Consider the following 226433-nt stretch of genomic DNA (forward strand, 5'->3'; position numbering starts at 1 on the left):
TCTCATTGTGTCCGAAGCGGCGGTACCCGATCAGGTCGATGACGAAATCCTTTCCGAACGTCTTACGGTATTCATACGCAAGGACCGCTGCCGTCAGGCATGCTTCAGGGTCATCTGCATTCACATGGACGATCGGCACCTCGAACCCTTTTGCCGTATCGGATGCGTATTTCGTCGATCTTGAATCCCTGCTTTCCGTCGTAAATCCAATCATATTATTGGCGATCAAATGAATCGATCCGCCTGTACCATAGCCGCGCAGCCTGCTCATGTTCAGCGTTTCGGCCACGACTCCCTGACCAGGGAATGCGGCATCACCGTGGATCATGATGGCATACGATGTTTCCGGGGATTGTTCCGGATAACCCTTATCTTCCCTTGTCTCCTGTGCTGCCCTTGTGTATCCTGCAACGATCGGACTCACTACTTCAAGGTGACTCGGATTATTGGCAAGCGTCACCCTCGCGCGGGCCGTCGGCAGCTGGCGGGGTGATATCTCACGGTCTGCACCGAGATGATATTTGACATCCCCCGTCCATCCGAACGTAATTCCAATAGAACCTTCTGATGGAATGAGGTCTTTACTCGGTGCGTGCTGGAACTCCGCGAAGATCATTTCATACGGTTTGCCGACCACATGGGCAAGGACATTCAGGCGACCACGGTGGGCCATGCCGATATTAACCGTCTTGGCACCGGCCTCAACGGAGTGGCGTACCATCTCGTCGAGAAGGGGAACCATCGTATCAAGACCTTCGATCGAGAAGCGCTTCTGTCCTACGAATGTGCGATGAATGAACTTTTCAAAGCCATCCACTTCGGCAAGTCTCCTTAAAAGGAGCAGCTTCTGATCTTTCGTCAATTTCGGGAAGAACTGACCTGACTCGATTTTCTCACGCAGCCAATTCTTTTCTTCTAGCTCGTGCACATGCGCATATTCATAGGCAAGTTTTTTCGTATATACCTTTTTCAGATGTTTGATGGCTAGAAGTCCGTCCGTGACATGTTCCGGTGCGTCAGGACATAGGAAATCAACCGGTATCTTCTTGAGATCCTCTTCAGTCAAGTCGAATGCGGAAAGATCAATTCTTCTCGTATCCTTCTCCCGGTCATTAAGAGGATTGATATCGGCTGCCAAATGGCCATATGTACGGATGTTGTCGGCCAGTTTGACGGCCGCCACCATCTTGCTCAATTCTGTCGGCTGTGCCGGCAGGGAAAACGAAGTATCGGCTGATTGGGCATCTGCCAAGACTTGTGCGTCTTCAGCTTTCGGTGGGCCCCATTGATCAAATAGTTCTTTCAGCTCGGGATCTACTGCATCGGGATCCTGCAGATATTCTTCATACACTTCGATCACATAGCCAAGATTGGGTCCATAAAACGATTCCCATGGTCCACCCTGATTGGTCGATTGCTTTTTCATCGTGAAAAACCTCCAACTGATTTGCCACTTAGTATTATTTGGATATCATGTATTCATCCCAATTCATATTATGGAAGAATAGTAAAATTTGTTCGTATAAAACGCTTACAAGGATATTTTATCACTGTAAAGGACTATTATAAAGCCCTTAAATCAAATTTCTCAAAATTTTTACTCTACAGTTCTTAAGGTGTGGAATTTCTTTGAGAAGGCCATCTCCCCTTTATTCCCATAATGTCATTTAGTTGATGCGTCAATTAACCCATTATTCTGAAATAATTTTATGTGAAGCGCTTACTATTCTTGCTCATCATGTATGAGGTGATAGACTTTTTTCATAAACCATCTTACTACTCTTCCTAAAAAAAACCAAACAATTTTTACTGAATTTCAGCAATTTTTGAGTTTGTCAGTCTGCGAACCTTCCGCCCATCGATGAATAGAATGTCTTAAGTGAATGATCCAAGAAATGAGGTGCGACGATGTTTCCATGGAACGTATTCCCCTTTATGAAAGGGATGAAACAGAATATGAATCCTCAGGAAGTGGATTCATACGTACAGGACATGATGAAAAAAATGTTTCCCGGCGGGTTCGAGAGCATGATGAATGCCAACAGCACCATGGGCGGGGCCTCACCCCAGCATACGCCCCATCAAAGCAGCGAGCAGAGTGTAAGCATCCCTGCACATGTGTTTGAATCCTTCGAGGATGTGTATGTCCGTTTTGAATTAAAAGATGAGGGGCTGATGAAAAAGGTAAAAATTTTTCACACCTCCAATCAGGCCATCATAGAAAACATCCCCTCCGACGGGGACCGCCAAGTCATGACACTTCCTTGTCTCGTGAAGAAAAAAGGGGCCTCTGCACACTTTCGTGACGGCATCCTGGAGGTGAAAATCCCTAAAAGCACAGATATGCAGTTTACAGAAATAGACGTCTCAGATCGATACTGAGACGTCTAGGATCAGGCTTTATTCAACTTAATGCGGATGATGGTACCCGTCGGCTTATTGAGATCGGCTTCAATGATCCCTCCGTAGTTTTGAATAAGCTTGGAAGCAATGGCAAGTCCCAAGCCATATCCACCCTTCTCACGGCTCCTGGCTTTGTCTACCCTGTAGAAACGGTCAAAGATCTTCGGCAGATCGGTTTCGGGAATGCCTATTCCTTCATCCTTTACCTCGATGACGACACGGTCCCCTTCATCATCCAGGACCATTTCAATCACTGAGCCCCTATCTGAATACTTAACGGCATTATCGAATATGATCGTCAGTACCTGTTCAAGATGCCGAGGCTGCATGACAGCCTCCGTGGGGCCGGACAGGCCATCATTCAGTCTGAATGTGTAATCTGTATGAAGGAACTCGAAGTCTCCGAGCACCTTGCCGGCCACCTTACGGACATCCGCACGCACGTTGTTCAGATCCTGCTTTTCACGATCTGCCCTTGATAATTCAAGAAGTTCCCCCACCAGGCGCTTGATCCTCTCCAGCTCTTCCAGTGAGACTTCCAGGGATTCCTCCAGGATGGTCGGGTCTTTTTTCCCCCAGCGATTAAGGAGGGAAAGGTGGCCTTCGAGCACCTGGATCGGTGTCCTCAGTTCATGGGAGGCATCCTCTACAAACTGTTGCTGTTGCTGGAACGATTTTTCAATCTGGCTCATCATGGCGTTGAAAATATAAGATAATTCCGAGATTTCGTCAGCAGAATCTCCGATATCCACCCTCTCATGAAAGCCCTTCCTTTCGATGGATCTCATCGTTTCAGAGAGGTTATTCAACGGCTTGACGAATTTTCCGGCCATGATATACCCGATAAGCGCGCTGATCAGGAGTGCGCCGATCCCGATGATGGACATCATCCAGAATAGATTTCTCATGACGGTTTCATACCGGTTAAGCGGCTGGATGATTTCCACATATCCATTGAATTCACTGGAACGGATCGGAGACCTTCCGATCAGCATCTTCTTGTTTTCAGACTCGATGAGATGAACGGACTTGCCTCTGACCGGCTCGAATGGGACATAGAATGATGTATCACTTTCCCCGCGGATCTCGAGGACCTGGTTCCCTTCTGTATCAAGGATCCTGATCGTTTGATCCTTTTCGGCAATCTGCTTCATGAGATCCTGGCTGTCAAAGATGTCCTGTTTCTGGATATTCGGCCCACGCTGTTTGAAGAAGACGGTGATTTCGTCCAGCACGCGTCCGAAACTGCTCTCTTCTTCATTGATGAGCCATTTATCTATGGCATGATATTGAAAGAAACTGAATAAAAAAAAGGCTAAAAAGATAGCAGAACCAGCCGCCAATGCCCATTTAACCTTTAAAGACGTATGTTTGAACCGATAAACCAGTTTATTCATGATCTCATCACGTAACCGGTGCCCCGTACCGTCTGGATGTAACTGTCATCCCCGGGACCATCAATCTTATTCCGTAAGTACCGGACATAGACGTCTACGACATTTGTTTCGACTTCCGTATCATATCCCCATACCTTGTTCAGGAGCACTTCCCTCGTCAAGACGATATTCTGATTCTCCATGAACGCAAGGAGAAGATCGTACTCCCTCTTTGTCACTTCAATTTCCCTATCACCTTTCAGCACCTGCCTGGATTCCTTTTTGACAACAAGATCACGATAGGAGAAGCTCGTTTGATGAGAGAGCTGAGCTTCATTTTCGGACCGACGGAACACCGCCCTCAACCTGGCCAGGAGTTCTTCGATGGCGAAAGGTTTAATGATATAATCATCCGCACCGCTGTCAAGTCCCGAAACCCGGTCCATCACACTGTCACGCGCTGTGATCATGAGGATCGGGGTCGCCTTTACCTGACGGATCCTGCGGCATACTTCCAAACCGCTCAGACTCGGGAGCATGAGATCAAGGAGGATGATATCCCATTCCTGATTCAATGCCAGGTCCAACCCTTCGCGGCCATCATAGGCCTGCCCGATCTCATAGCCTTCATATGTCAATTCAAGCTCGATGAATCGGGACAGATTTTTTTCATCTTCTATTACTAATATTCGTTTCACACCATCACCTGCTCTGCTGCCTTATATTCCTTATTTTAGTCTATTTTTATCAAAAATAAAATCTTGAATGGCATGAATGATTTCTACACCTTGATACGCAAAGAGTGAAATGGCAGTAAGACTGAAGAATAATACAGGTATAAATCGTATCCACATGATTTTTACCTCCTTTGATTTACCAACATTATCTCCCCTCAAGATTAAATTTCCATGAGAATGAGATGAATTTTCTTTAACATAGCAAGAAAGATTTTCGAGATCAGGTTTGGTTTACATAATATTATTATAGATTATCTATGTTAGTTGTCCGTTCTACAGTGGTACAGTACATATATGGTTCATATATACAATACTTAAGGGGGGCTGATCATGATCTGGTTGATTGCATGCGTGCTTTTTTCCATAGTGGTATTCGAAGAGGGAGTGAATTTCTTATTACGGCGGAAAGTGTTTGGAAGGACCCGTGTTGACTCAGGTAGGCACAAACAGGTACTGGAGAGTTTCAGTGCAGTGTTCCGGCTGAAAAGACAAAAAAAGAAGACAAAAGCTTCAGCATGACTTTTGTCTTCAAAGGAAAGAAATTAGAATGGGTCTTATAACATAAAGATTTTACCATACGAACCTGATTCATATGTTTGGGAGTGAAATCCTTATTCATAAGCAAGATTCATTGTAATCCTCAAAAAAGTGAATACAATTAAAGAAAGATTAAAATTCAATGAGAATTTCTTTTTTTATGGTTGAAATGCTAAAAAAGAAATGGCTGATCGGGAGAGGATGATTTGATGATTGATATGAACTGCGATTTGGGAGAGGGCTTTGGTCGGTTCTCGGTTGGTGACGATAAGGCCATCATGGCATTTGTGACATCGGTCAATATCGCCTGCGGTTTTCACGCAGGGGATCCGGTGGTGATGAGGAAAACCGTGGATCTTGCGGCTGAGGCCGGTGTTTCTGTTGGGGCACACCCCGGGTACCCCGATCTACAGGGGTTTGGAAGGCGGGCCATGAACATGGATCCTGAAGAAGTATATGCCATGGTTCAATATCAGATCGGATCGCTCACTGCCTTCACGACTGCCAAGGGCATCCGGCTGAACCACGTGAAGCCTCACGGTGCACTGTACAACACCGCCGCACAAAACCCCCTTATTGCCTCGGCGATCGCTGACGCGGTCCATTCTTTGGACCCTGACCTGATTCTTTACGGACTGTCCGGTAGTGAGCTGACAAAAGCAGGGGAAAACGCCGGCTTGAAGGTGTATCATGAAGTATTTGCCGATCGCTCATATGAAGAAGATGGGACTCTGTCACCGCGGCATCTTTCCGGAGCCCTCCTCACCGGAGACGAGGCGCTGGATCAGGTGAGGCAGATCATACAGAGTGGGCATGTACATACGAGACTGGGAGCATGCATCCCCCTCAAAGCCGATACCATCTGTGTACATGGAGATCACCCGTCCGCCATCCGTCTAGCGGAAAAGGTCCGAGAGATTCTCCATACTCTATCACCCTATTCGAATAAAGACAGGAGAGATTCTTATGAAAATCATTCAGATTCAGACCACTAAAAGAGACGAAATGATCGATATTACACGAGAGGTCCAGAACCATGTGGATCAGACAGATGTGAGTACGGGTGCCGTCGTCGTACAATCCCTCCATACGACTGCCGGCATCACCGTGAATGAAAATGCCGATCCCGACGTGAAGACCGATTTCCTCAGGAGACTCGATGAAGTGTTCCCTTGGGATCTTCAGTCCGACCTGCACGCTGAAGGAAATACGGCCGCACATCTGAAAACATCCACGACAGGACATGCCCAGACCATTCTTATACACGAAGGCGAACTCCTCCTCGGTACCTGGCAAGGTATTTATTTTTGTGAGTTTGACGGCCCCAGGATGCGATCATTTGCCGTTTCCATTTTGTAAAGAGCCACCCTTCATATGAAAAAGAAAATCCGGACATCCGTCCTTGATGCCGATCGGCGCAGGGCGGATGTCCGGATTCTTTAATGGTGGTTCATACCGATCCTTGGTGTCATGACAAAAACCGTTCCCTGAGTTCCTTAGAAGGGATGCTGCATTGATCTATTTGTCCAAACCATTTGTATCTTCTCTTGGCAAATTGCTTATAAGCAACGTCCCGAATACGACGGGGAATGATCCTTGCAAACTTACCCAATGAATAAGGGAAGCGCAGCCTACTTGAGATTCTTATGACAGCATCGGATTCAGTGAATGCGCGTTTGTCTTCGATGAGGACGATGCTATCCACTTCCTCATGAACACCATGTCGAATCAACAGTTCTTTCCCCTTTTCACTTTGAAGGGAAGCGAACTGAAAAACCTTCTTTTTGTCGTGGCGGATGATGAACTGGACCGATCGGTCACAAAAGTTGCAGACTCCGTCGAATAATATAATGGCCATTTTCATCCCCCCTTTGATCTGCTCATGCACCGGGATTGGATAGATGATTGATCACGTTATACCCCTTCACCTGCCATGAGTCTCCGAAATAGTGAAGATTATTGATGCACCCGTTGAAAAGCTTCACCTCTTGCTGCTCGTCCAGATGGAATAGCTTCAGGATGGCTGCAATGACGCCTCCATGGGAAACCAATAGGATTCGTTTATCGGGATAGCGATGCAGGATTGCAGATAGGCCTGCCATGATCCGGTTGGAAAGGTCATTCTCTGTTTCCATACCGGGAAAGTCAAACCCTTTATAGGAAGCTCTCCTTTCTTCCCTCGTCAGTCCTTCCCCTTTACCGAATCCACGTTCCATGAACTCGTCCATCACCTCCATGGGTAGGCCCATCTTTTCGTTAATGATCTCTCCCGTTTCCCTGGCGCGATCCAAGGATGTCGTGATCATTACATCCCAATCCCCACCGGAAAGATGATCCCTGCACTCACGGGCCTGTTTTCTCCCTGCTTCATTAAGGGGGATGTTGGTCTGTCCCTGAAGCCTCCCCGCCTTATTCCAATCGGTTTGACCGTGTCTGATCAAGCAAATCTGTGTCATGTGAATGTACCCCCTGTCAGGTGTTTTCATACAGTGTACTACAAAGCGGCGGTCAATGGGGACCAATAGGTTTCGAAACCGCATACAAGGGAAAAGGATGGCAAGGGAGGGGATTTTATGAAACCTGAAACCATCATTCCGAAAGATGCCGGTGATGAAATCATGGAAGTCCTAGTCGACGGCCTGCAGCGTGATCTAACAGAAGACGAACGTGAGCTGGTTGATCGATGGACCTCGAGCTTTGATAAACCGGAGAGGGCTACCATCATCAATATGCTGAAGGAGCTTCTCAATAAGCATAAACGCCATGATTGATCGATAAAAAATGCCGGCCCTCATCTGTGATAGGGCCGGCATTTTTTATCGGTCATGTGTGAGGTCAAGCAGACGATCGATGTCAATCCGGTAGATCGGTCGAGTCAGTTCTTCTTCTCCAAGGTCCACGGTATTTTCAAGCAGTTCATCTATATTCATCATGCAACCTCCTACGCTGTTGCTATTCCCGTTTTGTTCGTCACATAATCATTCGAATGGCGCACCTTTTTTATGTGGGTCTTTTTGAAAGAACGATTGAATGAATGGAATAAGTGTGTTACGTTTAACGTGAATCATCAGTTGTTCGATGATTCGAGGAGGCCAACGATGAAACGATTCTCCATGCTTCACGTCCCTGAAGATAGGAATACTGGCCGTCCATCCATCATGATCCATATCCTTCCGACCACCGGTAATTATATAGCGGTCGGGCAATCATCCGGTTATTTCGGGAAGGCTTTTGGTCAATATGAAAAGCTTACCGCATACCATGCTTACCTGGATATCATCTCTAGATAATGAGATAGACGTATAAAAGACGGCGCTTTCAAGCGTCGTCTTTTTGATTTTTCTTTTTTTTCATAAAGTCTTCCACCATCTTCCTTTGACTTGCCACCATATCATCAGGCAAATCTTTCGGGGAGATGAACTCCAGCTTCGTTCCTTCAGAACGCTGCAGTTTCAAATGACCTTCAAACTCCTCGGAGTGAAAGCAGACTGTAACGGAATAGAACTGGTCGCCATTTTCCGCTTCTATGTACTGATCTTGACCGGAATAGACGTTCACGAGCTTAAGGCGTCCCACTTCCAGATTCGTTTCTTCCTTTACCTCCCTCCTCCCCGTCTCCTCAGCGGATTCCCCGAGTTCCATCAGACCTCCGGGGAGACCCCATTTCCCAACGGGAAAGGTGCGCCTTTGCAGGAGGATCCTCCCCTGCCTGTCGGTTAAAATGACCGTGGAACCGACGAGATTGACCGGTCTTGTACCGATCAGTGATCTCAGTTCTTCAATATAGCCCATGTAGACCCCCACCTTTAAGGTGATTGTACCGGATCCCCCTTCACCTGTCATTATTTCCTTCTAATTTTTATGAGCTCGCCTTCTTCCACGGTGATTTTCACCTTTTCACCCACACGGTAATCCAAGTATCGGTCACAGTCGACTTCATAGGTTGTTTCATTACTTAGGGTGATAGAGCAACGACGACCGGCAACGTCGATTTCACGTCCCGTCTTCACGCCCTGAGCCGTATTTTCAGCTATGGGATAAAACTTTTCTTCAATGGTGAGCCATCCATTATGAGTACCATTCATCCATTTCATGACTCCAAGTCCAATCAAAATAACGATCAGTATGCCTAAGACGATGAGTTTCAAACCGATTTTACCCACGTTCCCCCTCCTAGATATAACTCTAAAAGGTATATGCAGGGAAAAGGACATTCATGAAAAAGGATTCCTCTTTACAAGGTGGAAAAAATAAGATATTGTTTAACTACCGACCGTTAGTTAGTTGATGCAAGGAGGTATTTCGTTGAAGTTCGATAATAAGAAAATAATAAAACAAACTGCCTTGGATTTATTCGGCCAAAAAGGTTATGAAGAAACCTCTCTGAGTGATATTGCAGCTGTGGTTGGAATAAAAAAACCTTCCATTTACAATCATTTTTCAAGCAAAGAGGAGATTTTCACTGATGTCATAGAAGATCTCATCAAATCTGAAATCAGTTCCTATCATAAGCTGCATGAGATTGAACATCCAGGATCGGCCATCGAACAAGTGCGCAGGGTCTTTGACTCTTTCTGCCACCGCCTGTTGACGACAAAGGAGGCGCGGTTGTGGAAACGGGTAAGCTTCTACCCCCCTGACCCATTCAAGGAATTCATCAGCAAAAAGTTCTATGAACTTGAAGTCGAATATAGCCGCCTTCTCCGATCCATTCACGCTAGCGGAAAAAGGAACGGATACTTCATTCACATCGATGCGGACCAGTTTACTGCGTCATTCTTGTGTCTAATCGACGGGGTATTCCTCGACCATCATTATTATACGGAAGAAATCTTTAAAGAACGGATCGAGTCGATCTGGAAGGTCTATGAACTAGGATTGACCAACAACAAAGGAGTGTAGAACATCATGGGTTGGATTTATGTCATCATCGGAGGGATCCTGGAAATCGGCTGGGCGACCGGGCTCTCATTATCAGAAGGATTTACAAGGCCGGTGCCGAGTATCATCACGGCCATCCTGATCCTGATCAGCTTTTATTTCTTTTCAAATTCAATGAAGCTTCTCCCCATCGGAACTGCTTATGCGGTTTTCACAGGGATAGGTGCTGCAGGTACGGCCATTGTCGGCATGTTCATTCTCGGTGATGGGGTCAGCACGCTGAAGATTCTCTTCGTTGCCCTTCTCATATTCGGGATCATCGGGCTGAAGATGAGTGACAAAGAAGAACCGGAAGAAAGGGGGGCTCAGTAATGGCATGGCTTGCACTGATTGCCGCAGGGTGCTGCGAAGTGGTCATGGTTTCGTTCATGAAACTCTCCGAAGGATTCAAAAGGATCGTCCCCACAGCCGTGTGTTTCGTTGCAGGCGCACTTAGCTTCTATCTTTTGTCTGTTGCCTTGTTGGAGATACCCGTCAGTACAGGGTACGGTATCTGGACCGGTATCGGGTCTGCCGGCGCCGTCATCATGGGAATGATTTTCTTCAAGGAAGCAAAGGACGTTAAGCGGATCGCGTTCATTCTCTGTATTGTTGGAAGCATAATTGGATTAAAGATCGTATCCTGAACAGGAACTTCATCAGTTTGTACAATATCAGGATAAGGCTAAGTATATACCCATTTTCATCTTTTATGAATAAGTACCGAACATACTTTCCTGGGCCTATCTCCGGAAAGTATGTTCGGTATTATTAGTTTATAATGCCATTACCGGTAATTTCAGCTTGTACATTCGTTTCAAAATGAATTGTTGGGTATTCTTCTCTCCAATTCATTCTATTCCATTCCTTTGGATGAAAGGCGATTAATTCCCTTCCCACTCCGAATAAATCCGAATTAGCTTCCTGAATTTTTTTAATTGAGTCTTCAATTCTACTTGTTAGATCCCCTACAATTTCTTTGTTCAGACGTTTTATTTCTTTTTTGGTGAAAAGTTGGTTTGGAGGGTATTCCGCAACGTCAATATCGGCTTTCAAATGTAAACCTACCCTGATGTTTCCAGGGGTATTTGAAAGAATTCTCATCTTCACTTTGGTATTCATAAGGTTGTACGAAATATAATTCTGAATATTAGGTTCCTTATCTGCATTTACTTTTGAGACAAACCTAGCCACCTTTCCCTCTTGTTTCGTCATGATGAGGAGAATGGTGGATTCTTCATCCGTTAACTCTCCTGTCATCCTACGTCCACTAAACAATGCAGTTCCATCTTGAATAATCTCTTGCTCCTTCATCTTGAATAATGGAAGCATGAAATCTTTTCCTTCATCAAACATAACGGTGCAGATTGTTTGCATATTGACTTTCGGGACTTTTGACTGTGATTCAGATGAAGCAATGGATTCTATGATGAACTCAGATATGAGCACGTTGTTCATGGATAATTTTCGAAGGTAATCCCCTGCAGTTCCTTTTGTTACAGCAATTTTAGAGGAAATTGAATTTTTGGGGTCACGAAAAAAAATGTCCATAAAGTCATAAATGTCTTCCTTCGCCAAATCTTCCCCCAATAAGTAGACTTGATTTTTCGATTGCTCTAAGTTCCCGGATATTCTATTCTCTAAATTTATTCGAAGATCACGGATGCTGTATCCTTCAGCATTCACTTCTAAGTTCGTGGGGACTCCCCCCTTAAAATCGCGAATGATGACTGTTCCTTCCACCATAGAATCATTACCACCAAGATCAAATGCTGTTGAATATACCAGACGGCTACTTTTCAGTAACCTCTGATCCCAGCAACCGGATAGGAATAATTGAGAGATGATGAATATCAGAACCACTACCTTTCTCAACCGGAATTCACCCCTTTCCTCTTCAGTATCAGTGATAGTATCAGGATGATGATTGGAAGGATGACAACCATCATATAAGACAAATTCATGACATAATAGTGATAAACCTCGATCTTTGTAATGTCGACCATGAGTGCAATGCTAAAACTTACCGACCCAAACCCCACCAGGCACCATGTTCCTTTCTTCTTGTTCATTCCTTTAAGTAAGTTTCTGCTTCCTTCAAGCGAAAAGAATAAATAGCTCGTTAAGGAAGTTATGACATTGACAATCCATAGAGACAAAAATATCAAGTCAATTCTCTCTATAATTTGAAGGTTTATGGATTTGACAAAATACAAAACAGGCTGCGGAATGATCAATAGTTCTGACGGGCTAAATACCACCGCACATATTAGAAACATAGTTAAATACAAGAGCGTAACTAGCCAACTGGCTAAGCTGACAGTTTTTAATATAGATTTCCCACCAAGTGTATTGAAATATGGAAAGAGGAGTAACAACATCTCAAATCCGAACATGGAAAATCCAGCTTCCTCCGCTCCACTTATCATGTTCATGCCGAATTCTTTTCCTATTGGAAATAAGTAGCGTATTTCTACAGGATAGGTTCCAAGGACCACTAAAGACATGAAAAGCAAAAATAGTACAAGACCAGAAACTAAAATGTAAATGTTACTGATGGTTAACACATGTTCTCTAGCCAACATTATGGCGGTTAGCACCAGTAAACTCATAACAATCCATTTTGGGGTATAAATCAATAACCAGGTTTTTATCACTTTCGTCGAAAACATGAGGATTAGAGCTGACACTAAAACCCCATAAATCGTATAGGCGATAGTGACCACGTTTCCCATGTACGTACCTAGAATCAATTTTAAATATCGGAAGTACGAAAGTTCCGGGAATCTTTTTGCAAGCATCCAAAATAAAAGTATGAGGAGTTGTACAACCAGACCTGCTAATAAGATCGACATCCACCCATCTTGCTTCGCCCGTTGAAAGACACTGTAAGGTAAACTTAATATGCCGACTCCTATCTGGGTTTGGATGATGAAAAATAAAAGTTGTGTTTTGGTTTGTTTAATTTGAATCATTTGTCTGCCTTCTTTGAGAAGCTTTTTTAATATTTTCTGGCCGCTTATTTATCATCCAAATCGGTAACCGTATCACCGCATCACGTAATGCTTTAACATCTAAAGGGACTAGGGGATAAAGATAGGGATGGCTCAAAGAAGTCAGGGTTGCTAAATGTATGAGAATCATCATCAAACCAATGATGATGCCAAAAAAACCAAACAACGATGCCATGACCATTAAAGGGAATCCTAAAATCCTTATTGATGTGCTCAATTCATTGGATGGTATAACAAAGGAGGATATGGCTGTAATGGCCACGACAATAACCATCGTATTTGAAACAAAATGAGCTTGTACGACCGCATTTCCAATTACCAAACCTCCTACTACTCCAATCGTCTGTGCTATTGGGTTTGGAAGCCTGATGGCAGCTTCTCGAATTAACTCAAGTGTTAACTGCATGATAGCCGCTTCAATCAGAGGCGGAAACGGGAGATATTCCAGTGAATTCTTAATAGAGAATATGATTTCAACTGGAATCACCTCATAATTATAAGAAATGACCGCTATATAAATAGCCGGTAGGCAGAGAGTCGTCATATAACTTAAAAGTCGAATCAACCTAAAAAACGATGCCGTAGTCGATCTGATGTTGTAATCTTCAGACGTCTGAAAGAAGCTAAAAAATGAAATTGGAAAAATCAATGAGGTTGGGTCTTCCTCCATCAACAACGCCACCCTTCCTTCAAGGATATTTCCTACAACCCTATCTGGCCGTTCAGTATTAAGCAATTGCGGAAAAGGAGAAAAAGCATTATCCTCTACATATTCTTCCAGTTGGCCCATCAATTGAATTTCTTCACTTTCTATAGAATCAATCCTATTTTCAACTTCCTTAACTATATCCCTATTAGCCAAATCAGAAATAAAGATAAGAGCCATTTTTGTACGTGTATTTTTCCCAACTGAAAAATACTTAACGGTCAATTTCTCAGACGAAATCCATTGACGGATGTAGGATATATTTTCAGTTAAGTCTCCTCCAAATCCTTGATGGGAACCACGAATTACCTTTTCATTCTCCGGTTCAACAGTTTGTGACGAACCTTTCTCTGGGACAGTAACGAGTGTCATTACTTCTGAATCATCTTCTAGCAATAGGCAACGTCCTTCAGCAAGCCCGGAAATCGCTACATCATGATCAGTGGTCTCGTCAATGTTACTACCACCAATAATGTTAATTACCTTACCTTGAGGATTCTCTAACAGTGGCATAACGACAAATTCGTATAAATCATTCTCTTGAACAATCGAATTGATATGTACGATTTTTAACACCTTCCTGTTAAAATAAAGATCTCTGAAGGAAAGGTCCTGAGTATTACCTAGCCCATTTTTTATAGCCGTCATTTTTTCAGTAAAAAAATCCATATGGTTATGATTTCTAATAAGAGGTTTGGGTTTCTTCATTTTTCTATTGGTCATGGAACACATCTTCACCCTCGATCATTTTGGTAAGTAGTTGTAGGTTCTCCTGAACTTACGGCTTTATTCTAATGAAGGAAGCTCTATTTTCTTAACACGTTAAAATTATGTATGAGACCTTGCAATTTGTTATACTAATTCCATTACATATATACTTTCAGGAGTGAATCAGTTGACCAAGAAGAAATTTTATACGTGGACCCTGCAAATCTTAATCATCCTCACCATCATTTTCGTTTCAACGAAGATCTCGTTCCTGTTCCAACCGATTGCTGTGTTCGTCTCGACCCTGTTCTTCCCCATCGTGATATCAGGATTCCTTTACTTCCTGCTGAATCCCGTCGTGAATCTATTGGAGAAGGCACGGCTGCCGCGGACCATCGCCATTATCGTACTCTATGCAGCCATTGTCGGGATACTTGTCCTCATCATAGGCAATGTGGCTCCGATCATCTACAAACAGATCACGGCTCTGTTCAACGAGCTTCCAAATTACGCTGATCAAACCAAACAGTTCGTCGAGTACCTGTCTGAAACAAAGCAATTCAAATGGGTCATGACGCAGGATTATGTATCTATGAAAGATATCGAAGACCAACTCATGGGGATTGCAAACTCCCTGCCGAATAACATTACATCAGGAATCAAAAGCATCGTGAGCATCGTAACGAATATTACGGTATTGATCGTGACGGTACCGTTCCTCCTGTTCTTCATGTTCAAGGACGGATATAAGCTGCCGGATGCCATTGCAAAATTTATGCCGGCAAGCTACCGTGAAGAAGGAGTCAAGACGCTCAAGGAAACAGGTGGTACATTGGCTGCCTATATCCAAGGTCAATTAACGGTTGCTTCATTCGTGGGCACTCTGACGTTCATCGGGTATCTCATCATCGGTCTTCCTTACGCTCTGGTAATGGCATTGATCGGGGCGGCAACCAACATCATTCCGTTCCTCGGTCCCTTCCTTGGGGCGGCACCAGCTGTGATCATTGGCCTCTTTGATTCTCCGACGAAGGCAGTACTCGTCATCGTCGTGGTTGTCATTGCTCAACAGATTGAAGGAAACTTCCTGTCTCCCCTCATTCTGGGCAAACGCCTGGATACCCATCCGGCAACAATCATCATCCTGTTGCTGGTAGCCGGGAACCTTGCAGGAATCGTAGGCATGATCCTTGCAGTACCATTCTACGCCGTCATGAAAACAATCGTTTTGAACCTGCTGAAGATCATCAGACTTCGTAGCTCTACGATCAAAGAATGAAAAAAAGGCCCTGCAGACGATGCAGGGCCTTTTTGATCATAAAATTTTATACATCACATAATGAGGACCGATTTCTGGGATATGAAATTCATTCCCGACTTTTTGTAGGCCAAGCTTCTCATAATAGGGTACAGCCGTCGTCCTTGCATTGCACCACCATGCCTCCGCATCCTTATCCTTCATGACCGATTCTGCAAAAGCTATGAGCTTGCTGCCGATCCCCTTTCCTCTTTCGGACTCCAGTGTAGCCATCCCGCGGAGTCTATATTGATTATGTTGTGACAGTGACTTTTCATGTTCTTGATAAAATGATCCTATACACACCAGTCGATCTTGAAGGTAGACGCCGATATGGAATGTTCGTTCATCTTCGTCGCCATCATATATGCATGCTTCAAGAGGCTGTCCCGGCCTCAGTACTTCATGCCTCAATTCATATGTTTCCTTTGCAGGGATTTCCTTTATGATCATGGATGGGCCCCCTTTAAAGTTTTGTTCATTTAAAAAGGTACAGTCAAGCTTTGTCTCCGATAGTAGCCCATCCCTTCCCTCTACCTTAAAGGCAGAAGAATGGAGACGGGATGTGAGAACTCCCTTCAGTGCCCCATCCACAAAGTGGAGCGCGGCTCCATCATCAGCCCCATACCCGTCAGGAATCAATCCCCGTTCTATGAACGAATGGAACGCCGGCCTTCTCTCTGCTTCTCCGTCATAGTGAGGGGAATTACTTCCCTGGATAAACCCGAGACCCTTAACGATATCGAGCTCGTCTCCAAAGGAATCCGTTACCCCGCTCTCAAACCAACAGATCGAGCCTGCGCTCAGTCCCGACAGAATGATCCCCTCTTCATATCCTTTTCTCAAGATTCTGTCCACACCCCATTCTCTCCAGAGGGCGAGCATGCTTTTGGTATTGCCTCCCCCAACGTAGACAATATCGTGGTCAAGGATGAAACGTTCCAAGTCCCTTGCAGGGAGCTTGAAAAGGGATAAGTGAGAAGGAATGCACCGAAGAGAATTGAATGAATCGTAAAAGCGCTTGATGTATCCTTCCGCATCCCCGCTAGCTGTTGGGAGAAACAGGATTTTTGGTAATGTTTTCTGTGATTGGTCCAGTATGTATTGATCCAGCGCCAGGTTATCAGGTTCCATTGAGAACCCCCCGCCGCCCATGGCGATGATTTGCTTCATGATGACACGCCTCCTTTGCTTACTAATATTCGACACCCTACTCCGAATTCCCTTTGAATGAACGGCCAACTGACCTCCATCAAAAAAAAGAACCTGCCGTCATGGCAGGTTCCACTGTAAGGGTTGATCAGCCTTTTTTGGGCTTGGTTTTAGAGATTTCCAATCTTGATTTCCCCATCAGGTAAACGAACACAACGGCAATTCCAAGTGGAATGAGTGCATATGCGAACGTATGGGTGATGGAATCAGACATGGCCTGAGTGATTTTGCTGAGAACCTCATCAGGTATCTTATCCCGCATTTCAGCTGAGAATAGGCTGCTTGAATCACCAGAAGCCATCCCCCCTGATTTTCCGAACGCATCCTCCAGATTCGATGCAAAGAACTTTGATTGCATCGCACCAAACAGTGTGATCCCAATGGTCATCCCTAGGGAGCGGAAGAATGAATTCGTTGAATTGGCAGAACCCCGGTAGCGTGGTTCGAGCTTATGGATCGTTGCGTTTGGCAGAAGGGAGAACGAAAACCCTACGCCGAATCCACTGATGACCATATAGATCGTCAGGAGCCATCTACTCGTATCAGGACCAACCGTTGATAGAAGGGCCATCCCGATGATAAAGGAAAGGATGGAGATCCACATGATATTTCGGTAGCTTGTCTTGGACATGGCAATTCCGGCCACGGCACTTCCGAAGACGGAACCAAGCATAAGGGGCGTGAGGACAAGACCGGCATTCGTTGCCGATCCCCCGTAAACCGCCTGAACGAAGATCGGAATCAGGATGGTCAGGATGATGAAAGTCGCTCCATACAGGAATGCCAAAGCCTGAGCAGAGGCAAAAAGCGGTTTCTTGAACATCCAGAATGAAATGATCGGTTCTGCAGCCTTTCTTTCAATCATCAGGAAGGCGATAAAGAAAATCAAAAAGCCTGCGAACAGAGAAAGGATCTGCCACGAAGTCCAGGCATATTCCTTCCCTCCGAATTCAAGTCCAAACATCAGGCTGACGACTGCCACCACGAGGGTGATCGCTCCTCCCCAATCAATGCGCTGATCGGACCGTTCCGGTGATTCCTTGTATGAACCCAGAATAAAGATCAACGAAAGAAGACCGATAGGAAGGTTCACATAGAAAATCCAGTGCCATGAGAAATTGTCAGTCAGAAATGCCCCGATCAACGGACCGAAGACGGAGGACGAACCGAATACTGCTCCAAGGAGCCCGGTCATTTTCCCACGTGCTTCAGGAGGGAAGATGTCAAAAACGATGGTAAAGGCAATCGGCATCAAAGCTCCCCCACCGATTCCCTGGATGGCCCGGAAAATACTGAGCTGGACGATGCTTTGAGAAAGGCCACACAGAACCGAACCAAGCAGAAACACAAATAATCCGAACACGAAGAATTTTTTCCTGCCGTACATATCCGATAGTTTCCCGAAAATCGGCATTCCCGCCATGACCGCGACCATATAAGCGGAGGTTACCCATACGAACTTATCTGCACCGTTCAAATCGGCGACGATAGCGCCCAAAGCGGTCGCAACGATGGTATTGTCCATCGCAGACATAAGGATGGCCAAAAGAAGTCCCGCAAGGACGAGTTTCGACCCTTTTTGTTCTAGTACCACTGTCATACACCCTTTCTATATGTCTAAAGTGTCATATTATAATGTCATACTTAATTATAACCCTTTTTCTCATGATGTCCAATTCAAACTCTGCGCAAAAAAAACAGGGAGCGTGAACACGCTCCCTGTCCGGAAATCGACAATGATTACTTTTGAACGTTGGCTGCTTGAGGTCCACGGGCCCCTTCAACGATTTCAAATGTCACGTCTTGTCCCTCTTCCAATGACTTGTATCCATCGCCTTGAATCGCAGAGAAATGAACGAATACATCGTCCTGTCCTTCAACTTCGATGAAGCCGAATCCTTTTTCGGCATTGAACCATTTAACTTTACCCTGTAACATAGATCATAGACCTCCTCGTGCAGCATGCACATTGAAATGATACTATTCCTGCTCTGATTAAGATTCAAGACGAAAGATTTTCTATCAAGATAATTAACCGAACAAAAATAACTACCTATACTATATCAGTAATTTTCAGAAAACTCAATATACTTTAATCATTTTCTTCATGCAGTTTACGGTGTATGAATTAAGGTTAGAAGAGTAGCATCATGTGATATGAAATGGAGGAAAATGAATGCTCTTGCTTTGGATCCTTCTCATCCTTTATGCGATCTTCCTCGCTCCAGGGTCAGGAAGAGATGAAATCTTTCATGAACTGATTCGCGGTGATTTCGCCCATGTCGAACCTCTGGTAGTGACCATCTTCTCTTTCTTGGGGGTATTCCCCTTGCTCTTCGCCGCCATCCTCCTGCCGGATCGAAGAAGTGGTTCCTGGCCATTCGTCCTTTTATCCATGGGAAGTGGAGCCTTCAGTCTCCTCCCGTATTTCCACTTAAGGGGACGATTCAAGGGCCTTGAGAAGATTGTCACTCCTGTCTGGCTCATGCGGGTAGCCTCCTCCAGATCATTCATCGGCATCATTGTGGCTTTGTTCGTTTTGTCGCTATTACCTCTTACAGGAGGGATTTCGTTGAATGCCTACCGTGATGCATTCATGCACTCTTCCCTGGTCAGCGTCATGACCGTCGACTTCTTGGTCCTCGTTCCCCTATCCTGGTATGCCATGAAAAGATTTCGCGGCATACCTTCCCCGGTTTCGTTCATCCCGATCATCGGTCCGGCCCTCCTCTTATGGAAGCAGAGGGGAGAGAAGGATGATGAAGGGACGGAATGAAGAGGTTGGGACAAAACTAAAAAGGGATTATTTCACGACGAACAATATCAGTGTAGGTTCTTTATACCGCTCATGATTTCCGTGCAAGACTACGCTTTCCGCGGGTAGCCCGTGAGCCTCCTCGGCAAGCCTGCGGGGTCTCACATCAGCCACTCTTCCCGCTGGAGTCTCCGTCTTGTACTCCAATCAACCGCTGTAAACAAGTACATATAAATGGTCAAAGAACAATTTAATAACCCGAATGAACTTGCCTGAAAGTAGGGAAATTCGTTCGGGTTTTACTGTGGGTAAGACACTATTGTCCCAGCCCCTTTTTTAATCAATGGACTTTCACTTCATGTATCGTACGGTCGTCGATCCGTCCTTTTTCATTCACGATTTCGATCGTCACGGACTCCTTATCTTTATCCCGGATGTCTTTGATAATTTGCTTAAGAGTTTCTTTGTTCTTGAGCGGGACCGTCACTTCCTGGGTCACATCGCCCTCTTTTTTCTTCCTGCTCTTCAACTCTTTGTCTGTATAAACCAGGTCGGTTCCCAGAGCCTCTTTCAACGTATTGCCTTCAAAGAAGAAACGCGTCTGGAAGGGTGTTCCCTGCTCAAGTTCCTTGTCTGTCACAATGGCCGTGAAGGTGAGTTCACCGGTCTCTTCATTCACTTGGACACTCCCTCCCTTGATCATCTCGGCTGCGTTACGATTGCAGCCGGCGATCAATAGCAAAAGCATCATTCCCACGGCCAATACAACTATTTTCTTTTTCACTGTCAGATCCCCCTCTAAAGTTGTGCTTTTTCATTTTACATGAATGTCAATTGGAATCCTACCTTTACATCGGTATCACGTGCTTCAAGTCTACTTAAAAAAAGACAGCTTGGAAAGGAATTCCCTTTCTTTTGTCGAATATACTTTCTCATCCATATTGAAAGGAAGGATTTCAATGAAGAAAATTATTGGTTGTGTGCTCATTCTCTCTCTCTCGCTTGCTTCACTGGGGGTACCCACCACAGAGGCCGCCGCCAAAAAGTACAAAAATTGTACCGAATTGAACAAAGACTATAAAGGCGGTGTCGCCAAGGCAAAAGGTGTGAAGAATAAAGGCGGTAAGACAAAATACACCCCACATGTTTCAAAAGCACTCTATGAAGCCAACAAGAGTAAGGATCGTGACAAAGACCTCATCGCATGCGAAAGGTAATGAGCAGACCAAATAGGGACATCCGGCACTTCAGTGTGCGGATGTCCCTATTTTGTTCCATTCATCATATGAATTCCCCTGACTGAGTATAGAATGACAGATTCTATTAAACCACGTGTCTGTTGCAAAGCGCTTTTAAAATGAACAGCTTCTCCCTAGAACTCAACATTTTCCAGCTTTTCGCACGAATCATCACGATTGGTTCCCCCTCCTACATTCAATATACTCATCTATACCTTCTTTTCAGCCATGACAAACACGTCAAATTGTTCATTATTCACCTTTAATGTGCCAAAGCATGACAGATTCATGCAGGAAAAAGGGATCAAAGACAGAAAGAATGTCGGTACATAGGGGACCCTCCCGAAATGTTATTGGTTTTTCTTCAGCTCACTTAAAAAATGGTGAAGTATCCGTGCCGTCAATCCCCAGATGACTTTGTCTTCATGGTAATAAAAGACCTCCTGCATCTTTCTCGCCTGCCATTCATACTGTTTGCCGCCCGGAATGCGGTCATAGGGAAACGACTCTTCCGGATGCATCTTCACATCGATCGTATAAATATCAGGTTCATCATTCAACAAATCATCCAATGGCACCGTAAAGACCTCCCCCACCTCTGCCGGATTAGGTTGAAGCTCTTCTGGGGTGGTTTCGATCCGACCGACAAACGGATAGATCATCGTTCCAAAGGGTGTGATGATATAGTCAAGGGGATAGACATCCCTCACCTCGTCCACTGAGATCCCGAGTTCTTCAGAAGTCTCTCTGATGGCAGCTTCCTTTTCACCTTGATCGGATGGATCCACTTTCCCTCCAGGAAAACAGATTTCGCCCGGCTGTCGGCGCATGTCCTGCGAACGGACTTCAAACAGGATATGAGGCTTTCCATCGACCCGGATCAGTGGCAGCAAAATCCCGAAGGAAGCATAGGATCCCGCTCCAAGCAGCCTTGGTTTCCGGTGCCTGAATGGCTCAAGCCACTTTTGCTCATCCATGTACTCACTCCCTTTTTCTTACCATTATAAACCGTTCCGGCGATCCGTCACAACAATGATGCCCCACCAACTGCCAAAGCTCCAAGGAACTCCAATATGATATAATGAAAGAGTATATACAAGAAAGGAATTGATGCGATATGTTCGGTAAGATGGCTTCAGATGTACTGGGACTGAGCGATATTGGTTCGGTCATCCATCCACAGGATTATGATAAGGCGGATGCAGATGACTACATCATGCATGAAGACGGGGAGAAGATCTATTTCCTGATCAAATCGAAGTCCGACGAATATTGTTTCACCAATAAAGCCCTCATCCACCTTGACGGGACGAGCGCCACAAGCAAAAAGCGCATGTTGAAACGCTTTGATTATTATAAGCATACCATCAGCGGCGTCATGCTTGAAACGGCTGGTACCGTCGACTTGGATGTGGAGATCAAATTCAAGATCGGTTCAGAATCTTATTCCATCGATGTTCATAAAAAATTCCTCACTGAAGTGAAGGACCTTTATAAATCTCTCATCAAGATCGGTGAAATTGCCGCTGATAACAGCGTGTATTCAACTTACGCTTCAGAGAGCCTTTCCGTTGCATCCCATACCCTGGGGCAGGTAAAGGCAGACCACGCAGATGTGTCCGCTCAATTCAGGGAAATCAATGAATATGCTTTCGACTGGCTGCTTGAAAAGAAAAAGACCTTCGTTCAGAAGGATTATGGAAGCGTCTTTGAAACGTTCATCCAAAATTGACATCCATCGACCCGGCCCCGGCCGGGTCTCCTTTTGTATGAGGAATCATTGACGGGAAGAGACGGATTTTCTTATACTGGATAAGCACTTAATGATGACAGGAGAGGACATATGGACTTTACGATACAATATCTATCATTCTATCTGATTTCTGTCGATGGAAAGGGTGAAGAAGCAGACAAGCGCCAAAAACACTTCCAGACCCTTACGACTGCTACCTATGAAGAAAGCCCCCTTAAAACATTTTTAGACGGGGAACTCACAAAGATCACAAAACGGAAGGTGGACCGTCATGCAAAATCCGAAAATGCACCAACCAAAATCGGACGGTTCATCGTTGAACCCGGTCATGAGCTGACATCGAATCCCAACTACAACCTCTTTCATAAGACCCGGTTCGCAGAAGATAGCGACACCTTCCGCGAGGCAACGGATCAAATCGTGCAGATGTACCTCGAAACGAGCGCAATCCGTGGAGGGGCCGTGATCGTTGCCACTGCAAAGCTGACGAAATTCTTCGATGATCCTTTTGTCTTCATCATGAAATGTGATTTTGAACCGAAGGTCGCGACCATCACGGACGAAGCGACGCTCATCCACAATGTTGAAATGGCCATCACGACAAAGGGAATGAAGTCCGTGCAGTATCCGTATATGCCGGAAGACGGGATGATGGACCCGGCTGAACTGAAGATTCACCAGGCATCCCATGCCCACTACTTCGAAAACTTCCTCAAATGGGTGGAGTTCGAGAAATCCATGCCTGAAATCGTAAAATCCCAGGTGTATGGCATGGTGAAGGAACATATCTCCGAAACCTATGCAGAATCAAGCGACGAGCGCGTGGAATTTGAAGAAGCAGTGGAGGAATGGGCCATCAGTCCGAAACGGGAGATGCAGGAGAGATTCACCCCGGAACAAGTCGTCGAAGCAGCAGCGCAGATTGTCGAGCAGTCACCTGAAGTGGAGCTGAAGATGCGCCTTGACCATATGGCTGTGAAGGCGATGCTGTCGGATTTCGGTGATCGTCTCCATTTTGCAAAAGTGAACGACCGCTACGTCCTGATGATCGAGAGTGATACGGTGACGTTCGAACAGGGGTTTTCCCCGCTGGAGTTCCTGAAACCGGATGACCTTCATGAGGTGATCGAGCGTATACAGAATAAGCCACAGTAAAAAGCAGTAGGGTTCCACAGGAATAGGAATCCCTACTGCTATTCTTGATTCAATCCCCCTTCAGGGAGATCGTGACTGATTCCGAGCCAAGCAGGTCGAACACACCCTAGGTCTATGAACAACAGCTAAAGAGCCTGAATCATCTCCACACGATTGCCGAAGGGATCCCTACATTCAAAGCGGTCATAGCCCGGTATGGCAATCGACGGAATGATGTTGGTACCAAGCTTCTCCAAATGTTCCTTCCAATACCTCACATCGCTGACTTCATAGGCAATGTGAGCCTTTGTTTGGTATCGATCGACCCCTTCTTCCGTTCCGATATGAAGGTCTGCATTACCTGTGCGCAGCCAGAAGCCGCCCCTCCCTTTCAAACTCTCCGGCTTATCCATTTCCTCCAGTCCAAGTACCCCACAGTAAAAGGCCCTCGCTTCTTCTTCCTTCCCTGAAGGAATCGTAATTTGTGCATGATGAATCCCTGTGATCATCGCCATCACTCTCCTTTTCTCATTTTCATTATACTTGATAGGGTTGGCCAGAACCGATCAAATCCATGATGACTGCTCATAAGGATTTCTTATCAGATGGGTATTGCCGGACAGACGTCACTCTGCTAATCTAATACAATATAGACATATTACGGAAGAATGGAGATCCACTGCATGCTAACACATGATCAACTCGATGACATATTCACCCTTCAATCCCTTTGCGAAACGCATGATGGCATCACCATCAAATTGAATGGGGACATGCTCCGGAGAGAATCCTATAAGTCTTATGATCTCCTGAGTTACGATAACGGACGCCTCACCGGCTTCCTTGGAGTCTACCCTTTTGGGAGCACCATTGAACTATGCGGTATGGTACATCCCGATTACAGGAGGAGGGGGATCTTCCAATCCCTCTTCAATCGGGCATTAAAAGAAATCAGTAAGAATCCGGTGGATAAGGTGCTTGCCAATTCACACGGACGCTCTTCTGCCGGGAAAGCGTTCATTGAAGCGAATGGCGGCCTTTTCGATAACACCGAATTTGAGATGGAGTGGGTCCCGTGTGAGCTGCCCGAGCCGGACGCCTCAATCGTTCTCCGCGGTGCAACCCAGGAGGATATACCGGAGATGAAACGTCTCGGGTTGGAATGTTTCGGCATTCAGGACGCATCATTCGATGAGGCTCATATCAACGATACCCTCATGATCCTGTTTGATGGAGAAGTCGCAGGGCAAATGAAGATATCCCGTGACGGGGGGCAGTGCTACATCTACTGGTTTTCAGTGTTTCCTGCGCTCCAGGGACGCGGAATCGGTCGACGTGCATTGAGCCGGGTGGTGAGGGAAGCTGACGGTAAATACTCCCTTATCGGTCTCGATGTGGCGGCAAAGAATGAACATGCACTAAAACTCTACACGTCCTTAGGTTTTGTTGTTCAGAGTCATCAGGACTATTATTCTCTTTCCCTTTAATCAAACAGCCGGGACCTTTAAGAGGCCCCGGCTGTTTCTTTATTTATAGAAGAAATGCTTTATACTCCACACGTCATCAATCTCAAGCACCCCGTGAGAATGATACGAAAGCTTGCGTTTATCGGTGGGCGATCCCGGATTGAACAGAAGCACCCCCGCATCCACCCTCACGTAGGGAATATGGGAATGACCAAAGATGATGAGGTCGACTTCTTCCTGTTCAAAGGCAAGGCGAGCTCGTTTTTCCGTCGTCTTTCCGGTGCCGTCTCCATGAACCACACCAATGCGGAGGTCCTTCAATGTAATGATCGTCTTCTCAGGAAGGATTTCCTTGAGGCCCTCATCATCGACATTCCCCGCCACAGCGGTTAGCTGTCCGTATTCTTTGAACGCCTCATAGTGCTCGATTGTCTGAAAATCGCCTGCGTGGATGATATGATCGGCCGTTTTGAGATCATCCAACAAAGGGGAGGGCAGATCCCTCCCTTTTTTTCGGAAAGTGGGTATCGGCCACGATCACCACTTTCATCATGGGTTGCTGCTCTCCGTGATCAGTTTCTCCACTTCTTCTTCGATGACAGATGGATCGATTCTTTCAAACAGGGGTCCACCTTCTTGAAGGTGAAGGACCTCAGATCCTACAGGACCCCAGATGGCGCTGCCCGACCCGAGCTGCCAGCCTAGCTCCTCCCCTGTCTTTGGAAGAAAGGGCGTCAGGAGGGCACGTAGGTTGGTGATGATATAAATGAATTCCGTGAGAAGTTCTTTCCCGCGATCCTCGTCTTCTTTGACGACCACCCAGGGTTTCGATTCATCGAAGCGTTTGTTGATCCCCCTGATGTATGCGAAGATGCCATCAAGCGCTTCCCTGGTCGTACCCTCTTCGATGCGCCCTCCGGCCAAATCGAATTGATTTTGTGCTTCTTCACGCAACCCTTTTCCGACAGTAATAAAGTCCACCTTTTCTCCGTACGCTTTACGATAAAACTTCAGCGTTCGCTGCACCAGGTTACCGAATGCTCCGAGAAGCTCTCCGTTGTGGCTATGGATGAACTCCCGCCAGGAGAAATCCGCATCCCTCTTTTCCGGGGCATTGATCGTGAGGAAATATCGCAAGGAATCAGGTTCATATCGATCCAACAGATCGCGTGCCCACACGGCCCAATTGCCGCTGGTGGAGAACTTCTTTTTTTCGAGGGTCAGATACTCATTGGACACCACGTGATGAGGAAGCGCTTCTACACCGATCCCTTTCATGACAGCCGGCCAGATGATCGTGTGGAATGGAATATTGTCCTTTCCATGGACGTAATATGTACGGGTGTCCTCTTCCCAGAAACGTTTCCAGTCCTTCCCCGTTCCAGCTCCCCATTCCTTGGAGGCACTGTAGTATCCGCTCACCGCCTCGATCCACACGTACACCTTCTTATCTTCAAATCCCTGAATCGGAACTGCCACCCCATTTTCAAGGTCCCGTGTCACGGCCCGGTCATGAAGACCTTCAATCAAATATCTCTGCGTCAGATTCAGGGCATTTTCACGCCAGTCCTTCCCGTGGTCCTTTACCCATTCCTCAAGTGCACCCTGAAATTCCGAGAGGGCAAAATAGAGATGGGTGGTCGATTTAATCACCGGTTCGGTCTGACATAGTTTGCATGTTCGATCCTTGAGATCCAAGGGATCCAGGACCGTGGAACAATGATCACACTGATCTCCCCTTGCCTTTGCCCCGCATACCGGACAGATTCCCTCTACGAATCTGTCTGGCAGGAAACGTTGATCCACTTCGCAATAGGCCTGTTCGACTTCTTTTTCATACAGCCAGCCATTTCGGTGAAGCGTCCGAAAGATTTCCTGTACCGCTTCATGATGGGCCTGCTTGTCTGTTCGCGTATAAAGATCATAGCTGAATCCGAGGGAATCGAACGTTTCTTTGAATTCCCGGTGGAACCGATCGGCGATTTCCTCCACTGGGACACCTTCCTGGCTCGCCCTGATCCCGATCGGCGTTCCGTTACAATCACTCCCGGATACGTAAAGGACGTCTTCCCCCTTCATCCTATAGTAGCGTGCGAGGATATCTCCCGGCAGCAGGGCTGCAATATGACCCAGGTGCAGGGACCCATTCGCATACGGCCATGCTCCTCCAATGAATACTGTCATGCTGATCATCTCCTTTTGTTGTAAACAAAAAACCCCCGTCCTGACGCCATAAAGACGTCTAAGGACGAGGGGGATGCTCGTGGTACCACCTTAGTTCGCAGGATGCTCGCGCAAATCCTGCCTTCTTGAGTACGAAGCCGATCTGGCCCTTATACTCCGGCGTGTGATAACGGGTGCCTGCCCCGTGCCACCCTACTCCAAAGGTTTCGAATGGAACGCTCCGAGACCATCTTCGGGACCAGTCTGTGCCTGCCCCTTTTCAGCTGCCGGGGCTCTCTTTCAAGACCGAATTGATCCGTACTCTTCTCATCGTCGCGATTAAGTATAGTATGCCACTTTTTTCAAAAAAGGCAAGAGGTTTATTTCTGCACCGTTGTGGAAAGAGAAAGGAAAACAGAGAAGGAGCGTTCTGCCTTGAGCGTATTACAGAAACAATTCAAAGAACCATCCGGACCGTTGGGTTGGTTGGCAGGAAAAATCATGGAGTTCGATAATCGCAGGATCCATCATTGGAGCTTGAAGCGGCTCGGCATTCAAAACAGGGACAGAGTGCTTGAAATCGGATACGGGACGGGTTCCTGCATCGAAAGGATCACTGCTTCATACCCACATGCGTTCGTCGACGGAATCGACATTTCAGAAACGATGGAGGAAACGGCAAAGAAGAAGAATGAGAAAGCGATCCACGAAGGCCGGGTACGCCTCTGGAATGGGGATATTGGCGATTTTTCCAGTGAGACTTCCTATGATAAAATCTTTGCCATCAACAACTATCCCCTTTGGAATGATCAAGAGAAATCCCTTATAAGGATCCACTCTCTATTGCATGAAGGTGGCACCCTCTTGATCACAGTTCAGCCGAGAGGCGATGAAGCGAGCGATGAACGAGCGAAAGAGTACGGTGAAGAAATTGCTGCTGCCGTCCGTTCAACCGGTTTCAAAGATGTTTCAGTCTCTTATAAAAAAGGATCCCCTGCCATGACTGTCTGTGTCACCTGCACAAAAACAGGGTGATCCATTTATCGATCGGAGTGTAATTTCCTCTCCTACTTATCACTCCACAAAAAAATCCAAGCAGCTCCATCGTTAGGGATAAGAAGGAGCTTGCTTGGATTTTCACATAACTGGGACTACCCTCAGGGTTACTTTTTCTTACACACGTACTCCTTTGGATGCACCGATCAAGGACTTGATGGTTTCCTCATCATCTGTTTGAAGGAGATCGATGATCCTGCTTCCTACCACCACTCCGTCACAGCTCTGCGACATGGTTTTCACATGCTCAGGGCTCGAGATACCGAAGCCTGCGAGGACCGGGACAGGGCTGTGTTCCTTCAGGAGATTGAGGTGTCTGCTGATGACGTCGTCAAATTCCTTCCGTGCCCCGGTGATTCCTTTGACCGTTACGGCATAAAGGAAGCCCTCCGATCTTCTTGCAAGCTCCTTGACGCGTTCTTCACTGCTTGTCAGGGTTGCGAGCTGGATGATGGCGATTCCATGCTCCACAGCATCCGCTTCTATCAGGTCAAGATGCTCGAGGGGCAGATCGGGTATGATGAGTCCGTCCACTCCCGCTTCCCGGCAATCACGGAAGAAGCGGGACACACCATAGCGAAAAATCGGATTGATATACGTCATGAATACCAATGGGATCGTGACTTCATGACGATTTCCCTTCAAGACATCCAGTACACCGGCGAGTGTCGTCCCGTGCTTCAAGGCCCGCTTACCAGCTTCCTGGATCGTTGGTCCATCGGCAACGGGATCTGAAAACGGGATCCCAAGCTCAATGGCTGTCGCCCCATGCGCCTCCAACCGTCGTAGCGTGGGGATGAGTTCATCAAGCCCTCCATCACCGGCCATGATATAGGGGATGAACACCTTATTTCCAAGCTCGAGTTCGGTTTTCAATGCCTTTTCCAAAAACTCCTTACCCATGTTGACTACCTCCCAGCATGTCTTGTACTTGATTCACATCTTTATCTCCACGGCCCGATAGGCAGATGACGATGGATTCTTCCGGCTTCATTTCCTTCGCAAGCTCCACAGCATAAGCAACGGCATGGGAGCTTTCCAGTGCCGGGATGATTCCTTCGGTCTTGCACAGAAGCTGAAATGCATCCAGTGCCTCACCGTCGGTCACCGCCGCATAGGTAACGCGTCCTTGATCTTTCAAAAAGCTATGTTCTGGACCGACCCCCGGGTAATCAAGTCCCGCTGAAACCGAATGGGCTTCTTGGATCTGGCCGCTATCATCCTGTAGCAGATACATCATGCTTCCGTGCAGGATCCCCACAGATCCCTTCGTCAGAGTGGCTGCATGCTTATCCGTTTCAACACCTGCCCCTGCGGCTTCCACCCCGTATAATGCAACATCGTCTCCGACAAACGGGTGGAACATGCCCATGGCATTGCTACCGCCGCCCACGCAAGCGACGATCGCTTCGGGCAGCCTGTTTTCCTTTAAGAAAAACTGTTTCTTCGTTTCATTTCCGATGACGCTCTGGAAGTCCCTGACCATTTTTGGAAACGGGTGCGGGCCGAGGACAGACCCCATGATGTAATGGGTGTCATCTACATGGGAGACCCAGTAGCGAAGGGCTTCATTCACGGCATCCTTAAGGGTCGCGCTCCCCTGTTTGACCCCTACCACTTCTGCTCCGAGTAGTTCCATCCGGAATACATTGAGCTTCTGCCTTCTGATATCCTCTTCCCCCATGAAGATGACGCAATCCAGGTTCAGTAGGGCACATACGGTTGCCGTAGCCACACCATGCTGGCCCGCACCTGTTTCTGCGACGACTTTCTTCTTACCCATCCTGACAGCAAGGAGGGCCTGACCGATCGTATTATTAATTTTGTGGGCACCTGTATGATTCAGATCTTCTCGTTTCAGATAGATTTTCGCCCCACCGACTTTGTCTGATAGATTCCTGGCATGATAGAGGGGATTTTCCCGTCCCACATAGTCTTTCAGGTAGAGCTGAAGTTCTTCTTGGAAGGATGGATCCACCATCGCTTCTTCGTAGGCGGATTCGAGTTCATTCACCGCCTTCATGAGCGTTTCAGGAACGAATTTCCCTCCATATGGTCCAAATAGTCCTCGTTGATCCGGCTGTGCATACATCATTGTATTCCCTCCAATTGTTTGACTGTTTTCATGAGATCGAAGATTTTTTCCCGGTCTTTTCTTCCGTCCATTTCTACCCCGCTCGATAAATCTACCATTTCCGGACGGACTTCCTGGATGGCTTCTCCTATATTGGATACATTCAATCCCCCAGCAAGGATGATCCGATGCCCGGACCTCTCGATCCCCTTCAGGTAATCCCACTGGAATGTGGTCCCGTTACCACCGCGATGAGGTCCCTTTCCACTGTCTACAAGAATCGGCCCTTCAGGATAAAGCCCTACCCGTTTCACATCTGATTCCACTTTGATCGAGACAGCTTTGATATACGGTATGGAAAGTGCGAGGCAAAATTCAGGTGTTTCATCTCCATGGAGCTGAACATAGTCAAGCCCCGCTTCTACAAAGATGGATTCAAGTGTTTGCTTGGATTCATTGACGAAAACTCCGATTTTCATCACGTGGTCCGGCAGTTCAGAGCTGATGACCGCCGCTTCCCGTACCGAAATCTTCCTTTTGCTTTCTGCAAACACGAATCCGACCGCATCTGCTCCGGCTTCCACCGCCCATTGTGCTTCCTCAAGTGTTCTCACTCCGCATATCTTGACCTTTGTCATTCCGTCACCTTCTTTACCTGAAAGGAAGCAACAAGTCCGGCAGGGTCCTGGCTGCGCATGAGGGTCTCTCCGATGAGAATGGCATCGGCTCCGTCTTCTGCCACCGTCTTGCAATCTTGAATCGTCTTGATCCCACTCTCGCTGATCAGCTTCACGTCCTTGCCTTTTACAAGAGAACTCAGCGTTGCCGTCTTATGGATGTCCACTTCGAATGTCTTAAGGTTTCGGTTGTTGATACCGATCACGCTTGCCCCGAGAGCCAGTGCCCTCCGCATTTCGCCTTCATCGTGTACTTCCACCAGTACTTCAAGACCCTTTCCCCTTGCATAATCATATAGATCTTTCATCCGTTGATCATCCAGGGCGGCAGCAATCAGAAGAATGATGGATGCGCCTGCATCTTCCGCTTGATCGATCTGAAGCTCATCGATCATGAAATCCTTGCACAGGACGGGAACCGACACCTTCACGCTCACCTCGGCAAGATCATCATAGCTCCCTTTGAAGAATGATGCGTCGGTCAAGACCGATATGGCCGCAGCTCCTGCCTGTTCATAGCTCTTCGCCTGCTCCACGGGGTCGACATCCATTCTGATATCCCCCTTTGACGGGGACGCCCGTTTGATCTCGGCTATGATATGGAGGTGCTCCTCCTGCAGGGAAGAACGGAATGGTTTCTTTTGGGAACCGAGATGGTGTCTCTTGAATCCTTCCGTCTTCAGCTTTGCGACTTCTTCCTTCTTCTTCTTGATGATTGTTTCCAATATGGTTGTCATGATGGGATGACCTTCTTTCTGCGATTTGCGCTATAGTGGATCATGGCTTGGAGAGCATTCAAGGCGTTTCCGCTCCGGATGCTTTCCCTGGCAAGATGCACGCCCTCAGAGATGGTTCCTGCCTTGCCGCTTGCATAAAGCCCTATGCCTGAATTGAAGAGCACGGTGTCAAGATGTGCTCCTTCCCGCCCTTCCAGTACATTCATGAGAATGCCGGCATTTTCACCCGCACTTCCACCGGTGATTTCCTCATTTCCATACGAGTTCAGACCCACATCCTCCGCTTTCAGGATCACGGATGAAATGCGATCATCTTCAAGAATGGTCAAATGGTTCTCTCCTGCGAGTGATGCTTCATCCATTTGACCTGCTCCGTTCAGGACAACGGCTCTTTTGCGACCGAGCTCCCTCAGCACTTCTGCCATCGTCTCAAGCTTATCTCTCCGAAAGACCCCGACCAGCTGTGTATCCAGTTGCACGGGATTGGTCAGGGGGCCGATGAGGTTGAAGATGGTGGGAATCTTCATCTCCCTCCTTACCTTCATGACTTTCTTCAGGCTTTTATGAACAAACGGTGCATATAAAAATGCGATATTGTTACGGTTCAGTAGCTCTTCAATCTCTTCCCCGTCGAAATCAAGGGCCACACCCAGTCCCTCCAGTACATCTGCACTTCCCGTTCGGCTTGTGATGCTCCGATTACCGTGCTTTGCGACCTTCACACCAGCTCCTGCCAATACGAATGCGCTGGTGGTACTGATGTTGAAACTTTGTGACTGGTCACCACCCGTACCGCAGTTATCCATGACTCCCTGCTCGAGTTTTCGGACGGGCATTGCCTGTTCCCTCAGGACTTCAACAAGGGCCGTGATTTCATCCACGGTTTCTCCTTTGATTCTCAACAGGGTCAAAAAACAGGCAATCTCGCTATCCGTTGTTCCTTCTTGAAGCATTTCCCTTACTGCTTCCCTCATCTCTTCTCTTCCTAGTGAATGACCGTCAGATAATTTGTTCAGTACGTGTTTCACGGTGATTCCCCTTTCTCATCTCGTCTATGAAGTGCTTCAATATGTCCTTTCCTGAAAGCGTCCCGATCGATTCGGGATGGAATTGCAGACCGTAAAGCGGATAACCGCTATGCTTGATTGCCATGATTTCCCCATCATCCATGGCAACGGCCAACGTCTCAAACTGAGGGGGAAGGGTTTCCCTTTTCACCACAAGTGAGTGGTACCTCATCACCTCCAGGGGCTGAGGTAGATAATGGAACAGGCCTCCCCCCGTATGGCGGATCATCGACGTCTTTCCGTGCTTGATGACTCTGGCCCTTTCGATTTCTGCACCAAAGGCAGCTGCGATGGCCTGATGACCGAGGCAGACGCCCAGTATCGGCAGACTAGCGTGAAGATTCTGGATAATACTGATGCACAGACCCGCATCTTCCGGCCTTCCGGGTCCAGGGGAGAGAATGATGGCATCCGGCTCAAGCTCCCGGATCTCGTCGAGGCTAGTGCGGTCATTCCGTTTCACCATGACCTCTTCCCCAAGCTCAGTCAAGTATTGATACAGATTATAGGTAAATGAATCGTAATTATCGATCAACAGGATCATTCCGATACCTCCAACAGGGATTTGGCTTTATTCATCGTCTCCTCGAATTCACTGGCGGGATCTGAATCGAATACAATCCCCGCCCCTGCCTGAACAAAAGCCATCTGATCCTTGACGACCATCGTCCTGATCGCCAGGGCAAAGTCAAGATCGCCTGTGAAACTCAAGTACCCGACCGCTCCGGAATAGACGCCCCTTTTGACCGGTTCCAAGTCGTTGATGATCTGCATGGCCCGGATCTTCGGTGCACCGCTCACCGTCCCCGCCGGCAAGCAGGCAGCCAGTGACTGAAGGGGGGAGATTCCTTCCTTCAACCTACCTTTCACTTCTGAAACGATATGCATCACATATTTGTATCGTTCGACCAGCATATATTTACTCAACCGGATTGTACCAGGGTCACAGATCCTCCCCAGGTCGTTCCGCCCAAGATCGACGAGCATGCGATGTTCTGCAATCTCTTTCTCATCGCCCAGGAGCTCGGTTTCGAGCCTGCGGTCTTCCTCCACCGTATTCCCACGCTTTCTCGTCCCCGCGATAGGATTGGTGGTCACCTCGGATCCCTTCACCCTGATCAGACTCTCTGGCGAAGCACCCAACACCACATATTCTTCAAAATCGATGAAAAACATATAGGGCGAAGGGTTGGATTTCCGGAGGCTCCTGTAAAAGGAAAATGCATCTCCTTTGAACTGCGCCTGGAGCCGCTGTGAAAGGACCACCTGGAAAACATCACCTTTCAAGATCGATTCTTTCGCCTTCTCCACTTTCATCATGAATTCTTCTTTGCTTAGTTGCGCATGAAAAGAAAGCTTCTCGATTCTTTCTTTGCGGGGATCAAGATGGATCATCCGCATCTCCGATTCCACAGCCATTATCCGGTGATCAAGGTCTTCAGTGCCCTCTGAGCTGACGACGATGAATACCTTCTGCTCGACATGATCGAAGACGATGACCTTTTCATAAAACATCAGATGAATATCCGGCATGTGCAATTGATCATGGGGTGTGATGCCGATCTGCTCCATCTGTCTGATCACATCGTAACCAAGATAACCGATCCCACCCCCCATGAATGGGAAGCGGCTTTCCCCTGATTCGACCCGAGTAACAAGAGCGTCGATGATGGAAATCGGATCGCCGGTCAGATGCCTTTTGCCTTCACTATCTTCTACGGCCACTTCTTGGCCATTCGCCGTGCATTCCATGAAAGGATCGCTTCCGACGAATGAATAGCGCCCTGTTTCTTCGTTTTTTAGTGAGCTTTCAAGCAGGAATTTCTTCTTCCCGCTAATCGTTTGGAATAAAGAGATCGGGGTGAACATATCCCCGTTCAGTTCCTTTACTTTCATCTTTCTCATTCTGCTTCCTCCATTCTTTTCCACAAAAAAATCCTCCATGAACAGTTGTTCATAGAGGACGATGCTGACCGCGTTGCCACCTCTAGTTGGGGACAAGTGTCCCCCTCTTATTCAGGTACGGGCTTGACCAGCCTATACCCTATCCCTGTAACGTGGGAAATCCGTATGATCCTACTGCACTGTTCAGATCATCTCTCATAAGTCCATTCCAGACAAGCTGACTTATCAGGGTCTCACCATCCCTGATTCTCTGTAAAGCCTCACTTGAATGTACTCCTCTTATTCAACGATGTAATGGTTTTTAATTTTTTTGTACAAAAAAAGGGCATCTCGCTTTCCTATTCATTAGAAAAGGACGAGATACCCGTGGTGCCACCTTTGTTGACTGCAATTACAGCCCGCTTGACCGCATCGAAGCTCATGCTTGAATGCGTGTACCGGATAACGATCGGACATTCGCCAGAGCCTACCTCGGTCACCCGTTTCGGTCTGGGGGCTCGGAAGTCCATTCCCATCGTTCACCACGCTAGTTCACACCAACCACTAGCTCTCTTGAGTGGATCATCGAAGGTACTCCTCTTCGTCACAGCCATTCGCTCATTTGATTGATTATCATGTTATGCTCTTTGGTTTTAAAAGTCAACCATTTTTTTCGAATTTTTTGTCAAAAACTTTCACGGAAGCTTCAGACCTGTAATGGAACGGCATACATGATACGCACTCACTGACACACCGATTGTACCCGCTCCCGGGAAAACCGAATCCCCACACACCCATAATCCGTCTAGGGGGGTACGGTGGGAAATGCTGTGGAAGAGGGCGTTTTCCGTCGTCTGCGGATATCCCCCGACCATCCCGTCGGGTCGACCCGTGAATCGTTCCCATGCACGCGGGGCGCCGGGATATTGATCCACGATGGATTCGCTGAAACCTGAAAACGTCCCTTCGATGACCGAAAGCATCTTTTCATGCAGCTCCTGCTTATACGCATCGTACTTTTCTTTCGTCTCCCATCTAGACAGATCCGTGTGGGTCGAGACGGTCAAGGTTCTGAACCCGGATGGGGAGCGGAGGTGATCTCCCCGTTTTGAAAGGGATAAAAAGAGATGCTCCCCTTCGCTCATACTATTTCCTGTACAAATCTGCTGAAACAGGGTCATGCCGTCAGGAATCTTAGCTTCATCCAGGACAAAGTAGACCGTCATCGTGCCCCATGAGGTTAAATTCCTTTTGGGGTTCAAGATTCGCTTAATCGTGTTCCCGCTTTCTTCATCCAGCAATGGCGGAAGCGCTTCGATTGGCGCTGAAAAGATGATGTGGCTACCTTCATATCGGTTTCCTCGATGGTCTTCTACCTGCCAGCGATCTTGTTCTTTACTGATTTTCTCCACTTTTCTCCCGCGTTTCAGGAGAGCTCCCGACATTTCAGCTGATTTAGCCAGTTCTTCTGCCATCCGGTACAGGCCCCCATCGACGTAGAAAGCACCTTGATGATACATATCAAGGGCGAGGCATCCAAGAAGGAATGAGCATTCTTCAGAAGTTGTCTGCATACTATCGATCAGTTGACCATCAATAAATGTCTGAAAATCCCCATGCCGGTGCAGACCGAATGATGCCAGAACCCCACCCATTGTCCGATTGATGTAGGGAAGGAGAGCCAATGTACCGGGTTGAAGGCTCTTGACCAGGATTGCCCACTCCCAAGGAGTCTTTGGAGGAAGGGCCGGCAGGGGATCCATCAGCTGCCTGATCCGCGATGCGATTTTATACACAAGTGCATAAAATCGTTCCAGATCAGAGGCACACCGGGGAAACTGGTTTTTGAGTCGGGCTACATGTTTATCCCTGTCACGGTGGAAGACGAGTTTCCGGCCATGCAGGTGCACATTCATCACCTCATCAAGAAGATGGGACTCAGGTGGATCCACCTGTAAATAGTTGAAGATCCTCTGATGAATCCCTTCCTCCTCTAAACCCATACCCAGGGTGGCACCGACCGGAAAAAGGTGCTTGCCCCGCTGGAACTTCCCGGCGCACCCTCCCCATTCCCTTGAGCCTTCAAGCAGGGTGACGGCTTCACCTTTCTTGCTCAGGAGGGCAGCGGCCGTAAGTCCGCTGACCCCTCCACCCACGATGATGATCTCCTTCATGCTCCCACCTCTTCTCGCCTGATCGGCTACATTATCTTCACTCTACCCCACTTTCCGCCACCTATACAAAGAAGGATGGGCTAAGCCCATCCTTCTTTGTATTGATCTTTCGTAACCAGGGAAACGATGATGTATACCACCAGCGAAATCAGGATCGGAAATACCACGGTATTCACATCCATGAAGTTCGGAATGAAATGATAAAAAAGAACGTACGAGACCAGTCCCGTAACCATAGATGCAAGGGCCCCTTTTCCGTTCCCCCTTCTCCAATAGAGTCCAAGAACGATAGGCCAGATGAAAACAGCCTCCAATCCACCAAAGGAAAACAGATTCAACCAGATAATCAGGTCAGGTGGACTCAGAGAAAGGAAAAAGACGAGGACCCCCGTCAGGGCCGTCACCCATAAACTGACTCTTTTGATCTGCTTCTCTTGTGCATCCCTGTTGATGAAATTCATGTACACATCCTTCACGAGGGCAGACGAAACCATCAACAACAGGGCATCGACCGTGGACATGATGGCTGCCATCGGTGCCGCAAGGACAATGCCTGATACCCAAGGCGGCAGGACTTCAAGTGTCAGGGTCGGCATCACTTTATCTGCATCTTCAATTCCCGGCAGGACAGATCTCCCCAGCACTCCTGAAAGATGCATCCCTAGCATGACGATTCCCACAACGATCGTCCCGATGATGAGGGCACGATGCATGCTTCTCGAATCCTTGTATCCCATGGCCCTGACAGCGACTTGCGGTAGGCCTACGACTCCGACCCCCACGAGGATCCAGAAGGACGAAATGTAGGCAGAGCTGAACTGACGATCGGGTCCGTAGGGCGTCACGAGACCAGGGTCGATTCGTTTCAAATCGTTCATGATCGATTCCATGCCTCCACCTGCATGAACGACGGCAATCAACAGGATCAAGGTGCCGGCCATCATGACGAGCCCTTGAATCGCATCGGTCACGGCAACGGCCCTGAAGCCTCCGACAATCACATACACAAGCACCGAAACGGCAAAGAAGACAAGTGCGGTACGGTAAGACAGTCCCGTCAGAGATTCAATCAGACGCGCACCTCCAACCCATTGAGCAATCATCGCCGAAAACAGGAACACGATGATGCTGATGGAGGCAAAAATGGTGATCGACTTACTTCCGTAGCGGCCCTGAAGATAATCAATAAGAGTGACGGCATTGTATTTCCTGGACATGATGGCAAATTTCTTCCCGAGCACCAAAAGGACAAAATACCCCGTCACGACCTGGCTCATGGCGAGCAGCACCCACGAGAGACCATATGTATAGGCAGCACCGGGTCCGCCGATGAATGTACTGGCACTCCCGTAAGTGGCCATCATCGACATGGCTAAAATGAAGCCTCCCATTTGGCGGCTTCCGAGAAAATATTCCTGAACAAAAGATTCGGCCTTGTTCACGCTTCTGGCCGTATACATCCCAACTGCAAAAATGATGATGAGGAATAGTATAAAGGGTATAAGAGCGATATTACTCACAATCTTCCTCCTCATCAAACGGTATATCCGTCAGCAAATATTTCACCACGAAGGCCACAAGCACTACCATCAGGATAAAACCGCCGATACAGCTGTATACGAACCAGGCAGGCATCCCGAAGATCCACGTATAATCGGAGACTGGCTGACCGCCAAGTCCGTAAGCGAATCCGTACCACCACAGGAAATTGATCAAGACCAGTGCAACCCCGATAAGGGCTTCCTGATTGGCAATGCGGAATCGTTTATCATCATGATGCTTCATGATCAATCCTCCTTAAACAACATCCTTATACAATTTACGACAGCTAGTCGATAAATGCAATCACATTGCCTTATAGCTAGTCGATAAATGCAATCACATTGCCTTATGCAGGCTCACCCACGAAAAGAAGAACAGGCCTATGCGGGACCTGTTCTTCCGGGGGGTATTCTCGTTTATCAGAGGTGGAACTCTTTAAATGAGAATGATTTTCAATATCATCATTATATGTCACCTTCGATAAGGTTTCAAGCTTTTTTTTCGTCTTTATTCCACCATTTGTAGCGCTTCGCCAAATAGCTGTAGGCCAGGATGCTCACGATGAGCCATGCCCCTCCGGCGGAATATCCTCCGACGATATCGCTTGGATAGTGGACGCCAAGATAGACCCTGCTCGTCCCGATCACCAGGATGAGACCGACTGCGATAACAATGGAGATCCATTTATAGAGATGACGGTCGAATGCCCGGTAGAGCATAAATGCAATTGCTCCGTAAAAGATGAATGAGCCCATTGAATGACCGCTCGGGAAGCTGTACCCCCCCTGCTCGACCAACACGTGGAAATCGGGACGATCCCGCTTGAACAGGGATTTCAGGAGCGAGTTGAAGGCCCCTCCGATTCCCACCGTGATCGCCATGAAGACAGCCAGCGGAACCTTCTTCAAGAAAAGAAGGATCACGATGCTTATGATGGTACCCATCGCAATCCCCATCACCCCGCCCAAAAAGGTGATGGACGTCATGATGGTCGTCAACTTGGGTGAAATGAATCCTTGTACAAAATCGATCACTGCCTTATCAAATGATTCGACTTCATTTTCCCTCAATTCATCAACGATGGAGATGAATCCCCATGTGAATAAGACGAGGAAGGCGACCCCAAGGATCAAGGCAGCCCACGTCTTTTTATCTCTTCCTTCCATGTTTCTCCCTCACTTCATGCTTTCGCTTTCTTTTTTGTCGTCTTTTTCTTTGGTTGTGATGTTGGCTGAGGCTTTGACGTATCGATGGATGCCTGAAGGGCAGCCATGAGATCCGTTACATTGTCCCGAGGAGCTCTTTCAGCCGGAGTGACGACTTCCTCACCTGTCTGCTTGCCTTCGATCAATGCCATTAACCGCTCCCGGTATTCATCTTTATAGTTCTCCGGGTTGAATTCCGCCGTCAACTGATCGATGAGCAGTGTCGCCGTTTCCAATTCTTTCGACGTAATATCATCCTCAGCTGGTACATTCGGGACATCGGATGAAGGTCGGACCTCATCCGGATAATGAATCGTTTCCATGACAAGGGTCTTATCATACACCCTGATGACACAGAGATGTTCCTTGGACCGCATGATGAATTTGGCAATGCCCACCTTTCCTGACTCGGATAAGGCCTTTCGAAGGAGTGAATAGGCTTTTTTCCCTCCATCTTCCGGAGATACATAATACGTACGGTCGTAAAAGATCGGATCGATCTCGTCCATCCGGATGAAATCCTGGATCGACACGGCACGCTCTTCGTTCCCTTCTTTCAGACCTCCCAGCTCCTCCTCCTCGAGTACAACAAATTTGCCTTTCGTCAGCTCGTAGCCTTTGACAATATCCCCTTGACCAACCGACTTGTCACATACCGGGCACACCTTCTCATATTTGATCGGTGTATGGCACTCTTTATGAAGAGAGCGGAGCTTGATGTCACGGTCTTCTGTTGCAGAATGAAGCTTGATGGGGATGTTCACGAGGCCGAAGCTGATCGATCCCTTCCAGATTGTATGCATTTCAATACCCTCCTAAAGTCAAACTAATCCTATTTTCATTAGCTTTCTCCCCTTCCATTCGTTCATCCCCCTGAACTATTGGAAATGAGTAAACAGGGCATACTACCGGGGACGTTTTAAACGAAAAGCCGAACAAGGAAGGATGATAGCTGATGAAGCCCATGCTGCCAACACTGACGACGGATCCACCCGAAGGGGATATATGGCTCTCCGAAGTGAAGTATGACGGGTTCCGGGGAATCCTCCAGATTGAAACACGAGATAGGATGAAGCTCATAAGCCGGAATGGGACCAACCTGTTGCCACAATTCCCTGAAATCGAAAAGTACATCAATGAACTGATCGAGGAAGGTAAGCTCCCGGTTCCCCTCATGCTCGACGGGGAAATCGTCCTTCTCCGAACGTCCCTGTCGTCTGAATTCAGAGCCCTCCAGGTGCGGGGACGAATGAAGAATCAAAGGAACATACACCGGGCACGTTCGATCAGACCTGCCGTTTTCCTGTGCTTCGACCTGCTTCGCTCCGGATCAAAAGAAACAAAGCATCTTCCCTACGAAAAGCGTAAGGAGATCCTTCTTGCGTTATTCTGTCGGGCAGGTCTTCCCACATCCCCTTCCCCCCACCATCGGGAACTCCTGCAAATGATTCCATGTACGCGCGATCACCACTTGCTTTTAAAAGAAGTGTACGATCAGGAGGGTGAGGGCCTTGTATTCAAAAAGAAGTACGGAACCTGGGAAGAAGGAGTCCGAAGCACCAATTGGCTCAAGGTGAAAAACTGGAAAACCTGTTCTTGCTTCATCACAGGTTGGGAATCCCGCAACGATTATTTTTATGTAGGCGTTTATAGAGGGGACGAGATCATCTCCCTTGGAGCCTTCCACTTCGGTTTGAGCCCTGGGGAAAAGAGGTCCCTCAAACAGATTATCCAGGAGAATCATACCGGTAAAGACGGCACATTCTTTTCCATCTCGCCTTCCATCACCGTAGAACTTCATTATCTTGAACGATACGATGATGGGCTACGCGAGCCGCATTTCAGTCGGTTCCTCTTTTCTGAAGCACCGGAAACCTGTTCCGAGGAGCGCTTCAGGGTCGATGAACTGAGTCTTCCGGGGAGCGTATCCGTCACCCATCCTGAAAAACCGATTTTCGAAGGCATATCAAAGCTTGAATACCTGCATTATTTGCGAAAGGTATCAGGCGCCATCCTTCCATTTATACATGGACGAGCCATCACCTGCATCCGTTATCCCCACGGCATCTTCGGGGAATCTTTTTACCAAAAGAACACGCCAGAACATGCCCCTGATTTTGTGGAAACGGTCAGGGAGGATTCCATTGATTATACTCTATGCCATACGATTGATACGTTGATGTGGCTTGGGAATCAACTGGCCCTTGAGCTCCACGTTCCCTTTCAGCTCCAGGGAAGGGAGGATGTGTTCGAAGTCGCTTTCGATCTTGACCCGCCTGATTGCTCGGCATTCCCCCTTGCCGTCAAGGCTGCCCTGATCCTGAAAGATATTCTTGATCGCCTCCACCTGCGGAGCTTCGTCAAAACTTCAGGGAACAAAGGACTCCAGCTCCATATCCCCATCCCAAGGGGATATACATGGGATGATACCCGGCTCTTCACCGAATTCATCGCCCGCTACCTCGTTTCAACCCACCCTGAAGAGTTCACGGTGGAACGATTGAAAAAAGAACGAAAAGGACGACTTTATATCGACTATGTCCAACATGGACCAGGCAAGACACTTGTAGCCCCCTACTCGGTAAGGGGTAATAATGAAGGTCTCGTTTCAACCCCGCTCCTTTGGGAGGAAGTGGATCTTGACCTTGACCCTTCCCGTTTCACGATGGAAGCCGTCGTGAATCGCTTCAGGGAGATCGGCTGTCCGTTTTTCGACTATTACAAGGCAGGAGAACAACAACCTTTCAAAGAAGTGGTGACCTTTTTACAATCAAATGGATGATCCAAAAAAACCGGCAGCCGCTCATGTTTCGAACGGATGCCGGCTTTTATCTGTTTACAGGAAAACCTTTTCTTTCACAAGTGACGCCGCATGCTCCTCCAACTGACGATACGCAACATGCTCATCAAGCTCCTTCTTCGCTTCCCAAACATAGCGGTCCGGGAACGCAGGATCCCACTGTATGGTCGCTTCGTACATATATGTAGCATTTCCGATCAGCTCCATGAAATACGAGCCATCGGTGCGTTCATTGACGACGACCTTTACTTTTCCACCGGGATTATATACGTCCACCGCAACTCCTTTCTCGTTATATCCGAGAAGGCATGTAACGAAGGTGGAAGCCGACATCGCCGTGCCGCATGCATTGGTGAATCCAACTCCTCGCTCATAGGTTCTGACAAAGATTGCCCCCTTATCCATGATGGTCACATAGCTCACATTCACTCCATCCGGACAGATCGGATTCGATCCGTTTAGATATTCCGATATGTCCTTTTGTTCATCTCTTGAGAGCACATCCCGGTCGACCACGGCAATCAAATGGGGGTTTGGGACGGCCAGTGCAGTAAAAGCTCTTTCAGTCGGTAGACCTTCCACTTTTTCGTCAATCAGCTTCTCCCCGTGCCCATTCATCGGAAGGGACGATAAATCAAAAAGGACCGGGGAAATCTCGACATTGTACGTAGGGATCCCATCATAAAGGTCTTCCTCTTTCGATATGTGGAGATCTGCTTTTAACGTTTCCACCATGATGTCGTCCTTCTCGATCTTTTCACACACATAACGTCCGACACAGCGCAGGCCATTGCCACACATCGATGCTTCAGATCCATCGGAATTGAAGACTCTCATCATGGCATCACATCTGTCGCTTTCAAGGACAAATAAGATCCCATCCGCTCCCGGGCCTGTTTCCCGGTTGCAGAGGGTGAGGGTCAACGCCCTTCGATCCTCATCGGTAAAATCGTAAGCCTTTCCGACTTCATCCAACAATAGAAAATCATTTCCGGATCCATGGCACTTCGTTACGTCAATTTTCACTCTTTTCCGCCTCCAGTTGTGCAATCCATAAAATCATAATAGTACTAGATTGCCATAAACGTGCCCGATGTGCAATCATAGATAAAAGCCGATCTGATAGGAGGAATGGGCATGAAGGAGGAGTACAGCTTCCGCTTTCAGGTGCAAAAAGTGGACGAGGCGCTTGATGGGAACGAATCCAGGCACGTCCATGTGTTGGCAAAGGTATTCAATCAAGAAAAAGAGCTGGTCCATGAAGGCCGGTACCGTGTGAAGTTCAACGACATCGGAGTTTTCCCTTTCCCTGCCGATATCGCCGGCCAGGTTCAGACAAAATCCCTCCAAAGACTCCTCATGGTAGAGCTGAAACGGTATATCAAACCTCAAAGAAGATTCCTGACTCCTGGAGAGTATAAACCGGTTTGGTAACTGGTTAGCCTGTTCAAAAAAAAACAAGCACGTGCGATAGACGCACGTGCTTGTTTTTTCCTAATGAATTGCATGGACGATGAAATTCAGGAGGAACAATACCGCAATGATATATAGCGTCAAAGACACTTCCTTTGCCTTACCCGTTGCCACCTTCAGGATCGGATAAAGAACGAATCCGAATGCAATCCCGTCAGCAATGCTGTAGGTGAATGGGATCATGACGATGATGAAGATCGCAGGAAGGGCTTCCGTCAGATCGCCCAGGTCCATATGTCGGATATTCTGGATCATCACGCCTCCGATCACGATGAGGATCGGCGCTATCGCATGATCGGGAATCCACTTCAGGTAAGGAATGAACAAAACCGAAGCAAGGAACAGGACGCCAGTGGTGAATGAGGTCATCCCCGTGCGCCCTCCGGCGGTCATGGCAGCAGCGCTTTCCACCGTAGAAACGGTGGGGCTTGTGCCGAAGATACCGGACGTCAACGCTGAGAATGCATTGGCCTGAAACGCTCTAGGATACTTATGCTCCTGCCCGATCATGGCCGTATGTCCGCTAACAAGCCCAATATTCTCGAATACGAGGACCATCGTCATGGAAAACACGGCAATCCAAAACGGGATATCCACGATCGCTTTGAACGAAATCTGTCCGAAGACATCACCATACTCACTCCAATGGAATGTAGAGGATGCCGTAGACGGCTCGATTCCCAGCACCAGTCCAAGAATGGTTCCGAAAGCGATGCTCCAAAGGAATTGACCCTTCACATTCCGGATGAAAAGGAACAGCGTGAGAAGTAATGTGAGGATGGTTGCAATAACCTTCCAATCACTGAAGTCCCCGATCGTGATGATCGAGCTCTCACCCCTCTGGATGATCCCGCCCTTTTCAAGGCCGATGAACATAAGGAACATTCCGAGGCCGACCGTAATGGCCTCTTTCAGCACCTGGGGTATGGCCCGCGACAGTACGCCCGAAAGACGCGTAAACGCAATGACCATGAAAAGGATCCCTGATATCAGGACCACACCGAGTGCTTCCTGCCAGCTGAGGCCAGAGGATTTCACAAGCGTGAACGTAAACATCGCATTGATTCCCATGCCTGGTACAAGAAGGATAGGAGCATTCGCCCAGAACGCCATGACGAGACAACCGACGAATGACGCCAGGATCGTCGCCAATACGGCTCCTTCAAATGGTATACCAGCTTCAGAAAGAATCAGGGCGTTAACGGCGATGATGTACACGATGGTGAAATAGCCAACCGACCCTGCAAGCATTTCCTGTTTCAGCGAAGTGCCATGCGCTTTAAACTTAAACACATGTTCAAATGCTTTCATACAATCTTCCTATAAAACTGCCCTCTCCCTACCCGCGTCACCCGGAATACTCCGGGGAGCCACAAGACTTAATTTTAGCAGATAAAGAGTGCCTTGCCAATAGTCATCCTTGTTCGATGGAACGGATCAGGTTCGCCATTTCGATTGCTGAAACAGCCGCTTCCCAGCCTTTATTCCCTGCTTTCGTTCCAGCACGCTCGATGGCCTGCTCGATCGTATCGGTTGTCAATACTCCGAAGATAACAGGGATTTCCTCCTGCATCCCGAGATTTGCAACGCCTTTTGCCACTTCCCCGCTCACATATTCGAAGTGCGGTGTCGCACCACGGATAACCGTACCAAGGGTGATGACGGCATCATAGTTTCCTGTACGGGCAAGTTTCTTTGCGATCATTGGAATTTCAAATGCTCCCGGCACCCATGTGACTGAAACGTCCGCCTCTTCGACACCATGGCGTTTGAGCGCATCCTCTGCACCCCCCAGGAGTTTGGATGTGATGAATTCGTTGAAACGCGAAACGACGATGGCTACTTTCAGGCCTGTACCTACAAGATTTCCTTCAAAAGTTTTTGTCATGATGTTTACCTCCATTGGTATGATTAGAATTTTAATAAGTGCCCTAGCTTAGCTTGTTTTGTTTTTAGATATTTTTCATTCGCTTCCTTGAAGGGGAGCTGAATCGCAACCCGCTCGGAAATGGTGAGACCATAGCCTTTGATCCCCGCGATTTTCCTGGGATTATTGGTCAGCAATTTCATTTTCTTCACCCCGAGATCCCTCAGGATCTGGGCACCGATTCCATATTCCCTCAGATCGGCATCGAAGCCGAGCTTATGATTCGCTTCCACGGTGTCATAGCCTTCTTCCTGCAGCTTATAGGCTTTCAGCTTATTGATCAGTCCGATTCCGCGTCCTTCCTGTCTCATGTACAACAGGATCCCTTTCCCTTCATGTTCGATTTGGGTCAGTGCCGTTGCCAGCTGGGGACCACAGTCACAGCGGTTGGACCCGAATACATCTCCTGTGAGGCATTCCGAGTGAACCCTGACAAGGATTTCCTCTTCTTCGGTCCATTCCCCTTTTATGAGGGCGACATGCTCTTTACCCGTGAGGACTTCTGTATACCCGATCGCCTTGAAATCACCGAAATCAGTCGGCAGATTGATTTCCACCTCACGATTGATCAGCTTGTCCTCTTTCCTTCGGAACCGGATGAGCTCTTCGATCGTGATGAAGGAAAGTCCCCACTTTTCAGCCAGGATCTTCAGGTCGGGAACCCTTGCCATACTGCCGTCCTCGTTCATGATTTCACAGATCACCCCTGCGGGTGTCGAGCCTGCCAAGCGGGCGAGATCGACGGCTGCTTCCGTATGTCCCGCCCTCTTCAACACACCGCCTGGTTTTGATACAAGTGGGAACACATGCCCCGGGCGCTTAAAATCCTCCGGTTTCGAGAGAGGATTCACTAATTCCTTGATGGTGTGGGCGCGTTCGAATGCGCTGATCCCAGTCTTGGCGGAAGCATGATCCACGCTGATCGTGAACGCTGTCCCGTGGTGATCCGTATTGGTTGACGTCATCTGATTCAAATGAAGTCGACCGGCAATCTCCTCATCTACCGGCGTGCATATCAACCCCCGCCCTTCCCTGGCCATGAAATTGATGACCTCCGGCGTGACACCTTCAGCAAGGGCGATGAAATCCCCTTCATTTTCCCGATTCTCATCATCGATGACGATGACGGGTTTACCTTCGCGGAGATCGCGGATGGCTTCTTCGATTGTGTTGAACATCCTATTCCCTCCCTGGTTAGTCAGCGAAGCCATGATCCGATAGGAAGTCATAGCTCAAGCTTTTCTTAGCTGTTGTTTCAGTTTTCTTTGTGAAGAACCGGTGAATATACTTGGCCATCATGTCACATTCGATGTTGACCTCGTCACCGATCTTCTTGGATCCGAGGACCGTATCTTCCTTCGTTTGCGGAATAAGCGAGACCGTGATGGAATCGTCTGTGATGCCGAATACGGTCAGAGACGTACCGTCGATGGCGACTGATCCCTTCTGGACAAAAAACACAGAAAGTTCAGAAGGAATGTTGATGGTGACGTAGAGTGCATTCTCCAATTCCTGGAGACTTTTGATCGTACCCACTGCGTCCACGTGTCCGTTGACGAAATGGCCGCCGAACCTGCCTCCTGCCGCCATAGCGCGCTCAAGATTGACCTTTGTTCCCGTTTTGAGATTTCTGAGGGACGTCCCTTTGAAGGTCTCCGGCATCACATCTGCAGTAAACTCATCCTTTGAAAATGTAGTGACCGTCAGGCATACTCCGTTCACCGATATACTATCTCCGATTGCCACATCACCCAGGACCTTTCCTGCAGCAAGCTTCAGCTCCATGGAAGAGGCGGATGAGCGGACTCCTTTGACACTGCCTATTTCTTCAATGATTCCTGTGAACATGCTCAATCTTCCTTCCTTTCCTGGGGTACCGCGGTAATCTTCATATCTTTCCCGATTGTTTCAACGCTTTTGATTTCCACGGGGAGACCTTCGGCTATGGATGGGAACCCATCTCCGCCGAAGCTTGGGAACGAGTCCCGTCCTCCGAGTAGTTTCGGGGCCATATAAAGGATGAGCTCCTGGAAGGCCTCCTCCTGAAGGAAGCTTCCGTGAATGCTGCTGCCACCCTCTACATAAACCGATACAAACGATTTTTTACCAAGTTCAGCAACAAGTTCTTTCATGGTAATGGTTGGGCCTGATAGGGAGAGTATTTCACATCCCTCCTGAATGTATGCCTGTTTACGGGCCTGAGGCACCTCGCATCCTGTGATGAGGATGGTCGGGCTTTGACGATCTTGAATGATATGGGAATGAATCGGGGTACGCAGGTGCGTATCCACGATAAGTCGAATGGGGTTTTTTCCACCTTGGGGCAAACGGGTGGTCAGGTGCGGATTATCTTGAATGATGGTGTTGACTCCAACTAATATCGCGTCATGCCGGTGACGATCATAGTGGACGTCCAGTCTTGATTGTTCTGTTGTGATCCATTTACTGTCTCCGGACGAAGAAGCAGTCCTGCCGTCCAATGTCACGGCAGACTTCAGTGTCACATATGGTGTGCCTGTCCGGATGAAGTGGAAAAAATGCTTATTGAGCTCAAGGGCTTCAGATTCTCCCATGCCGAGGAAGACATCGATACCCGCTTGCTTCAGCAGCTCGATTCCCTTCCCTCCTACAAGGGGATTGGGATCCTGACAAGCAATGAAGACGCGCTTGATCCCGCTCTCGATGATCAGGTTTGCACACGGAGGCGTACGTCCGTGATGGGAACAAGGCTCCAGGGTCACGTAAATATCTGCCCCTTCGGCTTTATCACCCGCCTCCCGGATTGCATGGACCTCTGCATGGGGTCCGCCCGCCTTGAGATGAGCTCCGGTTCCAACCATGCGGCCATCTTTGACAACCACTGCTCCCACGACGGGGTTTGGTGAAGTCTGGCCTTGAGCGGACCTTGCCAGCTGAAGGGCAAGCTTCATGTATTCATTTGGTTCCAATTTGATCTTTCACCTCCTGATTCATTCATAAAAAAACCCCAAGAACGAAGTCTTGGGGGAAGTTTGGCATGACGAAATAAAGCATCTATCCTGATTGTTTAAAAATCAGAGATACATACTTGCCGTTCCTTCTCCCATCCAGACTTTCACTGTCGGCTTTGGAGTTTCACCAAATCCACCGTCTAATAACCATTAGCCGGGTCACGGACTGAGAGCATACGCTCATCACCGCCGGTAGGGAATTCCACCCTGCCCCGAAGGAAACCTATTCGATTATGTACTGATTATCGCCTCAATCCAAATTGATTGTCAAGCTTTGAGTTTTTTGCCTATCCTGCAAAGTATCATTCGAACTAGAAACAGGTACCGCCCCACTCATGCGCCATATTTCCTATCCCGGATCATCTCGGCCGAAAGGATGTTCTCACGCCTGAACATCCTGAGTGCCCGCTTTGTATAACAGTAGGCTCGAACATGTGTGGGGGTTATGGCCTCAATGGTTATGATCCTCTCGCTCAGCCGCGATTGACGATCGATATAGATGATTTTCAATGGTGTCCCTTCTTCGATTGCCTTCCTCATCAAGTAGTCCATAAGCCCACTCCATTCTGCCTAGTATGAACCGATTATATACGAACGTACGTTCTTTTTCAAGTATATGATCCTTTCAAGGAGTAATATAAAACTCCAGATCGAGATGCCAAAGAAAGGAAAATAACCAGTCCAATTCATCTGAGTAGGATTCAAATAGCGTAATCAAGGTGTGGTGGGCATCGAAAATGGAATGGAGGTGCCCCGGGAGAATCCCATTTTGGATGGCAAATATATTTACGCCATTGTAGTTTAATATCCACTTCTCGGCACCCTTATAAATCAGGATTTTATCATTTTCCAGGCTCCTCCACTCAAGGGCGGTCCGGCTGGCATATTTTAAAATGAACCGTTTTTCAACGGGGTGATCCATGTTCAGGACCCGCTTCCCCTTTAAAATAGAAATGGGATCTTTATTCTCCCTGAAAAAGGCATATTCTTTTCTTGAGGTGAGCGGCTGCTGCCGGTGAACGGCATACTTCACCCACCCGTTGGTTTTCACGTAAAAATACCCTTCCTTCGTCGATACTCCGATCAGGGTGCTGCTTGATACCGGCAGCTCGCGGAACCAGATCCGGTACGCTTTCCGAAGCTCCCTGTTCATACTGAGCGAAAGATACAGATTGGAACAGGCCGGTATGAAAATCAAAAGGGGAAAATAGAAAAGGTCATGTATGACAAGGAGCATACCGACACCCACAAGGAAGTACATCGTTCCCCTGAAAAGGAGGGTATACTGCTCGTTCTTGTAGATTTGATAGAGATTCATTTAAGCCCGTCCTTTCAAGCAGGAATCTCTACTATGCTATGAACCATCCCTCATATACAGAACAGGAAAGAACTTGGGACAAAACAAATAGGGACCATTTGAGGACGAACACAATCCGTATAGGTTCTTATTGCCACTCATGATGTTGCTCCCCTTGTAGCCCGTAAGCCTTAGGAGTCTCACATCCGCTACTCTTCCCGCTGGAATCTTCATTGCACTCCAGAACCGCTAAAAGCAGTTGAATTTAAATGGCCAATTAACAAAAAACCGAACTCAATTGCATTTAGGCAAATGAATTCGGATTTTCTATTAATAAGCTTCTTATGTCCATGATAAGATCCGGTTCAGCTGTGATTCTGCGTCTCGATACCCCTGTTGGTAAAGAGCATCCAGTTTAGCAGGATTTTTCTCAATCCTACTTACTTGGAGGGGTTCTTGGGGCTGGATGATGATGACTTCCCCCCTACGCTCTTTTTCCTCGAGTTCAGCCATCGTTTGGTTGTAATGGAGATACCGGTTTTTCAGCGCATTGTACAATTGGGGATACTGCGGATATTTTCGCTTCACGAAATAGGAGAACCGTGACGGCTTTTTCATATATCCGCGGTTCCTCGTCAAAATCACCACATTCTTCTTATATCCATCCCTTTCAGCCTGATGGAAAGGCACTGGATCGCTGATGCCGCCATCAAGCAGTTCGTGACCAAAAAAATTCACAATGGGGGCAACAAACGGGAGGGAACTGGATGCCCTGATCGCTGTGAGGAGCTCCTCCCCATAGTCGCTTCTTCGGAAATACTGGGGTTTACCTGTTTCACAGTTGGTCGTCCCGATAACGAATTCACTCTCATTTGAGGCGAACGCATCGAAATCGAACGGCACGATCCTTCGGGGGATTTCCTCGAAAACATAGTCCATCCCGAAAAGCTCTCCGTTCTTCCAGTAATTTCTCCAGGACAAATAGCGGGGGTCACGGATGAAATCGACATTGACCTTGCGATTTCTGCCTTTTTGTCTCGATAGGTACGATGCCGCGTTGCATGCCCCGGCCGATACCCCGATCACATAAGGAAAGTCCACTCCCTGCTCAAGGAAGTATTCAAGGGCACCTGCGGTATAGATCCCCCGCATGCCCCCACCTTCTAATACAAGTCCTCCGTTGATCTTCATGATGTTTCCTCCTTACCGATTCACTAAAAACGATTTCACTTGTTTGGGGTACAGGGTCGTAGACACCGCTTCGTCAAGCGACATCCAGACGGGCCTATAGCTCCCTCTTAGATCTCCTGTAAACTCGTCCCCTCTCCCTGTTCCGAACGTCCCTTCATATTTTCCCACAAGAAAATAATGATGGACACCTTTTTGCTCGAACATCATACATGGCTGTAAGGATGAAACCGTTATCCCAAGCTCCTCATGTGCTTCCCTACATGCAGCTTCCATCGGGGTTTCATCAGGTTCGATCCCGCCGCCGGGGATAACATAGTAGATTCGGCCATCCTTTATGCGTTCAATCAGGGCGATGCAGCCCTCCTCGATCAAGAGTACCCCTGCCCGGTCCCTCGGCTCACGAGTCATGGTCATATAGACGGTGAAGGTTTTCCACCTCTTCTTTCACGGTGTCCTGAAGGGTGTCCGGTAACAGGACCATCACCTTGGAGCCAAAGCCAAGGATCCAGTTCACCAGGCCGTCACTTATCCTGGCTTTGGTTGTAAGGATGAAATGGTCTTCCCCGTCCCTCGTCGTCGAAATATCCTTGCCGAACTTATCGATGATCACATTGATCAAATTGTTGCGGCAGCGGATCTTGATCCATTCTTCATCCCCTGCAAACATATGGAAGGTCGACTGGGTATAACTTGAAACATCGAACGATTCATACGGAAAGGTTTCATCCGTCTCCATCACGTTCTGAAGCCTGTCGACCCGGTAATGACGGATTTCTCCAGCTTCAAAATAATAAGCAATCAAATAGTAAAAATCATTCGCCCATGCGAGGGCGTAAGGTTTCACGCGGTAGACCCGCCCTTCATGGCTAAGCTGGAATTTCTTATCCACATCGTACCGCCCATACTGGAAGGTGATGACCCTCCTTTGTTCGATGGCTTCATGGATTTTATGTATCGCAAGGCGAATATAGGGATTCTCGCTTTTGATTGACGAATCGATCTGAATTTCATTTTGAAGCTTCTTCCCCTGATGGACGCTTGTCAGTCGGCGGATTTTCCCTGTCAGCTGGCGGGTTTCTTTTTTCGAAATGAATTTCGCCGATACGACCGCATCGATGAGCATGCGAAGCTCGTACAGTTCGAAGAGGCGATACTGATGGCTGTAATACTTCGGCATCCCTTCTTTTTCCTGATTCACGGTGATATCAAACCCGTTCTTGATCAGATGCTCCATGTCATCTTTGAGTGAATGTTTATTCAACTTCACGTCGGGACCATATTGCTGCTTGAAGCGAAGGATAAGGTCATCCAGGGTCTTCTCCTTTTCTTCATCTGTCTCTTCGCTAAGGATCTGCCTCAATTGAAGCAGCCGATCTTTGTTATCCAGTCTTGTCAATGCTTTCCTCCTGTTCCCCGGTTGTGCCGGCTGGAGCATGTTTTCTCCTAGTGGATTCTATAAAGTTATCAATCTCAGGGTAAATTTGTCAATGTATAAAGAAAAAAGCCCCTGCAAAACAGGGACTTTTGACTTATTTGATGAAGCGGATGACAGTCGGGATCCGGTATGTTTCCCCTCCGTATGATTTAACGGCTGCCAAGATGGTTAAGATGAACGCCAAGATTCCTACCACCGGAAGAAGGACAAATCCGATGAGGATGAGCATCAACAGACTTGCTACGATACTGTAAATCGTATAAGAGATAAGGAAGTTGAGGTATTCCTTACCGTGGAAATCCACGAATTCCGAGTCCTCCCTCTTCATCAGCCAGATGAGCAAGGGGCCGATGAAGGTTGTGAAGAAGCTTGTCAAATAGATGAGCATGGCCATCAATTTTTCGTCACTGGTGGGCATAGGTCTTTCCATATGTTACATTCCTCCATAAAAAAATAATAAGTTCCTATATATGTACGCATGAATCAATCAAAAGTTTCACAGATTCGAAAACTTTCATAGATTAGACTCTTTTTGAATATAAGTGAAGTGAATGGGTTTGTCCATACCATTGGAAAAGAAAGGCGGTCTTGTGTTGAGTAAATTAGAAGCATTCATTCTCGGGATCATCCAGGGGTTGACAGAATTCCTGCCCATTTCGAGCACGGGTCATCTTTATCTCGGGAGGCTCGCCTTCGGCCTGGAGGAAGCCGGGCTATTTCTCGATACAATGCTCCATATCGGCACGCTCATCGCCGTCCTTGTGGTGTATCAAAAAGAGCTTCTCCACATGATCAGGCATCCATTTTCAAAATTATCATTGATCCTCGTAATCGGCACTATACCGGCTGTCATCATCGGACTGTTGTTCAAGGATTTTTTTGACAGTATCTCCAAAAATGGTGTCACCATCGGGTGGGAATTCCTTGCGACAGGCTTCATCATGTATTTCGCTGACAATGTAAAAGGCGGGTACAAGAAACTGCAGGACCTCACCTATACCGATGCCCTGGTGATCGGGAGCTTTCAGGCTGCCGCCATCTTTCCGGCCCTGAGCCGTTCGGGGCTAACCATAGCTGCGGGGCTCATCAGGAAGCTGGACCGGGAGACTGCCGCTTATTTTTCTTTCCTCCTCTCTACTCCGGCAATACTCGGGGGCATCGTCCTTCAAGGGAAAGACCTCTTCAGTGGACACGTCGAAGCCATCAGCTTCACAAGTCTCCTCATCGGAACATTGAGTGCCGGGCTCTTCGGGTACTTCGCCATCGTCGGGATGATCAATTTTCTCAAGAAACGGTCATTGAAGGTTTTCTCTTACTATGTTTGGGCTTTGGGTATCGCTATATTAATTCTGCAGTTTACAGGAGTCCTTTAGGAGGTGGATGACCATGGATACGGATTGGATCCTTCAGCTCTTATCCACGCTTGGTGACTGGGGGTATATCGGGGTGGCGGGGGCCCTCATGGTGGAAGTGATCCCAAGCGAGCTTGTGCTCGGCTATGCAGGCTACCTTGTTCATGAAGGACAGATCAGTCTTGTGGGGGCCATGCTGAGCGGGATGATCGGAGGGACCCTAGCTCAGGTATTCTTATACTGGCTCGGCCGCTATGGCGGTCGCCCGTTTTTTGATCGATATGGAAAATTCCTTCTCATGCCACCCAAGCATATCGAGGCCGCGGAGAAATGGTTTGAAAAACACGGTACCTTTGTCGTTTTCACTGCCAGGTTCATACCTGTTGTCCGGCATGCCATCAGTATACCGGCTGGGATGTCGAGGATGTCCCTCTCTTCTTTCTGTTTGTATACCTTTGCCGCCATGTTTCCTTGGACGCTCCTGTTCCTGCTTGTCGGCATGCAGCTCGGTACACACTGGCAGCACATCGAAGTGATTGGCGTACGGTACATCAAACCGTTGGCCGCGATTGCCATCGGCGGCATATCGCTCTATGTATTGTTTACTTTCTTGCGGAGCAGGAAGAGAAGATGACTTCTATTATCAGGCAGGATTGATTACAATAGAATTATTACCTGATAAGGAAGGGACGACCTTATGAATCGATTACTCTTAACCAATGCAACCATTTATCCCATCTCAAGCCCTCCGATTCAAAATGGCTCTGTGCTGATCGAGGACGGAATTATCAGGCAGGTGTATGCACGTGCCTTCGAAGCCACCGATATCCCTTGGATTGACTGCGGAGGGCGTCATCTTCTCCCCGGCCTTATCGATGCCCATACCCATCTGGGATTATACGATGAAGGAACCGGTTGGGCGGGGAATGATGCGAACGAAACCATCGAACCCATGACTCCCCACGTCCGGGCATTCGACGGTGTCTATCCTCTTGACCCCGGGTTTACGGACGCATTGAAATACGGGGTGACAACGGTGAATGTGATGCCTGGGAGCGCCAATGTCATCGGGGGCACCACCTCTGTCATTAAAACGTTCGGTTCGAACATCAGCTCCATGATCGTCAGGAAGACGTCGGGGCTCAAGCTTGCACTGGGAGAGAATCCAAAACGGATCCACAGTAACGGGAACAATGATTCCATCACGCGAATGGGCATCATGGGGATGCTCAGGGAAGCCTTCTTCACGGCTAAATATTGTGATCAGCCTGATGACCTAAGAGTCGCTCCCCTGGTTGCTGCACTGAAACGGGAGATACCGGTCCGCATCCATGCCCACAGGGCAGACGACATCCTATCTGCCATCCGGTTCGCCGACGAGTTCAACCTAGACCTTCGGATCGAACATTGTACGGAAGGGCATCTCATTGCACACGAACTTCAGGGACGCAACCTCAAAGTTTCTGTCGGTCCGACATTTACAAGGCGCTCCAAAGTCGAACTGAAAAATAAAAGCTGGATGACCTATCAAAAATTGACAGAAGCAGGCGTTGAAGTGTCGATCACAACCGACCACCCCTACACCCCGATTCAATACTTGAATATGTGCGCGGCCATTGCCGTGAGGGAAGGTCTTGATGAAGGGAAGGCACTTGAGGGGATCACCCTCACCCCAGCCCGGAACCTTGGCGTATCGGATCGTGTGGGCAGCATCGAGGCCGGGAAAGATGCTGACCTCGTACTCTGGACCCACCATCCATTCCATTTCATGGCGAAACCCGTGCTCACACTGGTGAACGGACGGACGGCTTTCAGCAACCTTTAGAAAAGGGACCGGAGACGTCTTGATACAAGCGCCTCCAGCCCTTGCGAGGCATGAGATGGACCGGTTTTCGCACTTGGCATTTCAACGTTTACAATCTTTAAAAAATAAATACAAAAAAACAGCATTTACCCTATTCCCTTTTTGTCGATTATCTTATATGATACAGAAAGGATATAGAATATTTCCTATTACATTGTTCTGAACACGCGATCTATTTATAGATAGGGCGATTGTAATGGAGGGAAGGCAAAAGGTGCGCCACCAGTTTCTTGACTGGTCTTAGTGGGTTCGATTCCCACCCCGAAATTTTTTAGTTACCATTTAAAAATTTCGAGGGTGGATCGTTCACAACGGGACTGCCCTCAAGGAGGGTCTACTATGATCAAGAGACGGGACCTTAATGAGTGTCATGAACTATTCGACCTCATGGTGCATCCGGATGTCTTCCCTTTTGTGCGTCAAAAAGCACATTCATACGAAGAACTATTATTCTTGACGAAACAAACCATTGAAGCAGAAGAACGCGGCGAACTCATCTCCCGCACCATCACCGATGAATGGGGTAGTCCAATCGGGACCATCAATCTTTACGACATCCAGGAAGGGGCCGGTTTCCTCGGGACATGGCTCGGAAAGCCCTACCACGGGAAAGGCTATAATCAGCCCGCTAAGGATGCCTTCTTCCACGAACTTTTCTATGAGCTCGGGATGGAAACGATCTTCATGAGAATCCGTAAAGTGAATGCACGTTCAAGAAAAGCGGCGGAAAAACTGCCGTATGTCATCAATGCAAACGAAACCAGGGCATCCCTATACGCTCAGCTCAATGCGGCTGAAGATGTTTATGACTTATACGAAATCCCAAAAGATCTCTATACGCTTTACCTTTACCAGCAGGAGCAGGCTGAAGAAGAGGCGTTGGAGGCTTAACCAAAGACACCGGCATGCCGGTGTCTATTTTTGTATCATTATTCTGTACATAATTCCCCCCTAATCAGGCAAACTGTCAGTAAAATCTTAAGGAGGAGCATTCCCATGATTCTTCGCCTACTACTAGTGATCCTGTCGTGGATCAGCCTGATCTTTATACGGCGGTCGGATATTCTTCGTTTTTCACCCGCAGCCATCTTGGTGTCATTCATATTGACTGTTGTTTCCTTCATCAACCCTGTACTTAAACTGTGGAAGGTAAAAGGAAATAAAAAGGCGCAGGTGTTGGCCGATCTTTCTTTCATTATCGGTCCATTTTTCGCAGCGACCATTTGGGTGTTCAAGCTGTCATTTCATTCCTTTCCCCTATTCTTATGCCTGAACGGAGCGGTGAATTACTTTTTTGCCTACCCAATGACAGCATTCTTTCAGAAACAAGGACTATACAAACTTCTGCATCTGAATAAGCATGCCTTATATGGCGTGAGCATTCTGTACGCCATCATCATCTATCTGTATCAGCACGGTGTCGAAAACTTATTCCAAAGGTTGCAAGACATCCGACCAAAAAAATTTTCAAGCGTTTCAAACGATGTCCTCTCCGAAAAGATCACCAAGGGATAAAGCCAATCTCATGAAGACCAAGATCCTTATAAGTCATTAAATCGCTCATGATTTACTTTTCTGTGGGTAGTCCGTCAGCCCCTCGGAATTCCGGGAGGTCCCACCTAAGCTAATCTACCACACAGGAGTCTCCGTCTTGCACTCCATTCAAACACTATAAACACTGATATAGTCAGGATTGAAAATAAAAAAAACCCGAACCATATGCCTGTACCTAGGCAAATGAATTCGGGTTTTACCAGAACTAAAACACGTGTGTCTCAGCCTTTTTGTTCGTTCTTATTCGTCTTTTCAAAATAAAGATTGCGGATGACGAAGGTTTTATAGCTTTCAAGCTTTCGTTTATCTACCGGATGGTGATAGATCCCCATTTTCTTTAGTTCCTGGAGATACCAGCCTTTCGAATAATGATACGCCATGCCTCTCTTCCTTTCAACCGTTTGTACAGTTTATGTACATCGGCGGGTGAAAAGACGCATCATTTACTCATGGTGGATAATTCTTCATACATGTCCTGGATGGTATATGCCTTATCAGCGTTTTCCATGGCAGAAACGTACTCATCCCGTTTGCTTTCAAGCTCCTTCACATGCTGGAGGAACGTTTCCGCGGTTACTTCTTCTTCTTCAAGCTTCAGGGCGTAGCCATGCTTGACGAAGGAATTGGCATTGAGGATCTGGTCCCCCCTGCTCGCTTCACGGGACAGGGGAATCAGGAGCATCGGTTTTTTAAGGGCCAGAAACTCAAAGATGGAATTGGATCCTGCCCTCGAAATGACAAAGTCCGTCATGGCGAGATAATGAGGCAGATCACCTTTGATGAACTCGTACTGCTTGTATCCCGGTTGTTCCATATGGGGTTCCACATTGCCTTTCCCACATATATGGACAATCTGGAAATGATTCAACAGATCGCCGAGGTTGCTTCTTACGGCTTCATTGATCTTTCTTGCCCCGAGGCTTCCCCCCATGATCATGAGGACGGGCTTTAGATTGTGGTATCCGGTCAGGCGACGACCTTCTTTTTCATCACCGGTGAAAAGTTCTTCGCGGATGATGGCACCTGCACAAATCGATTTCTCGGCAGGCAGGACATTCACAGTTTCCGGGAATGTGGTAAAAATCTTCGTCGCAAATGGGACGGCCAGTTTATTCGCAAGGCCCGGCGTCACATCTGACTCGTGGATTGCAACCGGCACCTTGGCGATTTTGGCTGCCATCACTACCGGCACAGACACGAATCCTCCTTTTGAAAAGATGATATCCGGCTTGGTTTTGCGAATGATGGAAAGAGCCTCGAGGACTCCTTTCATCACTCGGAACGGGTCGGAAAAATTCTTCCACGAAAAGTAGCGTCGCAGCTTCCCGCTTGAGATTTCTTTATAGGGAATATGAGGGAATTGATCTGTGATGATCTCTTTTTCAATTCCGTCCTTGGATCCGATATAAGTGATCGCCCAGCCTTCTTTTTCAAAGTGGGGAATGAGCGCTGTATTGACGGTGACATGACCGGCAGAACCCCCGCCTGTAAATAAAATTCGCTTACTCATAGTGATAGACTCCTAACTGTTACTCGATAATGGTGGATGCTCCATTTGGCATCATCATTATACACTTTACCAAAAATACGGCCGGGATAGAACAAAAATTCATGAAGAATACATCATTTATCTCTTTCCATGACGATTAAGGATGAAATCCGCCACGTTTTTGCCACTGATCGTCACCATGGGTGACCCCCCGCCCGGATGGGTCGTCCCACCGACGTAGTAGAGATTGCGTACATCCCTGCTTACATTGGAGGGCCGCAGGAACGCTTCCGTCATCGTATGGGAGGCGATCCCGTACAGGGCTCCCCGGTAAGCAGAGAATTTACCCTTGATGGCATCCGGGGTCATCACCTTCTCGTACTCCAGCTGACTCCGGATGGGAATCCCCTTTTCTTCCAGTGCATCATAGATCCTGTTTTTGTACCTCATGACTTCTTCTTCCGTCAGGCTTACCGCCGGTGCATTGACCAGGATGAACAAATTGCTACCCTTAGTCACACCGGGATCGGTGGCAGCGGAATGGCTGATATAGATGGTGGGATCCTTCGGCAGTCTCTTTTTATAGAAGATGTCGTCGAACTCCTCTTTGTAATCATCCGTGAAGAAAACCTGGTGGTGGTGGATATCGGGCTGGAACTCTCTTAACCCTGCGAGGATCACGAATGCCGAGATGGAAGGTTCGTATGCATCAAGCTTCCGATCGGGAGTGGACGGTCGCTCACGCTCCTCGAGAAGTTCTTTGGTTGCTGTTATGTAATCTCCGTTCACAATCACATAGTCACCCCTCACTTCTTCATCTGAAGAGGTCAGGATGCCTTTCGCTTCGCTTCCCTCGACCAGGATTTTCTGCACCTTCGTGCCGGAGCGGATCACTCCCCCGCGTTCCTTGAAGAATGCAGAGAATCCTTTGGCGATCTCTGTGTTCCCCCCTTGGGTGTAATAGACACCATCATTCATTTCAAGGTGTCCGATCAAGGAAAAGGTCGCAGGACATTGATAAGGGGATGAACCGATGTAGGTCGCGTACCGGTTGAAGACCTTCAGAACATCAGCGTTGCGGAAGAACCGTCTATGGAAATGATCCATCTTTTCAAGTGGCCTCACCCTTGCGAAGTGGGCGGAGAGGGATGGCGATAGATAATCCCTCCATGAATTGAATACACGATAAAAGAAGCCTTTTTCAGCAAGGTCATACAACCTCCTCACTTCCTTCAAATAGGCTTCATACCTCTCCCCTTCTCCGAAAGCAGAGAGTGATTCTTTCATTTCCACAGGGTCCGTTGACTGGAAAAGGATACTTCCGTCCGGAAACACATTCTTTGTATGCTTTGTCAGTTTGGTGAAGCGGAAATAGCGATCCGCATCACCACCGGCGTCATTGATCACTCTTCGAAAAATGTCCGGCATGGTGATGGTGTTAGGTCCGAAATCAAAATGGAAGCCGTTCTCCTCCACCGGCATCATCTTGCCTCCGGTGTGGACATTTTCGTCGATGATCGTCACATCAAACCCTTTGGATTGAAGGGTGATGCCCGCCGATAGGCCGCCAAGTCCGGACCCGATAACGATGATTTTCCCTCTCAATATGATCTTCCTTTCCACTTGTAGGTTTGTTTTCTGATCCGTTTTACCATGGACGCCCACATAATGGCGATCAGGGCCAGACTGGCCAGTGGCATCAGCCAGAAATGATGGGGGGATTGATTGGATGTGCGGTCGATAATGAACGTCTGTGCCCATACCACGATCAGCGGGAGACAGTAGATCTCCTGCAGGCTGATGATCCCGTAGCCGAACAGCGGCAGCGGGAAGAAGTAGAAGGCGAAATAAAACAAGGATGACACCCCAACCATGAAGGGGTTTTGGCCAAGCCCGATATAGATATTCTTCAAGAACCCTTCCCACACTTCACGATTCGTGTCGTACATGTGGCAGACGGCGTCTTCTGTGTTATTGATCAGGGTCGCTTTCCATCCTTTTTTCTTCACCAGCCTGGTGATATGTACATCCTCAAGGAGGGATGATTGAACGACTTGATGCCCGCCGATGCTTTCATAGGCCTCCCGTTTAAAGAACATGAAGGCACCGTGAGCAGCCGTGAAGGCAGGAAACGTTGTATAATTTGCCATGACCAATGGCAGATGGAAGAAGACCAAGAAGTGCTGAAAGGGAACGAGTAGCTTCCCAAGTAGGGGCTTGACCGGAAAACGTGGGAAACCGGTGATCAATCCTGACCGGCGGCGATCCATCTCGGCAAGCACCTTTTCTATGGTATCAGGCGCGATACGGACGTCGGCATCAAGGAAGAACAAATACTCTCCTTTTGCTTCAACGCTTAGTTGATGGCAGGCATGCACCTTCCCGACCCATCCTTCCGGGAGGGGTTTGCCGGCTATGACCTTGAAAAAGGGATCATCACCAATCGACTTCCTCAAGAGCTCTGATGTTTGATCGGTCGAACCATCGTCCAATATGATGACTTCCAAGGATCGATGAGTAAGACATTTCAAATTTCGGATCAGGGATTCCACATTCCGTTCTTCATTGCGCATCGGAATCAACAGGGAAACGAAAGAGTTGGATGGAGGGCCTGCCTTCAGTCGGGGAAGGAATGTCAAGTTGAGGACGGTCAAGATCAAAAATATGATGAGTATGGCAATGTAGATTACAATCAATTCATTCTATCCTTTCCTTTTTAAGAACTGCAGTTTTTCACTGCTTGATGAAAACCCACCGACCCAAGGGGTAAACGAAGAAAGATCCTCCTCCACCACTTCCGATTTCATCCTATCCAGCTGAGTTTCCATCAACGCCCTCAGATGGTCGGTCCTTTCTTTTCGCCCGCCATGAAGGGGTGGGGCATCGTTCAGTCGAATGAACAGCTCCGGGCGCTGGTGGTGACAGAAGGTATAATAGAATGTGACGAGGACCACAGGCACTTCCGGAATTTTTTCCATAAGGTAGCCAGGTCCATTAAAGAAGGTAAGAGGTCGCTTTTCCCAGTGCTCTTCATCCCCTTGGGGAAAGATCCACACCGTTTTATCCTCCTTGAGGCGTTCTTCAGCGTAGCGTAAAGACGCAACCACTTCCCTGGAAGAATCCCGATCCACTGAAAACGCTCCTATTTTCCGGAAGAATTCGTATTCTTCCATCCCTTTGCGGCTCATCATGGCATAGCTGTCCCCTTTCACCACATGCCGGTTCAAATAAAAAACCAATAGCCCGTCCCACCAACTGGAGTGATTCACGAGCATAAGCCCCTGCCCTTTCCTTTGACGATCATCATCCAGCCAGATCCGGTGAAAATGCTTTTTCAATTGAAAGGTTAAATATCCTGACAGGATCCGTTGGAATACCGGACTTTTTTTAGGCTCTATCATAGGATCTCCTCCATATCTTCCTGATGATCAACATGATGACATATACAGTCAGCGTCACGAAAACCGCAAGCCATAGACCTTCCACCATGGAAGTGACCACGAACATCCCGACGACCATACCGTATAACCATCTCATCCTCGGGCTCCAAACCTTTGGGAATGACGTATCTCTCAAAAGGTAGTAGAGGATGAATTGGATCACGAAGGAAACATAGAACCAGCCAAGGAAGTTTTGCGTTGGAATATCATAATAAATGCCATCCCCCTCCCAGATCCAGTACTGTCTGCCTTTGTAGGCAACTGGATCGATGATGAGATCCATCGTGACCGCAAGGATTGAAGTGGCAATGCTGTACAAAAGAGCATTCTTGAAGGTTTTCTTCCCGTTCAACAGCCATTCGAAGTACGCCATACTCGTGAATATGACCATGACCCAAGCGAAGCCGATTGTAACGGGGACTCCGAAAAGTTGGATACCGAAATCTTTTTCATAATGATATGACCCGAAGATCCATCCATAATGGACTCCGAGTGATTCAGCGGCAATGGTCCCGATGATGATGATGGCAGCAAGCCAATAGCCCATCCCCTTTTTAAATACCATGCCACCATACAAGACGGCCAGAAACCCCGAAAGATACAAAAAAACGGCATTGGCCCATTGAAGTGCAGGCGGAAGCCAGTCGAGGGAAACAAGCACGAGCCCGACTCCATACCAAATCAAAAATACGATCCACACCCAATTCTTCCATCTATGTTCCATGGTTTCCCCTCTTTTCAACACTGGATTTTTTCACAGAGCACCCCTATTCTGTGGTACAGTATGATAGTGCATTTCACGCAGATTAAAGGAGACTACGTCATGAATGAAACTTCATCCATCCCTCAAAAAATCAAACAGCTGATGATCATCCTCATCCCCATCCTGGTCACCCAGTTGGCGCTGTTTTCCATGAACTTTTTCGATACGATCATGTCGGGGAAATACTCCCCTTCGGATTTGGCAGGGGTCGCCATCGGATCATCCCTCTGGGTTCCGATCAGCACCGGGTTGACCGGCATCCTTCTTGCGGTGACACCGATCGTTGCCCAGTTGATCGGAGCCAAGGAGAAACGTGACGTCCCTTCCACCGTTCTTCAAGGCGGTTATGCCGCCATCTTCCTGTCCATCCTGGTGTTCGTCATCGGGACACTCGTGATCAGGCCGATCCTGAATGGAATGAATTTGGAATCGGATGTCCGGGACGTGGCATATGCCTATCTTGTTGCCATTTCCATCGGGATCCTTCCCCTCTTCATCTATACGGTTTTCAGGTCATTCATTGATGCACTGGGCATGACCCGTGTGACCATGGTCATTACATTGATGAGCCTGCCGATCAATGTGATCCTAAACTATTTGTTCATCTTCGGTAAGTGGGGATTCCCAGAGTTGGGAGGTGCAGGGGCCGGATATGCCACTGCCATCACCTATTGGGTTATTGCTTTCATTGCCCTCTGGGTCATCCATACGAAGCAGCCCTTCAATGAGTACAGGATATTCAGGGTGATTCCGCTTCCCGATTGGAACAAGCTGAAGGAGCTCTTAACGATGGGGGTTCCCATCGGCCTATCAATCTTTTTTGAGGTCAGCATCTTTTCGGCCGTAACGCTTTTGATGAGCAACTATAGTACGATGGTCATTGCGGCCCATCAGGCAGCCATCAACTTTGCATCTTTCCTGTACATGATCCCCCTCAGCATCTCCATGGCCCTTACCATTGTCGTGGGGTTCGAGACCGGTGCCAAGCGGGTGAAGGATGCGAAGGTGTACAGCTGGATCGGGGTTACCTTTGCCCTGATCCTTGCCCTTATTTACGGCGCACTGCTCCTTGCCTTCAAGTCTGATGTTGCCTTTTTATATACCGATGATCTCCATGTGCGGGAACTGATCGGCCATTTCCTCCTCTATGCTGTGTTCTTCCAGCTTTCAGATGCGGTTCAGGCCCCCGTCCAAGGGGCATTGAGAGGGTACAAGGACGTCAATATCACCTTTGTGATGGCACTGATATCCTATTGGGTGATCGGCCTCCCCCTTGGTTATGTACTCGCCAATTATACGTCGTGGGGACCGTATGGGTATTGGCTCGGTCTTACATCGGGACTCACCGCCGGAGCCATCACGCTTTCCATCCGCCTGATTGCCATTCAGCGCAGGTCGATGAAAACAGCACGTCCCGTTCAGTGACATGTCTGCAGAATAGATGATGGGAGATGAGCGAATAGGCTCATCTCCCTTTTTTTATAATCCTTCCTGATGAAAGACTTTCCCCAGCACGTCTTTCCCCCCTGTCACAGGGATGACCGAGCCGGTAATGAAGTCGGAGTCCTCCCTACACAGGAAGGCAATGACACGGGATAGGTCTTCACCCGTGCCCGGGCGGCCGACGGGTGTCGATCCATCCGATTCTCCCCGAGCATCACTGATTGGCCGTTCCTTCCATTCGGGCACGATGTCTCCGGGACAAACCATATTCACCGTGATACCGTTGGCAGCTTCCTCCATTGCCAGGGTCCTCGTGAAGGATGCAAGCCCTGCTTTGGCCGCTGCAAAAGCAGATCGGTAGATCCATCCGGGGGCCGTCTCTACGCGGTCGTATCCAAAAGTGACGATCCTTCCCCATTTTTTTCCCCGCATATGCGGGATCAGGAGTCTGGACAGGTAAAACACCGCATTGAGGTTGCCGGCGATGATATAATTCCATTCACCCGGACTGTATTCATCGAATGTCTTTCGATCTTTGACGAAAGGGCCCGCGTTATGGATCAGGATATCGACTCCCTCCACCTCACGTGATAGTTCCTCCACCATCCGAGAACAGTCCGCCTCGTCCGCGATGTCCCCTTTGACAGAAAAGACCCTGTTTCCATATGTATCATGAAGCAGTTTCGTTAGCTCCTGCACTTCTTCCTCATGTTTTCGATAATTGAGTATGACGGTATGTCCTTTTCGGGAAAATTCTTCTGCTGTCTTCTTTCCGATTCCCTTCGAACCACCTGTGATGAACACTACTTTTTCTTTCCTCAAGCTAGATCCACTCCACGTCTTACTTTATACCTTAATAGTATGGACCATAGGAACGAAATGCAAATGTAAGCTCTTTTTTTATCCGCAATAAAAAACGCCCGGGTGCTATACCCGAGCGTTCCTACGTCAATCGATTATTTGCTGATGAATTGTTGTGTCCAGTAGTTACCTTCTTCAACATAGCCCACACCGATGTGTGTATAGTCTGAACTCATGATGTTCTTGCGATGTCCTTCACTATTCATCCATGCTTGAACGACTTCTTCAGGAGTCTGCTGCCCCTGGGCGATGTTTTCACCGGCCGCTTTGTATTGGATTCCGAATTGCTTCATCATGTCGAATGGAGATCCGTAAGTCGGGCTGTTGTGATCGAAGTAGTTGTTCTTTTGCATATCTTTTGACTTTTCCTTCGCAACCTTGCTCAACTCGGCATCCACTTTCAAAGCAGGAAGTCCTTGTTTCGCACGCTCTTGGTTTGTCAATTCCACTACTTTTTGCTCATATTGGCTTAATTGGCCGCTCTCATCAGAGGCTTTTTGCTCAGATTGCTTTGGCTGGTCCTGCTTTGCAGGTGCTTGTTGCTGCTGAGCTTTTGGCGCTTCTGCTTTTGGTGCTTGAGCTTGAGGAGCTTCTGCTTGAGGAGCTTCTGCTTTAGGCGCCTCTGCTTTTGGTGCTTCCTGTTGTTTTTCAGGTGCCGGAATGCTTCCGTTCATGCAATCCTGTACGTTGATGGCTTTTCCATCCATTTGATATTTTGAAAGGATATCTTGCATCCATTTATTTAAATCTTCTTGATTAGCAAACTGTTGCGCATTCACGTTTGTATATACTTTAGCCTGATCCAACCCAGCGGCGTCTGCTTTGCCTCCGGCGAATGGTGCTGCAAGGAATGTAAATGCTGTTGCTGTCGTGATAACCAACTTCTTGTTCATAAGTGTGTGTGCCTCCTTAATGAATGTGTTTTCTTGGTGCAAAAACATCATACCATCAAGTTTTTGTTACATTTACGGGAGATGTTGGCAGCTCTACGATAATTGTTGGATATTGAAAGACAATTCCTCTCTAGTACTTTAGTAATCACTGAAACTAAAGGGCATAAAGACTCACCGAAGGGTTTGCTTTCATTTCCAACACAAGAAATTCATCTCTCCCGCACCTAATAATTACCTGAACAAGAAGATTGACAACTTTATGAACGACTTGAATATGTGACATTTGTTACAGTTTTTTTTCAATGATTTCTATATGAAGCAGCTCAAATCAACTCTGACATGACTTCTACGTGGCAATGGATCAGCATGACTTTCTCTTCCGCTGAAAGAGAGGAATCGCTTATCCGTTTGGTGGCGAGATAGAACTTGTCCAGGGGCCCCTTTCTGACCCGTGGGTGGCTGAACTCATCCTGCAGCTCCCGTTTGATTGCTTCATGGAGGACAACCAGGGGTTCCCTGCCCCCAAGTTCAAGCAGGCGGCCTTTGTAAATGTTTTTATACGCTTCTAGAAGTTCCGGGGATGTCATCATTTGCTCTCCTTTTTACATATTATCTGACTTGTCCAGGCACACTATCCATAAAACCCGAAAGGTGGAATCTCGATGTCGACACCATACCGTTGTCCGAGTTGTAAAACAAATCGTACCCGTTTCAACATTATACAGCAGCTCTCACAGAGTGTTAAACTGGACCCCGCTTCCGGAGAAGTGGTGCAACAATACGAAAGTGGTCAATTGGAACCCTTTCACCTCGCCTATAATGGACCGGATAAAAAGATTCAATGCGCTGCATGCGGTCTTGTGGAAGACGAAATGACCTTCAAAAAGTTCGGGGAGTCCCACTGAGATTGAGCCATGAATAGAAAAGCTGACCCTTTACAGGATCAGCTTTTTTGTTATTCATTAACAGCTTTTTTTGGTTCGTTTTCTTCCTTATTGCTCATCCGCAAAGGAATCTCTTTAATGAAGAAGGTCAACAGGAATCCCACAAAGAGAATGATCGCTCCGATCAGGAAGACGTTGGTCAATGCGTAGCTCAGAGCTTCCCTTATTCCTGTGATGATTGTATCGAACACACCGCTCAGTTCTGCCGGAAGCGTCTTTTCGATTTCTTTGAGCTTGTCGGCATTCATGATCAATTGGGGATCTTGGAGTTTTTCGAGCCCCTTTGCAGCTTCCGTGTTCGATAGAAGTGGCGATTCTTTGACAGCACCCATCTGCTCACTCATCTTATTCGCCATGGACTGGTTCATTACGGTTCCCATGATGGCCACCCCGATTGTTCCGCCAATTTGCCGGAAAAGCTGTGTGGCTGCCGTTGCGACTCCAAGGAACTGGTGGGCCACGGCGTTCTGTACTGTCAGGGTGAAGACCGGGAAGCTAAGACCTAGTCCGGTGCCGACGATAATGATATTGATCAGTGCCCTGGCATTCGTCGTGTCAGTGTCCATGAATGACAGAAGGACCATACCGCTGCTCATCACAAAAAGTCCGATAAGGGCCAGGAACTTGTATCGCCCCGTTTTGGTGATGATCTGACCGCCGATGGCACTTGCGAGCACCATGCTTAGGGTCATGGGCATCATGACGATTCCAGACTTGGTGGCGGATGTACCCATTACCCCCTGTATGAAGAAGGGCATATACATGATGGCGCCAAACATACCGGCACCCAGGATGAAACCGATCATATTCGACAGAGTGAAAATACGGTTTTTAAACAATCCAAGAGGCAATACCGGATTCGACGCATTCTTCTCGGTGACGATGAAAAGGATCAGTGCGATGACGGCACCACCAAGGAGACTGAGGATTTGAACAGACAGCCAGTCGTAGTCATTTCCTCCCCAGGTGAAAGCAAGAAGAAGCGGGATGATGGTGAGGGTCAGCATGATGGAGCCCAGATAATCCACCTTCTGCCCTGTTTTCGCCGTCTGGGATGGAAACATCTTGTAGATCATGCCGAAAGCAATGAAACCTACAGGCAGGAACACCCAGAATACCCAGTGCCAGTTGGCATTATCGACGATCCAGCCTCCAAGGGTAGGCCCGAAGACGCTAGCAAGACCGAAGACCGAACTCATGAGTCCCTGCCATTTGCCGCGCTCTCTCGGAGGGAACAGATCCCCGACAGCAGTGAAGGCCGTTGACATGATCATGCCGGCTCCGAAGCCCTGGATGCCCCGGAATACGATCAGCTGAAAAATGGATCCCGATAAGCCATTAAGGAAGGATCCGACCATGAATACCCCGATTCCAAGAAGGATAAATGGTTTACGTCCGTACATATCCGACAGTTTCCCTACCAAGATCGCCGTGACTGAGCTGGTGAGCATGAAGATGGTGAATACCCAGCTATAATAATCCATTCCACCGATTTCTGAAATGATCCGTGGAAGCGCCGTACCGACGATGGTCTGATTCAATGCGGCAAAAAGCATAGCCGACATGATGGCGATCATGATCATCACTTTCTTTTTATGTTCTAAGTGTTCCAATTCATTCCCCTCCTATACCATTCGGTTGTGAAATAATTCAATAAGTGAAGTAATGGGCGAAAAAGGAGGGGCGACCGGATCCTTCCGGTCATCCCCTTCTTACGAATGACGTTTTGGGTGACTTAACAGCTTTTCAAAGAGGTGCGTGAAGATACGGATTTCCTCCTCATCGAACGAGTGGAACAGATCCTGGAAATACTCTGTCTTCCTCTCTTCACATTTTGCGAGTACTTCCTCTCCGCTTTTGGTGATCTGCAGCTCTACTACCCGTCGATCTTCATTTGATCTCTGTCTTGTAATATGTGATTTTTCCACGAGGGCATCGGTTATGGACGTGATGTGGCTCGCTGAAACTTCCATCCTCTTTGATATTTCCGAGGACTTCAATGCCCCGTTCTCACGGATGAGCTGAAGGACACGGAATTCCCCATTGGATAAATATTGACCGAAGATGTTCCGTACATCTGCCTTCATCATTCGGAATACGGATACGAATAATCGCTCTAACTCAAATAAGTCTTTCCCCAATTCTAATCGACCTTTCCTACGGTTATTGAATAATTCAGTACGTTAATCATTAAATCATAGACCTTTTCCCGCTTCTTGTCAATCATCCTTCCAGACTTTTAAGGGAGGAGATGATCCGTTCTCGATCCATCCCTTCGCCGATGACAACAAAATTGGTCGGATAGTTCATGTCCCCAGGCATGTATAGGGGCATGCCATACGAGTATTGGAAGAGCGTCGGATGCTTCCTTCCCTGTAATGGGATATAACCTTTCATCCGATAGATGGACTCTTGATGAGCATGGACCCATTGTTCAAAGTCTTCACCGCTCACTTCCGCTTCAAACGTATGGACGATCGCCTGCAGCGTCAAGGTATGGCCTTGTCCACCTTCATAACGATCCTTCTTCGTCATCGACGTAATGGCCTCTACAGGTACTTTCGAATGACTGGTTAAATAAATGGACGCACCGGAATTCAGTTGTTGGAGTTCATATGCAAACGTTCCCTGCTCCACTTCAGTCAAAAGGTCCACTTTATTGGCAACAAGGAAACTTGCATGTCGGATCTGTTCCCTCATAAGGTGAAGGACAGAGGGGCTGAAACTCCCTCGCTCTTTCCATTGAAGACCGTCGACAACGGTGAGTATGCCCTTGAAATGGAAACGATCTGCAAACAGTGGGGATAGAATCGAGTCGACCACTTCTACAGGATGAGCGGCTCCCGTCGTTTCAATGACCAATGCCCCGAAGTCTTCTTTAATCAGAAGATCTTGAAGCTGGGATTCGAGTTTATCTGATAGGGTGCAGCAGATGCAGCCGTCAAGCATCTCCCTCAAGGCCGTATCTTCATCCACTTGATCGCTGTCGATCGACACACTTCCAAGCTCATTCATCAGGACCGCGGGTTTAGTCCCGTCTGCTTTCAGCGATTCCAGCAACCCTTTCAGCAAGGTTGTCTTTCCGCTTCCTAGGAAGCCCGATAAGATGTATACATCTTTCTTCATGAACACGTTCCTCTTTTCTTTTTTCACCGGACCAGTAAATGATCAATTGTTGCTTCGGCTATACGGTGATATTCTCTCTGTACCATTTTAGTCAATTCAGGACGTTATGACAATGAAAGCAATCTCCCCTGAATTTACGGATACAGCCATAAAGGTCGACCTGTCGCATAAAATGTAGGAATAGACCAAAGGAAAAGAGGTCGAATCCCATTGTTTCATGACAAGATTGTACCGCAGACATTGAAGGAATTCTTGATCAGCCCCTCCAGAGAGAGCCTGAAAGAATTGCTGTTGAATAATACGGGTGAATCAGATTATGTTGATTTTAAATCGAGCTGGGTCGAATGGACCAAGCTTGCCAAGCATATCCTTGCCATCTCCAATTCAGGAGGAGGTTGTCTGATACTTGGTGTCAGACAGGAAGACGACGGCAGTCTCACATTGAGAGGGCTGACAGATGAAGACTTTTATGATAAAGCCGATGTGGATAATAAACTCCAACATCTTCTGCCGAGCTATCTTACGTATCGGACGGAAGATTATCTTTTTCAAAGCGAAGTCGATCCTCTGTTGCACTCAAAGCGCTTTCAAGCCCTGATCATCGAATATGACCCCAGGTATGTCCCCTTTACTTCGGTCGTCACAAAAGGAGAGCTCAGGGACGGGGCCATCTATGTGAGACAGGGGACCAAAACCATCGAAGCCGGGAATGAGCACCTTGTAGAGATCATTATGAAGAAAGTCCATTTAAACGGTTATGAAAGGAGTATGAAGTCCCTTGAAGAACACCTCTCAGATTTAAGGACGTTGCTCAAGGAGTTCCATACCTCCCCGGATGATCGATATCGACAGTACGTAGAAGAATGGATCATGAGAAAAAAACAAAGGATCGAAAAGGTGCTCGGTCTCGATACGTTTCCATAATAAAAAAGATGCCCCGGTGCGTTACCGGGGCATCTTCATGATCAATTCTTTTTATTGAGCTGTTCCACTGCCTTTTTGAACTGTGGATCGTTTTTCTGCAGTTTTTCCCTCAAGCTATCCATCAACTGGATGATGGTGTCAGAATCCAGCTTTCCGGTAACCTTCAGCTTTTTGCTTTCTTGGAACTTCTCCACTGCCTTCGTTGTGTCTTCGTCGAAATATCCATCAACGTTACCAGGGTTGAAGTCAAGGGCATTCAGCATCTGTTCCGCTGTCTTCACTTGATCGGAAAGGTCGGATTCTTTCAGTTCTTTGTCCGGATTCAAGTATGGCAATTCTGCATAATCCGGCATTTTCACTTCCACGGTCGGCTTGATTCCCTTCTCATGGATCCAGTTGCCTTCCGGTGTCAGCCACTTGGCCGTCGTGAATTTCATGTTGGAACCGTCCTTGAACTCTTCAGCGGTCTGTACGGTTCCTTTCCCGAAGGTCTTCGTTCCAATCAATGGGATGTCATTTGATTCACTCACGGCAGCCGCAAGGATCTCGGCCGCACTGGCACTGCCTCCATCGACGAGGACGGCTGTAGGGATATCGATTTTATCCCCTCCTTCAGCAACATATTTCTCAACCTTGCCGTTACTGTCCTCAACTTGGAACATCACTTCCCCTTCAGGTACGAAGAGATTCGAGATCTTGATGGCCTGATCTAAAAGGCCACCCGGGTTCTGCCTCAAATCAATGACAAGCTTTTTCATACCCTTGTCATTCATTTCGTTCAATGCTTCAGTCAGTTCCTTGTACGTATGCTCGGAGAATGACGTAATCTGGATTTTCGCGACCCCATCTTTTTTCATTTCTGCATACACAGTCTCGATCGGAATCTCATCACGGGTGATGGTCACTTCCATCGATTTGTCCTGACCGGGCCGCTGCACGGTTAGGGTGACTTTGGAGCCTTTTTCCCCTCTGATCAACAGAACGGCTTCCGATACCGACATCCCTTGGATGCTTTTGTCGTCGACCTTCAGGATCTTATCGTTCGGTTTGAGTCCAGCCGATTCGGCGGGTGACCCTTTAATCGGGGAAACGATGGCGATATAGCCGTCTTTCTCCTGGATTTCAGCTCCGATTCCTTCAAAGGAAGATGAAATGCTTTCATCGAATTTCTTCGCTTCATCTTTATCCATGTAATCGGAATACGGATCTCCCACGCTTTCGATCATGCCGTTGATCGCCCCGTCGATAAGCGTATCTTTATCAAGGTCTTTGTAATAATTGTCGTTCAGTTTGTCATAAGCTTCGTATAGCTTCGTGAATTCCGATCGATCGGTCACTCCGACATTCACGGCTTTTTCATCACCGAAGGCCAGGGCAAAGGTGGTGATTCCTGCTGTGGCGAATACGAGGATGAAAATCAGCATGACGAATTTGAATTTCTTCATTTTAATAACATTCGATTCTTGCTGGGGTGATTGATCTGTCTTGTCCTGTTCCAATGCTTCCACCACTTTCATTGCTATGTATCATAGTGTTTTAGACTGATCATGGAGCCCAAAAGGCATCATGAGATTATAACCTCTTCATTCTATCAGCTTTTATACGTTAGCGAAAGGAAAATCCATCATTATGGGTAGGATATGCCAAAAGCGTCGTAAAAAAACCGACTGTACTTATGGCGACCAGCGAATAAAGGAATGCTTCCCCTCCAATGACTGAGAGACCGGCCAAAAGAACAAGGCTGTCAAAAAGGAAAATGACCTTCCCGGGATTGAATCCAAATCCCCTTCCGAGGAGCTGTGCCAGCAAGTCGCTTCCTCCTGTCGCAGCCCCCACCCTCAACATCAATCCGATCCCGATCCCTACTGTTGCACCACCCAGTAAAGCGCATGCTAAGGGTGCCAAGTACACACGGTCGCTCAAAGGGTGAAGCCAGTCGATCATAAGGGAGGAAATCCATAGCCCATGGACACTTCGGTAAAACAAGCTGCGATCCTTATAAAAGGCGATTGCATAGAGGGGAACGCTCAGGACGATGATCGTCAATCCCGGAGGAAGACCAAACCAATAGTATGTCAGGAGCCCGATCCCGATCATACCTCCATCGAGGAAATGATGGGGCACGAAGAACATATTGATACCGGAAGCCACAAGCAGACTGCCGATTGTGATGGAGACACCCGATTTCATACTTGCTCCCCCCTTGTCCTACTTGCTACCCCTAGTCTATGTAGGTGAGCCTGGATTCAGACATAAAGAAAGAAGTTGGGATAAAATCCATGCAATGGCGAATCCGATCCGTATAGGTTCTTAATACCACTCATGATTTCTGTGCAAGACTTCGTTTTCCGCAGGTAGTCCGTGCTCCTTCTCACATCAGCAACTCTTCCCGCAGGAGCTCTACTCCTTGCACTCCGATCAACCACTTGGGACAATCATTGTTCATGGAACAAATGAAAAAGAGTATGGTACAAAACTAAAAAGGCCCCTTTAATGCCGAACACGATCAGTATAGGGTCTTAATACCGCTCATAATCTCCGTGCAAGACTTCGCTTTCCGCGGGTAGTCCGTGAGCCTCCTCGGGACGCCTCCGGGGTCTCACATCAGCTACTCTTCCCGCAGGAGTCTTCGTCTTGCACTCCGATCAACCGCTGGAACCGATGAAATTTGAATGTTCATTAAACGAATTAAAAACCCGAATCATTTGCTTTATCGTAGGCAAATGATTCGGGTTATACTATGACGAAAACATGTTCGTTCGAGCCCTTTAGATCATCATATTTCTTTCACATGATCAAAATATTCTTCAAGCGTCCAATCCTTATCATAGATGACCTTGGCTGCTTCTTTTCCGACGTAGCGGAAGTGCCATGGTTCATATTGATATTTTGTGATTTCTTCTTTGTCTTCAGGATAGCGGAGGATGAATCCATACTCGTGGGCATGCTCGGCAAGCCATTTCCCTTCCTTGGTTTCCCCGAAAGGAATATCGATCTGGAATTGATGGCTCTGACTTGAAATATCCATGGCCAAGCCCGATTGGTGCTCACTGTTTCCAGGAGGCGCGACTGCCATGACGGCTTTTTCATCTCCATATTGTTCCTTCTCTCTTTCGAGAAGCATTTTTTGATAATCATATGACCTGTATCCGGAAATAGCAGTCAGATAGAGATTGTCCTTTTTGGCACCGGCGAACATGTCTTCAAGATGTTCTGCCGCTTCCTTACGCATATGGGCTTTTTCCAAGTCCTCTTCGCCGAAAACGAATGGTACGTCCGGACGTACGAGATCATCCGGTTTGTATTCACCCAGTCCATAGTCCTTATTGACCATGGCGAGGATGTTGGAAGGGTTTTGAATGATGGCATGTCCATCCACTTCCTTGATGTCGTTGAAGAACCTGGCATCCAACTGAAGCTCAGGTGGTGTGGTTTCTTCGGGTGCGGAGGCATTTCCTTTTTCATCCGCAGGTGTTTGTTCAGGTTTTTTTTCGTCTTGTTGTTTTTCTTCTGTCTGATCTTTTTTACCTGTAAGATCATTAGACCAGTCCTTGACTTGCTGACATCCTGAAAGCAGGACGAGGGATGCAGCAGAGACCATGATGATCTTTTTCATACTTTCACCTAGTTTCTATTTTGATTGCATTTAACATATTACCATTAATTTTTGATTCTGTAAGCAGGAGAAACTTCACAAAATAAAGACTGCGCTTCCCCAAGTTTTGGGAAAACGCAGTCTATTCAGCATGAAGTTACGCCTTGATGGCCGCTTCAAGTGCCACTTCGATCATATCGTTGAAGGTAGTCTGTCTCTCTTCTGCAGATGTTTCTTCGCCCGTGATGATGTGATCACTCACAGTCAGGACGCTCAATGCATTCCGGCCGTATTTGGCAGCCAGTGTGTAAAGGGCACTTGTCTCCATTTCAATGGCAAGGATACCGTACTGTGCCCACTTCTCATGTTCTGCATTGTCGTTGTAGAACATGTCAGCGGTGAAGACATTCCCTACCTTCAGGCTCAATCCTTTTTCAGTCCCGCTGTCGTAAGCACGTTTGAGAAGGTCAAAGTTTGCCGTCGGGGCATAGTCGATACCGTTGAATGTCAGCTTGTTCATCTGGGAATCGGTAGAAGATGTCATGGCGAGGATGACATCCCTGACCTTCACATCTTTCTGGATCGCACCGCATGTCCCGACCCGGATGAGGTTCTGCACATTGTAGCTTTGCATCAATTCATTGATATAGATGGAGATCGACGGGACACCCATACCTGTTCCCTGGACCGAAATCCGTTGTCCTTTGTATGTTCCCGTATAACCGAACATATTGCGGACTTCATTGTAGCAGACAGGATTGTCCAGGAACGTCTCCGCTATATATTTCGCCCTTAGGGGATCACCCGGTAAAAGGACCGTTTCTGCAATTTCGTTTTCTTTCGCACCAATATGTACACTCACCATTCATTCCTCCTGATTGTAGGTCTATGAACCTCCATTGTAATCCTTTTCAACAATCGTGACAATGGGGGAGGGAAAAATGGTGAATGGGATATTACTGTAAGATGACCCTGTTCACCTGGGCCCAGCCATCGGATTGGAGACGATAATAGAAATGCCCCTTCCTTCCCTCATCGATGAAGACAATGTCTTTCGAAGTCAGGTATCGGCCGTTGAAATCCTTCGGCATCAGGTCGGCCACATTGAACATGCGGAATGTTCGATAAAGGGCATCTGCATGATCCTCTGCTTCAATGGATAATCGATACACGTTTCGATAACCCTTATCTTCCCCGTAGGATGGCGTTTGGAAGATGGTCATATCATAGGTCGTACGGAATCGCTTCGGACGCTTCATTCTATCAAGAGTCAGCATGGTCATCCCTCCAAAAGATCTTTTCAGATGTATTAGACAAATGCGCTGTCGAATCCTTCATCGACTGGTGGGAACCTTTGTCGAAACTTTACGAGCAGACGCGGTCGATGGCTTTTTGGATGATCCGTTTAAGGTCGGGTGCATCGGAGGCATCCACGTTGAGTGTGACGATCGACTCGTCCATGTCAAGTGCTTCTGCTAAGAACCCACCAAGCCCCCTTGCCCTGCGGTCCACTTCAAGTAGAATTTCCACCCTATCCTTGGACTGCTCATTGAATATGACCTCCAGTTCATCCAGTTTTCCTGCATAAGGCCCCGACATGGGCACGAATTCAAACTCCTGGATGAATGGAAAATGCCTTCGAAGACGCTTTGGTGCCTGTTCACACTCCACTTTCCGCGTTCTGAATCCGAGCTCCTGGATAGCGGAGAGGACCGATTCTTTCAAGGGGTGAGGGGCGATTTCGATATAATCCTTATCTTTTGGATCTATGGAATTCTTGATATCCATACCCGTGGATACCCATACTTTTGTATTCCCATAGGTGACGGGTGTTTCATAGGACAAATCAAACGCGAATGGAATCTCTTTTCTCTCATTCTCTTTGATGATGAACGGTTCTGCCACCTCGATTTTCTGGATGATCGCCTGATCGGTGAATTTCTTATCATCAGATTCACGGATATACGTGGTGTGCAGGGTGAGATAGATGGCATCGACCTCCTGTTGAGTACTGCCTCCCTTGATCCCGATCATGCCTTGTATCCTCTCTCCGGCCACATAATGTGATTTCTCCAGTACTGTATCCACCGTAGCTGCCCCGATACCGATTGTAGCGAGGACTTTATTAAAAAATGACATGTTGTTTCCCCCTCCGTAAATAGTTACTGACTTCCTTTAAGATGTTTCTCTCCTCTCGTCCCGTAATCCTTCTTTTGACGTGCAGATGGACCAGCATTGCCAAGCATCGGGTATAATGCCCTGTAAAGTTAAATAGCTTAAGAGTACGTGGTTCAAGAAAGGAGCGGGAGTCATGTCACGCAAAATGGCCCGCGGAACTGTCATCAACGGGTCCCTTCCCCTGCTGCCAGTCCAGGAAGCGGAAGCCATCCTTCAGCCCTGGGAAGATGATCAACCCATATTATTCTTTTCCGATGAGCGTGAGAGGCTTCAACATATGAAAGGGCAGACAACCAATGGAAACCGGGACAATTTGACGCGTACGTCGAGGTATTTGAACTTCTACAGGAAACACCCGGAAATCCATTGGGCATTCCTTGCCCACATGGTTTCACGGAACGCGGGTTATTATATGACCGATCTTCGGGGAAGCCTTCTATCAAATGTCTTGCCAAAGGGGGTCCAGGAAAATTTCTTTTCATTTCTTGAAACGTGCAATGCGGCGATCTTCGAAGATGCCTATCCTCAGCTGATGCTTTATGAGGAGTGGAAGGAAAAGGGTTCATTTAACTGGGGCCTCCTGTCAAAACTCCAAGTGTCGTCCTTCATGAAGCCATTTTGGAAGGCTTTCTTCAAATCTGGAGATAGCAATCTTCTCACAACGGCACTGATCATCAATGAACAGATGCTCATCGAAAATCGGATTGTTTCACAATGGATGGAACAAAAGGAACTGACCAGGTGGTTATTTACCCTTCAGGATTCCCTTGGATTCACGTCGATCCTTTTTCCTTACGGGGAAGCCCCTTCCCTTTCTCTGGCTGGAGATACGATTTATGGATTTGACGATGTCCATGCGAGGATTGTAGCAGGTAAGAAGCTATACCGGATCTTATTCCACCCCCACATCCATCAATCGTCCCTGCGATTTGCCCTTAAAAGGCGCCATACCGCTTCCCGGCAGGATTATTGGCCCCGTGTGTATTCGAATGATCCTACAAGCATCCGTACGTTGTACAGCCCCCGTCTAGTGGATGTTTGGCCGGATGCCACCCGCTTGCCCTATCCATCTCGCGAATGGTATAAAGGTGATCCGTCCGAGATCAAAGAGCATCTTCTGTCCATTCCCCCTCCAGGTAGCTTCACATTGACAAAACGTTGGAAGAGGGCTGTATCAGGTTTGATAAAATCTGCCTCGAAGAAACGTTGATACTGGAATGGCATGCACAGCAAAAAGAGGGTGCCCTCCAAAGGGCTCCCTCTCCTAATGATTAACCTCTATTCTATTTCTTCTTCCCATTCCTCATCGATGATGGACTTGGCAATCAAATACTCGAAAGTGATATCAGCGAGTTCTTCGATTTCGGCTTCAGAAGGGACAAAGCCTCTTTCGATCAACTCTTTCATAAAGAAATCCGCAATTTCCTCCGTATCGATAAAGACTTCGATTTCTCGCATAAGATCGCCCCCTTTGATTCTCAATTTATGAGCCGTCCTCCCATGTTATGACTGTAAAAAAGATTTCATAACATGGGAGGGACGGGCATACACTCTACTATTCAATCACGAACCGGACTGGTTCATAGAGGAGTGGAGTCAATTGTTGAATAAAGCGCTCAAGGTAATGGAAAGAAATGCAGATGAAGTGGAAACGACGATCCTGAAGGGAATGCAGTGGGTCCTCCGCTTCATCTTGATCTCATTCATGATTCTCAGTGTTCCCATGTTCCTCTATCTCATGTGGATGATTCCTTCTTTATGATTCGTGGCTCGAATGGGACTTTAGCTGTTCAAGGACATGATCCATCTTGCTTTTATACACAGGATCGTTAAATAACTCATAGAGAAGCTTGTAATCATTATAGTGATCCAAGAGTTGATCGATCCAGTTCGGCTTCTGACCCATCGGGGAAGGGAGCTTTTTCATTTTCATCCCCTTTTTGGCCGGGAAGACGAACCCATATTTCTTGATGAAGGCCTCTGCCTGGCCTTCGTCCGCCACGAGGGTGATTTCGTTCTCATCCGCCTCCAGCCATTCGCCATCCGTCACCCTCATGAGCTCATAGATGACGTCTTCCCATGCATCATCTTTATAGCGCCAGATTTCAGTGCGAAACCCTACAATCTTGAAGAGGTCTTCGTCATATCCCTTCACGACCACCAGATCGCCGAAAAGGAATTTGTATTCGATGTCGATTTGCTCCTGCTCGAAAATATATCCATCATACGATTCAAGGAGTTCGAGTGCCGATTCCTTGAACAGTCCTTCACTCTCATTTACTTCGTAGAGGAATTCCCCGTCGATTTTCTTAATATCGGTTATCTTCCCGACAGTCCCATATATGGTCACAACCACCGTTTCACCGACCCTGAACCTGGGATCTTTTCGCTTTTTCATTCTCCCCTCACCCTAATCGACTTTTTTATATGATATGCAGGGACCCTTGTATCGGTAAATAAGATTTACGTTTCAACAACAGATCGTAGAGTTGGAGAAAGGCCGGGAAATGACGTCAGTCCCCGGCCTTTTGGCTATCGGCAGCGCATTTGCGCTTATGAAAATGTGCGGGTGCCTGCCCTCAGTCTTTTTCATCCTGCAGATACAACTCCCACGCACGGTCGAAGATGACCATGCTCTCGAGGTAATGACCGTTAAATTCCAAATAGGAACTGATTTCGTCATATTCTCCGGAGTGTTTCGGAAAAGCATGATCATCGTAGGCAGCATTGGCAAATGCTGTGAGATCATCCTTTGCAGATGGCTGTCTATGTTTCATCAGGTAGTGGTAAAATGATTTTCTCACTGGCCGTCACCTATCCTTCAATTCGTTTCCTAAAAGGATAGCCGATGATATTCCGTTCGTAAAGAGAAAGGCTCCGGACCAGGTGCTAAAACCGGAAGTAATTCTTTTTCAAGAATTTTGGCATCTGCAGCAACTCATTAAAACCTACAGCTTTTGGTATCGCCTTGGTGTCCATGAGCATGAGCTGATCTTCGATGTCCATGATCACCTCTTCATCTTGATATTCCATGCCGCATGACCCGCAGAGGATCCCGGGAACATCATGGATTTCGATTGATCTTGTACCGTCCGGAAGCTCCCAATAGACGGTCGTCACAGAATCTGTCACGCCACTGCCGCACCATTCACACGTCTTTCCTTCTGTGGTCATTTTTCATTCCCCTCCTTAGGGGACGATTGATTTTCCATCTTGGACAGCATCGCTTGGTGCTTCTTCTCCTTCAATTGGTCCCGTTTGTCCCTGAAGTTCTTCAGGGAATGATGATCAGGGTTCTCTTCATACGCCTTTCTCCGTTCAAGCCGCTTCAGACCCGACGGTGTCAAGGACGCATGGGTATCGTGCATGAGTCCAGCAATGCCGATGGTAGGCTCCTTCAGTTCCTCATCATGATAGATCCCCTTAAAGTACTCATCTGCCCTTCCAGCCACGTAGCCTTCCGGTTCTGGATAGGTGGAAATGACCCCTTCAAAGTTCCTCACCACGACTTTCGATGCGCTCTGTGAGATCAGGTAGTTCGGTTGAAGGGAGATCTTCCCTCCTCCACCCGGTGCATCCAGAACGAAGGTAGGCACCGCATATCCCGACGTATGCCCCCTTAGTCCCTCGATGATCTCCAACCCTTTGGAAACAGGCGCCCGGAAATGACCGATTCCCTCGGACAGGTCACACTGATAGATGTAGTATGGGCGCACCCTGATCTTCACCAGATCATGCATGAGCTTCTTCATGATCGGCACGCTGTCATTGATGCCTGCAAGTATGACTGCCTGATTGCCGACAGGCACCCCAGCATCTGCGAGCATCTCGCACGCTTTCTTCGATTCCTCTGTGATCTCAATCGACGTATTGAAGTGGGTATTCAGCCATATTGGATGATACTTTTTCAAGATGGAACATAGATTCTCTGTAATCCGCTGAGGGAATACCACAGGCGCTCGCGTACCGATCCGGATGATCTCGACATGGGGGATCTCCCTGAGATTCTTCAGGATGTATTCAAGGATCTGATCATTGATGAGAAGGCCATCACCTCCGGATAGCAACACATCCCGCACGGCAGGCGTATTCCTGATATAGTCGATTGCCGCATCAAGTTGCTTTTTGGGTACCCCCATTCCGATCTGTCCCGAAAATCTCCTTCTCGTGCAGTAACGACAATACATGGAACATTGATTGGTCACGAGGAATAGTACACGATCCGGATAGCGGTGGGTGAGTCCCGGCACAGGAGAATCTTCATCCTCATGAAGGGGGTCCTCCAGGTCGTATCTTGTTTTATTGATTTCCTGTCCGATCGGTACCGATTGCATGCGGATCGGACAGCGTGGATCATCCTCATTCATGAGCCACGCGTAATAAGGAGTGATATTCAGCGGGATCGTTTTCGTGGAAATCTTGACTCCCTCTTCTTCTTCAGGGGTCAGATTGACCACCTTTTTCAGATCATCAAGGGTCCTGATCGTATTGGTCAGCTGCCAAAGCCAGTTATCCCATTGCTCATCCGTGACATCTTTCCATAAGTCAATTTCCTTCCAATGCCTTTTAGGGGAATACAGATTCATTTTCAAATAAAACACCCGCTTTGCTTAATATTAAACCTGAACGCCATCACGGCTCAGGTCTTTTTCCCAAATGTTCATATCTTCCATTTTATCGAAGATGATGCAGTTATTCGCCAGTCGCCCCATATACCGATAGCCGAGTTGCCAAAATGCCGCATTCATACCCGGTGAAAGAGACCTGGCAATCGTATAGGAGCAGAAAACCTTTCTATCCACGAGCTCTCGTTCAAGGCGGAGCAGAAGATGCTTCATGTGTCCGCCCTTTCTGTGCAAGGGGCTGGTGGCGCAGTCCGTCAACTCTGCATTGCAAAGTGTAAAGTTTACTTCCGCGGACGCCGCACTGATGATCGTCCCGTTTTCTTCGATGCACACAAAGATTGTCCCATTTTCCATCGAGTGCCGGATATAGGAAGGATCATGGAGAGGAACGGGATACACCTCGAATACGGCACGGTATAAGTCAGCAAGCTGTTCTGCGTGGCTCTCCCCGCAAACCTTGATCTCCGGTTCCGGTGATACCGCCCCCCCTTTCTTTTTCATGATCGCCTGGAGAATGTCATCTTCCTTTTTCCAGTACAAACTGTTACGCCTTTCATCCGTGAGGAATTTACTCATCCAGATGGCTTCACTTCCGTTGAAATAAGCAGACAGCCTTCCTTCCCTCACGTACCCCTGTTCCGTCAAGGAATCACACTGAACCTTCTTCGCTTTAACAATGATTTTTTCATACGCACCCGCTCTGCACTCCTCCTCCACATGCCGGACGACCTGATCGACACTGCCGTTGATTTCATCGATCCGCAGGCGGCGATTCGGGAGATCTTTATAAATGGATGCCTTTCCATGTGTCAGGGTGATGGTTTCATATGTTTGCATAGCAGCCTCCCCTTTTTACCAACATATGAATGCTCTAAGAGGGTTATGAAGTCTTCTTATAAGACCTTTACCCAAAATTAGACAGGTCAAGATTATTTTTACTGTATATTTTGAATTTTTTGTCTTTTTATTCCGTCAGTGAGAAATAACGTTTACAATAACTTACCATCATACGGGTTGGTTGCACCATTCAACGATGAATCCCGCCAGGATCTCTGCCGACTTGAATAGATGCTCAAGCTCGATGGACTCATCGGCGTCATGGGCGAGTTCCGTAGTCCCGGGTCCAAATACAGCAACCGGTATCCCGGCCCCTTTGGACAGAATCCCACCGTCGGTCCCCCATGGGGAAGCTTCAATGATCGGTCGGGCCGCGCACACTTTTTGGAACTCCTCTGAGAGCGTTTTGATCAATGAATGACCGGGTTCGATACTTCCCGGCTGCCACCTGCCACCGAACCATTCAATTTCCACGGGGTACTGATCGAACCACCCATCGATCTTCTTCAAATCTCCAAGGGCTTCGATCATTTCTCCCTCAACCGATTCCATATCCTCCCATGGACCGACGCCGATCCTCCCTTCAATGATGGCTACATCGGGAACACTTGACGGCCATTCACCGCTGGAAATCTTACCGATATTAATAGGTAGTGGAATGGGGATGTTTTCATATAGCGGGTCGTCCACACGGTCGTTACGATCCCTTTCCAGTTCATGAAGTCTTTGGATGACGGTGACCGCATTGTCGATTGCGCTCACCCCTTCATACCTCGTGCCGCCATGGGCGGACTTCCCCTTCACCTTCAGTCTGAACCACATAGACCCCTGCTGTTTCGGAAAAATCTTCATATTCGTTGGTTCCGGGATGATGGCCCCATCGGCTACATACCCCCTCTGGAGGGCGGCAAGTGTCCCAGCACCACCGCTTTCTTCTTCGATGACGCTCTGAAAGATCACCGATCCCTTCAATGGAACCCCGAGACTTTGGACCGCTTCAATGGCCAGTAGAAGGGAAGCGGTACCCCCTTTCATGTCGGTGGATCCACGGCCATATAAGCGGCCATTCTTCACCTTTCCGCTATAGGGATCGTCACTCCAATCCTTTCTGTCTCCAGCGGGGACGACGTCGATATGACCATTTAATATCAGGCTTTTGCCTCCCCCAGTCCCCTTCAGGACCCCTACGACATTGGGGTTGCCAGTAAACTGTTCACGGTCGCATCGAAAGAAGGGATGGGATCCCACTTCAGTTCGATCAATCTCCCAAATATCAAGGTCCATTCCGAGCTTCCGGCATTTTTCAATGATCACTGCCTGTGCTCCCGCTTCATTTCCTCTAATGCTGTCCTCCTGGACCAGGCGCTGAAGAAACGCAATGGTTTCTTTCCTTCGTTCCGCTATTGCCTGTGCAATCAGATGTTTCTTCACGGTCTTTCCCCCCTTAACCTTCCACGAACAACACATGCGGATCTACGGAAAACTCTGCTTCTGTCGATGAGCGGATGTCTTCGATAGAAAATGGCTTGAAGATTTCCTTCAGTACCATCTCTCCGTTCTCGAATCGGAATACCGCCTGATCTGTGATGATCATGGATACGCATTCCTTGGCTGTCAACGGAAGCGTACATTCCCTCAGGATCTTGGGACCTCCGAACTTATCCGTGTGGGTCATGACGACAATAACCCTTCGGGCGCATGCCGCGAGCTCCGTCGCTCCGCCCATCCCCGGGACCTTCTTCCCCGGGATGATCCAATTCGCCAGGTCTCCCTTCCCGCTCACCTGCAAGGAGCCGAGGATCGTCAAATCGATGAGTCCCCTCCGGATCATGGCAAATGCCACCGCACTGTCTGTGAATGCCCCGCCCTTCACCAGTGTGACAGGGTAGCCCCCGGCATTGCAGAGGGTAGGATCTTCCCTTCCTTTACCCGGTACTCCCCCGATTCCGATGATCCCGTTCTCCGATTGAAAGAGGACTGGAAATCCCCCCGGAAGAAAATCAGGAACCAGACTCGGGATCCCGATTCCAAGATTGACAACCGTATTCTCTTCCACTTCCTGAGCAGCCCTCCTTGCCAGGCGCTCTTTTAGACCGTTTCCCACACCCATCTCCAATCAACTCCTTCCGATGGTACAATGTAGTCCACAAATACTCCTGACGTCACGATTTCTTCAGGATCCAATTCCCCAAAGGGAACTATCTCCTCCGCCTCCACAATAGTGATATCAGAAGCCATGGCCACAACGGGGTTCGTGTTCCTGGCACTCTTGTCAAAGATAAGGTTACCGAATGTGTCTGCCGCTTTTGCCATGACAATCCCCACTTCCGCCGTCAGAGCCGTTTCAATCAGATAGTTCTCCCCATTGAGGAGAACGGTCTGCTTTCCTTGATTCAGGTAGGGGTCGTCAGAACCGATTGAAGTGATGATCGCCTGAATCCCCACCCCACCTGCCCGGATGCGTTCGGCCAGGATTCCCTGAGGCGAGAACTCTACTTCAAGCCGGCCATCACTCATCATGGTCCCCGCGATGGGGTTCGAACCGATATGGGAAGCAATCACCTTCTTCACACGCTGTGCGGCCACCAGCTGTCCGATGCCGATATGGGGAAAACCCGTATCGTTACCGATGATCGTCAGGTCTTTCACTCCCCATGTCAGTAAATGCTTCACAATGGTCGGAGGGGTCCCGATTCCCCCGAATCCCCCAAACATCATGTGCATTCCGTCCCTGAAGACCGGTTTGATCTCTTCAATACTACATAGCTTGCTTTTGTGAGCACCCATCCTTCCTACTCCTTCCATTCTGCCGCTGCATCCCTCAAAGCCGCTTTCAGCCGCAAACAGATTTCCTCCAAGTCCCGCTTTGAACTGTTCAGGGGTGGGGCAATCATAATGGCAGACCCACTCCTTCCGTCGATCCCCGCTGCAGCAGGATACAGAAGGATCCCGTTTTGGATTCCCTTCTTCACAATCAGGGAAGTGAATGGGCTTCCCGCTCCTTCCACCATTTCTAGACCGATGAGCAGCCCTTTCCCACGGACCTCCTCGATAAAGGGGAATTCTCCCTTGAGCTTTTCAAGGAGATTCCGCATATACGTTCCTTTTGATTGGACTTGTGAAATGATGTCCTCTTTGTCGATCAATTTCAGTACTGCAAGGGCTGCTGCGGCCGATAAGGGATTACCGCTGAATGTATGCCCGCTCATGACGACCTTCGACCCGCTCAGAACGGGATTCATGACCCGGTCAGAGACGAGTGTAGCCGCAATGGGGGAGTATCCAGCGCTCAACCCCTTTCCGATTGTCACGATATCCGCTTCCACCCCGGACTGTTCGAGCGTCAAAAATGTACCCGTCCTCCCGCAACCGGTCATGACTTCATCGGAAATGTAGAGAATGTCGTGGTGATCACAGATTTCCCGGATCCTTTTCTCGTATCCCTTCGGAGGAACAATTGCCCCTCCTGCAGCACCGATGACGGGCTCGGCAACAAAGGCGGCAATTTGATCTGCTCCTATGCGGCGGATCATGGTATCGAGTTGGTCTGCACAGAATAAACCGCAAGATGGATATTCTTTGCCAAATGGACAACGAAGGCAGTACGGAGGCTCCACTGTTGGCCAATCCCCCAGATGACCATCAAAACGTTCACGCCTGACAGGGTGACCGGATGCAGAGAGTGCACCCATCGTGATGCCGTGATAGCTCAGCCATCTTGATAGAATACGAGTCTTCGAGGATCTCCCCTGCTCCTGCCAATGCTGAATCGCAATCTTGATTGCCGTCTCTACTGCTTCCGATCCGCTGTTGACAAAGAAACTCCAGGCATAACCCGTCTTTTCATATAAGAATGCAGCCAGTTCCTCAGCCGGCTGATTGCTGAACTGCGAGCGATAGACGAATGCCACCTTATTGCCCTGCTGCACGATCGACTGCAGGATATCCTCCATCCCGTGACCCAGATTGGCGGTAACGGCCCCTGAACACGCATCAATATATTCTTGTCCACTATCATCATACAAATAGATCCCTTTTCCATAATCGATCGTCGGATAATATTCACCGATAAGCGGCTTGATCAAATGTGAACGAAGCATAGCGTCCCTCCTGAACGGATAATAATCTCTCTTTGTTCGATCTGGTTGGAGGCGATACATCAACCATCGATCCGGAAAATCCACGATTATTCAGCAGGATTCCAGCGGACACCATGTGTTGATAAGAAAAATCCTTCTCCACTATATTTATGTGGAAATCCTGGAATCTTTCGTCTTCCTTGAAAAAACTTTGATTCCATCCGTTTATCAGAAACAGGATAATAGTCCCGAAAAATTTTACCTTTTTCGACAATTTGATGGATTGACCACTAGATTAATCCTATGTATACAGTTAAAATAATGGTAAGTTCAACCTGTCATACTACTTTTTTCTTATATAAGGAGGGGGAAACGGTGAAGAAAAAAATAAAACACCGGGAAAAAAAGAAAGATAAAGAGAAAAAGGGAAAGAAAAACCCTTACTTTCGATCCATTCGTGGAAAAGTCGTCCTATCATTCAGCGTACTTGCCATCATCATATGGGTCCTTGCGTATACATCCTATCTGAACACAACAAAACTTGAAGCCGAAATGGACAAATTGATTGAATCGGACATGGCCATAGACGCCACATCGAAGGATCTGTCGCGATTGCTCAATGAAATCGAGATCGGTGAACAAGGCTATGTGATCACAGGGGCGAGCGGTTTCCTTGCTCCATATGATAATGGAAAAAAACAAGTGAATGAGAATTTGGCAGAATTAAAGAAGCTCCTTAAAGAGAATCCTGATCAAATGAGCAAGCTCGAAAAAATCGACAAGCAGTACTCATTCTGGATCCAATTCGTCGACCGGGTCATTGATAAGAGGGAAACAGCCGGCTTCAAAGAGGCTGCAGCCCTTGTGGAAACCGGAACCGGTAAGAAATACATAGACGGGATCCGTTCTTATGTGGATATGATCACCGAGACACAGGAGAAGGATCTAGAAAAGCGGATGGATTCCCTCAATACCTTGGTGATGAACTCCAAGATCATCACGGGGAGCCTATCCATGCTAGCCATCATCCTGATTGTGATCTTCAGCATATGGCTGTCGAGGACCATCCTGAAGAATACACGTAAAATCAGTACATCCATACTCGAAATCGCCGATGCCGGCGGAGACTTGACAAAACGCATCCATGTCAAGAGCCGTGATGAGCTCGGTGGTCTCGCAGAGGATACGAATAAGCTGATTGCCGGCATATCCGTCCTTGTCCGCCAGGTGGCTGAAATGGCGGAAAATGTATCAGCAAGCTCACAAGAACTGCTTGCTTCTGCAGAGGAAACCTCTCACACGATTTCATCCATTGCCGAAACATCAAGTGAAATCGCGGCAGGCAGCGAAGACACCACGACTCGCATGTCTGCTTCATTACATAAGATGAACAGCCTTGAAGAAGCTTCCCGCTTCCTGTTCCAGCAGGCGGAGCAAGTGAAATCCACCGCAATCGGGATGAAGAACGCTGCAGAAAAAGGCGGAGAATCCGTACGGGAATCCTCTGCCAAGATGCAGGGAATCGAAGAAACAATGGCCCACACGACCCGGACAGTCGAAGCCCTTGGGAAGCGCTCATCTGAAATATCCGCCATCATTGCAACCATCACGGATATTTCAGAACAAACGAATCTTCTAGCACTGAATGCCGCCATTGAAGCCGCCCGTGCAGGGGAGAACGGGCGCGGATTCGCCGTGGTGGCCGATGAAGTGAGGAAACTTGCCGAACAATCAAGGGATGCAGCAAAAGGTGTGACGGGAATCGTCCACAGCATCCAGGAGGAAGTCGATCTTATTATCGATCAGAATGCCGAGGGTGTGAAAGAAGTCATTGCTGGAGTGGAAACAACCAATATGACCAACTCTGCACTCAAGGATATCCTCAAGCACACAGAGAGAACTTCTTCCGTAGTGGAAGAAATGGTGGGCCATATCCATGAAACGCTGAACCTCTCCCAGGAAGTAGCTTCATCATTTGCCGCCGTGAATGAAATCAGTGAGTCTACGGCTGCCAATACCGAAACAACAGCGGCCGCTGCTGAAGAAGGTTCTGCGGCGATGGAACAAGTGACGGCAAGCGCATCAGAGCTCTCAAAGCAGGCAGAAGCACTAAAAGGAATCATCTCGAACTTCAAGATTTAAGAATCCATTACCGATGCCATCCCTTCCAAACCGGAGAAAAGATCCAATACAACGCAAAAACCACGCTTGGACTCCAAGCGTGGTTTTTGCGTTGTATTCATGGCTCCCCATCATAAGAGGGTAATCCCCTACCCAGGATCCCACGGGAGCTTCTGTTTGTTTTATCAATCCCCGCAGTAGCAAACGGCTCCAATAATGATCAATAAAATGAAAAGGACGACAATCAAGGCAAATCCGCCTGAATAGCCACCTGTCGGGTAGCCATAGCCACACCCACCCTGGTAACATGGGTCACAACCGTATCCATAATTCACGTAAACCACTCCTTAAGGTTAAGTGATTGAATCAAATTTCTATACACTGTATGTCAATCACCCACAAAAGGTTTGTGTTTTTCCCCAAAAAGAAAAAAGGACCGGTCATGATTCCCCGGTCCTCTCCGTTCATTTTGAAGAAATCTCCAAGATTTCTCCGCTCCCTGCCTCTACCTTGGTTCCATCCTTTTTCACAAGCTCTCCCATATCGTCTCCGTTTGTCAAAATGATCGGGGTGATGGTGCTCTTGGCCTTTTCTTCTACCAGGCTTACGTCAAACGTAATGAGAGGATCGCCCGCTTGCACCTTGGAACCTTCAGACACATGAGCCTCGAACCCCTCTCCTTTCATAGAGACTGTTTCAAGTCCGATATGGATGAGTAATTCCGCACCGTTCGATGCTTTGATCCCGACTGCGTGCTTTGTTGGGAAAAGCTGCATGATTTCTCCGTCTACCGGGGAAACCACTTTTCCGTTATCGGGAAGGATTGCAATTCCGTCCCCCATCATTTTCTGGGAGAACACTGGATCCGGTACTTCTTCCAATGATTTGATTGTTCCCGATAAAGGAGCAACGACCGAGATTGTTTTTGGGCTTTCTTCTTTTTTACCGAATAATTTCTTAAACATATCATTCACCATCCTACTGTTTATTTACACCTATGTACTCCGCCATAAACCTGGCGGATAGCATGTGGATTCAATCGAAAAGCTTTTTATATTCGCCGTAGCCTTCTTCTTCAAGTTCATCTAATGGGATGAATCTGAGGGCGGCCGAATTGATGCAATAACGGAGCTTGGTTGGACCAGGACCGTCATCGAATACATGCCCGAGATGAGAATCGGCTTCTTTGGAACGGACCTCTGTCCGAACCATGAAATGACTTCTGTCCTGTTTTTCGACGATATCTTCCTTTTGGATCGGCTTTGTGAAGCTGGGCCATCCGCAGCCGGCGTCGTATTTATCCCGTGAACTGAAAAGGGCTTCACCGGACACGACATCCACATAGATCCCATCCGAGAATTGGTCCCAATACTCATTCCTGAAAGGAGGTTCGGTTCCATTGTTTTGTGTCACTTCATATTGTTCTGCTGTAAGTTTATTTTTGAGATTTTCTTTACTCATCCTTCATCCCTCCAATGATGCTGTATGAATCCGGCGCGTCCGGATCCTATGCTGTATTGACGATAGTGTGTGGGATTCTTTTTATAGTAATCCTGGTGATATTCCTCTGCTCGGTAGAACTCGGATGCAGGGAGGATCTTGGTTGCGATGGGCTGACTGAATCGCCCGGATGCAGCAAGTTCTTCTTTTGAAGCCTCCGCAGCCTCCTTTTGGCTGTCATCATGGTAAAAGATGACGGTCTGATACGATTGTCCCCGATCATGGAACTGCCCTCCGGGATCTGTCGGATCGATCTGCTGCCAGTATAGCTCCAACAATTTTTCATATGGGAATACATCGGGATCATATTCGATTTCGACTGCTTCATAGTGCCCGGTTGTCTCAGAGCATACCTGACGGTAAGTCGGATTCTTGACATGACCTCCCGTATAACCTGAAGTAATGCCATAAATACCAGGCTGTTCATCGAATGGTTTGACCATGCACCAGAAACATCCACCGGCGAAGGTCGCCTTTTTTTTCTTCTTTTCACCCGTCATGATCAACACCCTTTTCTATTCGTGATTTCATATTGTAAGTGTACCCCAAATGCACTGAAAAGTTAAACAATCCGCCTTCCGGGACATGGTACAGAATCATTGTCCGTATGATGTGTTCAATCAATTTAAAAATCCCTTTACATACGGGTGTTCACACACCTCGTATTAAAGGGACAAGACCGTTATCATCAGGAAATCGTTCTACCGGCTGTTCTCTTTTCCAACCATTCCTATTCCATCCCAGGGTACAAAGAAAGGGACAACTGCATCAGTTTTTCCGTTTCTTGCTCATGCTCTTCCATTTTTTCCTCTCAAGGGACTCGAGGCGTTTATTCCCGCGCCTTTCCATGTAGGCGATTTCCCTTTGTAGCTTCTCGTAGTGAAGGTATCGCTCCTCACTTAATGCCCCTTCCTCGATAGCGATTCTGATGGCACAGCCCGGTTCACTCCCGTGCGAGCAGTCATTGAACCTGCAGGAGCGTGCAAGCTCCTCCACGTCGTTGAACTGTGTGGACAGACCTTCGCTTCCTTGGAGGATCTGGATTTCCCTCATACCGGGCGTATCGATAAGGGCCGCTCCCGAATCAAGGAGGAAGAGCTCCCGGTGGGTCGTGGTGTGCCTCCCTTTATCATCTGAGTCCCGGACTTCCTTCGTTTTCTGAAGGCTTTCTTGTAGAAGTTCATTTGTAAGGGTGGATTTCCCCACGCCGGAAGAGCCCGTCAAGGCGACGGTCTTACCAGGGGTAAGATACGGATACAGCGCCTCCATCCCTGTACGGTCCAGGGAGCTGATGGCCAGGACGGGCACCCCGACGAGCGCAGCCTCGACTTCAGAGACCCGTTCAGCCACATCGGTACAGACGTCGGCCTTTGTCAGGATCACAACGGGGTTTGCACCACTCTCCCAGCATAGGATGACGTACCGCTCGATTCGCTGAAGATTAAGATCGTCATTCAACGAGCTCAAAATGAAAACCGTATCAATATTCGCGGCAATGATTTGTTCTTCTGCTTCATTCCCTGCCATTTTCCGTGAGAATTTGCTCTTCCTGGGAAGGACACGCTCGATGATGGCTTCATCCTTCCTGATGGCCACCCAGTCACCGACTGCCGGAAGGTCTTCACGGGAAGCTGATAGGAACCTCATCTTTCCTGTCACCTGACAGAGCAACCCTTCTTCCGTGTCCGTCATCACTTTATAGAACCCTTTTTGTTCCGTGACAACCCGTGCCACTTCCAAATGGTCTGCCAGATGAAGGGCATATTCCTGCCTGGCGGTATTAAAAATGATTGATTTATACTGATTCAATGGTAATTCCTCCTAAAATAAAAAATCCGTCCGCGTTCATCACGCAGACGGATTCTCCTTCAGGCAGAATGGTCCCTGTTAACCCCGTTAGAGCACGGAAGCGTAATGAATGCGGTTTTCGTATTGGTATGTGTGGTTGAATGCTCCAGTCGTGAATCCCATATTCATCACCTGCTCTCTTTTGTCGTTATTCCAATTATATCATCAATATTCCGAAGTGCAAGAATATTTTCACCGTTTGGGCGTTCATGCATATTCTATCCTGTCAAGTCCGTACGAAGGAGAGATGTCTTCATGAGCCAGGAACAGTATTTGAATAAAGCCGCGATGTATGATCTTTTATCCTGCTATTACAAATATTCCAATCCGAATATGCATCATCATTATTATCTGAAACACCTTAAATATATGAGGCTTGCCCTCGAGGCCCAGAGAGCCGATCTGACGACGGCTTCCCAACCGAGCTATGTCCGGGTATTCCACGGGGTGCCGGATGCAGGTGAAGTTGATGTATACGTCAACGGACACCGTGTACTGAGGAAACTCGCATTCAAGGATGTCAGTGACTACCTTACCCTGCCGGGAGGCAAGTATCATATTGATGTGTATCCGACAGGTACCAGCACAGAAACGATCATCAGCAAAAAGGTCAAGGTCGACCCGGGCAAAGCATACACGTTGGCAGCAGCAGGAACGACGAAAAAGCTGCAGCTCCTTCCGTATGTGGATGAACCTGGAGTACCGGCGGGAGAAACGAAAGTGAAGTTCATTCACCTTTCACCGGATGCGCCTGCCGTCGACATCGCGGTCAAAGGAAGAGATGTCATCTTCCCGAATGTCTCCTTTAAGCAGGCAACGGAGTACTTGGGATTGACCCCCATGACCGTCGACCTCGAAGTCAGGCCGGCAGGATCCAAGGACGTTGTCCTGGCCATCCCTGACGTCAAGTTTGAGGCGAATCAGGCCTATACAATCATTGCAGCGGGCTTCGCAGGCGGAGAGCCTGCCCTGGAAGCTGTGCTCATCAAGGGATAATTAAAAAAGAAGGCAGCCGGGTCGGCTGCCTTCTTTTAATTTTGCAGGGCACGATCAACGGGAACGAGCAATCGGAAGGAGATACGGTCATCCTTCAAATTGAATTCATTCGCACGCACCTTGATGTCGCTCTTCAGCTCCATATCCTGAAGGGCCACATAGATTTCTTCATCATTTGGTCGAATCTTCACCCACTCGGGGAAATTATAGGAGTCCCTGACGATTTTAAGCACGTAAGAGACTGGTAGCTTAAGTTTACCGAGTGAGATGGATTTTTGCTTAAGTAGGATATCCCCATTCTCAAGGGCTTCCGGTTCGAATGTCAATTTGAAATCAAGATTCGAGGTGAATACGGGTACAGAGCCGATAAGTTCAACATCATCCTTCAGTTGTACTCCGTAATCAACCGGGCCATCCATGCCCTCTTCTTCGATATAATGCTCGATGATCAGGTTCAAGTCCTCTTTATCTGTCTGGATATTGAATCCGACATCATTGTTTTCGTCAGGATTCCCTTTAGGAACCGGGTCGTCCTTGATCGGTGCAGATACCATGATCAGAAGGACGATGATCACTGCCAGTATCAGCCCGGCTAATGCAAAGAACCCCACTTTCCATTTGCTCTTCATGGCGACTCCTCTTCCTATTGATTTTTCTCTTTACTTGTCAACGAAGCTAATGTTTCCCCCTTCGTCATCCTTTTAAACATACGCTCTGCAATGAGCTCATACCCATCGTCATTCGGATGGAAATAATCCTCGAACAGCAATTCGTCACCGGCATCAATGAACAGATCGTCAATCTCGACGAACAGGGAACGATCATAGTCATCCAGCACTTCACGACTTCCTTCATTCCAACTATCAATGATTTCTTCCACCTCTTCAATATCGGAAAACCATGTATTGAAAGGATTATAAAGCCCGACAAGGACGATTCCGGCATCGGGATTGTATTCCCTGATCGTATCGAGGATTTCTTTCAACCTCTCCTGATAGGCAATCTGCTCCTGTTGAAAGACATCAAGCTTGAGCTTGGAAAGATTCTGCTTGAAGATCTTCATGACATCATTGCCACCGATCGTGATCATGACCACATCGGATTTTTCGATGGAAGACTTCACTTCATCGGTTTTGATTTTCTTCAACAATTGATCGGTCCGATTACCCCTGACGCCATAATTATGGAAGTCGGCATCCTTGACGCCATCGGTGGATTCAAGAAGCTTCTCAAGATAAGGTACATACCCCCCGCTGTCGGTACTATCTCCAACCCCCTGGGTCAGGGAATCCCCGACGGAGGTGACATTCAAATTCTTCGGAATGAACGCTTCGGGAGGCTGGTCTTTTTCCCAGTCGGAAACCTGCCTCGAAACATGCTTCGCCGCATCTTCTATGGAACACCCCGACAAGAAAAATACAAAAGCGAGAATGAGAACACTCCATTTTTTCATCATATTCACCTCGCCTTTCCTTTATATATAGTATATCACTCTTCAATCAGACCGAAACATGATCCAGACGTTTTGAAGTTACTAGTGTATCAGATAAAGAGGCTTAAGGGCAATAAGTCCGTGTCACAAGCGGTCGATGAAGGCGGATACAATCCATTAGAGATTTGTGACAAAACGTTCAACATTCTATGACTATTGTATGTATGGCACGATGATAAATGAATGTTACAATTCAATTACATACGATAGTGTAGGAGGTTTTTGAGTGAAGCAACGTCATGTATTTATCTCACTGTTCATGGTGATGACGCTTTTCATTGCCGGATGCTCCGAAGAGGAAAAAACAACAGAGGAGCATGATCACGAAAGTCATGCCGTCATGAATGAGGATATCCAGGAAAAAACGGCGTCCCCCGACATTCTTCCCTCATTCCTTGATGGGAAAGAGGATACCATGAGAACGATCTATGCGGCATCTGCTCAGCACCAGGAACTTCTCGAGTACATACCGTGCTACTGCGGTTGTAGTGATTCTGCCGGACATAAAAGCAATTTTAACTGCTTTGTCCAACAGAAGGATAGTGAGGAGACCATATGGGATGACCACGGGACCCGCTGTGGGGTGTGCCTTGAAATTGCCGCCGAATCCATTGTCGAATATAACAAGGGAAAATCGATCAAGGAAATCCGCAAAGCCATTGATGAGAAATACAATGAGGGATATGCGAAGCCAACCCCGACCCCCATGCCTTCCTGATAACAAAAAAGAGACGAAAGCTCAGGCTTTCGTCTCTTTTTGATCAATCCGTATAATACGTGAAGCCGATTGCCCCGATCCCCGTATGGGTGCTGATGATCGGTGTGGTGTGACCGATATCGAACTGATCGTATCCGGTCTTTTCGGCGATTTTTGTTTTAAGGTTCTGGGCAAGGGCCAGTCCGTCCGCATGACAAAGCCCTACGCCTTTTATGGTTTTGCCTTTCACATCTTCCATGAATTGCTGCACAAGGAATTTCACGACCTGGGTGTGGCTCCTGACTTTTGCCACGGGAGTGTACTCTCCACCTGCAAGGGAAGCAATCGGCTTGATGTTCAGCAAGGAGCCGATCATGGCTTTTCCTTTTCCGATACGTCCTCCTTTGACGAGATTTTCGAGCGTATCCACTACCACATAAAGCTGTGTCTTTTCACGGATTTCTGTAATGGCCTTGAGGATTTCCTCCACGCCCTTACCTTCCCTGGCGAGTTTCGCCGCCTCGATCACCTGAAAACCGAGACCCCTTGAAATGAACCGGGAATCGACAACCGTGACATCTGTATCGGTGATCTCAGCCGCGGATTCCGCAGAACGGACTGTACCGCTCATGCCACCCGTCATATGGATGGAAATCACTTTCGATCCATCTTTGCCCAGTTCGTCATACAGTTCTGCGAACACCCCTGCTGAAGGCTGTGAACTTTTTGGTAGTTCATCCGAGGCTTTCATCTTTTCCAGGAACATTTCAGGTGAAAGGTCCACTCTATCTAAATACGTTTCCCCTTCGATGGAGATCGAAAGTGGAACCACATGTATTTCCAAATCCTTGATTATATCTTCCGATAAGTCTGCTGTTGAATCCGTTACAATTTTGATTTTCTCCATGTTAGCCACATCCTATCTTCCTTATCCCTCTCATTATAGCGTGCTTTGTTTGATATTTAAATAGATGAAAAGGATTTCACCGTTTCTCCACAAAACGTGATTCCGGGGGTAGCGTCTTGAACCATCTGCCCACAAACGAATAAAGCGCCGCCGCAAAGCTCTATGGCTTAGCAGTGGCACTCCATCCGGTCAAGCATTGTTCTTCAGTTCTTCTGATTGATAAATCTTTTCAAATTCCGACCATTTCAACGTTCTCTTCAAGTATTCCCTGAAACTGTAGGTCCCAGGTCCCTGCTTATGCAGCCCGCCCAGATAAAGGCGCAGCCTCATATTTACAGTGAACCAGTGGGGATGGTCATTTTTCATGACCGGGATCCCGTGGACTTTAATCTTCTGTCCATACTTTGTTTTGAACTCAATGGTTTTTGTCAGCAAAGTATCAATCCTCTTTTATGCCCGTTTGTACTTCTATTATACCTCAATTCCCACTGCAAAATATGTCAAAACCTACACTGGTAAAAAATTTATATCCCCATCCCTTTAATGTGATAAAGTTTGCATTCCCTCCCTAAGAGATTTATCATGGAGAGACAATCTCATTCAGAAAGGATGTTTAGATTGACCTATGATTTCGATTTTTCAAACTGGAAGGAAGAGATAGCCAATGCTATCACCCATGGAATCGGCTTGATCTTGAGTATCCCGGCACTCATCATGCTCGTCCTCTTCGCCGTGGATAAAGGCTCGGCCTGGCACGTGGTCAGTTTCTCCATTTTCGGCGCATCCATGATCCTGCTTTATCTCTTCTCCACGCTCCTTCATAGCTTCAAACCTTCCAAGGCAAAGAATGTCTTCGCCGTCCTGGACCATTCAGCCATCTATGTGCTCATCGCCGGCACCTATACGCCACTTATGCTCGTGAGTGTGAGAAGTGCCCTTGGCTGGACATTATTCGGTATTGTATGGGGGCTTGCCATCGTTGGCATCATCTTCAAGTGTTACTTCGTGGATCGTTTTCAAATCGTATCGACCCTCTTTTACCTTGTCATGGGATGGCTCGTGCTTGCAGCAATCAAGCCCCTTTACGAAAGTCTGACTCCTGCGGGATTCGATTTGCTGCTTACCGGCGGTATCCTCTATTCTGTCGGAGCCATATTCTATGTATGGAAGAAGATCCCTTACAATCATGCCATTTGGCATCTTTTCGTACTGGCAGGCAGCAGCTTCATGTACTTCTGCATCCTTTTTTACGTATAAGATCACAGCAAAAAAGCAGTCAGCCTTCATCTGGAGGCTGACTGCTTTTTCATTTACGCAAGAATGTCTTGAACTCATAATCATAAGGATTCTTATCGTTTTTCAACCCTTTTTCCGTCGATACAAGGGTGAAGTCATCCCAAGGGACTTCCGACATATGGGTGTCACCTTCGAATGCGTGGTGGATCGTGGTCACATAGAGTTTATCCGCATGGGGCAGGAACTGTTCGTACACATTGCTTCCACCGATAATGAACGTCTCTCCCTGCTGTTTTTCAGCAAATGCCAGGACTTCTTCCACGTGATGGAAGACCGTGCATTCATCATGAGAGAAAGAAGCATTCCTCGTCAGAATTACATTCTCCCTCTCCGGAAGCGGCTTGCCGAAAGACTCGAATGTTTTCCTCCCCATCACAACCGGATGACCCAGTGTGGTGCGCTTGAAGAATTTCAGATCTTCCGGCAGGCGCCATGGCAGGGCATTGTCCTTGCCGATCAAACCGTTCTTATCCATTGCCCAAATAAATGAAATCATACAGACACGACTCCTTTGATATGGGGATGGGGATCATAGCCGCTCAACGTGAAGTCTTCAAAGCGGAATCCGAATATATCCTTCACATCTGGATTGATCTCTAGTTTCGGAAGCGGACGTGGATCCCTTGTCAGCTGCAGGTTCACCTGTTCCACATGGTTCTGATAGATGTGAACATCCCCGAATGTATGTACGAATTCACCCGGCTCCAGATCGCATACCTGTGCCACCATCATGGTAAGGAGAGCATACGAAGCGATGTTGAACGGGACACCGAGGAAAACATCGGCAGAACGCTGGTAGAGCTGACAAGACAGCTTACCTTCCGACACGTAGAATTGGAACAAGCAGTGACAAGGCGGGAGGGCCATGGAATCTACATCGGCAACGTTCCAAGCACTGACGATCATTCTCCTGGAGTCTGGATTATTTTTAATGGTGGTGATGAGATTTTTGATCTGGTCGATCGTTTCTCCGTCTTTTCCAGGCCATGATCTCCACTGATGACCATAAACAGGTCCCAACTCGCCGTTTTCATCGGCCCACTCATTCCAGATCCTTACCCCGTTATCCTGTAGATATTTCACATTCGTATCCCCATTTAAAAACCAGAGAAGTTCATGGATGATGGATTTGACATGAAGTTTCTTCGTTGTAACGAGGGGGAAACCTTCCTGAAGATCGAACCTCATCTGGTATCCGAAGGTACTGATCGTACCCGTCCCAGTCCTGTCCCCTTTTTCCGTACCATGATCAAGTACATGTTTGCATAAATCTAAATATTGTTTCATCTGTCATCACCTTCATATCTTATTGATTGGCCGTCATCTTCTATCGGTCCATAGGGTGCAAAAGACCATTCTACCAGAAAGAGCCCGATTATCATATGATGACGGTAAACGGTATCCATATCCATAGTGTACATGATTGCTACTTTCCTCACAATGATACGGAGATTTTGGAATATAGCGTGGATGGATAAAAGCTTTAAAATCCAGAATGGCCGGTTGATTCCAATTGTATGGCGCCTTAAGGTAAAAGCCAACTAGAGTATAGGGGATCCCCTATCCCTGTTGGCAGGTTTATGTCCTCTCGTCTGGAACCTTCGATTGGAAGCCCCCGCCTTATATGCTTCTCTTGGATTTCACTTCAAACTCCGGCTTGGTCACGTAGTCCATATACTGGACACTTCCCTCAAAATTCAAATAAGCCTGATAGCGTGTACGAAGGGCAGGGGCAGATATCATGTTCAACACGTCTTCTTTACGGACCCAGCGGACATCTGATGTTTCAACCGAAGTGTTGAATTCACCACCAACGGGTTCACAAACAAAATCAAACATCACTTTTGTCGGTACAATCTTCACTCCGCTATGTCCTTCGTACGTGGCTGTGTTGGAAAAAACCCCTACCAGATGGGAAACTGTCACATCCATTCCACTTTCTTCTTTAACCTCTCTGATCACCCCATCGATCAGGTTTTCCCCGACCTCTATTTGTCCTCCTGGAAATACCCAGTGCCCGTCCCGTCGGGTTTTGACTAATAAAATCTCATCTTTCTCATTTGTAACAAACCCTCCTGCTGCCACAATATGTACCGGCATTTGCATACGAATCTCCTCCAACATAGTTTTAGTAAACCCACTTCCCTTAGAAGGAAATCGGGCGAGTGAGACATGGTGATAACATACTAAGCTGTCAGCCCCTGATCACTGTAATAGTTCGACTTTATTGAACAGGAGGATGCCTTCATACTTCTCCTGCTTCCAATCGTAGAAGCCTTGGTTCTTCATGCAAGAATGTACCTGGGTTCCAATAGGACTCATTTTATACTCCATATAAAAAAGCGCGACCATTGTGCATCGCGCATCTTCCTATCAGGAAAGGCTCCTCCACTGCGGAGGCATATTCTTGTTCCAATAGATGCTTCCAAGATCATGATGGGCCATGAATTGATCATGTGCCGTATGATAGTGGAAGTTGAAATAATATCCGTCTTTTGGCGGGTGATCCTTCCTTACATGAAACCGGATAACGTCTTTTCCGGTACGGCTGTCGTAAATGTGAAAGATTTTCTCCGTCTTGACGTATTCCGGCACCTCTGAAATGACAAGTGAGCTCAAGTCTTCATCAGGAAAATCAGTAGCGGTCCTTGCAATGGCTTTTTCAAGATTCGGAAGCACGACCGATCTGAATTCATCTTCGATCACAGGTTTGATTTTCGTACCAAATTTTTCATATGAATGAAGTTCAGCCTGAGCCATGATGGTATCCAGGAAGTCCTCCCTTGAAAGCATCCCTTCTTCTTCCGCCGGGTCTTCCGTACTTGATTCGAAGGTGGATGATTTCCCGTTACCCTTTGCTAGGGCATGATTGTCCTCATTCAGGAATGGCTGGGTCGGGGAAACCAGACCGAATGTCAGGATGGATAATAGGATGAAAAACGATTTTTTGATCCAGATCGACATAGGGAACGTCCTTTCTTTTTTTGGTAGCGTATATCGTTGTTGGAATCGTCATGTGATGTTTCATTGGATAAACCTGCCCATAGCATGTACGGGTCAAAGCTTTATTATCTATCATTATACTATCTTTTCTGAAAAAGTGGTGAAAAAGCTTTCATTTTCCGAGGATAACCTGCTTGCGATGTGGTAGTATAGGATTAGAAGTATGTGTAAAGGAGAGAAAAAGATGGATACTGGCTTGATGATCAGCATTGGTTTCTTGCTATTGTTAGGGTATTTTTGTGTTTTGGCTGTCACCGATTGAGTAATAAAGGGACCTGGAAGCGGATGCTTCCAGGTCCCTTTATTTTCACACCCATCAAAGATCGATGGTGCCATAGTGGAATTTCGAGGAAGGTCTGATCAAAACCTTGAAGTCATGTTCCCCGAATAAAGTAGAACGGAAATGTTCCTTAAGGAGGACCCTCTCTTTCGCCACCCGTTTTGCTTCTTCTATCGTTTCACCGGTGAGCCGTTCATAGTGGGCCCAGCTCCGGATCGGATTGATACCATGGGAATCGGTCAAGCCTTCTTCAAACATGGGATCGAAGTAGACAACGTCGAAGGAGTCATCGGGCAGTTCCTTCAAGAGGGACTGTGACAGACCATTGATCACTTTGAGCCTCTTCATGGCATCATTGAGCTCAGGTAGTGGGGATACCCACTCTTTCAGTCCACGTTTTAGGATGTGGGCCACATACGGATTGGCTTCGATTCCCGTTACAGATCCGGTCCTGCCGACCACCGCGCTTGCGATGATGCTATCGGATGCGAGGCCCAATGTGCAGTCGAGCATGGTCATTCCCTTTTTCAATCCGGCTGCTTCAATGAACGGATCGGATTCTCCCCTCAGGACTCTCTTGATCCGGAATGAAGCTGAGTTCGGATGGAAGAAGAAGGGCTGCTCCCCCCTTCGATGCAGCTCATCCCGCTCTTTCCCCAGGACCAGGCAGTCTGCCTGATGGTGGTCCATATAATTGGCGATGGACCTTTTCTTCCGTTCAATATAGGGAATCTGAAACTTCCCTGCAAAGGCTTTAGCTCTCAATTTGACGGATTCATCGGCCCTGCCAGAAGTTGTAACAAACATCTCTTCCATTTGGATTCACCTGTTTTCCTGATAAAGTCTATACATAAAAAAGGACGGATGGCCATACGCCATCCGCTGCCTATTAACAGTGCTGCTCGAAAGCACCCGTCAAGTTGGAGATGATGCTTCCGATATCATGGTCTTCAATTTCTTCACGTGGGATGAAATGGACGACTTCCTTTCCTTTCAGGAGTGCCATGGAAGGAGAGGAAGGCTCATAGCCATTGAAGTACTCACGCATCTTCATCGTGGCTTCTTTGTCCTGCCCTGCGAATACCGTGACCAGATGATCCGGGGCCTTATCGTTCAATACCGATTGCGTCGCAGCGGGACGGGCAAGTCCTGCTGCACACCCGCAAACCGAGTTCACGACAACCAAGGTCGTACCTTCTGCTCCATCCATAAAGGTTTTTACTTCCTCTTCATCCTTCAATTCTTTGAATCCTGCTCCAGTGAGCTCTTGTCTCATAGGCTGTACAAGCTGTCTCATATATTCTTCATATGCCATTGACATAATGTCATCATCCTTTCTAATCTTTTTTTGAACGGGCTTCAGTCATTTGCTTCCAAACGGATCCTTTGGCTTCTTCTCCACCTTCAATCCTTTCGATGGCCATCTTCACCTGTAGTCGCACTTCGAACTCTGGATCATCCTCTGCAGCCTTCAATCCCTCGAGTGCGCTCTCATCGCCAACCTCATAGAGATACATGGCGGCACGCCAGCGGACCAGCTTGCTCTTGTCTTTCAAGGCATCTATCATGACCGGAATCGCCTGTGTGAATCCAAGATCCGAAAGACAGTCACCTGCTGTACGCCTGACGGACACAGAGGAGTCCTCCAACCCTTTATATAAGAGGGGAAGGACTTTTTCATCCTCGATCATCCCTGCATAGACGACCGCCAGCCTCCGGATAGACACTTTTTCATCGTTCAGTGCCTTTTCCAGGAGGGGAAGGTCGTCAAGTGTAGGATCTTCCATGGCATCGAGCCGTTGATAGCGGATTTGCCAATCGTCTTCTTCCAAATCTGAAAGAGAAAGTTTAAGCTTCTTCCTCGGCTCAGGAATCGTGGTCCGATCAGCCTGCTCAACCAAGTCCTTCAAACGTCTTTGAGGGAAGGCTGCCTGAAGTTCATCCACAACCTGGGCACCAATTTCCTCCAAGTCTCCGTACCGGACACCGTAGTCTTTCCATTTCCGGAGCAAGACGACGTTGTCCCCTTCTTTTTGAGCCTCACCGATGGCCTCGATATAAGCTGCTGGAAGAGAGAATCGTTTTTCAACTTCCCCGTCGGTCAGTTTGACCTGCATCGGGATTCCTTTGAACATCTGTACGGCCACATTTACCTCTCCGAAATGTTCTTCCATCTGTCCTGTTTCCGATTGGGATCCCTCTTCACCAAAAGCCTGTCTTACTTCTGACAGAAGGGCCTGCCAGTCGAATTTGGCATTACGCTCGACTGCAAGAAAATCCGCGACATGATAGACCCCTTTGATCCCTTCTATTGAAAGGATGCTTTTAATGATGGCAGGTGCCCCGTCTGCTTGATCTTTTTTATAATTATTACTCCGGCCGGCCTTCAATTCTTCGTCGAGAAGAACCTTCATTGTATTCGGACTCGGAGTCGGTTCGATCGAGAGTATCCTCATTGCACGCTCCCCTTTCTCAAGATCTTTCACTCATTTTATCATAACGTGTGCTTTCGTCTAAATGATCGGCCCTACTCGGCGAATTCGGACAGATAGCTCCACCGTTCAATCAGGTGTTCCAGCTGTTCGTTGAGCTTGGCACTCTCGTCCATAAGCTGCTGGGCTTTCGTGAAATCACTGCCGATCCCCTGCAGTTCCACATTGACCTGTTCGATTCTTGATTCGATGTCCGCCATCTTGTCTTCCAGCTCATCCCATTCCCTCTTCTCCATATAGGACAGGCGTTTTTTTTCTTTCTGGACTGCCTGGGGAGCTGCTTCCTTCTTGATGGTCTGGGGTTTGACGGCTGCCTGCTGAGATCGTTCCAGGTACTCGGTATATTCCCCTAAATAGGAATCGATGCTGCCCTGTCCGTTGAAGATCAGGAGCTCTCTTGCCGTCTTGTCAAGGAAATAACGATCATGTGATACGGTGATGACCACTCCGGTAAATTCATGGATATAATCTTCTAGGACCGTCAATGTTTCCGTATCAAGGTCATTCGTCGGCTCATCCAGAAGCAGGACATTGGGTTTCCCCATAAGGAGTCTCAAAAGGAACAATCTCCTCTTCTCTCCACCGGAAAGCTTCCGTATCAGGGTCCCATGGGTGCTCATCGGGAACAGGAACCGCTCGAGCATGGATGTGACAGAAATCTGTTCACCCTTATCGGTGGTCACGTACTCCCCAGCTTCCCTTAGATATTCGATCATCCTCATGTTTTCATCAAGTTCTTCATGTTCTTGGGTATAATAAGCAACCTTTACGGTCTGACCCGTAATGAGTTCGCCGGAGGTCAGTTCCTCGCGTCCGGCAAGGATATTCAAGAGCGTGGACTTGCCACTGCCGTTCTTCCCGACAATCCCGATCCGGTCCTTCGGTTTGATGAGCCGATTGTATCCATCTAGGATGACATTCCCTTGGAAAGTCTTCACGGCATCCTTCAACTCGAATACCTGCTTCCCGAGTCGATCACCTCCGATGGAAACCTCCATCTCCGAACTTCTCCCACCTGATCCTTTCGCATCCTCCAGCTCATCAAAGCGCTGGATGCGTGCTTTTTGCTTGGTGGAACGGGCCTTCGCCCCCCTCCTCATCCAGGCAAGTTCACGGCGATAGAGGTTGTTCTGCTTGATCGACTGTTGACGTTCATTTTCTTCACGGACGGCCTTCGCTTCGATGAAGTCTGCATAGTTCCCCTTATAATGGAACAGCTTCCCCCCATCCAGTTCAAAGATGCGATTTGTGACCGCATCAAGGAAGTAGCGGTCATGGGTGACCAATAGGACCGATCCATTGTATTTGCCCAGGTAATCTTCCAGCCATTTGATGGACTGATAGTCGAGATGGTTCGTCGGCTCGTCCAAAATGAGAAGATCCGGTGTCTCGATAAGTACACCGGCAAGTGCGACACGCTTCTTCTGTCCTCCCGATAATTCACCCATACGCTTTGAGAATTCGGTGATGCCAAGCTTGGTCAGGATCGCTTTCGCCTCTGCACTCGCTTCCCACGCATTCAGTGTGTCCATCTCTTTCTGCGCGTTCATGAATTCAGATTGGACCCCTTCATCTTCGTAGCCGCTTTCCATCCGTAGGAGTGCCGATTCGTATCTCCTCATGGCCTTCATCACAGCGGCTTCCCCTTTAAAGATCTGCTGCAGGACCGACAGATCCGGATCGAAGGATGGATCTTGAGGAAGATATGCGATCCTGTAATCATTCGGCTTCATGATTTCGCCAGAATCGCCTTCTTCTATACCGGCAATCAGTTTGAGCAAACTGGACTTACCCGTTCCATTGACGCCGATGAGGCCGACGCGCTCCCTTTCTGCAATGGAGAAGGAGATCTCATTGAAGATCGTCTTCTCCCCATATGTTTTCGACAGGTGTTCCCCTGTAATCATTCTCATTGTGGACCATTCCATTCTATAGTGAATTGCCTGATGAAGTCTTTCATGACTGCATGGCGCTCTTCTGCGAGGCGTTTTCCCGTCGGTGTCAGCATTCGGTCTTTCAACTTGAACAGTTTTTCATGGAAATGATTGATGCTTGTGGAAGGACCATTCCTATATTCATCGTTCGTCATCTGCTCCCTGACGGGAAGGTCGGGAAGATGGATCGGTTGGCCTTTCCATCCGCCATAGGCGAAAACCCTTGAAATGCCGATCGCACCCATGGCGTCGAGACGGTCTGCATCCCTGAGTACCATTGCTTCAGGTAATACCGGATCATCGACGCTACCGCCTTTGAACCCCATGGCGTGTATCACTTCCCGGATCGTCTCCAAGGTTACTGTTGTAACAGGCAATTGACGGAGACACTCCTCAAGCTTCCTAGTTCCTTCACCCGGTGTCGGATTGAGCTTTTCGTCGGCTACGTCGTGGAGGATCGCCGCCCACTCTATGACGTCTCGATCTCCCATATGGTCTTCCTCTGCTATGTATAAAGCGAGCCTTCTCACGCGCTCCAGATGATGCCAGTCATGACCACCAGGGTCGAGACCATACGTCCGGCGCATCTCTTCCATCAGTTCAAGCTTATTCAAACCCCTCACACCTTTCACCCCATTGTACCAATTTCCCTTCCCCATTTGAAGAAAAAGGAGCGGAAGGCTCAAGCCTTACCGCTCCCATTTTCCTCGTACCAGCTGATCCCAAGTGTATCCGAGCCCGCATGGATCCCGATCACGGCAGCAAGGGGATAGGGAGAGAAGTGAATCTTGGGAAATTCACCCTTCAGTTCCTCCATCCACTTGTTGGCTTCCTCCCTGTTCAATCCATACAGAATGAACGCCTCCCTAACCTTGGCAGCGGAGAGCCGTTGTTTCATAAGGGCAAGGCCCTTACGGTGATTCCTTACCCGCTGGTCGACGGAGAGTTTCCCGTCACGGATGGTAAGGAGCGGTTTGATGTGAAGCATGCTCCCAAGAAAAAAACTGAGCCCGCTCATTCTTCCGCTCCTATGAAGCTGTTCAAGACTTCCCACCATCACAAACGTCCTTGACTGTGCGGCCCTTTCTTCAAGGCGCGTTTTGATCTCTTCATGCGAGACCCCCTCCCGGTCAAGGGCCTGCCCATAACGGATCAGGTCCGTCAGGGGATAGGAAAGGATCTTGGAATCCACGCAATAGATGGCTGGGAAAACCTCTTTCATCATGTCCGCCGCCTGGACAGCCGAAGCATACGTGCCGCTGAAGTGGGAGGAAACATGTACGGAGAAGATGACATCATGATCTTTTGCCAATTTCTCATACAAAGAGACAAATGTACCGATGGACGGCTGGGACGTCTTACCGGCCACCCGTTCCTCCTCAAGCTTCTCGTATAACCCTTCCAGCGTCAGGTCGACTCCATCCAAATATTCACGATCCCCGAAGCTGATATGCATGGGAACCACATGTATATCTTCCATTCCATTCCCCACAAATGCTGTACTGTCTGTCACCCAGGCCACTTTCATCTGGACGACCCCCTTTTTCCCTACTATATGTGAATTCCTCTTATTTCAGAAGAGATTCGATGGAATGAGCCACCATTTCAATCACATCATCGACCATTTCCTCTGTGATGACCCTGAAGAATGCGAGGATGCCTTCCACCCGGGTTTCCCCATGTGATGAAGAGATGGTGAGCCATTCCCATGAAGTTCCCTGACCCCAAAACTCTTCCAGTGCTTTACGGGACGACAGGAGGGAATCATCTCCCAGGTAGGTGAACGCTATAACGGCACCTGCACGATTCCCCCTTGCAAAACCATTCCGTTCCGCCAAGAAGTGACCGGCATCGGCCTTCAGTTCTAGACGGACAGACGCTCCCTGTGTTCCTTTTAATCGGTATTGTATCTGATACTTCCTCTCATAGTGGGCGAAATCGAAGAGATCCTTGCGATCAACGATGTCGATTTCCCCACCGAGATCGAAGTCATAGACGGCACCTTCCAGTACCACCTTCAAATTATCAAAAGCCGTAGGGTCGAACATCTCTCCCCCTCCTCTCGTTAAAACAGGCCGATGGCCCTGCCATCCGAAGCCACGTCCATTTGATTGGCTGCAGGTGATTTCGGCAGGCCTGGCATGGTCATGACATCACCGGTCAGTGCGACGATGAATCCAGCACCGATCTTTGGCTTCAATTCCCTGATCGTAATTCTGAATCCCGATGGGCGGCCCAGTTTAACAGGGTCATCAGACAGTGAGTATTGGGTCTTCGCCATGCATACAGGAAGGCCACCCCATCCTTCTGATTCGAATTGCTCGATCTGTTTAAATGCCTTCGGGGAAAAGTCGACTCCCTCGGCACCATAGACCGTCATGGCAATTTTTTCGATCTTTTCGGAAATTGAATCGGTCAGCTCGTAGATTGGCTTCAAGACTTTTTTGTTCATCTCGATTTCTGATAGGACTTTCTCGGCAAGCTCCAGTCCCCCTTCGCCGCCGTTGGCCCAAACATCGGTAAGGGCAACAGACACACCACGGTCTTCACACCACTTCTTCAACAGGGTGATTTCTGTTTCACTATCGGTGATGAACCGGTTGATGGCCACTACATAAGGTACCTCGAATGCCTCGAGGGTTTCCATATGCTTCTCAAGATTGGCCAGACCCACTTCTAGTGCCTGTGTATTTTCCGTTGCCAGTTCCATCTTATTGACCCCTCCGTGCATCTTCAGGGCGCGTATGGTGGCCACCAATACAACGGCGGAAGGGGCAATGCCTGCCGCCCTGCTCTTGATATTCAGGAACTTCTCGGCACCGAGATCCGCTCCGAAGCCCGATTCCGTCACAACATAGTCGCCGAGCTTCATGGCTGTACGCGTGGCCATGACACTATTGCACCCATGGGCGATATTGGCGAAAGGACCGCCATGCACCAGCGCAGGAGTGTGTTCGATGGTCTGTACGAGATTTGGTTTAAGGGCATCCTTCAACAGGAGGGTAAGAGCACCCTCTACCCCAAGGTCTCTGACGTAGACGGGCTTACGGTCATATCCATAGGCGATGACCATGCCGGCAAGCCTGTCCTTCAGTTCATCCAGGCTGTTTGACAGGCACAGGACGGCCATGATTTCGGAAGCCACCGTGATATCAAAACCTTCTTCACGCGGTACACCTTGAACTGCTCCTCCGAGACCGATGACCGTATGCCGCAGGGCCCGGTCATTCATATCAAGCGCACGCTTCCATACAATTCTCCGTGGGTCGATCCCTAGCTCGTTTCCCTGATGGATATGATTATCGAGGAGTGCGGCAAGGGCATTATTGGCAGATGTGATGGCATGGATGTCACCGGTGAAATGTAGATTGATGTCTTCCATCGGGACGACCTGAGCATATCCACCTCCAGCTGCCCCGCCTTTGATCCCCATCGTGGGGCCGAGTGAAGGCTCCCTCATGGCGATGATGGACTGTTTCCCCAGACGGGTCAGGGCATCCCCAAGTCCTACTGTCACCGTGGATTTCCCCTCACCCGCAGGGGTCGGATTGATGGATGTGACCAAAATCACCTTTCCTTCAGACGCCCCCTTGCGTTTTTCAATCGCATCAAAGGTGATTTTGCCTTTGAACCTGCCGTATAGCTCGACTTCATCCTCTGCAAGACCGATGGATGAAGCGATGTCCAGGATCGGATGCAGCTCGGCTTCCTGTGCAATGGTAATATCAGATTTCACTTGTTTCGTTGTTGTCATATATGTGTCACCTACTCATGAAAGATAGAATCATTCCATTATTCTATCATGATTCAGCCGGGTGATGTAAACATGAACAGCGTCATGAATGAGAGTGCCTGCTTCAGCTCATGATCAAGTCCTGTGATAGCGTCCCCTTTCACACCTTTCTTGAATACCCATTCTTCATCCACAGCCTCCCATCCAAGCTCAGTTGAAAGTTTCACGAGCTCCCATGGCATCATCGTATTGCACACCGCTTTCCCGCCTGTCAATCGGGGAAAGGCATTCTCCCTCGGATGTGCCGTCGGACCGAGCAGTCCGATGACGATATACCCCCCAGGGATCACTACCCGTTCAACCTCTTTAAGTGCCTCTAGTGGATCCTCCAGCCACTCGATGGAATTGATGGCCATCACACCATTGAATGCATGATCACGGAAGGGCATGGATGTCAGATCACCCTGAACGAAACGAAGATCATCCCCTTCGTATCGCTTCGCAAGATCGATCATATTGTTTGAAAAATCCATTCCTGTCACTTCGTAGCCCGCTTGCCGCAACAGATGGGAACCGGCCCCGTCACCACAGCCGAGGTCCCCTATGTGAGAAGCTTTCGGAACATGCTTCTCCACAAAAGGCAAAATCTGTTTCCTACTGCCCGTCAGCCACATCTCTTCGCTTCTGGAATGCCAGTTTCCCGCATTTCCCTCCCATTTTTCCTGTGCTGTTTTTCCCCATTCTTCCATAATGATCCTTCCTTTCACTGTTTCTCTCCCCTTCATTCGTGAGAAAAGGGTTAAAAACCTCCCTATGGGAAGCAAGTTATGAATCTGGCGCTTTCAGTCCATACTAACATACGAACCTTTATGAAACAGGAGGAATCCCCATGGAACAGATCGTCGCAGTACAGCGGAATGAAGCAGGTGGGATTATCAACTTCGAGACCTCATCCGGTCGCATCATTTCATACAGGAAGGCCGTCATGGAGGCGAATGAAGGCACACTCCAGTTCCCACCCGACGGTGACGCAGAATCGGATGACCAGTTCGATCAGTATCCTTCCATCTTTTAATTCCATCAAAAAAAGGAAGGACTGAATCTCAATCAGCCCTTCCTTTACTTATTCACTTCGATTTTGTATGAAGCGGAGCTCTTCCACCCGCTTTTTGTCTTCTTCAAAATACTGTACAAGGTCTCCGATCCGGTCGATGGAATCCCAGCTGAGGTGATGTTCGATCCCCTCCACGTCTTCATAGATATGTTCATCCTTCACGCCGATGACGGTCAGGAATTGCTCCAGCAGTTCATGTCTATACACTAAACGTTTTCCAACTTTATTCCCTTTGGGAGTCAGAACGAGCCCACGGTATTTCTCATAAACGAGGTAGTCATCCTTATCTAGCTTCTGCACCATTTTGGTTACTGAGGAGGGATGGACGGACAATGCCTCTGCAATATCCGATACTCTTGCGTATCCTTTATTCTCAATCAGCAAATAAATTTGTTCTATATAATCTTCCATGCTTGGTGTAGGCATTCTGTACCCTCCAAATTCCCTTCAATATCATTAAAAGTTTACTATAAGAATTGGATGAATACAACCCGAGCTTATCCTCTCCCAGATCTCAAAACGGAAAATCGTGCAATCAGCCCATGACGGGGTGATAGGATCCAAGTCAGAAGGAAAACCAATCCGGCGACAACTGCCATGCTTCCTGATATGGAAACATCCAACCATTTGGCTGCATAGTAACCGGCGATACTATCGAATACACCGATGATTACACTCAACAAAATCATCTTCAGGTAGCGGTCGGTCCATAAATAGGCCGTGGCCCCAGGTGCGATGAGCATGGCCACCACCAGGATCGCCCCCACGCTGTCAAATGCCGATACGGTCGTAACGGAAACAAGGGTCATCATGACGTAGTGCAGCAGAAGGACGGGAAAACCCATGGCTGCCGCCATACCCGGGTCAAATGATGTGAGTTTGAACTCCTTGAAAAGCAGAAGGACCACGACAAGATCGAGGAGCAGTACGGCTGTAAGCATCACCACCGATTTAGGAACCTCACCAAACATGGGGAGGGTCAATGTATCCCATGGGATGAACGCAATCTCACCCATGAGGGCATGCTCCACGTCCAGATGGACGTTCTGTGCGAACAAAGAAATCAGGATGACGCCGATCGCGAAGAGGGTCGTGAACACCACACCGATCGAAGCATCCTCTTGTATGCCCTTTGCATTCAGCACCTGTATCAAGTAGGTAGTGAACAGACCGGCAGCGGCTGCCCCCACGAGCATGATGCCGCCGTTCAAAGACTGACTGATCAAAAAGGCAAGCACTAAGCCGAGGAGAACCGTGTGGCTGATTGCGTCGGCAAGCATCGCCATCTTCCTCAGGATGAGAAAACACCCCATCATTCCACAGGTCCCCCCGACCAAAGCCCCTGTAAGCAGGATCCAAAACTCATATGTCATTGTCCTCTTACTCCTTTCAGCATGTAGGGATGGCGGTTGTATACGTCTTTTCTTTCTTGGATCAACACCATAAGGTTCTCGTCGGAGGGCGTCTGCCCCGCAGCTTCTTCCAACCAACCTTCATCATATGCTGCCATTTCGGCAGGATACATCTCCTTCAGTTCACGGAGTTCATCCGCGTAAAGGATGTGGGTAGCTTGGAGACGCCCTTGTTCTGTCAGTACGATCTCACCCCCATCACTGTACAGCCATCCGGAATGCATGCAATGGTGGATCGCCTCACTCATTTTACGCTCATTCGTGCCCAGGCGCACGTGCATCTCTGAAATCCCACAACCCCCGCCTAGACTTGCTTTCAGCAGGCTCCGCCTGAGGAGTATTCTATCATTCCTTCTCCGTTCCATTCCCTTTGAAATCATGCCCTTTGAAGGAGCAAACAAAATGGATATAACAAAGATCGCACTCGCCGTCAGTACGATGAACGGACCTGTGGAAAGCCCTTTTCCCATGGCACTGATGATGGTACCTACGACACCGGATACACCCCCGAAAACACCAGCGATTGCGACCATCCGATGCAGGGAATCCGTCCAGTAGCGAGCAGAGATGGCAGGTGTAATCAATAATGCCGCCATCAGGATCACACCCACCGCCTGGATGCCGACGATGACAGTGATGACGAGGAGCGACAAGAACAAGAAGTTCAGGCGCTGTACCGGCAGTCCGACCCCTTTGGCAAACTGGGCATCGAACGTAATCAGCTTGAACTCTTTGAAAAGGACGGTGATCACCAGGATCAAGACGAAGGCCGTCCCCCCCATCAACCAGACATCCTTGCCCACCAAGGAGGCTGCCTGACCGAAGATGAAGTGATCAAGACCACTTTGATTCCCGCTCGGCATCTGGGCCACCTTGGTTAAGAGGACGATCCCCAGGCCGAAAAAGACAGAAAGGAAGAGACAAATGGCCGTATCTTCCTTGATCTTGGACGTACGTGTGACAGCCTGGATCAAGTAGGCCGCAATCAGTCCCGTGACAGCAGCTCCCACCAATAGTCCAAAAAAGTCCTTCTCACCCATGATCATGAAGGCAAGACATATGCCCGGTAGCGCACTATGGGCTACGGCATCACCGATAAGGCTTTGTTTCCTCAGGAGTGCGAAACTCCCCATCACCCCGCTTGCGATCCCGAGCAAAAGGGTGCTCAGGAGGACCCACTGGGTATTGCCATCCTTTAAGATGCTTAACCATTCCATTCCGCACTTCCTCCTTCACAGGCTCCCGATCTTATCCAAAAAGGCTAGCTTTCCGCCGTACGTACTTCTTAAATTCTCCGTGGTAAAGACTTCTTCTGTCGGTCCGCATGCAATCACCCTGCGATTGAGCAAAAGGGTCCAGTCAAAATAGTCGGTAACCGTCTGAAGATCATGATGGACCACGAGGACCGTCTTGCCCTGATCCTTCAGTTCGGTCAACAGGGCGATGATGGATTTCTCCGTTGCAGCATCGACTCCTGCAAAAGGTTCATCCATAAAATAGACTTCGGTATCCTGGGCAAGTGCCCGGGCTAGGAAGACTCTTTGCTGCTGTCCGCCGGAAAGCTGGCTTATCTGTCTTCCAGCAAACCCCTCCATGCCTACTTGCTTCAGGCAATCCAGGGCCATTACAGTATCCTTTTTGGAAGGAAGGCGGAACCAACCGGTGTGTCGGTATCTTCCCATGCGGACGACATCAAGGGCATCCGTCGGAAAGTCCCAATCCACCGTTCCCCTCTGTGGTACGTATCCTACTTTGTTGGACTTGGGGGAATACGGTTCACCCAGGACACTCACCTCTCCGGTGGAGCGCTGGACGAGACCTAGTATCGCTTTCATCAATGTTGTCTTACCCGCCCCGTTTGGTCCCAATATCCCGATGATCACTCCCTTCGGCAGTTCGAATGTTACATCGGACAAAACCGGCTTCCGGTGGTAGGCCACCGTCAGACCATGCACGTTTATCGAAGTCATCTTCTCATCCCCCTATTTCAATGCTTTCACGATTGTATCGACATTATGTTTATACATCCCTACATAGGTTCCTGTTTCCGTGCCCTCTTTTCCCATGGCATCGGAGTACAGCTCACCGCCGAGGTCGATGTCTTTCCCCTTTTTCCTTACGCCCTCCATCACGGCTGTGATTGATTTCTCTGAAATGCTTGATTCGACGAAAACGGCCTTGATCTCCCTTTCCGCAAGAGTCTCAACAAGCCCCTGGACGTCCCCCAATCCGTATTCGGCATCCGTACTCAAGCCCTGAAGTCCCATTACTTCCATGTCATACGCATCACCGAAATAGTGGAAAGCATCATGCGCCGTCACCAGGACGCGCTGCTCAGGAGGGATCGAGCCTATTTTCTCTTCAGCATATTTCTTCAATTCATCCAGCCTGTCGTAGTAGGCTTCTGTATTTTTTCTGTATTCCTGCTCATGGGCGGGATCCTCCTTGATCAATCCATCCCTTACCTCACCAACAGCAATCTTCCAGAGCTCGATATCGAACCATACATGCGGATCCACAGCCGCATCATTGGCCTCATCTGCACGAAGGCGTTCTTTTGGAATGCTTTCGGAAATCGCATAAGCGGGCTTCGATTCGTTCACCTTCTGAAGTACTTCGAGCATCTTCCCTTCAAGATGAAGTCCGCTATAGAAGATAAGGTCTGCTTCTTGAAGCTTTCCGATATCAGACTGCTTCGCTTTGTAGAGATGGGGATCGACTCCAGGTCCCATCAGCGTTTGTACCTCCACACGGTCTCCACCGATCTCCTTGACGGCATCCCCGATCTGCCCGATCGTCGCCGTCACCCTCACCTTCCCGCTCTCTTTTGTCCCACTCTCCTGAGCGCAGCCACCCATCATGAAGACAACTGCCATCACCGTGGCGATCATGAATCTCCCTTTCATTCGACCATTCCTCCCTTTCTCTCCACTTACCCTATTCAATACTTTTACTCTTTGCCACTATTTTTGCTCAAGTTTATTTATTTTAACTTTAACTATAAAAGTTTCCTTAGTGCAAATTTTAAGGTGTGACCATCCTGTTGTCAATCCTGTTTTCTTAATGATTTGTAAAATTTACTCAAAAAGCCCCTCCTGATGTTGACTCGAAAAACGTCATATTGTATAGTAAAGACATCATTGAAGTGAACGATTAGTAGGCGCTTGCAAAAGCGGGAATATCAACATTTCGTGATAAATATTTCCCATGGCACTCAACGTGCTTGAACGACTTAGGAGGATTTAGATTATGCAAAATGGTAAAGTAAAATGGTTCAACAACGAAAAAGGTTTCGGTTTCATCGAAGTTGAAGGTGGAGACGACGTATTCGTACACTTCTCTGCTATTCAAGGTGACGGCTTCAAGTCTCTTGAAGAAGGTCAAGACGTTTCTTTCGATATCGTTGAAGGAAATCGCGGACCACAAGCAGCAAACGTTGTAAAATTATAATTCATAACCACCCATAAATAAAAAAGGCATCGATCCTCCGGATCGATGCCTTTTTCTTATCCCAATCTTTCTCCGTAGCGTCGGATTTCCCTTCCTACGGTACATTCTTCTATGCAAAAACGGTGGGCATGGGTTTTGCCGTACTCCTTGCGGAAATGAGCCTTCAAAAGGCAACCCTTGCAATAAGCATCCGACAGCTCATCCACCTTATCGATCAATTCTTTACGCTCCACTTTCCGGTTTCACCTCCGGGTTCCATGTTCATGATCTTTTATAGGATATAATGATCGGTGCTTCTTTATTCCAGACTTTTGTGGCTTTCCACCCTTGTTCCTTCAAGTGCCTGGTTGGCAAGCTTATCAGCTTCTTTATTATCTTTCCGGCCGATCACGTGCAGGGAAGTTTTGATCCTAATCTTTTTGATGAGGGTTTCGGTCCTCTCCAGCCATTTTGCCAGACCGGCTTCATAGCAGGGCCACTCTCCACCAAGCTGATTCAATACTACCTGAGAGTCTCCGTAAATAGCGCAAGGCTGGTTTTTGACCCCCAATTCTTGAAGGATCGATAGGGCATAATGAAGCGCTGCGTATTCTGCTTCATTGTTGTTTTCAAGTGAATCCAGCAGATCATTCCGCCGGATCCGGAAACCCTCACCGCCCTTTTCGTAATAAATGACGATGCCGATTCCCGTCATGGAAGATTCCTTATCGAAGCCCCCGTCAAAGTAAAGCCGGATGTTTTCCGGCTCCTTTTCCAATTCTTCGTTGAGCTTGATGAATTCTTTCCTCGTCCAGGATGATCCCATCTCGTCGATGATTTCAAGGTCAAGCACCCTTCCCGTCTTCATGAGATCATCCACATGGATGAGGGTTTCCTTCCTCGGGAAAGGACTGGATTCGAACTCTATCGATGATTTTGTTTTCGTCTTATACGTAAATCGGATGCGCATATCCACGTTTCAACACTCCTTGGTTAGGTGATTGACTCCGTCCCGGCCCTGATATAAGGTAGGGAGGAGGTGAATGCATATGATTGAGGTAAACATCGATGGTGCGAGCGCAGGCAACCCCGGGCCGAGCGGTGCCGGTATCTTCATTAAAGAAAATGGGAAGATCACCACTTTTTCTTTACCCCTCGGCACGATGGATAACCACTCGGCCGAGTTCACCGCCTGCCTGAAAGCGCTCGAGTATTGTACAGGTGAAAAGCCGGACATCGTATGGCTTCGCAGTGATTCACAAGCCGTGATCCAGGCGATTGAAAAACGCTTTGTCCGTCATTCAGAATACAAACCGATCCTTGCAGCCATCCTTGAAGAAATCGATAAGCTGGATCTCTTCTTCTGCAAATGGATTCCAAGCAAAGAAAATAAGGCAGCCGATGAGCTCGCACGAAAAGCCATCCATTTGAACTAAAAGAAAAAGGAAGCCACTCGGCCTTCCTTTTTCTTATGCAAGTCCCTGGGCATCCATCCACTTCAGCGCTTCCTTCCTGGAAGAAATCCTCTGCGTATGGAGCCTTTCAAGTATGGACATATAAAAGCTGCTGTCAAAAGCCTTCTGGGCCTTCAGGGTGATTTCGATGGCGCTGTTGACAACTTCATCAGGTGCACCGGTATATTGTTTACCGAAGTATATGAAACCGATGGCATCTTCTTGAAATTTAAATCCCCTGCTTTCCAGATCAATTAAAAATTCCTCTGTTGTTTTTTTCACGTTTCCCCTCACCCTACTGAAGCGTTATCTGCTTTTACGATTTCCCCAGGTCCTATGGGAGATCAGCCCTGTGATCACTCCAAGGACCGCACCGCCTACCACTTCTTCCGGACGATGCCCGAGCATCTCCTTCAGGCGTTTCGGCTGCTTTTCTTCAAATGGGACCCCTTCTTGTTCATTTGCTTTCTGGACCAGGTCATTCAAGCTGTTCACCTTTAAAGTGAGTTCACCCGTCTGTCTCCTGATTCCTTGGGCATCATACATGACGATGATGCCAAAAATGAATGCCAGGGCAAAATCCATCGTCCTGAAACCTCTCTTCAGGGCAATAAAAGTGGCAAGAGATGCGACCCCGGCACTATGGGAGCTCGGCATCCCGCCGGTCTGGAAGAACAACCCGCCCTTCCATTTGCCTGATTTCACGTAATGCAGCGGAATTTTGAGTCCCTGTGCCATGATGATGCTAACTAATGCTGTGAGTATTCCCTTATTCATGCCCATCCCCTCCTATTAGGATAGTGTGCCCTGAAGGAGGGTTTCCTTTCATCCGGAGACAGGGAGCATGACATTGGAACCGAGGAGATACCGTCTGAGCACCTTCAGCTCCATTTCCTCCACTACATCAAGATGTTCCGAGGATACTTGGTTCCACACACACTCTGAAAGCTTCACATCCAGGGGAACCTGACAGTGAATTTCAGCCAGCTTCCTTGAGAGATGGAGCATATCAAGGTCGGCTTCGATTTTTTTCTTTTGGGAAGGCGTCAAGGAAGACAGGTTTTGAAGAATGCCCTCGATATCCCCATGCTCCTGAATGAGTTTCATGGCTGTCTTTTCCCCGATTCCCTTGACTCCAGGATACCCGTCACTCGTGTCACCCATGAGGGCCTTTACATCGATGAATTGTTCGGGTGTGATGCCTTTTTCTTCTACAAACCCGTTCTTCGTATACGTTTTATAGTTGCCGAACCCTTTTTGTAGAAGCATGATTTCAATGCCCTCATCGAGTAGTTGCAGGAGGTCCTGATCACCGCTGACAACCGAAACTTTCCGCTCACCCTTGTACTCCTTTGCAAGGGTCCCGATGCAGTCATCTGCTTCATAACCTGAAACACCTACATTTGACAAGTTGAATCGACCTGCAACCTCTTTGGCTAGATCAAACTGGGGAATGAGCTCCACCGGCGGGGCATTCCGATTCGATTTATAGTCTTGATACACTTCATTCCTGAACGTTTTGCTCCCCATGTCCCAACAGATGATGATATGCGTTGGATCCGCGTGCTCTGCTGCCATGAAGAGATGCTTCATGAATCCCTGGACTCCGTTTGTCGGCAGTCCTTGTAAATTCACCATGAACTGACCGCTGACGGCCGTTGCAAAAAAGGAACGGAATAAAAGCGCCATTCCGTCCACAAGTAATATATGCTCTTGTCTTGATTCCAAACTGAACACCACTTTTCATCAAATTCGATGATTACAGTATACCATAGATATACGGCTTACTGGTTGGAAATACCCGGATTCGCCACTTTGTGTTCAGGGTAGGAAACCCAGTCGCTGTAGCTTCCGGCATACAATCTGACATCTTCAAACCCTGATTCGAGCATAGAGATGATATTCGGGGTGGCCGTAATTCCTGAACCGCAATAAACGATGACCCGCTGTTTTTTGTCCAACCCGGCGTACCGATGTTCCTGGAATTCCAGATCAAGGTATCTTCCATCTTGGAGTGCATCCAGCCATGGAAAATTGACGGCACCGGGGATATGACCCGCTACACGGTCGAGTGGTTCTTCCTCTCCTCGATATCTCGCACTGCTCCTTGAATCGATGAGGGCCACATCACTCTCTCCACGTGCAATGAACCTTACTTCCTCTACCCCTGCCAACATGTCCTCTTTTATAGTAGGTTGATAATGACTTTCCTTAGGAGAAGGAACTTCTTTTGTGACGGGGAAGCCCTTTTTCCTCCATTCCTTCAGACCACCATCCATTACATAGACCTTTTCATGACCGATAAAGCGGAACAGCCACCAGCCCCTTGCAGCAGGGGCAGCGTCTCCGCCATCATAGAGGACGATGGTCGAATCTTGATGGATGCCGGCTTTTCCGACTTTATCCACGAAAACAGCTAAATCGGGCAGCGGGTGACGTCCACCGTGTTCTTGGACTGGACCGCTAAGATCCTGACCAAGGTCGAAGTGGACGGCTCCCGGTATATGTTCTTCATTATAAAGACTTGATCCTTCACCGGTGGATAGGACTGCTTGACAATCGATCACAGCGAGTGACGGATCCCCTAAGCGTTCGTAGACCCACTCACAGCTTTTGATGAAGTTCATGATTTCCACCCTCTCTTTTCCATTAATTTCACAACCTGATCTTTAGGTACCCAGCAGTCGAACCGGTAGGATGGCTGGGTATCGAAGCCTAGACGTGCACACATGTAGCGCGTTCCCCCGTCGTCTTTGTAAGCACGGAAATGGATGCAGCTGGCACAGACGTGGAAAGGATTAGGCTTCGGCATTCTTCACATCCTCCAGACGTGCAAGATCCGATGCCAGACTTTCAAGGTCCAGCACTTGGGTCGTCACGTTGATGAGCGCGTCGAGCTGCTCTGATAACTGTTCCTTGGAATCGACCATCAGCTTTTCATGGTCCCTTTCCAGTAGGGATTCAGCCCACGTTGATAGGCGTGTTTCTTCTGTTGAAAGATAGGCATCTGCAGGAGACGAAAGGGATTTTTCCACTCTTTCCTGTATTTCTTTCTTCCCTCCACCTTCAAAGAAGTGCTTGGCATTTTTAAACGAGTGGAACGCACTCTTCACATCTGCTTCCTGAAGCCCTTCGGTAAATTCGATAGACGGCCGGTCGTCAAAATCAGGCTGAGCTAGGTAAAGCTCTGATTCCATTGCTTTGATCCGCCTTTCCAACTCCTCCATCTTCCCTTTCAATGCCCGGTCGATGAATCGCTCGATCCGGAGTGAGGTCGCCCTCATTTCCTGTGTAAAATCATAGGATATGCTCTGCTTCAACTCTTCTGCTCCGGCAGAGATGGCTTCGCCGGGGTTCCCATTTGAAGGGAATTTCCCTGGATGGAAGGCTTCCTTGAAGAAATCGGGGAGCCTGTAGAACACCCTTTGCTTCACATAGTTTAGGAGCTCAGAAAGTTCTTGACGCATTTCGGTGAGTAGAGGGGCTGGTGTTTCCGCATTCAACATGCGTAGGACACCCTCTTTCGTTTCCAAAAGTTGCTCCCTGCGACTTTCCTTGGATGCCTGATCCGTTGAGGCGAATCCCACCCACTGACGGAATCGGTTGTAGCCCCTTTCCCATTCGTGGATGGCAGCATCGATACTCATCTGTACGAGTTCCTCTTCTATGAAGGAGTGGAATGCCTCCCTGAACGGGATCATTCCCGAGGCCGCTTCTTCCTCCATGGCCTGAAGGGAGGAGACACCGTAAATGCGAGGGAAACGGATGCCGTACTGCAGGAGCTGGGACTCCACGTAGCCGAGGACTTCATCTTTTTCTTCTTCGTTTGCGGCAAGGTCGATGGCATTCACGATGAAGAACATTTTATCAAGTTCGAAAGAATCCTTCACCCTTCCAAGCTGAATGAGGAATTCCCTATCGGCTTTGGCAAAAGCGTGATTGTAATACGTAACGAAAAGGACGGCATCCGCATTCTTGATGTACTCGAACGCCACTCCTGTATGACGTGCATTGATGGAATCGGCACCCGGCGTATCCACAAGGGTGATCCCCTGACGTGTAAGGGGACAATCATAATAAAGATCAATGCTCTCCACGAAACATGAGCGTGATTCATCGGCTACGTATGTGCGGTACTCGTCGATCGGTACTCGTTTGACAGAGCCTAGATCCGCTGCAAGCTTTTCATAACCTGAGTGGAAGGCCGACAGGAAGGACCGATGGACATTTTCCCGATCCTTCGACTGAAGGATCGATGGAATCAACGAGTAAACCGACTCCAAGGAATCCGCCTTTTCACCAAAATGGGAAAGGGAGTGATTCAGGTCACCAAGCATCTGCTGAGGTGATTTGAAATGAATATCGGCGGTCTCATGCACGTGATGATCCGATACCGGACAGATCCTATTGATCGAAGCCGTAGTGGGATTCGGACTTACAGGCAAAACCGATCGTCCGAGGAGGGCATTGGCAAAGGAAGATTTGCCTGCGCTGAATGCTCCGAACAAGGCGATTGTAAATGATTGATTGGAGATGCGCTCCCGTTTCCCTCTAAGGTAACCCGCAGTTCTCCGGAATCCTTCATACTTGGTGAAAACTTCTTCAAGGACAGTCAGCTTTCTGGCGGCTTCTTCCCTGGTTATACGGTCAGGCGATTCTTTGAGAAGCTCGGGGGCCTCCGAGTGAATCTCCTCCGTGGTTGTGGCCGAAGGTTTTTCAAGATCTTCCTGACTGCGGTAATGGGTATGTCTGATGTCCCACTTCTTCAGCCAGGATGACACGATCCCCTCCAAAACGGTCGGGTCTCCCGTTCCTTTACGGATGAGGGTGGCTTGCTCCAATCGCTCTTCTTCGACCTGGTTCCATTTCAAAAACACAGCCGTTTTTTCCTGCACAGTCCGAAGTTCTTCTTCCATACGCTCATTTTCATCTGCAAATGCCGTGTTTACCTCTTCTATCATTTCTGTCAGGAGGTCGTTGGTTTCGAACCGGCACCTCTTCTTGATCTCTTCTGCCAGTTCATTGCAGTATTGAAGGACATAATCCCCATTCAATCCTGCCCCCTCACGGATAACGTCCGTGATGAAAGCCGGATCGACTTCAAGAGACAATTCGTCCCATCTCTCAATGAATTGTCCGGAAAGACCGGCACTTCTCACTAATTTTTTCCCAAGGGTCCTGATATGCCACTGAAGCTGTGAGTCGATTCTGCCATTGAGATCGGAGAGGAAGGCATCCAGCCTCAATTCCTTCTCTTCTTCGGTTTTCTGGCCCGTGAAGAGGAAGCCTACTTTGAAGCCTTTTTGACGACTTTCAAGAAACCGTTCCGCCAATTCCCTCGTTTCAAAAGGCATGAGATACGCATTCTTAAGGATATCGGCCCGCTCCTCTTCGAATGTATTCCTTATTCCGGTCCTGGCCAATAATCGGTCTAGCAGTTCTTTTTCCAGGGTGAACGCACTGTCCATATCTTCCCATTCTTTATCTTCAAGTCCACTTTCTTCCTTTAGATGGTCAAGTTTGGTTTTATACCATTCATCATGCTCATGGATCAATTGGGAGAGGGAAGCTTGAAGGGAGTCCTCGATAAGGGATTGTCTATTCGTAACCTGTCGTTCAACGAGTTCCTCCAGTTCAGGCAGGTCATTCCCCTCCATATCCGGTTTCCTGAGGCTCGTATAAAAAATGCCTTCCGGCTCCACTCCCCACGATTGGAACGCATCCTTCACAGCCGTCTTGAAATCCCCGAAAGAGATTTCCCTTTCATTATGTTTATCGATCTGATTGATCACAAGATACTGCTTTACTCCGTGCAGGCTCAGTTCCCTGGTGAATTCAAAGTTCACCTGTGATTGGACATGGTTGTAATCCATCACGTAAAATACAGCATCCGCCAGATGCAGGGCAGACTCCGTTGACAGACGGTGAGCATCATCCGTGCTATCTACACCGGGAGTATCAAGGATGGATACATGTTTATCCATATTCGACCTGCCGATTTCAACCGAATATACATCACGATCCTTGCACCATTCCCTCACTTTGTCCTCATCATACGGGGAAGGAATGTAGACAGGATGCTGATGCTGATAGTAGATCATGGCATAGTCAGAATCCGTTTTCTTCACCTTTACCAAGTTGGCACTGGTGGGTATGGGGGATGCGGGAAGGACACTGTCGCCAATAAGGTGATTGATCATACTGGACTTCCCTGCGGAAAAATGTCCGCAGAATGCAAGGATGAGCTCCTCCTCATACATTTTTTCAGCCAAGCGTTCAGCCTTCTCAACCCGTTCCTCGTCGCCCGCCAAACGGAATCGCTCACTGAGGGAAGCGATTGTTTGCATGGATGTATGTATGGTTCGTTTCGTTGTATTCATTGGACAATCCTCTTTTCAACCCGAGTTATGGTAACGCTTCTATTTTAGCGCATTTCCGTTATATTCTCTATGATATTCTCCCTTGAAGTGTTTGGTTTACCCAACCTTCATTTCTCCGAGCCCGCTCTTTTTCTACACAAAAAAACCACCCCGGCAGGATGGTTTTGGAAGTTATCTGGTCGTTTCGTTCGGAATGAGATTGGACCTTGAGGCGGTTCGCTTCTCGAACTTCAATGCCGTTTTACGAGGTTTTTCAGCTTTCATCACGTTGGAAAATACATATTTCATCACAAATCCGTAAACCAGCACCGTCAGTAGTACAAGAAACCAAACCATATACGTCCACTCCTTAATGAGAATCATCTTCAATTAGATCTTATCAAAAACGATAATCATTTTCAATAGGAATCGCTATTTTTTCTGAAAACGGGGTATCCCCTTGTCCTTCCATGCTTGTCGCGGTAGTCGGTTTCATTCCGTAAAGCCCGTTCTTCTTCGGGAATCCTGACAGAAAGCATCCACTGATTGAGGAGGGTGAACAAGACCATTGTGAGATAGGCATTGAAAAGCAGCGGAACTAGGATGAGTTCCAGGGTAACGATCAGGTAATTGGGATGTTTGAAAAAACGGTATGGACCTTTTGCTACAACATGGGCACCCTTGCAAACGATGATCTTCGTATTCCAGTAGCGACCAAGGGATACGATGGCCCACACCCTCCCGCACTGCACAGCAAGGAATAGGGCGAACAAAGGAATCCAATATGGATTCAACTCGAATCCTATGCTCCATGCTTCCATGAGAAGGACAAGAAAGAAAGCGGCATGCATGGCCACCATCCATTTGTAGTGATTTTGTCCGTATTCTACACCTCCCCGCTCCTTCATCCATTTTTCATTGGAACGGGCGATGAGGAGTTCCCCGAGCCTCTGGAGGATCAGGATCATGAATATGACGCCAAACATGTTCATCCCTCCCACCTGAGCAACAATAATTCGGAGCTGAATCCCGGTCCAAGTGCCATGGCAAGGCCATGCTCCCCTTCTTTACCTGCATGCAGCATTTCCTTCATCACATACAGGATCGTAGCGGACGACATATTTCCGTATTCCTGCAGGACAGCAAGGGACGGGGCCATCATGGTTTTGGGGAATCCGAGTGATTTTTCATACGCATCTAGTACTTTCTTCCCCCCGGGATGGGCCACGAATTGCAGGATATCGGCAAGGCCCACTCCTTCTTTCCGGAGGAACTCTTCAACATTCGGTCTCAGCCATGTTTCTACGAGATTTGGGATGGACTTCGAGAATACGACATACAGTCCTTCATTCCGAACTTCCCACCCCATGACGTCCAGAGAGTTCCGCAGGAGGGTCGATCGAGTCGAGATGACCCGAGGGAGCGGCTTATCTCGTTTTTGCAGAAGGGGGCTGTCATCTCCGCACAAAACGGCGCATCCGATACCGTCGGCAAATAAAGAGGTTCCGATCAAATTGCTTTTGGAACGGTCCCCGTGCTGGAAGGTGAGGGAGCAAAGTTCGACGGCTAGGACGAGCACCGTCGAGGATGGAAAGGCACGGCAATACTCATGGGCCCTTGCCAGGCCGCTCGCTCCGCCGGCGCAGCCAAGACCCCAGATCGGAATCCGTTTGATATGTGGATCAAGACCCAGTTCATTCATGATCCTCGCTTCGATGGAAGGGGTTGCGATTCCAGAGGTGGAGATGGTGAAGATCGCCTCCACTGGCCCCCCTCCTATCGTTTCAAGCGCTTTTCTTACAGCATCTTTGCCCAATTGTACAGCAAACTTGATGTATTCTTCATTTTTTTCTTCGAAGGAGTGTGCAGAGCCGAACCACTCCAAATCCTTTACAAAATACCTGCTGTTGATCTCCCCGTTTTGGAAAACGGTCAGTAGTCGATCAATATCTTTGAAACTTTCCTGAAAAAGCTGTTTGGCGAAAACGGAGGCATCCTCCTGATCGATGCGATGAGGGGGGATCGCCGTTTCAACTGAATAAATGACAGGCACGCTCAATCCATCTCCTTGTTTTACAGATATGGATAGAATCCCCTGTTCACGATGGAACCATGCATGCACTCATGTCTTTTTGGGCTGATGGTGAAGGATGATATCAATCTCTATATCTGCCGGGGCCAGGCAGAATCTGCATGACTGTTTCCTGTCATAAAGAAAACAGCAGTGGCTGCAATAAAAACGTTTCATATTCATTCCCCCATTCCTTTTTAACACTATATGCCGACATTTCCTTCTCAAGGCAATGAAATCTTCGTGACCTTCACATTCTGTTCAAAAGTAGTGTGACTTATATCACAGAAGTCTCCCGGCAGTTCAGCTAAGATGAGGAGGAAGGAACAATCAGGATGGGAGTGAGGAAGGTGAAAGATCCTCAAAAGAAAGACAGCTCTTTACAGGGGACCTTCGTGTCTGTATTGGCTATGGGACTCTTTTTGGCCTTGAGCTGGCTAGGGGTATTTCTCTTATTCATGTCGCGATTTTAACGCAAGGAGTGATGAGTCATGCATATGCATCGTTATGAAAAATGGTGGTTGACGCTTGGGACGGGTGCCCTTGTCCTTTTCTTATTCATACTGGGGGTCAGCGCCTTTCATCAGGGTCATAAGCCACCGAGTGCCAAGGCATTTATCAATCCTGAACGGGTGGATGCAACAGCCCCTTTCGACCAACCGGGTCTGAAGGAGGTAACCGGAAAAGACTGGGATTACGAATTGGTGATCGTCGCCTCTGCTTTTCATTATGAGCCTGGGGAATTCACCGTACCAAAGGGCTCAAAGGTGAAGATCATGGCTACAACCAAAGATGTGATCCACGGCTTTGAAGTAGCGGGTACCAACATCAATATGATGCTTGAACCCGGTTATGTCAGTGAATATGTGACCACGCTCGATCGAACAGGTGAATTCCTGATCGTGTGCAATGAATACTGCGGGGCGGGACATCATACGATGAAATCCATGCTGAAGGTGGTAGAGTAATATGAAAAAGATGTCTGACACGCGGGGTAGAAGCCTCTCTCTCGCCCATTTGTATGTCGCTTATTCCGCCCTGGCACTGGGGGGACTCGCTGGTCTGCTGCAGGTTCTGATCCGCTCCGGCGGCTTGACCCTGCCTGCTGGGATTGGATACTATCAGATCCTGACCGTCCACGGGGTGCTATTAGGATTGATTCTCACCACTTTTTTCATCATCGGCTTCCTTCATGCCTCCATCATCCGGACTGCGGGACCCTACTCCAACCGTTCAATTGTATTGGGGTGGCTGGGATTCTGGATCATGCTCATAGGCACCCTCATGAGTGCAACCATGATCTTGTTGAATGAGGCAACCGTGCTCTATACCTTTTACGCCCCCCTCATGGCCCATTGGCTATTTTACCTCGGCCTCACCTTCGTGGTCGTGGGGAGCTGGTTCTCCGGCGCCGCCATGATTTCAGCCTATCGTCATTGGAGAAAAGAACACCCTGGTCAGACGAGCCCATTATTGACCTTCATGGCGATCATCACCATCGTACTTTGGATCATTGCCACGCTCGGGGTCGCAGGGACAATTCTCTTTCAACTTCTTCCATGGTCCCTCGGCATCGTTGAGCGGGTCGATGTGTTGACGAGCAGGACGCTGTTCTGGTATTTCGGTCACCCCCTTGTCTATTTTTGGCTGCTTCCCGCCTATATGGCCTGGTATGCCGTCATTCCGAAAGTCATCGGCGGCAGGGTATTTTCAGACTCACTTGCCAGACTATCTTTTCTTTTATTCCTGTTGTTCTCGATTCCCGTCGGATTCCACCACCAGCTCGTGGAGCCCGGGATCGATGCCTTTTGGAAGTACCTCCAGGTTGTGCTCACCTTCATGGTGGTCATCCCCTCCCTCATGACCGCCTTTTCGCTCTTTGCCACGTTTGAAATCAGGGGAAGGGAGCTCGGGTCAAAGGGTTTATTCGGCTGGCTGCGAAAACTTCCTTGGAAGGATGCTCGCTTTACGGTCCCTTTCATTGGAATGCTCGCTTTCATACCTGCAGGCGCAGGTGGATTGATCAACGCTTCCAACCAGATGAATCAGGTGGTTCATAACACCATCTGGGTGACGGGTCATTTCCACCTCACCCTTGCGACGACCGTTGTCCTTACGTTCTTTGGAATCTCCTATTGGCTCATCCCCCATCTGACGGGACGTGTCCTCACAAAAGAGATGAACAGGCTTGCCATCATACAGGCAATCGTTTGGACGGTGGGGATGGGCATCATGTCCTTGTCCATGCATGCAGCCGGATTGCTCGGAGCACCGAGACGATCAGCGTTCTCCACTTATGGGGATGCCCCGCAGGCACTTGCCTGGATCCCTTATCAGGCAGCTCAGGCAATAGGAGGTACGATTCTTTTCATCGGCATCATCCTTGTTCTCTATATCGTGGTGAACCTGGCCTTCTTTTCACCAAAAGGCACCGAAACATTTCCTGTCGCTGATTCCGGATCTGCCAAGACCCCGAAAGCCCTTGAGGACTGGCGCATCTGGCTGACCATCCTCACCGCCCTGATCCTGATTGCTTACAGTGTCCCTTTCATTGATATGATCCAACAGGCACCCCCCGCGTCGAAGGGATATCGCCTTTGGTGACAGGAAACAGGCATGGAGATTTGTTCACGTGTGTTTCGGAATAAAGATGGTTTGAATAAAAAATCCGAACGGATTCGACTTTCTCCAGGGAAAGTAGGATGATCGTTCGGATTTTTTTCCTACCCATATCCTCCGGGTCAGAGAGAATAGACGCCGGCATACTTCTCTGTGAGGTAGTCCGCGAGGTATTTGGCATTCAATCCCTCACCGGTGACGTCTTCAAGAATTTCCAAAGGTTTTTTCAGTTTGCCCCATTGATGGACCCTCTCCGTCAACCATTCCTTCACGGGTACGAGATTCCCCTCTTCCAGAAGCTGATCAAAGTTCTGAATATCTTCTCTCATGGCTTCCCTGAATTGGGCAGCGTACATATATCCGAGTGCGTAAGAAGGGAAATACCCGAAACTCCCGCCGGCCCAGTGTACATCCTGCAGGACCCCTTCGCCATCGTTAGACGGACGGATGCCGAGATACTCTTCATATTTTTCATTCCAGATGCGCGGGAGATCTTTTACCTCGATCTCATCGTTGAATAGGCCCTTCTCGATTTCATAGCGGATGATGATATGCAGTGCATACGTCAACTCATCTGCTTCGATCCGGATCAGGGAAGGTTTGGATTCATTGATGGCACGGTAAAATTCTTCGAGGCCAACCTCATCGAATTGCCCCGTGCTGAAGTCTTTCAATAGGGCATAATTCTTTCTCCAGAAGGAAAGATTCCTGCCCACGAAATTTTCATAGAAAAGTGACTGAGATTCGTGTATTCCCATGGAGGTTCCTGTACAAAGAGGCGTCCCGATGAGCTTTTCTGATATATTTTGCTCGTAGAGGGCATGTCCCCCTTCATGGATCGTACCGAATACGGCCGTCCGCCAGTCCTTTTCATCATACTTCGTGGTGACCCTGACGTCCCCGGGATTCAAGCCGATGGCAAATGGATGGACCGTTTCATCAAGGCGTCCGGCACTGAAATCATACCCCATCTGTTCGAGGACCTTGAGACTGAAGTCCTTTTGCTTTTCCTTAGGGAAATGTTCGAAGAGGAATTCTGTCCGCGGCGCTTCTGCATGCAATATTTTATGTACGAGCGGAACGATTTTGCCTTTGAGTTCATTGAACACTTCATCCAGTACACCGACTGTCACGCCAGGTTCGTATAAGTCGAGCAGGGTATCATATTTGTTCTCTCCGTACCCCCAATAGTCGATGAACCGTTTTGTCGTGGCCACAAGTTTTTCAAGGTACGGCTGGAACATGGAGAAGTCTCCTTTTTCTTTTGCCTCTTCCCAGATACCCTCGGCTTTTGATTGAAGGACAACATAGTCCCGGTATTCCTTGGCCGGTATCTTCTTATTCCGGTCGTACTCCTTTTGACATTCTTCCAACAGGGCACTCGTGATCTCATCAAGATCGTCGGTAACCGGCGTCAGCTTCGCCAGATAGGCTGCCATCTCACTTGATGTGGACATTTCGAATACTTCAGACGAAAGCATACCGATGACTTCGGAGCGCTGTGAGGCACCCTTCTTCGGTGCACCCGTCCTCAGATCCCAGAACATGAGTCCCAATGCTTCATTATAGGCGCTCATCTTACTTGAGTATTCCTTGAATGCTGTACTCACTTTTTTAATCTCTTCTTTATTCATGGTTCATTCCCCCTTTACCCTCCTATTTTACCATAAAAGTCAGACTAGGCAGATGATTCAATCTTGAAATCAGCGGGTCTTTCACCGGTGGGGCTTACATACCACCGAATCGGAATAAAAAACGGCTCCACCCGCCCTTGGAAAGGACGGAATGGAGCCGGCTCTTCATGCTTCAATGGATTCAATGCCCACAGGCAGGATTGCCTGTACTTCTTTTTGGAATGCCTGGTCGCTTTCATTCAGGAGGATATGGATGCTTCCACGGTCGCCTTCCGTCCTGATCAAGCGTCCGATCCCCTGGCGAAGACGGAGGAGCATGTATGGAATATCGACTTCTGCTTCAGCATTGCCACTATGCTTCCGCTTTGCATCGAAAACGGGATCCTTCGGAGGGAACGGCAGGGAATGGATCACCACTTGGGAAAGGGATGAACCCGGAATATCGAGACCTTCCCATAAATGATAGGAACACAGGACGGAAGATTCATCTTCCTGGAAACGCTTGACCGTATCACTGATCTCCCTGTCCCCCTCGTAGATCACATCGAAGGGTACGTCCTGTTCATTCATATGTCCCCTGAAGGCTTCCATTTCTTCTTTTGAGTTGAACAACACAAGGGACCTTCCTCCATGGTCGATCAATCGGCTGTCAATATAGCCGTATGATTCCGACCGTTGAATATGAGGCAGGCTCACACTCATCACTTCGTCGTACTCATATGGGGATTCGACGGAGAACGATTCATACGAAGCGATGCCCAGAGACGACGATACATAAGAAAAATCACCGTGGTAAGACAGGGTTGCAGAAGAGAAGATGAAAGGGATGTTTTGGGAAAACACATGTTCTTTCAAGATTTCTTCCACGAGCCTTGGCATGACGACGAAGGTTTCTTCTTTGTCGGTCGATTCCAGCCAGTAAATCCCCTTATCATCCTCCACATAAAGCTTCAGTGAATAATGGATCTGTTCGAGGTATTCCTCCACCACCTTGAGAAGATATTCCTCTACCACATACATTTCCGATTCAAATACAAGTTCATTCAGGAGACCTTCAATCCTGGAAGCGAGGCCTTTTGCATGAACCAGAATATGAGGAGCACGGGATACATAGTGCCGATCGCTTCCAGCCACCTTGTTCGACTCTTCTTCCAGAAGCTCGAACCAGCGGTCGTTATCAGCAAGGATTTCTTCGATCAGATAAAGTGTTTCCTCCCGAAGATCGGAAGCAGATAACCGCTCCAATAGATGTTCGATGGTTTCTTTTGTCATTCGGTAGGTCATGGCTTTTTGGGAAGCGTACTCCAATAGATGTCCTTCATCAAAGACGACAGAGCTTGCTTCAGGGAGAAGGGGGAGCTGTCCTTCCCTTTTTCGGGAGTCCTTCGTCCAGATATGCTCCATATAGAAATCATGGGAGCAGATGATCAGATCTTTTGCCTGTCGGTAATGCTCCCGGTGCAATGTCAGACCGCAGCGGTGGCGTTTCGGACAGGCCATGCAGTCTTGAAGGGGATCCCATGCGATGGGTGCCCACTCTTCATCTGAGAGTTCTGCGTATTCCTTTCTGTCACCATAAGGATAAAATCCCGACATGGACCCACTCTCGTGGACGAACGACGGGAGGTCACCCCAGATCCGCTCGTATTCGTCATGAGCAGACAGATTATCCTCGAGCTTTTTGATACAAAGGTATTGATCGCGTGATTTTGCCAGGCGGACATCGATATCGAGGCCGAGTGCCTCCTGGAGCTTGTCCACATCGCCACCCTCTTTGACGATCTGCTCGATGAGGGTCTCATCCGCACACGATATGATGGCGGGCTTACCCGTGTATCGCGCATAGCTTAAGGCATAGAGCAGGTAAACAAGGGTCTTTCCGGTTCCGACCCCCGCTTCTGCAAATATGACCTGATTCTGTTTATAGGCCTGATTGAGTTGAAATGCCATGAACACCTGTTCATCACGCAGATCAAAGCCTTTTTCAGGCAGAATATCGTAAAACACATCTCCGACCCAGTCGGATAATGCTTCATAGAATGATTGTTCCTTCGATAAGGGGAACGGCAGCGTTTGTCTCATAAAATCCTCCTACATGAACACAGTATATCTACTTTACTAGATTTCCCACGGGATGAAAAGCAGCAGCACATAAAAAGAGAGCACCCTCCGTCCGCCGTGGGACCGGATGCCCTTTCTCCCGTTCAATCGTACAGCCGTCTGGTGGCCAGTTCATATTGAATTGCCTGATCCAGTACCTTGGAGGCCTCGTCGAGGGAAAGGGGATTTCTTCCTTCCCCTTCTCCCTGCAGTGAAGCCATGGAACGTTGGATGGCCTGATAGATTTTATGATAGTCGATGCGATCCTGAATCATCGTACCCATTCCCCCTCTGATTAATAGAACCAGTTTATGCAAGAATGGGCGAATTTATACTTGGGATCGCCTACTATTTTATTCTTCTATCTTCTTGCGTGGTGGTCTTGGTCCCCAATACTGATAGTAATCAGTCCGGATGAATCCATTGAACAGCTTACGCTTCTTCGTGGCTTTCTTGCCATAGCATTCTTCGAAATGCTCCAGGCTCGTCATCATATAGACCGACCATGTATCAAGCTTGGAGAAGGCCTGTCCCATTTCACGATACATCAGTTCGACTTCCTTGCGATCGCCGAGACGCTCACCATACGGAGGATTTCCGACGATGACGCCATACTCGAGCTCCGACGTGAAGTCCCTTACCTGCATCTGCTTGAATTTCACCAAGTCACCGAGCCCTGCCTCTATGGCATTTTCCTTCGCAATGGCAATCATGCGGTGATCGATGTCGGTTCCTAGGATCTCAAGGGGCTGATCATAATTCGCTTGATCCTCTGCCTCCATCCTCGTACGATCCCATACATCACCGTCCATCATCGGCCATGCTTCAGAAAGGAATTCACGGTTGAACCCAGGAGCGATATTCTGTCCGATGAGGGCTGCTTCAATGGCGATCGTCCCTGAGCCACAGAAAGGATCCACAAAGGGGCGATCCGGATTCCATGTTGTCAGCTGGATCAACGCAGCAGCCAGGGTTTCCTTCAAAGGAGCGTCCCCTTGACCTACACGATAGCCCCTTTTATGAAGACCCTGACCGCTGGTATCAAGGGTCAAGCTCACTTTATCTTTAAGGATGGCAACTTCGATCTTGAAAAGCGGTCCTGTTTCATCAAGCCAGGATGTTTTCTTATAGGCGGTTTTCAACTTTTCCACGATTGCTTTCTTCACGATCGCCTGACAGTCTGGCACACTGTACAGTTTCGACTTGACGGATTTCCCCTGAACAGGGAACTCCGCATCCACAGGAAGGAATGACTCCCACGGAAGGGCTTTCGTCCGTTCAAATAATTCATCAAAGGAATACGCATTGAATTCCCCGACGAGGATCTTGACGCGATCCGCCGTCCTCAGCCACATATTGGCCCTGGCGATAGCCGTTTCATCCCCTTGGAAGATGACCTTGCCGTTTTCAACCTGACATTCATACCCGAGATCCTTCACTTCTTTGGCAACGATCGACTCCAGCCCCATTGCGGCCGTTGCGATCAGTGTATACTTACCCAATACCTTCACCTCTATCATCATCGTTTGCACGTATTTTCAATCAAAAGTATTTTCTACAAATAAAAAGGACTGACACATCAGGCTCCAAAAAACCCTGTATCAGTCACTTCGATCGTTGTATCCATTATTGCTCTCCCCGTAACAGCGTCCTGTAAGCCATGTTTTGTTCCGTTGTACTGCAGGCGACTTGACGTCTCGTACTCTGGTGGTAATCATCTATCTACAAAGGCAAGCCTTTGTCCCTCTCTTCGTTCAATTCCTCCAAGAGGATTCCCCTACCAAATTTGGGTTTCTCACTCGCGGGGTTTACCTCGTTCCACTCCTGCCATTTCTAACAGGACTTCGTCACTGTGGCACTTTCAAGGTATTCACACCATATCCGTGAGGACGTAGGTGTTTTCCCTGCCGTCAGCCCGTTTGACCGGACTGCCCTAGCTTATGAATTGGCTAGGCACGAACACTACGGGCATCTCAGCGCCGTGTGAGCATGGACTTTCCTCTACAGCCGGAGCTGCAGCGATTACCCAAACACCATTAAAGGATCAGCAATTTCTAATTATATAGCATCCCTCTTTACATTACAAGGGGGAATTTCAATCGTACAGTTTATTTCCGAACACATGCTTCTCAAGATTCGAGAGGCGCTTCAAGATATCGAAGTTCGTCGTACCTGATGGCTGTGGGGGCGCAGCAGAGCGCTGTTGCTTGCCGGCTTCCTCAACCTGCTTCTTCAGACGAAGGTTCTCCTGCTGGAGTTCTTCGATTTCCTGGTGGAAGACTTCATAGTCCTTGATGACGAGATCGAGGAACTTGTCCACATCTTCGGGTTTATACCCTCGCATACCGCTTTTAAATTCTTTTTCTAAAATATCCTTTGCAGTCAATTTCACTTTATCTGAGATCATCATATTCACCTCTGCGTTTATGTTAATCATATTTCCATATTCCCGTTCGTTTGTCAATGGCATTTCTCCGCTAACCCCATTGGGCCTCTTCTACCACCCATTGAAGATCGTCAAACGTGATGGTCTTGAGCATGAAAGATGGATCTTGTTCCTGTTTCCTCTGAGCTTCCTCGTAGAAGTACCTCGGAGAGCCTTCGCGCTCGGGATCGTAGAGGATGATGCATGACTGGCTTTTATGCAGGAACAGCAGATTCCGATTCTTGAACTGTCCTGGATTCTGGTATGGGCTTTTGGAGATGGAATCGACAAAATCAGCTTGCGACAGGATCATCTCATAATACTCCTTGTTCTGATCATTCCATTTTTCCTCCTGCTGCAGGAAAGGGGTGAGGATGGCGAGCTTTAAATCCGGATATTCTTCCTGAAGCTCGAATACGACTTCTGCAGCCCATAGCTCCACTCCGAGCTGACCGGAAATGAGGACCCATTCCAACCCGGTATCAAGAAGGGAAAGCAGTTCTTTCCGGATGGCTAGCTTTATGTACTGTACAGCCTGGTCGTCTTGCTTGAAGATGCCCAGCTCAAATGATTTGTATCCTGTGATCGATGCGACCCCGCCCATGCTACCGAAGCTCCTTTACTCATAGTCTGTCCTTATTGCTTCCATTGTAGCATACATTTCGATGAGATGACCTCTTACAACCATTGAAAAAAGCACCTGTGCCCGGCCATTCCCTTTGATATAGGGAAATGAGCCGATCAGGTGCCTATCGTTCATTCATTTAAAATCCAAATGGCCGCGGCCGCGGGCCGAATCCAGGGCCGAATCCAGGGCCGAATCCCGGTCCGCCTGGTCCGCCCATCCCCCCACCGCAGTTGAACTGCTGGTTGGATACATTGTCCACCATTGAATTGGTATGAGGGAAGTAGTGTTTGTGCTGATAATTCACATGATTCACCGTTGTGGTATGCACGGGATGGATATGGGGTACCTCCAGGGTCGTGAAGGTGTGATTCACACAGCACTTCGTCGGGTGCATGACGGCCGGAAGGACTTGGTTTGGTCTTGGTCTACAGTACATCGTGACATGATCTCCTTTCATCTCATGGTGTCTACACTAACAACCTATGATGAATCGGAGCCACGGGTACTGATGCATTTACCTATTTTAAATCAGTTGGCACTGTAAAGGGTTCCAGAGAAATTGGAAAACACGAAAGCCGTCAGTCCAATCACGACAAAAAACAACAAGAGAATAGCTCGGTTCAATCTTCATCATCCTATCCGAAAAATTTCATCACAATGTATTATTTTACATCTACATTAGAAAATTCTCAATATTCCCTGATGAAATTTTTCGAAGCTTTTCACTGGAAATTTTTCACGTTACCAACACCCCGTCATCCCTCCCGCTCACTGCTTCTCCATTTTCCGGATGAGCCTGTCAATCCGGTGCTGAAGATGGTCGGATTCCCTTCCTTCCCGGACCAAAGGGATAGCACGCTCGGCGTATTCCTTCGCACGATTAAGATCTTTGAACCTATGCTCATGGAGCTTGGACAGTTCGATAAAGGCGGCTTTTTGCCATTTTGCCGGAGCCTCTTCACCGATCCTCCCCCAAAGCTTGGCCGCCTGTTCAAAATCCTTCTCCTTCTTCAATTCGAGTGCGAGAAGATGTAGGGCTTGGTCATTCCCCTCATCCCCCTCATCCACGATCTTCTGAAAAAGGGTCCTCGCCCTCTCTTTGTTTCCTGTGTACTGAAGCCATCTGCCGACTTCGAAGGATTCGTGCTCACCCGGATTCAGGAGAGTGAGAGAGAGGTGGGCATACAAGGTGATGAGGGACAGGATATCGAGTTCATTATGTTCCAGAACCTTGAAGATCCCCTCAGGATCCCTCCTCTCCACATAATCAAAGTAGATCATCGGCGCCAAATAGCCAGGGACATCGTCCTTACGATGAAATCCAAGTACCTCCTTCTCGACATTAACGAGTTTCACAGATCCAAGCCTTTCTTTGAACAGGCGCCTGGAGCCGTGGTAGAGGTCAAAGTGACCGAAGGACGGAAGTTTGGGAACGTGCTCCCTGATCAGGGTATGACGCGTTTTCACCTGCGGCCAGTCGAATGCTTTCCCGTTATAGGTAACAAGGGTCGTGTAATCGACCTTTGATAGAAAACTATGATAGAGGGGGATCTCACTCCCAGGTCGTGGAAGTACATGCTGGGTGACTACGACTTCCGATTCTGTGATGCGTGCATGACCTAAGAGGAAAATCGTATTGCCTGCCCCCCCGCCCAATCCCGTCGTTTCCGTATCAAAAAAGAACAGATCCTGCGGGGAAAGGCCTCTGGCGGACAAGGGATGCTCCCCTTCAAAATCTTGCCAAGCCCTCACTGCCCTTACAGCATCCCTGAAGGAATAGCTTCCGTGGATGTGATCCAGAGGGTATCTCTTTTCCCTGACGATACAATAGTCCTCATCCAGGACATATGGTGATGCCCCGATCGCCCCCCATTGATCTGCATGGGGGAGGGCCTCTTCCGGAAGCTCGTTCAGAGGGGCCTTCTCAACCGGTTCAACCTCCTCACGGATAATATGCTTTTTCATCCGATTCAGCTTATTCTTGAGTGACATTCCCTTTCACCTCCTATGAGAGGAACAGCTCGAATAATTTCAGCGTATCCTTCTTGGCGGTTTCCAACGAGTGCTCGGTCCCTATGCAGGATGGGCAGCCTGTTTCACACGGACATCGTTCTACCATGTTTTTCGTTTCCGTTAGTACTTCTTCGACCTGGTCGTATACTTTTTCACTCAGCCCCACCCCTCCAGGGTAGCGGTCGTAAATAAAGATCGTCGGTCTTTCATTGTGAGCCGCCTTGATCTGGGGGACGACGAAGATATCGCTCGGATCGCACATCACATAAAGGGGGACGATGGCTTTCAAGCTTTCCGCCGCCCCGATCAAACCTTCCTCCAGCCGCTCTTGTGACAATCCTGTATCGTCCTTGAGTGAAATCCAGCTGGAACTTGTGTGCATTTCTTCTTCGGGAAGATGGATCGGTCCCGATCCGATGTTTTCATGTGTATCGAATTTTATTTTTTTGAAGATGGTGGCCATGGCGCGCACCATGACATCACCGAATGCCGCTTCCCATGACCCTGATTCTCTCTCCTTGTCCTGTTCAAGGACACTCAGTTCAACGGCAAGATTCGCATCCGTATAGTAATCGACGTCCACTTCGCGAACAAACGCCTTCTTCTCATCCCAGTCCAGGAACTCCACTTGATACTGTATGCCCTGATGAAGATAGATTGCTTCATCGTGAAGGAGGGTCATAGCCGAGAAACGATCCATCTCCCCGATTACCTTCACCGCCGCCACGTTCGTCTGGTCGACGATGATGACGTTCTCCTGTGAGGCAGAGCGTAAGCTGATGTTATGGGCAGGGAATGCGTCGTTCATCCAATACCACTTGCTTCCGTTTTTGTGGACGACCCTTTCTTCTGCAAGGAATTCCATCATATCCTCGACTTCGAGCCCGCCGAATATATCATCTTCCTTGAATGGAAGTTCGAAGGCCGCGCATTTGATGTGGTCCACCAGGATGATGAGGTTATCAGGATTGATCCTGGCGGTTTCAGGCGTCTGGCCGAAGAAATATTCGGGATGATCGACGATGAACTGATCAAGGGGGCTCGAGCTTGCCACCATGATCACGAGTGATTCGCCGTGCCGTCTTCCGGCACGCCCCGCCTGCTGCCAAGCGCTTGCGATCGTTCCCGGATACCCCGTCATGATGCAGACCTGCAACTGTCCTATGTCCACTCCGAGCTCAAGGGCATTGGTGCTGACAACCCCATAGATATCACCTGACCTTAAGCCTTTTTCAATCTCTCGCCTCTGAGTGGGTAGATATCCCCCGCGGTAGCCTCGTATCGACTTTGCGCCGAGCTCACCTTTCACAAGCTCCTGAAGATACGTAAGGATGATTTCCACCCGGACACGGCTCCGTGCGAAAACAATCGTCTGGATCTTATTCTTAAGGAGCTCCCCCGCAAGCCTCCTGACCTCCAACGTCGCACTTCTTCTTATATTAAGCGGTTTGTTGACGATGGGAGGATTATAGAACACGAAATGCTTCCTACCCGAAGGAGCCCCATTGTTATCTACAAGGGACATCTCCTCTCCAGTCAGTCCTTCTGCAAGCTCTTTCGGATTCGCAATCGTTGCGGATGTACAAATGAAGGTCGGGTTTGAACCATAGTACGCACATATCCTTTTTAATCTGCGGATCACATTCGCCACATGGGATCCGAACACCCCCCTGTAGATATGGAGTTCATCGATCACCACGTACTTCAGGTTCTCAAAAAGGGACACCCACTTTGTATGATGGGGAAGGATGGCGGAATGGAGCATATCAGGATTGGTGATGACGATGTGACCCGCCTTCCTGACTTTTTGACGGATATTTGCCGCCGTGTCTCCGTCATAGGTATAACTATTGATGGCAGCACCCGTTTCAGAAATGATCTCGTTCAGCTCACTTTTCTGGTCCTGGGCCAGTGCCTTCGTCGGAAAGATATACAGGGCCCTTGAATCGGGATTTTCCATGACCGATTGGAGGACGGGAAGATTGTAGCAGAGCGTCTTACCGGATGCTGTTGGTGTTACTGCCGTGAAACTTTGACTTGCCTGTGCGTGATCAAATGCCGATCGCTGGTGCGTGTAGAGGTTGCCAATCCCCCGTACTTCAAGTGCATGCCTGATGCGGGGATCGAGGCCCTCTGGAAAATCCACTGTGTCTGCCTGCTTTTCTTCTATAGTATGCCAATGGCCGATCTGATCGCTGAACCGTTCATCGGTCTTTAATTGTTGAATGAGTTGTTGCAGATTGCTTTTTCGAAACATCTTGTTCACCTCACCTCCTATTTTAGCGAATCTATGTTCGAATACAAAGGAAAAAATATGGGGGCATGACTTTCCTTCACCACGAGCATGCCCAAAAGTTCATTCACATCGTGTGGGCTTACGTCATACACTGGATGCAAAAGGCATGGCGAAAGGGGAATCACGATGGATAAACAACCAAAACATCCATTCGGCTTCGGAAATCTTATGAATTCCATGAATCAATTCTTCCACGAAAAGCCGATGAAAGGGATGCTCCAAAGCATTGATGAGTTTTTCTCCTCCTCCCAGAATCCCTGGGGTTCCTTTCCTGTGGCCCTGGAGGAGCGGGCGGATTGCTTCGTCATCACCGCCGAGGTCCCAGGAATCAAAAAAGAGCAAATCGAGCTCGACATCTTCCCTGAATATATGACCATCAACATCACCAGAAACGAAGAGTTCACTGAAGACAATCAACCCAATCGCACATTCAGCTATCAAAAATCCACCTCGCGTAGCAGCAGGAGCATCGCTTTTCCGGGCACGATCGATGAGGTGGGACAAAAAGCTTCCTTGGCAGACGGTATCCTCACCATTATCCTGAAAAAAGACACTGGCAACAGACTCCGGATCGAATGACGAAAGAGGCTGGAACAAACATGTTTCAGCCATAGTAAAACCCGAAATCAATTGCCCACGATCAGGCAAATGATTTCGGGTTTTCAATTTGTTTCTGGTCACAGTGCTTCCGCGGTTGATCGGAGTGCGAGACGTAGACCACTGGTGAAGAGAATCCTGCAGGCGCGGAAGAAGTTAACGGCCATCTTGCGCGGAAATCACCAATGGTATAATCGCGTCCGTCATGAAATGGTGCCTTTTTCTACTTCAAAAATGCCCCGAATCCCTTCACCAGGGAAGACACCTGGTTGATCGCCCCCATCATTTGACTGCCGGTGTTCATCATTTTATTCATATCCAATTTGCCATCCTGTGATTTGAACGAATTCAGCATGCCACCCATTCCCCCTGAAGAAGGTTTCGCCATGAATTTCGCCTTCGGATAGGGATTGGCATACCCTTGTTGAGAAGCATAGGCCTGATACGGATTGTATTCCTTTGACTGCAGTGGATTATCGAAATACGGATTCGAATAATAGGTTTGTGACGGCATTTGTGAATAAGGCATCATTTGATGAACCGGTTCTTGAGGGGGAAGCTGTTGCTGAAAGGGATCCATCCCAAGATTCGGAAGACCCCCGTATGGATTCTGCCCATACGCGGGATGCATGAATGGATGAGTTTGCCTTTGGTGATGGTGTGGATACATATGAACCCTCCCGTTCGATTTCATCATTTAGTACACCATATGATACTTCAGGCAAAATGGTGAAAACACCCAGGAGGTCAGATTTTTCGACAATGAATGTCGATAGTTACACTATTCTTACAACTCAAATCCACCGTCTTCCCATGATAGAATTGTGTCAGGAATCCTCTGTGGCATCACGAGGGGATCGAGCCTGTTGAAAAGACGGTAAAGGGAGGAAACACAATGAGTTTAAATGAATTGATTCAATGCTACAAGACGAGTAAACACGACGATGCAGCCAATCACCTCGACCTTCTGACCATGGCCAAAAAACTTTATATTTCCAATGAAATCACTTTTCAACATTATAAGGAGCTCATCAGAGACCTTGAGCCGACAATGGACCATCAATAAATAGAACGAACAAAATAATCCGGGGCCCCGCTTGATGGGGTCCCGGATTTTTCAGGTACATCTTCCCTTCAATCCTTCCTCAGTTCATGGAGCTGTGTCCCCAGCACATAGGAAACAGATTGATAATGACTGATGAATCGATTATAGCTTGATTCTGGGAAGAAACAGTGAACCGAAAGCATTTCGATATTATCGTACGTATTGGAGATTTGCGGAAGATGAAGGTGTTTCGGCCTGGACGTGGCCACCCATTCTTCAGATAAAGACCTCCACTGATCGTTCAAGCTTTTGACCTTATCGGCGTAGGGTTTTACATCCCGGTAAAAATCCCCCTTCTCCCCACTTTCCCTTCTTCGTTTGTATTCTTCTATCATGAAACCTGCTTCAGTGAGCAGGCTATCCGTTACACCGATCAACTTGTCCATCCACGAATCCCCCAGGTTCAAAATAATAAGCAGCCTAAACCAAGGCTGCTTCATTACAGTCATTTTATGATGTCTTCATGGATAATTCAAGCTTTTACACTGCAAATGATGAGGACGGACGGCGAAGATCCCTGATCCCTTCACATCGATCCAGCTGATTTTCAACCTTCTGCACCTCGATGTGGAAACTGTCGACTCTATCCTGCTTCTCGATCCGGATCCGGTCATACAAATTTTGTTCCAACTGATTAAGACTTTCCTCGATCTCGGCAAGCTTTAACATGATTTCCTGTTTCTGATGCATAATGGGGTCCTCCCAGCATTTTGATTTACTAAGAGTATTCTCCCTTTTGAAGACATCCCCTTCCCCTCTGACAAAACTAGAAGCGATTCGGCAAAGATAGTGGACAACAGACAAGGCTTCGACATGATTGAATAAAAGGTGATCCCACACTTCATACTAGGGATGGAGGTGGAAAACATGAAAAAGCAAACAAAAGATCCCAAGCAACAGGAATCCAAGCAAAATGCTGCTAAAGGGAATCCTAAACTTACTGGGCCGGACCGCCCTTCCACTTAATATAAGAATGACGAAGACCCGCAGGCTGAAGCCCGGGTCTTCGTCTATTCATGACATCCATCTCAATGGGGGGAATAGCTTCTTCATGCATTTAGCGAGGCCGTTCATTCTCATCAGCTGCTTTTCCTTATGTACGAACCAGCTTTTGATCTCCACTTCTGAGGGGAAATCAACGGGATCGAACCATTCGTTCTTGACCGATCTGCCTTTCGACCAGTCCCTCTTCCCTCTCAAATGATGGGGAACTTCACCGTATACACTCCGGAGCTCGGGCGACGATGAACCGGTCGTCCCTTCTGCATATTCCCTTCGTGACCCCTTCGGTTCGACCATATCTGCCCATTTCTTGATATCGGTAAAGTGATCGCTGTGGAAAAGGATGCGATACAGCTTCTTTCCCAGAAGGATCCTGTTGTCCAAGTCCCTGAACCCATGTACACTAGCTCCATAAAGGCGCCCATCAAGGGTCGGGAAGATCACAGAGCTGAAGTGGAGGCGGTCTTCCACTAAAAATAGCGGGGATGTAAAGATCCTGCGATACACGGGATCAAGGATCACAGGTTCCTGGATCAAATTTTGTTCGTTGATAATCAGCGCCGTCACGAGTCGGTCAAGATCCCGGTGATCCCAAAAGTAGTTCCACTCTGCCTTCATGAATGAAGAGACCTGCAACTCATCGAGGAGATGAAACATCCCCTTCCCCGCCTGCACCGAATAATGGTAGACGAGGAGCTGGGGATAGGCATCTTCAAAGATCGTCCAATTGGCCCGTTCATACGTCATGAACAGGCCATTCCTGCGCCTCTGGGAAAGAAGATCACCGAGGATCCCTCCTTTGAGGTCAGTCATATTCCATCCGGCATTCCTCGATACGAGTGATGCCAGCAGAGACCATCTGACTTCACGGTGCAGGTCAAAGAAGCCTTGATAGGCCTTTGTCCGCGAGATATTATCCTTATTGTGATCACGTACCTGGGCGCGTATCATCATGATCCAATAGCGAAGAGGTTTATCCTCTCCGATAGAGGGTATATTCGGATAGATTCTTTTCATCTGATCCTCCCCGAATCCTTAATATATCTAGGGTGAGGAGATTTGTAATGATTTATTCACACAAAGTCGGGGACTTTCTGGTATGATATAGATTAGTCTGCGAGGTGTATTACCATGAAATTCCATTATCCGAATGGAAAGAAATATGTGGAACCGGAACGACCCTCAAAAAAACCCGGGGCTAAACCGAAACAAGTAACGTATGGCAACAGGGGGATGACACTCGAAGAAGATATCAATGAAACCAATCTGTATTATCTGGTACAAGGGAAGGCAGTCATTCATAAAAAGCCCACACCTGTGCAAATCGTCGATGTACTCTACCCTTCAAGAAGCGCCGCAGTCATCAAAGAAGCCTATTTCAAGCAGCCTTCCACGACGGACTACAATGGTGTCTTCAAGGGGAGGTACATCGATTTTGAAGCCAAGGAAACCAAAAACAGTACGTCCTTCCCTCTCAAAAACTTCCATGAACATCAAATTACCCACATGGAAGAGGTTTATAAACATGACGGGATCACCTTCGTCCTCCTTCGCTTCTCGGCGACGGAAGAAGTGTTCCTGCTTCCCTTCCCTTCTCTCCATGCCTATTGGAAGAGGATGTTGGACGGTGGACGCAAATCCATCACCAAGGAGGAAATCGAGCGCGACGGGACAAGGATACGCCTTGGACTCCATCCAAGGGTCGACTACCTAAAAATAGTCCAAGAGTTATATTTTTAGCTCTATGAAAATGAGTTAATCTATATTTTGTCTTCTTCCATGTTGTATATTTCAAAACGTGGACAATACTAAAATAGACAGAAGATTGAAAGCGAGGAACCAAAATGGCTGGTGAGTACAAATCCAGAGAAGAAAAACGCCTTGCCCAGCAGAAACAAAAGCCCTCAGGTAAAAAAGGGAAGAAACGTTCGCTGTTCAAGCGTGTCATTTTAACATTATTCGTCATCGGGATCATCGGGATGATCGCAGGAGGCGGGCTGTTCGCCTATTACGCCTCAAGTGCCCCGGACCTTGATGAGAAATTATTGAAAGATCCGATTGCTTCGGAAATCTTTGACATGAACGGTGATCTCATCACCACGGTCGGAAAGGAAAAGCGTGAATACGCCAACTTCGAGGATATTCCCAAGGTGATGCAGGACGCGGTCCTCGCCACAGAGGATAACCGTTTCTACAAGCATCACGGGATCGACCTCATTCGCCTTGGAGGAGCCGTCATGGCCAATATTACGGGCGGCTTCGGTTCCGAAGGTGCCTCCACAATCACACAGCAGGTGATCAAAGGCTCATTCCTGAATCCCGAAAAGACGTTGAAACGTAAAGCACAGGAAGCATGGCTCGCCATCAAACTCGAGCAGGATTACACGAAAGAAGAAATCTTCGAGATGTACTTCAACAAAGTATATATGTCTGATGGCATCAACGGGATGGCTACAGCAGCAGATTATTACTACGGCAAAGATGTCAAGGATATCAAGCTGAATGAGGCTGCGGTCATTGCCGGTCTTCCTCAAAGTCCTAATAACTACAATCCGTTTGAACATCCTGAAGCAGCCGAGAAGCGACGGAACATCGTCCTGTCCCTCATGGCCCAGCATGGAAGGATAACGGAAAAACAAAAAGAAGAAGCACAAAAGGTCCCGATCACGGAAGGCCTCGTCTCAAAAGAGGATCGTGCTAAAAAGAACGACAATAAATATCCAGCCTTCGTCGATGCGGTAATCGAAGAAGTCGAAGACATGGGCGATTACAACATCTATTCAGATGGACTGAAGGTCTATACGACAGTCGATCCGAAAGCACAGGATCGCGTGGAAGAAATCCTTGCAGGTGAAAACACATCCTTCACCTATCCTGAAAAATACGACCAGCCGATGCAGGCCGGTATCACCCTCCTTGACACAAAAACCGGTGAAATCCGTGCCATCGGAGGAGGACGTGAACAGGATAAGAATGTACAACGTGGATTCAACTATGCCACCGACATCAAACGCCAACCGGGATCTACGATCAAACCGCTGATCGACTATGCCCCGGCCGTTGAATACTTGAAATGGTCCACGTATCATATCCTGGATGATGAACCATACAAATATTCCGACGGAACGGAATTGAACAACTACGATGGACAATTCAAAGGACCGATCACCATGAGGGAAGCCCTCTGGGATTCTCGGAACATCCCGGCCCTGAAGGCATTCCAAGAAGTCGGACCTGAAAAAGCCGAGGATTTCGTGAATGGACTCGGATTGAATTTCGACCATTATTATGAATCTGCCTCCATCGGCGGTGTATCACCTGGTGTCAACTCCGTACAAATGGCCGGTGCGTATGCTGCATTCGGTAATGAAGGTGTCTATACGAAACCTCATGCCATTCAAAAAGTGGTACTCCGTGACGGAGAAACGGAAGTCAAACCTGATATCAAACCAAAAGCCGCTATGAAAGAATATACGGCCTACATGATCTCGGATGTCCTGAAAAGCGTCATCGATAACCCAAGAGGTACAGGACTGTATGCCAAAGTACCGGGGCTTCCGATGGCAGGTAAATCAGGTACCACCAACTATTCACAAAAAGATCGGGAGAAGCTCGGTATCCCGAAAGCCAATGCTCCGGATTCTTGGTTCGTCGGGTATACAACCAACTATACGGCGGCTGTCTGGACAGGGTACGAAAAACAATCCAACTCCCTCGATCCGACCGACAGGCATATCGCCCAGTATATCGTGAGTGACTTGATGAGTTCTGTACATGAAGGCGTCGACACGGCAGACTTCAAAAAACCGAACTCCGTTGTCGAGTCGAAAGTCGAAATGGGAAGCAATCCCGCAAGACTCCCTAGCGATTACACGCCTGACGACCGCATCATCACGGAACTGTTCGTACGCGGTACAGAACCGTCGAAAGTCTCGTCTGAATTCGATAAGATCGATGCACCAAGCGGACTGAATGCAAAATACGATGATAAGAAACAATCCATCAAACTATCATGGGACTATAAGAAAAAGAAAGACGTCAAGTTCGAAGTCTCCGTTTCAATCAATGGGGAATCAAAACAAACCCTGACAACCACCGATAAAAAAGGCTTGAATGTCGATAACATTCAAGGCGACGGTACGTATGCTTTCGAAGTCTTGGCCATCTCTGGCGGTCAGCGAAGCGACCCTGCTTCCACGAGCGTGACAGTGAGCGGCAACGACGAAGAAGACCAAGCAGAAGAACCGGAAGATCAACCCGATGACAATGCCGACGACGGCAATACCGAGAATCCTGACACCCCTGGGAATGAAGATGATCAGGGCAACGGAGGAGATAACGGGAATGGGAATGACAATGGAAACGGAAATGGAAATGACAACGGGAACGGCGGTGGAAACGATAACGGCTCCGATAATGGAGACGGCGGCACCCCTCCAAGTGATGAGAATCCTCCGGCTGAGGGTGACGGAGATCAAGGAGGTACCGATACCGAGCCACCAAGTGACGGTGGTACGACTGACGGTACCCAAGATCAAGCCCCTTCACCTGCCCAATAGAAAAAAGCAGCGAGTACGTCTACTCGCTGCTTTTTTTTATGGATTTCATCGCCCTATCCTTAGCATATCTCTTCCATTGTTCTTCAAAAAGCTCCTGCAGCTGCAGGAAGGAATGAGCAAGTCTTGGGTTCTCCTGGATGAAAGATAGCCGGTCCACGACGTTGTGGGGCTTCAACTCCAGCCGCTCCACCGCCTTCTGCCAATCGGACAGATCGACCTCAGATCCATTACTCCAGAATAAAAGCTGATGGAACCATAGGATCGCCCTTCCCATTTCATCTGCCGATGAGGCATCACGCGCCTTGAACAGGGTGGAAATCAGACCCTTGCCCTCTTCCCAATTCTGATAGGCCTCTTCTGGATGAAAGCTGTTTCCTCCGTCGTCTGGAATCTTATGTTCTTCCGAACAGTATTTATCCGGCTGCCCTTCTACCCTATCCTTCATCCCCTCACCTTTTTCTTCATCCGCTTCTGCCCTTCCCTGCATAAATCAAGCAGAGGACAGATATCACACTGAGGAGACTGCGCCTTGCAGTGGTAGCGGCCGAAGAAAATCAGGCGGTGATGCGTTTTGCTCCATTCTTCACGGGGAATCTTGCGCATGAGCGTCTTCTCGACTTCGAGGACGCTGTCCTTCCAGCGGCATATACCCAGACGCTTACTGACTCTCTCCACGTGGGTATCCACGGCCAAAGCCGGTACACCGAAGGCGACGGAGACGACAACATTCGCTGTCTTCCTTCCTACTCCCGGCAGCTTCACAAGCTCCTCGTGTTCTCTCGGGACCTCCCCCCCATACTCCTCAAGAAGGATTTCACAGAGGCTGCGGATGTTCTTCGCTTTGTTCCGGTACAGTCCGATGGACCTGATATCCTGCTGGAGCTCTTCCAATGTGACGGCCAAATAGTCCTCAGGTTCCTTGTATTTTTGAAAAAGATTCTTTGTCACTTTATTGACCAGTACATCTGTACACTGTGCAGAGAGCAGCACGGCGATGACGAGCTCGAAAGGATTTTCATGGACGAGTTCACAATGGGCCTCCGGGTACATACCCCTCATTTCATCCAGGCATATGGCAATCTGTTTATTGTTCAGCAATGAAATACATCCTCCTTTTCACGTGTGAGGGGGGTAACCTTACTCAGTAATGTGCCCCTCCCCTATGCGTTTGAAAAAGACCGGCCACGATGGCCGGTCTTTTATACCCTATTGCTCCAACCAGTTATAAAAGGGAACCGACTTTCGCTTCCCTTCGGATTTCATTTCCTTCGGTGCAACCGCTTTTTGATGCGGGCGGAAGCGCTGACTCTGATTCCGGGCATCTTCGATGGTCTTCACGCCGTTTTTCTTCCATTCGAATAAAATGCGGTCGATATATCGAAAATTAAGTTTACCGGAGATGACAGACTCCCTCAGGGCCGCCTTGATGATGGTAGGATTATGTTCATCCTGATCCAACCACATGGCAAGGGTCTCGCATTCCAGCGGAGACAGGGGACGAGCAAATTCCTGTTCGAACACGGAATAGATATCCGCCTCTTCCTCCATCGCCTGAACGGTCTGCTCCCTTTTGCTATCCTGAATGATATGGTCCGCCAGTTTACTCCAAAGGGGCATCAGACTGTACCGTTCGAAGAGGATGCCCTCCGGGGAAGCTCCTTCTTCGATCCCAAGGAATTGATGTTGGATCAGTTTCCTCAAAAGGGAAGAACAGTGTTCAGCACTTAAGGTCATGGTTTCTGAAAGGTCAGTGGGTGTAGGGAACTGATTCCCCATATCCAAATGCCTGTAGATATTGAGTAATAGGACAAGCTCGGTTTCATTCAATCCGAGAGCTTGATAGTGTTTCAATAATAAATGGGGGATGTTCAATGTCCCTTCTTCGATCCAGGACAACATCAATCGTTTATGATCCATAGTACTAACACCTCCTAACCAGTATATCATGGCTACGGGTCATTTTCTGCTATTACAGGGTGTTTTTCTTTTCCATAAGCCCTTCAAAAAAAAGAAGACCATCCCGTGCATCATGCACAGGACGGCGTTTTACTTACGGATATAGACGATTCAACAGACGCGGGAATGGGATGGTTTCCCTGACATGCTCCACGCCGCTGATCCATGCAACGGTCCGCTCCAGACCAAGTCCGAATCCTGAATGGGGAACTGAACCGTACTCCCTCAATTCAAGGTACCATTTGTATGCATCTGTAGCGAGATCGTGTTCTTCGATGCGCTGCTTCAACAGTTCGGCATCGTGGATCCGTTCTGATCCACCGATGATTTCCCCGTATCCTTCCGGTGCGATTAGATCGGCGCACAGAACAACATCATCACGGTCTGCATCCGGCTGCATATAGAACGGCTTCAATGAAGTCGGGTAGTGCGTGATGAAGACAGGTTTATCGTAACTTTCGGCAATGGCCGTTTCATGAGGCGCACCAAAATCATCGCCCCAAGTGATATCATCGAACCCTTTTTCGTGAAGGAGCTTGATGGCGTCATCATAGGAGATGCGTGGGAATGGAGCTTTGATCTGTTCAAGCTTACTTGTGTCACGTCCAAGACGCTCAAGCTCAAGCTTACAGTTCTCAAGCACACTCTGTACGATATAGGACACGTACTGTTCCTGTACTTCGAGGTTTTCATTGAATGTGACAAAAGCCATTTCCGGTTCGATCATCCAAAACTCGATGAGATGACGTCGGGTCTTCGATTTTTCAGCACGGAATGTCGGTCCGAATGAGAAGACTTTTCCAAGGGCCATGGCCGCAGCTTCCATATACAGCTGACCACTTTGAGAAAGATAGGCGTCCTCCTCGAAGTATTTCGTTGCGAATAGTTCAGTCGTTCCCTCCGGTGCACTTCCAGTCAGGATCGGCGGATCCACTTTCACGAATCCTTCTTTATTAAAGAATTCATACGTTGCCCTGATGATTTCATTCCGAACTTTCATCACGGCGTGCTGCTTGCGTGAGCGCAGCCACAGATGACGGTGGTCCATAAGGAACTCTGTCCCGTGTTCCTTCGGTGTGATCGGGTAGTCAACGGCTTCATGGATCACTTCGACGTCCTTCACCTGAAGTTCATATCCGAAAGGTGAACGCTCGTCTTCCGTGACGACACCTGTCACATAGAGGGACGTTTCCTGGGTAAGAGACTTGGCCTTTTTGAAGATTTCCTCTTCGACTTCAGCCTTGACGACGACACCCTGGATGAAGCCGGTACCGTCACGCAGTTGTAGAAAAGCGATCTTGCCGCTTGAACGTTTGTTGGCGAGCCATGCACCGATGGTCACTTCTTCCCCAACAAAACGATTAACTTGAGATATTGTGGTTTTCACGATTTTTTCCCTCCAAAAACTTATACACTTATGTATCGTACCTTATTATACCTTCCCGATCATCGCGTCGCAACAGATTGGAAAAAAGAGCCCCTTGAAGAGGGGCCGGTCCTTACTTACTGCGCGCTACGACGAATGTATGAATTCGTTTCAGTGCTTCCTCCAATGAATCAAGGCTGGTTGCGTAAGACAAGCGGATGTTATCAGGTGATCCGAATCCGGAACCAGGGATCACGGCCACTTTCGCTTCCTCAAGGAGGGCCGTCGTAAAGGCGTCCACATCTTCATAGCCTGTCAGCTCTGCCGCATTCTTGACATTTGGGAAAAGGTAGAATGCCCCTTGAGGCTTGATGCACTTGAATCCTGGGATAGCATTGAGCTTCTCGAATAAGATGTTCAGTCTCTCTTCGAATGCCTGTCTCATATGTTCAACAGGAGCTTGATCCCCCTCATATGCCGCGATGGCTCCGTATTGAGACGTAGTGGTCGGATTTGAAGTCGAATGGCTTGCAAGATTCGTCATCGCCTTGATGATCGTTGCATCACCCGCCGCATAGCCGATCCTCCACCCTGTCATGGAATGGGACTTCGACACTCCGTTGATGACGATGGTCTGATCCTTGAGCTCCGGTGACAGCTGTGCAATCGAGATATGTTTGTTCCCATCATATACAAGCTTTTCATAGATTTCATCCGAAACGATAAGGACATCATGTTTGATGCACGCTTTACCGATCGCACGAAGTTCTTTCTCGGAGTAAAGCATCCCCGTCGGATTGCTCGGGGAATTCAGGATGAGGGCTTTCGTTTTGGACGAAAGCACCCCTTCAAGTTGCTCAGGTGTGATTTTATATTCGTTTTCCTCTTTTCCCTCGACCATCACCGGGACACCTCCGGCGAGCTTGACCTGTTCAGGGTAGCTCACCCAATACGGAGTCGGAATGATGACCTCATCCCCTTCGTCCAAGAGCACCTGAAACAGGGTATAAAGGGCGTGCTTCGCACCGCTCGTCACGATGACTTCACCGGGGCCATACTCGAGTCCCTGGTCAGTCTTGAATTTTTGAATGATGGCTTCCTTGAGGGCAGGAGTACCGCCTGAAGGGGTGTACTTGGTCTGACCGCCGATCATCGACTCATGTGCTGCATTGATGATATGGTCAGGGGTGTTGAAGTCGGGTTCACCCGCTCCAAGTCCGATCACATCGATTCCCTGCTGCTTCATCTCTTTCGCCTTGGCCGTGATGGCCAGTGTTGTGGAAGGTGTTAGTGCACTTACTCTTTGGGCTAATGAAATGTTCATCGTGACTCACTCCTGTATTATAGATTCTCTATTTTTTTCCACCATTCTCCATTGGAGAACAGCATATAGAAATAATTCAGTTGTTCCTGATCATCTAGGTATGTGATTTCCCAGACGGGGCCGACGGATTCGTAGCCAAGCCTAACGGAAAGAAGTTCCTTGGGCTCGATCTCACTTCTGAGCTTTTTGACAGCCTCTTCCTTCGAGATGCCACCATCCCAGTCCCTCTCGATGATTTTCCCTTTACCTTCAGGAACCCATGCGACCTTTTTCTTGCCGCCATCATCCTTACCGATGATGACAGAATATGCTTTGGTTCCGTTATAGAAGCTTGTGTCCTCGATTTTGGTGATGGCTGTTTCTTCTTTGACGCGGTCGATTGCCGCCTCCGATTGTTTATGAAGCGGGCTTCGTGAATTTTTATAAATCAAGAAGGCCGAAGTGCCGCCAATGAGCACAAAGGCTATCACGATTATCGTTATCCATTTTTTCATCATTATCACTCTTTTATGTACGATAGATTGTTAGTACTGCTACCTGCTGATCTTCCGGATCAAGTGCAAGGCCAAACATATAGTCGTCTTTTTTCAGCGTCCTGTTCAATTCGTCTACCACTTTATAAAGGTTATCTGTATAGTCGATCCGAAGGGTAGATAAAATCTCAATCTTGCTTTCCATGATGTTCCTCCTTCATCGATTGTTTGTTACATTCTACACACATTATAACAACATTTCTCCATTGTGTAATCGCAGAATATAAAAACTTCACTCCTTCTTTTCAAGACACTTCATGGATGCGGCTTCCATTCACCGCAATCCGGCCTCTTCCCCGGTGGCTTCCTTACCACCGGGTTCAAAGCCAATCTTCAATCTGATCGATGAGTTCGAACAGATCTCCTTCCTGAACAGGCATTTCTGGGATCGATTCCAGGAACGCCTTCCCGTACCTTGTCGATATGATGCGCCGATCATAGACGATGATGATTCCCCTGTCACTGCTCCTTCTGATGAGCCTTCCAATCCCTTGTTTGAAACGGATGATGGCTTCCGGAAGTGAGAGGGCCGAAAATGAATTTTTTCCAGCCGCCTTGAGGATTTCCGCCTTTGCCTGTGTGACCGGTTCATCGGGAGGGGAGAATGGAAGGCGCACCATGGCCAGGCATGATAGGTCCTCACCAGGTATGTCGACCCCTTCCCAGAAGCTGCTTGTACCGAACAGGATGGCTTTATCGAATCGCTGAAAATTCTTTGTCAGTCTCGTTCGGCTTCCCGACGTGATCCCCTGGGCCATCAGTACATACTCTTCAAGGAGCCCCGAATCCTTCATGAGCTCATACGTCTTCCGGAGCATATCGTACGAGGTGAAAAGAATGAGCATCCTCCCCTTCGTCGCCTGTGCCACTCCGATCAGATGGGAGCTGATGGCCTCGATATACTCTTCATTGGTGACCTGCTGGATCTCCGGTACATCCGAAGGGATGAACAACCTCGTCGCTTCCCGGTAGTCGAATGGTGAAGGGAGTCGGAGAGTGCCGGCTCCATCCAGCCCGATTTCCCGTAGGAAGAAATCGAATGAATCACTGACCGTAAGCGTCGCCGATGTAAGGATGACACTTTCTTTTTTGACAAACACTTCATCCCGGAGTTGATCAGACACCGTCACGGGCTGACCTTGGATGGTCAGGGAGTTGGGCAGTGATCTTGTATCTCCTTCAAGCCAGATGACATACTCATCCGACGCTCTGAGGAAGAGGGTGGAGAGTCCGGAATACAGTTCATTCCAATCAAGCAGGAACGAGAAGAATTCCTCGATGAAGGCTTTTTCAGGATCAGTAAGTTTGATTTTCTTTTCTTTTACGGTATCAAGCACCTTCCTGAATTGTCCTTCGATCGTTTTCATATGGGAAACGACCCTTTCGATGATCATCCTGACGGGCATCCATTGCCTGCTTTTCTTCACATCTTCCGTCAGGCGCCATTGGATCTTGTTGACACCCGATCGCTTTTTGGACTGCTTATAAAATGTCGAAGCAAGCACCGTGAACGCTTCTTCGAGTTCTCTATAAAAGTCTGTGATGAGACGGTCCATCTCAAAGGGATGGAGTTCCATGGTGACCGAATGGTTGGCCAAAAGTTCATCAAGACGCTTATACAGCTGGTGCTGGTCCAAGGATCCGAGCTGGGAAACCGTGAATTTAATGGAAGGGTAGTCCAGCATAATCCCAAGATGCTGCCTTGCAGCCTTTTCCAGATGATGAGCCTCATCGATCACCAGATAGTTGAAGTCGGGGAGCATCTTTTTCTCCATTTTCACATCGGTCAAAAGCATGGAATGGTTGGTGATGATGAGATCGGCCTCCAGTGCCTCCTTCCTTGCAGAAAGGTAGAAGTCCTTCGACACCCATGGATCTTTGTGATGAGGCAGATGCCATCCGTCCTGCTTCAAGCGGTTCCAGAACAATTGTCCGCCGGAGCTCAGGTTGAGTTCGCTCATATCTCCGGTTTCAGTCCTTGTGAGCCAGACAAGGATCTGCATTTTCGTCAATGCAGCATCATACTGCGCTTCGTCTTCCCTCAGGGACTGCTCGAATTTGAACAGATTGATATAATGATTTTTCCCCTTCAGAAGGACCGTTTTAAACGGAAAGGGAGCGATGGCTTCCAGGCGCTTGATTTCCTGCTGGAGAAGCTGCTCCTGGAGCTGGATCGTATATGTACTGATGACCACCCTTTCCCCCTTGCGGATTGCAAAGTCGAGGCTTGGCCATAGATAGCCGAGGGATTTCCCTACGCCCGTACCCGCTTCGATCACCATGTTTTTGGAAAGGAGAAAAGCGTCCGTGATGCTTTCCATCATATCCAGCTGTGCCCCCCTCCGTTCATAATGGGGGACGGTCCTCTTCAGGAGCTCCTCTATTCCTTCTCCCTCGTCAGCTTTCCCTGTGGAGATCTTCACACTGCCTTTTTTCCTGATGGCCAGGCCACGGTGGACCTCAAGATCTTCTGGAAGATCCTCGATCCTCTCATATTTGTCATGGAGGATCTGCTCAAAGATCAAATAGAGGTCACTCTTCAGATGATCGGAAAGCTTCCTTAGCTTTTCCAGTGTCACCAATGGCAATCCATTGAGGGTATCGATGAAGTATAAAAGGATCTCCGCTGTGACGTAGGCATCACTGTCTGCCTGATGCGGTCTCACATGACTGACATCAAGGGTGCTTGACAACTCGGATAGTTTGAAGCTATCTGCCGAAGGCAACGCGACTTTTGCCAATTCCACCGTATCGACAGACGGACCGTCAAACGGCACATATCCGCTTTCTTCAAGCTCCGCCTGAAGGAAGGATAGATCGAAATTGACATTATGGGCAACGAATACCGCCCCTTCAAGGATCTTATGGACCACGGGTGCGATTTCTTCAAAGGCCGGGGCATCCCGTACCATTTCATCATTGATGCCGGTCAACTCTTCGATGAATGCCGGAATCGGCTTGCCCGGTGAGACAAAGCTCGTATATTGGTCGGTAATCTTACCGTTTTCGATCGTGACTGCCGATAGTTGAATGATCCGTTCCCCTCTCTTAGGGGAATTACCGGTCGTTTCAAGATCGACGACTACAAATTTCAATGGATCCATCTTCTTCACTGCCTTCATTTAATCGCTACACTTATCTTCAACAGTGTACCACAATCTCTTCACCGCGAGCCACCATGCGGGCATAAGAAAAGAGGGATGATCCCGGGATCTCCCTCTTCCATGTTCACTATCAGTAGACCGTTGCTTCCGGTTCTGTACCGAGCATTTCCACGATCGTATTATTCTCATCCATGATCGCCACTTTCGGCACATGACGGTTGATGTGTTCTTCCCCGATGAGCTTATAGGAGACGATGATCACGATATCCCCCTCCTGAACCTTCCGAGCAGCTGCTCCATTCAGGCAGATGACACCACTCCCACGCTTACCGGGGATGATATAGGTTTCCAGGCGTTCTCCATTGTTATTATTGACCACTTGGACCTTTTCATTTGCCACCATCCCCACTGCGTCAAGGATTTCTTCATCAATCGTGATGCTGCCCACATAATTCAAATTCGCTTCCGTCACGCGGGCCCTGTGGATCTTCCCGCTCATCATTGTCCTAAACATGTTTATCCTCCTCTGAGACTGTGATAATCATATTATCAATCAACCTTGCCTTCTCGTATTGGACGGCGAGTGCTACGATGATTTCCCCATCCCACTCTTCCACCGGGCACAGTCCAGGGTAAGAGAGAATTTCGATATAATCGATGACTCCTGACGTCCCTGATTCGATCGTTTCACGTACGAGTGAGATGACTTCTTCACCTGAACGGGCCCCCTGTTCTATCGCCTTCCGTGCACGCTGCAGGCTATGCTGCAAAACAGGAGCTTCCTCCCTTTCTTGGATAGAAAGATAGACGTTCCGGGAGCTTTTGGCAAGCCCGTCGCTTTCCCTCAAGGTCGGTACCCTGACGATGGTAAGTGGAAAGAAGTAGTCTTTTACAAGTCTCTCCACCACGGCCACCTGCTGGGCATCCTTAAGCCCCATATACACATGGTCCGGCTGTACGATGTGAAATAGTTTTGTGAGGATGGTCACTACACCATCAAAGTGACCCGGCCGTTTCTTGCCGCACATCACGTCCACCCCTTCTGTTACATGAAGGGTGATCGATGCTGTCCCGGCGTATATTTCTTCCGTGCGGGGAAGGAACAGGATATCGACACCCGCTTCTTCCGCCAGTGCCTTGTCTCTGTCCAGATCCCTTGGGTACCGGTCAAAGTCCTCACCCGGTCCGAATTGGGTGGGATTTACATAAATGCTCATCACCACTAGATCATTCTCTTCCCTTGCTCTCTTTACAAGGGAGAGATGCCCTTCGTGAAGATACCCCATCGTGGGAACGAAACCGATCCCTGAGCCCTGCTTTTTATGCGTCAGTACGTCTGTCAGCTCCCTGATGTTGTCTACACATCTCATTTATGTCCACCACCGTAAAGGCTATTGAGCTCTTCTTCCTTCATCGAGAAGGAGTGCTCATCGTCAGGAAACCTCTTCTCCTTGACATCTTCAATGTAGGAAGCAATTCCACCCCTAACAGCACGGGACACGTCCGTATACGACTTGACGAACTTGGGCGTCCTGTCGACTCCGAACAGGACCATGTCATGAAAGACCAGTACTTGCCCATCGGTATCTTTTCCGGCCCCGATCCCGATGACCGGGATGGAGAGGGCACCGGAGACTTCTTTAGCAATCTGCTTAGGCACGCATTCGAGAACGAGGGCAAAGGCTCCTGCCGCCTCGCACTCCCTGGCATCCCTGATCAGCTTTTCCGCCTGGGAAGCTGTTTTCCCTTGGACCTTATACCCTCCGAGGACCCCGACGGATTGCGGGGTGAGGCCGAGATGGGCCATGACAGGGACCCCGGCAGCCGTAAGGGCATGGATCCGATCGACGACCGTACCCGCTCCTTCGACCTTCACGGCATGGGCTCCGCCTTCCTGCATGAGTTTTGCTGCTGCCTTCAGTGTCTCTTCTGTTGAGAGGTGATAGGTCATGAAGGGTAGATCTGTCACCGTGAACGTGTCGGGAGCACCTCTCCTGACCGCTTTCGTATGGTGGATCATATCAGCGGTGGTAACAGCTACCGTTGAATCATATCCGAGTACGACCATACCGAGGCTGTCACCTACCAGAAGCAGGTCGATCCCTGCTTCCTGAGCAAGCTTTGCCGTGGGATAATCATAGGCCGTCAGCATGGAGATCTTTTCTCCGCTCTCTTTCATCTTTAGAAATTGTGTCGTCTGTTTCATAAGTTCCTCCTTCTTTTCAGTCAGAGGTGACGAAACAAAATGATGTAAAAAGGACCCTTCTGCAAAAAAATTGACAGAAGGATCCCTGGATTATCGTAAAGTTTCGACCCTCTGTCCCAGTCCTGAACGGATCAAGGCAGATTTTAGTTTTCACGTATGGATGTAACCGCTTAAGGTGCAGTTCCTGATGGATACTGCCCAATTCCGATTATAGCATATGGCGAAGAAGAAGATGCAAGTCAGAACGTAAAAAAAGAGGAGCTTTTTGCTCCTCTTACCGGGACAACTCGATATCAGCCGAATAAATATGGTGAAGTTTGCCGGTATCATCTTCGATCTGAAGGACCCCTTCTTCTGTGATTCCCCGGGCATATCCCTCGATGGATCCGTTGATTGTCCGGGCCGTGATTCTCCTCCCGATACTGACGGCATAGCTTTCCCACATGAGTTTGATGGGAGTGAATCCCTTAGTCATATACAGCTCATAGAGTGCCTCCATCCGTTCTAACACCTTCTGGACGATGTCAGATCGGGAAAGTGAACGGCCAGCTTCCATTCCATAGGAGGTGGCAATACTTTGCAACTCATCGGGAAAATGCTCTTGGGTATGGTTGACGTTCATGCCGATCCCGATGATGATGGAGTTGATTTTATCCGGTTCCGCCTGAAGCTCCGTCAGGATCCCGGTCGCTTTCTTGCCATTGATCAGTATATCGTTCGGCCATTTGATCTGCGGCTCGAGGCCGGTTGCCTCCTGAATGGCCTGTACGACAGCCACAGCTGCAATCAATGTGAACTGCGGGGCTTTCTGGGGAGGGAGGAGCGGCTTCAGGATCAGGCTCATCCATATGCCCGTCCCTTTCGATGAATGCCACTCCCGCATCAGCCTTCCCCGTCCATCCGTCTGCTCATCCGCAATGACCAGCGTTCCCTCAGGAGCACCATTTGCAGCCAGTTCATGCGCCACTTTCTGGGTGCTCCCCACCGTTTCTTCATAATGGATATTCTGGCCGAGTGTCTTCGTCTTCAGACCGATCTTCAATTTGTTTGCAGTCACACTGTCAGGAACACCGATGATCCGGTACCCTTTCTTCCTGACAGCTTCAAGAACGAATCCTTCTTTCCTCAGCTCTTCAATATGCTTCCACACGGCAGCCCTCGAACAGCCCGCAATGTCAGCGAGCGCCTGGCCGGACATGAAATCATCCGGTGAATCCGATAATGCCGACAAAAGCTTCTCTCTTATGACCGATTGCATGTTTTCACCCACTTTTTGATTGACGCCTTTTCATTCGGAAGTTCTCCGTTTAAGATGGCCGCTTCGATTTTTGCTATTTCCTCTTTCACCCATGGTCCTCCCGGCTTCCCTTTCCATTTGATTAACTCTGACCCGGTCGCCTCGATATCCTTTACTGAATGGATGGGCAGTTCGTCGTAGCGATCGAGTACTTCAGAATGGGGAGAGCTTGAGATACAGGAAGCAACGGTTTCTACGTTCACTACCCCGTTCCTTCCTGTCTTATACAGTAGCAGTGGAGACCAGTCTCCTTCAAGGCGCTTCTTCAGGGATTCCCTCTCTTTTTCCCTCGCTTTGATTTCCTTATTAGGCAGTCGCCAGGATTTCAAGAATCCGCTATCCATCACATGGAAGAGCAGGAATAGCCATGACTGGTCCTTTGAGAGTGATCTCACTGCAGGGTTCTCCCTCATGGCTTCCATAACATTCCCATAGTTTTTCAGCATCGGAAGCTCACGGTATAGTCTGGTGCGAATCAGGAGGTCAAAGGCCAAATGTTTGTTCACTGAAGCAAGGATCTTTTCGAATTCCATCGTCTTTCTCTCGACGGCAATATGGCTCATCAAGGAGCTGTGGCGGACAATCGCCTCTCTTGTTTCATCTTCCATATGGAAACCAAGCTGGGCAACGAAGCGTATCCCCCTCATCATCCGGAGAGCATCCTCTGAAAATCGTTCATCAGGGAGACCGACCGTGCGGATCTTCTTGTCGCGAAGATCCCGCCTGCCTCCAAACGGATCCTTTATCCTGCCCCTTGCATCCATGGCCATGCTGTTGATGGTAAAGTCCCTCCTTTGAAGATCTTCCTCAAGGGACCTTACAAAATCGACAGAATCGGGTCTCCTGAAATCCTGATAGCCTGTTTCCGTCCTGAAGGTCGTCACTTCAAACCTTCCCGAGCCCGTCAATACTAAAACGGTTCCGTGGTCGATTCCGATATCCACCGTATCGCGGAAAATGCTTTTCACCTCTTCAGGGAGAGCAGAAGTGGCTATATCGACATCATTGATGGGCCGTCCAATGAGATGGTCCCTGACTGATCCACCCACAAAATATGCCTCATACCCGTTCGCTTCCAATTCAAGAAGAACGGGCAGCGCCTGGGAAAATTCCCTCGGTAACATCCTATCTCCCCCTTAGATCAATTCCTTGTAGATCGACTCATACTGGTCGACCACTCGATTCCGGTGGAATTTTGTGCGTACGGTTTCAAGTGCATTCTTCGAAAGCTCTTCATAAAGAGCTCCGTCCTTCAATGCCTTGACGGCTTTACTTGCCACGGCTTCAAGGTCACCGAGTGGACAGATGAAGCCATTCACCCCATCTTCGATCACTTCCGGGATCCCCCCGATATCAGTGCCGATCGCCGGTACTCCACAGGCCATGGCCTCTAGGGCCACAAGACCGAAGCTCTCTTTTTCGGACAGAAGCAGCTTGAGGTCGCTGATGGAGTAGAGTTCTTCCAAGTTGTTTTGTTTTCCCAGAAATAAGACATATTCCTCGATCCCCAGTTCTTTTACGAGAGAAGAGATTGTCCCCATTTCGGGGCCGTCTCCTACCAGTAGGAGCTTTGAAGGAACAGCTTCCCGGATCTTGGCAAATGCACCTACGACATCCTTCACCCGTTTGACCCCCCTGAAATTCGAAACGTGGATGAGCACTTTTTCATGAGGCTCTATCCCGTATTCCGTTCTAAGGTGGGCTGAGTCGGTTTTCCGGTACACCCTTTCATCGATAAAATTGTATACCGTTCGTATATCTTTGTCTGGACGGATCAAATCGTCTGTCTGCTTCACGAGGGCAGTCGATACCGCTGTTACAACATCGGATTTCTCAATTCCGAAGCGGATCGCCCCCGTCAGTGAGGCGTCATATCCGAGCACCGTGATATCCGTGCCGTGAAGAGTGGTGACGATTTTCACGTCCCTACCCGACATTTGTTTCCCAAGGATGGCACAGACGGCATGAGGGATCGCATAATGGACGTGGAGGATATCAAGTTCCTCCCGTTCCACGACCTCGGCCATTTTATTGGCCAGTGCGATATCATAAGGCGGATACTGGAAGACGGAGTACTGATTCACCTCCACCTGGTGGAAGTAGATATTATGGTACATCTTGTCCAATCTGAAAGGGATGCTCGAGGTGATAAAATGGATTTCATGTCCTCTTTCTGCAAGCAGTTTTCCAAGCTCTGTTGCCACGACTCCCGAGCCCCCGACTGTCGGGTAGCATGTGATTCCGATTTTCAACTTCATTATTGTTACTCTCCTAATAAATCATGATGCAATGTAATGGGTGAATGAGTGAAGAACCCTTCGGCGTGAAGGGAGCCTACTTCCTTCCCCATCATGGTTTCCCTCGCCTCCACGGACTCTATGTAGCCTTTTGTGAGCGGTGTCGCCACGCCGGACGCCTGAATGAACTGACTCGTATAGGCACGGAGGCTGTCCACCTTCTTATCCATACAGCCTTCGATATCCACCATGAAGTCCGGACGGTGGAAACCGTTGATCATGTAGTAATATAAATGCTGGGGTTTATGAGCGTCCAACTCCCCGTGGAAGTTACGGATCCCCGCCGAGAAGTACGCTTCAGTGATCAGACGGGATGCGTTACCGTGATCGGGGTGGCGGTCCTTTTCATACGGGGCAAAGATGGCTTTGGGACGAAACGTACGTATGACTTCGACGACCTTTTTCAAATGATCCTCGTTTATGTATATGCCCCGATCGGGAATATCGAGGGTGATCCGCTCTGATGCACCAAGGATCTCTGCGGCCTTCTTCGCTTCTTCCAAGCGAAGATCCACCGTTCCGTTGGATGACAGTTCGGCATGGGTAAGATCGCAGATGACGATGCGTTTCCCTTTTGCGGCGTATTTGGCAATGGTACCCCCCATACCGATTTCGACATCATCGGCATGGGCTCCAAAGGCCAGGATATCGATTGGTGGCTCACTCATTCTCATTGATGATGCTCCTCCATTCGATATCTCCTCTTTCCAGCCCCTTGACCAGGACCTCCGCACTCCCCATATTCGTTGCAAGGGGAACGCAATACACGTCACATAGGCGTATCAAGGCTGATACATCCGGTTCGTGGGGTTGGGCAGTCAATGGGTCCCTGAAGAACAGGACAAGGTCCATCTTATCATTGGCGATATAAGCTCCGATTTCCTGATCTCCCCCAAGGGGTCCGGACCTGAAGCGATGGACCGGCAATCCGGTTTCTGTCGTGATCCTTGTACCGGTCGTCCCGGTGGCAAAAAGGGAGTGCTGCTCAAAGATGGGCTGATAAGCCAAAACGAAACGAATCAGATCGTCTTTTTTCTTATCATGGGCGATTAGCGCAATATTCATGAATGTCACCTTCTATTCCAGTATATTTTCAAGGCCGTAGACGAGGGTCTTCAGCTCCATGACCGTCTCCACGCATACCTTCACTCCCGACATGAAGCTCTTTCGATGGAATGAATCATGACGGATCGTCAACAGTTCCCCTTCACCGCCAAGCATGACCTGCTGATGGGCCACGAGTCCCGGAAGACGCACACTGTGGATGTGGATACCATCCATTTCGGCACCACGTGCCCCCTGGAGGGTTTCCTTTTCATCGGGATGTCCCTGTTCTTTCGACTCCCTGACTTCCCTGATCATCTCGGCCGTCTTCACCGCCGTTCCGGACGGTGCATCGAGCTTCTGATCATGATGGAGCTCGAGGATCTCGATATCCGGGAAATATTTTGACGCCATTTGTGAGAACTTCATCATCAAGACTGCCCCGATGGCAAAGTTCGGTGCGATGATGCAACCGATGCCCTTATCTTCCGCCAGGGTTTTAAGCTCTTCCAACTGTTCTGCTGTGAATCCCGTTGTACCGACAACCGGTCTCACACCGTGCTCCAATGCGGTCCTCGTATGCGTATACCCCACTTCAGGCGTTGTAAGGTCGATCAGGACGTCCGGAAGTTCATGAGCGAAACATTCTTCCAGCGAAGCAAACACAGGGACCCCGGCAGCGGCTTCCTGTTTATGATCGATCACACTCACCAATTCGAAATGATCCGTTTCTTCCACAAGGGTGACGGCTTCCTTCCCCATTCTTCCCCTCGGCCCTGCTATCGACACCTTAATCATTCCCATTGTCATCCCCTCCTTCTATACGGGTCCAGCGATCTTTATCACGGGTGGTGAATTTATCCATCACCCGGTCATGTGCGTCCTCGAGGCTTATGCCAAGGGAATTGGCGAGGCAGATCACCACGAACAAGAGATCACCCAACTCCTCATCGATGGCCTTTTCAGTTTCCGAATCTTTTTTTGGCTTTTCACCATAATAATGATTGATTTCCCTGGCTAGTTCGCCCAATTCTTCGGTCAGCCTGGTCATCATGGCCAATGGGCTGAAGTACCCTTCCTTGAATTGACTTATGTATGCATCCACATCGTTTTGCATTTGTTCCATCGTCTTCTTATTCATGAGTCGTCACACTCCTCTATTATCTTTTATCATGTTAGCTAAACTTTACCGTCAATACAACTATTACGCATGCCCCCGGTCGTTTATAAATGTTATTGCCAGTTTGTATCCCTTCCTATATAATGTCTCTGTCAACCAGTTCATTACGGCATTGAGGGAGGTTTCAACATGTTAGGGCTCCGCCTTAAAAATATCATCTTCATCATCCTGGGTTCAGCCATCTTCGCATTCGGATTAGTTCATTTTAACATGAGAAATGAATTGGCGGAGGGCGGATTCACAGGGATCACCCTGATCCTATACTTTTTGTTCCACATCGATCCATCCTATTCGAACCTTGCCCTCAACATCCCCCTGTTCATTCTCGGGTGGAAGCTCCTGGGTAAGAAATCGTTCGGGTATACCGTCATCGGCACCGTCGGACTATCCGTCTTCCTATGGATCTTCCAGCGCTATCAGATGAATATCAACCTGGAAGGAGACCTGTTCCTTGCCGCCCTGTTTGCCGGGGTGTTTGTCGGGATCGGACTCGGAACGATCTTCCGTTTCGGCGGGACGACGGGGGGAGTCGACATCCTGGCAAGACTTGCACATAAGTACATCGGCTGGAGCATGGGAAGGACCATGTTCATGTTTGACGCCGTCGTCATCCTTGCTTCCCTCCTCACCTATCTTCAATACCGGGAAGCCATGTATACGCTCGTCGCCGTGTTCGTGGGGGCAAGGGTCATCGACTTCATGCAGGAAGGAGCGTATGCGGCCAGGGGCGCCATGATCATCTCCGACCATCATGAAGAGATCGCCAAGATGGTCCATGACAAGATGGATCGCGGCGTCACCGTGCTGAAGGGGCACGGATCCTTCACAAAGCAAGACCGGGAAGTCCTCTATTGCGTGGTGGGGAAAAACGAAATCGTCCGGCTTAAAAATATCATCAATGCCATAGATCCTCACGCCTTCGTATCCGTTACCGTCGTGCATGACGTCCTCGGAGAAGGTTTCACCTTGGATGCGGATAAAAATCCCCTCGACCTTTAAGAGCCCCTTTCAAATAAAAAAACAGCTCCGGCAGATCCCTTCAGGATCGTCTGGAGCTGTTTTTATTAGTCATCGTTATTCATACCGGTATAGATCAGGATCAGACGGAGAAGCTCAATGACAGCCACCGCTGCCGCCGCCACATACGTCATGGCCGCCGCGTTCAGTACCTTCCTCGCGTGACGCTCCTCCTCATTGCGGATCAAACCGAGTGAAACCACCTGGTTCATGGCCCGAGAGGATGCATTGAACTCAACCGGCAGCGTAACGAGCTGGAATACGACACCGAGTGCCATGAGGATGATCCCAAGCATGATCATATCTGACAATCGGGTAAAGATTCCGATCATAATGAAAATCCATGACATATTGGAACCGATATTCGCAAGGGGGACCAACCTGTGACGGAACCTTAGGAATGCATAGCTTTCCGCATCCTGGATCGCATGTCCAACCTCATGGGCTGCAACGGCCGCACCCGCAACGGAATGACCGTGATAATTATCCGGGGATAGTGCCACCGTTTTGGTGACCGGGTTGTAGTGGTCACTCAGGAATCCCCTGCCTTCTACAACCTTTACATCATACAATCCGTTATCATCTAGGATTCTGCGGGCTACTTCCATACCCGTCATTCCTGAAGTGGATCTGACTTTGGAATATTTATTGAATGTGCTTTTTACTCTCATCTGTGCAATGATCGGAATGAGAGCGATCAGTAGAAAGTAAACCAAAAATCCTACCATTATCGCCATAACCTCCACATGTTAAATTACCTAAATTCTATAGTGATATAAGGTTCCTGTCAATTTTTTTGTCTTTCTGTTGTTTTCGCTTCCTTTTGACCCTTATATTTTCTCCAACCTACGTAAGATAATGTGGAAATGATGATGCTTCCTGTAGAAATGATCACCCACCATAAGGACGGATCGGCCTCATCCTCGGTCACATTTTCAAATAAGTCCTTCAAATCTCCTTCCAGCGTGGTCAATTCCGTCATCCCCTCGCTCTTGAGCACGCTTTTACGATAGTGATCCAAGTAGGTGATTTTGGCATCAAGCGCCTGGGAGCGTTCCACAGGCAGATCAAGCCTCACACTTGGCTGAATGATATTATATTTGGAAAGAAATGCATTCAATGTGGAATGGTAGGCTTCCATATCCCCTTCTTCGGCTGCAGTCTTCACGTCGCTGAAAGCTTCCATGATGGGATCTTCCATCTCAACCCAAAGGGGCTGATAGCGGCTGGACAGTGTATCGATTACGAGCCTGAACTTGGTTACCGCATTTACCTTTTGGGCATGGTCAGCAGAAACCTGATTGATGCTTTCCACGGCATAGTCATGGGACATCGTCAGGATCCTCAGCTCATCCATGGACAAGGGGCGGCTGCCACCCGAAGCAGGGAATACCTCAGAAAAGTGGGTAAGGAACTTTTTTGCCTCTTCATATTTACCTGCCTTCGTCATCTGAAGTGCCTGGTCGGCCAATTCATCAAGTTCCCCTGTACCGGCAGGCGATTCCCCCAGGGCATGAAATGGTTTCGGTACCAGCATGAGTGCTATGACAATAAATAATAGTTGAATGACTTTCATTCTCGTCCCCCCTATTGCTACTAGTAAAGTGTATGAAGGGGTGGACAAGAGTAGACCTCTTTACAAACTCAGGGAGTTCCTCGCCGTCTTCTGGGTGAAATAATAGGCAATCGCAATAGAGGCGATGCTGAGCCAGAAGGTAAAATAACCGATGTGCTGTATGTACATGTATAGCTGGGAATAGATAGGATATTGCATATACACATAATCAATGATGTCATTATGAACAGCCCATACGGCCCCCACCATGATATGCCAAGGCTTCACCCGATAAAACGAGGAATACAGGATTCCCTGGACCGCCATGGCCCCGTGGGACACCATGAGCATGTATCCTTCCCAAGGAAGATCACCCGATACCCAAAGAGTCAGCAGATTCATGACAATCGCCCACACCCCGTACTTGAAGAGGGTGATGATGGCCAGAACCTCGAATATCGGCCAATTCCGCTTAAGCAGGAAGGCGATAAGGACAAAGCAGAAAAACAGGCTTGCTGTCGGACTGTCCGGAACAAACGGGATGAAAATCCCCGGTGTTCTCTCAAGCTGAGGCATATACCATATATATCCGTATATCGTACCGAGCACGTTGACCACCAGAAGTAGCCACAAAAAACTTCGATTCTTTAACAATGACCATAACCAGATCATATTTATCCTCACCTTTCTGTCCATGAGAAAAGAGAGCCAGCGTAAGCGGCTCTCTTCAACATTATTCATTCTAGACCTGAAATGAATTCTGCTAGCTTATCAAGTTCCTCATCGGAGCCTTGAAATAGATCGGCAGGCATTCCAGGCGGCTTGCCGTTCACAGCGATATCCGCCACTTCATCGGCTGAGAGCCCCGTCCCAACAAGGGATGGTCCTGCTCCACCTTGGAGATTTTCACCGTGACAGTTGATACAACCATTCTTTTGATCTGCAAAGATCTTATACCCCTCTGACTCTTTATCAAAGTCAGCTTCTGCCTGGATTTTCCCCTGTTCCTTCGCTGCAGCCCAGTCATGTGTCGCGACGGACTCCCATGTCAGGAAGTAGGTTGCAGCCAGTGCAAGAAGCATGAAGCCGGTTGCAAATGGACGCTTTGTCGGGCGTCGTTCCGGTCCCCTGTCGATGAAAGGAGCCAGGAGTAGCGCACCGAAAGCGATTCCCGGAATGATGAAGGCACCAATCACATTATAAGGACCAGATGCGTACGTGTACTTCAATAATTGATAGAGAAATAAGAAATACCAGTCAGGCAGCGGAATATATCCCGTATCCGTCGGGTCGGCGATCCGTTCCAACGGAGATGGATGAGCCACTGTCAAGCAAAGATAACCGATCAGGAAAACAGCTCCCACTAGCCATTCCTTCAGCAGGAAGTTCGGCCAGAAGGCTTCTGTTTTACCAGGGAACTCCGAATAGTCTTTTGGAATATTCGGTTTTCGTTCAGCAGGAACACGCGAGTCCCCTACAAACTTCATCCCTTTACCACGATGCATAATGTCCCCTCCTTTTAATAGGTTTGTTCGATTTTACAACGGTCCAGATATACCCTGCTTACGGATCATGAGGAAGTGAGCTCCCATCAGTCCGAGTAAAGCTGCCGGCAGGAAGAATACGTGGATCGCGAAGAATCGTGTAAGCGTCTGCGCCCCTACAATATGGGGATCACCCGCGAGGAGGGACTTGACCTGATCACCTATGAACGGGGTTGCTCCCGCAATCTCAAGGCCGACCTTCGTCGCAAATAGCGCTTTCATATCCCAAGGCAATAAGTAACCCGTGAAGCCCAGACCCAACATGACGAAGAAGATCAATACCCCAACGACCCAGTTCAATTCACGAGGTTTTTTATAGGCTCCCTGGAAGAATACACGCAGGGTATGTAGGAACATCATGACGATGACGAGACTTGCACCCCAGTGGTGCATACCGCGTACGATCTGTCCGAATGCCACTTCATTTTGCAGATAATAAACCGATTCCCATGCATTTTTGATATCCGGAACATAGTACATCGTCAAGAACATCCCGGACAGGATTTGAATAACGGTAACGAAAAACGTCAAACCGCCAAAGCAGTAAACGAACGCAGAAAAGTGATGCGCAGGGTTTACGTGTTCAGGCACTTCGTGATCCGCAATATCACGCCATAGCGGCGTAATGTCTAGACGCTCGTCCACCCAATCATAGATCTTGTTAAGCACTGAATACGCCCTCCCTACTTCTTAACGAATTTATTTGGTTCAGGTTGTCCAAGATACAGGATCCCGTCTTTCTCTTTTGTCGGATATGAATCCAACGGAGCGGTAGGCGGTGTCCCGGGAACGTTTTCACCATTCTTGTGGTAAAGTCCGCCGTGACATGGACAATAGAACATTTCTTTGTGATCTTCACTTGCGTTCCAGTTGACCGTACAACCCAAGTGCTTACAGATCGGTGAAAGGGCAATGATCTTGCCTTCCTTGTTTTTGTAGACCCAGGCCGTCTGTGTCACATCCGATGTATACCAGGCATCTTTCTGCTCATAAGAGAAGTCGACACGCACAGGCTCATTGGAAAGTTCGGACACTTTTTGTTTCGTTGCTTTAAAATCCCCAGATGCTTCCGCTTTCAAAACTGGATCAACAGCAAAACGGACCATCGGCATCAGCATACCCGCTGCCATGAAACCGCCTACACCCGTGAGTGTATAGTTAAGGAATTGACGTCTGGAAACACGCTGCTTGCTCATCCTTTTCCCCCCTCTGTCGTAAGGTAAGTCCATCCCGGACATATTTCGCACAAATATAAAACTAGGACATAACCATGATATATTAAACTTTTTGTAAAATCAATAACTGTATTGTCTAAATAATACAACAATGTGAAGTTTTTATGAATTTTTCTGCCACTTCTGAACAATCACATTCAGGAGCTGTTTCACCTGATCTTCCATGATCGAATGCTTGTATTGCTCGTCGAGATGCTCGAGCGGGATCGAAGGCACCCAGATCAGCCCGTCACCCATCAGCTCCTCCACCCCTTTCCATCCGCTATCCGACGTCAGGAAGAAGCAATGCTTCACACCGCTCTCCTTCAGGCCGTTCCCCCACTGGGCGAGACGTTCCTGCTCACCGGGATATCCGGTATTCAGGGAGTAGGTGTATGGCGGGGTAATGATCATCCTGCCTTTGAACTGCCTTTCGAGATGGAAGCACAGGAGGGTGATGAATTCCATCTGTGCTGCAGACGTGCGGATACCGCTTCCGAAATCGGCCGGGATCAGTGGTATGACGGCGGTGTCTATGTATTCCTTCTGCTGTTCAAATACGTCTATATCATGTGTATTCCAATTCATTTTAAACCCTCTCTTTACAAATCTATCCTTCTCTACCATCATATCATTAGTACAACCTGTTTTAAAGCGATTTCATCAGTGGAGCCAGGCAAATAAAAAAGGAAAGGCATGAGCCTTTCCTTTATCATTTCATCCTTCCAGCGTTTGAAGTTTAGAAGTCAATTCAAGGAATGCCTCCTTGTCCCCCTCATCAAGGGCACGGTCAATCGCCTCTAAGAGACGGTCCTTATGGAAGGAGTGCAGGCTTTCCGTCAGGAACTGCTCTGCAACGGCCTTATCCTTCTCATTGATCAGAAGGTATTTTGGCATGAACGGATTCTCTTCCAGGACGGCAGCGAACTGATAGCTTGCATTCGCCTTGCTGAAATTAAGCTGGATGTAAATGTCTTCATCTTTGTTCAAACGGATATCGTGAAATGACTTTTCCGCGTCGGTCGTCATGATATTCTCTTTATAGAACCTGAACGGAACTTCTTCCACACAGTGGGTGGACATGACGAGTCCTCTCGGGCAATACTGGGATTCTTCGACGAAATGAACCTTCTTCATCAATTGGTCATGACTCATCAGATAATTCAGGATCCACACGCATTCTCTGCGCTTCAGTTGATATCGATTTAAAAACCAGCGGATAAAATCTTTCTTCTCGTTGACAGAAACAGGGGTGGCCATGGTATTCCCTCCTCTGCGAAAATGGTCTGTTACAATCTATATTCGGACATGCCTTCTGTGATGCCTGGTTCAGTCTTGCAATCTTTCAATCAGATCCTGCCACTCATCGTTGGACGGGTCCATGACGATCAGCTGTTTATATACTTCTACCGCTTCTGTCCGAAGTCCTTCCTCTACAAGAAACTCTCCATACTCGAGAAGGAATTCCTGATGATTCTTAAAGTCAGTATATGCAAGACGATAATGGTTTAATGCATCCTTATATTGTTCAAGCCCCTCATATGCTTTGGCAAGGTCCCAGGAAAGCTGTGGTTCTTCCTCTCCTTCCCCTTTGACAATCGCTGCGATTTCAAGAACATCTTCGTATTTGTCATAGGCAAAGAATAACTTATTCAGGACCAGGGCCGCTTCCAGATATCCGGGATCCAGTGCAAGGGCATTCCTCAGGAGTTCTTCTGCATCGGCGTCCAGACCGAGTTTCAATGCAACCCTGCCCCCGAAGAAGCTGAGCTCCTTATTGAACTCATCTTGTTTTTGTCCTTCCCTGACCGTTTCCAGGCTTTCCTCCAGGCGCTCATCATGCTCATACGCCCGTGCCAATAGGAGATATACGGAGTGATACTCGGGGTCCAGTTCTTTGACAGACTCCAATTTCTCGATGGCCGTTTCATAGAATCCCGCTTGATAGGCCGTGAATCCGTAGCCGAACAAGGTGTTGATCTCGAGGTGTTCTTCAAGGGTTATCTCATAATGCTTCAGGGCTTCCTCAAATGCCCCTCCAACGCTATATGCCTCAGCCAGCCTCTGATGGATATGGACACCGCTGAACTCCACGTGGCCCGCTTCGACAAGGGACGTATAGTACCTAATAGCCTCGAGGAATCTGCCTGTTTCCGAATACAGCTCGGCTAGCCCAAAGTCGATGACAGGCTCATCCGGGAGAAGCACTTTGGCACTCTTGAGCTTCTGCTCACTGACTTCGAATAGTCCCTGCATCTGATAAAGATCTGCCAACAGGAGAAGTCCCCTCGGATACACCGGATCTTCCTTATCAAGTTCCGACAGGCGTTCCACGGCTTCTTCTTCCTTATCCATCTCCACCAGGATCTCCGCGATTTCAATTAGGAGCTCCCCTTCACCAGGATAGTACTCCAGCAGATTCTCATAGAGCGATTTGGCTTCTTCAAGGAAGCCGAGGTGATGCAGTTCCTCTGCGAGTGAGAACTTTTCTTCATGTGTGCCGAACTTCATTGTTTCATCAAGGTGCTTCATTGCTTCTTCCAGTTTGCCTTCTTCCAGGGAAGCGATCATTTTTTCTCCAGTGGTCATGGTCAATCTCTTCATCCTTTACATGTATGTTCCTCGGCATTACAGCCGGTATGGAGTAGGCTCCACAAAAAATCCGGGGGTGCGTATGATAATCTCTTCACCTTTCCCCTGACAAGCTATAGGACGCCCGTCCAGGAAAAGACTTTCCCCTTTACTCATCGTACATTTTAGCACAAGTTGGGTATCTTGAACGAGCAAGTCGCCCTCCTCATCGTTCTCCAAATAAAGGTTATAACTAATTTCTCTGCCGGGAGATAGAATTCCTCTATGTGGGTATATCCCGATTTTTTTCATAAACTCGTCATTAAGAGGGACTTTTTGTCCAATTGGGAGACCGATATGGGGAATCTTCACCGATTTCATCGTATTTTGCCAGATCCTCAGATGCTTTTCACGGGTTTTGGTGTCCGGTTCCGTCGAAAAAAAGGGGACAAAAGTAATGGGGTAGTGATTGAGGGCCTCTCTGATCCACCCCCATGGGACCGCCAATAGTGCATCGATATCCATGATGTCAGTCCAGATGACAGGGACTCTGCGGGACCTGCACTGACGGATGATCCCCGGTGTGATCCTTTGAGGGGTCGTCTTCATCCCGATGATGAAATCGAGGGGACTAGATTCCATCGTTTTCTTGATTCCCCTCCAATTTTCTTCAAATCGATATTCATATTCAAGGTGAAAGGCCGTCAGGATGGTTGTGCACCCTTTGCTTATGAAGTCATCCATGGACCCTTGATCCATGAGGTATCCCGGATAGTCAAGATCGCAAAAAACATGGGTCGGCCCCATAATAAAGGGAGAAACATCCACCCGCATGAAACGGTACTGTGGGAATGAACGTCTGATGGCCGAGATGATCCCCTCTTCCACTAGGATCGACACAGGTTCCGAGCCGCCAATCATCCTTACTTGTTCCAAGATATATGAAGTCATGAAAACATCACCGTCCTTTATAGACAAGCTATGAAGGAGGTGATGTTTACATGACTATGTGCGTGCTATCAATTGATCAATATGTTCGAAGAATTGAGGATATGAAATATTAATGGCTTCATGGTTTTGCAATACCACCTCAGAGGTCGTGATCAAGGACGCGATGGCCAGTGTCATACCGATACGGTGATCCCCCCAGGAATGAACTTCTCCTCCGTGAAGGTCCTTCTTCCCGCGGATGATCATCCCATCATCCGTGGCTTCGATGTCGGCTCCGAGCTTTTTCAGTTCCTCGACGATCGCATCGATGCGGTTTGTCTCCTTCACCTTCAACTCTTCTGCGTTTCTGATCACCGTCGTCCCTTCTGCCTGAGTGGCAAGGAGAGCGATAATGGGGATTTCATCGATCAAGGTCGGGATGGTATCTCCTCCGATTTCGACTCCATGCAGACTCGATGTTTCAACGACAAGATCTCCTACAGGTTCCCCTTTGGCATCTCCCGAAGGAATGACCTCAATGGATGCACCCATCTCTTTCATGACAGAAAGGATCCCCGTCCTTGTCTCATTAAGACCTACATGCTTCAAGCGCACACGACTCCCTGGAACGATGGCTGCCGCAACAATGAAAAAGGCTGCTGAAGATATATCTCCAGGTACATCGACCGTGCATCCCTTGAATGCCTGGCCACCCGTCACTTTGATGCTCTGCCCTTCCCTCGAGACTTCTCCGCCGAACTGGACGATCATCCTCTCGGTGTGGTCCCTGGTCCGCTCCGGTTCGATCACTTCTGTCACCCCTTCAGCCTGTATGCCGGCAAGAAGGATCGCAGACTTCACCTGGGCGCTTGCAACGGGTAGTTCATATCGGATCCCTTGAAGATCCCCACCCCTGATGGAAAGGGGTGTATAATCCCCGCCTGCGCGCCCATCGATCTTTGTTCCAAGTAGCTTCAAAGGGCCTGCCACCCGCTTCATCGGCCGTCTGGCAATGGATTCATCACCGATGAGGACGGAATGGAAAGGCCGCCCTGCAAGTAGCCCCATGATGAGCCGGGTAGTAGTTCCGGAGTTTCCTGTGTCAAGAATATCAACAGGTTCCTCCAGTCCTTCCCAGCCCTTACCGTGTACGATGATTTCATCTTCAGAGACGTCGATCTGCACCCCGAGTTTCCTGAAGCATGAGATTGTACTCAAACAGTCGTCACCCATAAGGAAGTTATGTACCTTCGTCTCCCCTTCTGCAATGGAGCCAAACATGATGGCACGGTGGGAGATGGATTTATCGCCGGGCACATTGATTTCTCCATCCAGTCCCCTTGCCGGTTTCGCCAGTCTTTTACTGTCCTGCATATTGATTCACCTCATCCTAAGAATAATTCATAGCCTGTTTTATTTGTCAGGCATTTCATCGCCTTTTCCCTGTCCTGAGACGTTTGGAAGCTGATGACCAGCACTCCGTATATGTCTTCACGCGTCTCCATGATCCGGATATTGGTCAGACTGATCTCCTCTTCAGCCAGATAACCCGTGATCTCCGAGATCACACCCGGGTAGTCGGGTACATCTACGAAGAGATCATAAAAGGATGGGATTGCGCCTTTTGAAAGCATCGGTAGCTCGTCCCTGAATGATTTTGCTTCCTCGAAGTAGGATGCGATCACTTCGGGATCATTTTCTTCGATCATATCGATGACTGCTTTCATCTCCTCATTCCACTGGTCAAGCTGGGCAAGAAGGACTTCCCTGTTCTGCATGGTGATGTCTTTCCACATGACGGGGCTCGATGAAGCGATCCTGGTGATATCACGGAATCCACCGGCAGCGAGCCTCCTTACATAGGGATGATCCTCAGCGTGACGCTTCGCCTGCTGAACGAGTGAGGCTGCCACGATGTGGGGGAAATGACTGATTGTTCCCGTGACAGCGTCATGCTCTTTCGGATCAATCACGATGAACTTCGCCTGGGTCCCCTTAAGCCACTCCTTCAGCTCGTCAATCCTCTCTTCCGAGTGCCCTTTCCCTGGAGTAAGCATGTAAAAGGCGTTCTCAAATAGAAAATCCTTGGCAGCCGTGACCCCGCTCTTATGAGAGCCGGCCATGGGATGTCCTCCTATGAAACACCATTTATCAGGAAGAATTCTCTCCGCCCTGTCCATGATTTGTGCTTTTGTACTTCCTGTGTCGGTTATGATGACAGTCGGCTTCAAGTTGAAATCCCGGAATGTTTCAAGAAGTTTTTCCGTCTGGAAGACAGGCGTCGATATGATGATCAGATCCGCTGATTTAACAGCATCCTTCAATGATTCGACGGCTTCATCGATGATTCCGAGGCTGAGACCAAGCTTCATTTCCTTTTCCTGCACATCAAACCCTGCAACCCTTGCTTCGGGATGCTGATTCTTTATACACAGGGCAAGGGACCCCCCGATGAGTCCAAGCCCTATCACTACTACATTACCCTTCATGTTCCTTCCACCTCGTCCCGTTAGAAAAAAGTCGGAAAGAAGATTCTTTCCGACTGGTCACTATTCATTGTGTCAATCTGGCTCCAAGGAGTTCTTTCATCTTGGAGATCACTTCATCGTTCTGTTCAGTAGAACCGACTGTCACCCTCACAGTATTCGGGATGCCAAGAGCCTCCCCAGATCGTACGATGTAGCCTTTGCTCATGAGGAACTGGAAGACTTCATCTCCGCTCACGCCGAAATCGATCAGAATGAAATTTGCCTGGGACGGAAAATACTTCAGCCCATTTTCTTCACAGAAATCATAATATTGTTGAAGACCCCTGCGGTTTGCTTCCTTGCATTTCTCGATGAATGCCTGATCCGTTAGTGCCGAGAGGGCTGCCCCCTGCCCCAGTGCATTATTATTGAATGGTTCCCTGATCGGTTCAAGCTTACTGATGACCTCTGCACTTGCCACACCGTAGCCGACACGGAATCCGGCGAGACCATATGCCTTGGAGAACGTCCGTGTGATCAACAGCTGAGGGTATTGCGGAAGAAGGTCGATGGACTGGTAGTAATCATCAGCCACCACATATTCATAGTACGCTTCATCAAGCACCACCAGCACATGCTCAGGAACCGCATCAAGGAAGGAGACAAGCTCGCTTCTACGGATATACTCTCCTGTAGGGTTATTCGGTGAACACAACCACACGACCGATGTTTCCCCATCAATGGCGGAAAGCATCGCATCCAGATCGTGAGCACCATTTTCCTTCAACGGGATCTCGCGGATTTTGGCACCTTCAACCAGGGCATTATGCTTGTATTGCGGGAAAGTCGGCACGGCCATCACCGTGTTTGTTTCGTTGCTCAGCAAAGCCCTGGCAATGATTTCGATCACCTCATCCGACCCGTTGCCGAATAATAGCTGACCGGGTTCGACTCCAAGGAAACGGGCGGTTCCCTCACGAAGTTCTTTGGCATATCCATCGGGATAGATCGCATGTGATAAAGCATGATCGGCAAGATATTCCTTGACTGCCGGAGAGCAACCGAATGGATTTTCATTTGAAGCAAGCTTGACGACTTTATCCAATTTGTATTGAGATTTCACGTCGTCCATCGTTTTTCCAGGTTGATATGATTTCAGATTATGAATTTGCGTTTTCCACTTCATGATTAACGTCCTTTCGTTCCAAGATCCGGCCGTAAACGGATGGCTTCGTTCTTATAGATATGCTTGATTTCTTCCTGTGGCTCCTCGGTGTTATAGTGGATCATCACACGTATGCACAGGGGCAGCCCGCCTTCCACATCCAGTTCCTGCATGCACATGACGGGTACAAACGTCCAGCCCTCCAGCCGCCGCAGTGCTTTCGCCGGGAAGACACTTCCAATGTCATTGGTTGCCGAAATGAACACAGAAGCGATCTTTTCAGGCTCGATACGATTATGTAGGATCATTTCGTCCAGTAGTTGCTTGGTTGAGAGGAGGACTTCCTGTTCCTTGTTAGATGCCGCAGTGGTTGCTCCTCTGATTCCACGGATCATTCCATCATCTCCTTCTTTCTATCTATTGATTGCGCGGATGAATGTGTCCGCTTCTTCTAGTTCTTCCTTTGATACCCGAGTAAGATAGGGTTCTCCGATGTTTCGGAGGAGAACGAATTGAGGTTCTCCGTTCTTCGCTTTCTTATCTCGTGTCATAAGGGCATAAAGGTCTGTAAACGCAAGTTCTTCCGGGATGGTCAGATCATATCCGAGAGAAGCTGCCCAACGGGCGAATCCTTCGACGTCAAAGGATATCCCTGATAGTTTCCTACTGAGATACAGGGCATAAATTATTCCCACCACCACGCATTCCCCGTGGGTGCGATTCCCGTATCCACTGGCACTTTCGACGGCATGACCGTAAGTATGACCAAAATTCAGGTAGGCGCGCACACTGGATTCCCGCTCATCCCTGGCGACGATATCCGCCTTTACTTTAATTCCCCGTTCTAGGCATTCCTCCAAAAACAGATCATCGAGGGCTCCAGGTCCACGGAACGAATTCTTGATGTCTCTCAGGAAGCCTTCATCCGATAGGAATGCATGCTTGATGACTTCCCCGAATCCGGAAAGTACTTCCCCCTCAGGCAGGGATTTAAGATGATCAAGATCAAAAAAGACCGCCTCAGGCTGATGGAATTGCCCGATCATATTCTTACCAAGAGGATGGTTGATCGCCACCTTCCCACCGACTGAACTATCGTGTGCAAGGATGGTCGTCGGTACACCGATGAAGGGGATCCCCCTCATGAACGTAGAAGCCACGAATCCGGCCATATCCCCGATGGCACCGCCGCCAAGGGCGATGACGATCGAACTCCGGTCAACTCCGTTTTCAAGACCATGGGTCATGGCCCGTTCGAATTCCTCGAGCGTCTTTGCCCGCTCCCCGCTTGGAGCCAGATGGACCGTTACATCGAAGTTCGTCTCAAGACTCTCCACGAGACCCATGCCATGAAGATGGTATACTGCTTCATCTGCAATGACCCAGATTTTACGATTCCTATATCCCTTATCAATAAGAAAGGATGAAATGGATTCCCTCAAATGATTTCCGATGATGACGTCATACGTTTTGGAAGCTGTCTCGATCGCTACCTTTTTCATGATTAAAACTCCCTTGATGCCCGTCGCTGTCTTTCCACATTGTCCAATAGCTGGTCGAAGCGGTCACTATGGAATTGTTCCACAATCGCCGAAGCAAGCTCCCAGGCCACCACGGCTTCTGCTACGACGCTTGCTGCAGGGACTGCACAGCTGTCAGAACGTTCAATGCTAGCCCTGAAGGGTTCTTTCGTTTCAATATCGACACTTTCGAGGGGCTTGTAAAGGGTAGGGATCGGCTTCATGACACCTTTGACGCTGATCGGCATGCCCGTTGACATACCACCTTCGAATCCACCGAGACGATTGGTTCTTCTCGTATATCCATTCTGTTCATCCCAAATGATTTCATCGTGCACTTCACTTCCGGGTTTTCTTGCCATTTCGAAACCAAGTCCGAATTCCACCCCTTTAAAGGCATTGATACTCATGACCGCCCTAGCAATCTTCGCATCAAGCTTACGGTCGTAATGCACATAGCTTCCGACACCTGCAGGCATGCCTTCGACAATGACTTCCACGACGCCGCCGATGGAATCTCCATTTTTCTTCGCTTCATCGATGAGATCCATCATTTTCTGTCCTGCTTCCTCATCGAGACACCTAACGGGAGATTCCTCCGTTACCGTCCTTAGCTGATCGATGGACTCATACGCTCCATTTTTGGACTTGATGCCACCGATTTCAAGTACGTGGCCTACGACTTCGATTCCGAGGAGCTTCAATAGCTTCTTCGCTACACTCCCAGCCGCTACACGTACCGTCGTTTCACGTGCCGATGAACGCTCAAGCACGTTCCTCAGGTCTCTGTGTCCGTATTTCATACCGCCTACAAGATCGGCATGACCGGGACGGGGCCTGGATATTTGACGCTTTACTTCATCGGATTCTTCAAAAGGCTCGATTCCCATGATCTTTGTCCAATGGGTCCAATCCTTGTTTTCTACTACCAGACCTACGGGAGAGCCGAGCGTCTGCCCATGACGGACACCTCCGACGATCTGAGCCTGGTCTTTTTCAATCTGCATCCGCCTGCCACGGCCATGACCTTTTTGACGGCGCGCAAGATCTTCATTTATATCTTCAGCCAATAGTGGCATTCCTGCTGGAAGTCCTTCGATAATGGTCGTTAATTGCGGACCATGGGATTCTCCTGATGTTAAATATCTCATAACACTTTCCCCCTTCAACTCGTTAAAGAATTATGTATCAATATAACATAACTGTCCTCAGAATTCCTAGTACTTATACGTAAAAAAACCAGATTTCCTGTAAAGTTGCCAACCCTTTCAGTGCTTTAGCAGAGCGCATCACCCCAGCCCGGATCAGGGTAAGGAAGTGCTGTGGACGGATGCGTAAGCACTTCCATAATCATTGTAAAAAAACAGGATGACCCCCTTGCAGGAGTCATCCCGTTACATTGGACTTTCTGTAAAAGAAGGTCTCCTCTGATTGAAAACCATATTGTGAAGGAGTAAAGATCTGTTCTGTGCTCCCCACGAATAAAAATCCTCCAGGGCTTAAAGCCTCATTGAATTTCCTGTAGAGGGATGTTTTCGCTTCCTCTGTGAAATAAATGAGAACATTCCTACAAATGATCAAATCAACATGTGAGTCAAAGGGGTCCGCCAGTAGATTCTGCTGCTTGAAGGTGACACATTCGACAATGCGACGGTCCAGCGTATACCTCGTCCCATCTTTTACAAAGTATTTTTTCTTCAGCGACTCGGGTATTTCCTGAAGAGAGCGCTCTGGGTATACGGCCGTCCTTGCCCGTTGAAGGGCATTTTTATCAAGATCTGTCGCAATGATGGTGAATTGCTCGGGTTTCAAATGTTTCAATAGGATCATGGCAATGGTATACGGTTCTTCACCCGTCGAACAGGCAGCGCTCCACACCCTCAATTTTGTTCCTTTCATCAATCTCGGTAAAACAGACTCTTCAAGGACCTCCCAGCGTTTTTGGTTCCTGAAGAACTCCGATACGTTGATGGTCATGCGGTCCAGGAATTCTTCCATCTGCTCCCTGTCGTTTTTGATCAGGTTGAAATACTCCTTGAACCCATGGCACCCTTTCTTTTCATACAAAGCCGTCAGGCGTCGTTTCATTTGCGCTTCTTTGTAGAGCGAAAGATCGATATTGGTTTTACGCTTGACTGATTGAATGAACTCCATATATTCATTGGACAACTGGTTCACACTTTCTTCTTTCGGATTTTGCTACACCTACTATATCGAACGGAATGCATAAAAGTTTATGGGAAACAGGAAAACTTTATGACCATGGAGAGTAATCGACTTTCCGTTCCCCCTCAGGGGGCGGCAATTCCTACTTATCCTGAAGTCGAAAAAAAGACAAACCGTTACGACGGTTTGTCGTGATGGATCAGTAGACCCACTCGTTCATCAATTTTGAGTATTCAAGGAGCTCTTCCTCTTTGAAGAACAATCCGATTTCCCTGACAGCGCTTTCAGATGAGTCAGAACCGTGAATGATATTTTTACCGACCGTCAGCCCGAAGTCCCCGCGGATCGTACCTAGATTCGCGTCTTTAGGGTTTGTGGCACCCATCATTCCACGAGCGGTGGTGATGACATTCTCTCCTTGCCAAACCATGGCAAAAACCGGTCCGGAAGTGATGAAATCGACTAATTCCCCGAAGAAAGGTCTTTCTTTATGCTCGCCATAGTGCTCCTTTGCAAGCTCTTCTGATACGTTCATCAACTTGGCTCCTGCAAGCTGAAACCCCTTTTTTTCGAAACGTGCGACAATATCACCGATTAGTCCTCGTTGCACTCCGTCCGGTTTGACCATTAAAAACGTTTTTTCCATGCTCCCCACTCCTATTATGTATGTATAGTATGTCTTAGGACATTACAAAAAAATAGTAACAGAGTTTCGCATGTTTGGCAACGTTTCCATTTTAAATTTTCACAATATTTCTCAATATTTTCTTTTTCCAATATAATTTGCAATGTTTTTCAACGTACGCTTCACCTTGTTTGCAGGCAAGTGATCCAAGTCTTCAAGTGCCCTGTCAAGATACCTTTTGCTCAAGGCATAGGATCGTTCGATGGCATCTGTACCCCGTATAGCTTGTATAACTGACTGGATTTCTTCCGGTGAACTTTCTTCCCTTACGCGTATGATCTTTTCCTTCACTTCTGGAACATCCATGGCGTAAAGGACCGGAAGAGTGATATTCCCTTGCCAAAGGTCGCTTCCCGCAGGTTTTCCGAGCTCCTTCTCCGTTGAAGTAAGATCAAGGATATCATCGATGATCTGATAGCTCATCCCGACGTTGTACCCGAAGTTGAACAGTCTTCTATGTACTTCTTCCGGTGCTCCAGAAGAGATGGCGCCCAGCTGGCAGCTGACCGCGATAAGGAGCGCTGTCTTCCGTTTGATACGGAGGAGATAATCCCTGAGATGCTGGTCATATCGATACTTGTCCTGAATCTGTGCAATTTCTCCTTTGCACAGTTCCACTAGTGTATGGGACAGGATCCTGTGGGCCTCCGGCACCCTGATGTGGGTCATGTACTCCAGGGCACGAGCGAAAATATAATCGCCTGTATACATGGCAACCCGATTGTCCCATTGTGCCTTGATGGTGGGTTTACCCCTTCTGAGTTCCGCATCATCAATGACGTCATCATGGACAAGGGAGGCCATATGCATGAGCTCGAGGGATACAGCCGCATGTTTGACCACATTGATATCATAATCGCCATACTTTGCAGACAGCAGGACAAATACAGGTCGTATCCGTTTACCTCCGGCCTGAAGAAGGTGAAGGGAAGCTTCTTGTAAAAGGGAAGAATCCGATTGGATTGCTACTTCCAGCTCTTTTTCTATTTCCTCGATATCCGCTTTGAGAAACGAATACAATCTATTTAACTTCATAGTTTCTCCACCCATTTACCCAAAATATCGTACGTTCACTTTTTCCCGGAATGCATCGCTGCCACACCGCCGCTGAATGGCTTCACGTGAACATCCCTGAAACCTGCTTCCCCGAACATCGTTGCAAGTTCTTTCATGCCCGGGAAATCCCTAGCCGATTCCTGAAGCCATGAATATTCATTGAAGCTCTTGGCAAACAGCTTTCCGAAGATCGGCATGATGAACCGGAAGTAGCCATAATACATCTGTTTGAAAACCGGCATCGTAGGCTGGGATGTTTCAAGGCAGACGGCCATTCCTCCTGGCTTCAGCACGCGATTCATTTCTTTGAGGACATGAAGATAATCAGGTACATTCCGAAGTCCGAAGCCGATGGTCACATAGTCGAATGTGTCGTCTTCAAAAGGCAGTTCCATGGCATTCCCATGAATCAGTTCGATATTGTCAAAGCGTGAATCCCGTACTTTCTCTTCCCCGATTGAAAGCATGTTCTGACTGAAATCGAGTCCTTTTACCTCTCCCGTCTCACCGACTTCTTCAGCGATGGCCAATGTCCAGTCCGCCGTGCCGCAACATACATCCAGTGCCTTGCTTCCTGGTTCCACTGACATATGCTTCATTGTTTCCTTGCGCCACTTTTTATGCTGTTGAAAGCTGATGACGGAATTCATCTTATCGTAATTCCCATATATTTTTTCAAATACTCCATGTACTCTCTGTTCTTTAGACTGCTGCATTCCTTTACCCTTCTTCCGCATATAATTTCGTCATTTCCCGTGGTTCGGCATAGGGCAGCAGTTCAAGTACAATCTTCTTCAGATTGGGAGCAATAAGACCCCCATCCTCCATATTCCGATGAACGGCCGCTTTCACACCCTCAATGAGCCGGTCTAGGGACGAAAGCAAATGCCTATGACCTTCACTTTTCTTTTTCAAGAGCCCGCTTTCCCTCAAGGCCGACGGTAGGCTAACCTTCGCCAGTGCCTGCAGGAAGCTTGTCGTTTCGGTCTCTTCCAAGCTGCTTCGCTCCTGGATGAGCTTCTTGTATACAAGCACATCCGAGACGACTTCTTCCCACCGGGAATCGTCCATGAATGCGAAGAAATTGGAAATGATAGAGGCTTCCCTCTTTTTCAGGGTCTTCATAAGGGCGGTGATATCGGCGTGATCCCCCTTGTAGATGGATATCTTGCTCTCGTTGACTTCCTTGATGGCTTTTGCGAGAATCGCGATCAAATCAACCTCATCCGTTTCAGCGAGGATTTTGTAATATAGACTACTGAAATACACTCCGGCAAGGACCGTGAGCTGCCTTTCTTTCAGCGGATCAAACTCCGAATTCGTGACTTTTTCATGGGTATCAAGGGCAATCTGCAAAAGCATGGCAGTAGAAATCCACTGAACCTCTTCCAAGCTGATGTCCCCATTCGCCTCTGCAAACGGAAGTAAAAGGAAATGGATCCGATCCCGATCAATATAGGGATGATCGATATATTCCTTTAAATAAGAGTGATGCAGCTGCTCTTCCACATATTGATGAATGATATTCGCTTGATGGTTGCAATCAATGAATTTCATACCCGGTAATCCCCATTTCTACTATGTATCGATCTATAATTTTCAGCACTATGTATTATATCATAAATTCATGTCCAATTGGGTAAACCGCCGCGAGGTTTATAGTGAAGGGACGATGGCGAAGGCCGTACCTTCTTCCACGTCCCGCGGATTGTGCACCCTATTCACGGTCGACCTTATTTCCGGCTGTCGCTTTCCATTTCGCCATAGGCCGTCTGGATGGACGCCTTGCCCCGGATCTTGATGGCAGATGTGTGATCGGTGAATTGAGCGATCATCACTTCCCCTTTATCAAGCTTCTCAGAATGGTGGAAACGAGTATCCGTTCCCCGGGTCAGACCGATGACATTCACGCCATCTTCAATCGCTTTGATTACAATGTAGTCATTGCTGTTCATCCACGTTCACTCCCGAGTATTAGTCCTTGATGAACGAAAGCACTTCGTTCCTCGCTTGTGCGTCTTCCTTGTAGCTTCCGCGCACAGCCGTTGTAACGGTACTTGCCCCCGGCTTTTTCACGCCACGCATTGTCATGCACATATGTTCAGCTTCAACCACGACCATGACACCGTGAGGGTCGAGCGTCTCCATGATGGTATCTGCAACGGTCGATGTGATCCTCTCTTGAAGCTGAGGACGTTTTGCAACCGTCTCTACCGCACGTGCAAGTTTACTAAGTCCGGTCACCCTGCCATTACGGGGAATATAAGCTACATGAGCCTTCCCGAAGAATGGTACAAGATGATGTTCGCACATGGAGTGGAACGGGATATCTTTGACAAGGACAAGCTCTTCATGATCTTCACCGAAGATCGTTTCAAAATATTCCTTCGGATCCTGATTCATTCCCGAAAATACTTCAGCATACATTTTGGCTACCCTTTTTGGTGTATCGAGCAAACCTTCTCTATTAGGATTATCTCCTATCGCTTCCAGAATTAATCGGACAGCGTCTTCAATCTGGCGGTAATTCACTTCAGCCATCGTCGTTTCCTCCTAAAGTAACTTAAAGAAATAGTAACATTGTATATAGTATCACAAGCCATCACCCCCATCAAAGCAGAGTGCTTTGTGAACGCGCCGCGTGATGGCAATCCGATAAAAAAAAGACCGCACAATGTGCGGTCTTTACGCTCAAAGTATGTAATTATTTTACAGCTTCTTTAAGCGCTTTACCTGGTTTGAAAGCAGGTACTTTGCTTGCTGAGATCTCGATTTCTTCACCAGTTTGTGGGTTGCGGCCTTTACGGGCAGCACGCTCGCGTACCTCGAAGTTACCGAATCCGATCAACTGTACTTTATCACCATTCGCCAGTGATTCCTGGATTGTATCAAAAACAGCGTCGACTGCTTTTGTTGCGTCCTTCTTAGAAAGTTCAGCAGCTTCTGCAACAGCATTGATTAGTTCTGTCTTGTTCATGCCATTCACCTCCTCCCAAGGAAATGCCTCAGTTTTGGTTCATTTACTTTTACTATCATTAGTAAACAAGTTTAGCGAATTCTATACATGAACAGTAAAAAATCGCTTGAAAACGTTGATGAATCAATATTCAACAACAATTCTGTTAGTAGATTATCATAATAGATTGGCCTTAGCAAGAATAAAACCAGAAATAATGGGAATCTTTTCTTATTTGATACACAAATGTAATAGAAACCCCTCTTTTTGGCTTTAAATACAAGGTTTATCCATCATTCCACCCTTGGTCACTCTACCCTTCGACACTTATTATTAAACCTTTTGACGCCTGTCTTGTCTGAGGTTAACGAGAAAAATTGCATCATGGCCGATCAAAATGATCCAGATATCGGATTATCGTCTCCAGCCGGGTGTTCGAGCCACAGGGTCCTTCATGGACGGTCACTCACTGGGACAGTATCGTTCGACCGGTTTTGCATTTTTTATAGTACTCCAAGAATTCCTCACACCTCTCCCCCGTCCGATTGCACGGGAGATTCGGGTACACCCATCCCGGATCACATTCAGGCTTCCCGCCGGATGCCACCCATCTCATAAGCTGGTACACCTCTTATAGAGACCGCCTTCTTGCATGCCCCGGCGAACCGACCTGTCCGTTCAGTGCGGACAGGTGATGACGCTTTACTGTAGGAAATCACCGATACATAGGCGGAATAACCCGTGATGCACGTCAGGAATTTCACATAAAAAAACCTCCCGACGTTTGCTCATGTCGGGAGGTTCCGGTTAGAGGATGATGGCGATCAGACCGCCTGACCCTTCATTGATGATCCGTTCCAGTGTATCCTTGAGTTTGTAGCGGGCATTTTCTGGCATGAGGGATAGCTTTGCCTGGATGCCTTCCCTTACGATCGAGCTCAGGGAACGTCCGAAGATATCTGAATTCCAGATTGATAGTGGATCGTCTTCGAAGTCCTGCATGAGGTAGCGCACGAGTTCTTCGCTTTGCTTCTCCGTCCCGATGATCGGTTCGAACTTGGACTGTACATCGACCTTGATCATATGGATCGACGGGGCGACGGCTTTCAGGCTGACGCCGAAACGTGAACCCTGCCTAATGATTTCCGGCTCATCGAGGCTCATGTCGGACAAGGACGGAGCTGCAATGCCATATCCAGTCTGTTTCACCATACGCAACGCATCTGATATTTGGTCATATTCGGCTTTGGCGTGGGCGAAATCCTGCATGAGTTCCAGAAGGTGATCTTTCCCCCTGATCTCGACGCCGACGATTTCCTTCAGCACCTCATCGTAGAGCTCATCCGGTGCATACAGGTCGATTTCGGCTATCCCCTGCCCCATGTCGATACCGGCCAACCCAGCCCTCTCGATATGCTCGATTTCGCTGAAGTGGTGGACGACCCGGTCTACATCCCTCAGGCGCTTGATATCTTTCACCGTCTCCTTGACGGCTTCCTGATAGTTCTGTCTCAACCAATGCTCTTCTTTCAGCACCATGACCCAGCTCGGTAGATTGACGTTCACTTCCAAGACCGGGAATTCGAACAGTGCTTCCCTCAGGACGTTCATGACGTCCGAATCCCTCATGCTTTCGACGCTCATGGCAAGCACCGGGATATCGTATTTATCCTGAAGCTTCAGTCTCAGGTCTTCGGTTTCCGGCGCATGCGGCCTTGCCGAGTTGATGACCATGATGAACGGCTTGCCGACTTCCTTCAGTTCTTCAATCACTCTCTCTTCCGCTTCGATATAATCTCCGCGGCCGATTTCTCCGATGGATCCGTCGGTCGTGACGACCACACCGATCGTGGAATGCTCCTGGATGACTTTACGTGTCCCGATCTCAGCCGCTTCATGGAACGGTATCGGTTCTTCATACCACGGCGTGTTGATCATCCTCGGGCCATTCTCATCTTCATATCCCTTGGCACCCGGAACGGTATACCCCACACAGTCTACCAATCTTATATTCACTTCAAGGCCTTCGTCCACATGAACGGAAATGGCCTGATTTGGTACAAATTTCGGCTCTGTCGTCATGATGGTCCTTCCGGCAGCGCTCTGAGGCAGTTCATCCTGTGCCCTGGCCCGCTCGGATTCACTTGCAATATTGGGTAGGACCACCAGTTCCATGAATTTCTTAATGAACGTCGACTTCCCGGTCCTTACAGCCCCTACAACCCCCAGGTAAATATCCCCACCCGTTCTTTCGGCAATGTCTTTAAATAGATCGACTCTTTCCAAGAGACTCCCTCCTATCTTCTATTCCAAGGATCGAATTCATCCGCTTATGCTGTCTCTCACAGTAGGTTTGATGTTGTCCTAATGTCTTAAGACTATTAATATGCACCTTTTACCCCCTTATGAATGATTTCAGAAATTTATTATGTCTTGGCATTTATGATCCTTCATACAGAGAAGGGAATAAAAAATGTCATAATAAAAAACCCTTCTCCTACACTATATTTTGCAGAAGAAGGGTTATGCCTATTTTGTCATGAAGACCGGTTCATTCTTATCGTCAATCGTATAAGGGAGTGAATAGGCAGGGACGAATAGAGAATCCTCGGTCAATAGCCTGCGGATGTCCTCCCCTTCCTTCACATCGTTTCGATCTTTCACTTTATCGTACAAATCCATCGAGTAGTCTACGAAGATCTCCCCGTCTCCGTTGATAACAAGAGGGAGATTATGATTCGTATATGGACTTTGTACATAAACTTCATCATCATATCCAAGTTCTTTATAGTTGAGCTTGTATACATTTTCCGCCATCTGCTTTTCAAAAGGAGGATAATCCTGAGCCTGGATACGGATATTCACTTCCCTGATCCTTTCAGCCATCCGAAGATCAAAAATCTTCACTTTGGGATCCTCTTCTGCATCGATGATGACATATTGGAAAATACCACCGCTCTCAAATGCATTACCCGGTACTTCATTGAGATACTGAGGAACGAGCTTTTTGAAATCCAGGGGATATTTCTGATAGATGGGGGTGTCTTCTTCCTTTGTTTTGATCGGAAGAAGCCCGCCCGTGTCTTTCTGATATGTATCGACGGCTTCTTGAACCGATTTGACCTGGGCATCGTAAGGAATTTTGTTCTGGCTTTTATTTTCTTCCGGATACAAGCATCCCGATAGGAGGCTCATGGTGATGACCAGAAGCAAGGCTAGTACTCCGTTCTTATTCAATCATAATCGTCCTTTCACAATGGAGCTGTTCAACCCGCCGTTATCATACGGCACCTTCGGACAGGATTGAAGCGCTTTAATTTGACGGTCCGCTCAATACGATATAGAGCATGGTGAGCCCTCCGGCTATCATCATGATATAGGCCGCAAAGGCAGTGACGAATTTCAATACCTTTTGCTTGATTTTATACCTGCTGAAGTAAATGGTCATGATTGCAAAAAACATAAAGCCCATCGATGCGAATGAAATCCACATCTTCATCATTGATGTCATGATGTATCCCCTCCCATTTATCGAATTGTATTATAACATAAGAAATTCCGAAAAAAACAAAAAATCCGAATCTGAAACAAAGTTTCCATTATTATGTGATGCAGCGTATTCATTTCCAACATATCGCAAAAAAACAGCCGATAATATCCAGGGAACCCCCTATCATTACCGGCTGAACAGCTTGAGACCTACCCATCCATAAGCAAAGCTGTATATATTCAAGACAGTGTATGCACGTTTGTTGGTTGCGTATCCTCTATATGCCCATGGATGGCTGTTTTTTTAATCCGTCAGACGTTCTCCGAGGATATTGACGAGATCTTCCATTTCGTTCGTCTTGACCCTTGCCATGAGATGGTCGACCGCTTCCTTCGCCTTGACCTCATTGAATAGGACATCATAAAGAACATTCGTGATCGGCATCTTCACATCGTACTTTTCGGCTAGCTGATGGGCAGCCTTCGTTGTACGGACACCTTCCACCACCATCCCCATGTTTTCCAGGACTTCATCGAGATTCTTTCCTTGACCGAGTAGATTTCCGGCTCTCCAGTTCCTGGAGTGGACGCTTGTACACGTAACGATCAGATCACCGATACCCGTAAGGCCTGAGAACGTCAGGGGATTGGCACCCATTTTCGTACCCAGTCGCGCGATTTCTGCGAGTCCCCTCGTAATGAGGGCTGCCTTCGCATTATCACCGTAACCAAGGCCGTCCGTGATCCCGGCAGCAAGGGCGATGATGTTTTTCAGGGCTCCGCCGATTTCAACACCAAGAAGATCAGGGTTTGTATACACCCTGAAGTTCTTGTTCATGAAAAGATCTTGCACTTCTTCTGCAGCCTTCATATTCTTCGAGGAGACCGTGACCGTCGTCGGATGGCGCAAGCTTACTTCTTCGGCATGACTCGGTCCAGAAAGGACAACAATCGCCTCCCTGTTCACTTCATCCATTTCTTCTTCGATGATTTCAGAGATCGTCAAAAGTGAATCCGGTTCAATCCCTTTACTCACATGAACAACCGTCAGCGGGCCAGCCTGTTTCTCCTGAATCCGTCCGAGTACCCCGCGGATCGCTTTTGTCGGGACCGCAAGGATGATCGTGTCCACCCCTTGAAGGGCTTCTGCCAAATCGTGATAGCCGCGGATCGTTTCAGGTAGTTTAATATCTTTCAGATACTTCCCGTTCGTATGATGACGATTGATTTCGTCGATCTGTTCTTGTTTATGTCCCCATAGGCGGACCGGTACGTCGTTATCGGCGAGGACCATGGCCAGGGCAGAACCCCAGCTCCCCGCGCCGATCACGGCAACTTCTTTAGAATGTTTCACTGCCTACACCTGCCTCATTATTTTCTCGCTCTTGCAATGATACGAATAGGAGTTCCTTCAAATCCAAATGCGTCCCTGATCCGGTTTTCCAGGAAACGTTCGTAAGAGAAATGCATCAATTCAGGATCATTGACGAATACAACGAATGTAGGAGGCTTGACGGCCACCTGTGTCGCATAGTAGATCCTCAGACGCTTCCCATTGTCAGTAGGGGTCGGATTCATCGCGACAGCATCCATGACCACTTCATTCAGCACGCTGGATTGAACGCGCATGGAGTGGTTTTCGCTGGCTACGTTGATCATCGGCAGAAGCGTATGAATGCGCTTCTTGGTAAGGGCCGATAAGAATACGATCGGTGCGTAGTCAAGGAACTGGAAGTGGTCCCTGATGTTCTTCTCCCACTTGTTCATGGTTTTTTCGTCTTTCTCAACCGCATCCCATTTATTGACGACAATGATGACGGCACGGCCAGCATCATGGGCATAGCCTGCGATCTTCTTATCCTGTTCGATGATGCCTTCGTCGCCATCGATGACGACCAGGACGACATCAGATCGTTCAATCGCCCTCAAGGCACGAAGGACGCTGTATTTCTCCGTTGTTTCATAGACCTTCCCTTTTTTCCTCATACCTGCAGTATCGATGATGACATAGTCCTGCCCATCGTAGGAATAAGATGAATCGACTGCATCCCTGGTCGTGCCGGCCATATTGCTCACAATGACCCGATCTTCTCCAAGAAGGGCGTTCACGAGGGATGATTTACCGACGTTCGGACGGCCGATCAATGAGAACTTGATCACTTCATCATCATAATCTTCTTCCTCTTCCTGCTTGAAATGCTTCACCACATCATCCAGAAGATCACCCAGGCCTAGACCATGCGATCCTGAAATCGGATAAGGCTCCCCGAACCCAAGGGAATAGAAATCATATACCAATTCCCTCATTTCCGGGTTATCAACTTTATTTACCCCAAGAACGACCGGTTTACTCGACCGGTAAAGGATCTTTGCCACCACTTCGTCCGCAGCTGTCACTCCTTCTCTTCCATTTGCCAGGAAGATGATGACATCAGCTTCATCAATGGCGATTTCAGCTTGCTGCCTGATTTGATCTAGAAACGGCTCGTCCCCGATCTCGATCCCACCCGTATCGATCATATTGAATTCATGAGTCAGCCACTCTGCAGAACTATAGATCCGGTCCCTCGTCACACCAGGTACATCTTCGACGATTGAGATCCGTTCACCGACGATGCGGTTGAAGATCGTCGATTTCCCGACATTCGGACGTCCGACGATGGCTACTACTGGCTTTGTCATATTGTTCACCCTTTCTATCTATCGCTTCCGTTTCATTAATTCGCGTTTATGTAGAGAAGGACTGGCCCTTCACTGGGTCAGTCCCCTTAACTTAAGTATTTTAACAATAAAAGATGAAACTAGCAATTAGTGTTTTACAATAATGAATAAGCCTTCGTCCAATTCATGGGCAATCCCATCAAGGATGGCTTCCAGGTTATTGCACACTTTCTGCAGTTCTTCAATGGTTTTACAGTGAAAGACCGCTGTTCCTGAAGGCACTCTTTCAGGCGAAGTGGTAACTGCTGCCAGTATGAATTTTTGTATGACCGTGCTCATTTATGGGCCTCCTTGTTCGCCTTGGATTCAGAAGGCATCCTGATGGCATTTTCAAGCGTCGGTACCTGACCGAGGATGGAGATTGCCAGATCGACATCCTTTTTCTGAGGTAGCACGAAGATTCCCACGCGGCCATCATCAAGATCCCGCTTTGCCAGCGGTGTAAGGGCAGGCGTACCGGAATCTTTAAAGATCCCAAGCGACGTGGAGATATCATGGAGGATCGCCTGTCGTTGACCAAGGTTCGCTAGTGTCGAACTGGCATCGAAGGTTTTGGGCGCGAGGATGAAGCCCATCCCGTACTTCATGATTTCCTCCTGTCTTGCAGGAAGTCCGATATTCATGATGTAGATATTATCGACATATAAGCCGGGGCCATCAAAATGAGGCTTGATGAACTCAATATCCACAATATCCTTAAGCTTCCCTCCAGCCATCAGCAGATGGGACACAAACATACAGACCAGACTGACGACAAGGGCGATATAAAAATTGAACACAATGAAAGTCAAGGTCGCAATCAATGAAGTGAAGATCACCAGATAATTACGGCTTTCAAAAGCAACCGCAATCCCTTCTATATAGGTGGCGCCACGTGGTACAAGCTCATAGGCATCCAGTTCCGTGAGTGTCGTCCTCTCCATATTACGGACGTCCCTGAACTGTGAAGCCGCCACCGTCAGAAAGGTAATGGCCGTGAAGTTCTCTTCCATCAGGGCAGGGATCGCGATGGCCCCAAGACCGGATGCAATGAATCCAAGTGCAATGTGGATGATCTTGCCGTGAAGATACGTCGGATATTGCCGGTAGTCCGTTCGCAGCATATAGATTCGTGTCAGGGTCCCTGCCACTACCCCGAAGATCACCGGAAAAACATAGTCATTCATAAGTGATGTGCATCCCCCTTGTTTTCCTGAAGTTTCGCATTAAATAATCGATTTATAAACAGAAGCCCATCGATCCCGACTAGGATAAGGAACGATACGGCAGCTGCGTCCATGTACTTGTGCTCACCGATCGTATGGCCAAAACCGATGGTCGTCAAAATCATTCCGATGAATACCTGTCCCAAGGCACCTCCAAGAAGGACAGATGCATACCTCACATTCCTTGAAGCAACGTCGCTGTAGAAGAGGAAACCCATTATAATCAGGACCGATACATCAAGAATGAAGGGGTCTACGATCACCAGGACAGGGTCATAGATCGATACCAGCTTCACACCTGTCAGGCACATGGCCGTTGAGATCAAGCTGATGAAAAGATACAATTTTTTATGTAGCGGCAGCTCTCTTATGGTCCACAGGGCCAATACTACAATGAGTACCAAGGGAACGGTGACTCGGTAGTGACCCATTCCGAATTCATATGGAAAGGAAGCAACCAGCACCAAAGTGCAAAAGGAGATCCAGAAGCGGGCCCGTCCCTTTTTCATTAGAAACGTACTGTAAACCCAAACTCCCCATAATATCCACAAATAAAATATACCTTCCATGACGTTCACTCTCCCTTATTATCTACATTATGGAAAATATTTATGTATCCCATTCATGTATGAGAAAAATCATCCCTGAAAAAATAAAGGAAGGGGGTGACAGACACATGGGAAAAGATCGTCAAGAAAAGAAACTGAAACAGAGTAAGCGAGTGGAATCAGATCGAGACCAGGGGCTTCATTACAAAGGCGCTACAAGCATGGAAAGCCCTGCTGAAAGCAGAAAACATAGGTGACCCAACTGCTCCCAGATAAGTTCGGGTTCAAGTCCCATAAAAAAGAACGGATCCTCTTGGATCCGTTCTTTTTTATATTCCCCTTCTGCTGAATCGTTCTGGTTCAAGGCCACGTACCATCAGCCAGTGGTACACATTCCCCGTGAGGATGAGGGGTGTCTGATGGAGATCTTCAAGCGTCTCACAGCCCAAAGCACTCATAAGATAGCGTATATCCGTATGAATCTCATTGACTTCCTTAATGGTAGCTTGAAGTCCATCGCCCAATAGTTTACCAAGAAGTACACCTGCCATACCGGCAGCCGATGCCCCGAGACTGATCGACTTGACGATATCCAGACTATTCATGATACCACCTGAGGAAATGATTGGAAGGTCTGTGGCCTGATGGGCTTCTGCAATGGAAATGGCCGTCGGAATGCCCCAATCATCAAAGAAATGAAGCATCCTTTCACGACGTTGATTTTCAATTCTTGAGAAGTTGGTACCCCCGAAGCCACCGATGTCGATCCCGGCTATCTTCGTTCGGGAAAGGGCCTGTGCCGCTTCCCTACTGATTCCGAAGCCGGTTTCTTTCACTATGACAGGTACAGACAGGCCTTCTGCAATCAATCCGATTCGCTCCAGTGCTCCTTTGAAGTCACGATCCCCTTCAGGCATGGTCAGTTCCTGGATGACATTAAGATGGATTTGAAGGGCATCAGCCCGAATCATCTCCACGGCGTCCTGTGCCTGCTGAACCGTAGCCTCGCTGCCCAGGTTCCCAAGGACGATCCCCTCAGGATTATATTTCCGAACGATTTCATATGTGGATCTTTCTGACGTGTCCTTCAGTGCGGACATCTGGGACCCCACGGCTATAGCCATACCTGTTTCCCTGGCAAGAACCGAGAGATCCTCATTGATCTTGGATGTTTGTTCCCCGCCACCACCGGTCATAGCATTAATGAAAATCGGCGAACTCCACTCAAGTCCGCCGATTTTTGTATGAAGATCTATATCTTCAAGTGCTATATTCGGTAAGCTTTGGTGAACAAAAGCTACTTCATCAAAACCGGTCTTTCGCAGCTGACCTGTTGATAAAGCATGTTTAATATGATCCTGTTTTCGTTGAGCTCTTGTCACACGCATCACCATTTTGTATTTTATCGTAAAGCAATCCCCCGCCATCGGCAAGGGGATTGTAGTCAAACCTGCTTTTATTTCAAGTCTTTCAGTTTATCACCGATCATTTCACCGAGCTGGAACCCTGTGCTTTCTTCCGGCATTTCATAATCGGTTATTTCCGCTTCTTTTTCTTCAAGCGCCTTGATGCTCAATGAAAGGCGTTGATCTGCTTCATTCACATCAAGGACCTTCACTTTCACATCCTGGTTCTCCTGAAGAACTTCGTGCGGTGTACCGATATGCTTGTGAGAAATCTGGGAAATATGCACAAGTCCTTCTACGCCGGGGAAAACCTCGACGAATGCGCCATAAGAAACGAGGCGTTTCACAACCCCTTCAAGAACGGTTCCTTTTGGTGCTTTGCTTGCGATCTCACTCCAAGGCCCAGGTAGAGTCTCCTTGATGGATAAGGAGATCCGTTCGTTATCACGGTCCACACTTAGTACCTTTACCGTTACTTTCTGTCCTTCTGTCACTACGTCTGATGGTTTCTCAACATGTTCGTGGGAAAGTTGAGAAATATGGACAAGCCCGTCCACGCCACCGATATCGACGAAAGCTCCGAAATCAGTGATTCTTTGTACGGTTCCTTCAAGGACGGAACCAGATTCGATGTCGACGAGAAGCTGCTTCTTCTGCTCTTGCTTCTCGGCTTCGACCACTGCGCGGTGGGAAAGGATCAACCGATTTTTCTCCTGGTCCAATTCCACGATTTTGAAAGTAAGAGTCTTATTCTTGTAATCTGCGAAATCCTCAACATAGTGATCTTCGACAAGTGAAGCTGGCACGAAACCGCGTACGCCAAGATCGACAACAAGACCACCCTTGACGACGTCTTTGACTTCCGCTTCAAAGATTTCCCCTTGTTCAAAGCGGTCTTTCATATCTTCCCATGCTTTTTCAGCATCAACTTTTCGTTTGGACAGGACTAAGAGCTCCTCTTCCACTTTCGTCACGATTAACTCAAGTACATCCCCTTCACTGACTACATCGGATGCTGTTTCAATATGAAGGCTTGAGAGTTCACTGATTGGAATGATGCCATCCACCTTGCTATCCTGGACATCCACTAGGACCTGCTTCTCTTCGACCTTAGTGACGGTACCTTGAACTCTTTCACCAATCTCGAGATTTTTCACTTCGATTCCATTCATGTCTTCCATTATGTACTCCTCCTTAATCCATGACTGCAAAAAATTTGAACTTCTCGCATGCATTTTAAATATTCTTTCTATTAACTTCTAATAAATAGCTCTTTTTGTCAAGCAAGAAAGCTTATATTAATGATGGTTCTTCATTAAATCGGAGATATGACCCATGATGATGTCGGTCGTTTGCTCGGCGTTCATCTTTTGCCCCCTGATCGGTTCCATATCAATCGGCGGACCGAAGATGACCCTGAGCTTCCGGAATGGTTTGTACGGTCCAATGATGGCACACGGTACGACATGAGCGTCTGAGCGTAGTGCAAAGAATCCCGCTCCCGCCAATCCCTTTCCGATTTCTCCTGTTTTACTTCTAGTACCCTCTGGGAACAGACCTAAAACCTCTCCCTCTTTCAAAACCTTCAGACCCTTCCTCAATGCCTCCCGGTCGCTCATCCCCCTCCGTACAGGGAAAGCGTGGATGCCCGGAAGGATCTTCCCGAGGATCGGTACATTGAAGAGTTCCTCTTTGGCCATGAATGACACGGGTCTGGGAGCTGCGACTCCGACGACCGGGGGATCCAGGTTGTCGATGTGATTGGAGCAAAGGAGGACGCCCCCTTCTTTGGGGAAGTGTTCAAGACCCTCCACCTGAATGCGGTACAACGGAGAAAGGATTGACTTCACAAGGCCTCTTGCAAAGGAATAAAGATTCACATCAATCGATCCTTTCCACTTGTTTCATGATTTCCTGCACCACTTCATTGATTGAAAGGGAGGTTGTATCAATTTCGATGGCATCCTCTGCCTTTTTCAGCGGTGCAACTTCCCTCTCGGAATCGATTTTATCACGAAGGGCGATCTCTTCCTTCAACTTTTCAAGGTCGGAGGGGAAACCTTTTCTCAAATTCTCAGAATGACGACGCTCCGCCCGCTCCTCCACGCTCGCAAGCAAGAAGATCTTCACTTCCGCATCTGGTATTACATGGGTTCCGATATCGCGGCCGTCCATGACGACGCCGCCTTCGCTGGCAAGCTGCTGCTGCCTGCTGACCATCTCTTCACGGACCTTCGAGTGCACAGCAACATGTGAGACCGAATTCGTAACGTTTGCCTGCCTGATCTCATCTGTTACATCCGTTCCGTCTACGAGGACGATCTGACCGCCATCAGTAGGTTTCAACTCGATGACCGTAGCATCCAATACCTCTTTAAGGGCATCCTCATCTGTCAAAGCGACACCTTTATTCAATGCTTTATATGTCAGGGACCTGTACATGGCTCCTGTATCGATATAAAGATAAGACAGTCTTCCCGCGACGATCTTGGCGACGGTGCTTTTTCCTGCCGCTGCAGGACCATCAATAGCTATTCTCAAATTCATTTTCATCCACCTGCTTACATTCCTAATAAATTTCTTATCCATTTTAACATAAATCATCGGGGGCGCATCAGGAAAGTTTTCCATTCAGGGGTTCGTGCTAATAGCGGGGAGCACTAAGGAAGGAAGGGGGGAGAGGAAGGGCTTTACGCCCCTATCTGCCTGGATTCTTGATTGTTTCGAGTATTTCGCTGTATGTCAGTTTTTCCACTCCTTCATAAAATGTGATCTTCCGAAGGGACGGAATGGGATCATAGTGGATGAGCCACTGGGCTGCAAAAAGCAGGATCAGATGCATGATCATCAGTTTAAGGAGGATTCGTTCGACGGCTTTCATTCCATCACCTTTTCCATTTGATTAGAAAAAGTATGCACCATCCATTAGATATTATTCATGCAAACCCTTTTTTTCTGTGATCAAGCTGTTTTTCAAAACAGAATCGCATGATGTGGCGCTTATGGGCTTCATCCGGTGCAATGAATTCAATGCTTGCAAGTTTTCTCCTATCTTTTTCCCATATTCGACTGACCCTTCCCTTCAGCTCAAGGTACTGGTTGGCCTTTTGCAAAGGGAGGACAAGGAATAGCTCTACTTCTTCCTCTTCCCGGATCCCTGCGTCCTCTTTCAGGATGAGAGCACATCCACCTGCACTGATATCTTCCGTAACCGTGACAATCTGATTTCCCTCCGACTTCAAACTGATGTCGACCGGTGCTTCGATCCGTACGAAATGCCGCCTCTGGATCCGTTGAAACTCTTCCTCAGATGGACGCTCCAACTCGATCAAAGGAATTTCCGCCATCCTTCTCCCCACCACATCCGTCCTACATTCCAACACCGTCTGGTCCTTCAGGACAAAACTCACCTTCAGGCGCGTTCCATTTATAAGGAAAATGGATTTCCCCGTTTTCTGATGGATTGGATAATCAATCAGGACCTTATCATCTTCCAGTTCGCACACCCTGCATTTATACGTCCCTTCCACTCCGTCCTGCTCCAACTGCAGAGTCATCCCAACTTCAAACATAGTTCTTTCCTCCTATCCTTTTATACCTACTTTTATTATGCCATTCCTTTCTTTTGTTTTCCATAATTTTTCATCTATACAAGAAAAAACGGGCCATTTAGCCCGTTTCCCTCTTAATAAAGCTGTTCCGTACTTTTCAGACGCTCGACTTTTTCTTCCTGACCGTTCTGTGCGTTGATGAAGATCCTGAAGGTGTCCTTTCCCATCATTCCAAGGAATTCATAGCAGAGCACCTCTTCATTCAAGTCATTGACGATGACTGCCTGTCTTTCTTCCATCACTTTCAGATTCGGACTGGTGTATCCCTTTGCCTTCTCAATCGAAATGGTCGGCTCAGCCGTTTCTCGGTCATGATGATTCCTCAGGTATTCGTCTGCAGCAAATCCGACGATCTGACCGTTGTCAAGGGCCACCTTCACTTTGATGGAATCAGGATAGATCCTCACCCCATCAATCGTCTTCACGAAGGTGAAGACACCGATATTATTGTACTGCGCGCTTTCAAACAGTTCCAACTGCTCGAAATCATTATCGTTCAGGAACTTTGAAGCATTGCGGGATGCCTCATTCAAGGAGATGACGGCATCCTTCACGTTGCGGTTATTGATATACCAGATCGGATAGCCGCCTTTTTTCGTAACATCCATACTGGCATCCGCCCCACCATTGCCGATGGAAACGGAATAAAATTCAAACTCTGAGCCCTTCCCGCTTTTTTCGACCCTTGCATCCTTCGATTCACCGACGCCAGAATACTTCCTCAGGAGGGCGACCGCTTGATCCTTCGTAATGTTTTTCCCTTTGAGCTTCTTGAAATTATTTTCTTTTTTCTGATTGTTTACGAACGTCGTTGTCCCGACATTTGCTTCCGTATAGCCCGTTACATTTTTTTCAACGGTCTTGAATCCGTCGATGATGGTATTATCGGCTTGCTCTTTTCCACTGGCTAAGGCCATTTCAACATCCATCCAACGGAGGTTATTCTTCATGACCAGATTTTGTACGGTTCGAAGTTCATCCTGGATTTCCGCACTTTGTTCATACAATTTTTCGAGTGATTTGTATTCTTCATCTGTCAACGGGTTCTTATCGAGGTCACGTACGGCCGTGCGATAGCTGAAGTCCCCGATCTGGCTCAGGAATTCCTCCGTTTTGTTGAACGGCAGGAGCGATAGAGGCAGCTGCCCCACATCGCTGTGCGCCTGTGAAGTCAGCCTCCACACATCCGCCAAGGCCGGTGACAGAGACTTCCTTGAATTCATGGCGAGCGTGGCGCCGATTCCGTCATGCAGCATGTCCATCTGGTATGTCAATTCATGGAAGGCTCGCTGATAATTATTCTCTGCATTGATCAGTATCGCATTCTTCTCCTGGTGCTCCTGATACCCCCAGAAGGCCGTTCCTGCCACGCCTATGACTAATACTGCAATGATTATTCCTCGTATCATCTTGAATCACCCCTTAATTACAGAATATATGCTTCCCTATTTTCTTGATCTGTGGCCTGCTCCATATCCATTTACTAGTGGCCGTCTCCGGATTGAAATAGTAGAGAGCACTCGACGACGGATCCCATCCATTTATGGCATCCATGACTGCTTCCTTGGCCCTCTCATTCGGCGTGAGCCAGATCTGACCATCCGCCACGGCTGTGAATGCACCTGGTTCAAATATGACTCCTGCTGCCGTATTAGGAAACGAAGGGCTGTCGATCCGATTTAATATAACGGCAGCCACAGCCACCTGACCTTCATACGGTTCTCCCCTGGCCTCACCGTAGACAGCGTTGGCCATGAGTTGGATATCATTCTGGGAATAGCCGCTCGGTGCATTGACGGCCGACGGTTTTGCCCCGGATGATCCTTTATTGGCGTCCGTTTTCCCGGTGCTCTGCTTGCTTTGGTCGGTGCCCCCATAGTAGGTGAACTTGTTTCCTTTATTGATCTGATCGTGCACATACTGTTTATCAAACTTAGAAGCTTTGGCTAACTTGTCTTTCGTCGTTTTGCCTGCGAGACCATCAATGGGCAGTCCGTATTCGTACTGAAAATTACGCAGGGCCCAATAGGTTCCCCACCCGAATACCCCATCAATCTTCCCGTTATAGAACCCTATATATTGAAGTCTCGCCTGAAGCTCGATGACATCATCGCCGGTGGCCCCCTGCTGGATGACTTGCCCTGTGAACGCATCTGTTTCCGATGCTTCGGACGATATCATAACAAGGATGCAGATCATTACTGCAGCGCCAACTTTCCAAATTCTCTTCATCATGCGTAACCTCCATATTCTCATTTCACATTTTCAGTAGTTTTTGTAGAGGCACCCATTTTATGCAAAGCTCTTTGCTCAAATATGCGGTCAACCAGCACAGATCTGAATGAAATAAAAAAAACACTCAGCCTGAGTGTCTTACGGGATCCTTGATCATCTTTGATTTATAGTGGTGTTCTGATAGCCTGTGAGCTTGTTTTACCTTTTTCAATCCGAGCCACCAAAGGAAGAACATGAAGGGAATCATAAAATACACCCAGTTTTTTTCTGAAAGGAAGATATAATTGTAGGTACCATGCAGGATGATGGGCAGGGAGATCGACATGATCATCCACTTCACCTTCCCTTCTTCCGGGGAGAACTTTGCTTTTCCAAGGTAATACCCCATCAGGACACCGAATAATGCATGACTTGATACAGGAAGGAGTGCACGTCCGAATGCGTACTCCACTCCGTTCGCTACGAGGTAAAGGATATTTTCCACTGTCGCAAATCCTAGGGAAACACTTGCTCCGTAAATGATACCGTCATAAGGTTCGTCGAAATGTACATGCTGATAAATGACGAAGATGAGGATGAACCATTTAAAAAACTCCTCGAGGAATCCTGAGGAAAGATAGGCGGTGGAGAAGTTCGAAGTAACAAACCCTTCGACATCCAGTACGTATTGGAGGAACATGATTGGAAAGGTGATGATCACACCAAATAAAAAGGCCTTGAACACCAGCGCCACAGGTTCTGCATCGTATTCATCACGTAGGTAAAAATAACTCAGCAGCGCCAAGCCAGGTGCTATGCCTGCTGATAAGATCACCAGCATAAAAAGTCCTCTTTTCTTTCCGTTTCCTTCATCGTATCATGTTAAACTAGGAATGAAAATAGTATCTTATCGACTGGAGGAGAAATCCATGAAAAAGAAAATCATCGTCATCCACACCGGGGGAACCATCTCCATGATGGAGGATGCAGAGACCGGTGCCGTAAGTCCAGGCAAGGAGAATCCTCTTTCTGTCCAGACATCTATCGTATCCGACCTTGCCGATCTTCACGTGATCGAGGCATTCCATCTTCCTTCTCCCCATATCACACCAGTACATATGGAAAAGATCAAGAGGCTGATCGAGGATTCATATAAAGAAGAGCCCTTCCATGGGGTGGTCATCACGCATGGAACGGATACGTTGGAAGAAACGGCCTACTTCCTGGATCTCACACTATCACTGCCGATTGCAGTCGTTGTGACAGGTGCCATGCGGTCAAGCAATGAAATCGGAGCGGACGGTCTCTACAACCTCATATCATCGGTTCGCGTCGCGGCTGATGATAAGTCCATCTCCAAAGGGGTCCTTGTCGTTTTGAATGACGAGATCCACTCTGCCAAAAACGTGACCAAAACCCACACAAGCAATGTATCGACCTTCCAGAGTCCTCAATACGGACCGATCGGGATTGTCACCAAGCAGGGCATCCTATATCATCACCAGCCCACTTCAAATGAGCATTATCATGTATGTGACGTCTCCAAAAAGGTGACATTGATCAAAGCTTACGCAGGAATGGATTCCGATCTGCTGAAAGCGATCAAGGATCTAAGCTACGAAGGAGTCGTCATTGAGGCACTCGGACAAGGTAATCTTCCACCTGGCGCACTCGAAGGAATTGATGATCTTATTGCCGCCAACATACCGGTGGTGCTTGTATCCAGATGCTTCAACGGAATTGCTCAGGATGTGTACGGTTACGCAGGCGGAGGCAAGGAACTTAAGGAAAAAGGGGTCATATTCTCAAACGGCCTCAACGGACAGAAAGCTCGGATCAAGCTAATGGTCGCCCTATCCCAGACAAGCGATATGAATGAGCTTGAATTGATTTTCAAACAATAAAAAAGGCTCGGACAACTTGTTTTAGTTATAGTAAAACCCGAATTCATTTGCCTGATATCAGGAGTATGAATTCGGGTTTTTAATTTGCTTAATGAACATGACTATTCCAGCAATTCCAGCAGTCGATCGGAGTACAAGACAAAATCTCCTGCGGTGCCGGGAGACCCCAGGCGGAGGATCAGAGGCTACTCATTGAAAGTGAGGTCTTGCACGGAAATCATGAGCGGAATAAGGAATTTATACGGACAGTGTTCGTCACCCCATGGTCCCTGTTTAATTTTGTCCCGACTTTTTCTATCTTTCCTTCCTTGCGATATCCTCTGCGATCAGTCCTCCATGATGCCTGCCGTTTTCAATGAAGATTTCATTGGCATTATTACCGGCCGCGATGACACCTGCAATATAGATGTTGTCAACATTCGTTTCCATCGTCTCTTCGTTGATCAAAGGCCTTCCGGATTCAGGATCAAGCTCAATCCCCATCTTGGTAAGAAAACTGTGATCAGGGTGATAGCCCGTCATGGCAAATACATAGTCATTTGTAACCGAGAAGGTTTTCCCATCCTTGCTGTAGGTGACTGTTTCATCCGTGATTTCTTCCACGCATGCATCGAATTCCATCTTGATTTCACCGTTTCGTACAAGGGCATCAAAATTAGGAAGGATCCACGGTTTCACACTCTTCGAGTACTCACTGCCCCTATAGATGACCGTGACCCTTGCTCCTGCCTTATTCAGTTCAAGTGCGGCATCGACAGCCGAATTTTTCCCGCCGATCACCACCACATCCGTGTCAAAGAAGGGATGGGCCTCCTTGAAGTAATGGTACACTTTATCCAATTCTTCTCCAGGTATCCCCATATAATTGGGGTGATCATAATAACCCGTGGCAATGATGATATAGTTACACTCATATTGATCTTTTGTGGTAGAGACAACGAAGGTGTCCCCCGTTTTCTCCACCTTCTCCACTGTCTCAAAGCGATTGATCCTCAGATCCTTCCTCTTCGCCACCTCACGATAATAAACAAGCGCCTGATTCCTGCGCGGTTTATGCTCTTCAATGACAAACGGAACGTCCCCGATCTCGAGCTTCTCGCTGGAGGAGAAGAATGTCTGATGTGTCGGGTAATGATAGATGGCGTTCACGATATTTCCCTTTTCAATGATTAAAGGATTCAATCCTTGTTCTCTCAATCGGATGGAAGCCGATAAACCGCACGGCCCCCCACCGACGATGATGCAATCTTCTTTTTTCAACTGTGACACTCCTTCAAATACAATGGATCTTTTTCTGGTTTGGTCTTACACATATTATGTAATACTTTTAAAAGGAGGTCAAAGAATCATGACCCTCAACTCTTCCCTTCCCCCTCCCCACCCAATCGAAAAAGGCCGCCCTTATCGGACGACCTCATTGAATTTCTTAAATCCAGCCCCTGAACCGACACGCTTCCGCCATTTTACGGACGCCGACCATGTAGGCAGCGAGCCTCATGTCGACGCGCCTCGTTTGGGCGGTATCGTAGACATTTTGGAACGAATTCACAAGGATCTTCTCTAACTTCTCTTCTACTTCTTCTTCCGTCCAGTAGTAGCCTTGATTGTTTTGAACCCACTCGAAATACGAGACTGTCACTCCGCCTGACGATGCCAGGACATCCGGCACAAGGAGGATGCCGCGTTCCGTCAGGATCTTCGTGGCTTCAAGGGTCGTTGGTCCATTGGCAGCTTCCACCACGATCCCTGCCCTGATATTATGGGCATTCTCTTCTGTTATCTGATTTTCAATGGCAGCCGGAACGAGGATATCGCAATCGAGCTTTAAGAGCTCTTCATTTGAGATCGTGTCGTTGAAAAGCTTGGTGACGGTCCCGAAACTGTCCCTCCTGTCGAGCAGGTAGTCGATATCAAGACCGTTCTCATCGTGTAATCCACCATATGCATCAGAGATGCCAATGATCTTCGCTCCTGCATCATGCATGAATTTAGCCAGGAAGCTCCCTGCGTTCCCGAAGCCCTGGACCACTACACGCGCCCCTTTCAAGTCAATTCCTTTTTTCTTGGCTGCTTCACGTATGCAGATCGTCACCCCTTTGGCAGTCGCCGTCTCCCTACCATGGGAGCCCCCCAGCACCAATGGTTTTCCCGTAATGAACCCTGGGGAATTATATTCATCGATGCGGCTGTACTCATCCATCATCCAAGCCATGATTTGTGAGTTTGTAAACACATCAGGAGCCGGTATGTCTTTTGCGGGACCGACGATTTGGCTGATGGCCCTGACGTATCCCCTGCTCAGACGCTCCAGTTCACGGAAGCTCATATCCCTTGGATCACAGATGATACCACCTTTTCCTCCACCGTAAGGCAGATCTACGATGCCACATTTCAGGCTCATCCAGATTGAGAGGGCTTTTACTTCCTTCTCCGTGACGTTCGGATGGAAACGGATACCTCCCTTGGTCGGCCCGACCGCATCATTGTGTTGCGCCCGATATCCTGTGAACACCTTCACTTTCCCGTCGTCCATCCGCACCGGAATCTTCACCGTCAACATACGGACAGGTTCTTTAAGTAATTCGAATACTTCCTCGGGATACCCCAATTTATCCAATGCAAGATGAATAACCGTTTGCGTTGATTTCAATACATCATGCTGATGACTTTCTTTCCCCTTATCGGCTACCATTTTTATACTAAACCTCCCAGTATTCTACACTGTGATAAGACGTGTCGTCCGCTTTCATAGCATAGTATACACGTTTGATCCTCCTGTGCAAAGGCAGAAATGCAAAAAACGGACAAAAACTGTAATCGCTTTCATTTTAATTTTTAACATTTCAAATTTTATCATCATCTCCCTTTCGTTTTGGCGACGTGACTGGTGCCACCCGCTTCTTACCGCATAGAACAAGCAAAAAAATCACCTTCATACGAAAGTGACCTGAACGTGCATCTATAGGGAGTTTGGGGCATCAAAAGAAACGAAGAAGCTCTCGGTCTGCATCTCTTTCAATGAGCATCCGTCCGTATTCCAATAGAACATGCTTGGTCATGGACGATATCTCACCATATTCCTGTAAAATCGCTTCCAACAATGACCGTTCCTCCGGAGAAAGATCATCGATGAACAGATAGTAGCGGCCTTCATGAAAATACAAGCCTGTATTTCCATTGGACTGCTGCCACCAGTGGACGTCTGAAATCCGCTTGACTGCCGAGATGATATCCTCGATATCTTCCATGAAAACAAGGAGATGCCTCTCTCCAGCAGGAGCTTCCTCATGGATATCTTCCCAATCCGAATAATCCTCATCTGCTTCGAGGGTGAGGATCATGCAGACTTCTCTTTCATCGAAGGATTCAATTTCAACCGTGATTTCCATCTGGGCTTCGATCCCGAACTTCCATTGGACCTCTTCGAGCATATCTTCGAACAAATCATGCCACATATATGAGTTTTTCCATTCTTCTTGTTCGAACAACCCTTTTTGCTCAAGTTCTTCGACTGTAATGGAAAATTTTATTTTATTTTCGGATATTCGCTCAAGCTTCATCCTTTGTACCCCCTAAGTGTATGACGGTTTAACACATACTATGTTCAGGGGGTAAATCAGTGCATGGTACCTCTACAATTTGCTCTTCAGCCATGCTTCCCAATCGTTCTTCTGCTGACCGACGATATGGTCAGCGAATTCCGCTTTCTTATTACGCGAGAGATGGTCGATGGCGAACCCTCCCATTCCGATTTCAAGGCCAGGACGATCCTTGGTCAGGGACTCTACCAATTCCAGTAGAGCATCAACATTCTCCCTCATCGTGCAAGAGAAAAAGAGGAACTTGGGCTGCACTTCATCCAATACTACTTCAATGTCATTCTCCTTGATGCTTGACCCAAGATAAATCACTTCGAACCCTTTCCTTCTCACATACAATGTGAAGATGAGGAGGCCAAGCTCATGCCACTCACCTGGTCCACATACGGCCACGACCTTAGGCAGGATGCCGTTGTGAGGGAAGGAGTGCATGATGATCCCGATCCTCGACCTGAGGATCGAGGTGGCGAAATGTTCGTGCGCCGTCGTGATTTCTCCGTTCTCCCACATGTCACCGATTCTGACAAGCAGGCTACCGAGAATATCGATGACGACCTTGTCGATCGTATAGATTGAAAAAGATTGATTGATCAATTCATGAGCCTTCGTTTCGTCAAAGCTCAGTAATGCTTTTAATAGATCATCCGATATGCTTTCCGTCCTGTCCTTCTGTACAGGTGGTGACAGTTCCTGATCCTCAAGCTCACTCTTGTCCAGAAGCGACACGGCCTGGCTGATCGTAAATCCCTGGTCCACCTTTTGTACAAGCCAGCGCAGGATGCTTACATGCTGTTCAGTATAGAGGCGATGCCCCGATTCATTCCTGATGGGCGCGATGATCTGGTAGCGTCTTTCCCAGGCACGAAGAGTACCGGGTTGTACGCCTAAGATGGTTGATACCGCTTTTATATTATACTTGCCTTCTTGTTTTTTATCATTGCTCATATTAAATCCCCCATGTCCACTCTTCTCACTAGAAGTATAATCCAGAAATTCCGTTGTGTAAAATTTGTATAGGCTATGAATAACCTCTGTGTATAAGTGGGGGACTACTCCTTACCTGAACCGTGCCCGATTGTGATGATATGGGTCTCAGCTTTAGCGCCGAGCCTCAGGGGAAGCAGAGACGTACCATATCCTGCACTCGTCACCCTTGTGACTGCCTGCAGCCGGTCGACCCCGGACTTCGGATAAAGGCCCCATCCGAACAGCCTTATTTGTCCCCCATGGGTGTGCCCGCTGAGCATCAGATCGACCCCGTCCGATGCTGTAAGCTCTGCACTCAATGAAGGATCATGGCTCAGCAGGATCTGGCATGCATCGGGGTCGGTTCCTCTCATGGCATGGGGGAGGTCAGCCTTTTCAAGTGTTCCGTCATCTACCCCGATGAAGGTCACTGCACCGTATTCTGCGGTATCATTCACCATCTCCCGGACACCCTTTTTTTGAAATAGAGCCTTCAGCCGGTCCGGGTCCACTTCGTAATCATTATTCCCCCACACAAAAAAAATCGGTCCAATGGAAGATAATGCATCAAGATTCTCCTCCACCCTGGACAGGGGGACCCCTCCCTCGGTCAGGTCTCCAACGATGACGACTACGTCCGCTTTATCCTCCACTGCATGTATAATGTTTTCAGAAATCCTTCGTTTATGTATATCGGACAGGAAGAATATCTTCATAGGAGGAGCATCTACCGGGTATGAAGGGAATCGAAACGTGAGTTCCCTCACCCGATCGGCGAACGCCTCCTTCACCATGTACACTATGAGGGAAACCCCAACGATTAAAAGAATACTAATGATCCACATGACGTCCGCCCTCTCGTTTCAAATCTAAAGATATCATACCATACACGCATGAAATGGATATGAATATACAAGCATGCACCCAACCAACCCACGTTAATGCGAGGATGGACAGTAAATGGGCGAACATCAGAATATATCTCGGCTTCCTGTCCCTAAGGGCTTGAATTTCCACCTTGATTACCTTCCCTTGAAGAATGAACCCCGCAATAAAGAATGCAGAAGCCACGAAGAAGCCGCCCGGACTGAGGACGGCGCCCACGATGAGGTCCGAGATTGACTCACCTTTATGAACAGGGAACAGACGGATGAAAGCACCTCCGAACAGGATCGATAGTACCAGTAACCGGATTTCACGCATAAAAAAAACCTCCCATACATCAACGTATGAGAGGGGATGAATTTCATTCACATCATTCATCTTCGTGTATATCCAGGATCCTGAAGCCCGACTTCTCCAACTTGGAAATGAATTTGTTCATATTATCCTTTTTCTCGAGTTTTAGAACGATCCTCCGCAGGAGTTTATCCGTTTCATCGAACGTGACCAATGAGATGACAGACTCGGAATGTTGTTGGATGATATCCCCCAGACGGGCGATTCTTCCCTCGGTCTCCACTGAGGAGAAAGCAATCCTTATTCCCTTCGTATTCATGCCGAAAGCACTTTTGAAGTGATCCAGTACATCGAATCGTGTAATCAGACCGAGGAATTCCCTATCTTCACCAGCCACTGGAAGGATCGGAGCATCCTGAAGCAGGACCAACGCACTCTCGAACACTTCCTTCTCCGTCACGTAGGTACCTTGTTCCGATGCCACTTCACCTGCTTTCACTTCATTGAGGAACACGTCTTTTTCCATCCCCGACTCAAAATAATGCCGGTAGATGGAGAAACGGCTGATCGTTCCCGCGTATTTTCCATTCGACAGTACGGGTACACCATCGATTTTATGATGTTCAAGGACATCCAGTACTTTTTTCAAGGATTCGTCTACACTTACGACATAACACTTATGCTTGGGAATCATCACGCTTTTGACAAACATGGCTGTACCACCTCTATATTATTTTTGTATAGTATATTATTCAACGTCGACAGGGCCCATCCCTTCTATCCACGGCATTTATTTTCCTCATGTTTTCTCCCCAGTTTCATATGCTTCTATGAAGGATCCTGATGAAGGAGGCGTAGGAATGAGCAGTTTTTATAAAACCTATGAACCATATGTCAGCCCGTTTGACCCATGTCCCCCCATCACCATGAAGGTGTACTCCACTCCCCCTCAGCTTTATATGGGATTTCAACCACCAGGTTTGGAGCAATTCACTCCCCGCGAAGCATTGCGAACCGGAACCTTGTGGAAAGCATTCTATGATCCATACTACAGTCCTTATGAAAAGATGAAAGGAGACTAATCTTATATGACGCAGCTCCCCCAAGAGTACTATGACATTCTTGAAGAGCTTCAGACCGTCGACTTTGTCATTGTCGAACTGACCCTTTATCTCGATACCCATCCGACAGATCAGGAAGCGATTTCCCAGTTCAATATGTATGTAAAAACGCGTAAATCCATCAAGAAAACCTTTGAAAAGAAGTTCGGACCCCTCACGAGTTTCGGAAGCAGCTACTCGGATTATCCGTGGAAATGGAAAGAGGCCCCGTGGCCATGGCAAGTATAACGAATCCAAGGAGGCGATCCGTTTATGTGGGTATATGAAAAGAAGCTCCAGTACCCGGTCAGGGTAAGCACATGCAATCCGAAGCTTGCAAAGTTGTTGATCGAACAATACGGCGGAGCTGACGGTGAACTCGCCGCAGCACTCAGGTATCTGAATCAGCGGTACACCATCCCCGACAAGGTGATCGGACTCCTCACCGATATCGGAACCGAAGAGTTCGCCCATCTGGAGATGATTGCAACGATGGTGTATAAACTTATCAAGGACGCCACCCCCGAGGATATGAAAGCGGCGGGGCTTGATGCACACTATGTCGATCACGATGGTGCAATCTTTTATCATAATGCAGCCGGAGTGCCTTTCACGGCGTCCTATATTGCCGCGAAAGGAGATCCGATTGCTGATTTATATGAAGATATTGCAGCGGAAGAAAAAGCTCGGGCGACCTATCAGTGGATCATCAATATGAGTGATGATCCCGATTTGAATGACGGCCTACGATTCCTCAGGGAAAGGGAAATCATCCATTCTCAGCGATTCCGGGAAGCCGTTGAAATCCTCAAAGAAGAACGGGACCGGAAAATTTTCTTTTAGTCTATTTCGCTTCATGGAACAGGTTGATGTCATATTGTTTTTTCATGGTTTCAAACACGATGTGCCGGTTCTTCCAGGCTTCTTCTTTCCAAAGATCCTTGCTGCGATCGATGATCTCGCATCGCAGGGCATGAAATTCTTTTTCCGCTTTTTCTTTACGCTGGTGAAAGATTTTGGTGGCTCCTGCCATGCCTGCTACAGCAAGGAAGGCATACAAGTGCAGCGATCTGGATACAAAAGCGGTGATCATGGAGGCTGCTGAATAGGCATGAGGGCCAATTACCGTATGGGTCAGATAGTATAAGAATATGGTACAGCCCACCGCGGTCACCCAAAGGGCAAAATGATGCTGTTTCTTCAGTTGATCGAACTTCTTCTTCTTTTCAATGAGATTTGTCAACATCTGCTCCGTTGCACGGTCGGTGATGTTTTTCATTTCATCCATCCCCCTCACCCCCTCGATTCATTATATGAGCCCGTCCTTTTTTTAGAAGCACGTAAAAACCCGCCTTCCACGGAGGCGGGTTCTTATTCATTCAAGGGAATCGTCAACACTTGTCCCGTATAGATTTCATTATTTTGAATGCCATTGGCTTCACTGATGATCTGTACACCGGATGGGGATTGATAATAATCCATCGCAATCCGGTAGAGCGTTTCCTGTGGCTTGACCGTATGCTGAACCACACGTCCCGCTTCTTCGCTTTTTTCTTGTTCAATCGCAGCCTGTTCCTGCTGCTTCTTTTCTTCTGCTTTTTTCGCTTCCTCTTTTTCTTTTGCCTTTTTGGCTTCTTCGCGCTCTTTCGCTTTTTTAGCTTCAGCTTTTTCCTTCGCTTTCAACGCTTCTGCCTTTTCCTTTTCTCTCTTGGCTTTCGCTTTTTCAGCTTCTTCCTTCTTCTTGGCCTGCTCTTTTTCCTTATCCTCATCAACAGCTGGGGCCGCCTCACTTGGCTCCCCTTGATCGTATTGTACCTCTTCGACTCCATTTTTACTTGAGAAGACCACGAGAGGTCCGGATTTATTGACAAAATAAGAATATAAGCTGAGGAAAATGATGGGCATCAGGAAGAAAAACACGAGCAACAGCTTGATGAGGGGATGCTGAATCGCCGTCTTTTTCTTTTTGGATTCCCTTTTCTTCCGCTGTATTTCACTTCTGCTCGGGAGTCCGTCGGATTCATGTACAGGCTCCACTTCCTGAACCCTATCAATCTTCTTTTTTAATTTGGCAGCTTGTTCACGATATGGATCTTTACTCATAGCTATCCCTTCTTTACTCTTCAGATCTCGCCTGATGGCGCATGTATAAACCCAAGAGAAAATCAATGACAAAATGCATGACGATGGTGACTAGGAGATTCCCTGTCTGGTCATAGATGATTCCCATGACAAAACTCAAGGTCAACACATTGACGATAAGGAACCAATGAGCCCAGTACCTGATATGGATCACAGCAAACACAATGCTTGCCACCATCAGCCCAAAATGGAACTGAAGTATCCCCCTGAACAACAGTTCTTCACTCACCGCAATAATGAACGCCAAAACCATGATTTCGAAGAAGCCACGATCTGCGAATATCCTCTCGTTCACCCCACCATCATCATAATAGCGAGACGGAAGCAGTTTCATCATAATCAAATCCGCTGTCACTACCAGGATCCCGAAGGCTCCTCCGATCCAGAGGACATCCATATGAAAATCGAACTGTTTCAGCCATTGATCAAGATCGCCGATCAACATATAGCCTAGACCGATGGAAACGGCTATGAGGAGGCATTGAGTGAACATGAGATGGAATGTCACCTGTTTTTTGGATAAACCTTTAAGGATATCTCCTTGCTTTTGCATTATACCACTGATCCTAACAGTATTTTTTTGAGCTGGTCCGCCCAATTTTCAAGGGACGGATAAGAATGAACGCCCTCGCCATGGAACTCACCAAGATCTGACCCGCACCGGTCACAGCACCGTTCCGGTCGATCCTTTAGCTCCTCACCAAAATAGTCAAGGAGCACTTGACGCCTGCATGACGCCGTGTGGAGCCATCCCATGACCGAATCGAGATTCCTGCGCTTATAGGCAATGCGCGCATCCCTGATCCGCTTGATTTCTTCTACCATTCTATCAGAACGATAGCGTGCAAACGACTGAATATAATATTCAAGGAATCTGGACTGCACATCTGAAAGCTGCAGGGCAGCGATGATGTCGCCCCATTCCATGGAGGGGAATGCTGCTATCGCGCCTTCGATCTGCGCATCATCCGGCAGCTCGCTATGCATGAATTGAAGGGGGATGGACGCATCTTGTTCTGCATACAGGACAAGAGAGACACTTTCCCTTCCATCCCTTCCTGCACGGCCGATCTCCTGGAGATAGGATTCAATGCTTGATGGCAGATGATAATGGACGACAAAGCGTACATTTTCCTTGTTCACCCCCATACCGAAGGCTGAGGTGGCACAGATGATTTGCAGCTTATCCGATAGGAATTGCTGTTGAATCAGGATCCTTTCTTCATGGTCCATTCCACCGTGATAGTGTGCGACCCCCTCCACTCCATGCTCGCGAAGCCAGAGGGCAACATCTTCCGCTTTCCGTTTACTGGTGAAATAAATGATTCCAGGTCCCTTGAGACGCTCTACGAACGAAAGGACTTCATCCCGCTTATGCCGATCGTCTTCCACATTCCTTACGAATAATCCAATGTTCTTCCGATCGACCGAATGGACCAACTCGGCTGCCCCCTCCATACGGAGGACCTCACGGATATCATCCCGGACTGTCCTTGTGGCAGTGGCAGTGAGGGCAAGGGTCACCGGCATCCCGAGACGTTCCCTCGCCTCCCCCAAGTCGAGGTAATCCGGTCGGAAATCGGGGCCCCACTGGGAAATGCAGTGTGCTTCATCGATCACGAACAGCCCTACTCTAATCTTTGAAGCGGCTGTACGGAATGCCTCACTTTTCATCATCTCCGGAGAAACGAATATGAATTTGAATCGATGGATGTGGTCCAACGCCCAGGCTTTCTCCTGATAAGTAAGAAATGAATTAAGGGCGATCACACTCTTCTCCCCATTCACCTTCATCTGTTCCACCTGATCCTGCATGAGGGATAGCAAAGGGGAAACAATAAGCACCTGGCCATCCAACAGCTGACCGGGAAGTTGATAGCAGAGCGATTTACCGGTTCCGGTGGGCAGCATGGACAACGTATCACAGCCATCAAGAATGGAAGTGATGGTTTCTTCCTGTCCTGCACGAAACGTTTCGTAGCCAAAGTGCCGCTTCAATTCTTCTTGTAGAATCACGGGGTCTCACCTGCCTTCGCAATGACTGCACGGATCTGAAAATAGGACAACTCAGGAAATCTTTCCTTGATCGGCTTGAGGCGCTTCGTCTTTAACTCTGTCAGAACGCCCAGCACCTCTTCGTACACCCCTTCATCTATGAATGACGTGACGGGAAAGTCATGGAGTGTCAAGATGATCTCGATCAAATGGTCTTCAATCGTATTCACTTTCAGCTCACGGATCCTGGCGATTTCCTCAACGTGTATCCCCTTCTGAAAAAGCTCGAGCGTTTTTTTGGTCGAAGCGGTGAGGGGTTGGATATGCTCCTTTTCCTCTATGATCGAATAGACTATCGGGTAGGCACCTGCATCCTCTTTGGCACGTGCGATGATGAAGTGGAGAAGGTTCAGGAATCTGAATCGGTACTCCTCACGGTCCACACCGAACCGGTCGGCTGATTGCCCTTCCGTTGCTCCATAGTCCCGGTATCCCGTCAGCCTCTCAACAAGGATCCCCGGATCTTCACCAGGCATTGTTTGGGCTAGCAAGGTGTACAGCTCTTCAAACAGCTTTGCTGACAAAACTTCGGTCTTCCCCTGCTTCCGGATGAACACTTTTAACCAATCTTGAACTTTCCGGTCCCTCTGCACGGGAAAGTACGATGTTTCGTTCATTCGCGCATTGGATAACACCTGTACCAGTAGGCTGAGTCTCTTCCAAAGGAGGATGGACTGATCACCATGCTTCAATCCATCCATATGGGCGGGGTACGGTTTTTTTTGAAAGTAAACCGCCAAGTCCTCTATTCCGGAATGAGTCAGCCGGGCACGATTATCGTCGTTCAGCGTGATGAATCCCTTATCCTGAAGCATAGCAATGCAACGATCAAAGTACTCCCTTTTCAGTTTTGGAAGTGACAGGAAGAGAGCCTGCAGCCCAAAGAGATGTGCATCCTGTATGGATTGTGAAGACTTTTTCCCTTTCATGATATGAAAAACGGAATAAACAGACCGTTCTTCCCCTAGTCTTTTCAGGGAGTCCAAAATCAAATAGTGAAGATATGTCAATGCGATGACTCCTTAACGTGTAGGTTATTGTCAAATATTGTACCACGAAAACACCCTCAACCGAGGTTTTGTTTTGACGGAAACGGATAAAAATATGAAAAAGAGTACCTAACTATTGAAAAGTTACCCATTCCTCTATAAAATGATGATTAGTAATTGATTTTCACCATTAAACAACGTGTATAATGATGCATTATATAGAATTATCTTCGGGAGGTTTTTTCTTTGCCAAAGTATACGATCGTGGACAAAGATACATGTATCGCTTGTGGAGCTTGCGGTGCAGCAGCACCAGATATTTATGATTATGATGATGAAGGTATTGCATTCGTCACACTGGACGATAACCAGGGGACTGTTGAAGTTCCTGACGTCCTTGAAGACGATATGGTCGATGCATTCGAAGGTTGCCCTACCGATTCCATCAAGGTAGCTGACGAACCATTCGACGGCGATGCGTTGAAATTCGAATAGGATGTAAAAAAGACGGCGATTGTTCGCCGTCTTTTTTATGTTGTTTGAATAGAAATGAGCCTCCAGGGGAAGCTCATTTTCAATTAGGCCATGCGTCGATTTCCGAATTGCTTCGACAGCCACTTTTGGATCCTGATGAACAGCAGTGTGAACACAGCCGCTACCAGGATTCCCTTAAGGATATTAAATGGAACGATACCGGTCACGATGATTTCTGCCGGCAGTTCGAAATTCATGAAGTATTTATAGGCTGGAAGGAAGATGAAATAGTTCATGATCCCCATGCCGATGCTCATGACCAGCGTACCGGTTACAAGCCCGGTAAGAAGGCCTTTTTTCGTTTGGAAACGTGAATAGATAAGGTGAACGGGCAAGATCAGGAGGATCCCAGCAGCAAAGTTTGCCACATGACCTACCGGTACACCTGTTTCAGAACCGGTCAATACATAATCAATCACATTCTTGAACAGTTCCACCAGGATTCCTGCGCCTGGTCCCAGAGCGACCGTTGCCATCAAGGCCGGTACATCACTGAAGTCGATCTGCAGAAACGCCGGAAAAGGCGGGATAGGGAAGTTTAAAAGCATCAATACATACGAAATGGCACTCAGCATACCAACTGTGACGAATGTGCGTGTCGTCATTTTTTTCATAGCACTCTCTCCTTTTGGAGATTCATCTCAATCGAAGATGGTCATGCCCGAGCCCCAATAAAAAACTCCCAGATAAAAGATATCCAGGAGAGTTAAAGGCATGCTCGAATAGACATTCAGACTTCCCTTTTCTGAACGCATTGGCAGTAACCTTCATCTTCTCCCATCCAGACTATACTGTCGGCTTTGGAGTCTCACCAAATCCTGCCTCAAAAAGGCTCGCGGGCTTAGAAGCAAAAATGCTTCATCACCGCCGGTAGGGAATTGCACCCTGCCCCGAAGATGAATCATATTATTTTATTCTTACTCATTATACATAAGAAGTGCCATTATGTGAAGAGAAATGCTTTGAATTCGAAACAATCAGTGGATCCTTAACGTTTGCGATGGATAGATCGGCGAATCCCTGCGTAGATCATTGGCCGCCAGAAGCTTGTCCAGTTCTATTCCATGAGCGACGGCAATAGAATAGAGTGTGTCCCCCTGTTCTACTTGATAGGAATCCATCCTTAAGCTCAATTCCTGACCTACAGCGATCGTGGCATCCTTCAGACCGTTCCATTTCTTAAGGTCATCCACGCTCAGACCATGTTCATGGGAAATGGACCATAGTGTATCGCCTTTCTTGACTCGATACGAATCACCTGCAACCTGTGACGCCGCAACGATCTGATACGGATCTTTCTTTTCAGCGAACACCACTTGTCCGACCCCGCCTTGTCCAAATACGACAAAAGGATCGATGGCATTCTCCTTCTCAAACGTCCATTCTCCTGCGTGGATCTCAAAATGAAGATGGGGACCGGTGGATATCCCGGTATTCCCGAGCTTCCCGACCTGCTCACCCCTATGTACTTCCTGCCCTTCTTTTACCCCTCTTGAAATGAGATGAGCATATACCGTCTCATATCCATTGTCATGACGAACGAATACCACATGACCATAGCTATCTGATAAGTACGACCTTGTTACGACCCCGTCTGCCACCGAATGAACGGGGCTGCCTTCCTCGCCCCCGATGTCCATTCCTTTATGGGTCCCGGATCTGGAACCAAACACATCTGTAATGGTGCCATCAACCGGAAACCTCCATTCAGCAGTGGAATCACTTTCTGCTTTTGCGACTCTCCCTGTCATGAAAATCATGCCTACACACAGCGCCAACACAATCACAATCAACAGTCTCCGACCATAATCAGCAATCATACCGTTCCTCCTAATAAATGCTCACCCAAAATTGAATAACACCTCTCACTATATGCCCCTTCCCACTACACTATTCCAAAAAAAACCCTACCCATCAGTCTGCCATTATACAAAAGAAATATACCAAGAAAAGCGGAGGCGGGTCGTTCTGAGGCGACAAGCATAAGACGAAGAAGCCGGAAAGGCGTTCTTGGCCTTTTTGGCTTCTTCGCCTTATGACCTCGAGCCTCAACCCGCCGGAGCTGGACATGAAGAAAAGCGGAGGCGGCTCGTTCTGAGGCGACAAGCATAAGACGAAGAAGCCGGAAAGGCGTTCTTGGCCTTTTTGGCTTCTTCGCCTTATGACCTCGAGCCTCAACCCGCCGGAGCTGGACATTAAGAAAAGCGGAGGCGGGTCGTTCTGCCCCGACAAGCATAAGGCGAAGGCACCGGAAAGGCGTTCTTGGCCCTTTTTGGGGACTTTGACTTATGACCTCGAACCGCAACCCGCCGGAGCTGGACATGAAGAAAAGCGAAGAAGGGTCAGTTCCTTTCCGCTGCAGGGACTTGCTTTCCTGCGGGGAGGAAGTCGAGCTTCCTCGGCTGCGCCTGCGGGATCTCGACCTTTCCTCTTTTCCCGCGGGAGTCAAGTCCCTTCCGCTCCAATACACTATGTGATTTTTATATGGTTGCTTTTAATACTTTATGGGTGGAGAAATCATTTCTGCTGAATATGTGGAAATGAGGATATGATGGCATCCAACATGAAGAGGAGAATCCTGTGGGATGCATTGTGATTAGAGTGGAGGAAGAGCGACCAATTCTTGTCCCTTTCCTTCAATGCGGGCTCCAGTGGATTATTGAAACCTTTCTCCTTAAGGAGTCAAGCCCCTTCCGCTCTAATAGACTCTATGATTTTGTAAATGGTTGCTCTAAATTCTCATTGGTTGGGTGAAATCATTTCTGCTGAATATGTAGAGTTGATGGATTTTCAAACGAAGAGGTGGTTCCTGTGTTTTGGATACATATCGATTTGAATGCAGAGTGAATAGCCATGGATTGTGCAGCCAACAGCGGTTTCGACCGCGATTGTCTCATTTCCCCTGTACGTCATATCATATCATCAGGCGAAAAAATGAAGAGCGGGAGATCCCGCTCTTCACTTATTCCTGTAGGGTGATTCGATTTGGTGCGATGGGTGTTTCGATTGGTGCATCGAATGCAAAACCATCCCATTCTTTTTCGCTGATGTTTTCAAACATCACCTGTTTGTAGCCGAAGCTTCGCGCAGTGAGGAGGAGTGATTCGATTAGCTCCAGGGCTTCTGTTTCATCCATATTCTCCAGGTGTACTTCATTCATGAAACTGATGGTCGGGTAAGTGCCCTTCTCGACTACGCGAACATTCAGCCCTTCGGGTATGGCACTTTCATAAAATTCCGATTCGGCTTCATTCATGGCTGTAACTGCACTATCCAAATCTTCATATTCCAGGTTATCCGGCACAAGAAAATGGTCAAGCCCGTTAGGAGAGTACACAAAGAAAGCTTGTTTTGCATTCTTCGGCAGCTCGATTTTCTTTAGGACCCCGTATCCGCTGAATTGCGGATAATTCCCATCCTTATCCTTGAGATGAAGTTGGTCAAAGCCCCTTCCCTGGAAGGAGTAAAACAAAGAGTAGTAGAAAGCATATTCCATTGCGCTATTGCCCGTATACGCCTGATCCCCATTCAGGGTGAAATTGATATCATCTCCATACCCTTTTGAAACGGTCCCTTCCAAGGGAACGAATTCTTCCATACTAAGGTCTTCTTCTGGAATGAGCTTAGCGAGTTCCGTATATCTATCCAGCCACTCATCTTCATCCGACAGGTGCTTGGTCACGCTCACAGGGACAGGGACTCCTTCAGGTGAAATAAGGCCGAACGTATAGACTTCAGCATCCCCCACCATGCTTTCATATAGGGAGAGTCGTTTCTCTCTATCAGCCACAGCCTTATCTGCTTGAAGGTCCCTGCTTTCATCCATCATTGAAGCTCCCTGATCTGAGCGGCTTTCTTCTAGCGGTGACTGCTGTAGAAGAGCGGGGCTCAGCAGGGTGAAAATCAAAATGGCGGCAACGGCAACCAGTCCGGGTATGATTTTCTTCCCTTTCAAGTGTCGCTGTTTTTCACCTTGTTGGCTGATAGAAGCATATATGGACTCAGGTTTTCGCTCATCTTTGATCTTTGGAAGCTTTTTGACCAGTTTTTCTATGTCCCGGTCATTCCAATCAGATTGCTTCACTATCGTCCCCCTCCTTCCGCAACCGTTTGTTCATTTCAATCCGCAGCCATTTGACGGCGCGATGCTGGGTTGTTTTCACTTTACTTTCCGACCAGTTCAATATCTCTGCTGTTTCCACAATGGATAGCTCCTGGAGATAGCGCATGATGATGACCATTCGATGATCCGTTGAACAACACTTAAGGCAGTCATATAGTTCGCGCACCTCCTCATTGGCCAGGGCGATTTCTTCAGGCAGGAGGTTCTCATCGGACAATTCGCTCCGACTCCAGTCAAATTTGTCCAGAAAGCGATTTTTCCAATTCTTCTGCTTCCTGAAGTGATCAATTGCAACGTTCTTCGCTATCGAGAATAGCCAGGTTCGTTCAGAGCTCTTCCCCTCAAAATGCTGATGTGACTTGAGTACGCGGATATACACTTCCTGTACAAGGTCTTCAGCCAATTGTCTGTTCTGCACCATATAGAGAAGAAATTGAAATACATCCTGATGGTACTTTTTATACATGTCCTCAAAAACGGAGTGCACTTCTTTCCCTCCCCGTCATTCCATTAGTCGTTTTTTCCATACAAAAGGTTACACATTATCAAATATAGTAGTTTCTGGGACGTTTGGAAAGACCTATATTTCAATTCCTGTCCAGTGCACAAAAAAGAACCCTTACGGCACGTAACGGTTGCCGTAAGGGTGAAAAGCGCAAATTCCATGATTGTTCCCCGTGTAACAAGAAAAATCGGGATGATCCTGCAATGTGCATGCGAGAAATGACTAATAAGGAAGAAAGAAGGTGAACGTTGTCCCTTGATCGAGTTTGCTTTGCACCTGGATATGGCCACCATGGGCTTCCACGATATTCCGTGCGATCGCAAGGCCGAGTCCAGTTCCCGCCTTCCCTCTTGTCCTTGCTTTATCCGCTTTATAGAATCGTTCAAAGACGAATGGCAGATCCTCCTCCGGGATCCCGGATCCTGTGTCTTGTACAAAGAAGAGGTAGCCTTGGGTATTCCGATTGAGGGAGACGGTCACTTCTCCTCCCCCAGGAGTATGCCGTATGGCGTTATCGATCAAATTGGTCAGCACTTGTTCGATTTTATCGGGGTCGATGGACAATTCACGTTCCCTCTCGACCTCACTCTCGAACTGGATGGAAATCTTCTTCTCTTTGGCAACGCCCGCAAACTTATTGGCCACCCGCTCTGTGAACGGCATGATAGTGACCGATTGTTCGTGAAGGGTGATGTGTCCCGCCTCCATCCTCGCAAGGTCGAGGAGGTCATTGACCAATCTTCCCATTCGGAGCGACTCATCATAGATGATGCGGGCGATTTCTTTTTTCTCTTCTTCTGTTTCCGCGATATCATCCACAATCGCTTCACTGTACCCCTGAAGCATTGAGATCGGGGTACGGAGTTCATGGGACACGTTCGCAATAAAATCTTTCCGAAGCTTGTCCAGTCGACGTTCTTCCGTCATATCCCGTACGACGGCGACCGCGCCGCGGATCGTATTGTTGTTATACAGCGGGCTGACGATCACCACGTAGCTCCGGCCTTGAAGTGTGATCTCGTCAGTTTGTTCCATGGCGGTCACCACGACGCTCTGCAACAGTTCTTTGACGATGGCCGGAATCGATTCGCCTTCGTTGCTTCCGTGCTCGTAGTACCATTGCTGGAGGAACCGGTCTGCAGGCGGGTTCGTAATGAGGATCGTACCGTCCCGATTGAAGGTGATGACTCCGTCGGCCATGGAACTCAGAATGCTCGACAGCTGTTCTTTTTCCTGATTCAGGGCATTGATGTGGAACTTCAGCTGTCTTCCCATCTGGTTGAATCCCGTTGCGAGTTCACCGATTTCATCCTTTGTCAGGATCGGTACTTTCGTATCGAACTTCCCTTTCGCCACTTCGAATGCTGCTTCCCTCATCTTCCTCAATGGAGATGTGATCCTGGTGGAGAGGAAGAAAGCAAAGATGGTGGTGAGGATGATCGCGATCCCCATGGCAAGGACGATAAGCTTCGTTGTCTGTTTCGTCGTATCCTTTATCACATCAAGGGACTGATAAAGATAGACGGCCCCTTCCTGACCATTTACGCTCAGATGGCTACCGACGATGATGATATTCTCATGCCGGTTGGCAGAGGATTCTGATGGAACTTCATATTCCCTCTTGATGGTCTTATCACGGACTTTCACTTCCTTCAGTTCCGGGTCATTCTTGATGAATCGGTGAATATCCTTCTCGACCCCGGTGGAATCCTGGGAAAATAGTTCTTGGTTATCATCGACCGTAATGAGGATATTGACGGGATCATCGATGATTTCACTGCCAAGCTCGAGGCCCAGATCCAGGTCTTCATGATTTTCAATCACCTTGGCTACTTTGTCGGCAGTGATCGTGAGCTCGTTTTCTACCACATCCACATGGTAGTTCTGGAAGAACTCAAGAAGCAGGATCGTCAGGATGAAAAGAACGAAGGAAACGAGGAGAAGGATGGTGACCCAAAGCTTCCCGACTACACTACGCCACAGTCTCATTCATTTGTAACCTCGAACTTATATCCGACGCCCCAAACGGTGACGATCATACGGGCAGCGTCTTCCGATACTTTGTTCAATTTTTCACGAAGGCGTTTGACATGGGTATCCACTGTCCGAAGATCTCCGAAGAATTCGTAGTGCCAGACTTCTTTAAGGAGATGCTCACGATCGAACACCTTATCAGGGGCCTTTGCTAGGAAGTAAAGGAGTTCATATTCCTTCGGTGTCAGGTTCACATCGATTCCATCGGCACTCACCCGGTGAGCATCGTTATCAATGGTCAGATGCTTATAGACGATGAGATCCTTCGCTTTTGCATCGGTCTGGATGAAGCTGGTCTTGGAAGACCTTCTGAGAAGGGCTTTCACCCTCAGAACAACTTCCCTTGGTGAGAATGGTTTCACGATGTAATCATCGGTTCCCACTTCGAAGCCTTGGACGCGGTTCACTTCTTCTCCTTTTGCCGTCAGCATGATGACAGGCGTTGTCTTCGTCTCGCGAAGATTCTTACACACTTCGATCCCGTCCATCCCGGGCATCATCAAGTCTAGAAGGATGCAATCATATTCGCGTTCAAGAGCCATTTCAAGGGCGCGCTCCCCGTCTTCCGCTTCTTCGATTTCATAATTTTCTCTTTCCAGATACATTTTCAATAGTCTTCTGATGCGGTCTTCATCGTCCACAACCAGAATCCGGATGTTTTCTTCCATGGGTTTTCCCCCTTTAGCATAGTTATCTCCATTTTAATCGGAAATAGTGGTACTTTTAAACCGAAAAGCTCGGTTGATTTGTTCAGGAAATCATTTCAGTTGTTCATCTATGTACGCTTCCTGCTGTCCGCTGTTTCATTGTATCAAAAAGCTGACAGGGGCATCCATGTCAGCTTTTTGACTCTTTGCAATCAGGCATATGAGTGTAAGCCTGCAATGATCAAGTTGACGGCCACCAGGTTGAAGAGGATGATGGCGACCCCTACGACGGCCAACCATGCCGATTTCTCCCCGTGCCAACCTTTGGATAATCGTAAATGAAGAAAGGCCGCATAGAATAGGAAGGTGACCAGCGCCCACACTTCCTTCGGATCCCATCCCCAGTAACGGTTCCAGGCAATCTGTGCCCAGATCATGGCGAAGATCAAGCCGCCTAGTGTGAAGACCGGAAATCCGATGAGGACGGACCGATAGCCGATTTCATCCATGAGATTCAGGTTCACATTTTTCACCATTGGCTGCATTTTCGCAGCGATGCGCTTACGCAAGATCAACCTGAGGAGAAGATAAAGGACCGCTCCGGATAGGATTGACCAGATCACCGTATTAAGTTTCTTCGCATTGATGAGGGCAGGCATTTCAACCAGGGGCTTCATGACCCCTTTTGTCTGCAGCTCACCTTCATTCGGTCCTACGAGTGCAGGCAATGTATATTGCGCTACTGCTTCCTTCTCTTCCTGGTTGATATAGTTGAAGTCTGCCTGGTAGTCCATCCCTTTGAATACGACTGACACCACGACGAAACCAAGTACGACAACCAGTGAGAACATGACCGTTTCGAGCCAGAATGATTGTCTGCTTCCTTTAGAATGATCCACTGATTTCAGAAGGTAGATCAACCCTGCGACAAAGCTGATGGAAAGGATCGCTTCACCGGCCGATACGGTCGTGACATGGATCTTCAGCCAGTCACTTTGAAGGGCTGGGATCAGCGGTGAAATTTCCGTCGGGAACATGCTTGCATAGGCAATGACGAGCTGCGCAAACGGCAGCGCGATGATTCCAAGAACGGTAGATTTATACATAAAGTAAATGATGATGAACGCACCCACAAGCATCATTCCGAAGAATGTGGTGAATTCAAAGAGATTGCTCACCGGGGCATGACCCGCAGCCCCCCATCTCAGGAAGAAATAGCCGATTTGCGCAACGAACCCGATGATCGTCAATGTGATACCGATCGTACCCCATTTGCGCTGATTTGTTTCCGTCGTGTTCTTTTGGCGGATACTTCCACCAAAGAAGAACGTCGCCACCAGATACGTGATAAAGGAGATGTAGAGCAGGTTACTGCTCCATTCTGCCATTGTTGTCGACATCCTTTTTCCCCCTTGCTTCTTTCGATTCTTGTTGATCTTCCGGTTCCTTTATTCCTGTTCCATCCAGGATGTGGCTGATTTCGTGCTTGAGGCCATGCCAGTTTTTATTCGTATGCCCCGCAACGATGATGCCGTCCTCGGACTTTCTAAGCCAGATTCTCCGGTGATGCCAATACGCCCCCTGGATGACTCCGATCATGAAGATAGCTCCCCCGACTGCCAGGATCCAAAGCGTGAGGTCCTTTGAGAACGTCAGGGCTGAGATATCCCGTGAATCAATCCCTGCGAACGATAGCTTATACTCATTTTCCCCGAGTGGTTCCAGGTTTTTCTGGATTCCGATGAAGGCAACCTCCCCATCAGGCTTTTCAGGTGAGAACAACTCGAACAGGAATGCCGGGTTATTTGGTAGCGGAGAGGCAGTTTGAGGCTCGCCTTTTTTATCGAATCCTGAAAAATCAGGATAATAGCCTTTGAGCTTCACTTTATAGCCATCATCAAGATCATACTCTTCCTCCGGATCCATCAGATTGACGGTGAACGCCCCGTGCTGATCACCCGTGTCTTTTTTATCCAGAGTGAAGCTCATGCTTGTCAGCTCATCAAGCTTATAGCTAGTCTGATAAACCGCGTAGTTGCCGAATTTCAAGGGGTGATTCACCCGGATGGATTCTTTTTTCTCTTCGGTCCGTTCTACTTCCTGTCCCGGAAGGCGTTCTCCTGATTCCTTATAGAGGACAACATCGGTTTGGAAATTCTTTGCGACATCTCCATTCTTCTCGATGGCTTCACTGAACACTTCTTTGTCTTTCTCTTTATCATAGGTTTCCATGATGAAGTTTTCATTTTTGATGAAATATTCGTTATCCGTTCCGGGTACCGCCCGGGTTTCTCCTTCACGGATCCAGATGGTTTCATTCAAGTACATACCCGGGACGAATCGGAGCATGCCACCTATGAGAAAGATGATCAGCCCAATATGGTTGACATATGGACCCCAGCGCGAGAATCGATTTTTTTCCGCCAGGATACTTCCATCTTTTTCTCTTATCTTATACTTCTTATCTGATAATCTCTTCTTTACATCATCCATCGCTGTCGGCTCAAGACTAGAAGCCTCAGTCTTCCCATAAAATCTCTGTCTCTTCAGGAACCCTTCATGCCGGTCGACCCTTTGATTCTTGAGGGCCCTGTGGAGGGGGATCACCCTGTCCAGGCTGCAGATGACGAGGGATACTCCGATGGAAGCGACAAGGAGAAGATACCACCATGAACTATAGAGATCATGGAATCCAAGGGTATAGTACAGGTCTCCTAAGAACCCGTATACATCCCCATAGAATTCTTCCGGCGGCCTTCCTCCGGGTATGTATTCTTCCTGGGGCAGCACCGTGCCCAAAGCCGATGCAATAAGCGTGAGGACGATGAGCCACACGCCCACCTTGACGGATGAAAAGAAATTCCAGATCTTATCTATGATGGATTTACTGTAGGTTTGAGAACGCCTGGCGCTTCCCTCATAGCGCATATCATGCAGCTTTTCATTTTTTGCTTCTTCTGTAAGGGCCCGTCCACACGATTCACACAGGACCGTCCCATTGGGATTGACGTGACCGCATACGCACTTGATCTCTTTCATGTTAAAACCCCTTCTGTCAGGTTGGCGTTATGGCTTGATACTCTCAAGATCTTCGATAATATCTTCTTCTGACATCGTCCCCGTGATGATCTTTTCGATCTTCCCATCTGGGTTGATCAGCATGGTCGTCGGAAGCGGATCGATTCCGTAGGCATTCTGCACTTCTTCTTCCTTATCGACGACAATCGGAAATTCGAGGCCGTGCTTAGAAGAGAAGCTGTTGATCAGGAAGTCCGACTGCCCTACATTCACCGCAAGGATCTGAACGCCTTTATCCTCATATTTTTTATATTGATTGTTCATATAGGGCATCTCACGTTCACAGGGTTTACACCATGTTCCCCAAAAATTCAGGAATACCCCCTGCCCTTTGTAGTCGGAAAGCTGATGGGTGTTGCCTTCCATGTCTTTAAGGACAAAATCAGGGGCCTGATCACCCACCTGAAGCTTACCACGATCTTCCTTGGTGAAGTTGGCATACAGCGTGTAGCCGACGGCTGACACCAGTATCAGCAAGATGGCCGACCGTATTATCAGTCTGCGCTTTTTCTTGTTCATCGTAACCCTCCTTGCTCTGAAATCGCTATCAAAATAAGTGAAATAAAATGACTTCCTATCGAAGTCCTTATGTATACCTCCCCATCACTTCAAAAATGATAGAAGGAAAGGGGATGATCGATTGATCAACCCCTGCCAGTGTCTGGTTCAACCGTTTCTAGAAGCAGGGGCCTTCCCCATAGATGGTAAAATTCCTTTCCAATTATACCATTTTTCTTCATGACGGTCTTTCAGATTATATGAATGATTCGTGACACTTTTATTTGTTGGCGGCTGATTCTGCCAGCGTGCGGAGCTGCTTGACTTCGTGCGGGGTCAGCTCTCTTCCTTCACCAGCTGTCAGACCCTGGAGGGTGAGTGAGCCATAGCGCTCGCGCTTCAGCTTCTGCACCGGGTATCCGATATGCTCGAACATGCGGCGAACCTGACGATTCCGACCTTCATGGATCGTGATTTCGATGATGGACTTCCCTTGCTTCTTGTCCATGCTCAGCATTTTCACTTTCGCCGGAGCGGTTCTGCCATCCTCGAGCTTCACACCCTTTTCAAGTTCCTTCAACTTGAATTTGGATGGTATGCCCTTCACCCTGGCAACGTACGTCTTTTCGATTTCATTGCTCGGGTGCATGAGGAGATTGGCGAACTCTCCGTCATTCGTAAGAAGCAACAAGCCAGACGTTTCATAGTCTAGGCGACCGATCGGATAGATCCTCTCGTCGATTTCCGGGAAGAAATCCGTCACGACTTCACGATTCTTATCATCGGTCACGGCAGAAATCACGCTCCGCGGTTTGTATAGCATATAGTACACCTTGTTTTCCCGTTCGATCTGGACTCCGGAGACATCCACCCGGTCGGAAGCCGCTACCTTGGTTCCCAATTCTCTAACGACTTTCCCATTCACTTTGACTTTTCCTTCTATGATCAGCTGCTCAGCTTTGCGCCTTGATGCGACACCGCTGTGTGCAATAACTTTTTGTAAACGTTCCACGGTCTTTCACCTCATTTTTCTATTCCTTCATGAATTATGGCATAAACCATGGAAAATAGAAAGGTATAAAAAGAAAACGGGGTTCCGCTTTCCTTTTATACCTTTTTAGAATTGGAGGCCAAATTAGAACATCAGTGTTACGACGAAGATGGCGGCTGCGATTCCGACCACATCGGCGAGAAGACCGACCTTCATTGCATCCCCCATCCTTCGTATCCCTACAGCACCGAAGTAAACGGTCAAGACGTACAGTGTCGTATCCGTACTTCCCTGAAGTACAGATGCAAGCCTCCCTATGAAGGAATCCGGTCCATAAGCCGCCACCATATCGCTCATCATTCCTAGAGCAGCCGTCCCGGAGATCGGCCTGATGATAGCGAGGGGGACGATTTCCGGCGGGATTCCGATAGCCAGGAGACCAGGCCGGATAAGATCGACAAAGAATTCCAAAGCGCCTGATTCCCTGAAAATCGTGATGGCTACAAGCATTCCAATCAGGAAAGGGATGATCGACACGGCAATTTTGATCCCTTCCTTCCCCCCTTCCACGAAGGATTCATAGGTAGGGACCTTCTTCCACGTGCCGTACAGAAGAATGAAGCCGATCAATAGGGGGATCATCCAGAGTGAAACCAACGAAATCCACTGCATCACTTCACCCCCCGTTTCGTTCTCCTGTAGTGGAAGTACCGGTCAATGAGGATTGCGCCGATTGCCGACAGGATGGTTGCCACCAGGGTAGGACCCACGATTTCCGTCGGCGAGGCTGAATCATATTTCATCCTGATGGCAATGACCGTCGTCGGAATGAGGGTGATGCTTGACGTATTGATGGCCAGAAACGTGATCATCGACCTGCTCGCCGAGTCCCTTCCACCGTTCAGCCGCTTCAGCTGTTCCATCGCTTTGATCCCAAGAGGAGTAGCCGCATTCCCAAGACCGAACATATTCGCCATCATATTGCTTAAGATATACCCCATGGCCGGATGGTCTGCCGGCACTTCCGGGAACAGCCTCTTCACAAACGGCCTGCAGAGTCCCGCAAGCTTATCGAGGAGCCCCGCCTCCTGGGCAATCCTCATCATCCCGAGCCAAAAAACGAGGACGCTGATGAGGCCGATACAGAGGGTGACCGCTTCATTGGCCGATTGAAAGATGGCTTCGTTCACTTCGGCCATCCTCCCATTGATCACAGCAAAAACGAGACCGATGATCGTGAGCGCCACCCAGATGATGTTAACCATTTCCGTTCACACCAAAGACCGATTGGATGGAGCCGGCCCATAGCTTCCACCAGCTTTTCTTCTCGGGTTTTGATCCTGATTCAAAATAGACCGGGAGAGAGTCCACTTGTTCATCATCCAGATAGACGAGGGCATTGCCGACAACATCAGGCGCCCCCTTACCATCGGCCCATTTCTTCTCAGGCTTCATCATCCTGTACTCCACCCTGACACCGTCCACTTCGTTCTTTTGAAGAGTCAGGACCGCATCTCTGTCCACACGGACATGCCCTTGATAAATAGGGTCATCGATGTTTTCGATTTTCCCTTTCGCTATGACGATTTTATAGTCATACTGCTTGAATCCATACTCGAACATGGAGATATGATCATTCCAATCATCCGGCCCGTTCAATGTAACGGCGATCAAGTTCTCCCCATCTTTAGAGGCTGTGGAGACAAGCGT

General features: G+C 48.1%; 253 protein-coding genes, 1 other RNA gene, 1 pseudogene, 2 riboswitches and 3 other annotated features (2 of these 260 only partly in view). Of the genes and pseudogenes, 47 read left to right on the forward strand and 208 right to left on the reverse strand.

What is annotated here, in order from left to right; genetic code table 11:
• Window positions 1–1426, reverse strand: partial view of a 2-oxoglutarate dehydrogenase E1 component gene (locus ABJ225_RS05015; RefSeq protein ID WP_347318817.1) — the 5' portion only. 1424 nt of this gene lie to the left of the window's left edge; only the first 1426 of its 2850 coding nucleotides appear in the window; it begins with the start codon at window positions 1424–1426; its stop codon lies off the left edge, out of view.
• A 482-nt stretch (window positions 1427–1908) separates the two neighbouring features.
• Between ABJ225_RS05015 and ABJ225_RS05020 the strand changes: the two genes are divergently transcribed.
• Window positions 1909–2382, forward strand: a complete 474-nt coding sequence (locus tag ABJ225_RS05020) for an Hsp20/alpha crystallin family protein (RefSeq protein WP_079516195.1) — start codon at window positions 1909–1911, stop codon at window positions 2380–2382.
• A gap of 11 nt (window positions 2383–2393) precedes the next feature.
• Here ABJ225_RS05020 and ABJ225_RS05025 read toward each other — a convergent pair whose 3' ends face one another.
• Genes ABJ225_RS05025 through ABJ225_RS05035 form a run of 3 tightly spaced genes read right to left on the reverse strand, consistent with a single transcriptional unit; the run spans window position 2394 to window position 4633 of the window.
• Window positions 2394–3800 carry a HAMP domain-containing sensor histidine kinase gene (locus tag ABJ225_RS05025; RefSeq protein WP_258523401.1) on the reverse strand — a complete coding sequence of 469 codons (1407 nt, stop codon included), beginning with the start codon at window positions 3798–3800 and terminating at the stop codon, window positions 2394–2396.
• Window positions 3797–4477, reverse strand: a complete 681-nt coding sequence (locus ABJ225_RS05030) for a response regulator transcription factor (RefSeq protein ID WP_053426895.1) — start codon at window positions 4475–4477, stop codon at window positions 3797–3799. Before ABJ225_RS05030 ends, ABJ225_RS05025 begins: the two co-directional genes overlap by 4 nt.
• Window positions 4478–4507: 30 nt before the next feature.
• The gene (locus ABJ225_RS05035; RefSeq protein ID WP_258523402.1) at window positions 4508–4633 is read right to left on the reverse strand and encodes a hypothetical protein; all 126 of its coding nucleotides are present in this window, start codon (window positions 4631–4633) and stop codon (window positions 4508–4510) included.
• 629 nt (window positions 4634–5262) lie between these two features.
• On the opposite strand from ABJ225_RS05035, the gene ABJ225_RS05040 reads away from it, so the two are divergent.
• Both ABJ225_RS05040 and ABJ225_RS05045 read left to right on the forward strand, forming a co-directional pair.
• Window positions 5263–6048: a LamB/YcsF family protein gene (locus ABJ225_RS05040; RefSeq protein ID WP_290032699.1), complete on the forward strand. Its 786-nt coding sequence runs from the start codon at window positions 5263–5265 to the stop codon at window positions 6046–6048.
• On the forward strand, window positions 6020–6412 hold the full coding sequence (locus ABJ225_RS05045; protein WP_347318821.1) for a secondary thiamine-phosphate synthase enzyme YjbQ: 393 nt from the start codon (window positions 6020–6022) through the stop codon (window positions 6410–6412). The genes ABJ225_RS05040 and ABJ225_RS05045 overlap by 29 nt, the downstream gene beginning before the upstream one ends.
• A 109-nt stretch (window positions 6413–6521) precedes the next feature.
• On the opposite strand, the gene ABJ225_RS05050 is transcribed toward ABJ225_RS05045, so the two are convergent.
• Together ABJ225_RS05050 and ABJ225_RS05055 are read right to left on the reverse strand one after the other, a co-directional pair.
• Window positions 6522–6911, reverse strand: coding sequence for a thiol-disulfide oxidoreductase DCC family protein (locus tag ABJ225_RS05050; RefSeq protein WP_347318823.1), 390 nt, complete (start codon window positions 6909–6911; stop codon window positions 6522–6524).
• A 22-nt stretch (window positions 6912–6933) separates the two neighbouring features.
• Window positions 6934–7509, reverse strand: coding sequence for a histidine phosphatase family protein (locus ABJ225_RS05055; RefSeq protein WP_347318825.1), 576 nt, complete (start codon window positions 7507–7509; stop codon window positions 6934–6936).
• Window positions 7510–7626: 117 nt separating this feature from the next.
• Between ABJ225_RS05055 and ABJ225_RS05060 the strand changes: the two genes are divergently transcribed.
• Together ABJ225_RS05060 and ABJ225_RS05065 are read left to right on the forward strand one after the other, a co-directional pair.
• Window positions 7627–7824 (forward strand): hypothetical protein, encoded by a 198-nt coding sequence (locus ABJ225_RS05060; RefSeq protein ID WP_048012859.1) that lies wholly within the window; start codon window positions 7627–7629, stop codon window positions 7822–7824.
• Between the two features lie 288 nt (window positions 7825–8112).
• Window positions 8113–8343, forward strand: a complete 231-nt coding sequence (locus ABJ225_RS05065) for a hypothetical protein (RefSeq protein ID WP_218245986.1) — start codon at window positions 8113–8115, stop codon at window positions 8341–8343.
• 28 nt (window positions 8344–8371) lie between these two features.
• Here ABJ225_RS05065 and ABJ225_RS05070 read toward each other — a convergent pair whose 3' ends face one another.
• Together ABJ225_RS05070 and ABJ225_RS05075 are read right to left on the reverse strand one after the other, a co-directional pair.
• Window positions 8372–8845: an NUDIX hydrolase gene (locus ABJ225_RS05070; protein ID WP_347318827.1), complete on the reverse strand. Its 474-nt coding sequence runs from the start codon at window positions 8843–8845 to the stop codon at window positions 8372–8374.
• A 50-nt stretch (window positions 8846–8895) separates the two neighbouring features.
• Entirely contained in the window at window positions 8896–9216 is a 321-nt protein-coding gene (locus tag ABJ225_RS05075) for a hypothetical protein (protein WP_218245988.1), read from the reverse strand.
• Window positions 9217–9358: 142 nt separating this feature from the next.
• Here ABJ225_RS05075 and ABJ225_RS05080 point away from each other — a divergent pair, with 142 nt between their 5' ends.
• From ABJ225_RS05080 to ABJ225_RS05090, 3 genes are read left to right on the forward strand one after another with little or no spacing between them, the layout of a single operon-like run.
• A complete protein-coding gene (locus ABJ225_RS05080) occupies window positions 9359–9955 on the forward strand; it encodes a TetR/AcrR family transcriptional regulator (RefSeq protein WP_347318829.1) in 597 nt (198 codons plus the stop codon).
• Window positions 9956–9961: 6 nt separating this feature from the next.
• Window positions 9962–10306 carry a DMT family transporter gene (locus ABJ225_RS05085; protein ID WP_218245990.1) on the forward strand — a complete coding sequence of 115 codons (345 nt, stop codon included), beginning with the start codon at window positions 9962–9964 and terminating at the stop codon, window positions 10304–10306.
• Entirely contained in the window at window positions 10306–10620 is a 315-nt protein-coding gene (locus ABJ225_RS05090; RefSeq protein WP_218245991.1) for a DMT family transporter, read from the forward strand. Before ABJ225_RS05085 ends, ABJ225_RS05090 begins: the two co-directional genes overlap by 1 nt.
• A 124-nt stretch (window positions 10621–10744) precedes the next feature.
• Here the strand turns inward: ABJ225_RS05090 and ABJ225_RS05095 are convergent, their stop codons facing one another.
• Genes ABJ225_RS05095 through ABJ225_RS05105 form a run of 3 tightly spaced genes read right to left on the reverse strand, consistent with a single transcriptional unit; the run spans window position 10745 to window position 14401 of the window.
• Window positions 10745–11848 carry a Ger(x)C family spore germination protein gene (locus tag ABJ225_RS05095; RefSeq protein ID WP_347318832.1) on the reverse strand — a complete coding sequence of 368 codons (1104 nt, stop codon included), beginning with the start codon at window positions 11846–11848 and terminating at the stop codon, window positions 10745–10747.
• Window positions 11845–12948, reverse strand: a complete 1104-nt coding sequence (locus tag ABJ225_RS05100; protein ID WP_347318835.1) for a GerAB/ArcD/ProY family transporter — start codon at window positions 12946–12948, stop codon at window positions 11845–11847. Before ABJ225_RS05100 ends, ABJ225_RS05095 begins: the two co-directional genes overlap by 4 nt.
• Window positions 12935–14401, reverse strand: a complete 1467-nt coding sequence (locus ABJ225_RS05105; protein ID WP_347318837.1) for a spore germination protein — start codon at window positions 14399–14401, stop codon at window positions 12935–12937. Before ABJ225_RS05105 ends, ABJ225_RS05100 begins: the two co-directional genes overlap by 14 nt.
• 187 nt (window positions 14402–14588) lie before the next feature.
• On the opposite strand from ABJ225_RS05105, the gene ABJ225_RS05110 reads away from it, so the two are divergent.
• Window positions 14589–15680, forward strand: coding sequence for an AI-2E family transporter (locus ABJ225_RS05110; protein WP_048014414.1), 1092 nt, complete (start codon window positions 14589–14591; stop codon window positions 15678–15680).
• Between the two features lie 36 nt (window positions 15681–15716).
• On the opposite strand, the gene ABJ225_RS05115 is transcribed toward ABJ225_RS05110, so the two are convergent.
• The 3 genes from ABJ225_RS05115 to cspD (ABJ225_RS05125) form a co-directional block, all read right to left on the reverse strand.
• On the reverse strand, window positions 15717–16871 hold the full coding sequence (locus ABJ225_RS05115; protein WP_347318839.1) for a GNAT family N-acetyltransferase: 1155 nt from the start codon (window positions 16869–16871) through the stop codon (window positions 15717–15719).
• Window positions 16872–16998: 127 nt separating this feature from the next.
• The gene (locus tag ABJ225_RS05120) at window positions 16999–18504 is read right to left on the reverse strand and encodes an MDR family MFS transporter (RefSeq protein ID WP_273546578.1); all 1506 of its coding nucleotides are present in this window, start codon (window positions 18502–18504) and stop codon (window positions 16999–17001) included.
• Window positions 18505–18650: 146 nt separating this feature from the next.
• Window positions 18651–18848: a cold-shock protein CspD gene (gene cspD / locus ABJ225_RS05125; RefSeq protein WP_056536105.1), complete on the reverse strand. Its 198-nt coding sequence runs from the start codon at window positions 18846–18848 to the stop codon at window positions 18651–18653.
• Between the two features lie 238 nt (window positions 18849–19086).
• Here cspD (ABJ225_RS05125) and ABJ225_RS05130 point away from each other — a divergent pair, with 238 nt between their 5' ends.
• A complete protein-coding gene (locus ABJ225_RS05130; protein WP_347318842.1) occupies window positions 19087–19686 on the forward strand; it encodes a hypothetical protein in 600 nt (199 codons plus the stop codon).
• A 319-nt stretch (window positions 19687–20005) separates the two neighbouring features.
• Here the strand turns inward: ABJ225_RS05130 and ABJ225_RS05135 are convergent, their stop codons facing one another.
• Window positions 20006–20449: a hypothetical protein gene (locus tag ABJ225_RS05135; protein ID WP_048014400.1), complete on the reverse strand. Its 444-nt coding sequence runs from the start codon at window positions 20447–20449 to the stop codon at window positions 20006–20008.
• Window positions 20450–20624: 175 nt separating this feature from the next.
• Between ABJ225_RS05135 and ABJ225_RS05140 the strand changes: the two genes are divergently transcribed.
• Window positions 20625–20882 (forward strand): excalibur calcium-binding domain-containing protein, encoded by a 258-nt coding sequence (locus ABJ225_RS05140; RefSeq protein ID WP_048014399.1) that lies wholly within the window; start codon window positions 20625–20627, stop codon window positions 20880–20882.
• A 371-nt stretch (window positions 20883–21253) separates the two neighbouring features.
• Here ABJ225_RS05140 and ABJ225_RS05145 read toward each other — a convergent pair whose 3' ends face one another.
• Window positions 21254–21880: an NUDIX hydrolase gene (locus tag ABJ225_RS05145; RefSeq protein WP_048014398.1), complete on the reverse strand. Its 627-nt coding sequence runs from the start codon at window positions 21878–21880 to the stop codon at window positions 21254–21256.
• A gap of 140 nt (window positions 21881–22020) precedes the next feature.
• Here ABJ225_RS05145 and ABJ225_RS05150 point away from each other — a divergent pair, with 140 nt between their 5' ends.
• Window positions 22021–22635: a PH domain-containing protein gene (locus ABJ225_RS05150; RefSeq protein WP_079516210.1), complete on the forward strand. Its 615-nt coding sequence runs from the start codon at window positions 22021–22023 to the stop codon at window positions 22633–22635.
• Window positions 22636–22746: 111 nt separating this feature from the next.
• Window positions 22747–23811: a DUF3900 domain-containing protein gene (locus ABJ225_RS05155; protein WP_056536090.1), complete on the forward strand. Its 1065-nt coding sequence runs from the start codon at window positions 22747–22749 to the stop codon at window positions 23809–23811.
• A 125-nt stretch (window positions 23812–23936) separates the two neighbouring features.
• Here ABJ225_RS05155 and ABJ225_RS05160 read toward each other — a convergent pair whose 3' ends face one another.
• On the reverse strand, window positions 23937–24299 hold the full coding sequence (locus tag ABJ225_RS05160) for a VOC family protein (RefSeq protein ID WP_347318845.1): 363 nt from the start codon (window positions 24297–24299) through the stop codon (window positions 23937–23939).
• Window positions 24300–24473: 174 nt separating this feature from the next.
• On the opposite strand from ABJ225_RS05160, the gene ABJ225_RS05165 reads away from it, so the two are divergent.
• Complete coding sequence (locus tag ABJ225_RS05165; RefSeq protein WP_347318847.1) at window positions 24474–25277, forward strand: GNAT family N-acetyltransferase; 804 nt, start codon at window positions 24474–24476, stop codon at window positions 25275–25277.
• Between the two features lie 39 nt (window positions 25278–25316).
• On the opposite strand, the gene ABJ225_RS05170 is transcribed toward ABJ225_RS05165, so the two are convergent.
• Window positions 25317–25739: a metallophosphoesterase family protein gene (locus tag ABJ225_RS05170; RefSeq protein ID WP_347318849.1), complete on the reverse strand. Its 423-nt coding sequence runs from the start codon at window positions 25737–25739 to the stop codon at window positions 25317–25319.
• 66 nt (window positions 25740–25805) lie between these two features.
• Window positions 25806–27440, reverse strand: coding sequence for a methionine--tRNA ligase (gene metG, locus ABJ225_RS05175; RefSeq protein WP_347318851.1), 1635 nt, complete (start codon window positions 27438–27440; stop codon window positions 25806–25808).
• A gap of 57 nt (window positions 27441–27497) precedes the next feature.
• Window positions 27498–27762 (reverse strand) — a binding site (T-box leader).
• A 92-nt stretch (window positions 27763–27854) separates the two neighbouring features.
• Here metG and ABJ225_RS05180 point away from each other — a divergent pair.
• Window positions 27855–28454: an SAM-dependent methyltransferase gene (locus ABJ225_RS05180; RefSeq protein WP_290032582.1), complete on the forward strand. Its 600-nt coding sequence runs from the start codon at window positions 27855–27857 to the stop codon at window positions 28452–28454.
• Between the two features lie 138 nt (window positions 28455–28592).
• On the opposite strand, the gene trpA is transcribed toward ABJ225_RS05180, so the two are convergent.
• From trpA to ku, 12 genes are all read right to left on the reverse strand, one after another.
• Entirely contained in the window at window positions 28593–29378 is a 786-nt protein-coding gene (gene trpA, locus ABJ225_RS05185; RefSeq protein WP_347318854.1) for a tryptophan synthase subunit alpha, read from the reverse strand.
• A complete protein-coding gene (trpB, locus tag ABJ225_RS05190; RefSeq protein ID WP_056536073.1) occupies window positions 29371–30570 on the reverse strand; it encodes a tryptophan synthase subunit beta in 1200 nt (399 codons plus the stop codon). The genes trpA and trpB overlap by 8 nt, the downstream gene beginning before the upstream one ends.
• Complete coding sequence (locus ABJ225_RS05195) at window positions 30567–31187, reverse strand: phosphoribosylanthranilate isomerase (RefSeq protein WP_347318856.1); 621 nt, start codon at window positions 31185–31187, stop codon at window positions 30567–30569. Before ABJ225_RS05195 ends, trpB begins: the two co-directional genes overlap by 4 nt.
• Window positions 31184–31963: an indole-3-glycerol phosphate synthase TrpC gene (trpC, locus tag ABJ225_RS05200; RefSeq protein WP_056536065.1), complete on the reverse strand. Its 780-nt coding sequence runs from the start codon at window positions 31961–31963 to the stop codon at window positions 31184–31186. The genes ABJ225_RS05195 and trpC overlap by 4 nt, the downstream gene beginning before the upstream one ends.
• A complete protein-coding gene (trpD, locus tag ABJ225_RS05205) occupies window positions 31960–32991 on the reverse strand; it encodes an anthranilate phosphoribosyltransferase (protein ID WP_347318858.1) in 1032 nt (343 codons plus the stop codon). The genes trpC and trpD overlap by 4 nt, the downstream gene beginning before the upstream one ends.
• Window positions 32963–33574 carry an anthranilate synthase component II gene (locus ABJ225_RS05210; RefSeq protein WP_251403255.1) on the reverse strand — a complete coding sequence of 204 codons (612 nt, stop codon included), beginning with the start codon at window positions 33572–33574 and terminating at the stop codon, window positions 32963–32965. Before ABJ225_RS05210 ends, trpD begins: the two co-directional genes overlap by 29 nt.
• Window positions 33571–34974, reverse strand: coding sequence for an anthranilate synthase component I (gene trpE, locus ABJ225_RS05215; protein ID WP_481900605.1), 1404 nt, complete (start codon window positions 34972–34974; stop codon window positions 33571–33573). Before trpE ends, ABJ225_RS05210 begins: the two co-directional genes overlap by 4 nt.
• A gap of 12 nt (window positions 34975–34986) precedes the next feature.
• Window positions 34987–35231 (reverse strand) — a binding site (T-box leader).
• Between the two features lie 52 nt (window positions 35232–35283).
• Window positions 35284–35531, reverse strand: a binding site (T-box leader).
• 78 nt (window positions 35532–35609) lie between these two features.
• On the reverse strand, window positions 35610–37088 hold the full coding sequence (locus ABJ225_RS05220) for an FAD-dependent oxidoreductase (protein WP_347318862.1): 1479 nt from the start codon (window positions 37086–37088) through the stop codon (window positions 35610–35612).
• Between the two features lie 80 nt (window positions 37089–37168).
• A complete protein-coding gene (gene panF / locus ABJ225_RS05225) occupies window positions 37169–38608 on the reverse strand; it encodes a sodium/pantothenate symporter (protein ID WP_218246013.1) in 1440 nt (479 codons plus the stop codon).
• On the reverse strand, window positions 38601–38873 hold the full coding sequence (locus ABJ225_RS05230; RefSeq protein ID WP_218246014.1) for a YhdT family protein: 273 nt from the start codon (window positions 38871–38873) through the stop codon (window positions 38601–38603). Before ABJ225_RS05230 ends, panF begins: the two co-directional genes overlap by 8 nt.
• Before the next feature lie 245 nt (window positions 38874–39118).
• Entirely contained in the window at window positions 39119–39796 is a 678-nt protein-coding gene (locus ABJ225_RS05235; protein WP_218246015.1) for a phosphatase PAP2 family protein, read from the reverse strand.
• A gap of 14 nt (window positions 39797–39810) precedes the next feature.
• Window positions 39811–40638, reverse strand: a complete 828-nt coding sequence (gene ku / locus ABJ225_RS05240) for a non-homologous end joining protein Ku (protein WP_218246016.1) — start codon at window positions 40636–40638, stop codon at window positions 39811–39813.
• A 161-nt stretch (window positions 40639–40799) separates the two neighbouring features.
• On the opposite strand from ku, the gene ligD reads away from it, so the two are divergent.
• Entirely contained in the window at window positions 40800–42617 is a 1818-nt protein-coding gene (gene ligD, locus ABJ225_RS05245) for a DNA ligase D (RefSeq protein WP_218246319.1), read from the forward strand.
• Window positions 42618–42671: 54 nt separating this feature from the next.
• Here the strand turns inward: ligD and dapF are convergent, their stop codons facing one another.
• Complete coding sequence (dapF, locus tag ABJ225_RS05250; protein ID WP_347318866.1) at window positions 42672–43661, reverse strand: diaminopimelate epimerase; 990 nt, start codon at window positions 43659–43661, stop codon at window positions 42672–42674.
• Window positions 43662–43772: 111 nt separating this feature from the next.
• On the opposite strand from dapF, the gene ABJ225_RS05255 reads away from it, so the two are divergent.
• Window positions 43773–44069, forward strand: a complete 297-nt coding sequence (locus tag ABJ225_RS05255) for a hypothetical protein (RefSeq protein ID WP_053426851.1) — start codon at window positions 43773–43775, stop codon at window positions 44067–44069.
• A gap of 60 nt (window positions 44070–44129) precedes the next feature.
• Here ABJ225_RS05255 and ABJ225_RS05260 read toward each other — a convergent pair whose 3' ends face one another.
• From ABJ225_RS05260 to ABJ225_RS05310, 11 genes are all read right to left on the reverse strand, one after another.
• Window positions 44130–45419 carry an NCS2 family permease gene (locus ABJ225_RS05260; protein ID WP_056536047.1) on the reverse strand — a complete coding sequence of 430 codons (1290 nt, stop codon included), beginning with the start codon at window positions 45417–45419 and terminating at the stop codon, window positions 44130–44132.
• Window positions 45420–45522: 103 nt separating this feature from the next.
• Complete coding sequence (gene ribH / locus ABJ225_RS05265; protein WP_053426849.1) at window positions 45523–45996, reverse strand: 6,7-dimethyl-8-ribityllumazine synthase; 474 nt, start codon at window positions 45994–45996, stop codon at window positions 45523–45525.
• A gap of 23 nt (window positions 45997–46019) precedes the next feature.
• Window positions 46020–47213: a bifunctional 3,4-dihydroxy-2-butanone-4-phosphate synthase/GTP cyclohydrolase II gene (locus tag ABJ225_RS05270; RefSeq protein ID WP_347318870.1), complete on the reverse strand. Its 1194-nt coding sequence runs from the start codon at window positions 47211–47213 to the stop codon at window positions 46020–46022.
• Between the two features lie 16 nt (window positions 47214–47229).
• Complete coding sequence (gene ribE, locus ABJ225_RS05275) at window positions 47230–47883, reverse strand: riboflavin synthase (RefSeq protein WP_056536041.1); 654 nt, start codon at window positions 47881–47883, stop codon at window positions 47230–47232.
• Between the two features lie 2 nt (window positions 47884–47885).
• Window positions 47886–48983, reverse strand: a complete 1098-nt coding sequence (gene ribD, locus ABJ225_RS05280; RefSeq protein ID WP_347318872.1) for a bifunctional diaminohydroxyphosphoribosylaminopyrimidine deaminase/5-amino-6-(5-phosphoribosylamino)uracil reductase RibD — start codon at window positions 48981–48983, stop codon at window positions 47886–47888.
• 122 nt (window positions 48984–49105) lie between these two features.
• Window positions 49106–49249: riboswitch (FMN riboswitch) on the reverse strand.
• Between the two features lie 109 nt (window positions 49250–49358).
• Window positions 49359–49577, reverse strand: coding sequence for a hypothetical protein (locus ABJ225_RS05285; RefSeq protein ID WP_056536038.1), 219 nt, complete (start codon window positions 49575–49577; stop codon window positions 49359–49361).
• A gap of 73 nt (window positions 49578–49650) precedes the next feature.
• Window positions 49651–50343, reverse strand: coding sequence for a hypothetical protein (locus tag ABJ225_RS05290; RefSeq protein ID WP_347318874.1), 693 nt, complete (start codon window positions 50341–50343; stop codon window positions 49651–49653).
• Between the two features lie 321 nt (window positions 50344–50664).
• Entirely contained in the window at window positions 50665–51513 is an 849-nt protein-coding gene (locus tag ABJ225_RS05295) for a patatin-like phospholipase family protein (protein WP_218246023.1), read from the reverse strand.
• Between the two features lie 12 nt (window positions 51514–51525).
• Window positions 51526–51927: an NUDIX hydrolase gene (locus ABJ225_RS05300; RefSeq protein ID WP_218246024.1), complete on the reverse strand. Its 402-nt coding sequence runs from the start codon at window positions 51925–51927 to the stop codon at window positions 51526–51528.
• A complete protein-coding gene (locus ABJ225_RS05305) occupies window positions 51911–52909 on the reverse strand; it encodes a helix-turn-helix transcriptional regulator (protein ID WP_286188228.1) in 999 nt (332 codons plus the stop codon). Before ABJ225_RS05305 ends, ABJ225_RS05300 begins: the two co-directional genes overlap by 17 nt.
• 133 nt (window positions 52910–53042) lie before the next feature.
• Window positions 53043–53378: a DUF4870 domain-containing protein gene (locus ABJ225_RS05310; RefSeq protein WP_347318877.1), complete on the reverse strand. Its 336-nt coding sequence runs from the start codon at window positions 53376–53378 to the stop codon at window positions 53043–53045.
• A 163-nt stretch (window positions 53379–53541) separates the two neighbouring features.
• Here ABJ225_RS05310 and ABJ225_RS05315 point away from each other — a divergent pair, with 163 nt between their 5' ends.
• From ABJ225_RS05315 to ABJ225_RS05335, 5 genes are all read left to right on the forward strand, one after another.
• Window positions 53542–54321: an undecaprenyl-diphosphate phosphatase gene (locus ABJ225_RS05315; protein WP_079516749.1), complete on the forward strand. Its 780-nt coding sequence runs from the start codon at window positions 53542–53544 to the stop codon at window positions 54319–54321.
• 13 nt (window positions 54322–54334) lie between these two features.
• Window positions 54335–54934 carry an undecaprenyl phosphate transporter UptA gene (gene uptA, locus ABJ225_RS05320; protein WP_056536023.1) on the forward strand — a complete coding sequence of 200 codons (600 nt, stop codon included), beginning with the start codon at window positions 54335–54337 and terminating at the stop codon, window positions 54932–54934.
• A gap of 63 nt (window positions 54935–54997) precedes the next feature.
• On the forward strand, window positions 54998–56125 hold the full coding sequence (locus ABJ225_RS05325) for an amidohydrolase (protein ID WP_053426840.1): 1128 nt from the start codon (window positions 54998–55000) through the stop codon (window positions 56123–56125).
• Window positions 56126–56503: 378 nt separating this feature from the next.
• Window positions 56504–57055, forward strand: a complete 552-nt coding sequence (locus ABJ225_RS05330) for a GNAT family N-acetyltransferase (RefSeq protein ID WP_056536020.1) — start codon at window positions 56504–56506, stop codon at window positions 57053–57055.
• A 105-nt stretch (window positions 57056–57160) separates the two neighbouring features.
• On the forward strand, window positions 57161–57679 hold the full coding sequence (locus tag ABJ225_RS05335) for a hypothetical protein (RefSeq protein ID WP_347318880.1): 519 nt from the start codon (window positions 57161–57163) through the stop codon (window positions 57677–57679).
• A gap of 260 nt (window positions 57680–57939) precedes the next feature.
• Here ABJ225_RS05335 and ABJ225_RS05340 read toward each other — a convergent pair whose 3' ends face one another.
• The 6 genes from ABJ225_RS05340 to ABJ225_RS05365 form a co-directional block, all read right to left on the reverse strand.
• The gene (locus tag ABJ225_RS05340) at window positions 57940–58098 is read right to left on the reverse strand and encodes a DUF2639 domain-containing protein (protein WP_218246027.1); all 159 of its coding nucleotides are present in this window, start codon (window positions 58096–58098) and stop codon (window positions 57940–57942) included.
• Window positions 58099–58157: 59 nt separating this feature from the next.
• On the reverse strand, window positions 58158–59228 hold the full coding sequence (locus ABJ225_RS05345; RefSeq protein WP_053426837.1) for an undecaprenyldiphospho-muramoylpentapeptide beta-N-acetylglucosaminyltransferase: 1071 nt from the start codon (window positions 59226–59228) through the stop codon (window positions 58158–58160).
• Window positions 59229–59345: 117 nt separating this feature from the next.
• Window positions 59346–60830 carry a phytoene desaturase family protein gene (locus ABJ225_RS05350; RefSeq protein WP_347318882.1) on the reverse strand — a complete coding sequence of 495 codons (1485 nt, stop codon included), beginning with the start codon at window positions 60828–60830 and terminating at the stop codon, window positions 59346–59348.
• Window positions 60809–61903, reverse strand: coding sequence for a glycosyltransferase family 2 protein (locus ABJ225_RS05355; RefSeq protein ID WP_218246028.1), 1095 nt, complete (start codon window positions 61901–61903; stop codon window positions 60809–60811). Before ABJ225_RS05355 ends, ABJ225_RS05350 begins: the two co-directional genes overlap by 22 nt.
• 6 nt (window positions 61904–61909) lie before the next feature.
• Complete coding sequence (locus tag ABJ225_RS05360; RefSeq protein ID WP_347318885.1) at window positions 61910–62608, reverse strand: lysophospholipid acyltransferase family protein; 699 nt, start codon at window positions 62606–62608, stop codon at window positions 61910–61912.
• Complete coding sequence (locus ABJ225_RS05365; protein ID WP_218246030.1) at window positions 62595–63371, reverse strand: carotenoid biosynthesis protein; 777 nt, start codon at window positions 63369–63371, stop codon at window positions 62595–62597. Before ABJ225_RS05365 ends, ABJ225_RS05360 begins: the two co-directional genes overlap by 14 nt.
• A gap of 99 nt (window positions 63372–63470) precedes the next feature.
• Here ABJ225_RS05365 and ABJ225_RS05370 point away from each other — a divergent pair, with 99 nt between their 5' ends.
• Entirely contained in the window at window positions 63471–64835 is a 1365-nt protein-coding gene (locus tag ABJ225_RS05370; RefSeq protein ID WP_347318888.1) for an MATE family efflux transporter, read from the forward strand.
• Between the two features lie 54 nt (window positions 64836–64889).
• On the opposite strand, the gene ABJ225_RS05375 is transcribed toward ABJ225_RS05370, so the two are convergent.
• The 3 genes from ABJ225_RS05375 to ABJ225_RS05385 all read right to left on the reverse strand — a co-directional run bounded on the left by ABJ225_RS05375 (window position 64890) and on the right by ABJ225_RS05385 (window position 67194).
• Window positions 64890–65675 carry an SDR family oxidoreductase gene (locus tag ABJ225_RS05375; RefSeq protein WP_218246032.1) on the reverse strand — a complete coding sequence of 262 codons (786 nt, stop codon included), beginning with the start codon at window positions 65673–65675 and terminating at the stop codon, window positions 64890–64892.
• Between the two features lie 134 nt (window positions 65676–65809).
• On the reverse strand, window positions 65810–66607 hold the full coding sequence (locus ABJ225_RS05380) for a CAP domain-containing protein (RefSeq protein WP_079516232.1): 798 nt from the start codon (window positions 66605–66607) through the stop codon (window positions 65810–65812).
• Window positions 66608–66930: 323 nt separating this feature from the next.
• Window positions 66931–67194 (reverse strand): hypothetical protein, encoded by a 264-nt coding sequence (locus ABJ225_RS05385; RefSeq protein WP_079516233.1) that lies wholly within the window; start codon window positions 67192–67194, stop codon window positions 66931–66933.
• A gap of 75 nt (window positions 67195–67269) precedes the next feature.
• On the opposite strand from ABJ225_RS05385, the gene ABJ225_RS05390 reads away from it, so the two are divergent.
• Complete coding sequence (locus tag ABJ225_RS05390; protein ID WP_048005792.1) at window positions 67270–67512, forward strand: hypothetical protein; 243 nt, start codon at window positions 67270–67272, stop codon at window positions 67510–67512.
• 50 nt (window positions 67513–67562) lie between these two features.
• Here the strand turns inward: ABJ225_RS05390 and ABJ225_RS05395 are convergent, their stop codons facing one another.
• The 3 genes from ABJ225_RS05395 to ABJ225_RS05405 form a co-directional block, all read right to left on the reverse strand.
• Window positions 67563–69164, reverse strand: coding sequence for an MDR family MFS transporter (locus ABJ225_RS05395; protein ID WP_347318891.1), 1602 nt, complete (start codon window positions 69162–69164; stop codon window positions 67563–67565).
• A 99-nt stretch (window positions 69165–69263) separates the two neighbouring features.
• Entirely contained in the window at window positions 69264–69692 is a 429-nt protein-coding gene (locus ABJ225_RS05400) for a MarR family winged helix-turn-helix transcriptional regulator (RefSeq protein ID WP_235563523.1), read from the reverse strand.
• A gap of 82 nt (window positions 69693–69774) precedes the next feature.
• A complete protein-coding gene (locus tag ABJ225_RS05405; protein ID WP_347318894.1) occupies window positions 69775–70677 on the reverse strand; it encodes a CobW family GTP-binding protein in 903 nt (300 codons plus the stop codon).
• 210 nt (window positions 70678–70887) lie between these two features.
• Here ABJ225_RS05405 and ABJ225_RS05410 point away from each other — a divergent pair, with 210 nt between their 5' ends.
• A complete protein-coding gene (locus tag ABJ225_RS05410; protein WP_056535990.1) occupies window positions 70888–71601 on the forward strand; it encodes an AlbA family DNA-binding domain-containing protein in 714 nt (237 codons plus the stop codon).
• Window positions 71602–71642: 41 nt separating this feature from the next.
• Here ABJ225_RS05410 and ABJ225_RS05415 read toward each other — a convergent pair whose 3' ends face one another.
• The 6 genes from ABJ225_RS05415 to ABJ225_RS05440 form a co-directional block, all read right to left on the reverse strand.
• Window positions 71643–73046 (reverse strand): lmo1851 family serine protease, encoded by a 1404-nt coding sequence (locus ABJ225_RS05415; protein ID WP_309300053.1) that lies wholly within the window; start codon window positions 73044–73046, stop codon window positions 71643–71645.
• Between the two features lie 160 nt (window positions 73047–73206).
• Window positions 73207–73791 carry a YitT family protein gene (locus ABJ225_RS05420; RefSeq protein ID WP_056535984.1) on the reverse strand — a complete coding sequence of 195 codons (585 nt, stop codon included), beginning with the start codon at window positions 73789–73791 and terminating at the stop codon, window positions 73207–73209.
• Between the two features lie 586 nt (window positions 73792–74377).
• A complete protein-coding gene (locus ABJ225_RS05425; RefSeq protein ID WP_056535981.1) occupies window positions 74378–75217 on the reverse strand; it encodes a M15 family metallopeptidase in 840 nt (279 codons plus the stop codon).
• 136 nt (window positions 75218–75353) lie between these two features.
• Window positions 75354–76058 carry a purine-nucleoside phosphorylase gene (gene deoD, locus ABJ225_RS05430; protein ID WP_053427772.1) on the reverse strand — a complete coding sequence of 235 codons (705 nt, stop codon included), beginning with the start codon at window positions 76056–76058 and terminating at the stop codon, window positions 75354–75356.
• A gap of 94 nt (window positions 76059–76152) precedes the next feature.
• Window positions 76153–76473: a YodL domain-containing protein gene (locus ABJ225_RS05435; RefSeq protein WP_318341345.1), complete on the reverse strand. Its 321-nt coding sequence runs from the start codon at window positions 76471–76473 to the stop codon at window positions 76153–76155.
• Between the two features lie 88 nt (window positions 76474–76561).
• Window positions 76562–77335, reverse strand: a complete 774-nt coding sequence (locus ABJ225_RS05440) for a sporulation protein (RefSeq protein WP_347318897.1) — start codon at window positions 77333–77335, stop codon at window positions 76562–76564.
• Between the two features lie 172 nt (window positions 77336–77507).
• Between ABJ225_RS05440 and ABJ225_RS05445 the strand changes: the two genes are divergently transcribed.
• Window positions 77508–78584 (forward strand): DUF2515 family protein, encoded by a 1077-nt coding sequence (locus ABJ225_RS05445; RefSeq protein WP_347318899.1) that lies wholly within the window; start codon window positions 77508–77510, stop codon window positions 78582–78584.
• Window positions 78585–78652: 68 nt separating this feature from the next.
• Here ABJ225_RS05445 and ABJ225_RS05450 read toward each other — a convergent pair whose 3' ends face one another.
• Window positions 78653–78832: a YozD family protein gene (locus tag ABJ225_RS05450; protein WP_053426821.1), complete on the reverse strand. Its 180-nt coding sequence runs from the start codon at window positions 78830–78832 to the stop codon at window positions 78653–78655.
• Window positions 78833–78974: 142 nt separating this feature from the next.
• Here ABJ225_RS05450 and ABJ225_RS05455 point away from each other — a divergent pair, with 142 nt between their 5' ends.
• Window positions 78975–79136, forward strand: a complete 162-nt coding sequence (locus ABJ225_RS05455; RefSeq protein WP_156450634.1) for a hypothetical protein — start codon at window positions 78975–78977, stop codon at window positions 79134–79136.
• Here ABJ225_RS05455 and ABJ225_RS05460 read toward each other — a convergent pair.
• The 9 genes from ABJ225_RS05460 to ABJ225_RS05500 all read right to left on the reverse strand — a co-directional run bounded on the left by ABJ225_RS05460 (window position 79131) and on the right by ABJ225_RS05500 (window position 86936).
• Window positions 79131–79772, reverse strand: a complete 642-nt coding sequence (locus ABJ225_RS05460; RefSeq protein ID WP_056535973.1) for a hypothetical protein — start codon at window positions 79770–79772, stop codon at window positions 79131–79133. The two genes, ABJ225_RS05455 and ABJ225_RS05460, sit on opposite strands and share 6 nt — an antisense overlap.
• Before the next feature lie 181 nt (window positions 79773–79953).
• A complete protein-coding gene (locus ABJ225_RS05465) occupies window positions 79954–80178 on the reverse strand; it encodes a YozE family protein (protein WP_056535970.1) in 225 nt (74 codons plus the stop codon).
• Window positions 80179–80263: 85 nt separating this feature from the next.
• On the reverse strand, window positions 80264–80548 hold the full coding sequence (locus ABJ225_RS05470; protein WP_318341347.1) for a YokU family protein: 285 nt from the start codon (window positions 80546–80548) through the stop codon (window positions 80264–80266).
• Window positions 80545–81960 carry a lysine 2,3-aminomutase gene (kamA, locus tag ABJ225_RS05475; protein ID WP_056535965.1) on the reverse strand — a complete coding sequence of 472 codons (1416 nt, stop codon included), beginning with the start codon at window positions 81958–81960 and terminating at the stop codon, window positions 80545–80547. The genes ABJ225_RS05470 and kamA overlap by 4 nt, the downstream gene beginning before the upstream one ends.
• A gap of 30 nt (window positions 81961–81990) precedes the next feature.
• Window positions 81991–82836: a putative beta-lysine N-acetyltransferase gene (ablB, locus tag ABJ225_RS05480; protein WP_347318903.1), complete on the reverse strand. Its 846-nt coding sequence runs from the start codon at window positions 82834–82836 to the stop codon at window positions 81991–81993.
• A 168-nt stretch (window positions 82837–83004) separates the two neighbouring features.
• Entirely contained in the window at window positions 83005–84303 is a 1299-nt protein-coding gene (locus ABJ225_RS05485) for a peptidase (protein ID WP_218246042.1), read from the reverse strand.
• On the reverse strand, window positions 84281–84946 hold the full coding sequence (locus tag ABJ225_RS05490) for a 3-oxoacid CoA-transferase subunit B (RefSeq protein ID WP_056535956.1): 666 nt from the start codon (window positions 84944–84946) through the stop codon (window positions 84281–84283). Before ABJ225_RS05490 ends, ABJ225_RS05485 begins: the two co-directional genes overlap by 23 nt.
• Window positions 84925–85623 carry a 3-oxoacid CoA-transferase subunit A gene (locus tag ABJ225_RS05495; protein ID WP_056535953.1) on the reverse strand — a complete coding sequence of 233 codons (699 nt, stop codon included), beginning with the start codon at window positions 85621–85623 and terminating at the stop codon, window positions 84925–84927. Before ABJ225_RS05495 ends, ABJ225_RS05490 begins: the two co-directional genes overlap by 22 nt.
• Before the next feature lie 5 nt (window positions 85624–85628).
• Complete coding sequence (locus ABJ225_RS05500; protein WP_218246043.1) at window positions 85629–86936, reverse strand: aspartate aminotransferase family protein; 1308 nt, start codon at window positions 86934–86936, stop codon at window positions 85629–85631.
• 354 nt (window positions 86937–87290) lie between these two features.
• Here ABJ225_RS05500 and ABJ225_RS05505 point away from each other — a divergent pair, with 354 nt between their 5' ends.
• Window positions 87291–89057, forward strand: a complete 1767-nt coding sequence (locus ABJ225_RS05505) for a methyl-accepting chemotaxis protein (RefSeq protein ID WP_347318909.1) — start codon at window positions 87291–87293, stop codon at window positions 89055–89057.
• A 164-nt stretch (window positions 89058–89221) separates the two neighbouring features.
• Here ABJ225_RS05505 and ABJ225_RS05510 read toward each other — a convergent pair.
• From ABJ225_RS05510 to rsgA, 5 genes and pseudogenes are all read right to left on the reverse strand, one after another.
• Window positions 89222–89311 (reverse strand): annotated as a pseudogene (locus ABJ225_RS05510) (YjcZ family sporulation protein); the annotation flags it as partial.
• Between the two features lie 189 nt (window positions 89312–89500).
• The gene (locus tag ABJ225_RS05515; protein WP_079516247.1) at window positions 89501–90001 is read right to left on the reverse strand and encodes a PTS sugar transporter subunit IIA; all 501 of its coding nucleotides are present in this window, start codon (window positions 89999–90001) and stop codon (window positions 89501–89503) included.
• Between the two features lie 70 nt (window positions 90002–90071).
• Window positions 90072–90497 carry a peptide-methionine (R)-S-oxide reductase MsrB gene (msrB, locus tag ABJ225_RS05520; protein ID WP_079516248.1) on the reverse strand — a complete coding sequence of 142 codons (426 nt, stop codon included), beginning with the start codon at window positions 90495–90497 and terminating at the stop codon, window positions 90072–90074.
• Window positions 90494–91036, reverse strand: a complete 543-nt coding sequence (gene msrA / locus ABJ225_RS05525; RefSeq protein ID WP_056535938.1) for a peptide-methionine (S)-S-oxide reductase MsrA — start codon at window positions 91034–91036, stop codon at window positions 90494–90496. Before msrA ends, msrB begins: the two co-directional genes overlap by 4 nt.
• A 268-nt stretch (window positions 91037–91304) precedes the next feature.
• Window positions 91305–92345, reverse strand: coding sequence for a ribosome small subunit-dependent GTPase A (rsgA, locus tag ABJ225_RS05530; RefSeq protein ID WP_347318911.1), 1041 nt, complete (start codon window positions 92343–92345; stop codon window positions 91305–91307).
• Window positions 92346–92639: 294 nt separating this feature from the next.
• Here rsgA and ABJ225_RS05535 point away from each other — a divergent pair, with 294 nt between their 5' ends.
• Entirely contained in the window at window positions 92640–93380 is a 741-nt protein-coding gene (locus ABJ225_RS05535) for a DUF4397 domain-containing protein (protein WP_056535932.1), read from the forward strand.
• A 35-nt stretch (window positions 93381–93415) separates the two neighbouring features.
• On the opposite strand, the gene ABJ225_RS05540 is transcribed toward ABJ225_RS05535, so the two are convergent.
• Together ABJ225_RS05540 and ABJ225_RS05545 are read right to left on the reverse strand one after the other, a co-directional pair.
• Window positions 93416–94009 (reverse strand): YpmS family protein, encoded by a 594-nt coding sequence (locus ABJ225_RS05540; protein ID WP_056535929.1) that lies wholly within the window; start codon window positions 94007–94009, stop codon window positions 93416–93418.
• A 14-nt stretch (window positions 94010–94023) separates the two neighbouring features.
• Complete coding sequence (locus tag ABJ225_RS05545) at window positions 94024–94833, reverse strand: SGNH/GDSL hydrolase family protein (RefSeq protein WP_056535926.1); 810 nt, start codon at window positions 94831–94833, stop codon at window positions 94024–94026.
• A 298-nt stretch (window positions 94834–95131) separates the two neighbouring features.
• Here ABJ225_RS05545 and ABJ225_RS05550 point away from each other — a divergent pair, with 298 nt between their 5' ends.
• Complete coding sequence (locus ABJ225_RS05550; RefSeq protein WP_347319313.1) at window positions 95132–95590, forward strand: PCYCGC motif-containing (lipo)protein; 459 nt, start codon at window positions 95132–95134, stop codon at window positions 95588–95590.
• 43 nt (window positions 95591–95633) lie between these two features.
• Here the strand turns inward: ABJ225_RS05550 and ABJ225_RS05555 are convergent, their stop codons facing one another.
• Window positions 95634–96476, reverse strand: a complete 843-nt coding sequence (locus ABJ225_RS05555) for a DegV family protein (protein ID WP_056535923.1) — start codon at window positions 96474–96476, stop codon at window positions 95634–95636.
• Between the two features lie 189 nt (window positions 96477–96665).
• A complete protein-coding gene (locus tag ABJ225_RS05560; protein WP_056535920.1) occupies window positions 96666–96911 on the reverse strand; it encodes a DUF2535 family protein in 246 nt (81 codons plus the stop codon).
• Window positions 96912–97085: 174 nt separating this feature from the next.
• On the opposite strand from ABJ225_RS05560, the gene trhA reads away from it, so the two are divergent.
• A complete protein-coding gene (gene trhA / locus ABJ225_RS05565) occupies window positions 97086–97733 on the forward strand; it encodes a PAQR family membrane homeostasis protein TrhA (protein WP_056538453.1) in 648 nt (215 codons plus the stop codon).
• A 49-nt stretch (window positions 97734–97782) separates the two neighbouring features.
• Here the strand turns inward: trhA and ABJ225_RS05570 are convergent, their stop codons facing one another.
• From ABJ225_RS05570 to ABJ225_RS05630, 13 genes are all read right to left on the reverse strand, one after another.
• Window positions 97783–98268 carry a dihydrofolate reductase gene (locus ABJ225_RS05570; protein ID WP_347318915.1) on the reverse strand — a complete coding sequence of 162 codons (486 nt, stop codon included), beginning with the start codon at window positions 98266–98268 and terminating at the stop codon, window positions 97783–97785.
• On the reverse strand, window positions 98265–99059 hold the full coding sequence (locus tag ABJ225_RS05575) for a thymidylate synthase (RefSeq protein WP_056535914.1): 795 nt from the start codon (window positions 99057–99059) through the stop codon (window positions 98265–98267). Before ABJ225_RS05575 ends, ABJ225_RS05570 begins: the two co-directional genes overlap by 4 nt.
• A 333-nt stretch (window positions 99060–99392) precedes the next feature.
• Window positions 99393–99878, reverse strand: coding sequence for an NUDIX hydrolase (locus tag ABJ225_RS05580; RefSeq protein ID WP_218246049.1), 486 nt, complete (start codon window positions 99876–99878; stop codon window positions 99393–99395).
• A 267-nt stretch (window positions 99879–100145) separates the two neighbouring features.
• Window positions 100146–100736 carry a YpjP family protein gene (locus ABJ225_RS05585; RefSeq protein ID WP_218246050.1) on the reverse strand — a complete coding sequence of 197 codons (591 nt, stop codon included), beginning with the start codon at window positions 100734–100736 and terminating at the stop codon, window positions 100146–100148.
• A gap of 355 nt (window positions 100737–101091) precedes the next feature.
• Window positions 101092–101862 carry a class I SAM-dependent methyltransferase gene (locus tag ABJ225_RS05590; protein WP_056538451.1) on the reverse strand — a complete coding sequence of 257 codons (771 nt, stop codon included), beginning with the start codon at window positions 101860–101862 and terminating at the stop codon, window positions 101092–101094.
• A gap of 82 nt (window positions 101863–101944) precedes the next feature.
• Complete coding sequence (locus ABJ225_RS05595; RefSeq protein ID WP_347318918.1) at window positions 101945–102376, reverse strand: BrxA/BrxB family bacilliredoxin; 432 nt, start codon at window positions 102374–102376, stop codon at window positions 101945–101947.
• 16 nt (window positions 102377–102392) lie between these two features.
• Entirely contained in the window at window positions 102393–103511 is a 1119-nt protein-coding gene (locus ABJ225_RS05600) for a conserved virulence factor C family protein (protein WP_056535900.1), read from the reverse strand.
• A gap of 71 nt (window positions 103512–103582) precedes the next feature.
• Entirely contained in the window at window positions 103583–105460 is a 1878-nt protein-coding gene (locus tag ABJ225_RS05605) for an ABC-F family ATP-binding cassette domain-containing protein (protein ID WP_056535897.1), read from the reverse strand.
• Window positions 105457–106095, reverse strand: coding sequence for an HD domain-containing protein (locus ABJ225_RS05610; protein WP_258523412.1), 639 nt, complete (start codon window positions 106093–106095; stop codon window positions 105457–105459). Before ABJ225_RS05610 ends, ABJ225_RS05605 begins: the two co-directional genes overlap by 4 nt.
• A gap of 68 nt (window positions 106096–106163) precedes the next feature.
• Complete coding sequence (locus ABJ225_RS05615; protein WP_347318921.1) at window positions 106164–107009, reverse strand: DegV family protein; 846 nt, start codon at window positions 107007–107009, stop codon at window positions 106164–106166.
• 40 nt (window positions 107010–107049) lie between these two features.
• Window positions 107050–107529, reverse strand: a complete 480-nt coding sequence (locus ABJ225_RS05620) for a hypothetical protein (protein WP_218246055.1) — start codon at window positions 107527–107529, stop codon at window positions 107050–107052.
• Window positions 107530–107546: 17 nt separating this feature from the next.
• Window positions 107547–109235 (reverse strand): formate--tetrahydrofolate ligase, encoded by a 1689-nt coding sequence (locus tag ABJ225_RS05625; protein WP_056535888.1) that lies wholly within the window; start codon window positions 109233–109235, stop codon window positions 107547–107549.
• 53 nt (window positions 109236–109288) lie between these two features.
• Window positions 109289–109963, reverse strand: a complete 675-nt coding sequence (locus ABJ225_RS05630; protein WP_347318923.1) for a class I SAM-dependent methyltransferase — start codon at window positions 109961–109963, stop codon at window positions 109289–109291.
• 140 nt (window positions 109964–110103) lie between these two features.
• Between ABJ225_RS05630 and ABJ225_RS05635 the strand changes: the two genes are divergently transcribed.
• On the forward strand, window positions 110104–110289 hold the full coding sequence (locus ABJ225_RS05635) for a DUF3892 domain-containing protein (RefSeq protein WP_218246056.1): 186 nt from the start codon (window positions 110104–110106) through the stop codon (window positions 110287–110289).
• A 48-nt stretch (window positions 110290–110337) separates the two neighbouring features.
• Here the strand turns inward: ABJ225_RS05635 and mntR are convergent, their stop codons facing one another.
• The 5 genes from mntR to ABJ225_RS05660 all read right to left on the reverse strand — a co-directional run bounded on the left by mntR (window position 110338) and on the right by ABJ225_RS05660 (window position 114646).
• Window positions 110338–110754 (reverse strand): transcriptional regulator MntR, encoded by a 417-nt coding sequence (mntR, locus tag ABJ225_RS05640; protein ID WP_053426793.1) that lies wholly within the window; start codon window positions 110752–110754, stop codon window positions 110338–110340.
• A gap of 71 nt (window positions 110755–110825) precedes the next feature.
• A complete protein-coding gene (locus ABJ225_RS05645) occupies window positions 110826–111701 on the reverse strand; it encodes a metal ABC transporter permease (protein WP_218246057.1) in 876 nt (291 codons plus the stop codon).
• Window positions 111698–112957: a metal ABC transporter permease gene (locus ABJ225_RS05650; RefSeq protein WP_218246058.1), complete on the reverse strand. Its 1260-nt coding sequence runs from the start codon at window positions 112955–112957 to the stop codon at window positions 111698–111700. The genes ABJ225_RS05645 and ABJ225_RS05650 overlap by 4 nt, the downstream gene beginning before the upstream one ends.
• Before the next feature lie 15 nt (window positions 112958–112972).
• Window positions 112973–113710 carry a metal ABC transporter ATP-binding protein gene (locus tag ABJ225_RS05655; protein ID WP_079516260.1) on the reverse strand — a complete coding sequence of 246 codons (738 nt, stop codon included), beginning with the start codon at window positions 113708–113710 and terminating at the stop codon, window positions 112973–112975.
• Window positions 113711–113722: 12 nt separating this feature from the next.
• Window positions 113723–114646 (reverse strand): metal ABC transporter solute-binding protein, Zn/Mn family, encoded by a 924-nt coding sequence (locus ABJ225_RS05660; protein WP_347318927.1) that lies wholly within the window; start codon window positions 114644–114646, stop codon window positions 113723–113725.
• Between the two features lie 343 nt (window positions 114647–114989).
• On the opposite strand from ABJ225_RS05660, the gene cspD (ABJ225_RS05665) reads away from it, so the two are divergent.
• Window positions 114990–115190 carry a cold-shock protein CspD gene (gene cspD, locus ABJ225_RS05665; RefSeq protein WP_048005834.1) on the forward strand — a complete coding sequence of 67 codons (201 nt, stop codon included), beginning with the start codon at window positions 114990–114992 and terminating at the stop codon, window positions 115188–115190.
• A gap of 56 nt (window positions 115191–115246) precedes the next feature.
• Here cspD (ABJ225_RS05665) and ABJ225_RS05670 read toward each other — a convergent pair whose 3' ends face one another.
• Together ABJ225_RS05670 and ABJ225_RS05675 are read right to left on the reverse strand one after the other, a co-directional pair.
• Window positions 115247–115423: a zinc-finger domain-containing protein gene (locus tag ABJ225_RS05670; RefSeq protein ID WP_079516262.1), complete on the reverse strand. Its 177-nt coding sequence runs from the start codon at window positions 115421–115423 to the stop codon at window positions 115247–115249.
• 65 nt (window positions 115424–115488) lie between these two features.
• Entirely contained in the window at window positions 115489–116139 is a 651-nt protein-coding gene (locus ABJ225_RS05675) for a reverse transcriptase-like protein (RefSeq protein WP_251404815.1), read from the reverse strand.
• A gap of 79 nt (window positions 116140–116218) precedes the next feature.
• On the opposite strand from ABJ225_RS05675, the gene ABJ225_RS05680 reads away from it, so the two are divergent.
• Window positions 116219–116605 (forward strand): reverse transcriptase-like protein, encoded by a 387-nt coding sequence (locus ABJ225_RS05680; protein WP_079516264.1) that lies wholly within the window; start codon window positions 116219–116221, stop codon window positions 116603–116605.
• 33 nt (window positions 116606–116638) lie between these two features.
• On the opposite strand, the gene ABJ225_RS05685 is transcribed toward ABJ225_RS05680, so the two are convergent.
• The 9 genes from ABJ225_RS05685 to ABJ225_RS05725 all read right to left on the reverse strand — a co-directional run bounded on the left by ABJ225_RS05685 (window position 116639) and on the right by ABJ225_RS05725 (window position 125035).
• Window positions 116639–116905 (reverse strand): DUF6123 family protein, encoded by a 267-nt coding sequence (locus ABJ225_RS05685; RefSeq protein ID WP_079516265.1) that lies wholly within the window; start codon window positions 116903–116905, stop codon window positions 116639–116641.
• 24 nt (window positions 116906–116929) lie between these two features.
• Window positions 116930–117400, reverse strand: coding sequence for a divergent PAP2 family protein (locus ABJ225_RS05690; RefSeq protein ID WP_056535859.1), 471 nt, complete (start codon window positions 117398–117400; stop codon window positions 116930–116932).
• Between the two features lie 48 nt (window positions 117401–117448).
• A complete protein-coding gene (locus ABJ225_RS05695; protein WP_347318931.1) occupies window positions 117449–118351 on the reverse strand; it encodes a 5'-3' exonuclease in 903 nt (300 codons plus the stop codon).
• Window positions 118352–118407: 56 nt separating this feature from the next.
• On the reverse strand, window positions 118408–119250 hold the full coding sequence (locus ABJ225_RS05700; RefSeq protein ID WP_347318933.1) for a sulfurtransferase: 843 nt from the start codon (window positions 119248–119250) through the stop codon (window positions 118408–118410).
• Complete coding sequence (locus ABJ225_RS05705) at window positions 119247–119435, reverse strand: hypothetical protein (protein ID WP_218246062.1); 189 nt, start codon at window positions 119433–119435, stop codon at window positions 119247–119249. The genes ABJ225_RS05700 and ABJ225_RS05705 overlap by 4 nt, the downstream gene beginning before the upstream one ends.
• Window positions 119422–123003 (reverse strand): dynamin family protein, encoded by a 3582-nt coding sequence (locus ABJ225_RS05710; protein ID WP_347318935.1) that lies wholly within the window; start codon window positions 123001–123003, stop codon window positions 119422–119424. The genes ABJ225_RS05705 and ABJ225_RS05710 overlap by 14 nt, the downstream gene beginning before the upstream one ends.
• A gap of 171 nt (window positions 123004–123174) precedes the next feature.
• Complete coding sequence (locus ABJ225_RS05715; protein ID WP_238281324.1) at window positions 123175–123366, reverse strand: hypothetical protein; 192 nt, start codon at window positions 123364–123366, stop codon at window positions 123175–123177.
• A 35-nt stretch (window positions 123367–123401) separates the two neighbouring features.
• Window positions 123402–123968, reverse strand: a complete 567-nt coding sequence (locus ABJ225_RS05720; protein ID WP_218246064.1) for an isoprenylcysteine carboxyl methyltransferase family protein — start codon at window positions 123966–123968, stop codon at window positions 123402–123404.
• Window positions 123969–123970: 2 nt separating this feature from the next.
• Complete coding sequence (locus tag ABJ225_RS05725; RefSeq protein ID WP_218246324.1) at window positions 123971–125035, reverse strand: type III polyketide synthase; 1065 nt, start codon at window positions 125033–125035, stop codon at window positions 123971–123973.
• A gap of 509 nt (window positions 125036–125544) precedes the next feature.
• On the opposite strand from ABJ225_RS05725, the gene ABJ225_RS05730 reads away from it, so the two are divergent.
• Together ABJ225_RS05730 and ABJ225_RS05735 are read left to right on the forward strand one after the other, a co-directional pair.
• Complete coding sequence (locus ABJ225_RS05730; RefSeq protein ID WP_079516271.1) at window positions 125545–126021, forward strand: cupredoxin domain-containing protein; 477 nt, start codon at window positions 125545–125547, stop codon at window positions 126019–126021.
• Between the two features lies 1 nt (window position 126022).
• Window positions 126023–127657, forward strand: a complete 1635-nt coding sequence (locus tag ABJ225_RS05735) for a b(o/a)3-type cytochrome-c oxidase subunit 1 (protein WP_218246065.1) — start codon at window positions 126023–126025, stop codon at window positions 127655–127657.
• Between the two features lie 137 nt (window positions 127658–127794).
• On the opposite strand, the gene ABJ225_RS05740 is transcribed toward ABJ225_RS05735, so the two are convergent.
• From ABJ225_RS05740 to ABJ225_RS05785, 10 genes are all read right to left on the reverse strand, one after another.
• Window positions 127795–129306: a carboxypeptidase M32 gene (locus ABJ225_RS05740; protein WP_347318938.1), complete on the reverse strand. Its 1512-nt coding sequence runs from the start codon at window positions 129304–129306 to the stop codon at window positions 127795–127797.
• Between the two features lie 165 nt (window positions 129307–129471).
• Window positions 129472–131388, reverse strand: coding sequence for an ATP-dependent DNA helicase (locus tag ABJ225_RS05745; RefSeq protein WP_218246067.1), 1917 nt, complete (start codon window positions 131386–131388; stop codon window positions 129472–129474).
• A gap of 122 nt (window positions 131389–131510) precedes the next feature.
• The gene (locus ABJ225_RS05750) at window positions 131511–131681 is read right to left on the reverse strand and encodes a hypothetical protein (RefSeq protein WP_159640171.1); all 171 of its coding nucleotides are present in this window, start codon (window positions 131679–131681) and stop codon (window positions 131511–131513) included.
• A 78-nt stretch (window positions 131682–131759) separates the two neighbouring features.
• Window positions 131760–132908, reverse strand: coding sequence for a THUMP domain-containing class I SAM-dependent RNA methyltransferase (locus ABJ225_RS05755; RefSeq protein ID WP_053426776.1), 1149 nt, complete (start codon window positions 132906–132908; stop codon window positions 131760–131762).
• Window positions 132909–133055: 147 nt separating this feature from the next.
• Window positions 133056–133440, reverse strand: an RNA gene (gene rnpB / locus ABJ225_RS05760) — RNase P RNA component class B.
• 61 nt (window positions 133441–133501) lie between these two features.
• A complete protein-coding gene (gene gpsB, locus ABJ225_RS05765) occupies window positions 133502–133813 on the reverse strand; it encodes a cell division regulator GpsB (protein ID WP_053427764.1) in 312 nt (103 codons plus the stop codon).
• Window positions 133814–133883: 70 nt separating this feature from the next.
• Complete coding sequence (locus ABJ225_RS05770; RefSeq protein WP_056535830.1) at window positions 133884–134435, reverse strand: SLOG family protein; 552 nt, start codon at window positions 134433–134435, stop codon at window positions 133884–133886.
• Window positions 134436–134595: 160 nt separating this feature from the next.
• The gene (locus tag ABJ225_RS05775) at window positions 134596–134895 is read right to left on the reverse strand and encodes a spore coat protein (RefSeq protein ID WP_318549809.1); all 300 of its coding nucleotides are present in this window, start codon (window positions 134893–134895) and stop codon (window positions 134596–134598) included.
• 332 nt (window positions 134896–135227) lie between these two features.
• The gene (locus ABJ225_RS05780) at window positions 135228–136451 is read right to left on the reverse strand and encodes a ribonuclease H-like domain-containing protein (RefSeq protein WP_347318940.1); all 1224 of its coding nucleotides are present in this window, start codon (window positions 136449–136451) and stop codon (window positions 135228–135230) included.
• A gap of 13 nt (window positions 136452–136464) precedes the next feature.
• Window positions 136465–138729, reverse strand: a complete 2265-nt coding sequence (locus ABJ225_RS05785) for a DEAD/DEAH box helicase (protein WP_148984785.1) — start codon at window positions 138727–138729, stop codon at window positions 136465–136467.
• Window positions 138730–138894: 165 nt separating this feature from the next.
• Between ABJ225_RS05785 and ABJ225_RS05790 the strand changes: the two genes are divergently transcribed.
• On the forward strand, window positions 138895–139347 hold the full coding sequence (locus tag ABJ225_RS05790) for an Hsp20/alpha crystallin family protein (protein WP_218246069.1): 453 nt from the start codon (window positions 138895–138897) through the stop codon (window positions 139345–139347).
• A 241-nt stretch (window positions 139348–139588) separates the two neighbouring features.
• Here the strand turns inward: ABJ225_RS05790 and ABJ225_RS05795 are convergent, their stop codons facing one another.
• Window positions 139589–140035, reverse strand: coding sequence for a YppG family protein (locus ABJ225_RS05795; protein ID WP_347318941.1), 447 nt, complete (start codon window positions 140033–140035; stop codon window positions 139589–139591).
• 225 nt (window positions 140036–140260) lie between these two features.
• Between ABJ225_RS05795 and yppF the strand changes: the two genes are divergently transcribed.
• On the forward strand, window positions 140261–140431 hold the full coding sequence (yppF, locus tag ABJ225_RS05800; RefSeq protein ID WP_079516278.1) for a YppF family protein: 171 nt from the start codon (window positions 140261–140263) through the stop codon (window positions 140429–140431).
• Between the two features lie 68 nt (window positions 140432–140499).
• On the opposite strand, the gene ABJ225_RS05805 is transcribed toward yppF, so the two are convergent.
• From ABJ225_RS05805 to ABJ225_RS05815, 3 genes are all read right to left on the reverse strand, one after another.
• Complete coding sequence (locus tag ABJ225_RS05805) at window positions 140500–140856, reverse strand: YppE family protein (protein WP_053426769.1); 357 nt, start codon at window positions 140854–140856, stop codon at window positions 140500–140502.
• Window positions 140857–140950: 94 nt separating this feature from the next.
• Window positions 140951–141160 (reverse strand): hypothetical protein, encoded by a 210-nt coding sequence (locus ABJ225_RS05810; protein WP_218246071.1) that lies wholly within the window; start codon window positions 141158–141160, stop codon window positions 140951–140953.
• A 324-nt stretch (window positions 141161–141484) separates the two neighbouring features.
• Window positions 141485–142489, reverse strand: coding sequence for a DUF2515 family protein (locus ABJ225_RS05815; protein ID WP_347318942.1), 1005 nt, complete (start codon window positions 142487–142489; stop codon window positions 141485–141487).
• A gap of 114 nt (window positions 142490–142603) precedes the next feature.
• Between ABJ225_RS05815 and recU the strand changes: the two genes are divergently transcribed.
• Together recU and ABJ225_RS05825 are read left to right on the forward strand one after the other, a co-directional pair.
• Window positions 142604–143212 (forward strand): Holliday junction resolvase RecU, encoded by a 609-nt coding sequence (gene recU, locus ABJ225_RS05820; RefSeq protein WP_218246073.1) that lies wholly within the window; start codon window positions 142604–142606, stop codon window positions 143210–143212.
• A 104-nt stretch (window positions 143213–143316) separates the two neighbouring features.
• Complete coding sequence (locus ABJ225_RS05825) at window positions 143317–146031, forward strand: PBP1A family penicillin-binding protein (RefSeq protein ID WP_347318943.1); 2715 nt, start codon at window positions 143317–143319, stop codon at window positions 146029–146031.
• 19 nt (window positions 146032–146050) lie between these two features.
• On the opposite strand, the gene ABJ225_RS05830 is transcribed toward ABJ225_RS05825, so the two are convergent.
• The 18 genes from ABJ225_RS05830 to ABJ225_RS05915 form a co-directional block, all read right to left on the reverse strand.
• Window positions 146051–146476, reverse strand: coding sequence for a YpoC family protein (locus ABJ225_RS05830; RefSeq protein ID WP_218246075.1), 426 nt, complete (start codon window positions 146474–146476; stop codon window positions 146051–146053).
• Complete coding sequence (gene nth, locus ABJ225_RS05835; RefSeq protein WP_347318945.1) at window positions 146473–147129, reverse strand: endonuclease III; 657 nt, start codon at window positions 147127–147129, stop codon at window positions 146473–146475. Before nth ends, ABJ225_RS05830 begins: the two co-directional genes overlap by 4 nt.
• 108 nt (window positions 147130–147237) lie before the next feature.
• A complete protein-coding gene (locus ABJ225_RS05840; RefSeq protein WP_347318947.1) occupies window positions 147238–147948 on the reverse strand; it encodes a DnaD domain-containing protein in 711 nt (236 codons plus the stop codon).
• Between the two features lie 133 nt (window positions 147949–148081).
• Window positions 148082–149374, reverse strand: coding sequence for an asparagine--tRNA ligase (gene asnS / locus ABJ225_RS05845; protein ID WP_056535792.1), 1293 nt, complete (start codon window positions 149372–149374; stop codon window positions 148082–148084).
• 112 nt (window positions 149375–149486) lie between these two features.
• Window positions 149487–150677, reverse strand: coding sequence for a pyridoxal phosphate-dependent aminotransferase (locus ABJ225_RS05850; RefSeq protein ID WP_286188233.1), 1191 nt, complete (start codon window positions 150675–150677; stop codon window positions 149487–149489).
• 17 nt (window positions 150678–150694) lie between these two features.
• Window positions 150695–151171, reverse strand: coding sequence for a cell wall elongation regulator TseB-like domain-containing protein (locus ABJ225_RS05855; RefSeq protein WP_218246077.1), 477 nt, complete (start codon window positions 151169–151171; stop codon window positions 150695–150697).
• A gap of 13 nt (window positions 151172–151184) precedes the next feature.
• The gene (locus ABJ225_RS05860) at window positions 151185–151355 is read right to left on the reverse strand and encodes a YpmA family protein (RefSeq protein ID WP_079516288.1); all 171 of its coding nucleotides are present in this window, start codon (window positions 151353–151355) and stop codon (window positions 151185–151187) included.
• Between the two features lie 175 nt (window positions 151356–151530).
• Complete coding sequence (dinG, locus tag ABJ225_RS05865; RefSeq protein ID WP_347318950.1) at window positions 151531–154314, reverse strand: ATP-dependent DNA helicase DinG; 2784 nt, start codon at window positions 154312–154314, stop codon at window positions 151531–151533.
• A gap of 130 nt (window positions 154315–154444) precedes the next feature.
• On the reverse strand, window positions 154445–154828 hold the full coding sequence (gene panD / locus ABJ225_RS05870; RefSeq protein WP_218246079.1) for an aspartate 1-decarboxylase: 384 nt from the start codon (window positions 154826–154828) through the stop codon (window positions 154445–154447).
• Window positions 154821–155684 (reverse strand): pantoate--beta-alanine ligase, encoded by an 864-nt coding sequence (panC, locus tag ABJ225_RS05875; RefSeq protein ID WP_347318952.1) that lies wholly within the window; start codon window positions 155682–155684, stop codon window positions 154821–154823. The genes panD and panC overlap by 8 nt, the downstream gene beginning before the upstream one ends.
• Window positions 155681–156520 carry a 3-methyl-2-oxobutanoate hydroxymethyltransferase gene (gene panB / locus ABJ225_RS05880; protein ID WP_347318954.1) on the reverse strand — a complete coding sequence of 280 codons (840 nt, stop codon included), beginning with the start codon at window positions 156518–156520 and terminating at the stop codon, window positions 155681–155683. Before panB ends, panC begins: the two co-directional genes overlap by 4 nt.
• A 274-nt stretch (window positions 156521–156794) precedes the next feature.
• A complete protein-coding gene (locus ABJ225_RS05885; RefSeq protein WP_347318956.1) occupies window positions 156795–157778 on the reverse strand; it encodes a biotin--[acetyl-CoA-carboxylase] ligase in 984 nt (327 codons plus the stop codon).
• On the reverse strand, window positions 157763–158941 hold the full coding sequence (locus ABJ225_RS05890; protein ID WP_347318958.1) for a CCA tRNA nucleotidyltransferase: 1179 nt from the start codon (window positions 158939–158941) through the stop codon (window positions 157763–157765). Before ABJ225_RS05890 ends, ABJ225_RS05885 begins: the two co-directional genes overlap by 16 nt.
• A 12-nt stretch (window positions 158942–158953) precedes the next feature.
• Complete coding sequence (gene bshA, locus ABJ225_RS05895) at window positions 158954–160075, reverse strand: N-acetyl-alpha-D-glucosaminyl L-malate synthase BshA (RefSeq protein ID WP_347318960.1); 1122 nt, start codon at window positions 160073–160075, stop codon at window positions 158954–158956.
• Window positions 160076–160080: 5 nt separating this feature from the next.
• Window positions 160081–160782: a bacillithiol biosynthesis deacetylase BshB1 gene (gene bshB1 / locus ABJ225_RS05900; RefSeq protein WP_347318962.1), complete on the reverse strand. Its 702-nt coding sequence runs from the start codon at window positions 160780–160782 to the stop codon at window positions 160081–160083.
• Entirely contained in the window at window positions 160775–161179 is a 405-nt protein-coding gene (gene mgsA, locus ABJ225_RS05905) for a methylglyoxal synthase (protein ID WP_347318964.1), read from the reverse strand. Before mgsA ends, bshB1 begins: the two co-directional genes overlap by 8 nt.
• Before the next feature lie 12 nt (window positions 161180–161191).
• On the reverse strand, window positions 161192–161962 hold the full coding sequence (gene dapB, locus ABJ225_RS05910) for a 4-hydroxy-tetrahydrodipicolinate reductase (RefSeq protein WP_347318965.1): 771 nt from the start codon (window positions 161960–161962) through the stop codon (window positions 161192–161194).
• The gene (locus tag ABJ225_RS05915) at window positions 161949–162299 is read right to left on the reverse strand and encodes a nucleotide pyrophosphohydrolase (RefSeq protein ID WP_347318967.1); all 351 of its coding nucleotides are present in this window, start codon (window positions 162297–162299) and stop codon (window positions 161949–161951) included. The genes dapB and ABJ225_RS05915 overlap by 14 nt, the downstream gene beginning before the upstream one ends.
• Before the next feature lie 168 nt (window positions 162300–162467).
• Here ABJ225_RS05915 and ABJ225_RS05920 point away from each other — a divergent pair, with 168 nt between their 5' ends.
• Window positions 162468–163337: a YitT family protein gene (locus tag ABJ225_RS05920; protein ID WP_048005868.1), complete on the forward strand. Its 870-nt coding sequence runs from the start codon at window positions 162468–162470 to the stop codon at window positions 163335–163337.
• A 65-nt stretch (window positions 163338–163402) separates the two neighbouring features.
• Here ABJ225_RS05920 and ABJ225_RS05925 read toward each other — a convergent pair whose 3' ends face one another.
• From ABJ225_RS05925 to ABJ225_RS06085, 33 genes are all read right to left on the reverse strand, one after another.
• On the reverse strand, window positions 163403–164083 hold the full coding sequence (locus ABJ225_RS05925; RefSeq protein ID WP_218246089.1) for a zinc metallopeptidase: 681 nt from the start codon (window positions 164081–164083) through the stop codon (window positions 163403–163405).
• Window positions 164084–164142: 59 nt separating this feature from the next.
• Window positions 164143–164931 (reverse strand): sporulation protein YpjB, encoded by a 789-nt coding sequence (gene ypjB / locus ABJ225_RS05930; protein WP_053426747.1) that lies wholly within the window; start codon window positions 164929–164931, stop codon window positions 164143–164145.
• A gap of 60 nt (window positions 164932–164991) precedes the next feature.
• Window positions 164992–165582 carry a lipoprotein heptaprenylglyceryl N-acetyltransferase LhaT gene (gene lhaT / locus ABJ225_RS05935; protein ID WP_056535753.1) on the reverse strand — a complete coding sequence of 197 codons (591 nt, stop codon included), beginning with the start codon at window positions 165580–165582 and terminating at the stop codon, window positions 164992–164994.
• A 65-nt stretch (window positions 165583–165647) separates the two neighbouring features.
• The gene (locus ABJ225_RS05940) at window positions 165648–166415 is read right to left on the reverse strand and encodes a menaquinol-cytochrome c reductase cytochrome b/c subunit (RefSeq protein WP_053426745.1); all 768 of its coding nucleotides are present in this window, start codon (window positions 166413–166415) and stop codon (window positions 165648–165650) included.
• Between the two features lie 33 nt (window positions 166416–166448).
• On the reverse strand, window positions 166449–167123 hold the full coding sequence (qcrB, locus tag ABJ225_RS05945) for a menaquinol-cytochrome c reductase cytochrome b subunit (protein WP_048005872.1): 675 nt from the start codon (window positions 167121–167123) through the stop codon (window positions 166449–166451).
• Between the two features lie 14 nt (window positions 167124–167137).
• Window positions 167138–167650: a QcrA and Rieske domain-containing protein gene (locus tag ABJ225_RS05950; protein ID WP_053426744.1), complete on the reverse strand. Its 513-nt coding sequence runs from the start codon at window positions 167648–167650 to the stop codon at window positions 167138–167140.
• 141 nt (window positions 167651–167791) lie between these two features.
• Window positions 167792–168256, reverse strand: a complete 465-nt coding sequence (locus tag ABJ225_RS05955; protein WP_159642705.1) for a YpiF family protein — start codon at window positions 168254–168256, stop codon at window positions 167792–167794.
• 129 nt (window positions 168257–168385) lie between these two features.
• On the reverse strand, window positions 168386–168928 hold the full coding sequence (locus ABJ225_RS05960) for a ReoY family proteolytic degradation factor (RefSeq protein ID WP_056535747.1): 543 nt from the start codon (window positions 168926–168928) through the stop codon (window positions 168386–168388).
• A gap of 69 nt (window positions 168929–168997) precedes the next feature.
• Window positions 168998–170272 (reverse strand): tetratricopeptide repeat protein, encoded by a 1275-nt coding sequence (locus ABJ225_RS05965; protein WP_347318972.1) that lies wholly within the window; start codon window positions 170270–170272, stop codon window positions 168998–169000.
• A 24-nt stretch (window positions 170273–170296) separates the two neighbouring features.
• On the reverse strand, window positions 170297–171190 hold the full coding sequence (locus ABJ225_RS05970) for a hypothetical protein (protein ID WP_347318974.1): 894 nt from the start codon (window positions 171188–171190) through the stop codon (window positions 170297–170299).
• Window positions 171191–171244: 54 nt separating this feature from the next.
• Window positions 171245–172543 carry a 3-phosphoshikimate 1-carboxyvinyltransferase gene (gene aroA, locus ABJ225_RS05975; RefSeq protein WP_347318976.1) on the reverse strand — a complete coding sequence of 433 codons (1299 nt, stop codon included), beginning with the start codon at window positions 172541–172543 and terminating at the stop codon, window positions 171245–171247.
• Window positions 172544–172554: 11 nt separating this feature from the next.
• The gene (locus ABJ225_RS05980) at window positions 172555–173658 is read right to left on the reverse strand and encodes a prephenate dehydrogenase (protein WP_347318978.1); all 1104 of its coding nucleotides are present in this window, start codon (window positions 173656–173658) and stop codon (window positions 172555–172557) included.
• Between the two features lie 64 nt (window positions 173659–173722).
• Window positions 173723–174823 (reverse strand): histidinol-phosphate transaminase, encoded by a 1101-nt coding sequence (gene hisC, locus ABJ225_RS05985; protein WP_347318980.1) that lies wholly within the window; start codon window positions 174821–174823, stop codon window positions 173723–173725.
• A 2-nt stretch (window positions 174824–174825) separates the two neighbouring features.
• Window positions 174826–175197 (reverse strand): chorismate mutase, encoded by a 372-nt coding sequence (gene aroH, locus ABJ225_RS05990; RefSeq protein ID WP_318341385.1) that lies wholly within the window; start codon window positions 175195–175197, stop codon window positions 174826–174828.
• A gap of 18 nt (window positions 175198–175215) precedes the next feature.
• Window positions 175216–176304: a 3-dehydroquinate synthase gene (gene aroB, locus ABJ225_RS05995; protein WP_318341386.1), complete on the reverse strand. Its 1089-nt coding sequence runs from the start codon at window positions 176302–176304 to the stop codon at window positions 175216–175218.
• Window positions 176305–176306: 2 nt separating this feature from the next.
• Window positions 176307–177473: a chorismate synthase gene (aroC, locus tag ABJ225_RS06000; protein WP_347318982.1), complete on the reverse strand. Its 1167-nt coding sequence runs from the start codon at window positions 177471–177473 to the stop codon at window positions 176307–176309.
• 235 nt (window positions 177474–177708) lie between these two features.
• Window positions 177709–178476, reverse strand: coding sequence for a CheR family methyltransferase (locus tag ABJ225_RS06005; protein ID WP_056538434.1), 768 nt, complete (start codon window positions 178474–178476; stop codon window positions 177709–177711).
• Between the two features lie 211 nt (window positions 178477–178687).
• The gene (gene ndk / locus ABJ225_RS06010) at window positions 178688–179134 is read right to left on the reverse strand and encodes a nucleoside-diphosphate kinase (protein ID WP_053426733.1); all 447 of its coding nucleotides are present in this window, start codon (window positions 179132–179134) and stop codon (window positions 178688–178690) included.
• A gap of 111 nt (window positions 179135–179245) precedes the next feature.
• A complete protein-coding gene (gene hepT, locus ABJ225_RS06015; protein ID WP_056535721.1) occupies window positions 179246–180208 on the reverse strand; it encodes a heptaprenyl diphosphate synthase component II in 963 nt (320 codons plus the stop codon).
• A gap of 35 nt (window positions 180209–180243) precedes the next feature.
• Window positions 180244–180945 carry a demethylmenaquinone methyltransferase gene (locus ABJ225_RS06020; protein ID WP_056535718.1) on the reverse strand — a complete coding sequence of 234 codons (702 nt, stop codon included), beginning with the start codon at window positions 180943–180945 and terminating at the stop codon, window positions 180244–180246.
• Window positions 180946–180949: 4 nt separating this feature from the next.
• Window positions 180950–181786 carry a heptaprenyl diphosphate synthase component 1 gene (locus tag ABJ225_RS06025; RefSeq protein ID WP_347318985.1) on the reverse strand — a complete coding sequence of 279 codons (837 nt, stop codon included), beginning with the start codon at window positions 181784–181786 and terminating at the stop codon, window positions 180950–180952.
• A gap of 176 nt (window positions 181787–181962) precedes the next feature.
• A complete protein-coding gene (gene mtrB, locus ABJ225_RS06030; RefSeq protein ID WP_048005887.1) occupies window positions 181963–182184 on the reverse strand; it encodes a trp RNA-binding attenuation protein MtrB in 222 nt (73 codons plus the stop codon).
• Between the two features lie 19 nt (window positions 182185–182203).
• A complete protein-coding gene (folE, locus tag ABJ225_RS06035) occupies window positions 182204–182770 on the reverse strand; it encodes a GTP cyclohydrolase I FolE (RefSeq protein ID WP_056535711.1) in 567 nt (188 codons plus the stop codon).
• Between the two features lie 163 nt (window positions 182771–182933).
• Window positions 182934–183206: an HU family DNA-binding protein gene (locus ABJ225_RS06040; RefSeq protein WP_032087878.1), complete on the reverse strand. Its 273-nt coding sequence runs from the start codon at window positions 183204–183206 to the stop codon at window positions 182934–182936.
• Between the two features lie 563 nt (window positions 183207–183769).
• Window positions 183770–183949: a hypothetical protein gene (locus tag ABJ225_RS06045; RefSeq protein WP_347318988.1), complete on the reverse strand. Its 180-nt coding sequence runs from the start codon at window positions 183947–183949 to the stop codon at window positions 183770–183772.
• Between the two features lie 43 nt (window positions 183950–183992).
• A complete protein-coding gene (gene spoIVA / locus ABJ225_RS06050) occupies window positions 183993–185471 on the reverse strand; it encodes a stage IV sporulation protein A (protein ID WP_048005889.1) in 1479 nt (492 codons plus the stop codon).
• Between the two features lie 243 nt (window positions 185472–185714).
• Window positions 185715–186422, reverse strand: coding sequence for a hypothetical protein (locus ABJ225_RS06055; protein ID WP_373921189.1), 708 nt, complete (start codon window positions 186420–186422; stop codon window positions 185715–185717).
• A gap of 76 nt (window positions 186423–186498) precedes the next feature.
• Complete coding sequence (locus tag ABJ225_RS06060) at window positions 186499–186696, reverse strand: DUF2768 domain-containing protein (RefSeq protein WP_056535708.1); 198 nt, start codon at window positions 186694–186696, stop codon at window positions 186499–186501.
• 282 nt (window positions 186697–186978) lie between these two features.
• Entirely contained in the window at window positions 186979–187968 is a 990-nt protein-coding gene (locus ABJ225_RS06065; protein WP_235563637.1) for an NAD(P)H-dependent glycerol-3-phosphate dehydrogenase, read from the reverse strand.
• A 77-nt stretch (window positions 187969–188045) separates the two neighbouring features.
• The gene (gene der / locus ABJ225_RS06070) at window positions 188046–189356 is read right to left on the reverse strand and encodes a ribosome biogenesis GTPase Der (RefSeq protein ID WP_053426726.1); all 1311 of its coding nucleotides are present in this window, start codon (window positions 189354–189356) and stop codon (window positions 188046–188048) included.
• A 126-nt stretch (window positions 189357–189482) separates the two neighbouring features.
• Entirely contained in the window at window positions 189483–189674 is a 192-nt protein-coding gene (locus ABJ225_RS06075; protein ID WP_048005893.1) for a capping complex subunit for YIEGIA, read from the reverse strand.
• Entirely contained in the window at window positions 189671–190561 is an 891-nt protein-coding gene (locus ABJ225_RS06080; RefSeq protein ID WP_056535695.1) for a YIEGIA family protein, read from the reverse strand. The genes ABJ225_RS06075 and ABJ225_RS06080 overlap by 4 nt, the downstream gene beginning before the upstream one ends.
• The gene (locus tag ABJ225_RS06085) at window positions 190558–191169 is read right to left on the reverse strand and encodes a YphA family membrane protein (RefSeq protein ID WP_148984520.1); all 612 of its coding nucleotides are present in this window, start codon (window positions 191167–191169) and stop codon (window positions 190558–190560) included. The genes ABJ225_RS06080 and ABJ225_RS06085 overlap by 4 nt, the downstream gene beginning before the upstream one ends.
• Before the next feature lie 107 nt (window positions 191170–191276).
• On the opposite strand from ABJ225_RS06085, the gene ABJ225_RS06090 reads away from it, so the two are divergent.
• Window positions 191277–191405, forward strand: a complete 129-nt coding sequence (locus ABJ225_RS06090; protein ID WP_079516307.1) for a YpzI family protein — start codon at window positions 191277–191279, stop codon at window positions 191403–191405.
• Between the two features lie 72 nt (window positions 191406–191477).
• On the opposite strand, the gene fni is transcribed toward ABJ225_RS06090, so the two are convergent.
• The 9 genes from fni to prsW form a co-directional block, all read right to left on the reverse strand.
• Complete coding sequence (fni, locus tag ABJ225_RS06095) at window positions 191478–192530, reverse strand: type 2 isopentenyl-diphosphate Delta-isomerase (protein ID WP_238281375.1); 1053 nt, start codon at window positions 192528–192530, stop codon at window positions 191478–191480.
• A 74-nt stretch (window positions 192531–192604) separates the two neighbouring features.
• Window positions 192605–193738 carry a 30S ribosomal protein S1 gene (gene rpsA / locus ABJ225_RS06100; protein WP_079516758.1) on the reverse strand — a complete coding sequence of 378 codons (1134 nt, stop codon included), beginning with the start codon at window positions 193736–193738 and terminating at the stop codon, window positions 192605–192607.
• A 114-nt stretch (window positions 193739–193852) separates the two neighbouring features.
• Window positions 193853–194434, reverse strand: a complete 582-nt coding sequence (locus ABJ225_RS06105; protein WP_056535689.1) for a lysophospholipid acyltransferase family protein — start codon at window positions 194432–194434, stop codon at window positions 193853–193855.
• Window position 194435: 1 nt separating this feature from the next.
• Window positions 194436–195107 carry a (d)CMP kinase gene (cmk, locus tag ABJ225_RS06110; RefSeq protein ID WP_079516308.1) on the reverse strand — a complete coding sequence of 224 codons (672 nt, stop codon included), beginning with the start codon at window positions 195105–195107 and terminating at the stop codon, window positions 194436–194438.
• Window positions 195108–195252: 145 nt separating this feature from the next.
• Window positions 195253–195435, reverse strand: coding sequence for a YpfB family protein (locus ABJ225_RS06115; RefSeq protein ID WP_053426721.1), 183 nt, complete (start codon window positions 195433–195435; stop codon window positions 195253–195255).
• A 55-nt stretch (window positions 195436–195490) separates the two neighbouring features.
• Window positions 195491–196126, reverse strand: a complete 636-nt coding sequence (locus ABJ225_RS06120) for a flagellar brake protein (RefSeq protein ID WP_079516309.1) — start codon at window positions 196124–196126, stop codon at window positions 195491–195493.
• Window positions 196127–196239: 113 nt separating this feature from the next.
• Window positions 196240–197574 (reverse strand): germination protein YpeB, encoded by a 1335-nt coding sequence (gene ypeB, locus ABJ225_RS06125; RefSeq protein ID WP_218246110.1) that lies wholly within the window; start codon window positions 197572–197574, stop codon window positions 196240–196242.
• A 13-nt stretch (window positions 197575–197587) separates the two neighbouring features.
• A complete protein-coding gene (gene sleB / locus ABJ225_RS06130; RefSeq protein ID WP_481900606.1) occupies window positions 197588–198364 on the reverse strand; it encodes a spore cortex-lytic enzyme in 777 nt (258 codons plus the stop codon).
• Between the two features lie 160 nt (window positions 198365–198524).
• Window positions 198525–199220, reverse strand: coding sequence for a glutamic-type intramembrane protease PrsW (gene prsW, locus ABJ225_RS06135; protein ID WP_056535674.1), 696 nt, complete (start codon window positions 199218–199220; stop codon window positions 198525–198527).
• An 88-nt stretch (window positions 199221–199308) separates the two neighbouring features.
• Here prsW and ABJ225_RS06140 point away from each other — a divergent pair, with 88 nt between their 5' ends.
• Window positions 199309–200283, forward strand: coding sequence for an asparaginase (locus ABJ225_RS06140; protein WP_079516311.1), 975 nt, complete (start codon window positions 199309–199311; stop codon window positions 200281–200283).
• Window positions 200284–200577: 294 nt separating this feature from the next.
• Here the strand turns inward: ABJ225_RS06140 and ABJ225_RS06145 are convergent, their stop codons facing one another.
• From ABJ225_RS06145 to ABJ225_RS06175, 7 genes are all read right to left on the reverse strand, one after another.
• Window positions 200578–201543 carry a YpdA family putative bacillithiol disulfide reductase gene (locus tag ABJ225_RS06145; protein ID WP_079516312.1) on the reverse strand — a complete coding sequence of 322 codons (966 nt, stop codon included), beginning with the start codon at window positions 201541–201543 and terminating at the stop codon, window positions 200578–200580.
• A 166-nt stretch (window positions 201544–201709) separates the two neighbouring features.
• Entirely contained in the window at window positions 201710–202975 is a 1266-nt protein-coding gene (locus ABJ225_RS06150) for a Glu/Leu/Phe/Val family dehydrogenase (protein ID WP_347318996.1), read from the reverse strand.
• 286 nt (window positions 202976–203261) lie between these two features.
• Window positions 203262–203843 (reverse strand): adaptor protein MecA, encoded by a 582-nt coding sequence (locus ABJ225_RS06155; RefSeq protein WP_079516313.1) that lies wholly within the window; start codon window positions 203841–203843, stop codon window positions 203262–203264.
• Window positions 203844–203915: 72 nt separating this feature from the next.
• Window positions 203916–204827, reverse strand: a complete 912-nt coding sequence (locus tag ABJ225_RS06160) for a MerR family transcriptional regulator (RefSeq protein WP_148984522.1) — start codon at window positions 204825–204827, stop codon at window positions 203916–203918.
• Between the two features lie 104 nt (window positions 204828–204931).
• Window positions 204932–205693, reverse strand: coding sequence for a metallophosphoesterase (locus ABJ225_RS06165; RefSeq protein WP_347318998.1), 762 nt, complete (start codon window positions 205691–205693; stop codon window positions 204932–204934).
• Window positions 205680–206051 carry a hypothetical protein gene (locus ABJ225_RS06170; RefSeq protein WP_159640076.1) on the reverse strand — a complete coding sequence of 124 codons (372 nt, stop codon included), beginning with the start codon at window positions 206049–206051 and terminating at the stop codon, window positions 205680–205682. Before ABJ225_RS06170 ends, ABJ225_RS06165 begins: the two co-directional genes overlap by 14 nt.
• Before the next feature lie 52 nt (window positions 206052–206103).
• Window positions 206104–206739, reverse strand: coding sequence for a CBS domain-containing protein (locus ABJ225_RS06175; RefSeq protein ID WP_056535651.1), 636 nt, complete (start codon window positions 206737–206739; stop codon window positions 206104–206106).
• Window positions 206740–206887: 148 nt separating this feature from the next.
• Between ABJ225_RS06175 and ABJ225_RS06180 the strand changes: the two genes are divergently transcribed.
• Genes ABJ225_RS06180 through cotJC form a run of 3 tightly spaced genes read left to right on the forward strand, consistent with a single transcriptional unit; the run spans window position 206888 to window position 207970 of the window.
• Window positions 206888–207109 (forward strand): spore coat associated protein CotJA, encoded by a 222-nt coding sequence (locus tag ABJ225_RS06180; protein ID WP_053426709.1) that lies wholly within the window; start codon window positions 206888–206890, stop codon window positions 207107–207109.
• Window positions 207110–207115: 6 nt separating this feature from the next.
• The gene (locus tag ABJ225_RS06185) at window positions 207116–207376 is read left to right on the forward strand and encodes a spore coat protein CotJB (protein ID WP_053426708.1); all 261 of its coding nucleotides are present in this window, start codon (window positions 207116–207118) and stop codon (window positions 207374–207376) included.
• A 24-nt stretch (window positions 207377–207400) separates the two neighbouring features.
• On the forward strand, window positions 207401–207970 hold the full coding sequence (gene cotJC, locus ABJ225_RS06190) for a spore coat protein CotJC (RefSeq protein ID WP_053426707.1): 570 nt from the start codon (window positions 207401–207403) through the stop codon (window positions 207968–207970).
• A gap of 1 nt (window position 207971) precedes the next feature.
• Here the strand turns inward: cotJC and ABJ225_RS06195 are convergent, their stop codons facing one another.
• The 5 genes from ABJ225_RS06195 to ABJ225_RS06215 all read right to left on the reverse strand — a co-directional run bounded on the left by ABJ225_RS06195 (window position 207972) and on the right by ABJ225_RS06215 (window position 212253).
• The gene (locus ABJ225_RS06195) at window positions 207972–208415 is read right to left on the reverse strand and encodes a DUF2663 family protein (protein ID WP_290032317.1); all 444 of its coding nucleotides are present in this window, start codon (window positions 208413–208415) and stop codon (window positions 207972–207974) included.
• An 83-nt stretch (window positions 208416–208498) separates the two neighbouring features.
• Complete coding sequence (locus ABJ225_RS06200) at window positions 208499–209230, reverse strand: LysM peptidoglycan-binding domain-containing protein (protein ID WP_318341393.1); 732 nt, start codon at window positions 209228–209230, stop codon at window positions 208499–208501.
• A gap of 13 nt (window positions 209231–209243) precedes the next feature.
• On the reverse strand, window positions 209244–209822 hold the full coding sequence (locus ABJ225_RS06205) for a CPBP family intramembrane glutamic endopeptidase (RefSeq protein ID WP_286188236.1): 579 nt from the start codon (window positions 209820–209822) through the stop codon (window positions 209244–209246).
• Window positions 209822–211285: a RecQ family ATP-dependent DNA helicase gene (locus tag ABJ225_RS06210; protein WP_347319003.1), complete on the reverse strand. Its 1464-nt coding sequence runs from the start codon at window positions 211283–211285 to the stop codon at window positions 209822–209824. The genes ABJ225_RS06205 and ABJ225_RS06210 overlap by 1 nt, the downstream gene beginning before the upstream one ends.
• Window positions 211282–212253: a YpbB family protein gene (locus ABJ225_RS06215; RefSeq protein WP_347319005.1), complete on the reverse strand. Its 972-nt coding sequence runs from the start codon at window positions 212251–212253 to the stop codon at window positions 211282–211284. Before ABJ225_RS06215 ends, ABJ225_RS06210 begins: the two co-directional genes overlap by 4 nt.
• A gap of 306 nt (window positions 212254–212559) precedes the next feature.
• Between ABJ225_RS06215 and ABJ225_RS06220 the strand changes: the two genes are divergently transcribed.
• Complete coding sequence (locus tag ABJ225_RS06220; protein WP_048005917.1) at window positions 212560–212808, forward strand: ferredoxin; 249 nt, start codon at window positions 212560–212562, stop codon at window positions 212806–212808.
• Between the two features lie 83 nt (window positions 212809–212891).
• Here the strand turns inward: ABJ225_RS06220 and ABJ225_RS06225 are convergent, their stop codons facing one another.
• The 13 genes from ABJ225_RS06225 to ABJ225_RS06285 form a co-directional block, all read right to left on the reverse strand.
• The gene (locus tag ABJ225_RS06225) at window positions 212892–213461 is read right to left on the reverse strand and encodes an ECF transporter S component (protein WP_079516321.1); all 570 of its coding nucleotides are present in this window, start codon (window positions 213459–213461) and stop codon (window positions 212892–212894) included.
• 151 nt (window positions 213462–213612) lie between these two features.
• A riboswitch (FMN riboswitch) is annotated at window positions 213613–213749 on the reverse strand.
• 75 nt (window positions 213750–213824) lie between these two features.
• Window positions 213825–214667, reverse strand: coding sequence for a peptidoglycan DD-metalloendopeptidase family protein (locus tag ABJ225_RS06230; RefSeq protein ID WP_347319008.1), 843 nt, complete (start codon window positions 214665–214667; stop codon window positions 213825–213827).
• Window positions 214668–215809: 1142 nt separating this feature from the next.
• Window positions 215810–216931 carry a hypothetical protein gene (locus ABJ225_RS06235; RefSeq protein ID WP_347319010.1) on the reverse strand — a complete coding sequence of 374 codons (1122 nt, stop codon included), beginning with the start codon at window positions 216929–216931 and terminating at the stop codon, window positions 215810–215812.
• A complete protein-coding gene (sigX, locus tag ABJ225_RS06240) occupies window positions 216918–217457 on the reverse strand; it encodes an RNA polymerase sigma factor SigX (protein ID WP_347319012.1) in 540 nt (179 codons plus the stop codon). Before sigX ends, ABJ225_RS06235 begins: the two co-directional genes overlap by 14 nt.
• 240 nt (window positions 217458–217697) lie before the next feature.
• Window positions 217698–219464: an ATP-binding protein gene (locus ABJ225_RS06245; RefSeq protein WP_056535624.1), complete on the reverse strand. Its 1767-nt coding sequence runs from the start codon at window positions 219462–219464 to the stop codon at window positions 217698–217700.
• Window positions 219461–220177 carry a response regulator gene (locus tag ABJ225_RS06250; RefSeq protein ID WP_048005922.1) on the reverse strand — a complete coding sequence of 239 codons (717 nt, stop codon included), beginning with the start codon at window positions 220175–220177 and terminating at the stop codon, window positions 219461–219463. The genes ABJ225_RS06245 and ABJ225_RS06250 overlap by 4 nt, the downstream gene beginning before the upstream one ends.
• Window positions 220178–220368: 191 nt before the next feature.
• The gene (gene ccsB, locus ABJ225_RS06255) at window positions 220369–221544 is read right to left on the reverse strand and encodes a c-type cytochrome biogenesis protein CcsB (protein ID WP_053427756.1); all 1176 of its coding nucleotides are present in this window, start codon (window positions 221542–221544) and stop codon (window positions 220369–220371) included.
• Complete coding sequence (gene resB, locus ABJ225_RS06260) at window positions 221525–223195, reverse strand: cytochrome c biogenesis protein ResB (RefSeq protein ID WP_159640047.1); 1671 nt, start codon at window positions 223193–223195, stop codon at window positions 221525–221527. The genes ccsB and resB overlap by 20 nt, the downstream gene beginning before the upstream one ends.
• 27 nt (window positions 223196–223222) lie before the next feature.
• On the reverse strand, window positions 223223–223753 hold the full coding sequence (gene resA / locus ABJ225_RS06265; protein WP_056535617.1) for a thiol-disulfide oxidoreductase ResA: 531 nt from the start codon (window positions 223751–223753) through the stop codon (window positions 223223–223225).
• Between the two features lie 259 nt (window positions 223754–224012).
• Window positions 224013–224744 (reverse strand): pseudouridine synthase, encoded by a 732-nt coding sequence (locus ABJ225_RS06270; protein WP_218246122.1) that lies wholly within the window; start codon window positions 224742–224744, stop codon window positions 224013–224015.
• 123 nt (window positions 224745–224867) lie between these two features.
• Complete coding sequence (locus tag ABJ225_RS06275) at window positions 224868–225395, reverse strand: spore maturation protein (protein ID WP_056535611.1); 528 nt, start codon at window positions 225393–225395, stop codon at window positions 224868–224870.
• On the reverse strand, window positions 225395–225988 hold the full coding sequence (locus ABJ225_RS06280; protein WP_056535609.1) for a nucleoside recognition domain-containing protein: 594 nt from the start codon (window positions 225986–225988) through the stop codon (window positions 225395–225397). Before ABJ225_RS06280 ends, ABJ225_RS06275 begins: the two co-directional genes overlap by 1 nt.
• Window positions 225981–226433: the end of a D-alanyl-D-alanine carboxypeptidase family protein gene (locus ABJ225_RS06285; protein ID WP_373921191.1), read on the reverse strand. Its footprint extends 705 nt past the window's final position; 453 of the gene's 1158 nt are visible here — the last part of the coding sequence; the start codon falls outside the window, past its right edge; its stop codon occupies window positions 225981–225983. The genes ABJ225_RS06280 and ABJ225_RS06285 overlap by 8 nt, the downstream gene beginning before the upstream one ends.

This window comes from Rossellomorea sp. RS05 (genome assembly GCF_039822645.1).
GTDB lineage: Bacteria > Bacillota > Bacilli > Bacillales > Bacillaceae_B > Rossellomorea > Rossellomorea marisflavi_B.

Coding starts and splice junctions, on each gene's coding strand:
- ABJ225_RS05790 (WP_218246069.1), top strand. CDS start 138,895: ATGGATAAACAACCAAAACATCCATTCGGCTTCGGAAATCTTATGAAT.
- ABJ225_RS05025 (WP_258523401.1), bottom strand. CDS start 3,800: ATGAATAAACTGGTTTATCGGTTCAAACATACGTCTTTAAAGGTTAAA.
- ABJ225_RS05960 (WP_056535747.1), bottom strand. CDS start 168,928: ATGGCCACCCCTGTTTCTGTCAACGAGAAGAAAGATTTTATCCGCTGG.
- panB (WP_347318954.1), bottom strand. CDS start 156,520: ATGAAACAGACGACACAATTTCTAAAGATGAAAGAGAGCGGAGAAAAG.
- ABJ225_RS05425 (WP_056535981.1), bottom strand. CDS start 75,217: ATGAAAAAGATCATCATGGTCTCTGCTGCATCCCTCGTCCTGCTTTCA.
- ABJ225_RS05545 (WP_056535926.1), bottom strand. CDS start 94,833: ATGAAAAAATGGAGTGTTCTCATTCTCGCTTTTGTATTTTTCTTGTCG.
- ABJ225_RS05645 (WP_218246057.1), bottom strand. CDS start 111,701: ATGACATATGAGTTTTGGATCCTGCTTACAGGGGCTTTGGTCGGGGGG.
- ABJ225_RS06200 (WP_318341393.1), bottom strand. CDS start 209,230: ATGAGTAAAGATCCATATCGTGAACAAGCTGCCAAATTAAAAAAGAAG.
- ABJ225_RS06245 (WP_056535624.1), bottom strand. CDS start 219,464: ATGAGACTGTGGCGTAGTGTAGTCGGGAAGCTTTGGGTCACCATCCTT.
- ABJ225_RS05555 (WP_056535923.1), bottom strand. CDS start 96,476: ATGGAGAAAATCAAAATTGTAACGGATTCAACAGCAGACTTATCGGAA.
- ABJ225_RS06020 (WP_056535718.1), bottom strand. CDS start 180,945: ATGCAGCAGTCTAAAGAACAGAGAGTACATGGAGTATTTGAAAAAATA.
- ribH (WP_053426849.1), bottom strand. CDS start 45,996: ATGACAAAAACTTTTGAAGGAAATCTTGTAGGTACAGGCCTGAAAGTA.
- ABJ225_RS05675 (WP_251404815.1), bottom strand. CDS start 116,139: ATGCGCATCCGATTTACGTATAAGACGAAAACAAAATCATCGATAGAG.
- resA (WP_056535617.1), bottom strand. CDS start 223,753: ATGAACAAGAAAAAGCGCAGACTGATAATACGGTCGGCCATCTTGCTG.
- ABJ225_RS06085 (WP_148984520.1), bottom strand. CDS start 191,169: ATGGAAGGTATATTTTATTTGTGGATATTATGGGGAGTTTGGGTTTAC.
- metG (WP_347318851.1), bottom strand. CDS start 27,440: ATGACAGTATTCATTGGAGGAGCATGGCCGTATGCGAATGGGTCCCTG.
- dapB (WP_347318965.1), bottom strand. CDS start 161,962: ATGGGAATGATTAAGGTGTCGATAGCAGGGCCGAGGGGAAGAATGGGG.
- ABJ225_RS05370 (WP_347318888.1), top strand. CDS start 63,471: ATGAATGAAACTTCATCCATCCCTCAAAAAATCAAACAGCTGATGATC.
- mtrB (WP_048005887.1), bottom strand. CDS start 182,184: ATGAACAGCAATGACTACATTGTAATCAAAGCGATTGAAGATGGCGTG.
- ABJ225_RS06165 (WP_347318998.1), bottom strand. CDS start 205,693: ATGTGGATCATTAGTATTCTTTTAATCGTTGGGGTTTCCCTCATAGTG.
- ABJ225_RS05335 (WP_347318880.1), top strand. CDS start 57,161: ATGATTCTTCGCCTACTACTAGTGATCCTGTCGTGGATCAGCCTGATC.
- bshA (WP_347318960.1), bottom strand. CDS start 160,075: ATGAAGTTGAAAATCGGAATCACATGCTACCCGACAGTCGGGGGCTCG.
- ABJ225_RS05495 (WP_056535953.1), bottom strand. CDS start 85,623: ATGGGTGCTCACAAAAGCAAGCTATGTAGTATTGAAGAGATCAAACCG.
- ABJ225_RS05115 (WP_347318839.1), bottom strand. CDS start 16,871: ATGAAGCAAATCATCGCCATGGGCGGCGGGGGGTTCTCAATGGAACCT.
- ABJ225_RS05500 (WP_218246043.1), bottom strand. CDS start 86,936: ATGCTTCGTTCACATTTGATCAAGCCGCTTATCGGTGAATATTATCCG.
- ABJ225_RS05730 (WP_079516271.1), top strand. CDS start 125,545: ATGCATATGCATCGTTATGAAAAATGGTGGTTGACGCTTGGGACGGGT.
- ABJ225_RS05850 (WP_286188233.1), bottom strand. CDS start 150,677: ATGAACATTTCATTAGCCCAAAGAGTAAGTGCACTAACACCTTCCACA.
- lhaT (WP_056535753.1), bottom strand. CDS start 165,582: ATGATCTGGTTATGGTCATTGTTAAAGAATCGAAGTTTTTTGTGGCTA.
- ABJ225_RS05595 (WP_347318918.1), bottom strand. CDS start 102,376: ATGTCAATGGCATATGAAGAATATATGAGACAGCTTGTACAGCCTATG.
- ABJ225_RS05140 (WP_048014399.1), top strand. CDS start 20,625: ATGAAGAAAATTATTGGTTGTGTGCTCATTCTCTCTCTCTCGCTTGCT.
- ABJ225_RS05860 (WP_079516288.1), bottom strand. CDS start 151,355: ATGGAAAGCAAGATTGAGATTTTATCTACCCTTCGGATCGACTATACA.
- ABJ225_RS05365 (WP_218246030.1), bottom strand. CDS start 63,371: ATGGAACATAGATGGAAGAATTGGGTGTGGATCGTATTTTTGATTTGG.
- ABJ225_RS05775 (WP_318549809.1), bottom strand. CDS start 134,895: ATGTACTGTAGACCAAGACCAAACCAAGTCCTTCCGGCCGTCATGCAC.
- ABJ225_RS05020 (WP_079516195.1), top strand. CDS start 1,909: ATGTTTCCATGGAACGTATTCCCCTTTATGAAAGGGATGAAACAGAAT.
- trpA (WP_347318854.1), bottom strand. CDS start 29,378: ATGGGTAAGGAGTTTTTGGAAAAGGCATTGAAAACCGAACTCGAGCTT.
- ABJ225_RS05660 (WP_347318927.1), bottom strand. CDS start 114,646: ATGAAAGGGAGATTCATGATCGCCACGGTGATGGCAGTTGTCTTCATG.
- ABJ225_RS05840 (WP_347318947.1), bottom strand. CDS start 147,948: ATGGATCATAAACGATTGATGTTGTCCTGGATCGAAGAAGGGACATTG.
- ABJ225_RS05535 (WP_056535932.1), top strand. CDS start 92,640: ATGAGCCAGGAACAGTATTTGAATAAAGCCGCGATGTATGATCTTTTA.
- ABJ225_RS05620 (WP_218246055.1), bottom strand. CDS start 107,529: ATGTTCGACCCTACGGCTTTTGATAATTTGAAGGTGGTACTGGAAGGT.
- ABJ225_RS05920 (WP_048005868.1), top strand. CDS start 162,468: ATGTTAGGGCTCCGCCTTAAAAATATCATCTTCATCATCCTGGGTTCA.
- kamA (WP_056535965.1), bottom strand. CDS start 81,960: ATGAATCTGTATTCCCCTAAAAGGCATTGGAAGGAAATTGACTTATGG.
- ABJ225_RS06115 (WP_053426721.1), bottom strand. CDS start 195,435: ATGAAAGCCGTCGAACGAATCCTCCTTAAACTGATGATCATGCATCTG.
- ABJ225_RS05385 (WP_079516233.1), bottom strand. CDS start 67,194: ATGACATCCCCGGAACTTCTAGAAGCGTATAAAAACATTTACAAAGGC.
- ABJ225_RS05450 (WP_053426821.1), bottom strand. CDS start 78,832: ATGCGAGAAATCGAAGTCTTTATCGATACGGAGGAAATTGCGGATTTC.
- cotJC (WP_053426707.1), top strand. CDS start 207,401: ATGTGGGTATATGAAAAGAAGCTCCAGTACCCGGTCAGGGTAAGCACA.
- trpC (WP_056536065.1), bottom strand. CDS start 31,963: ATGACAACCATATTGGAAACAATCATCAAGAAGAAGAAGGAAGAAGTC.
- ABJ225_RS05655 (WP_079516260.1), bottom strand. CDS start 113,710: ATGACTTCGATAAACGTGCATGGTCTGACGGTGGCCTACCACCGGAAG.
- ABJ225_RS05720 (WP_218246064.1), bottom strand. CDS start 123,968: ATGTTTGGCGTCATATTCATGATCCTGATCCTCCAGAGGCTCGGGGAA.
- ABJ225_RS06195 (WP_290032317.1), bottom strand. CDS start 208,415: ATGGATGAAATGAAAAACATCACCGACCGTGCAACGGAGCAGATGTTG.
- ABJ225_RS05345 (WP_053426837.1), bottom strand. CDS start 59,228: ATGAGTAAGCGAATTTTATTTACAGGCGGGGGTTCTGCCGGTCATGTC.
- cspD (WP_056536105.1), bottom strand. CDS start 18,848: ATGTTACAGGGTAAAGTTAAATGGTTCAATGCCGAAAAAGGATTCGGC.
- ABJ225_RS05085 (WP_218245990.1), top strand. CDS start 9,962: ATGGGTTGGATTTATGTCATCATCGGAGGGATCCTGGAAATCGGCTGG.
- ABJ225_RS05940 (WP_053426745.1), bottom strand. CDS start 166,415: ATGCATCGTGGTAAAGGGATGAAGTTTGTAGGGGACTCGCGTGTTCCT.
- aroA (WP_347318976.1), bottom strand. CDS start 172,543: ATGCAGGACAGTAAAAGACTGGCGAAACCGGCAAGGGGACTGGATGGA.
- ABJ225_RS05380 (WP_079516232.1), bottom strand. CDS start 66,607: ATGAACAAGAAGTTGGTTATCACGACAGCAACAGCATTTACATTCCTT.
- ABJ225_RS05155 (WP_056536090.1), top strand. CDS start 22,747: ATGGACTTTACGATACAATATCTATCATTCTATCTGATTTCTGTCGAT.
- ABJ225_RS06005 (WP_056538434.1), bottom strand. CDS start 178,476: ATGGAGTTCATTCAATCAGTCAAGCGTAAAACCAATATCGATCTTTCG.
- ABJ225_RS05885 (WP_347318956.1), bottom strand. CDS start 157,778: ATGCAATCGGTCATAAGAGAGAAGCTTTTGTCGGCATTATCGGATTCA.
- ABJ225_RS06060 (WP_056535708.1), bottom strand. CDS start 186,696: ATGACATCAATGATGAAGATGTGGATTTCATTCGCATCGATGGGCTTT.
- ABJ225_RS05575 (WP_056535914.1), bottom strand. CDS start 99,059: ATGAAACAATATTTAGATTTATGCAAACATGTACTTGATCATGGTACG.
- ABJ225_RS05650 (WP_218246058.1), bottom strand. CDS start 112,957: ATGGAATGGTTAAGCATCTTAAAGGATGGCAATACCCAGTGGGTCCTC.
- ABJ225_RS05925 (WP_218246089.1), bottom strand. CDS start 164,083: ATGGTAGGATTTTTGGTTTACTTTCTACTGATCGCTCTCATTCCGATC.
- dinG (WP_347318950.1), bottom strand. CDS start 154,314: ATGGATCCATTGAAATTTGTAGTCGTCGATCTTGAAACGACCGGTAAT.
- ABJ225_RS05150 (WP_079516210.1), top strand. CDS start 22,021: ATGTTCGGTAAGATGGCTTCAGATGTACTGGGACTGAGCGATATTGGT.
- ABJ225_RS05165 (WP_347318847.1), top strand. CDS start 24,474: ATGCTAACACATGATCAACTCGATGACATATTCACCCTTCAATCCCTT.
- ABJ225_RS06250 (WP_048005922.1), bottom strand. CDS start 220,177: ATGGAAGAAAACATCCGGATTCTGGTTGTGGACGATGAAGACCGCATC.
- ABJ225_RS05070 (WP_347318827.1), bottom strand. CDS start 8,845: ATGGGCTATATTGAAGAACTGAGATCACTGATCGGTACAAGACCGGTC.
- ABJ225_RS05100 (WP_347318835.1), bottom strand. CDS start 12,948: ATGATTCAAATTAAACAAACCAAAACACAACTTTTATTTTTCATCATC.
- msrA (WP_056535938.1), bottom strand. CDS start 91,036: ATGACGGGTGAAAAGAAGAAAAAAAAGGCGACCTTCGCCGGTGGATGT.
- ABJ225_RS05780 (WP_347318940.1), bottom strand. CDS start 136,451: ATGTCACTCAAGAATAAGCTGAATCGGATGAAAAAGCATATTATCCGT.
- der (WP_053426726.1), bottom strand. CDS start 189,356: ATGACAAAGCCAGTAGTAGCCATCGTCGGACGTCCGAATGTCGGGAAA.
- ABJ225_RS05690 (WP_056535859.1), bottom strand. CDS start 117,400: ATGAATAAGGGAATACTCACAGCATTAGTTAGCATCATCATGGCACAG.
- ABJ225_RS06025 (WP_347318985.1), bottom strand. CDS start 181,786: ATGAAATTCATTGATTGCAACCATCAAGCGAATATCATTCATCAATAT.
- folE (WP_056535711.1), bottom strand. CDS start 182,770: ATGGCTGAAGTGAATTACCGCCAGATTGAAGACGCTGTCCGATTAATT.
- ABJ225_RS05300 (WP_218246024.1), bottom strand. CDS start 51,927: ATGACCATGACTCGTGAGCCGAGGGACCGGGCAGGGGTACTCTTGATC.
- ABJ225_RS05040 (WP_290032699.1), top strand. CDS start 5,263: ATGATTGATATGAACTGCGATTTGGGAGAGGGCTTTGGTCGGTTCTCG.
- ABJ225_RS05950 (WP_053426744.1), bottom strand. CDS start 167,650: ATGAGCAAGCAGCGTGTTTCCAGACGTCAATTCCTTAACTATACACTC.
- ABJ225_RS06175 (WP_056535651.1), bottom strand. CDS start 206,739: ATGTTTGTCAAAAGCGTGATGATTCCCAAGCATAAGTGTTATGTCGTA.
- ribE (WP_056536041.1), bottom strand. CDS start 47,883: ATGTTCACAGGAATCATTGAAGAAATAGGCAGTGTCAAAGGAGTCCGC.
- ABJ225_RS06275 (WP_056535611.1), bottom strand. CDS start 225,395: ATGCAGTGGATTTCGTTGGTTTCACTCTGGATGATCCCCCTATTGATC.
- ABJ225_RS06185 (WP_053426708.1), top strand. CDS start 207,116: ATGACGCAGCTCCCCCAAGAGTACTATGACATTCTTGAAGAGCTTCAG.
- ABJ225_RS05260 (WP_056536047.1), bottom strand. CDS start 45,419: ATGAAAGCATTTGAACATGTGTTTAAGTTTAAAGCGCATGGCACTTCG.
- ABJ225_RS05980 (WP_347318978.1), bottom strand. CDS start 173,658: ATGAAGGGTAATGTAGTAGTGATAGGGCTTGGACTCATCGGGGGGTCC.
- ABJ225_RS05705 (WP_218246062.1), bottom strand. CDS start 119,435: ATGCCGAAGCCTAATCCTTTCCACGTCTGTGCCAGCTGCATCCATTTC.
- trpB (WP_056536073.1), bottom strand. CDS start 30,570: ATGATGTATGCACAGCCGGATCAACGAGGACTATTTGGACCATATGGA.
- ABJ225_RS05360 (WP_347318885.1), bottom strand. CDS start 62,608: ATGATAGAGCCTAAAAAAAGTCCGGTATTCCAACGGATCCTGTCAGGA.
- yppF (WP_079516278.1), top strand. CDS start 140,261: ATGAGTTTAAATGAATTGATTCAATGCTACAAGACGAGTAAACACGAC.
- ABJ225_RS06155 (WP_079516313.1), bottom strand. CDS start 203,843: ATGAAGCTTGAGCGAATATCCGAAAATAAAATAAAATTTTCCATTACA.
- ABJ225_RS05710 (WP_347318935.1), bottom strand. CDS start 123,003: ATGAATACAACGAAACGAACCATACATACATCCATGCAAACAATCGCT.
- ABJ225_RS05815 (WP_347318942.1), bottom strand. CDS start 142,489: ATGAAAAGAATCTATCCGAATATACCCTCTATCGGAGAGGATAAACCT.
- ABJ225_RS05035 (WP_258523402.1), bottom strand. CDS start 4,633: ATGTGGATACGATTTATACCTGTATTATTCTTCAGTCTTACTGCCATT.
- ABJ225_RS05915 (WP_347318967.1), bottom strand. CDS start 162,299: ATGAATAAGAAGACGATGGAACAAATGCAAAACGATGTGGATGCATAC.
- ABJ225_RS05890 (WP_347318958.1), bottom strand. CDS start 158,941: ATGTTACCGAGGGAATTTTCCCAGGCGCTGCCCGTTCTTCTTGAATTG.
- ABJ225_RS05680 (WP_079516264.1), top strand. CDS start 116,219: ATGATTGAGGTAAACATCGATGGTGCGAGCGCAGGCAACCCCGGGCCG.
- ABJ225_RS05630 (WP_347318923.1), bottom strand. CDS start 109,963: ATGGAAGAATGGGGAAAAACAGCACAGGAAAAATGGGAGGGAAATGCG.
- cmk (WP_079516308.1), bottom strand. CDS start 195,107: ATGAAAATGAATTTGAGAATAGCTATTGATGGTCCTGCAGCGGCAGGA.
- ypjB (WP_053426747.1), bottom strand. CDS start 164,931: ATGAAAGTCATTCAACTATTATTTATTGTCATAGCACTCATGCTGGTA.
- ndk (WP_053426733.1), bottom strand. CDS start 179,134: ATGGAAAAAACGTTTTTAATGGTCAAACCGGACGGAGTGCAACGAGGA.
- ABJ225_RS05750 (WP_159640171.1), bottom strand. CDS start 131,681: ATGATTCAGGATCGCATCGACTATCATAAAATCTATCAGGCCATCCAA.
- ABJ225_RS05405 (WP_347318894.1), bottom strand. CDS start 70,677: ATGAAGAAAGATGTATACATCTTATCGGGCTTCCTAGGAAGCGGAAAG.
- ABJ225_RS05130 (WP_347318842.1), top strand. CDS start 19,087: ATGCTCTTGCTTTGGATCCTTCTCATCCTTTATGCGATCTTCCTCGCT.
- ABJ225_RS05600 (WP_056535900.1), bottom strand. CDS start 103,511: ATGAGGATACTCTCGATCGAACCGACTCCGAGTCCGAATACAATGAAG.
- ABJ225_RS06170 (WP_159640076.1), bottom strand. CDS start 206,051: ATGCGTGAAATCCGGTTACTGGTACTATCGATCCTGTTCGGAGGTGCT.
- ABJ225_RS05160 (WP_347318845.1), bottom strand. CDS start 24,299: ATGATCACAGGGATTCATCATGCACAAATTACGATTCCTTCAGGGAAG.
- ABJ225_RS05435 (WP_318341345.1), bottom strand. CDS start 76,473: ATGCTGACTCTTGATAGAATGAAGCGTCCGAAGCGATTCCGTACGACC.
- ABJ225_RS06230 (WP_347319008.1), bottom strand. CDS start 214,667: ATGATTGCTGATTATGGTCGGAGACTGTTGATTGTGATTGTGTTGGCG.
- ABJ225_RS05415 (WP_309300053.1), bottom strand. CDS start 73,046: ATGAAGAAATTCAAATTCGTCATGCTGATTTTCATCCTCGTATTCGCC.
- ABJ225_RS05615 (WP_347318921.1), bottom strand. CDS start 107,009: ATGAAAGTGGCCTGGGTGACAGACAGTACAGCATTTGTGGGGAATGGA.
- ABJ225_RS05440 (WP_347318897.1), bottom strand. CDS start 77,335: ATGTCATTTTTTAATAAAGTCCTCGCTACAATCGGTATCGGGGCAGCT.
- ABJ225_RS05515 (WP_079516247.1), bottom strand. CDS start 90,001: ATGTTTAAGAAATTATTCGGTAAAAAAGAAGAAAGCCCAAAAACAATC.
- ABJ225_RS05855 (WP_218246077.1), bottom strand. CDS start 151,171: ATGAAAAAATGGATAACGATAATCGTGATAGCCTTTGTGCTCATTGGC.
- ABJ225_RS06150 (WP_347318996.1), bottom strand. CDS start 202,975: ATGGTAGCCGATAAGGGGAAAGAAAGTCATCAGCATGATGTATTGAAA.
- ABJ225_RS05330 (WP_056536020.1), top strand. CDS start 56,504: ATGATCAAGAGACGGGACCTTAATGAGTGTCATGAACTATTCGACCTC.
- hepT (WP_056535721.1), bottom strand. CDS start 180,208: ATGAAGTTAAATAGATTGTATTCGTTTCTCAAAGCGGATATCGAGGAA.
- ABJ225_RS05795 (WP_347318941.1), bottom strand. CDS start 140,035: ATGTATCCACACCATCACCAAAGGCAAACTCATCCATTCATGCATCCC.
- ABJ225_RS05310 (WP_347318877.1), bottom strand. CDS start 53,378: ATGGAAAGACCTATGCCCACCAGTGACGAAAAATTGATGGCCATGCTC.
- ABJ225_RS05285 (WP_056536038.1), bottom strand. CDS start 49,577: ATGGACTACTTGATGAGGAAGGCAATCGAAGAAGGGACACCATTGAAA.
- ABJ225_RS05445 (WP_347318899.1), top strand. CDS start 77,508: ATGTCACGCAAAATGGCCCGCGGAACTGTCATCAACGGGTCCCTTCCC.
- ABJ225_RS05740 (WP_347318938.1), bottom strand. CDS start 129,306: ATGAATAAAGAAGAGATTAAAAAAGTGAGTACAGCATTCAAGGAATAC.
- ABJ225_RS05060 (WP_048012859.1), top strand. CDS start 7,627: ATGAAACCTGAAACCATCATTCCGAAAGATGCCGGTGATGAAATCATG.
- ABJ225_RS05055 (WP_347318825.1), bottom strand. CDS start 7,509: ATGACACAGATTTGCTTGATCAGACACGGTCAAACCGATTGGAATAAG.
- hisC (WP_347318980.1), bottom strand. CDS start 174,823: ATGAAGTGGAAAACGCAAATTCATAATCTGAAATCATATCAACCTGGA.
- ABJ225_RS06225 (WP_079516321.1), bottom strand. CDS start 213,461: ATGAAAAAAATGACGACACGCACATTCGTCACAGTTGGTATGCTGAGT.
- ABJ225_RS06065 (WP_235563637.1), bottom strand. CDS start 187,968: ATGGTCCTCGCCGATAACGACGTACCGGTCCGCCTATGGGGACATAAA.
- sleB (WP_481900606.1), bottom strand. CDS start 198,364: ATGATCTGCATCCTTGTTATGATATCGTCCGAAGCATCGGAAACAGAT.
- ABJ225_RS05715 (WP_238281324.1), bottom strand. CDS start 123,366: ATGATTCTCATTAAGGAGTGGACGTATATGGTTTGGTTTCTTGTACTA.
- ABJ225_RS05470 (WP_318341347.1), bottom strand. CDS start 80,548: ATGACCACAGAAGGAAAGACGTGTGAATGGTGCGGCAGTGGCGTGACA.
- ccsB (WP_053427756.1), bottom strand. CDS start 221,544: ATGGCAGAATGGAGCAGTAACCTGCTCTACATCTCCTTTATCACGTAT.
- ABJ225_RS05635 (WP_218246056.1), top strand. CDS start 110,104: ATGGAACAGATCGTCGCAGTACAGCGGAATGAAGCAGGTGGGATTATC.
- ABJ225_RS06280 (WP_056535609.1), bottom strand. CDS start 225,988: ATGGTTAACATCATCTGGGTGGCGCTCACGATCATCGGTCTCGTTTTT.
- ABJ225_RS05340 (WP_218246027.1), bottom strand. CDS start 58,098: ATGGCGTATCATTATTCGAAAGGCTGGTATCTCCAGGAACTAAAGAAA.
- ABJ225_RS05550 (WP_347319313.1), top strand. CDS start 95,132: ATGGTGATGACGCTTTTCATTGCCGGATGCTCCGAAGAGGAAAAAACA.
- ABJ225_RS05420 (WP_056535984.1), bottom strand. CDS start 73,791: ATGAAATCGGGTGTCTCCATCACAATCGGCAGTCTGCTTGTGGCTTCC.
- ABJ225_RS05105 (WP_347318837.1), bottom strand. CDS start 14,401: ATGAAGAAACCCAAACCTCTTATTAGAAATCATAACCATATGGATTTT.
- ABJ225_RS06075 (WP_048005893.1), bottom strand. CDS start 189,674: ATGAGCACGGTCATACAAAAATTCATACTGGCAGCAGTTACCACTTCG.
- ABJ225_RS06090 (WP_079516307.1), top strand. CDS start 191,277: ATGGGAAAAGATCGTCAAGAAAAGAAACTGAAACAGAGTAAGCGAGTG.
- ABJ225_RS05045 (WP_347318821.1), top strand. CDS start 6,020: ATGAAAATCATTCAGATTCAGACCACTAAAAGAGACGAAATGATCGAT.
- gpsB (WP_053427764.1), bottom strand. CDS start 133,813: ATGATCTCAGATAAAGTGAAATTGACTGCAAAGGATATTTTAGAAAAA.
- ABJ225_RS06080 (WP_056535695.1), bottom strand. CDS start 190,561: ATGAATGACTATGTTTTTCCGGTGATCTTCGGGGTAGTGGCAGGGACC.
- uptA (WP_056536023.1), top strand. CDS start 54,335: ATGGATACGGATTGGATCCTTCAGCTCTTATCCACGCTTGGTGACTGG.
- ABJ225_RS05625 (WP_056535888.1), bottom strand. CDS start 109,235: ATGACAACAACGAAACAAGTGAAATCTGATATTACCATTGCACAGGAA.
- ligD (WP_218246319.1), top strand. CDS start 40,800: ATGCTGCCAACACTGACGACGGATCCACCCGAAGGGGATATATGGCTC.
- ABJ225_RS05605 (WP_056535897.1), bottom strand. CDS start 105,460: ATGAGAATGATTACAGGGGAACACCTGTCGAAAACATATGGGGAGAAG.
- ABJ225_RS06120 (WP_079516309.1), bottom strand. CDS start 196,126: ATGTTTGAAGTTGGGATGACTCTGCAGTTGGAGCAGGACGGAGTGGAA.
- ABJ225_RS05570 (WP_347318915.1), bottom strand. CDS start 98,268: ATGATTTCATTTATTTGGGCAATGGATAAGAACGGTTTGATCGGCAAG.
- ABJ225_RS06160 (WP_148984522.1), bottom strand. CDS start 204,827: ATGAGCAATGATAAAAAACAAGAAGGCAAGTATAATATAAAAGCGGTA.
- ABJ225_RS05585 (WP_218246050.1), bottom strand. CDS start 100,736: ATGTCGATCTGGATCAAAAAATCGTTTTTCATCCTATTATCCATCCTG.
- ABJ225_RS05290 (WP_347318874.1), bottom strand. CDS start 50,343: ATGAATCTCTATCAAATCTACAAGAACGAGCAGTATACCCTCCTTTTC.
- panD (WP_218246079.1), bottom strand. CDS start 154,828: ATGTTTAGGACAATGATGAGCGGGAAGATCCACAGGGCCCGCGTGACG.
- ABJ225_RS05210 (WP_251403255.1), bottom strand. CDS start 33,574: ATGATCCTGTTGATCGATAATTACGATTCATTTACCTATAATCTGTAT.
- ABJ225_RS05970 (WP_347318974.1), bottom strand. CDS start 171,190: ATGACTTCATATATCTTGGAACAAGTAAGGATGATTGGCGGCTCGGAA.
- ABJ225_RS05090 (WP_218245991.1), top strand. CDS start 10,306: ATGGCATGGCTTGCACTGATTGCCGCAGGGTGCTGCGAAGTGGTCATG.
- ABJ225_RS05810 (WP_218246071.1), bottom strand. CDS start 141,160: ATGCATCAGAAACAGGAAATCATGTTAAAGCTTGCCGAGATCGAGGAA.
- ABJ225_RS05590 (WP_056538451.1), bottom strand. CDS start 101,862: ATGTTTGTTACAACTTCTGGCAGGGCCGATGAATCCGTCAAATTGAGA.
- trpE (WP_481900605.1), bottom strand. CDS start 34,974: ATGGAGGATTTTTTTGTGGAAAAGAATGGAGGAAGCAGAATGAGAAAG.
- msrB (WP_079516248.1), bottom strand. CDS start 90,497: ATGAGTAAAGAAAATCTCAAAAATAAACTTACAGCAGAACAATATGAA.
- ABJ225_RS05490 (WP_056535956.1), bottom strand. CDS start 84,946: ATGGGTGTGGGAAACGGTCTAAAAGAGCGCCTGGCAAGGAGGGCTGCT.
- ABJ225_RS05295 (WP_218246023.1), bottom strand. CDS start 51,513: ATGAAGATCAACGGAGGACTTGTATTAGAAGGTGGGGGCATGCGGGGG.
- ABJ225_RS05580 (WP_218246049.1), bottom strand. CDS start 99,878: ATGCAAATGCCGGTACATATTGTGGCAGCAGGAGGGTTTGTTACAAAT.
- ABJ225_RS05540 (WP_056535929.1), bottom strand. CDS start 94,009: ATGAAGAGCAAATGGAAAGTGGGGTTCTTTGCATTAGCCGGGCTGATA.
- panC (WP_347318952.1), bottom strand. CDS start 155,684: ATGAGATGTGTAGACAACATCAGGGAGCTGACAGACGTACTGACGCAT.
- ABJ225_RS06205 (WP_286188236.1), bottom strand. CDS start 209,822: ATGCAAAAGCAAGGAGATATCCTTAAAGGTTTATCCAAAAAACAGGTG.
- ABJ225_RS05390 (WP_048005792.1), top strand. CDS start 67,270: ATGTCGACACCATACCGTTGTCCGAGTTGTAAAACAAATCGTACCCGT.
- ABJ225_RS05700 (WP_347318933.1), bottom strand. CDS start 119,250: ATGAACTTCATCAAAAGCTGTGAGTGGGTCTACGAACGCTTAGGGGAT.
- ABJ225_RS05735 (WP_218246065.1), top strand. CDS start 126,023: ATGAAAAAGATGTCTGACACGCGGGGTAGAAGCCTCTCTCTCGCCCAT.
- ABJ225_RS06140 (WP_079516311.1), top strand. CDS start 199,309: ATGAAAAAGAAAATCATCGTCATCCACACCGGGGGAACCATCTCCATG.
- ABJ225_RS05230 (WP_218246014.1), bottom strand. CDS start 38,873: ATGAAGCATCATGATGATAAACGATTCCGCATTGCCAATCAGGAAGCC.
- aroH (WP_318341385.1), bottom strand. CDS start 175,197: ATGATCCGTGGAATCAGAGGAGCAACCACTGCGGCATCTAACAAGGAA.
- mgsA (WP_347318964.1), bottom strand. CDS start 161,179: ATGAATATTGCGCTAATCGCCCATGATAAGAAAAAAGACGATCTGATT.
- ABJ225_RS05785 (WP_148984785.1), bottom strand. CDS start 138,729: ATGTTTCGAAAAAGCAATCTGCAACAACTCATTCAACAATTAAAGACC.
- ABJ225_RS05325 (WP_053426840.1), top strand. CDS start 54,998: ATGAATCGATTACTCTTAACCAATGCAACCATTTATCCCATCTCAAGC.
- ABJ225_RS05255 (WP_053426851.1), top strand. CDS start 43,773: ATGAAGGAGGAGTACAGCTTCCGCTTTCAGGTGCAAAAAGTGGACGAG.
- ABJ225_RS05145 (WP_048014398.1), bottom strand. CDS start 21,880: ATGGATGAGCAAAAGTGGCTTGAGCCATTCAGGCACCGGAAACCAAGG.
- ABJ225_RS05270 (WP_347318870.1), bottom strand. CDS start 47,213: ATGTTCAACACAATCGAAGAAGCCATCCGCGATCTCCGCGAAGGTAAA.
- ABJ225_RS05955 (WP_159642705.1), bottom strand. CDS start 168,256: ATGAATTGGAATACACATGATATAGACGTATTTGAACAGCAGAAGGAA.
- ABJ225_RS05050 (WP_347318823.1), bottom strand. CDS start 6,911: ATGGCCATTATATTATTCGACGGAGTCTGCAACTTTTGTGACCGATCG.
- ku (WP_218246016.1), bottom strand. CDS start 40,638: ATGCATACAATCTGGAAGGGATCGATCAGCTTCGGCCTCGTGAACATC.
- ypeB (WP_218246110.1), bottom strand. CDS start 197,574: ATGATACGAGGAATAATCATTGCAGTATTAGTCATAGGCGTGGCAGGA.
- ABJ225_RS05805 (WP_053426769.1), bottom strand. CDS start 140,856: ATGGACAAGTTGATCGGTGTAACGGATAGCCTGCTCACTGAAGCAGGT.
- aroB (WP_318341386.1), bottom strand. CDS start 176,304: ATGAAAAAGGTAGCGATCGAGACAGCTTCCAAAACGTATGACGTCATC.
- cspD (WP_048005834.1), top strand. CDS start 114,990: ATGCAAAATGGTAAAGTAAAATGGTTCAACAACGAAAAAGGTTTCGGT.
- ABJ225_RS05770 (WP_056535830.1), bottom strand. CDS start 134,435: ATGGGCGGGGTCGCATCGATCACAGGATACAAATCATTTGAGCTGGGC.
- ABJ225_RS05830 (WP_218246075.1), bottom strand. CDS start 146,476: ATGAAGGATAGGGTAGAAGGGCAGCCGGATAAATACTGTTCGGAAGAA.
- ABJ225_RS06040 (WP_032087878.1), bottom strand. CDS start 183,206: ATGAACAAGACAGAACTAATCAATGCTGTTGCAGAAGCTGCTGAACTT.
- resB (WP_159640047.1), bottom strand. CDS start 223,195: ATGAAAGAGATCAAGTGCGTATGCGGTCACGTCAATCCCAATGGGACG.
- ABJ225_RS05485 (WP_218246042.1), bottom strand. CDS start 84,303: ATGTGTTGTTCGTGGAAGGTTAAGGGGGGAAAGACCGTGAAGAAACAT.
- ABJ225_RS05195 (WP_347318856.1), bottom strand. CDS start 31,187: ATGACAAAGGTCAAGATATGCGGAGTGAGAACACTTGAGGAAGCACAA.
- trhA (WP_056538453.1), top strand. CDS start 97,086: ATGTTTAGATTGACCTATGATTTCGATTTTTCAAACTGGAAGGAAGAG.
- recU (WP_218246073.1), top strand. CDS start 142,604: ATGAAATTCCATTATCCGAATGGAAAGAAATATGTGGAACCGGAACGA.
- aroC (WP_347318982.1), bottom strand. CDS start 177,473: ATGAGATATTTAACATCAGGAGAATCCCATGGTCCGCAATTAACGACC.
- ABJ225_RS05460 (WP_056535973.1), bottom strand. CDS start 79,772: ATGAAAAAGCGAAAAGATCCCAGGTTCAGGGTCGGTGAAACGGTGGTT.
- mntR (WP_053426793.1), bottom strand. CDS start 110,754: ATGCCTACACCAAGCATGGAAGATTATATAGAACAAATTTATTTGCTG.
- ABJ225_RS05235 (WP_218246015.1), bottom strand. CDS start 39,796: ATGGAAGGAAGAGATAAAAAGACGTGGGCTGCCTTGATCCTTGGGGTC.
- bshB1 (WP_347318962.1), bottom strand. CDS start 160,782: ATGAGTGAGCCACCAATCGATATCCTGGCCTTTGGAGCCCATGCCGAT.
- ABJ225_RS06180 (WP_053426709.1), top strand. CDS start 206,888: ATGAGCAGTTTTTATAAAACCTATGAACCATATGTCAGCCCGTTTGAC.
- prsW (WP_056535674.1), bottom strand. CDS start 199,220: ATGCTGGTGATCTTATCAGCAGGCATAGCACCTGGCTTGGCGCTGCTG.
- ABJ225_RS05745 (WP_218246067.1), bottom strand. CDS start 131,388: ATGAGACAAACGCTGCCGTTCCCCTTATCGAAGGAACAATCATTCTAT.
- ablB (WP_347318903.1), bottom strand. CDS start 82,836: ATGCAAACATATGAAACCATCACCCTGACACATGGAAAGGCATCCATT.
- ABJ225_RS05825 (WP_347318943.1), top strand. CDS start 143,317: ATGGCTGGTGAGTACAAATCCAGAGAAGAAAAACGCCTTGCCCAGCAG.
- ABJ225_RS06215 (WP_347319005.1), bottom strand. CDS start 212,253: ATGAAAGGGAAAAAGTCTTCACAATCCATACAGGATGCACATCTCTTT.
- ABJ225_RS05220 (WP_347318862.1), bottom strand. CDS start 37,088: ATGAAGGAGATCATCATCGTGGGTGGAGGGGTCAGCGGACTTACGGCC.
- ABJ225_RS05965 (WP_347318972.1), bottom strand. CDS start 170,272: ATGAAGAGATTGACCATGACCACTGGAGAAAAAATGATCGCTTCCCTG.